We start from the raw sequence: 225,220 nt of genomic DNA, 5'->3' as shown, positions 1-225,220 counted from the left end.
CTCGGCCGTCATGCCGGCGGGGATGGAGCCGTCGGGATTGGGTATCGCCACCTCGACGCGGAAGGTGCGGGTCTGCGCCGAGGCATCGCGGCTGATGTAGCGCACGGTGCCGGTGACCTTCTGGTCGTTGACGAGGCGGACATCGGCCTCGTCGCCGATCTTGACGTAGCGCAGGTCGCGCTCGCTGATCTCGCCGCGGGCGATGACCGGATCGAGCTTCAGGACTGTCGCCACCTCGCCGCCCTGCATCACCGAGCTGCCGAGCTCCACCGGGATGCGGTCGATGACGCCGTCGAATGGCGCCTTGACCTCGTTGCGGTCGAGCTCCGCCTGCGCGGTGTCCAGCTGCGATTGCGCCAGCGTCAGGTTGGAGCGGGCGGTATCGAGCTGCAGCTTCGGCAGATTGCCGGTCTTGGCCAGCCGCTCGGCGGCATCGAGCTCGGCTTTGCGCTGCGCCAGCAATTGCTTGGCATTGTCGACGTTGGAGATCTTCTCCTCGGCCGCGAGCATCAGCACGAGGTCGCCGGTCTTGACGCGGTCGCCCTGCTTGACCGGCAACTTCTCGATGACGCCGGCGACGCGCGTCGCCAGCACGGCCCGCTTGTCGGCCTCGGTCAGGCCGGAGATGCGGATGGCGCGCGCATAGGTCTTGCGCGGCGGCGTCACCACCGCGACCGTGCGCAACGCAGCCTTGGGCTCGGCTTGCGCGGCGTCCTGCTTGGTGGCCTCCGGCTGAGCGGGCTTGCCGGCGTCGGCGTGCTTGTCCGTGGCGGCCGACTTGTCGGTGGTAACCGACTTGTCGGCGGCGCTACCGACGGACGAAAACTCACCCGTGCCCATCCAGGCCGCGAATCCGATGAGCACGACAATGGCAGCAAGCTTGTGAAACCTGATTTTCGGCATCGTCATTTTTCCGTTGCAGGACCTGGCGAGGTCGGCGCTTCCGACTTCGGGCGCGCGGCCGATATGGGTGTGCGCGGGGCCTAGTTCAATTTGCCGTGATCGGCGAAGCGCAGCTTCTACCTGAAAGTTGCGGCGCAATATAGTCGGAAAAGTTGCGGAAGCATTGCGAAGTGGAACGTGGTTCCTCGACAAATCCAAGCTTTTCTGCCAGACGGCTGCGCTTTTTTCCGGCGCGCCAATAGTTTTCCATGGCTTCCCTAACGTTACTGGCAGCAGCCGTCAGGATGATGCGGAAAGCTCCCCTCTGAAGCGCCGATCATCCGCGTTGACCGCGGTTCCGTCCCCGCCATTCCCGGGCTGAAGCTGTCAAGTGATGAGCTTCAGCAGCCGGAAAAGACGCTCGAATGTCTTGCCATAGGGCGGGCGCAGCAGGCCGCCGGCGCTGAGCTTCGACTGGATGAAGATCGGCTTTTCCTTGCTGAAGGTGCGAAAACCCCACTCGCCGTGATAGGCGCCCATGCCGCTGTCGCCGACGCCGCCGAAGGGCTGCCGCTCCTGCGCCAGATGCATCATGCAGTCATTGACCGTAACGCCGCCGGCCACGGTTTCGCGCATGACCCTGCGGCGATTGGCGCTGTCGCTGCCGAACCAGTAAAGCGCCAGTGGACGCTCGCCCCGGTTCACATGATCGATAGCCTCGTCCACGCTGCCATATTCGACGATCGGCAGCACCGGTCCGAAAATCTCCTCGCGCATCAGCCGCAGAGTCTCGCCGGCATTGCGCACCAGCACGGGCGCCATCTTGCGGTCGCTGATGCCGAGCTTCTCGTTCGCAGGATTGACCTCGATGATGTCGGCACCGGCGTCGCGCGCCTCGGCGATCATATCGCTCAGCCGCCGATGATGCCGCTCGCTGACGATCGCCGTATAGTCGGGATTGTCGCCGAGGCGCGGATAGAGCTTTGCGATTGCCGCCGCGAACTTGGCCGCGACCGCCGCGCCCTGGCCTTGCGGGACCATCAGATAGTCGGGGGCGATGCAAGTCTGGCCGGCATTGAGCAATTTGCCATAGGCTACGCTGGCGACCGCCGCGTCGAGATCGCAGGAGGGATCGAAGATCGCCGGCGACTTGCCGCCGAGCTCGAGCGTCACCGGCGTCAGATTGGCAGCGGCAGCCAGTGCCACCTGGCGGCCGACGGCGGTCGAGCCCGTGAACAGGAGGTGGTCGAACGGCAAGGACACGAACGCCTTGCCGACCTCCGCGTCGCCGACCATCACGCTGACCTCGTCGGCGGCGAAATATTTTTCGACCAGGCTGGCGAGCAGGTCCGAAAATTTCGGCGTCAGCTCCGAAGGCTTGATCAGCACGCGGTTGCCGGCGGCCAGAGCGGCGGTCGCCGGCGCGATGGCGAGCTGGAAAGGATAGTTCCAGGGCGAGACGATGCCGACGACGCCGAGCGGCTGCGGCAAGAGGCGGTTGCGGCCGGGCAGGAAGGGCAGGCTGGTGGCGACGCGGCGCTCGCGCATCCAGGCGCCGAGATGCGACAGCGCATGCCTGATGCCGGCGCGCACGACGAACAGTTCGGCAAGCCGCGTCTCCTGAGCCGAGCGGGCGGAAAAATCGCTGTCGATCGCCGCGCAGATCTCGGCCTCGTGCTTTTCAGTGAGCGCCAGCAGGCGCTTCAGCCGATCCTTGCGCACGTCCAGCGTCGGGAACGGCTCCTTCTCGAAGGCCCTGCACTGCGCTTCAAACCTGACCCCGAGAGCGTTTTGTCTGGTTTGCAGCATCGCGACCTCCCCTTTACGTTCAGGTAAGCTATATCGCCCCGACAACCGAATCCAGCATTGCCCCGGTTCCGCTGGGGAAGATGCTGACAGCCGGAGCGGACTTGCTGACAGGTATGGAAGACATCAGGCGCGGCGGCGCGCGGATTCTGGCTTAATGTGCGCTGCCAGGAACTCCTTGACTCGACGCCCGGGTGCCGGGCCGCGCATCGGCCTGAAGCCGTCGTCGAGCTCGCCCGACAGGTCGAGCGTCGCTTGGCTGCCGACGGCGTCGTAATTCTCTTCCAGCCAGTCGCTGGCGGCGCTGCGGCCGAGGTCGCGCAGATAGGCGATGAAAGCCCATTCGGCGTTGACCTTGGACGACGCGGAGAGGTCCTTGAAAGCCTCGTCGGCGTCGATGCGGTGCATGCGGATGTCGCGATATTCGCCATGCGGCAGGCGTCCGGCCGCGATCAACTCCTTGACGAAGGCGATCGAGCGGAATTCGCGCAGCAGCCCGGCATTGAAGGTGATCTCGTCGATGCGGTTCTGGATCTCATTGGCGCTCTTCGGCGTGCCTTCGCGCACCACCGGATTGATCTGCACCAGAAGCACGTCCTCGGTCGCCGCCGTCTTGAAGAACGGATAGAGCGCCGGATTGCCGCCATAGCCGCCATCCCAATAGGGCACGCCTTTGATCTCGACGGCTCGGAACAATTGCGGCAGGCAGGCCGAGGCCATCACCGTGTCGAGGTCGATCTCGCCGTCGGAGAAGACGCGCAGCTGTCCGGTTTCGACATTGGTCGCCGAGATGAACAGCTCAATCGACTTGCAGGCGCGCACATTGTCGAAGTCGATCTCCTTCGCCACCACATCGCGCAGCGGGTTGAGGCCGAGCGGATTGGCGACATAGGGCGAGAACACCCGCGACATCGTGTCGAAGAAGACATAGCCGGGCGTGTTCTCGATCGACCAATTGCCCCAGACCACGTCCCACGGCATGCGCTGCACCGGGCTGAAACGGCCCTTCGAGGCCACCGCCCGCCAGAAATCCTCGAGCTTCTTGCGCGCGCCTTCCACGCCGCCCCGGACAAAGCCGTCGGCCAGCGCCACCGCGTTCATGGCGCCGGCGCTGGTGCCGGACACCGCCGCGATCTCCAGCCGCCCGTCCTCTAGCAGCCGGTCGAGCACGCCCCAGGAAAAGGCGCCATGCGAACCGCCGCCCTGGAGCGCGATGTTGATCTTCTTCTTTTCCTCCGCCTTGCCGTTCTTCGCCATGGCGTTCCTTGTCTCGACGCGCCGGCCTACCGCAGCGTTGTTTGCACGGAGACGACGCAGTCAGCCTATGTTGCAGCGCAGCATATAGGGGCGAACCAAGGCAAGAACACGAACACACAAGCGTGATCATGGAATTTCCTCGCTCCACGAAATGGGCTACAGCATGCTGTGACTGGCGCGACTGATCAGGCCGAAGCTTGATTGCCGTGTGGTTCTCCCAATCCGTCGCTGCTCCGCAGCGCCACCTTTCCCCCCTCCGGAGGGAAAGGAAGGGAGCGTTGCTGGACGAGCATTGACGGCAAAAAGCTTGGCGCCTTTCCTCTACCCCTTCGATCGGGGGAGAGGTGGCTCGGCGAAGCCGAGACGGAGTGGGGGTCGACCAGCGCTGCATAAGACAAGGCATGCGCCAAGCTGCATGCACGCTATCGCCAAAGGCCAGCCGCTTGGAAAGGTGTGCATGCCGTAGCCGAGGTGGGGCGAGGAACCGAACCTCTCAAGCCACAAGATCGGGCACCGGCCCGACATAATGCGACTGTGGCCGGATGAGCCGCCCGGTCGCCTGCTGCTCGCGCGCGTGCGCAATCCAGCCGGCAACGCGGCCGGCGGCGAACACGTTGGAGAAGGCCTCCTTCGGGAAGCCGACCGCGTCCAGGAGGAGCGCTGTGTAGAATTCGACATTGGTCTGGATCGAGCGCTGCGGCTTGGCGATGCTGAGCACCTCGAGCGCCGCCTGCTCCACGGTTTCGGCGAAGGCCAACCTGCTACCCATCTCCTTGCTGCTCGTCTTGTTGCGCGAACCGAGCTGCCGCACGACCGTCTTCAGCGCATCGGCTCGCGGGTCGCGCACGCGGTAGATGCGATGGCCGAAACCCATGATGCGCTGGCCATGGGCGATCTCGTTGCGCAGCCATGCCGTGGCGTCGCCGCTGGCCTCGATGGCGTCCAGCATCTCGATCACCGGCCCCGGCGCGCCGCCATGCAGCGGGCCTTTCAGCGCGCCGAGCCCGGCCAGGATCGCCGAGGTCAGTCCGGCCTGGGTCGAGGCTACCACGCGGGTCGCGAAGGTCGAGGCGTTGAGCCCGTGGTCGCAGACCGTCACCAGATAGCTGTCGAGCGCCTTGGCAAGCGCCGGCGAGGCGGAGCCGGAGAGCATGCGCAACATGTCGCCGGCATGATCGGCCTTTTCGTCGGGAGCGACCGGCGGCTCGCCCCGACCAAGGCGCAGCAAGGCCGGCGTCAGCACCGCAGGCGCCGCGACCAGCCGCAGCGCATCGGCAAGCCCCTCACCGTCCGGCAGGATGGCCATGCCGGCCCGCATGCCGCTGTAGACGTCGAGCGGCGCCAGATGGGCAAGCATCGGCTGGACGCGATCGAACACTTCCACCCGAGCCTTGCCGATCGCCTCCTCCAGTTCGGCATCGCTCGGAAGGTCGTCGAAGAAGCCGTCGAACAGCAGATGCACCACCTGCGCGTAGCGCCGGCGGCCGGCGAGTTCCATCAGCGAATGGCCGCGGATGGTGAGGTGCCCACCCGCGCCATCGACGTCGGAAAGCACTGTGTCGGCCGCCACAACATCATCGAGCCCATTTGCCATGATCGTCTCCTTGACCTTTGGTGCATGACAATTAATGCTGCACAATCAATCCATCAATCTTGATCAAGACAATCAATGTAAGGTGTCGAATGACGGAATGGCTGACCCGGGATGAGGCGCTGGAGCGGCTCAATGTCCGTCCGCAGACGCTTTATGCCTATGTCAGCCGCGGCCGCATCGGCATGAAGCCGGACGAAGCAGACCCGCGCCGCAGCCGGTACCGCGCCGACGACATCGCCGCGCTCGCCACGCGCCGCGACCGCGGAAGGAGCCCGCAGGCAATCGCCGAAAGCGCCATCGCCTGGGGCGAGCCGGCGATTCCCACGTCAATCTCCACGGTGCTGCATGGTCGTCTCATCTATCGCGGCAGGGACGCGGTGGAGCTTTCGGCGACGGCGACGCTCGAGGAGACCGCCGAACTGCTATGGGCTTCCGCCCGTCCGGTATCGTTCGCCGCGTTGACCCCTTCGGCCGCCCGGCAAAGCGGCACGCCCACCGCCTTCGCCAGGCTTTCGGCGCTCGCCGCCGGAGGCTGGTCATCGCTCGGACGCAGGCCGGCGATGCTGCAGCAGGACGGCGCCGCCGCGACCAGCGCGCTGGCAACCGCGCTCGGTGCGTCGTCGGGCTCCGAACCCGTGCATATCAGGCTGGCGCAGGGCTGGTCGGTCGAAGCCGCCGGCGCCGATCTCATCCGCAAGGCGCTGGTGCTTTTGGCCGATCACGAGCTCAACGCCTCGACCTTCGCCGCCCGCGTCGCGGCCTCCACCGGCGCGCCGATCGCCGCCTGCCTGCTCGCAGGCCTTGCGACGCTGACCGGCCCGCGCCATGGCGGCGCCGGCGCGGCGGCGATCACGCTTGTCGAGGATGCCGGGCGGCTGGGTCCGGACGAGGCGATTGCACGCTGGCTCGCTCATGACCGGCCGCTGCCAAGCTTCGGCCACCCGCTCTACCCGGAAGGCGATCCGCGCGCGCAAGCGCTGCTGCCCGACCTGGAGATCGATGACGGGATCGTCCATCTTCGCGACGCCGTGCTCGCCGCGACCGGGCTGCATCCGAACATCGATTTTGCGCTGGCCGCGATGACGCGCAGCCTCAGCCTGCCGGCCGATGCGCCGTTCCGCCTGTTCGCGCTCGGCCGCAGCGTCGGTTGGACGGCCCATGCCGTCGAACAGGTGACCAGCAACAGGCCGATCAGGCCCCGCGCCCGTTACGACGGGTCGGTCGGGACTTAGTGGCGGCCGATGATGCCTAAGGTGAAGCGCTTGGCGCTTCGCCTTTAGGTGAAACGCGATAGGGTGTGTCGAGATTCAGGTCAGGCCGAGTCGAGAACGATGGCTTCCGAGAACCGGAGCGGAGCGTACTTGAAGTACGTGAGCACCGGAAGCGCAGGAAGCCGCCGTTCGCAGGCCGGCCTCACCTGAATATCGGCACACCCGTCAGGACATCGTGTCCAGCTTGCGCTGCATCGCCGCAATCTGCGCCTTCAATTCCTGCAGATCGTCGCCCTTCTCTTCCTTCTTCGCGGGCTCGGCGGCCGGCGCTGAATTGCCGCCGGCGGGCGGGAACGGCGTGAACATGCGCATGGCGTTCTGGAACATCTCGACATTGCGTCGCGTCTGTTCCTCGAGCGCCTTGATCGGCGTCTTCATCATGTCGATCGGCGTTTTCCCGAAGGTACCCTTGAGCTGCTCGCGAAACCGCTCCTGCTCCTTGGAGAAGGCGATCATCGATTGTTCGAGGAAGCTCGGCACGATCATCTGCATCTGATCGCCGTAGAAGGAGATGAGTTGGCGCAGGAACGGGATCGGCAGCATGTTCTGCCCGTCCTTGTTCTCCAGCTCGAAGATGATCTGCGTCAGCACCGGGTGCGTGATGTCGTCGCCGGTCTTTGCGTCCTGGACCGTGAACTCCTCACCCTTCTTGACCATCTCGGCCAAGTCCTCGAGCGTCACATAGGTGCTCGTGCCGGTATTGTAGAGCCGGCGATTGGCATACTTCTTGATGACGATCGGGTCGTCTTTTGCGGCCATCCGTATCCTCCCCAGGACACCGGCACCTCTAGGAGTAAGCGGCCGGTAACGATTGCGCCCTTTATCGAGGATACGCGCAAAAGCCTCACAATTCCAAGCGGTTTGTGCACTGCGGCATCAATTAATGCTGCAGGGCATGACAAAATTCGCCGCGCGGTCAACGTCATGTTGCCACAACCGGCGCGCGCCCTGCTTGCCGCGCATGGCGGCCATGCCCATTTCCGGTTTGACTCGGCTGCCTGAACCGGCAAGAAAGTCTTCAAGGATAGCCTAGAACACGACACCTCGAAGTCTGGAGAAGAAAATGTCCGCTTCCAATTCCATCGTCGTCGCCAGCGCCGCTCGCACCGCGGTCGGATCCTTCAACGGCAGTTTCGCCGCCACGCCGGCACATGAGCTCGGCGCCGTCGTCATCAGGGAATTGCTGGCGCGCGCGAATGTCGAGGCGGCGGAAGTCGACGAGGTCATCCTCGGCCAGGTGCTGACCGCCGCGCAGGGACAGAATCCGGCTCGCCAGGCCTCGATCAATGCCGGCCTGCCGAAGGAGACCACGGCCTGGGGCCTCAATCAGGTTTGCGGCTCGGGCCTGCGCGCCATCGCGCTCGGCATGCAGCAGATCGCCACCGGCGACGCCAAGGTGATCGTTGCCGGAGGCCAGGAATCGATGTCGATGTCGCCGCATGCCGAGCACCTGCGCGCCGGCGTCAAGATGGGCGATTACAAGATGATTGACACCATGATCAAGGACGGCCTGTGGGATGCCTTCAATGGCTACCATATGGGCAACACCGCCGAGAACGTCGCCCGTCAGTTCCAGATCACCCGCGAAGCCCAGGACGAGTTCGCGCTCGCCTCGCAGAACAAGGCGGAGGCTGCACAGAAGGCCGGCAAGTTCAAGGACGAGATCGTCGCCTTCACCATCAAGGGCAAGAAGGGCGACACAACAGTCGACCAGGACGAGTACATCCGGCACGGCGCGACGCTCGACGCCATGACCAAGCTGAAGCCCGCTTTCGACAAGGACGGTACGGTCACCGCCGCCAACGCGTCGGGCATCAATGACGGCGCCGCCGGCGCGCTGCTGATGACCGAAGCCGAGGCCGCGCGGCGCGGCATCACCCCGCTGGTGCGCATCGCCGCCTGGGCGACCGCCGGCGTCGATCCGGCAATCATGGGCACGGGGCCTATTCCCGCTTCGAAGCGGGCGCTGGAGAAGGCCGGCTGGTCGGTCAAGGACCTCGACCTCGTCGAGGCCAACGAGGCGTTCGCCGCGCAGGCCTGCGCCGTCAACAAGGGCATGGGCTGGGATCCCTCGATCGTCAACGTCAACGGCGGCGCCATCGCCATCGGCCATCCGATCGGCGCTTCGGGCGCCCGCGTCTTCAACACGCTGGTCTACGAGATGCGTCGCCGCGGCGCCAAGAAGGGCCTTGCCACGCTGTGCATCGGCGGCGGCATGGGCGTTGCAATGTGCGTGGAAGCGCTGAACTGAGCGAATAACGAATAGGGAGTAGCGAATAGGGAAAACGGCGTCGGCGCAGCAGGCTTCAATCCCCTACTCGCTATTCGCTACTCCCTACTCGCTCCTCCGATCAACAGGGAGGAGCACACATGACCAAAGTAGCAATCGTCACGGGCGGAACACGCGGCATCGGCGCGGCGATATCGGTCGCCTTGAAGACCGCCGGCTATTCGGTCGCGGCGAACTATGCCGGCAATGACGAGGCGGCCCAGAAATTCAAGGCCGAGACAGGTATCCCCGTCTACAAATGGTCCGTCGCCGACTACGAGGCCTGCGCCGCAGGCATCAAGCAGGTGGAGGCCGATCTCGGCCCGGTCTCCGTGCTGGTCAACAATGCCGGCATTACTCGCGACACCATGTTCCACAAGATGACGCCCGCACAGTGGAAGGAAGTGATCGACACCAACCTGTCCGGCGTCTTCAACATGACGCATCCTTTGTGGAGCGGCATGCGCGACCGCAAGTTCGGCCGCGTCATCACCATTTCCTCGATCAACGGCCAGAAGGGTCAGATGGGCCAGGTCAATTATTCGGCCTCGAAAGCCGGCGATATCGGCTTCACCAAGGCGCTGGCTCAAGAGGGGGCTCGCGCCGGCATTACCGTCAATGTCGTCTGCCCCGGCTACATCGCCACCGACATGGTCATGGCCGTGCCGGAAAAAGTACGGGAGTCGATCATCGCTCAGATCCCGGTCGGTCGCCTCGGCGAGCCGGAAGAGATCGCGCGCTGCGTCGTCTTCCTGGCTTCCGACGAAGCCGGCTTCATCACCGGCTCGACCATCACCGCCAATGGCGGTCAGTATTTCGCCTGACACCCCAGTAGGTCGCCCGACACCATTTACCGCCAAAGGCGGCTCCGGCACCGGAGCCGCCTTTTTTGTTCGCCGGCAGGCCGGCGCGACACCTTGCCTCAATTCGGCACGCAAAAGTTAACGGCCGCAGCCACGCTCTGTGCATAACCGCTGCGACAAGCTGTGAATCCTCGGTGGGCGAGCTGTGGATAACACCATATCTAGGGGTGAACAAACCGGGAAAACCGCCAGATCGCTGATTCGTCGCCGATTCGTTCCGGCTTTGGCCGGAAAGTTAACAGTGGACGATGCAAACGTCACCGAACTCGTTAAAGGCGATTAAGAAAAGTCAACAATTTCATAAACTTGAAGTCTGCGCTCAGCTCGGGTCTGACCATTGCCCGGCAAAGGTTAACGGCGCTTCGCATCCGGCAGAGGCCAAGCAGGAATTGGGCCAATTCGGCGATTCAGCATGTGGTGAGACTCACCGTCAAAAAATCCACATATAGCCGTGAACAAACCCTGAATCAGAACGAGTCACCGATTCGTCGCTGATTCGTTCCAGACTCGTTCCAGCTGTTAACAAGCGGCCGATTTTGGCTGCTCCCTCCGGCATAGCCAGTTCGCGAGGGAACATTCCGCTTTCGCTTCACGCCCGAAGTCCCTATGTGTCGCCTGTCACACGCGGCGGCAGCGCCGTGCTTCAGACTACGGGCGGCAGAAACCTTAATCCGAGCCGATGAACATCCAGCCGAAACACTCCCACCCGCTGATCCTTTCGGGCCGCGACGTGACGGCCGTGCTGGGCCCGACCAACACCGGCAAGACGCATCTCGCCATCGAGCGCATGGTCGCGCATGAAACCGGTGTCATCGGCCTACCGCTGAGGCTGCTCGCCCGCGAAGTCTATGCGCGCGTCTGCGAGAAGGTCGGCGCCCATAAGGTGGCGCTGATCACCGGCGAGGAGAAGATCGTGCCTGCCGGCGCGAAATATTCGGTCTGCACCGTCGAGGCGATGCCGCGCGAGACCGACGCCGCCTTCGTCGCCATCGACGAGGTGCAGCTCGCCGGCGATCTCGAGCGCGGCCATATCTTCACCGATCGCATCCTGCATCTGCGCGGCCGCCAGGAGACGCTGCTCCTGGGCGCGGCCACCATGCATGGCATCCTGCAGCGCCTGTTGAAGGGCGTGTCGGTGGTGACGCGGCCGCGGCTGTCGCACCTTGCCTATGCCGGCTCGAAGAAGCTCACCCGGTTGCCGCGGCGCACGGCGATCGTCGCCTTCTCGGCCGACGAGGTCTATGCGATCGCCGAGCTGATCCGCCGCCAGCAGGGGGGTGCTGCCGTCGTGCTCGGCGCTCTTTCCCCGCGTACCCGAAACGCTCAGGTGGAGATCTTCCAGTCCGGCGATGTCGACTATCTCGTCGCCACCGACGCCATCGGCATGGGCCTGAACCTCGACCTCGATCACGTCGCCTTCGCTCAGAACCGCAAGTTCGACGGCTATCAATACCGCAACCTGACCGCCGCCGAGCTTGGCCAGATCGCCGGCCGCGCCGGCCGGCACCTGCGCGACGGAACGTTCGGCGTCACCGGCCAGGTCGACCCATTCGACGAGGAACTGGTCGCCAAGATCGAGGGACACGATTTCGATCCGGTGAAGGTGCTGCAGTGGCGCACCGCCGATTTCGACTTTTCCAGCCTCGATGCGCTGAAGCGCTCGATCGAGGCCAATGCGCCTGTCGAAGGGCTGACCCGCGCGTTGCCGGCGGTGGATGCGCAGGCGCTGGAGCAGCTATCGCGCGACGGCGACATCCGCGGCTTGGCCACCGGCAAGGAGCGCGTGGCGCTTCTTTGGGAAGCCTGCGCGCTCCCCGACTATCGCAAGATCGCGCCGGCACAGCATGCCGATCTTATCGCCTCGATCTATATGGACCTTGCGCGTCACGGCCATGTCGATGAGAATTACATGGCCGAGCAGGTGCGGCGCGCCGACACGACGGAAGGCGATATCGACACGCTGTCGCACCGGATCGCGCAGATCCGCACTTGGACTTTCGTCTCCAACCGCCCCGGCTGGCTGGCCGATCAGCTACACTGGCAGGAAAAGGCGCGCGAAATCGAAGACAGATTGTCGGATGCGCTGCATGAGCGGTTGACGAAACGCTTCGTAGACCGCAGGACTTCCGTCCTCATGCGGCGCCTTAGAGAAAATACCATGCCTGAAGCCGAAATCAGCCCGTCCGGAACCGTCCTCGTCGAAGGCCATCACGTCGGCGAGTTGCAGGGGTTCCGCTTCACCGCCGACCAGAGCGCCGGCGGCGAGGACGCCAAGGCGGTGCGCACCGCCGCTCAGAAGGCGCTCGCGGCCGAGTTCGAGCAGCGCGCCGAGCGCTTTGCCGCCTGCGCCAATGGCGACCTGGCATTGGGCTCGGACGGTGTCCTGCGCTGGATCGGCGCGCCGATCGGCACGCTGGTCGCCGCCGATGAGGCGCTGAAGCCGCGCCTGGTTCTGCTTGCCGACGAGCAGCTGACCGGCCCCGCCCGCGACAAGGTCGCGGCGCGCGCCGAGCGTTTCGTCAATTTCCAGATCGAAACGCTTTTGAAGCCGCTGGTCGACCTGAAGAATGCCGACCAGCTCGCCGGCATCGCGCGCGGCATCGCCTTCCAGCTGGTCGAGCATTTCGGCCTGATCAATCGCCGCGACATCGCGGAGGAGATGAAGTCGCTCGACCAGGAAGGCCGCGCAGCGCTTCGCCGCCTCGGCGTCCGCTTCGGCGCCTACCATGTCTTCGTGCCGGCGCTGATCAAGCCGGCGCCGGCTGGCCTGGTGACGTTGCTGTGGGCGCTGAAGAACGACGGCAAGGACAAGCCCGGCTTCGGTGATGTGGTGCATGCGCTGGCTTCCGGCCGCACCTCGGTCGTCATCGACCCGACCTTCGACAAGACCTTCTACAAGCTCGCCGGCTACCGCAATCTCGGCCGCCGCGCCGTGCGCGTCGATATCCTCGAGCGGCTTGCCGACCTCATCCGCCCGGCGACCAACTGGAAGCCCGGCCTCGGCCAGCGTCCGGACGGCGCCTATGACGGTCACGCCTTCATGGTGACGCCGCCGATGATGTCGATCCTCGGCGCCACGGCCGATGACATGGAGGAGATCTTGAAAGGTCTCGGCTATCGCTCGGAGGCCAAGCCGGCCGCCGAGGTTAAGGCGAAGCTCGACGCGCTGGACGACGCCGCCCGCGAAGCGGCCGCGGCCAAGCTCGCCGCGGATAATGCCGTGCGCGCCGCGCGGGAGGCAGAGGCACAAGCCGCGGCAACTGATACGGTCGCGGAGGCAACGGTCGAGGGCTCGGAGCCGGCTGCCACCGAAGCTCCGGCTGAAGCCGTCGCGGAAGTGGCAGCGGACCCTGCCACGGTAGAGCCGGCAGAAGCTCCGGCCGAGGTTACGGAAGAGGCAGCAGCGGTGGAAGATGCCGCAGCGGTGGACATTGCGGCAGCGCCCGAGTCGGCCGAAAGCGCCGACGCTCTTACCTCCCCCCACCACCAGGTGGAGGATAGTGCCGGCGGCGAGGCGCCAGCCGAAGCCGAGGAACCAAAACCTGTACTCCTGTGGCGCCAGGCGCGTTTCGACCATCAGCGTCCGCGCCATCGCCACGACAACCGTCGCGACAATCGCCCGCGCGGCGCCCAGCCCGCACGCGAGGCAGGCGCCGCAAGCGGTCAGCCCGGCGACCGGCCCGCCCAGGAAGGCCGCCGCGAGCAGCGCGAAGGCGCCGGCAAGCCGCGCTTCGACCGCTCGAAGTTCAAGCCGAGGCCCGAGACGGGCGACCGGCGTGAGGGCGCTGAACGGCGCGAAGGCAAGCCGCAAGGCGAACGCCGCGACGGCCGGCCGGACTGGAAGGGCGGCAGGCAGGACGGCAAGGGCAACGCCCCGGGCGGCAAGCCAGCCTTCCAGGGCAAGCCGCGCGAGGAACGCCCGCAGCGCTTCGATCCGGATTCGCCCTTCGCCAAGCTCGCCGCCTTGCGCGACCAGCTGAAGAAATAGGTTCGAGCATGATCCCGAAAAGTGGGACCCGGTTTTCGGGCGAGATCATGCTCCATCAAAGAACCAGCATGATCCCGAACCGAAGGACCGCGTCAGCGAAAAGTGGGAACCGGTTTTCGGATAAGATCATGCTCTACCAAAGCTAGCCGCGATGGTTGGAGAAGGCCGTCAACGCATCGACAAATGGCTGTTCTTCTCGCGCGCGGTGAAGTCGCGGTCCTTGGCGGCAAAGGTCGTCGTCGCGGGACGCGTCCGCATCAATCGCGACAAAGCAGCGCAGGCGTCGGATCTGGTCAAGCCTGGCGACGTGCTCACCATCATGCTCGAGCGCCGTATCCTCGTCTGGAAGGTGCTGAACTGTGGCGCCAGGCGCGGCCCGGCCGACGAGGCGCGGCTGCTTTACGAGGACATGTCGCCGGCGCCGACACCCAAAGGCGAGGCGGTTCCGGACGCCGTTCCAGCCTTGCGCGAGGCCGGCAGCGGCCGCCCGACCAAACGCGAGCGGCGGCAGACCGACCGGCTGCTCGGCGACGACTGAGATATAGCCGGGCCGCGGCACGGCTGCAGCAATTCCAGGAAAACTGCGCAACGGTTGGGCTGGAGGACTTGGCCGAAGCTTTCCGGCTGGAATTCCATTCCGCGACACCGGCTGCGCCTGCAATCCCTGCCCTTGCATGCTGCGGGCAAAGGCGTTACCTCAGCCGAAAAGCCCAGCAAAATGGGACGTTCCGGAGCCTGCAATGACCTATGTCGTGACCGACAATTGCATCAAATGCAAATATATGGACTGCATCGAGGTCTGTCCGGTCGACTGTTTCTACGAGGGCGAGAACATGCTCGTCATCCATCCTGACGAGTGCATCGACTGCGGCGTCTGCGAGCCCGAATGCCCGGCCGACGCGATCAAGCCGGACACCGAGGGCGGCCTCGACAAATGGTTGCAGATCAATTCCGAATACGCCGAGAAGTGGCCCAATATCACCGCCAAGAAGGAGCCGCCGGCGGACGCCAAGACCTTCGACGGCGAGACCGGCAAGTTCGAGAAATATTTCTCGGCGGAGCCCGGCGAAGGCGATTGATATAGCGGCCGGGAATACCGGCATGACGCGGCGTAACCGGACCGATACAATTGCTGTCTTGACGGGCAGCGCTGCCGCTTGGCGTTAGCGAATGCAGCAAAACCTTGATTCTTCCGACTTTTTGTGTTACATCAACGAAACATGCCGGTGACACAACGTCGATTTATGGCGCTAACGCCCCAAATCACTGAAAGGTGAGCTTTTAGATCCGGACCAGAGCGATCTGGGGCAGGCGGTCGCATTCGTGCGATATGCCGGCCCTTGGCTTTTCCGGTGGGTTCATCCTGTTGCGCGGCTAACGGTCGGCTTTGCCGACCTCGTGGGTTCGAGCCGGCATGATGCCGGCTGCACAACTTAAGGAGTTCAGGGCGTAATGGCAACGATCACCCCGCAGAAGAAGTCCAACGCGGCTCGTCACGGGTTCAAGACCGGCGAATTCATCGTCTATCCGGCGCATGGCGTCGGCCAGATCGTGGCGATCGACGAGCAGGAAGTTGCGGGTCACAAGCTGGAACTGTTCGTCATCGATTTCCAGAAGGACAAGATGCGGCTGAAGGTGCCGGTCGCCAAGGCGACCTCGATCGGCATGCGCAAGCTGTCGGAAGAGGATTATGTCGACCGCGCGCTGAAGGTCGTGCAGGGCCGCGCCCGCATCAAGCGCACCATGTGGTCGCGCCGCGCCCAGGAATATGACGCCAAGATCAACTCGGGCGACCTGATCTCGATCTCGGAAGTTGTGCGCGACCTCTACCGCGCCGACAACCAGCCGGAGCAGTCCTATTCCGAGCGCCAGCTCTACGAAGCCGCGCTCGACCGCATGGCCCGCGAGATCGCCGCGGTGAACCGCATGTCGGAGACCGAGGCGGTGCGCCTCATCGAGGTCAACCTCAACAAGGGTCCGAAGCGCGGCGCCAAGGCCGACAACGAGGAAGCCGAGCAAGAAGAAGCTGCCTGAGCTTTTTCGCTTTTGAGTTTACGAAGAACCCGGCCTCGCGCCGCTGCCGGCTTCCTTCTGCGCTTCCTCTTGCCTGAGCGAGGCGATGAAGCGCTTGGTTCGCGCGCGCTCCGGATTGTCGAACACGACCGAAGCCGGGCCTTTCTCGACGATGACGCCGGCGTCCAGGAATACCACCTCCTGCGCGATCTTCGAGGCGAGCCTGAGATCATGCGTGGCCATCACCATGGTCGTGCCTTCGCGGGCAAGCTGTCCGAGCACGTCGACCACTTCCTGCGCCAGTTCCGGATCGAGCGCAGAGGTAGGCTCGTCGCAGAGCAGCACGCGCGGCGACGGCGCCAGCGCCCGGGCGATCGCCACGCGCTGCTGCTGGCCGCCGGACAGCGTCGCCGGCCAGTCATCGGCCTTGTGCGCCATGCCGACCTTTTCGAGCAGCGACATCGCCCGTTCGCGCGCCCTTGGCTCAGGCCATTTCAGCACCGTCACCAGCCCTTCCATGACATTCTCGATCGCTGTGCGATGCGGGAAGAGCTGGAAATTCTGGAACACCATGCCGGTCTGCAGGCGGATGCGCTGGATATCTTTGGCCGGCACCTTGCCGCCCGGTTGGAACGCAAGCGTCTCATCGCCGATGCGCAGGGAACCGGAGGTCGGGATTTCCAACAGGTTGATGCAGCGCAAGAGCGTGCTTTTGCCGCCGCCGGAAGGGCCGACCAGCGCAGTCACGCTGCCCTCGTCGATGGTGACGGTCACGCCCTTCAGCACAAGATTGTCGCCGAAGCGCTTTTCGATGTTGCTGAGGCCGATCATGCGTTGGCCTCCAGGAACCCGCCATAGCGGTTGAGCCGCACTTCCAGCCGCGCCTGCAGCGCCGACAGCACCGAGCTCAACGCGAGATAGAGCGCGGCCGCCTCGACATAGAGGATCAGCGGCTCATAGGTGGTGGCGACGATGCGCTGCGCGGCCTGGAACATCTCGGGCACCGTGATCGCCGCCGCCAGCGAGGTGTCCTTGACCAGCGAGATGAAGGTGTTGGAAAGCGGCGGCACGGCAACGCGGCCCGCCTGTGGCAGGATGGTGCGCCGCATCGCCTGGCTCCAGGTCATGCCGATCGAATAGGAAGCTTCCCACTGGCCCTTCGGCACCGAGCCGATGACGGCCCGGATGATCTCAGACGTATAGGCGCCGATGTTGAGCGTGAAGCCGATCAGCGCGGCGGGAAAGGCATCGAGCAGAATGCCGACCGACGGCAGGCCGTAGAAGATCAGGAACAACTGAACGAGCAGCGGCGTGCCGCGAAAGATCCAGACATAGAAGCGCACCAGCGCGACCAGCGGCTTCGGGCCGAACAGCCGGATCAGCGCCGTCACCAGTCCGGCGATGAGCCCAAGCGCGAAGGACAGGAGCGTCAGCGGCACGGTGAAGATCAGCGCCGCCCACAACAGCGTCGGCAACGATTCCAGCATCAATTGCAGCCAGTGCGGCACGAAGCGCTTCTCCCTTCCAGATACGGCGGCGCGTCCCCCGTATGGACCGACTATCATGCAAAAACCGACGGGCCGTCAAAGACGACCCCGATGAATGTCGTGCAAAAACAGCGGGCCGTCGAAGACGGCCCGCCGGTATCCGAGCAAGGGACGATTGCCTTACTTCGAAACGTCCTGGCCGAAATACTTGTCGGCGATCTTCTGGTAGGTGCCGTCGGCCTTAATGTCGGCCAGCGCCTTGTTGATGGCCGCGACCAGCTCCGGATCGCCCTTGCGCACGATGACGCCGGAATAATCGGCATTCTCTTCCTGCGCCGCGATCTTCACATTGGCGTCCGGCTTGTGCTTCTTGAAATCGAGGAAGGACAGGCTGTCATTGATCGTGGCGTCGGCGCGGCCGGTGAGCAGAAGCTGGATCGACTGGTCGAACCCGTCGGTGCCGACGAGCTCGGCGCCGTTCTTCTCGGCGAGCTTGCCGAAATTGGAGGTCAGCGACTGCGCCGACTTCTTGCCCTTGAGATCGGCGAAGGTCTTGATATCGGTGTTGTCGCCACGCACGATCAGCACCGCCTTCGAGGCGATGTAGGGATCGGAGAAATCATACTTGGCCTTGCGCGCATCGGTGATGCCGACCTCGTTGATGACGGCGTCGTAGCGGTTGGCATCGAGGCCGGCGATCAGGCCGTCCCATTTGCCTTCAAGGAACTGAACCTTGACGCCGAGCTTGTCGCCGATGGCTTTGGCGATCTCGACGTCGAAGCCGACCAGCGCGTTGGACTCATCGTGATAGGTGAAGGGCGCATAGGTGCCTTCGGTGCCTACCTTGAGCACCCCGGCCTGCTTGATCTGGTCGAGATTGGCGCCGGCATAGCCGGCGGTGATCGCCAGAACCTGCAGCGTTCCGGCGAGAAGAAGCGGTTTGAGCCATTTCATTTTTCTGTGATCCCGTTTTGACCGGTGTCCCGGCGCGACTGTGCGAGCCGGAAACTGGCAGATAGAAGGCTGCAAAATAAGGAACCAGATTTCAAAAATCGGCTCTGCCAGAAATCTGATTCTCTAAACCGCCGAGAATTCACCAGAAGGCTTTCCCGGCAGATAACAGAATGCTTCCGTCGGCACCATCTACCCCCTCGGGCGGCGGAACCATCCATGCGCCTGACACGTTGCATGGCTGTTGTAGGGCGCGGCGGCATCTTTTCAACCGCTATACGCGCAATCGTCGCAAAAGGAGCCGGCATGATCGAAGACGCGGCAGGACGGACATTGGTCCGGGCGGCAATGAAGGCTCCATACCTCGAGCGCGACGAGGAGCATGTCCTTGCGCTTCGTTGGAAGGAAGAGAACGACCAGCACGCGCTGCACAGGATCACCGTCGCCCATATGCGCCTTGTGATCTCCATGGCCTCGAAATTCCGCCATTACGGCCTGCCGCTCGGCGATCTCATCCAGGAGGGCCATGTCGGCCTGCTCGAGGCGGCCGCCCGTTTCGAACCCGCGCGCGAAGTACGCTTCTCGACCTATGCCACCTGGTGGATCCGCGCCTCGATGCAGGATTACATCTTGCGCAACTGGTCGATCGTGCGCGGCGGCACCAGTTCCGCGCAGAAGGCGCTGTTCTTCAATCTCAGGCGTCTGCGCGCGCGCCTCGCCAACGGCGCCGAGCCGCTCTCCAACGCCTCGCTCTACCGCGAGGTCTCGGCGGCGCTGGGCGTGCCGGAGGCGGACGTGGCGATGATGGATTCGCGCCTGTCTTCCCCCGACAGCTCGCTCAACGCGCCTTTGGCCGACGAGAACGGCGCCGCCGAGCGGATGGATTTCCTGGTCTCCGAAGACCCGCTTCCCGACGAAATCGTCGGCGAGAGGATCGACGTCCAGCGCCGCGCTATCTGGCTGCGGAGCGCGCTCGGCGCGCTCAACGCCCGGGAGCTTCGCATCATCGAGGAGCGCAGGCTGAGCGATGACGGCGCCACGCTGGAATCGCTTGGCGAACAGCTCGGCATCTCCAAGGAGCGCGTCCGCCAGATCGAGGCGCGCGCCATGGAAAAGCTGAAGCTGGCGCTGGTGAAGCAAAACCCTGAGTTCCTGGCGGAAGCCGCCTGAAGTCAGTCCGGGACCAAACTCAAAGATAAGAAATAACACGCCGTCATCGGGGCCATTTTTCCTCGATGATAACTAGGATTGTGAGCTCTTTAACAGACTGTTGCGCCGCAATCGGCTTTTTGACTCCTCCAGATCACACCACATGGGGGATTTGCCATGCTGCGATGCTGCGCGCTGATTGCACTCTTGATCCTCGTGGGTCTCACGACGTTTCAAGCGCATGCCGAGCGAAGGGTTGCCCTTGTGGTCGGCAATTCGCAATACCGCGAAATCCCGGCGCTCAAGAATCCGGACAAGGACGCGGAGAACGTGTCGAGGACATTCCGGCTGGCCGGCTTCGAGGTGTTCGCCGCCAAGGACCTGACCAAGCTTCAGTTCGAAGAGCGGTTCCGCAACTATCTGGCGGCGGCGGACGGCGCCGACCTGGCGGTCGTCTATTATTCGGGGCACGGCTTCCAGATCGGCGGAGAGAATTTCCTGATCCCGGTCGATGCGTCGCTGAAAGATGCGGCCGACATGGAGGTCCAGGCCATCAAGGTCAATGACATATTGCGGCAGCTACGCTCGAGATCGAAGGTCCAGATGATCATCCTCGACGCCTGTCGCAACGATCCTTTCCCGCGCAAGGACTATTGGCTGCGCGACCAGTTGATCGTCGCCGGCGGCAGCGGCCTTGCGCAGGTAACGGGTTCGCAGAACACGCTGATTGCCTTTGCCACCGAGCCCGGCGCGGTCGCCTATGACGGGTCCGGCGACCTCAGCCCGTTTTCGTCGTCCTTCTCCCGCCGTGCGCTGGCGCCGGATCAGGAGATACGCTCGGTGATGGCGGCCGTCCGCCGCGACGTGGTCAAGGCCACCAACGGCAAGCAGGTTCCGTGGGAGAACTCCTCGCTGATCGACGACGTCGTGCTGATGCGCGGGGCGGAGCAACCGGCGCCGCCGCAGGAAGCTGAGCAGGACCAGCAGACGGCGGAACGCGGAATCCAGGTGGCCGACGCCGCCGAAGCGATTGGACGTCGCGATATCCAGGTCCCGCTCGGCGTCGGTCCGGTTCCGCTGAAACTGGAGCTTCCGGCCAAGGATGCCTCTATCAGCCTCAAGCTTGCGAGCTACCCGGCGGCCGGCACGCTGTCCCTGCCCGACCGTGTCCTTTCGCCGCAATCGAGCCTGACGGCCGCCGAGGTCGACAAATTGCGCTACGAGCCGCAGATCGGCTCGGTCGCGCCCGTCGAAGTCGGCTTCGATATCCGCGCGGGCAGCGCCGCGAAGCGGTCGACGATGCAACTCTCGCCGAGCGTCGACCCTTGCGACCAAGCCGCCGGCGAGCCGCTCGACCTGCAGGGCGTTGTCTCGGGCCGCTTGCCGAACGAGATCGGCGGCGGAGCTGTCGAAGCTTGCGAGGCGGCGGTGAAGTCCTATCCCGACATTGCGCGCTTCCGCTACGAGTTGGGGCGAGCACTGCTGGCGTCGGGCCGGATCGACGAAGCGAGGAATGTGATCCAGGAGGCGGCCGATAAGGGGCACGTCCGTGCCGTGTACGAGCTCGGCTACATCGCCGCATCCGGAATGAGCGCGGCTCCGGATTTGACCAAGGCCAACAGCCTCTATGCGCAGGCGTCGGACAAGGGAGATCCCTACGGCATGACTGCCTTGGGGCGCGCTTTGTTCGACGGTGTCGGCGTCCAGCGCGACACCGGCAAGGGACTGGACCTGCTGCTCCAGGCAGCGGCGATGGGGCATGTCGATGCCACCAAGGACCTTGCGGTGATCTTCAAGGAAGGCCGCAACGGCGTACCCGCCGACCCGGCCCGCGCCTTGGCTTTCCTCCGAGCCGGCATCGACCGGCAGGAGGCTTATTCGATGGCCATTCTCGGTCTCTCACCCAAGCGAAGCGAAAAGACGGTCCCGGTGTGCAAGCCCAAGGTGGTGACCAAAGTGGTCACGAAGATAAAGGTGGTCCGTACCCCCGCGCCAAAAGCGCCGCCACCGGTCACCAAGATACCGGCCAAGCGCATACCGAACGGCACCGGATCAGCATCTTGGCGTGGCAATGGCGGCGATCACCCCGAGCCCCGCGGCGGCGGATCTGACAGCGGCAGCACCGACGGTGACAGCACCGGCAGCACCGACTCCGGCAGCACCGACACTGGCAGCACCGGCAGCACTGACTCCGGCAGCACCGACACTGGCAGTCCCGGCAGCACTGACTCCGGCAGCACCGACACTGGCAGCACCGGCAGCACTGATTCCGGCGGCACTGATACTGGCAGCACCGGCGGCTCTGACGGGATCAGATAGCAGCATCGATGGCGTGGACGCAGCCAGCCGAACGGCAGCGTCGAGAGAGCATGATCCCGATAAGTGGGAACCGGTTTCGGACGACATCATGCTCCAACAAGGATCGTGATGGCGATTCAACGAAACGCCGTCACCATCAAGCGGCCGCCGGAAAGCGGGGTGTCGGTCTTATTTGTCGGTGACGATCTTGACCTTGTCGCCGGACGACACAGTCGCGCCCGGCGACATGGCGTTGAGCACGCGGAACAGATCGAGCTTGCGATCGACGCCGACCATCTGCGCGGCGAGCGAGCCCATAGTCTGGCCGGCCTGGACGGTAATGACCCTGATATGCAGCGGCTTCAGCGCCGCCTTCTCGGCCGGGCTCAGCACGCGGAAGGAGCCGCTGACCGAGCGCGCCACAGGGTCCAGCGAAGTGCTGGCCGAGGGCGCGGCCGTCAGCAGCCTGTAGACCTGCCCACCGGCCCGGATCACCGCGATGTCGAACTGCCAGCCTTGCGCGCTGGCATGGGCCGTCGCCGCATCGTTGCCGTTGATCGTGTCCTGGCGCACGCTGGCGTCTTCCAGCCCCGCGACCCAGCCGCTGCGGATGTAATCGGTGAGCGACACGGACTTGTCGATCGCCACGCCGTCGAAGCGGATGGCGATGTCGCCCGGCCCGGTCGCGGTCACGGCGGCCGCCGAATTGTCGATGACAAAGCCGTCCGGCACGGTGAACGAGACGCCGAGATTGGGATGCATGAAGGTCTGGCCGCGCACATAGCCTTCTTCCGGCGTGTCGCCGTAAAGCAGGCCGTCTATGCCGGCCAGAAATGCGTCGCGGTCGCGCGTGCCGACGCCGGGCGGGCCGAAATTGCGCGCGAGGCGCTGCGCCAGCTCGATACGCTGCGGCGTGTTCGGGTGCGTCGCCAGGAAGTCGAGGCTGGCGTCTGTGGCGCCGCTCACCGAGCGGAAATCCGTATAGGCCGACATCGACTGCAGGAAGCGGCCGGCGGCATAGGGATCATAGCCCGCCTCGCCGATCGACTTGATGCCGATGGCGTCGGCCTGCAGTTCCTGGTTGCGCGAGAATTGCGCGAGCCTGAGCTTGCCGCGGATCAGCGCCGCCTTGGCGGTCGGGCTGTCGCCGAGCACATCGGAGACCACCTTGGTCGCCAGGCCCTCCTCCGCTTCGAGCTGCTGCCGCTGCAGGCCGTGATTCGCGGTGACGTGCCCCATCTCATGCGCGATGACGGCGGCAAGCTCGGAGGAATCGTTGGCCAGCGCCAGCAGGCCCCGCGTCACATAGAGATAGCCGCCCGGCAGCGCGAAGGCGTTGACGTTGGGCGAATTGAGGATGGTTATGCGATAGGTCTGGGTCGGGTTGGCCGACACCACCGTCAGATTGCCGACGACCTTGGCCACCATGCGTTCGAGCTTTGGGTCGGAATATTCGCCGCCATAGGTGGCGAGAATCCGCGGGTGCTGCGCCTTCGCCATCTCTGCGAGCTTGGCGTTGGCCACGACATTGTCGACGGTGATCGGCTTGTCGGAAGGTTGGAAGCCGCTCTCCTGCACGTCCGGCGGCGTGAACATCTGGCAGCTCGCCAGCAAGGCGACGCTCGCCAGCGCGAGAAATCGTGCCAGCGGCTTCATCCACACCTTCTCAGCGCCGCTCGACAGGTCGGCTTCCTTCCAAATCTTTCGGCAAATCACGGTCCAGCCGGACCAGCATGGCCGGACCTAGCCATACTCCCCCGGACAAGGCAAGCAAACGCCGGATCGCCCATTGCCGGTTTGGCCATAAATTATGTCCGCTTCCGGGCAACATGTTGTGATCCGGCAACGGTGCCGCCTCGATCGCCGATATAGCGCCGGAACGCATCCGGTCCAGACCGATCGAAGAAATCCTCGGCGGGCCCGGCTGCCGCGATCGTGCCTTCGTCGAGAAATGCCACGTCCTGCCCGACGCGGCGCGCATCTTCCGGCTGATGCGTCACGAACAACACCGTCATTTCGCGCTCGGCATGAATGCCAGCCACAAGATCCAGCATATCGTCGCGCAGCGCCGGGCCGAGCGACGCGAAAGGTTCGTCGAGCAGCAAAACGGGCCGGTCGCGCAGCAGCACGCGCGCCAGCGCCACGCGCTGCCGCTCGCCGCCGGACAGCTCGCGCGGCAGCCGCTTTTCCTTGCCGGCAAGACCAACCCGCGCCAGCGCCTCGGCGACCTCGGCGCGATCGGCGTCGCCGAGTTTCAGCGACGGCGAGCGGCCGAGCCCGACATTGGCTTCGACGGAAAGATGCGCAAACAAATTGTTTTCCTGGAACACCATCGACACCGGCCGCGCCGAAGGCGGCGTGTTTCCGAGATCGACGCCGCCGATCAGGACCTTACCCGCATCAGGCGCTTCGAAGCCGGCTATCAGATTGAGCAGCGTCGACTTGCCGGAGCCGCTCGGCCCCATGATGGCGGTGATCCTGCCGGCCGCGAATTCGGCGTCGAAGCGGAAGGAGGATTCGCCATAGCTGAACGAGACGCCATCCAGCGCGACGGCGAGGCCCTTTTGCGCGGCGGTGCCGTCGATGGTCGTCATGACTTTCCTTCCCGCCCCAGCCAGTCGGCCGCGACCACCAGCATCAGGCAGACGAGGCCGAGCAGCAAGGCAAGTCCCGCGGCGTCGGCTGTCCTGTAGCTGCTCATGCGCGCCAAAAGCAGATAGGGCAAGGTCTGCACGGAATCGCTGCCGAACAGCGCGATCACGCCGAGATCGCCGAGCGACAGCGCCATGGCGAAGGCGAAGCCGGTGGCCAAGGGCCGCCTCAGCGACGGCCAGTCTATCAGGCTGAGTCGGTTCCAGCCGGTTATGCCGAGCGCAAGGCAAAGCCGCTCGTGGCGCTCGCTCGCCGCGTCATAGGCCGGGCGAACGGCGCGAATGGCGAAGGGCATCGCCATCACTGCGTTGACGGCGACGACCATGACCGGCGCGATGGCAAAGACATCGGTGACGTGGCGCAGCGCCAGAAACCAGCCGGCGCCAAGCACGATCGGCGGCACGACGAGCACGAAGCCGGCGCCGGTGTCGGCGGCATGTTCGAGCAGGCCCATGGCCCCGCCTGCCCGGCGCCGTAGGGCCAGCGCGCGCCGTGCCGCGATCAGCGCCAGCGACAGCGTCACGCTGAGAAGCGCCGCAAGCAGGGCAAAGCCGGCGCTGGTGAAGGTGGCGCGGCGCACCGCCGCTTCACCGGCCAACCGTCCGAGATCCGTCCCCAGACCTGAAAGCACGGTCGCCAGCATCGGTCCGGCGACGAACAGCAGGGCAAGCATGATGAGGCCGGCATTCAGCGCGCTTTCGATCCGGCCCGCCGAAAGGTAGCGGCGCGGCGCCACCGGCAGATTGGCATCACCGACCGTGTTGGCGCCGAGCCGCGTGAGTGCTGCGACCACGACGAAGGTGAGCGCGATCTGGAGAAACGTCAGTGTTACGGCCCGCGTAGGATCGAAATCGAAGCGCAGCGCCTGGTAGATGGCCACTTCCAGTGTCGTCGCGGCCGGACTGCCGCCGAGCGTCAGCACGATGGTGAAGGAGGTGATGCAGAGCATGAAGACCAACCCGGCAATCCCCGGCAGGGCCGCGCGCAGCACCGGCCATTCGATCAGCCGGAAGGCCGGCCAGGCACCCATGCCGAGCTGGCTCGCCAGCCGCCACTGGTCGGCGGGAACGGTGCCCAGCGCCTCGAGGAACAGGCGCGTCGCCAAGGGCAGGTTGAAGAAGACATGAGCGACAAGGATGCCGGAGAGGCCGTAGATCCCCGGCCAATCCGCACCGCCAAGTCTGGCGAGGACGCCGGCTAAATATCCGACCCGACCGTAGAGCGCCAGAATGCCGAGCGCGGCGACGATCGCCGGTAAGGCCAGCGGCAGGGTGAACAATTGCAGGATCAGGCCGCGACCTGGAAAGGCCGGATGCCTCGACAAAGCGCGCGCCACGAGCAGCGCCGGCGCGACCGACAGCAGCGTCGAGAGAGCCGCCTGCCACAGCGTGAAGCGGGCGACGCGCAGGAGATAATTGTCGAAGGCGGCGGCAGCGCCGGAGAGATCGTGCGCGCCTTCGACGGCGAGGCCGGCGAAGGCACCGCCGATGAGGAGGGCGATGGCCGCCAGCGCGACGACGCCGGCGGTGACGCGGGAGTCAGGGTGCACGGCGGCTTGCACGTTGCACCTTGGTGGAATTCAGCAAACGCCGTGTTCCTTCGCGCCCCCCTCTGTCCTGCCGGACATCTCCCCCACAAGGGGGGAGATCAGCAGCGCCCGCCCCTCGCTCATCACTGCAACGTCGCCAGTTGGCGAAACCGCCGATGACGGCCAATTTCCCCCCCTGTGGGGGAGATGTCCGGCAGGACAGAGGGGGGCGCCGTAGAGCGATCATCTTGCGCGAATAGCGATCCTACTTGCTCATCACCGCCAGCCACTCATCCACCCACGCCTTGCGGTTGGCGGCGACCTCCTGCGGGCTGAACAGCAAGGTCTTGGTCGGCTTCACCAGTTTGTCGAAGGCCGGGTTGAGCGGCTTGTCGGTCTTGCCGGCCGGGAACATCCAGTTGGTTTCCGGAATGACATCCTGGAATTTCGGTCCGGTCATGAAGGCGATGAACTTTTGCGCCAGCGGGTTCTTCGCGCCCGTCGTGGTGATGCCGGCAACCTCGATCTGCAGGTATTCGCCTTCCTCGAACGAGGCGGCCTGGTAGCGCTCGGTGTTCTCGGCCACCATGTGGTAGGCCGGCGAGGTGGTGTAGGAAAGCACCATTGGCGCCTCGCCCTTGGTGAACAGGCCATAGGCCTCGCTCCAGCCCGGCGTCACCGTCAGCACTTTCGATTTCAGCTTGGCCCAGGCTTCCGGCGCCTTGTCGCCATAGACCGATTTCACCCACAAGAGCAGGCCGAGGCCCGGCGTCGAGGTGCGCGGATCCTGGATGACGATCTTGTCCGTGCCGGCGCCTTCGACCAGTTCCTTCAGGCTCTTCGGCGGGACTTTAAGCTTCTGCGTGTCATAGACGACGGCGAAATAGCCGTAGTCGAAAGGCACGAAAGTGTCGTCGCTCCAGCCTCCAGGCACGTCGATGGCGGAGACTTCGCCATGCGGCACGAACAGTCCGCTCGCCTTGGCGTCGGCGGTGAGATTGGTGTCGAGGCCGAGCACGATGTCGGCCTTGGTGCCGGCGCCTTCGAGCTTGACGCGGTTGAGGAGCGCCACGCCGTCGGCCACCGAGACGAATTCGAGATCGCAGCCGCATTCGGCCTCGAATTCCTTCTTCACCGCCGGGCCGGGACCCCAATCGGCGGTAAAGCTTTCATAGGTATAGACGGTGAGCTTGTCCTTCGCAGCGGCAGGCGCGACGCCCGCCAGAAGCGAAACTAAGCCGGTTGCGAGAATGAGATGGGACAGTATTGCGCGCATATCGGCGCCTCCTTCGTTCGAGTGACAAGGAATTGAGGCGCCGGATCGTCCGAAACGTCTAATCCCTCCGCCGGTACAAACCGGATCAGGTTCAGCGGGTTGGCTTGATCGCCTCTCAGCCGGATCACGTCCGGCACCCCGTTAGAGCGTTTCGACAGATAGGCCCCGCCGAAGCAGCGCGCAAGCGGAAGTTTGCCGGGCAGCTAATGTTCGCCGGTAGCCTCGCAGCCGAAGCGCACGGCATCCCGCTTCCGTTTCGCCCGACGGGCTGGTAAGGGCGACGGCCATGGGCACATTCACCATCCTGCTTGCCGGCGAGCTTATCCGCACGCCCCGGCTCGAACGCCAGATCGCTGGCTCGCGCGTCATCGCCGCCGATGCCGGCATCGGCCATGCCCGCATGCTTGGACTTGTCCCCGAACTTTGGGTCGGCGATTTCGACTCGGTGCCGGCGAACCTGCCGGATGATCTCGCCGCCGTGCCGCGAAAAGTCTTTCCGGCCGAGAAGGACATGACCGATGGCGAGCTCGCCATAGCGGAAGCGCTTCAGCGTGGCGCCACCAGCCTCGTGCTGGCCGGCGCCTTCGGCGGCAAGCGCGCCGACCATGCCTTCCTGCATCTGGCGCTGGCCGTGCGGCTGGCCGAGGCTGGCACGACCGTGCTGCTGACCAGCGGCGCGCAGGAAGGCGCTCCCATCCTGCGCGGCAAGGCCAGCTTCGACTATGACGACGGCACCTTGTTTTCGGTGCTCGGCTTTTCCGACCTGTCCGGCCTGACGGTCACCGGCGCCAAATGGCCTCTCGACCGCGTCGAGGTGGCGTTCGGTTCCTCGCTCACTATATCAAATGAGGTCAAAGGGCAGCTTGGCATCGCGCTGGAGCGCGGCCGGGCCCTGCTTCTGGCCCACCCCTATCCTCTTCCAGAAAGTTGACATGGCGCCGCCACTCCTCAACCTCGACGACATTAAACTGACTTTCGGCGGCACCCCGCTGCTCGACGGCGCGGCGCTCAGCGCATCCGCCGGCGAGAAGATCGCGCTGGTCGGGCGCAACGGCTCGGGCAAGTCGACGCTGCTCAAGATCGCCGCCGGGATGATCGAGCCGCAGGATGGCGAGGTGTTCCGCCAGCCTTCGGCCACGGTCCGCTATCTGCCGCAGATGCCGGACATGGACGGCTTCGCCGACGTGCGCGCCTATGTCGAGGCGAGCCTTGGCCCGGCCGACGATCCGCATCGCGCCACCTATCTGATGGACCATCTTGGCCTGACCGGCGAGGAGCGGCCGAACGACCTGTCCGGCGGCGAGGCGCGCCGCGCCGCCCTTGCCCGCGTCATGGCACCGGAACCCGACATTCTGCTCCTCGACGAGCCGACCAACCATCTCGACCTTTCGGTGATTGAATGGCTGGAAGAAGAGCTCGCCCGCACCTCCTCCGCGGTGATCCTGATCTCGCATGACCGCCGCTTTCTCGAGCGCGTCACGCGCGCCACCGTCTGGCTGGATCGCGGCCAGACGCGGCGGCTGGACAAGGGCTTTGCGCATTTCGAGGAATGGCGCGACCAGGTGCTGGAAGAGGAAGAGCGCGACCAGCACAAGCTCGGCCGCCAGATCGTGCGCGAGGAACATTGGCTGCGCTATGGCGTGACCGCCAGGCGCAAGCGCAACATGCGCCGCCTCGGCGAGTTGCAAACCATGCGCCAGCGCTTCCGCAGCCATCGCGGCGCAGAGGGCACCGCGACGATGGTGGCCAGCGACGCCGCCGAATCCGGCAAGCTGGTGATCGAGGCCAGGAACATCGACAAGAGCTTTGGCGATCTCACCGTGGTCAGGGGGTTCTCGACCCGCATCCAGCGCGGCGACCGCGTCGGCCTGGTCGGCCCGAACGGCGCCGGCAAGACGACATTGTTGAAGATGCTGACCGGCGAGCTGGCGCCGGACGCCGGCACCGTGCGGCTCGGCGTCAATCTCGAGATTGCGACGCTCGATCAGAAGCGCGAGGCCGTCGATCCGCAGGAGACGCTGGCGCATTACCTCACCGACGGACGCGGCGAGAACCTTGTCGTCAACGGCGAGCAGCGTCATGTCGTCTCCTACATGAAGGATTTCCTGTTCAAGCCGGAGCAGGCCCGCACGCCGGTGCGCGAGCTTTCCGGCGGCGAACGCGCGCGGCTGCTTTTGGCCCGCGTGCTGGCCCGGCCAGCGAACCTTCTGGTGCTCGACGAACCGACCAACGATCTCGACATGGAGACGCTGGAGCTGCTGCAGGAGCTTGTCGCGGGCTTTGCCGGAACCGTGATACTGGTCAGCCACGACCGCGACTTCCTTGACCGCACCGTCACCAGCGTGATCGCGCCGGACGGCGGCGGCCGCTGGATCGAATATGCCGGCGGCTATTCCGACATGCTGGCGCAGCGCGGCGGCTCCAGGCTGGAAGACCGCAAGGCAAGGTCCAAGACCGAGGCGAGCGAGGCTGGACCGAAAGCCGAACCGGCGGCGCCCAAAGGCGCCGCGAAAAAGCTCTCGTTCAAGCAGAAATTCGCACTGGATTCGCTGCCTAAGAAGATCGAAGCGGTGACGGCCTCGATCTCGCGACTGGAGAACAACATCGCCGACCCGTCCTTCTACGAGCGCGATCCCGCCTCGTTCCAGAAGACTATCGCCGCGCTCGACAAGGAGCGCACGACGCTGGCGGCACTCGAGGAAGAGTGGCTGGAACTGGAGATGCTGCGCGAAGAGATGGAAGGGTAGGCTTGCCTGCACGTTCTATGCGCTTATATTATGCGCATGGAATAGAGAGGCTGCCGTGCTCCAATCATCTGCGAAACCGCAACGCAAATCGGTAAACACCTCGATCGATTCGAGATTGATCGAGGAGGCCAAGGCATTGGGTATCAATATGTCCCGCGCCGCCGAGCAAGGAATCGCCAAGGCAATTTCTGCCGAGAAGATCCGTCGCTGGCAGGAGGAGAACAAGGAAGCGCTCGAAAGCTCTAACGAATACGTCAAGCGTAACGGTCTGCCTTTGGCCAAGTACCGGCTGTTTTGATGGCTCGCTACGATTTCTACCGAAGCACGGGAAGCGACGGTTATCTCCTCGATGTCCAGTCCGACATACTAGAACAGCTCGATACCAACGTCGTCGTTCCCCTTCTGCCCCCCAACATCGCACCGCTGCCGGCACGCAGGCTGAACCCGATCTTCAGGATCGATGGCAAGGAACACGTTATGGTCACTCAGTTCATTTCGGCTGTGACGGCTTCCGAATTGCGGGCGGCAGAAGGAAACCTTGGCAGGCATCATGACGAGATCGTCGCCGCTCTCGACATGCTGTTTCAGGGCTTCTGAGGCGGCTTAAAACCGCCGCTGCCATCACCCCGATGTCTTCGCCGCCCAGGCCTTCAGCGCCTCGTCAAAAACCTTCTCGCCGGGAATGCCCTTTTCCATGGTGAGCAGGGCGCGGCGTCCGGTCTTGTAGACTACTGGCACGTCGATCCAGGCCTGGCCTCTCAGCAGCGTCAGGTTGGCGTCCTCGTCGGCCTTGGTGTCGTTGAGCGCGACGAGGAAGAAGCCGTCGGCGATCTTGGCCGGGATGCCGATCAGCGGGCTGCCGGCATCCTGTTCGGAGCTCTTCATGGCGATGCGCAGGATGTTGTCGACGCCGCCGCCGTCGAACCCTTCCGGCGTCAGGAAGATCATCTCGATGATGTGGCTGGCGGGCAGTGTCTGGTCGGTGTTGCGCCGGATCGTCATGCGCAGCTGGATATTCTTGCCCGGGATCGTCGCCTCGGCGCGGATCGCCGGTTCCGGCGGCAGGTCGCCGCCGGGCGATTCCTGCACAAGCGACCACACGATGCTGCCAGGCTCAGCTGTGCCCTGCTGCGTGCTGGTGCGCTCCTCATAGAAGATCGCCTTCTGCCCGACCGGCACGGTTGCCTCGCCGGTCGCCGGCGCCGGCGCAGCCGGTGTCGTGCCCGCGGGCGGCGGCGTTGTCGCTGCCGCAGGCGGCGTAGCGCCGGCCGCGGGCGGCGTTGCCGCGTTAGCCGCCGGCGGCGTGGTTCCGGCTGCGGGCGTTGGATTGGCCGCGTCGGTCGCCGGCGCTCCGGCCGCAGGCGTCTCAGGCGTCGGCGTGGCCGGAGCGGGCGCAGCCGGAGCAGGCGGGGTCGTCGCCGGCGTAGCCGGCGGCCGCGAGGTCAGCGCCGCGACGGATTCGCCTTCGCCGATCGTGGGCTGTCCGCCGGCCGGGCCGGGATCCGTCTCCTTGCCCTCGGGCGTCAGGCGTTGCGTGAACTTGTTAGTGTCGGCCGCCTCGCCGGCGCCGGACGCAGCCGGCGCGGCCGCCGTCTCCGTCGCCGGCTTGGCCGGAGCCGGCTTGACCAGCGGCTCTGTCGAGGCCGTCTTGCTGCCACCGCCGCCAAGGCCGAAAAGCGACCCGAACGCATTCTTGTTCAGCCATATGCCGTAGCCGCCGCCGGCCAGCACCAGGAGCGCGACGACGGCGGCGATCAAGCCGCCATAGCTGCGCTTGCGCTTTTGCGGCTGTGGCCGCAGGCGCTGGAAGGTATCGGCCGCCGGCTGCTCGTCATTGGCAAAGACATCGCTGCCGTCATCGACATCGTCCATGCCCGCCAGGCCTACATCGTCTTCGCGCGGCGACGGCATCGGCGGCGGCGCCTTCTGCCAGGCTGGTTCCGCCTTTGGCGCGGTCTGCCAATTCGGCTCCGTCCTTGCCGTGTTCTGCCAGGCTGGCTCGTCCTTCGCAGGGGTTTGCCGCGCGGGTTCCGCCTTCGGCCCGCCTTGCCAACTTGGTTCGGTCCTGGCGGGCGCGGGCGACGGCCTGAACGGCTCGGACTTGAACGGATCCGGCTTGGCGGGCTCCGGCGCCGCCGGCTGGCGGGAATGGCTCGGCTGGTTCTTGTTGCGGTCGATGGAGGAGAAAATATGCTCCAGCTCCGCCAGCGGATCCTCGGCCGGAACGCGTTTGACATACTCGCGCTCGACACTGGAAATGGCGTCTTCCAGCGAGCGCTTCTGCTTGCTGACGACATCGGGCGCAAGCGGCGGGGAATACTCGGCCAGTTTCTTTGCCAGCACCGCGCGGGCGCCGTCGTATATCTGCTTGCGCATCTCGAACGAAGGGTCGACCTTCTTGTCGAGCTGCTTTTTCAGAACACTAACGAAATCTGCCATGCGTCAGGTGACCTGCATTCTTTTCCCGCCGACCGCAAATCAGCCATAGCGCCGGGAAGGGCTGTGAAACTAGTCTTGAAATGGGTCGGTCACAAGTATTGTGTCGTCCCGCTCGGGGCTGGTGGAGAGCAACGCCACGGGGGCACCGATCAGCTCCTCGATATGGCGGACATATTTGACGGCTTGCGCCGGCAAATCGTTCCAGCTTCTGGCGCCGGCCGTGGTTCCCTTCCAGCCTTCGAGCGTCTCGTAGACGGGCTCGACCCGCGCTTGCGCGCCCTGGCTGGCCGGCAGGTAATCGATCGTCTCGCCGTCGAGGCGATAGCCCGTGCAGACCTTGATCTCGTCGAGCCCGTCGAGCACGTCGAGCTTGGTAAGAGCGATGCCCTTGATGCCGTTGACGGCGACGGCCTGGCGCACCAGCACGGCGTCGAACCAGCCGCAGCGGCGCTTGCGGCCGGTGACGACGCCGAACTCGTGGCCGCGCGTGCCGAGGAACTCGCCGATCTCGTTCATCTGCTCGGTCGGGAACGGCCCTTCGCCGACGCGCGTCGTGTAGGCCTTGGTGATGCCGAGCACATAGCCGATGAAGCCGGGGCCTACGCCCGAACCGGCTGCGGCCTGCCCGGCCACGGTGTTGGACGAGGTGACGAAGGGATAGGTGCCGTGGTCGATGTCGAGCAACGTGCCCTGCGCGCCCTCGAACAGGATGCGTTCGCCGGCGCGGCGCCTGTCGTCGAGCACCTTCCAGACGCGGTCCATGTAAGGCAGGATCTCGGCGGCCACCGAGGTCAGTTCCTGCATGATCGCCTCATGCGTCGCTTCGGCATGACCGAGCCCGCGGCGCAGCGCATTGTGATGCGTCAGCAGCCTGTCGACCTTCAAGGGCAGCGTTTCCAGATCCGCCAAATCCATCACCCGCACCGCGCGCCGGCCCACCTTGTCCTCATAGGCGGGGCCGATGCCGCGTCGTGTCGTGCCAATCTTGGTTCCTGAATTCGAGGCTGCGTCTTCGCGCAATCCGTCCAGCTCCCGGTGCAGGGACAGGATAAGCGCGGTGTTTTCGGCTATTTTCAGGCGTTCCGGCGTGACCTCCACGCCCTGCTCCTTGAGCTTCTTGGCTTCGGCGACGAAGGCATGCGGATCGAACACCACGCCGTTGCCGATGATCGAAAGCTTGCCCTGTCTGACCACGCCGGAGGGCAGCAGCGACAGCTTGTAGACCTTGCCGTCGACGACCAGCGTGTGGCCGGCATTGTGGCCGCCCTGGAAGCGCACGACCACATCGGCCCGTTCCGACAGCCAGTCGACGATCTTGCCCTTGCCTTCGTCACCCCATTGCGAGCCGACGACCACCACATTGGCCATGTTCTTTTCCCTTGAAATGCCGCGCGGGCGGCCTGAAACGACAGGCCTCTATAGCGTCAAGCGGGGGCTGGCGCGACCCTTTCTTTGCCGCCGAAACCATCGTTGGAGCATGACCCGAACCGAAGGTCGGCGAACCCAAAAAGCGGGAACCGGCTTCCGCAAGTGACCATGCCCCTCAAGGACTTGGATCAAAATGACGCCAACGCCGAGACGTCAACCTGGTCCAGGCACAACAAATTCCGGCTTTCGCATCATTTACTTGCCGCCGCCGCCACTCTAGGCCGGGCCGAACCCTCGAGCACCCGCAGGGCCGGAACCTCCATGCACCGAGCCGCCTATCTGTTCCTTCTGTCGACCATGCTCTTGTGGGGCGGCAATTCGGTGGCGGGCAAGCTTGCCGTCGGCCATGTCTCGCCGATGACGCTGGTGTTCCTGCGCTGGGTGATGGCGGTGCTGATCCTGCTGCCCATCGGCTGGCGGACGCTGCGTGAGGATTGGCCCGAGGTGCGCAGGCACTGGAGGCTGCTTGCCGGGCTCGGCGCTTGCGGTTTCACCATCTTCAACGTCATCTTCTATACGGCGCTCAACTACACGACCGCCATCAATGTCTCGATCGAGCAGGCAGCCATCCCGATCGTCATCATTCTTGCCAATTTCGTGCTGTTCAGGCTGCGCGTGCAGCCTCTGCAGATCGTCGGCGTCGTGCTCACCATCGCCGGCGTCGCGCTGACGGCAAGTCATGGCGACCTCGGCCAGTTGCTGAAGCTCGAGCTCAATTTTGGCGACGCCATCATGCTTGTGGCGGTGCTTTGCTACAGCCTCTATTCGGTGGGACTGCGCCTCAGGCCGGCAATCCGCTGGCAAAGTTTCATGCTGGCGCTGTCGATTGCCGCGCTGCTGGTTTCCCTGCCCTTCTTCGTCTGGGAGGTCGCGTCTGGCCGCGTCATCGTGCCGGACGCCCGTGGCTGGGCGCTCACGCTCTACACGGCGCTTGGCGCTTCGGTCGTTTCGCAGGTCCTCTACATCAAGGGCAACGAATTGATCGGCGCCAACCGCGCCGGCCTGTTCATCAATCTGGTGCCTATCTTCGGCACGTTGCTTTCGGTGCTGATCGTCGGCGAGCAGTTTCAGGCGTATCAGGCCTTCGCGCTGGCGCTTGTCCTCGGCGGCATTGCGCTTGCCGAGTACAGCGGCAGCCGAGCAGCGCTGCAGACGGGGTGAATATCTCAACTTCCCGGCAAGCGGCCATCGGGTGACAGCCACCTCATGAATGCCCCGCCTGCTGGTGCAAGCGGGGCGTTTTCACGTCCGGACGTTACTCGCCGCCGACGTCGAAGCGCAGCCGCTTCGCCGAGTCGATCGACTTGTGCGCGCGTACCTGCTCCAGCACACTTTCCGGGAAGGGCGCATCGAGATAAAGCAGCGCGATCGCATCGCCGCCCGGTCGGTTGCGGCCGAGCTGGAAGTTGGCGATGTTGACGCCGTTCTCGCCGCACACGGTGCCAAGCAGGCCGATGATGCCGGGCGCGTCGGCATTGGTGGTGTAGAGCATGTGCTGGCCGACCTCGGCATCGAGATTGATGCCCTTGATCTGGATGAAGCGCGGCTTGTGGTCGGAGAAGCAGGTGCCGGCGATCGAGCGCGTCATATGCTCGGTCTTGACGGTGAGCTTGATATAGCCGTCGAACACGCCCGACTTGTCGCGCTTGACCTCGGCGACGATGATGCCGCGCTCCTTCACCATGATCGGCGCCGACACCATGTTGACGTCGGAGACCTGCGGCCGGATGAGTCCGGCAAGGGCAGCGCTCACCAGCGCGCGCGTGTTCATCGTCGCGGTCGAGCCGTCGAACAGGATCTCGACCTCCTTGATCGGATCCTCGGTGACCTGGCCGACAAAGGCGCCGAGCACTTCGGCAAGCTTGACGAAGGGTTTCAGCCGCGGCGCCTCCTCGGCTGTGATCGAAGGCATGTTGATGGCGTTGGAGACCGCGCCCTTGATCAGGTAGTCGCTCATCTGCTCTGCAACCTGCAGCGCGACATTCTCCTGCGCCTCGGTGGTAGAGGCGCCGAGATGCGGCGTTGCCACGACATTCTCCATGCCGAACAGCGGGTTGTTCTCGGCCGGCTCGACCTCGAACACGTCGATGCCGGCCCCGGCCACCTTGCCGCTCTTCAGCGCCGCGACCAGGTCCGCCTCGACGACCAATCCGCCGCGGGCGCAATTGATGATGCGCACGCCGTCCTTCATCTTGGCGATCGCCGCCGCGTCGATGATGTTGCGCGTCTTGTCGGTCAGCGGCGTGTGCAGCGTGATGAAGTCGGCGCGGGCGAAGAGCTCGTCGAGCTCGACTTTCTGGACGCCGAGCTCCTCGGCGCGGCTGTCGGACAGGAACGGATCGAAAGCGATCACATGCATCTTCAGCCCGACGCCGCGCGTGGCGACGATCGAGCCGATATTGCCGCAGCCGATCACGCCCAGCGTCTTGCTGGTGATCTCGACACCCATGAAGCGGTTCTTTTCCCACTTGCCGGAATGGGTCGAGGCATTAGCTTCCGGTATCTGCCGCGCCAGCGCGAAGATCATCGCCACCGCATGCTCGGCCGTGGTGATCGAATTGCCGAAGGGAGTGTTCATCACGATGATGCCCCTGCGGCTGGCGGCCGGGATGTCGACATTGTCGACGCCGATACCGGCGCGGCCGACGACCTTGAGCCTGGTTGCCGCATTGATCAGCTTCTCGGTGACCTTGGTCGCCGAGCGGATGGCGAGGCCGTCATACTGGCCGATCACCTCGGCGAGCTTTTCCTTGTCCTTGCCGAGATCGGGCAGATAGTCGACGTCGATGCCGCGATCCTTGAAGATCTGCACGGCGGTGGTGGAAAGTTTATCCGAAACGAGAACGCGGGGCGCCATTGCGGCCTCCTTGACGTGGGAATGGAAGTGTCGGGAAATGGCGGCCCGCGGGCCGCCATGAAACTCAGGCCGCTGCCTTGAGCGACGCTTTCTGCGTGGCGAAGGCCCAGTCGAGCCAGGGCAGCAGCGCTTCGAGATCGGCGGTCTCGACGGTCGCGCCGCACCAGATGCGCAGGCCGGGCGGGGCATCGCGGTAGGAGCCGATGTCGTAGGCGACGCCTTCCTTGTCGAGCGCGGACACGATCCCCTTAGCGAAAGCCGCCTGGCCGTCGGCGTCGAGCGCCGCCACGTCAGGATCGGTGAAGGAGAGGCAGACGGACGTGTTCGAGCGCGTTGCCGGGTCGACGGCGAGATGGCCGAGCCACGTCGACTTCTCAGCGAACCGGTCGAGCACCGCGGCATTCGCGTCCGCGCGGGCGATCAACGCTTCCAGGCCGCCGATCGACTTCGCCCAGCGGAGCGCATCGAGATAATCCTCCACGCACAGCATCGACGGCGTGTTGATGGTCTCGCCCTTGAAGATGCCCTCGATCAGCTTGCCGCCCGAGGTCAGGCGGAAGATCTTCGGCAGCGGCCAGGCCGGCTTGTAGGTCTCCAGCCGCTCGACGGCGCGGGGCGACAGGATCAGCATGCCATGCGCGCCCTCGCCGCCCAGCACCTTCTGCCAGGAGAAGGTGACGACATCGAGCTTCTCGAAATCGAGCCTTTGCGCGAAGGCGGCCGATGTCGCGTCGCAAATGGTCAGGCCCTTGCGGCTCGCGGGAATGAAATCGCCATTCGGCACGCGCACGCCCGAGGTCGTGCCGTTCCAGGTGAAGACGACGTCGCGGTCGAAATCGACCTGCGTCAGGTCGGGCAGTTCGCCGTAGCCGGCCTCGAACTTGCGCGTGTCGGCGAGCTTGAGCTGCTTGACGACATCCGTCACCCAGCCGGAGCCGAAGCTCTCCCAGGCGACCATGTCGACGCCGCGCTCGCCTAGCAGCGACCAGAGCGCCATCTCGACCGCGCCCGTGTCCGACGCCGGCACGATGCCGATGCGATAATCTGTGGGAACCTTGAGGATTTCGCGCGTTAGCTCGATAGCCTGCTCGAGCTTCGCCTTGCCGATCTTGGCGCGGTGCGAGCGCCCGAGCGCGGCGGCTTTCAGCGCCTCGACCGACCAGCCGGGGCGTTTTGCGCAGGGACCTGAAGAGAAATTGGGGTTTGCCGGACGGAGTCCGGGCTTGGTAAGCGTCGTCATCGTGGTCTATCCTTCCAGATAGTGGCCCCTCGTTGGGGAGGGGTGGCCCACGGACGGCGATATGCGCTCAGAGCTTCGGCGTCAAGAGCAAAGTTTTTGTCGCGGACGGGATATTCGCTCCAACTCGCGCTCGATCCGAAAGGAGAACGGCGGGCCCTTAGGACCCGCCGTCGAAACCTCTCAGCCTGCGTGGCTCACCAGAGATCGTAACGCAGCCCAAGCTTGATCTGATGATTGCTGATGCCCTTGTGGACAGGGAAGGAATTCAGGCTTGCGGCCGTGACATATTCGGCCTCGGGCGCGGAGAAATACTGATAGCCAAGGTCGATCAGAACATTCTTCGAGACCTGGTAGGCAAGGCCGGCGTTCAATGTGTAGGCCAAGGAATATTTTGTTTTGCTGCTGCGCCGAGAGAAGTCGTCGCTTGCATCCCCGTTGTCGGTGAAATAATCCGCCGAAAGACTGTATTTGCTTTGAACGATACCAATACCCGCGCCGATATAGGGCGTGATGCCGACATATGTGCCAAGATCGACATAGCCGTTCAATATGCCTGAGAAGGCATAGTTCTTGAGGTTTCCATCTCCCACGGTCGCCGTTGCCGGTGCCACCACGGTTGCTGTGTCGTCATAGCTGAAGCTGGCTTTGTTGCCGGGCAGGTAGCCGAGGTTGATGTCGGCGCGAAGGTAATCGTTGAAATGATATCCGAAGCCGATGCTCGCGAAATACGCGTCCTCGCTCTCGCTAAAACTTTCGCTGGCGATCGTCGACGGGAAGGTGAAATCCCCGTTCTTGAAGCTCTTGTTCGCCAGATACGAGACATCGCCGCGCAGGTACCAGCCCGAGCCGATCTCGACCGGCTGATAGTCCGGCGCCTGATCGACATAGATCGGCGGATCGTAATCGGCCGCAAGCGCCGGCGTCATCGGCAACAGGATGATTGCGGCAAGCGCTGACGCGATACGCGATCTTGATATCATGGTCCCCGGCTCCTGAAATTGGCGCCAGCCGCGAACGCGAGCGCCGTTTCAAGGAGCCATTGTTAACCATAGTGGTTAAGTGGCGGTTAAGGATAACGGCCGGTTACCGAATTGATTTCGATGGGATTTTACGGATGACGCGAAAGCGAAAGCCGCCCGGCTGGCGCCGGGCGGCTGACGAATTTCGGGATAATGAAGGCGATTACTTGGTGTAGATCGGTTCCGGTTCCGGCACGTAGGGCTCCGGCGGCGGGGCGCAATCGGACTGGCCGCCGAACTGGTAGCGGAGACCGCCGCGTACCTCATGCACGTTGATGCCACGGTCGTAGCCAGGGCCGACATTGCTGTCCGAAGCGTATTCGAACATCTTGCCGCCATTGATGTGGCTGTAGCGGTAGCCGACGTCCAGCTTGACGCGATCGGTCAGACAGTAGGAGGCGCCGGCCATAAGGGCATAGGCGAAGCGCCAGCCCTTGCCGCCGCGATGAAAGAAGTCTCCGTCGAGATCGCTGTTGTGAAGCGTGTCCCACTTGACCCAGGCGCCGCCGATGCCGGCGCCGACGTAAGGTGTAACCCCATGCCATGTGCCGATGTCGATATAGGCATTGGCCAACAGCAGCAGGGCCGAGTAGGAGGAAGTGTCGACAGAAGTACAAGGCACCCCGCCGGCGCAGAAGCCGTCGGTTGAGCCGCGGAAGTTCGATTTGCCCATCCAGTCGGCCGTGAGATCGGTGCGGAAATACTGGTTCACCTGGTAGCCGACGCCGGCGCCGGCAGATAACGCACCCTTGAGAGAACCGCTGGCGAAGCTGCCTTGGGTCTGAGGTGCGGCACCATAAGTGATGTAATCGCCGCCGCCGAAGCGCGACCAGTGATAGTCGATGTCGCCGCGGATGTACCAACCGCCTACATCGACGGGTTGCACTTCGGCGATGGGCGGCGGTGCCGGCTCGACGGGAAGCGGTTCCGCGAGATCGGCGGCGAGAGCCGGCCCGGCTATCCCCGCGAACAGCGCGGCAAGCAATGCCATTCTTGCTGTCTTGAACATTCTGTCACCCCTAAGAAGCCTCGGGACGACTCCCGCCCGAAGATGATTGACCTCGGGTTTGGATAATGAATTGCAAAGGTTAAAAGCCGTTTAACCGTACCGATTAACCACGAATCTATACAATTTTAGAGGGTAGGTCGTTGTCCGATCGGCCCGCCCGGCGACCAAAAGCCCGCCTGGCGGCGGGCTTGCGGATTTAGAGGAACTGCGGGACGGCGTTCAGGCGGCGCTGCGGGTGTCCTGCAGGATGCCGACGATATCGTTGACGACCGCTTCGACCAGCTGCGGATCATCGCCCTCGGCCATGACCCGGATGAGCGGCTCGGTGCCGGAGGGACGGATCACCAGGCGGCCGGCTTTGCCAAGCCGGTTGCGCGCATCCTCGATGGCCGCCTTGACCGGAGCTTCCTCCAGCGGCTTGCCGCCGGAGATGCGGACATTCTTCAGAAGCTGCGGCACCGGCTCAAACTTCTTCGACAATTCGCTGACCGGCCGGTTCTGCCGCTTGATGCAGGCCAGCACCTGCAGCGCCGAGACCAGGCCGTCGCCGGTGGTCGAGAAATCGGACAGCACGATATGGCCGGACTGCTCGCCGCCGACATTCAAGCCATGCGCGCGCATGTGCTCGACCACATAGCGGTCGCCGACCTTGGTGCGGTGCAGCTGCAGCTTCATGTCGCCAAGAAAGCGTTCCAGCCCGAGATTGGACATTACGGTGGAGACGACGCCGCCGCCGGCCAACCGCCCGCTCTGGTGCCAGGACTCGGCGATCAAGGCCATGATCTGGTCGCCGTCGACGATGGTGCCGTTCTCGTCGACGATCACCACCCGGTCGGCATCGCCGTCGAGCGCGATGCCGATATCGGCGCGCACCTCGTGCACCTTCTTCTGCAGGCCGGCCGGATGGGTCGAGCCGCACTCCTTGTTGATGTTGAAGCCGTTCGGCTCGACATTGATCGCCACCACCTCGGCGCCGAGCTCCCACAGCGCCTCGGGCGCCACCTTGTAGGACGCGCCGTTGGCGCAGTCGACGACGATCCTCAGCCCAGAAAGCGACATTGAGCGCGGCAGCGTGCGCTTGGCGAATTCGATATAGCGGTCATGCACGCCGTCGACGCGCTTGGCGCGGCCGAGCCCGTCGGAATCGGCGAGCGCCAGCTCGATATCCTTGTCGAGCATGCCTTCGATGCGTTCCTCGATCTCGTCGGAAAGCTTGTAGCCGTCGGGACCGAACAGCTTGATGCCGTTGTCGTAGTAAGGATTGTGCGAGGCCGAGATCATCACGCCGATGTCGGCGCGCAGCGAGCGCACCAGCATGGCGACGGCGGGCGTCGGTATTGGGCCGAGCAGGAACACGTCCATCCCGGCGGCGCACAGGCCCGCCACCATGGCGTTCTCGATCATGTAGCCGGAAAGCCGCGTGTCCTTGCCGAGCACGACACGGTGTCGATGATTGCCGCGCTGGAAGGAGAGCCCGGCGGCCATGCCGACGCGCATGGCGACCTCGGCCGTCATCGGAAATTTGTTGGCGCGTCCGCGGATACCGTCGGTGCCGAAATACTGACCTGCCATGTGTCTCAAGTCCCCGTCGGTTTTTCAGCCGCCCGTTTTGCCACAGATTGGGCCGCATCCGATCATCAAATTTCGTGATTGTATATTACCAATTCTTAGAAAAACATTGTAGCGGGCGATGCAAGCGATTCGACAGCCTGTCACCACCTTTGACGTGGCGGCGCTATACCTGCCGGTGCGAGGCTTGTCGGCGCCCTGTTCCCGGCAAAGCCTGGCTGGCGGCAAACCGGCAGGCAATTCATCACCTTATCGCGAATAACACACTTTGTGAGAGCGCCTGTGCCGGAAGCATCTGGCGCAACCGGACATTGAGAGCTATTGATTTGGCATAGGGACACTTATTGGCGGCAGCAAGGGAGAAAACGCCATGCTTATTCATAGACTTGCAGCTTTGACGGGTATCGCCGTCGCAACCTTGTTCCTGGCGGCGCCGGCCAACGCGCTGACCATGGCCGAGTGCAGCACCAAGTATAACGCGGCCAAGGATGCGGGAACGCTCGCCGGCCAGACCTGGAACCAGTTCCGCAAGGCCCAGTGCGGCAGCGACGCCACCGCGACCGACACCAAGGCCGCGACCGACACCAAGGCCGCGACCGATACGAAGGCCGCCGACACCAAGCCCGCCAAGAAGACGAAGGCGGCCGCCGCTGCCGACGACGCGGCCAAGGGCCTGAGCTCCAAGGAGTGCAGCACCAAATACCAGGCTGCAAAATCCGCCGGCACGCTCAACGGCATGAAGTGGAACGACTTCCGCAAGGCCGAGTGCGGCCCTGGCGCAACCGCTGCGGCTGCCACCGCCCCCGCCACCAAAACCGCCACGACGACCAAGACCTCGACCGCCGCTGCCGATGGCGGCAAGGGCCTGACCATGGCCGAATGCAGCACCAAGTACCAGGCTGCGAAGACCGCCAACAAGCTGAACGGCATGAAGTGGAACGACTTCCGCAAGGCCGAATGCGGCGCAGGTGCCGACGATGACGACACCGTGCCTGCGCCGACTGAGGCGACTTTCACGAAGGAACCGGCCAAGCCGACTGTGACCGCTCCGAAGGGCGTCACTTTCCCGGCCGCCATCTCGCCGAAATTCGCCAACGAGACCCCGGCCAAGGGCCGCATGCATACCTGCCTCGAGCAGTACTATGCCAACAAGGATGCCAACACGCTGAACGGCCTGAAGTGGATCCAGAAAGGCGGCGGCTTCTACAGCCTCTGCAACGCCAAGCTGAAGAGCTGATCGCCTAATTATTCGAAGGGAAAAGGCCCGCGCGTCGCAAGATGCGCGGGCCTTTTGTTGCAGGCGAAGACGCCCGCTGCCTTGCTCGCATCTGCATATGGCGGGACTGTCGGCATCGTCAATTTGCCCACACTGCCCATCGCCAGGTTTTGTCGGGAGCTCGCAAAGATTCCGGTTGAACATATAGAGAACAAACAGTATACAAAAGATGTCCAACTTATCATCAATCAGGAGGGTCTCAATGTTCAGTTTGAAATTGGCGACGTTGGCTGTGACGGCATTGGTCGCTTGGAACGCCTCACCTGCGAGCGCGCTGACAATGAAGGAATGCAGCGAGACCTATCGGGCGTTGAACGGCCTTCGCTGGATCCAGAAGGGCGGCGGTTACTACAGCCTCTGCAATGCGCGGCTGAAAGTTGAATCATAAAAATCAAATACGGCGGATAAAGCGGTTCACCGTTTTTCCCGCAGCCGTTGAGCCATCATCCTCGGGAGTATCTGGGATCTGCTGTTGGGCGATATCTACGCGCCAGGACGAGGGAAGCCTTGCCTTGTCTCCAATGCAAACAAAAACGCCGCGAAGCAAGCCGCGGCGTTTCTCGATCAGTCTTTCGCGCACCACCTCAGCTTGACGGCTGCGGCTCCATGCCGCCTTCGGGCTCGGGGCCTTTCTTGCGGCGGCCGCCGGTGCCGGCCTTCGGCACGGCCGAGCCGCGGCTGGGCGGGGTGTCGTCGCCGAGGTCGCGGGCGGGCTTGTTGCCCGCGATCAGCTGCTTGATCTCGTCGCCGGACAGCGTCTCGTATTCGAGCAGTCCTTCGGCGAGCGCGATCCATTCCTTCTTCTTCTTGGTCAGGATGGTCTTGGCGGTCGAATAGGCATCGTCGATCAGGCGCCGCACCTCCGCGTCGATGATCTGCGCCGTCTCTTCCGAGATGTTCTGGGTGCGCGCCACCGAATGGCCGAGGAAGACCTCTTCCTGGTTGTCGCCATAGGCGACGTGGCCGAGCTTGTCGGAGAAGCCCCAGCGCGTGACCATGGCGCGCGCCAGCTTGGTCGCCTGCTCGATATCGGAGGAGGCGCCCGACGTGATGTTCTCCTTGCCGAACTTGAACTCTTCGGCGACGCGGCCGCCCATCATGATCGCAAGCCGCGAGATCATGTACTTGTAGCTCATCGAATAGCGGTCGCCTTCCGGCAACTGCATGACCATGCCGAGCGCGCGGCCGCGCGGGATGATGGTTGCCTTGTGCAGCGGATCGGCCGACGGCACGTTGAGCGCCAGGATCGCGTGCCCGGCCTCGTGATAGGCGGTCAGCTCCTTCTCGGCCTGCGTCATAGCCGACGAGCGGCGCTCGGCGCCCATCATGATCTTGTCCTTGGCGTCCTCGAACTCGGCCATGGTGACGAGCCGCTTGTTGCGGCGCGCCGCCATCAGCGCGGATTCGTTGACGAGGTTCATCAGATCGGCGCCGGAAAAGCCCGGGGTGCCGCGCGCAACCACCTTGAGGTCGACATTGGGCGCCAGCGGCACGTTGCGCACATGCACCTTGAGGATCTTCTCGCGGCCGACGATGTCGGGGTTCGGCACCACGACCTGGCGGTCGAAACGGCCGGGCCTCAGCAGCGCCGGGTCGAGCACGTCGGGCCGGTTGGTGGCGGCGATGAGGATGATGCTCTCGTTGGACTCGAAACCGTCCATCTCGACCAGCAGCTGGTTCAGCGTCTGCTCGCGTTCGTCATTGCCGCCGCCGAGCCCGGCGCCGCGATGGCGGCCGACCGCGTCGATTTCGTCGATGAAGATGATGCAGGGCGCGTTCTTCTTGGCCTGGTCGAACATGTCGCGCACGCGGCTTGCGCCGACGCCGACGAACATCTCGACGAAGTCCGAGCCGGAAATGGTGAAGAACGGCACGTTGGCTTCACCGGCAACCGAGCGGGCGAGCAGCGTCTTGCCGGTGCCGGGCGGGCCGACCAGGAGCACGCCGCGCGGGATCTTGCCGCCGAGGCGCTGGAACTTCTGCGGATCGCGCAGGAACTCGACGATCTCTTCGAGATCCTCCTTGGCCTCGTCGACGCCGGCGACGTCCTGGAAGGTGACGCGGCCATGCGCCTCGGTCAAAAGCTTGGCCTTCGACTTGCCGAAGCCCATGGCGCGGCCGGAGCCCGATTGCATCTGGCGCATGAAGAATATCCACACGCCGAGGATCAGGATCATCGGCAACCACGAGATCAGATAGCCGAACAGCGAATTGGAGCCGTCGGTCTCGGGCTTTGCGGTGATGGTGACGTTTTTGTCCTGCAGCCTGGAGACCAGTGACGGGTCGCCGGGCGAATAGGTCTGGAAGCCGTTGGCGTTGTCCGTGTAGTTGCCGAAGATGCGGGCGCCGGCGATGGTCACGCTTTTGACCCGGCCCGACGCGACGTCCTGCAGGAACTGGGAATAGGCGATATCCGTGGTGGCGCCGCGCGTCTGCGGCGTCTGGAAAAGATTGAACAGGGCTATGAGCAGGACCGCTATGATCGCCCAGAGCGCGAGGTTGCGATAATTCGGATTCATCTATTGTCCCGTTGGCGTCCGCGCGCGGACCCGCGATAATGGATTAGCTTGGGCCTAACATAGGGAGAGCGCCCCCCCTTGCCAAGCAGAACAGCACGTATCGGTTAAGCTTTCGCCCACCCTCAACCACCATCATGGCGGCGGAATGGCGGTGCCGGCAACGGCGGCGCGCCGACCAGGGCCGCCGCGGCGGCGGCGGGCTCGATGTCGAATGACGGCAGGAAGCGCGCGAAAGGAGCCACCGCCGGAGCGATCGAGACCGATCGCGAGCCGGCATTGCCGCCCGCAAAATCAAGGCATTCGCCGGCGGACCACAGCGCAGGCTCCGCGGCAAGCGCGGCGCGCGAAAGGCTCGGCGGGATATCCTCGCTCAAGGGCGCTTTCCCGGCGGCGGCCGCCCCCAGCGGCGCGATCACCAAGTCGCCAGGCCCGTCTTTCAAAGTGATGCGCCGCCGATTGTCCCAGAGCCGGTTGTGCTGCGGTGGCGCGGCGGCAGGCAGATCGCGGTTCTCGCGGCGAAGGAAAATGCCGGTTCGTCGCGCATCGACAACCGTCCGCGACAATGTGGCGCGAAAGGAAGCGGACCGCAGGCGCGAATGCAGCGCAGCGCAGCGCGTCTCGTCGGCGAGAAACGAGACGCCGCCGATGGTGGCCAACAGGATACGCAGCGCATGGATGGCGGCTTGGCCATCCTCATGTCCGGCAAACTTGCGATCGAGGCGGATGAGGCCCGGAACCGGCCTGGCGGCAAAGGCGTCGATGAGCATGGCGGCGCGGCGGCCGATTTCCCGGCGCTCGAGAGCCGCCTGGGCCGCCCGTGCCAGCGCCTGCGCGATACGCTGTTCGCCGTCGCCCTGCGCGAGCTTCGCCCGCACGCGCGGCCGCTCGAAGCGGGCATCGGCATTGGTCGGATCCTCGATCCAGCCGATGTCGCGAGCCCGCAGCATCTCGCGCAGTGCCGCGCGCCTTGTGCCAAGCAGCGGCCGGACGATCCATGTCCGCCAGTCGAACAGCGTGGCGGGCGCCATGCCGGCGAGGCCCCGGCCCTCATCGTCGCGCGCCTGCCGCATCAGCACCGTCTCGGCCTGGTCGTCGGCGGTATGGCCGGTCAGGACCAGCTTGATGCCTTCGGCGCCGGCAGCTTCGGCAAGCAGCCGGTAGCGCGCCTCGCGCGCGGCGGCCGCCAGACCGGTCGCGGGCTTGTCGCCGCGCCAGGCAAGAATGCGATGCGCGATGCCGCGCTCGGCGCAGAAGCGTTGAACGAGCCGCGCCTCAGTGGCCGAGTCCGGCCTCAGGCCATGATCGATGGTCACCGCGAGCAGCCTGGCGGCCGATGCCGTCCGGTCGAGGTGATCTTTGAGGAGAAGGAGAAGGGCGGTCGAGTCGCTGCCGCCGGACACGGCAGCAATGGCGCCGGTCGAAAGATCCAGGTCGGAGAAAAGGCAGTCCAAAAGGTCAGGTTTGCTGTCGGGCGTCAGCACGACGCCAGGGCCCTTTCCTGCTTGATGCGTTCCTTGAGGGCGCCGGAAACATCGGGATAGCGCTTGCCGATTTCACTGAAGGTGGCGCAGGCGACGTCGTTCTGCTTCAGGCCGACCAGCGAAACGCCGAGCTTGAGCAGCATGTCGGGCGCCTTCTTCGCCTTCGGATAGTCCTTGCTGGCGGCGAGGAAGACTTCGGCCGCGTCGCGGTATTTCTGCTGCCCGAGCAGCGACTCGCCTAGCCAGTAATGCGCATCAGCCGCCTTGGCGTCCTTGGGGAAGCGGGAAATATGGTCGCGAAAACCCTGCTCGGCGGTCGGATAATCGCCCGACAGGATGAATTGGTAGGAATTGCGATAGAGCTCGTCGGGATTGTTGGTCGACGGCAGTGCCGCCACTTCGGTGCCGCCGGACTTGCTCTTCTTGGCCGGCGTTTCGGCGGAAGGAGCGTTTGCCGTGGCCGCGGGAGCTTCCGCCGGCGCGCTGGCCTGCGGGCCGGTCTCGGCATTGACCACGTTGCCGTTCTTGTCGACGGTGATGGTGCCGAAATTCTTCGGCGGCGCGCCGGTGATCAGCTTGCCGGGATCGCCGGTCTGCGATTCCACGATGACGTCGCCAACGCTTTTGCCGCCGTTTTGCGCGCCGGTGCCGGCCGGCGCCTGCGTCGCCGGGGCCTGGGCGACGCTATTGTCGGCTCCGGCGTCGCCGGTGCCGGATTGACCGGTGCCGGCATCGCCGAGATTGGTGTTGCCGTTATTGTCCTGGGGCGCGGCTTCCGATTTCTTCTGCCCGGCCGGCTTGGCGCCTCCTTGGCCCTCCAGCTGCTGGAAACGGAACTCATTGTCTTCCTGCTGCTTGCGGATCTGTTCCTGCATCTGCAGGATCTGGAAATTCATCTCCTCGATCTTGCCGTTCAGCTGGCGCAGTTGGTCTTCCAGACCAGTCACGCCGGCGCCGCCCTCCTGTTGCGCGACCTGCGCCTGTTCCGGCTTCTTCTTGTCGCCGAAGATGCCGAGCGTAGGCAGACGGAAGGTGAACCCGCTGTCGGGCGCCGGCCCGGCGCTGTCGGCCGGCGCAGCAAGGCTTGGGAGGCATGATACGAGCAGCAGCGCAAGCGTGCCGCTCAGGACCGTTCTGAAGTGCATTCTGTCTCTCGCGGTGGGTGTTGGCCTGATGCGCCTTTCCAAATCAAACAAGGGGAGGAAGCGCCCTCGCGCTCATAGCAGGACGCGAGACTTCGGCCAAATTTTGTTTCGGTTTCTTGCAAAGGAAAAAGGCGGCCCTGAGGCCGCCTTTCATTTTTTGGATGTTGTATTTTTGTCGCCTGGGACGCCGAGCGCCGTTACCGAAAATCGATCCCGATCTTCGGTATCATGCGTCAGGAGCCGGCGCCGGAAAGCGTGGTGACGGCGCGGCGGTTCTGCGACCAGCAGGAGATGTCGTCGCAGACCGCGACCGGACGCTCCTTGCCGTAAGAGATCGTCTTCAGGCGGCCGGCGGAGACGCCCTTGGAGACAAGGAAGTCGCGGGTGGCGGCGGCGCGGCGGGCGCCCAGCGCCAGATTGTACTCACGCGTGCCGCGCTCGTCAGCATGGCCTTCGATGACGATCGCATACTGGCGGTACTGGTTCAGCCACTGCGCCTGGCGGGCCAGCGTGGTCTGTGCGTCGGCGCGGATCGACGAGGAATCGGTGTCGAAGAAGATGCGGTCGCCGATGTTGACGGTGAAGTCCTGCGCCGAACCGGGCGTGGCGGCGCCGGCACCGTTGAGGCCGAGATCGGCCGCGCTGTTCGGGGTCTTCTTCGAGGCGCAACCGGTAATGGCGAGCGCCATCACGAGAGCGATCATCGCTGGGTTTCTGGTAAGTGCTGCGATACGGCCCATGCCGCCTCTCCTTCGCATATGAGTGATTTCGTTGATCACCCAGTAACCACGTTTGGGTTAACCGGCATTCAAGAAACACGGTTAATTTTTGGTTTCGAGCCGCCGTCCGCGACTGCTTGCCCCGCGCTTTACGAAGGGGCGACACTGCGCGCGGACCCTAGGCGGAAATGCGGCCAAAACGCGACCGGGTTGTGAAAAAGGGGAATTGAAGAATTGAGGAATTGAAGAATTGGCGAAAAGGGTCACTTCAATCTCTCCCTTAGATTCACCAGCATTCCATAGATGTGGGCATAGGCTTGCAGCCATTCGTCGCGTTGCCGCTGCGTGATGTAGCCAAGATCAAACGCGTAAGAAATCCACGTTTCCATTTCGCTGCACGATCCCAGAGCCATCGAGATGAACCGCGCGAATTCGGGCCTGGAATGGGTCTGTTTGGCGAAGCCCTCAGCCAGATTGGCGCAGATCGCCTTGCTGGATCGACGCATTTGGTCAGCCAGCGCGTATTGCTCGATTTTCGGGAAAACGAGTGTGGCTCTATGGACCTCGAGGGAAACTGCATAAGCACGCCTATAGACCTCCAGATCCTTCGCGCGCTTGATGTAGCTACCCTCTTTCTCCATTCTTCAATTCTTCAATTCCTCAGTTCCCCGCCCCCCTCACTCAAGCAACGGCGACCAAGCCGGGTCCGAAGCATAGTTCGCCGTCGGAATCTGCTGCTCGTTGCGGCCGGTGAGATCGACCGAGACCAGCTTGGGGCCACCGGCGGAGTCGCGGAAGAACATCAGCACGCGGCCGTTCGGCGCCCAGGTCGGACCCTCCTGCTGGAAGCCGGAGGACAGGATGCGCTCGCCCGAGCCGTCGGTCTTCATGACGCCGATCTGGAACTCGCCGCCGCTCTGCTTGGTGAAAGCTATGAGATCGCCGCGCGGCGACCAGACGGGCGTCGAATAGACGCCGTCGCCGAACGAGATGCGGTGCGGATTTGAGCCGTCCGCGCCCATGACATAGATCTGCGAACGGCCGCTGCCGCCGCCGCGGTCGGAGGTGAAGACGATCTGCGAGCCGTCCGGCGAATAGGAGGGAGAAGTGTCGATCGCGGTCGAATCGGTGAGCCGCGTCGTCGAGCGGCTCCTCAGATCCATGGCGAAAATGTTGGAGTTGCCGTCGTCGCGCAGCAGGCTCATGATCACCTTCTGGCCGTCGGGCGAGAAGCGCGGTGCGAACGTCATGCCGGGGAAGTTGCCCACCAGTTCGCGCTGTCCGGTCTCGATCTGCAGCAGATAGACCTTCGGCTGCCCGCTTTCATAGGACATGTAGGTGATTTCCTGCCGGTTCGGCGAAAAACGCGGCGTCAGAACGATCGCGCGGCCGTCCGACAGGTAGCGTATATTGGCGCCGTCCTGGTCCATGATGGCGAGCCGCTTCTTGCGGGCGTTCTTGGCGCCGGACTCGTCGACGAAGACCACGCGCGTGTCGAAATAGCCCTTTTCGCCGGTGATCCGCTCATAGATGGCGTCGGCGATGATATGGGCGACGCGCCTGGTGTTGGCGTCGTTGGCGAAGAACTGCTCGCCCGCCATCTGCTGGCCCGCAAAAGTATCCCACAACCGGTACTGGGCGCGGATGCGGCCGTCGGCTTCCTTGCCGACGCTGCCGGTGACCAGCGCCTGCGCGTTGATCACCTTCCAGTCGTCGAAGCGCGGCGTGGCGTCCGGACCGGAAATCTTTTCGATGAACGCGCTCTTGTCGATCGGCGCGAACAGGCCGGAGCGCTTCAGGTCGGCGGTGACGATCTCGGTGATCTGCGCGCCCAGCGCATCATTCGACTGAAAATCCGTGATGGCGATCGGTAGCGGTTCGACATTGCCCTTGTTGACGTTGATCTCGACGAGAGCCCATGCCGGCGCGGCGGCGCCAACGATAGAACCCAGTGCAATTGTCGCGACCATCAGGAGCGGCTTGAGGGTGAATTTCATATCTTCTCGCTTCTCTTCGCTGATTGTGCGGAGGGCAGGCCTCAGAGGCCAAGCATTTCCCTCGGATCGAAAGTGACCTTGATCTGCGCCCAGATGTCCTGTTTTCCGGGAGGAACCTGCAGGCCGGCCATGTTGCATTTCTGGATAGCGCGCACCGCGCTTTCGTCGACCTGGCGGTTTCCGCTCGATTTCTCGACGACAGGCCGGCCGTCCAGCTTGCCTGAGGCGTCGAGATTGAACGAGATCACGGCGATGAGATCGTCCGAGGCTTCCATGCCCGCCGGGAAGGTCCAGCAACCCGCAAGCTGATCGCGCAGGGCCCCTTCCTCCGACTTCGACAGCTTCTGGCCCTGGTCCTTTTCGCCGCCGAGCGAGGCCTGCTGCGTCGAGCGCTTCGCGCCGCCGCCGGACGGCTTCTGCTTGTCCAGCAGGGCGGAAATCTCATCGGCATTGAACTGCTTGTCGTCCGACTTCGGCTTGGAAGACGCTTCCTTCACCGGCTTGTCGGCGTCCTTGCGGTCCGGCGCCTTGGCGCTTTCGGCCTGGGCCGGCTGCGGCTTCGGCCGCGCTTCCGGCGCAGGCGCGGAGTCCGGAAGCTTGGCCTCGTCGGTGGGTTGCTGCTGGGCGATCGCCTCGGCGACGGCGTCGGGCTTCACCTCGTCCTTCGAAATAGCGGCGGTCGTGTCCTTCGGCGGCGTCGGTGTCGGCTGCTTGGCCGGCGTCGGCTTGGGCTCCGTCTGCTTGACCGGCTCGGGCTTGACCTCTTCCTTCGGCGTCGGCGTCGGCGCAACTTCCGTCGCCGGGGTCGGCTTCGGCTTTTCCTGCGGCTTCGGCACGTCCTCGACCGCCGGCTTCTCGGTCGGCGTCGGCGCGGGCGGCGGCGCCGCCGTCTTCTCGACCGGCTTCGGCTTGGCTTCGTCCGTCACCGGCTTGTCGGTATCGACGGTGTTCTCGCCGACCTTCTGTGCATTGGGCACGACGTCCGGCCGCTTGGTCGGCAGCGGCGCCGGTTTTTCATGCATCACCGACTTCTTGTCACCTTGCAGCGTCTGCGGCACGGCTTCCATAGGCACGATGTCGACCGCCACCGACTCCACGTCGGCCGCGGGCATTGCAGGTGGCGACGACAGCGTGAACAGCCCGAAGGCCAGCGCCACCGTATGCAAGATCACCGATGAGGTGAGGCCGGTCCGCATTTGGCGTCTACTGATCCTGTTCCTGCAGCGAGACCAGGCCGATATTCTTGTAGCCGGCCGCCGAAATGCGGGCCATCACCTTCATTGCCGTGCCGTAGTCGGTCGACTTGTCGCCGCGGATGAAGATGCGTTCGTCGTAACCGGTCTTCGAGATCGCCTGCAGCTTGGCTACCAGCTCCTCGATCGGGATCTCGGTCTCCTGCAGGAAAATCTTGCCCGTCGAGTCAATCGAGACGGTGATCGGCTGCGTGTCGACATTCATCGCCTTGGCCTGCGTGTCCGGCAGGTCGATCGGAACCCCGACGGTGAGCAGCGGCGCCGCGACCATGAAGATGATCAACAGCACCAGCATCACATCGACCATCGGCGTGACGTTGATCTCGGACATCAGGGCATGGTGACGGCCGCGCCGCCTATGGCCGCGTCCGCCTCGCCCCGAGCCACTTGCGCCTGCAGCAGACATCCCCATGATCGATCCTCAGCCCTTCTGCGCTACTTTTTCATCGATTTGGCGCGAGAGTATGGCGGAGAACTCGTCCGCGAAGCCTTCCATGCGCATGCCGATCTTGTTCGCGTCCGATGACAGCTTGTTGTAGGCGATGACCGCGGGAATGGCCGCGAGCAGGCCGATCGCGGTGGCGAGCAGCGCCTCGGCGATACCGGGTGCCACCACCGAAAGGCTGGTGTTCTTCGAGGCGGCGATCGCCTGGAACGACGTCATGATGCCGATGACGGTGCCGAACAGCCCGATGAAGGGTGCGGCCGAGCCGGTGGTGGCGAGGAAGCCGAGCCGACCCTCCAGCTTCTCCATCTCGCGCGTCAGCGCCAGGTCCATCGCCTTGTCGATGCGGGTCTGCAGCGCCAGCGCCGATTTCGCGCCCTTTTCGAAACTCTTCTTCCATTCGCGCATGGCAGCGACGAAGATCGCGCCCATCCCCGTGGTCTTGCGATCGGCCAGCGTGCGGTAGAGATCCTCCAGCGACTGGCCCGACCAGAACACCTGCTCGAAGCGGTTGAGCGCCAGCCGCATGCGGCTATAGGCGACGAGCTTGTCGATGATGATCGCCCAGGTCCAGATCGAGGCGCAGAGCAGGCCGATCATGACCAGCTTGACCACCCAGCCGGCCTGCATGAATAGGGCCCAGAGCGACAGATGCGCGCCCGGTTCGGCGAGTGCGATATTTTCCATGACTTACGTCCTTAAGATTTTCCGGGCATCGCTGGCGGCTGGCCCATGGGCATTCCTTTGGTCCGATCGCGCGAAGCTAGAAGCTTGCGGATAGCCCCGAATGCACCGTTTCGCGGCCTTTTCGAGGCAAATATTGGTGAAAGGAAGGCGCACGGATTGCGCCAATCTTCGCCAATTCCTTCATGAACCGTTATGGTTAAGGATGGGTTAGGGGATCAGGCGCGACGCATTGCCGCGCATGGCTGGGGCGGCCGGCAACCGGAGCCGTCCGGTTGAAGCCTTCAAGATGGGCCTCGGGTGGAAGCTTCAGGCTTTTGCCTTCGGCATGAAAGCCGCGATCCATTCCTTTGGGAAACGCTTTGGCCGGCCGCTTTCGCCGACGATCGCCGCTTCGACCTTGGCCTCGACCAGCACATCGCCGCCACGCTTCAATTGCTGGCCCATGAAGATGCGGGCGCCGGAAATATCGTCGGTGCGCGTGTCGATGGTGAGGATATCGTCCATACGCGCCGGCGAACGGAAGTCGATCTCCATGCGCCGCACCACCCAGACGATGCGCTCACCATGCTTGCCGTCCAGGAGTTCGGTGTGGTGGACGCCGGTCAGTCTCAGATAGTCGGAGCGGCCGCGTTCGAGGAATTCGAGATAGCGCGCATGATAGACGACGCCGGAGAAATCGGTGTCGGCATAGTAGACCCTCGCCATCAGCCGGTGGCCGAAATCCGTCAGCGCGCCGGAAAGCCCGGCGCCGAGCGCCGCCGATTCACCATGATCGTCCATCGCGCTTTCCTTTTCAGGCCCGAACAGGCACCTAAAGCCCTCGGACTCTAGGCATTTTTCTGTGCGTGTCGTTGTCCCAAACCGCTGCACACTTTTGGGCGACACGCACTGTTTTCGCGCGGGAACGGGATGGCACTGTTGGGCACGATGATCAAGGCCTTGATGGCGGCGCTGCTTGCGCTTGGCCCATTGGCGTTGCCCGCCGCAGCGGCGACTTTCTCGATGAAGCGCGGCCTCAATCTCGACCAGTGGATCACCTGGCCGGTCGAGGATAGATGGGGCGAGCGCCAGGCGATCCTGCCTTATCCGGAGTGGCGCAAATTCCTCAAGGAGGGCGACCTCAAGGCGCTCAAGGGTGCCGGTCTCGATTTCCTGCGCATGCCGGTCGATCCCTCGCCCTTTCTTTCGGACCGCACCACGGCCCTTCGCGACGACCTCTATGCCAGCGTGCTGGCCTCCGCGCGCATGATCAACCGTGCCGGCCTGAAGGTGATCGTCGACCTGCATCTGATTCCCGCCGGGGGCAACCGCAAGATCGGCATGAGCGAGGTGATGCATAACCCGGCCGTCTTCGATGCCTATGCCGAGCTGGTGCGCAAGATGGCGCGGACGCTGGCCAAGGAGGATCCGAAGCTTGTCGCGCTGGAACTGATGAACGAGCCGATGGCCGATTGTGAGGCGAACGGCACCAACCTTTGGCCCGATCGCCAGAAGCAGTTGTTCGCCGCCGCGCGCGCCTCCGCCACCAGGCTCACGCTGGTGCTGAGCGGCGGCTGCTATTCGAACGCAGAGTCGCTGGCCAGGATCGACCCCAAGACGATCGCCGATGACAACATCATCTGGACCTTCCATTCCTACGACCCGTTCCTTTTGACGCATCAGGGCGCAAGCTGGGCCGGCGACTTCATCCCCTATGTCACCGGCCTGCCCTATCCGTTGACGGCTGTCCCGAAGGCGCAACTCGACATGGCGCTGGACGCGATCCGCGACCGGATCAGGGCCGAGGCGCCCTGGGCGCGGCAAAGCGGCCTGCTTAGCTATCTCGACGAGCAGGTGGCGACGATGGACAGCTCCGAAAAGCTGCGCGGCGTGATGGATGCGCCGTTCGCGACGGTCGACGCCTGGGCGAAGGCCAACGGGATCAAGCCGCAGGACATCACGCTCGGTGAATTCGGCATGATCCGCAAGGAATACGGCAACAGCTTCGTCATGCCGACTGTATATCGCGCAGCCTATGTGCGCGACATGATCGTCCGCGCCGAGGCGCATGGCTTTTCATGGTCGGTGTGGAGCTATGGCGGCGCCTTCGGCGTGGTCGACGCCTTCGATGGCGAGAAGGCGGAACCTGACGTGATGGAGGTGATCAGGTCGCTGCGCTGAGACGGCGGGCCGGGGCGACGCGCCTCAGCCGAGATCGATCTGCAAGATCTCCGGCTGCACCCCGAAACGTATCGGAGCGATGCTGAAGCCCAGTCCTCCCGAGACGATCAGGTTGCGGTCGTTCTCGACGATATGGCCGTAGGCGTAGCGATTGCCATAGGCCGAAGGCACGACTGGCGAATAGCCGAACAGCCGCACCTGTCCGCCATGCGTGTGCCCGGACAAGGTGAGCGAAACCCTCCACGGCACCTTTGGAAAAATGTCCGGCTCATGCGCAAGCAGGATGATGGGCGCAGTGTCGCCGACCTTGGCCAGCGTGCCGGGAAGATCGTCGAGGCCGGTGAGCCGCCTGCGGCCCTTGGCCTTGTTCGGCAACAGCGCAATCTGGTCGGCCAGGCCTGCGATCCAAAAACCCTGTCCGTCCTTTTCCAGGCGCACGACGTCGTTTTCCAGCACCGGAATGCCGACGGCCTCCAGCGCCTTGCGTGAAATGGTCGGCCCTGCCCCGGCTGCCTGCGCGGTGCGGTCCTCCCACCAGTCGTGATTGCCGAGGATCGAGAACACGCCGAGCGGCGCCTTGAGCCCGGACAGCGCGGGCGCCCATTCCGACGCGTTTACCCAGCCGGTCACCAGCCGGGTCCCGGCGGGGTAGTCGCCAAGCATGACGATCACGTCCGGCTGCAACGCATTGGCTTCTTCGGCAAGTGCCGCGATCCGTTCCGGCGTCATCCACGGCCGGCAGGCATGGATGTCGGCCAGCGCCACGACGCGCAGCTTGAGCCCGGCGGGCCAGTGCGGCGGCGTCAATGTGTAGCGCTTCACATGGGTGAGCAGCATCGGCTCGATGCCGACCGCATAGGCGCTGAGCGACACCATGGCGAAGGCCGAGCCGCCGACAAGGCGCAGGAAAGCGCGTCTGGTGATCATAGGTCGCCCCAAGCCCTAGGATAGCGTCAGATACGCCTATCTTAAAGGATGCAATTGCGCCCTCAGTCGGGCCGAGCCGCGCAGATTCTGCGCAGATGGGCCATTGCGCCGCCGAAACGCGAACAAATCTGCGTTACTCTTCCTGGAACAGGCTGATCTGCTGCTGGGCGATATCCTTCGGAGGGTCGAGGCCGAGATGGCGCCAGGCGTTGGCGGTCAGCACGCGGCCGCGCGGCGTGCGCTGGATGAAGCCCTGCTGGATCAGGTAAGGTTCGATGATGTCCTCGATCGCGTCGCGCGGCTCGGAGAGCCCGGCCGCGATCGTCTCGATGCCGACCGGGCCGCCGCCGAAATTGCGCGCGATCATCGACAGATAGCGGCGATCGAGCGCGTCGAGGCCGAGCGCATCGACCTCCAGCCTGGTCAGCGCCTCGTCGGCGATCCTCCTGTCGACATGACCGTCGCCGGCGACAGAAGCAAAATCGCGCACCCGGCGCAGCAGCCTGCCGGCGATGCGGGGCGTGCCGCGCGCGCGGCGCGCGATCTCCACCGCCCCATCGTCGCCGAGCGGCATCGACAGGATACGTGCGCCGCGCCGCACGATCTGCTCCAGCTCCTCGACCGTATAGAAATTGAGCCGGACCGGAATGCCGAAACGGTCGCGCAACGGATTGGTCAGCAGGCCGAGCCTCGTCGTTGCCGCGACCAGCGTGAAACGGGCAAGGTCGATCTTGACCGAGCGCGCCGCCGGCCCCTCGCCGATGATGAGATCGAGCTGGAAATCCTCCATTGCCGGATAGAGGATTTCCTCGACCGCCGGGTTGAGGCGATGGATCTCGTCGATGAAAAGGACGTCGCGCTCCTCGAGATTGGTGAGCAGCGCGGCGAGATCGCCCGCCTTGGCGATGACCGGACCCGAGGTCGAGCGGAAATTGACCCCAAGCTCGCGCGCCATGATCTGCGCCAGCGTCGTCTTGCCGAGTCCCGGCGGCCCGACGAACAGCACATGGTCGAGCGCCTCGCCGCGGCTCTTGGCGGCATCGACGAAGACCTTGAGATTGGCGCGCACCGCCGCCTGGCCGACGAATTCGTCGAGCGACTGCGGCCGCAAGGTCTGGTCGGCATCCTCGCCACGCTTGTCGGGGGCAATGAGGCGGGGCGAAAGGGTCATGCCGCCTTCCTTGCATAGGACCGGTGGCGGGACAAGCGTCGCTTCACCGCGCCAGTTCCTTCAGGCCGAAGCGGATCAACTTCGAAGCGTCGGCACCCTCGCCGGCCGATTTCAGCGCCGCGGCGACCGCGTTCGCGGCAACGTCGCGCGAATAGCCGAGATTGACGAGCGCCGAGACCGCATCGGTGATCGGTGCGGCCGCGACACCTTCGCCAAGCTCCTGCTTGAGCCCGATCGTACCGCTGGCCGCGCCCGCATAAGCCGGCGCCTTGGTGCGCAATTCAGTGACGATGCGCTCGGCCACCTTCTTGCCGACGCCGGGCGCGCGCGAAACCATGGCGATGTCGCGCAGCGCGATCGCGTTGGCGAGGTCGGCCGGCGCCAGCGTCGACAGGATGGCCAGCGCCACCTTGGCACCGACGCCCTGCACATTGTTCATCAAGAGGCGGAACCACTCGCGCTCCAGCCCGGTCTGGAAGCCATAGAGCCGGATCATGTCCTCGCGCACATAGGTCTCGATGAACAGCACCACCGCCTCGCCGGGCGACGGCAAGGCGGCCAGCGTGCGCGCCGAACAGTGCGCGACATAGCCGACGCCATGCACGTCGATGATGCAGGAATCCTCATCGATCTCGTCCAGCGTGCCTTTCAACTTGCCGATCATGGATTGGCTTTCATGGATGCGTTTCCGGAGAGACGATTTCGAGGTCGGGGAAATAGCTGCGATAACGAGGAGCGTCGCGCGTCAACAGGCGGTGACCGGCAACGGCCGCATGAGCGCCAATGAGAAAATCCGGCAAGGTCCGCTCTCGAACACCGCCGGCCCGCCGATAACGGGAATGCGCTACCCCGGCCAAGAACGCGGCTTCCCAAGGCAAGAACTCGCGATCCATTTCAAGTCTTTCGGCTGCTTTCCTCAGCATTGCTTCGGAAGCGACCAGCGGCGCAAGCTCGGACCAGACAATGCTGTTGATGACCAACGCGCCATCGCGTCGGCAAGAGATAATTGCGGATGAAGACCATTCCGTCAGCGGCCCGGCCGGACCCCAGACATCAATGAGCACGTTCGTGTCAATCAACGTCGAGATTTTCACGTGGTCCCCTCAACCACTCCATATATTCGTCCGTCGTCATGCCGCCCAAATCCAGCGTCCCTTCCATCTTGTCGAGGACCTCCTTGAATTTGCGGGCAGCTTCCTCCTCCGAAACGTTTTGATTGACGGCGACAAGCCGGGCGCCCTCGTCCGTGGCCACGAACTGCACCTCGGAGCCGGGGCCTATGCCCAGATGATCCCTTATTTGTTTTGGGATTGTGACTTGCCCTTTGGTGGTCACTCGCATGGTAATACCTCTAAGGTATTACTTAATGCGATAACGAGAACAAGTCAAGAACAACACTACCCGGCCAGCGCGGCCATGCGGTAGGCTGTGCTCGGGCGGTGATGCGCATGGCAGATGGCGATGGCCAGAGCGTCGGCGGCGTCGTCGGTGTCGAAGACAGCCTTCGGCATCAGCACCTTCACCATCATGTGGATCTGCTTCTTCTCGCCGTGGCCGACGCCAATAACCGCCTTCTTGACCGCATTGGGGGCATATTCGGCCACCACCAGCCCGGCGCGCGCCGGCACCAGCATGGCGATGCCGCGCGCCTGGCCGAGCTTCAGCGTCGCCGTGGCATCCTTGTTGACGAAAGTCTGCTCGACCGCAGCCTCGTGCGGCATGGCCTGGTGCAGCACCTCGGCCAAGCCGTCATGCAGCTGGCAGAGTCTTGTCGCCAGCGACTCCTTCTCGTCGGACCGCACCGTGCCGGATGCGATGAAGCGCAGCGAATTGCCCACGCTGTCGATAATACCCCAACCGGTGCGCCTCAGGCCCGGATCGATGCCGATGATGCGAATCGCTTCCCCCATGCGCCAAGTCTAGCCGTGGCGGCAAGCGATGTCAGCAAAATGTGAACAAACCGGAAACAATTGCAATCTCGGCTATGCGCCGTTTCCGTACAACAACAGGGAGATGCCTAATTCGTCACGCGGCGGATGGTTTTCGACAGTCGCGTGAGAAATGCTGGCCTGGACGATGCGACCAGCTTCCACGCCAGGACTGCATTGCCCATGCGCCGCGGCAGGATTCCGATGCAAAGGAACCAGGCCGCCAGAGCAGCCCGCCGCCGCCAGGATGCGTTCATTTCCAGGCTGGCGGCGGCGCCCGCTCTTGCCAGTCCCAGCCGGGAGTCGGTGGCGACCGGATGCTGGGGCTCGTCGACGCAGAGCGAAGCCAGCCGCTCTTCCAGATGCACCGGATCGCGAAGGCCGGCATCCGGCGGCACCGTCAAGCCGATCTCGGCCGCCCGGCCGGACAAGGCTTCGAGACGCCGGAAATCATGCTGCACGCGCCAACGCGCCCGCTCGGCAAGCTTTTCGGCAAAGATCGAATGGTTGGAGCCGTGGATGCGGTAGGCGCCAAGGCAGGTGTCGATGGATTTCACCTCTCCGTGCAGCGGCGCCAGCGTTGCGAGATAGCCGTCGGCGCCTTGCCGGAAATCGCTTTCAGGCATCGGCATTATCGTTTCCAGCGCCTCGCGGTCGAACGCCAGCCCGCTTGTCACCGTCGTACGGTACCGCCCCTTGCGCAGCAATTCCGGCACCACGTCGCCTGAATCGAACGGCTGTTCCAGCGGTGGAAAGACATCCTTGATATGCTGGTCCTCATCAACGAGATGCAATCTGAATTGCGCTTGGGCGACATCCGCATCCCACTCGTCCAACACCTCTGAAACGGCGTTCGGATAGAGATAGTCGTCGGCGTCGAGGAAAAGGACGATCTCTCCGGTGCTCGCCTCGAACCCGGTATTGAACGCAGCCGCATGTCCGCCATTCCTGCGCCTGAGGCACGGACGGATTTTGTCACCGTAGGATTCGATCACGGCCACCGACGCATCCGTCGATGCGTCGTCGACAACCACGACCTCGACATTTCGGTGGTCCTGCTCCAACGCGCTGTCGATGGCGCGTCCTAGAAACTGTTCGTAATTGTAGTTGGGGATGATGATCGATACCGGGATGCTGTCCAATGGCGAATGCACGGGATCAAGCCTCGCAATCTGCTTTGGTCACAGTGACGGTGGTTTTCTTGCAGAACCGGCTCGGGTCGACCCGGCTGCGGCGAACGGCTCCAACTAGGGGCCTATCGCTTCGAGGCAAGTGTGATCTTTGTCGGGAAGGCCGGCACAGCCTGCAATACGGCGATGGCTGCCGCAGTTTCGACGAGCGGCCGAAGTGGCAAGCGTTGAACTTGCAGCCAAAGCCACGGCCAAATTACCGCCCGATCAAGGATATGCCGCTACCGCTATCGTTTTTTGCAAACGCGGTTTCAGCCGCGCGCGAACGCCGTATTCAAAAGGCTGATCTGGTCGGACACCGGGTTGGCCCGCCGGCTGGGCGCGTGCGTGTCGCTGATGACGCCGCCATAGATTTCCTCGTCCATGCGCCGCACCAGCGACTGCAGGCGCAGCGAGCGCGTCACGAGGTCCAGAAAATCCTTGGGCAGCTCGTTCCAGCCAAGCGCCTCGTCATGCGCGGACGCGGTGTCGAGACGCACCTTGGATTTCTCCGAAGCCACCTGGTCGCGCGTCATCTCGCCGGAATTCGCCGCCCGCTGCAGCAAGAGCCAGGAAGCGACCTGCATAAGCCTTGTGGTCAGCCGCATCGATTCGGCCGCATAGAGCGTCGCCGCCGTGCGCGACAATTTCTTGGCTTCGAGCCTGCCCTTGCCATCAAGATATTCGGCGGCCTGTTCGACCAGCCCCATGCCTTCCTGGTAAAGCGGCTTGAAGGATTGGGAGAAAACCCGGCGCTCCGCCAATTTGATGGTTTTCGCGCTGCCCTTCGAAGGCTCGTTCATCGATACGCCCCTGCACTGCCGCAAGCCGATTCGGCATCCTTGCCGACGCGGCCCGCACCCTAAATGACTGAGGCTTGAAAATGCGCTTCGATGCAAATGAAGGCAAGCGCATGTTTAACAAACGGTTAACGCCGGGCCGGTTCCAGCCATCCGCAAGCGGATGACATCAGCCAGCCGGCAGCGGATAAAAAAAAGAGCCGCGGATAAGGCGGCTCTCAGGAGTTTAACAGGGAGGCGTCAAACAAAGTGGCTCCAACCACTCGGTAAGAATCCAGTAAAACTGGATGGGTGTAGTAAACGCCTGTAAAGCTTAATGAACCCTTAACGCGGCGCCGATTTTTTAAGCGAACGCGCTGTCCTGTGCCGGAACAGGACAGCGGATTCGCCGCCCGGGATCGTCCGAGCACCGGATTTCGGGCGCCGATCGTGGCGGCCGTAACATGTTTGCTGCTGCCGCGGCATCGTTCCGAAACACGCGCCACGCAAAAGGCCGCTCCACAAAGGCGGCGCGCAAATCCGCGCCGCTTGAAATCAGGCAGGATATCCGGAGCAAACCATGGATTGGTATTCGATCGTCAAATTCCTTCACGTCGTCTCGGCTATTTTGTGGGTCGGCGGCGGCTTCGTGCTGTTCCTGCTCGGCGTGCTGGCCGAGCGCGCCGGCAACATCGAGGACAAGCTGCTGGCTATACGCGCCAGCGGACAGCTCGGCGGCCGGTTCTTCGCGCCGATGTCGATGCTGACGCTGGTCTTTGGCCTCATCATGTGCGGCTTCTGGGTCGGCTTTGCCGACCTGTGGATCGTCATCGGCCTCGTCGGCTATGCCACGACCTTCTCGATCGGCATGCTGATCTTCAAGCCGACCGGCGAGCGCATGGGCGCCATGATCGCCGAGCAGGGCGTGACGCCGGCCGCCCTCTCCATCGGCCAGCGCATGATGAACTGGGCGCGCCTCGATTATGCGGTGATGCTGGTGATCATCGCCGACATGGTGCTGAAGCCCACTTTGCACGACGTCGGCATTCTTGCCGGCATGGCGATGGTGGTCGCGCTGGGCGCCGCGCTCGCCTTCGGCGGCAGCCGCCAGATGGTGCCGAGCGCCGCGTGACATTAAGGCGCTCGCCCGAAGGCGCGTTGAGATTCAGGTCAGACCGAGTCGAAAATGGTGATTTCCGAGAACCGGAGCGGAGCGTACTTAAAGTACGTGAGCACCGGAAGCGCAGGAAATCGCCCATTTGCAGGCCGGCCTCACCTGAATATCGACGCGCCTCACATCAGGCCGATAATGCCATCCCATAGCAGCTTGACGGCGACCACCGCGACGGTGGCGTAGGTGAACGGATAGAAGATCTCCGGCCGCATGCGCCGCACCAGCCAAGCGCCGGCGATGGTCGACAGCGGCGCCAGCGGCATCAGCACTGCCGAAGCGGTGAGATTGGTGGTGTCGAACTGGCCGAGCGCGAAATAGGGGATGAGCTTCAGCGCATTGGTGGCGGCAAAGAAGATTGCCGCGGTGCCCGACAGCACTTTCGGATCGAGCCGAATCGGCAGCGCATAGACCTGGAAGGGCGGGCCGCCGACATGGGCGACGAAGCTGGTGAAGCCTGCGACAGTGCCCCAGAAGGCGGCGGCAATGCGGTTCGGTTCCGCCACATGGTCGGCGCCGTGACGGAACTGCAGGTAAATCCAGCGCAGCACGAACACCAGCGCGACGGCCCCGACGATCAGCCGCACCATCTCCTCAGTGACCAAAGCCGCGGTCAGCCAGCCGAGCGCGATGCCGATGACGGCGCCGGGCATCATGTCGACCAGCATCCTGCGGTCGTGGATGCCCCACCAGGCCCACACTGAAACCACGTCCATCAGGCACAGGATCGGCAGCAGGATGGCGGCCGCCTGAACCGGCGGGATGGTCAGAGCCATCAACGGCACGCCGACGAAACCGACAGCGCCGCCGAAGCCGCCTTTCGACAGGCCGACAAGGATTACCGCCGGAATGGCGGCAGCATAGAACCACGGGTCGCTGAGCAGGCCTGACATCGGCAAAGGAAGGTTGGAGAGGGCGGGAATTCAGCCATAGCGCAGAACGGCGCCGCCGGGATAGTCATTTAATGCCGGCGCCGCTATTGCCGGCCCGATATCGACGTGCGCGACGATGCTCGACCGGTCCTCATCCGCCGCATAGCCGACTGTTCAAGCCGCTCCCTTTGCTCTATGCCGCAATGCAACCATCTTCGCCCGGCATAGGCGAAACCGGGATCGAAGGCCAATGAACGAAGCAACTCCTCCCAACCGCTGCCGCATCGTGTTGATCGCGCCGCCGCTCGTGCCGGCGGAGCAAATCTGCGCGGCTTTCGACGGTGGCGACGTCGCCTCGTTGATCCTGCCCGACAACGGCATGGACGATGCCTCCTTCCAGGCCTTCGCCGAAAGGATCGTGCCGATCGCTCAAAGTGCCGGCGTCGCCGTCATAATCGCCGGCGACAGCCGCATCGCCGGGCGCGTCCAGGCCGACGGCATCCATGTCGAAGTTAAGCCCGCGGAACTCGCCGAGACGATCGAGCGCGTGGCCGGCAAGATGATGGTCGGCGCCGGCGGCGCCAAGACGCGCGACGAGGCGCTTGGGCTCGGCGAGGAGCGGCCCGACTATATGTTCTTCGGCCGTTTCGGCTATGACAACAAGCCGGAGCCGCACCACCGCAACCTCGCGCTGGGCGAATGGTGGGCGGAGATGATTTCGATCCCCTGCATCGTCATGGCCGGCTCCGAGCTTGCCTCCGTCGAGACGGTGGCCGCGACCGGCGCCGAGTTCGTGGCGCTGTCCAGCGCCGTCTTTGCCGACGGACGCGACCCGCGCGCCGCGATCGCCGCCGCGAACGCGTTGCTCGATGAAACCGCGCCGCGTTTCGAGGACTGACATGCGCCTGCGTGGCCTTTGCCTGACGGTTCTGGCCGGCTTGTTTGCGCAGGCCGCGACGGGGGCTGAGACCGTCCCGCTGCCGCAGCCGCGGCCGGAGACGAGCGCACCGGACAAGAGCGCATCCGACGCAACCAAGCCGGATACAAGCACGCCAGATGCTGGCACGCCGGATAAGGGCAAACTGGACACGGCCGCGCCGGACGCCGGCGAGCCGGATCCGAACAGGTTCGGCACCGGCGCGCATATCGACAAGCCGATCCAAAACACCTTGCCGCAACCGGCGACCATGACGCCGCCATCGGCCGACGCCGTCAATCCCGACCGCTTCGGCGCCAAGCAGCCGGACGCCGCCTACGGCGCCTTCCAGCGCGGGCTTTACAAGACCGCCTACAACCTCGCCATGGAGCGCGCCAAGAACGGCGATCCGGCGGCCGAGACGCTCGTGGCCGAAATCCTGTCGCGCGGGCTGGGTGTGCCGCTCAATCCAGCCGAGGCCGCGAAATGGTATGCGCTGGCCGCCGAACAGGGCGTGCCGGAGGCTCAGTTCCAATACGCGCTGGCGCTGCTGGACGGCCGTTACGTGAAGAAGGACGAAAAGGCCGCTTTCGCGCTGATGCAGGCCGCGGCCGAGGCCGGCAACCGGCTTGCCCAGTTCAACTTCGCCCAGTTGCTCGTCCAGCAAGATCCTGGCGACGACGGCCTTGTGAAGGCCGCCGCCTATTACGAACGCGCCGCCGCCACCGGACTTGCCGATGCGCAATATGCGCTGGCGCAGCTCTACGCCAATGGCGTCGGTGGCAAGCCGCATGACGACGCCCAGGCGCGTCTTCTCCTGGCACAGGCCGCAAGGCAGAACTACGATACCGCGCAGATCGACCTCGCCGCCTGGATGATCGAGGGGCGCGGCGGCGGGCGCGACCTGAAATCGGGCTTTGCCTGGATGAAACGGGCGGCGCAAGGCGGCAACGTCGCCGCCCAGAACCGTCTCGCCAAGCTCTATATGGGCGGCATCGGCACCGACCCGGACCTGATCCTTGCCGGCGCCTGGTACATCGTCGCCCGCCGCGCCGGGCTGATCGACCCGCAGATGGACGATTTCCTGCAGGGCCTTGACGACGAACAGACCAAACAGGCGCTGCAGAAGGCAAATCGCCTGCCTTGACGCATGGCGTCACGGACAGCATGTCCGGACCGCCTTGGGCTCCCTCCCTTGCTACTACGTGCAATTTGTGGTCTTGGAGGCGCCAAAGCGCGAGCCGCGCCAGAAAAATCTCATTCCGGATCAGTTCATCATGGCCAAGATCAGTGGCAACGAAATCCGTCCCGGCTATGTCATCGAGCATGATGGCGGGCTTTGGGTGGCGGTCAAGACCAACACCGTCAAGCCGGGCAAAGGCGGCGCCTACAATCAGGTCGAGCTGAAGAACCTGATCAACGGCACCAAGCTCAACGAGCGCTTCCGCTCGGCCGAGACCGTCGAGCAGATCCGGCTCGACCTGAAGGATTTTTCGTTCCTCTACGAGCAGGGCGACGCGCTGGTCTTCATGGATACCGAAAGCTACGAGCAGCTTGAGCTGGCGAAAGACTTCGTCGGCGAGCGCGCCGCCTTCCTGCAGGACGGCATGATGGTGACGGTGCAGCTTTACGAGGAGCGCCCAATCGGCATTTCGCTGCCCGACCAGGTGACGCTGGCCATCACGGAGGCCGACCCGGTGGTGCGGGGCCAGACGGCCGCCTCCTCCTACAAGCCGGCGGTGCTGGAGAACGGCATCCGCGTGCTGGTGCCGCCCTTCATCTCGGCCGGCGAGCGCATCATCGTCGACACCAACGAAATCACCTACGTGCGCCGCGCGGATTAACGGCAAGAAAGCAGGAAGAAAAAATGGCGCGTTCCGCTCTCCTCAACGTCATGGTCCAGGCTGCGATGAAGGCCGGCCGCTCGTTGTCGCGCGACTTCGGCGAGGTGCAGAACCTGCAGGTCTCGATGAAGGGACCGGGCGACTATGTCAGCCAGGCCGACCGCAAGGCCGAAGAGATCGTCTTCGCCGAGCTTTCCAAGGCGCGGCCGGGCTACGCCTTCCTGATGGAGGAGCGCGGCGCCGTCGAAGGCGAGGACGCTCAGCACCGCTGGCTCGTCGATCCGCTCGACGGCACCACCAACTTCCTGCACGGCATTCCGCTCTTCTCGGTGTCGATCGCGCTCGAGCGCCAGGGCCAGATCGTCGCCGGTGTCGTCTACAATCCGGCGATGGACGAGCTCTACACGGCCGAGCGCGGCGGCGGCGCCTTCATGAACGACCGGCGGTTGCGTGTTGCCGGCCGCTCCAAGCTGACCGACGCGGTGATCGGCTGCGGCGTGCCGCATCTCGGCCGCGGCCAGCACGGCAATTTCCTGATCGAGCTGCGCAACGTCATGGCCGAAGTCTCCGGCGTCCGCCGCCTGGGCTCGGCGGCGCTCGACCTTGCCTATGTTGCGGCCGGACGCATGGATGGTTTCTGGGAGACCGGCCTGTCGTCCTGGGACGTCGCCGCAGGCATCCTTCTGGTGCGCGAAGCCGGCGGCTTCGTCTCCGACATGGATGGCGGACAAGGCATGCTGGACAGCGGCGAGGTCGTCGCCGGCAACGAGCTCATCCAGCGCGCGTTGCTGAAAACCGTGAAGAAGCCATTGGCTGCTCGCTGACTAATGCATGTCGCCCAGAAGTGTGCAGCGGTTCTGGGACAACGACATGCATCAAAACAAAAACTTAAAGCGCGTCGCCTCAATCCGGTCCAGCGCGACGGGCTTTAAGGCGTTCTTTGCGTCGAAAGGACGCGCGGCTTTGGTCGCAAAACCGCAACCGAAGCTTGAAATACTGGTCCGCGACTGCCCAGATTAGGCGTTGCAGGATCATTCATGAACGACGCGCATCCAGATACAAAGCTTGAGATCCCCTTTGTCGGGCGCTGGCACTATTCGCGCGCCGAAATGATCGCCGACGGCATCGTTCACGCGGTGGGCATCGTGCTGGCGATCGCCGCCGGCTCGACTTTCCTGGCCTTGGCCGCCTTCCACTCCGGCCCGGGCGAATATGTCGCCGCGGTGTTCTACGTGGTGTCGCTGCTCACCGTGCTCTCGGTTTCGCTGGCCTATAATCTGTGGCCGGTCTCATGGCCGGCGAAATGGATCCTGCGCCGCTTCGACCATGCCGCGATCTATCTCCTGATCGCCGCCACCTACACGCCCTTCCTCGCCCAGCTCGACAACTCGCCGCTGGCGCTGCCCATGATCGTCATCGTGTGGAGCGCCGCAGCGGCCGGCATCGCCATCAAGATGTTCCTGCCCGGCCGCTACGACCGGCTGGCGATCGTCTTCTATCTCGCCATCGGCTGGAGCGGCGTCGTGCTGGCCGGACCGCTGGTCGCGACGCTGCCGACGACCTCGGTCGCGCTGCTCGTCGCCGGCGGCATCGTCTATTCCTGCGGCGTCGTCTTCTTCGCCTGGAAGGGCCTGCGCTTTCACAATGCCGTCTGGCATGGGTTCGTCGTCGCCGGCGCCGGCCTCCATCTGGCCGCCATGGTTGACTGCCTCGTCGTTAACCGGTTCTAGGCCTGTGGCGCGGGCCTATCGGCCATATTGCCAAGCGCCATTCAATTTGGTCACAATTCCGTTTAGAGTCGCGGCAATTCTGCGGCGGTGGCATCGGAAACGGGGCACGGATGGCTTTTCTCAGATCCTTCGGCAGGCGATCGGACGTCCTGGTCTATGATCCGCACAAGCTTTCGAGCCCGCAGGTCTTCCTGCTCACCATGGTGATCTTCCTGATCATCGTCGCTTTCATCGCCGCCATCCTCACCCGCCAGATCTCGACCGCCTTCTCCAGCAATCCGGGGCTCAACGGATTGATCGTCGGCGTGCTGGCGGTCGGCATCCTGCTTGCCTTCGCCCAGGTCGGGCGGCTGTTTCGCGAGGTGCGCTGGGTCAATTCCTTCCGCGCCGGCTCCGAAACCACCGAGCCGGTGCTTTTGGCGCCGATGAAGGCGATGATCGGTCGCTCGTCAACGATCGCGTTTTCGACCTCGTCGATGCGCACGATGCTGGATTCCATCGCCACCCGGCTCGACGAGAGCCGCGACACCTCGCGCTATCTGGTCGGCCTGCTTGTGTTCCTCGGCCTGCTCGGCACCTTCTGGGGCCTGCTCAACACCATCGCCTCGATCCGCGAGACGATCGAAGCGCTGGACCCGGGCACCGGCGATGCCGCCGCCGTGCTCGACGCGCTCAAGCAAGGCCTGTCGGCGCCGCTCGCCGGCATGGGCACCGCGTTCTCGTCCTCGCTGTTCGGCCTTTCCGGCTCGCTGGTGCTCGGCTTCCTCGACCTGCAGGCCGGCCGCGCCCAGACCCGCTTCTACACCGAGCTTGAGAACTGGCTGTCTTCGGTCACCGATCTGTCGTCGGACATAGTTGTGTCCGAGACGTCGAAAGCAGCCGAGTCCTCCGAGGACATCCGGCTCTTGTCGGAGCGGCTGCGCAGCCTGCAGGAGAATGGCGGCGGCTCCAATCCGCGCGTCGCCACCGCCATGGCCAATCTTGCCGACGGCATCTCGGGGCTGGTGAAGAACATGCGCTCCGAGCAGCAGATCATGCGCGACTGGGTCGAAGCCCAGTCCGACGAGCAGAAGGCCATGCGCAACACGCTGGAAAAGATCGCCGACGCGCTGAAGAAGCAAGGGGTCCACTGACGTGGCGCTGGCAAGACGGCGCGCCGACCGCCGCATCGACTATTGGCCGGGTTTCGTCGACGCTTTGTCGACGCTGCTGCTGGCGATCATGTTCCTGCTTACCGTCTTCGTGCTGGCGCAGTTCCTGCTCAGCCGCGAGATCTCCGGCAAGGACGCGGTGCTGAACCGCCTCAACTCGCAGATCAACGAGCTGACCCAGTTGCTCGCCCTGGAACGCACGAACAGCCAGGACAAGGAGGATTCGCTCGCCAACCTGCAGGCGTCGCTGTCGGCGGCGCAAGCCGAAAAGAGCCGCCTCGAACAACTGCTGGCGCAGGGCGCCGGCGCCGGCGACGCGGCCAACAAACGAGCGGACCAGCTTTCGGGCGAGCTCAGCAACCAGCGCCAGATCAGCCAGCAGGCGCTGAGCCAGGTCGAGATCCTCAACCAGCAGATCGCGGCGCTGCGCAAGCAGATCGGCGCGCTGGAAGACGCGCTCAACGTCTCCGAGCAGCGCGACCGCGACTCCAACACCAAGATCGCCGATCTCGGCCGCCGCCTGAACGTCGCGCTGGCGCAACGCGTGCAGGAGCTCAACCGCTACCGTTCCGACTTCTTCGGCCGGCTGCGCGAGATCCTCGCCGACCGCGAGAACATCCGTATCGTCGGCGACCGCTTCGTCTTCCAGTCGGAGGTGCTGTTCCCGACCGGCTCCGACGTGATCAACGACGCCGGCAAGGTCGAGATGAAGAAGCTCGCCGACGCCATCATCGAATTGCAGAAGGAAATCCCGCCCGAGATCAGCTGGGTGCTGCGCGTCGACGGCCATACCGACAACAAGCCGCTGTCCGGCACCGGCCGCTATCGCGACAATTGGGAGCTGTCGACCGCCCGCGCCACCTCGGTGGTGAAGTTCCTGATCGAGAACGGCGTGCCGGCCAACCGGCTGGTGGCCGCCGGCTTCGGCGAGTTCCAGCCGCTAGATCCCGCCGACACCGACGAGGCGCGCAGCAAGAACCGCCGCATTGAACTGAAGCTCACCGAACGGTGAGCTATTATCACGCCAAGTCACAGGAAGTTGTTCGTCGGCTGAATACTTAGATTGCCAAGTCGCCGCGACAAGCGCCGAAAACATTATCTTTTTTTAATTACACATCGCAAATCGACGCACCTAACTTGCCGCAGGGCCGGGGTCCGCCGGCGATGCCTCGCATCGCGACGCGACGGAACCGGACGGCCCGTAAGGTCGGAAGACGAAGCGGCGCGGCCGCTCTCTTCCTGGTAGGAGGATGCGCCGCCATGCGCGTTTCAACATCTCTCAAGACTGCAACCCTCGCTGCGGTTCTGATCGCGGCTCCGCTCGCCGGCGCCTATGCGGCCGGACATCACAGGGGCGGCGCCCTGGACACACCCGATCCGACCGTTATGACCGGACCACGCGTGACGAGCCTGATCGAGCAGATCCAGGGCGTGAACCAGGGCATCACCGACGCCCGCGAAATGAACAGCATCTCGGCCTCGGAAGCGCAGCACTTGCATATGCGCGCCGCGCATATCAGCCAGGCCGCGGAACATGTCGCGGCTTCGGATCACGGCAGGATACCGTCCGCGCAATATCATGAGCTGCTGCGCAGGCTCGACAATGTCGACCAGAGACTGATGAACGACACCGGCAGCAGCTTCATGATGGGCGACGGTTCCGACGGCGGGAATTACCCGAACGGCTAGAGCATTTGCTCCGATCGCAGAGCAAGGGACGACCTGGCGCCCGCGGGACCTGGCCCCGAGGGCGCCCTTTTTCGATCGCGCCCTGCTTCGATTACAGGCCGAGCCAAAGCGCGATGATGGCGAGCGCCGCCGGCGCTGTCTGGATGAACAGGATCTTGCGGCTGACGGTCGCCGCGCCGTAGAGGCCGGCGATGGCGACGCAGAGCAGGAAGAACATCTTGATCTGGAGCCCGCCGGCGCCGAGATAGAGACCCCAGATCAGGCCCGCGGCGAGAAAGCCGTTATAGAGTCCCTGATTTGCGGCAAGCACCTTCGAGGCGCTGGCGAATTCCGGCGTCAGCTTGAACGCCTTGCGGCCGCGCGGCGTGTCCCACAGCACCATCTCCAGATAGACGATATGCAGCGGATCAGCGCCACCAGCCCGACCAGGATATCGCCGACCATTGTCCCTTTCGTCCTTCGGACAAGCATTGACCACACGTCGACGCCGCCGCGCAAGATAGGCTGACCCTGCCTCGCCAACCAGGGTTGCCAAGCTTCGCGCCTTGGTATCTTTTCGCGCCAGCCCCTTTGCAGCCGGAACCAGCCATGTCCTTCCAGAAACTCGACCAACTCGGCCACAAGCTCGAAGCGCTGGAGCACGCCTTAGCCATTCTCGGCGCTGACGAAGCGACGCACATGGCGGTCGGCGGCGGCGAGAAGCGCGCCGAGGCGATGTCCTCGCTTGCCGGCATGCTGCACCGCCAGGCCACAGCGCCCGAGATCGGCGACTGGATTTCGGCGGCCGAAGCCGAGCCGCTCGGCGAAGAGCAGCAGGCGGCGGTGCGGGAACTGCGCCGCCAATACACCAATCTCACTTGTCTGCCGGTCGAATTCGTCGAGCGCCAGACGGTGGCGCGCATGCGTTCCGAGCAGCTCTGGCGCGACCTGCGCGCCAAGAACGACTGGGCGGGCTTCCTGCCGGCGCTGGAAGGCGTCGTGACCCTGGTGCGCGAGGAAGCGGCGCTGCGCGCCGACGCCCTCGGCCTCGCCCCCTATGACGCGCTGATGGAACAGTACGATCCCGGCAACCGCGCCGCCGACATCACGCCGGTGTTGGCCGAGCTGAAGGCCTTCCTGCGCGACTTCCTGCCGCATGCGCTGGCCGTGCAGGATGCCCGGCTGGCAAAGCATCCGCGAAAGCCGCTTTCCGGCAGCTATGCCGTCGAGCGCCAGCGCGAGCTTGGCCTTGCCATGATGGCTGCCGTCGGCTTCGACCTCACCCACGGCTCGCTCTCGGTATCGCATCATCCCTTCTGCGGCGGCGTGCCGACCGACGTGCGCATCACCACCCGCTACAAGACCTCCGACTTCCTGTCGGCGCTGATGGGCGTGCTGCACGAGACTGGCCACGCCCTCTACGAGCAGAACCTGCCGAAAGCCTGGTCGCATTGGCCGCTCGGCAAGGCGCGCGGCATGGCCGTGCATGAGAGCCAGAGCCTGTTTGTCGAAAAGCAGATCGGCCGCAACCCGGCCTTCTGGCGCTGGGCGCTGCCGGTGGTCGAGAAATATCTCGGCGAAGCCTGGTCGATCGACGACATCCTGCCGCATGTCCACCATGTCGAGCGCGGCCTGATCCGCGTCGACGCCGACGAAGTCACCTATCCGCTGCATGTCATCCTGCGCTACGAACTCGAACAGGAGCTCGTGTCCGGCCACCTGGAGGTCGCCGACCTGCCCCAGGCCTGGGATGCCAAGATGCGCGATTATCTCGGGCTCTCGACCATCGATAATCCGGCTGACGGCCCGATGCAGGACGTGCATTGGCCGGGTGCCGCCTTCGGCTATTTCCCCTCCTATACGCTGGGCGCCATGATGGCCGCGCAGCAATGGGCGGCTCTGACAAGGGAGCATCCGTCCGCCGACCAGGATCTCACCAAGGGCGATTTCACCGCCATCAACGAGTGGCGTCGCGCAAAGATCTGGTCGCAGGGCTCGCGCTGGTCGACGCCGGACCTGCTCGAACGCGCCACCGGCGAGAAGCTCAACGCTGCTTACTTCACCGAGCACTTGAGCAGGCGCTACGGCAACTGACCCGCGGGTCGAAACCAGCTGAGTGCGGCGTGCTTACTCCGCCGCGCCCTTGAAGGCGTTGGCTCCCGTCTCGAACTGCAGCTTGGCGAGCCGCGTGTAGATGCCGCCCTTGGCGACCAGGCTCTGATGCGTGCCTTCCTCGACGATGCGCCCGCCGTCCATGACCAGGATGCGGTCGGCCTTGAGCACTGTCGCCAGCCGGTGCGCGATGACGATGGTGGTGCGGCCGCGCATCAGCCGCTCGAGCGCCTTTTGCACTAGCGTCTCGCTCTCGGCATCGAGCGCCGAGGTCGCTTCGTCGAGCAGGAGGATCGGCGCATCGCGCAGGATGGCGCGGGCGATAGCGATGCGCTGGCGCTGCCCGCCGGACAGCGTCACGCCGCGCTCGCCGACCTGGCTGTCATAGCCCTTGTCGAGCCTGGCGATGAATTCATCGGCAAGGGCCGCCTTGGCCGCGGCCTCGATCTCGGCGTCGCTGGCGCCCTGCCTACCGAAGCCGATATTGTCGGCAGCACTTGCCGCGAAGATGGTGACGTCCTGCGGCACGATCGCGATGCGTTGGCGGATGGCGGCCGGATCGGCCTCGCGCACATTGACGCCGTCGATAACGACGCGGCCGCTCTCGGGGTCGTAGAAGCGCAGGATCAGCGAGAAGACGGTGCTTTTTCCCGCGCCCGAAGGCCCGACGATCGCCACCGTCTCGCCTGGCTTCACCTGGAAGCTCAGGCCATGCACGGCTGCGCGGTCCGGCCGCGCCGGATAGGAGAAGGAGACGTCGTCGAAGCTGATCGCGCCCTTGGCCGTGGCCGGCAACGGAATGGGATTGGCGGGCCGCTGGATCGTCGGCGTCTCGGCCAGGATCTCGGTCAGTCGCTCGGCGGCGCCAGCCGCCTGCGACAGCTCGCTCCACACCTCCGACAGCGCGCCGAGCGCGCCGGCGGCGAACACCGAATAGAGCAGGAACTGGCCGAGCGTGCCCGGCGACAGCGTGCCGGCAAGCACGTCGCGCGAGCCGAACCACAGCACCGCGACCACCGAGGAGAAGATCATGAAGATGGCGAAGAAGGTGAGGAATGAGCGCGCGAACACCGATGCGCGCGCCGCCTCGAAGGCGGCGTCGACAGCGTCCGCAAAGCGGCCGGTGACGAGCTTTTCGTTGGTGAAAGCCTGCAGCGTGCGCACCGCGCCGATCTGCTCACTGGCATAGGCGGTGGCTTCAGCGAGCGTGTCCTGCGCTTGCCGGGACTTGCGCCGCACCGAGCGGCCGAAGGCAACCAGCGGCAGCACGATCACCGGAATGGCTGCAATGACCAGGCCGGAAAGTTTCGGGCTCGTGACCACCATCATCGCCACCGCGCCGAGGCCGAGAATGACATTGCGCAACGCGACCGAGGCGGTTGCGCCGACTGCCGACTTCACCTGCGTGGTGTCGGCGGCAAGCCGCGACACGATCTCTCCCGAATGCGCGCGATCGAAGAAGGCGGGCGACAGTGTCGTGACATGGGAGAAAACGTCGCGGCGGATGTCGGCGACGACCCGCTCGCCGAGCGTAATGACGAAATAGTAGCGGCTGGCCGAGGCGGCCGCGAGCAAAGCCGCCATCAGAACCAGTGCCGCGAAATACTCCGCGATGAAGGTGGAACCGGAAGCCTGGAAGCCGTGGTCGATCATGCGCCGCACGGCCATCGGCAGAGCGAGCGTCGTCACCGCCGCCACGATCAGCGAGATGATGGCGCCTACTACCAGCTTCCGGTAGCGGGTAACGTAGGGAAAGAGGCTGCGGAGCGGCCGGACCGAGCGTCTGCGCTCGCTTGCGCTGCCACCGATTTCCGCCATGAGCGTTTCCTCTGGCCGCTTGGCGGGACCGCGCTTCAATATGCGCCCGCCGCGGCCTTGTGATTCAATTCCGGCTGATGTATAGGCTCGCCGACCGTTTTAGAAGCCGTGGCTTTTCATTAGCTGCGGCTTCGAGTTTTAAAAAGGGGCGCATCGACGCAGGCCTTCAGGCCCGTTGCCAGCGCCGGCAGCCAGGAAACACGACAATGAAGGCCGATATCCATCCCGACTACCACACCATCAAGGTCGTCATGACCGATGGCACCGAATACCAGACCCGTTCGACCTGGGGCAAGGAAGGCGATACGATGAACCTCGACATCGACCCGACCACGCACCCGGCCTGGACCGGCGGCCAGCAGACCCTGCTCGACCGCGGCGGCCGCCTGTCGAAATTCAAGAAGCGTTTTGAAGGTTTCGGCCTCTAAGCCGCATACATCGGCAGATTTCGAGAAACCCGCCTTCGAGGCGGGTTTTTTGTTGCCAGTTTCGTCCTTCTCCCCGTTCTACGGGGAAGGGGTGCCCGAAGGGCGAATGAGGGGCAGCGCCGGCGCTTGAAAGTTCAAGGTTCCTCGCCCCACGAAGTGGGGAGAGGTGGCTCGGCGAAGCCGAGACGGAGAGGGGAGCGCCCTACGAGGCCCCCGCTCCGTCCGCTTCGCGGACACCTCGCCCCCGCCCCCTGGCGGGGGCGAGGAACCCAAGCCTTGCGACGCTGCGGATATCGTTCCTACCCGCCCACCAATTCCCTCAGCGCCATTCGCTTGTAGGCCTCAACCAGCCTGTCGCCCTCCTCCCGATCGACCGAGATCGCCAGCCGCACCGCGGCCTCGCCCATCTGCCAGACGAGAAACGCGGCCGTCTCTAATTCGATCGGATCGGCATCGGGGCGAATCCGCTTCAGCACCGCGAGCAGGAAATCGGCATTGGCGCGACTGTCGGCGAGCTCCAGTTCGCGCAGCGCCTTGTCGGCTTGCGTGCCCGACCAGATGTCGCGCATCACCGGCTCGGCCAGGAACAGCCGGTAATAGATATCGACCAGCTCCGAAAACGACCTGCACAGGCCTTCAGCATCGCTGACATCCTTCAGCGCCGCGGAAATACAGGCCTGGCTTTCGGCCGTGTAGCGCTCGGCCAGCGCCCAGACCATCGCTCGCTTGTCCGGGAAGAACTGGTAGAGCGAGCCGATCGACACCCCCGCCCGTTCCGCCACCTCGCCCATGCGCATCGCATCGCTGCCTTGCTCGGCAATCAAGGCCGAGGCGGCGGCAAGCATGCGCTCGACCCGCTCGCGGCTGCGCTGCTGGCTCGGCGACCGGCGCGGCGCAGCAATGTCCGCCTGGTTTGGCCTCGCGGCGGTTTTCTCATCCATGGCTCTCTCCTTGGGCGATTTCTCGGAAACCGGCTTGACTCACAAAATACGAGGGTTTATCACGTTTTGCAAATGTGAGGATTACTCGCATTTAGGAATCGAGCAGAACCCGGCATCTGGAGCAACTGAGATGATGAAACTTCTTCCTACCCTTACCTTTGTCGCCGCGATCGGCTCCGGCGTCGTCGGCGGCGTCTTCTTTGCCTTCTCGAATTTCGTCATGGCAGCACTTGCCCGGCTGCCCGTCCCAAGCGGCATCGCGGCGATGAATTCGATCAACGTCACGGTGATCACGCCGACCTTCATGACGGCGCTGTTCGGCACCGGCCTCATCTGCCTCGTGCTGATTGCCGGCGTCTTCTTCGGCTGGAGCCAGTCCGGCTCGTACTGGTTGCTTGCCGGTGCCGTGATCTATTTCGTCGGCAATCCGATCGTGACCATGGTCTTCAACGTGCCGCTCAATGACGCCTTAGCCGCCGTCGATCCTGCCAGCGCCAACGGCGCCGCCGTGTGGGCAAACCACCTGAGCGAGTGGGTGATGTGGAATCACGTCCGCACCGTCACCGCGATAGTCGCGATGGCTTGCTTCATCATGGCATTGATCTGAAAAACGGCAGCCCGCGAATGCAACCCCCGAAGGCTGCGTCCAACTTTCGGGGAGTTCGTCAGGCGGGGTCTTTTTTGCGATCCTTGCGATCGGCGTGGCCGAGGTCGCGGTCGGGATCGATGACATCGCGAACCAGCTGCTTGAGCCTTGCCGCGTCCGGAAAACCGCCGTCGCGCTTGCGCTCCCAGATAAGCACGTCGTTGCAGGAAATGGTGAAGATGCCGCCGGTGCCCGGCACCAGCGTCACTTCGCCGAGATCCGTGCCGAAGGTCGAGAGCAGCTCCTGCGCCATCCAGCCGGCCCGCAACAACCACTGGCACTGCGTGCAATAGGTGATGCGGATGATGGGCAGCGGCTTCTCGCTCATATCGTATCGCGTGGCCGGTCAGGCCGCGCTGAGCTTGGCCATCGTCTCGTCGTCGACCTCGAAATTGGCGTAGACGCTCTGCACGTCGTCATCGTCCTCGAGGGTGGCGACCAGCTTCATCAGCGACTGCGCCCGTTCTTCGTCGACCGGGACGTTGTTCTGCGGCTGCCAGATCGGCTTCACCGATTCCGCCTCGCCGAGCGCGGCCTCGAGCGACTTCGAAACGTCGCCGAGATTCTCGAAGGCGCAATAGATGGTGTGGCCTTCCTCGTCCGATTCCACGTCGTCGGCGCCGGCCTCGATCGCTGCTTCCATCACCTTGTCGGCGCTGCCGGCCGAGGCCGGATAATAGATCTCGCCGACACGGTTCCACATGAACGACACCGAGCCGGTTTCGCCGAGCGCCCCGCCGGCCTTGGTGAAGGCGGCGCGCACATTGGAGGCCGAGCGGTTGCGGTTGTCGGTCAGCACTTCCACGATCAGCGCCACGCCGCCGGGGCCGTAGCCCTCATAGCGCACGGCCTCGTAATTTTCGGCGTCGCCTGCGGAAGCCTTGTTGATGGCGCGCTGGATGTTGTCCTTCGGCATCGACACCGCCTTGGCGTTCTGCACGGCAAGCCGCAGCCTCGGGTTCATCGCCGGGTCCGGCGTGCCGGTCTTGGCGGCGACGGTTATTTCGCGCGCCAGCTTGGAAAACATTTTCGACCGGACCGCGTCCTGGCGGCCCTTGCGGTGCATGATGTTCTTAAACTGCGAATGGCCAGCCATGGCACCCCTGTCGTGTTCGGCTAGAGCATTTCGGAGCGAGGTGTCGTCACCGCGTCTTCGGCAAAATGCTCGAATTCAATCTTTTAGAACGCTCCAAGCATGCCTGCGAAGGCGCGCGGCGCTCTTTGTCGGAATGGCCGGCTTATAGATAAATCGGCTCAATTCGTCCAGACGCGCCATCACGCCAAGGCCGAAGAGAGCCGTTCACCCCTCCAGATCGGACTTCAGCCGATCGAGAATGCTGATGGCGTGGCCGGCATACTGGCTGATCCAGCGGTCGTGGATCTGCTGGATCGGCAGCGCATTGAGATGATTCCAGCGTTCGCGCCCCTCACGCTTCGCCACCACCAGATCGGCCTCCTCCAGCACTTTCAGGTGCATCATCACCGTGCAGCGGTCCATGTCCGGGAACGCCTCGCACAGCGCGCCGGTGGTCTGCGGCTGATCCTTCAGGCGATCCAGCAATTCGCGCCGGCGCGCATGCGCCAAGGCCTTGAAAACATGGTCGTCGGAGGTTTGGCTTGACATGTTATATTTCTATAACATATCGTTTCAAGCAGCAAGGAAGGAGCTGTGGATATGTCCCTTGGTTTCAGGATTTCCGGACGCATCGGCAAACCGATCGGCGAGGTCTTCGATGCCGTCGTGAACCCGACAAAGCTCAGCGGCTATTTCACCACCATCGGCGGCGCTTCGGCGCCGCTTGTGTCGGGCACCACCGTCACCTGGTGGAAGTCTGTACCGGTCGAAGTCGACGAGGTGACGAAGGATGAGCGCATCGTGCTGCGCTGGGACGCGACAGACGCCGACGGCAAGCCCGCCTACAAGACCCGTATCGAAATGAATTTCGAGCCGCTGGAAGACGGCGGCACTTTCGTCACCATCGCCGAGTCCGGCTGGCATGAAGGCGAGGCCGGCCTGAAGAAATCCTACCTCAATTGCGAGGGCTGGTCGCAGATGCTGGCCTGCATGAAGGCCTATCTCGAATACGGCATCAATCTGCGCGACGGCTACTATCGCAGCGAGCTGCGCGGCGAGCCGGCCAACGAGACCAACATCTGAGCCCGACATTCAGGTCCGGATATCCGGCAGGAGGAGGTCGCCCGATGACAAAAGCAACGCCATTCCTGATGTTCGAGGGAAAGGCCGAGGAGGCCGTGACCCTCTATTGCGAGACCATTTCCGAGAGCCGTGTGCTCGACATCACGCGCTATGGCTCGGGCGAGGACGGGGTGGAAGGAACGCTCAAACTGGCGCGCGCTTTGATCGGCGGCGTCGAGGTCAGGATCTACAACAGCCCTGTCCGCCACGCCTTCACCTTCACGCCGTCCTTTTCCTTCTTTGTCGACTGCTCCTCGGAAGAAGAGCTGGAGCGGATCGTCGGCGTTCTCTCCGAGGGCGGCGGCTTCCTGATGCCGACCGGCAATTACGGCTTCAGCCAGCGTTTCGCCTGGCTCAACGACCGCTTCGGCGTCTCCTGGCAGATCAACTTGCCGTAACGGCATCCAACGCAATCAAGAGGATCGGCAATGGACACCGAGATCACCGGCGGCATCAACATCGCCATGAAGGTGCCCTCGCATCAATACGAGGCAACGATCGCCTTCTATCGCGACGTCATCGGCCTGAAGCCGTTCACCGCCAAGGCGCCGGCGGTCGGCTTCGAGCTCGGTCCCAATCGCCTCTGGATCGACGAGGCGCCGATGATGAGCCAGGCTGAAATCTGGCTGGAGCTTTTCACGCCGGACTTCAAGAGCGCGGCCTCCCATCTCGCAAAGGCGGGTGTCGTGCGCTGCGACGCAATAGAGCCTTTGGGTGAGGGCTTTCGTGGCGGCTGGATCACCAACCCCGCCAACATCATTCACCTCGTGCGGGAACCAGATGCTTGGTGAAACCCGTTAGGAAAGGACAGCCGTATGGAGTTCAGAGAACCTCCCATCGCCGAAACCGCCATGCTGATCCGTCGGCAGGTCGCTGAGGTATTCGAAGCGATCGTCGATCCGGCGCTCACCACGAAATTCTGGTTTACCCATTCCAGCGGTCGCCTGGATGAGGGCAAGCCGGTCGAATGGGAATGGCGCATGTATGGCGTCTCGACCAAGGTCGAGGTGAGCGAGATCGTCCCCAACGAGAAGATCGTCATGCAGTGGAGCGATCCGCCGACCACCGTCGTCTGGACATTCACCGAAATGCCGGATGAAGCGACCTTCCTCGAAATCCGCAATTTCGGCTTCGCCGGCCCCGGCGACGAGCAGGTGAAAAAGGCTGTCGAATCCACCGGCGGCTTCTCGCTGGTGCTTGCCGGCGCCAAGGCCTGGCTGGAACAGGGCCTGACGCTCGGCCTGATCGGCGACCGTCACCCGAAGAGTGTTTCGGCCTAGCGGCCCGCCGGCGTGGTGGCGAGCCTCAGTGCCCCTCGCCCGACCTCTGCCTCTTACGCCGCCGCGCCAGCATGTTGAGGCCTTCTACCAGCGCGGAAAAACCCATGGCGGCGTAGATGTAGCCCTTGGGCACGTGATAGCCCATGCCGTCGGCGATCAGCGTCATGCCGATCATCAAAAGGAAGCCAAGCGCCAGCATGACGATAGAGGGGTTCCTGGCGATGAAATTGGCAAGCGGCGTCGCCGCCAGCATCATCACGCTCACCGCCACGATGACCGCAATATACATGATGGCGATCTCGTCGGTCATGCCGACGGCAGTGATGATGGAATCGATCGAGAAGACGAGGTCGAGCAGGAGGATCTGGAAGATCGCGCCGGCAAGGCTCATCTGCAGCGTGCCGCCGACCATCGTGTCCTGATGGTCCTGCAGGTCGACCGTGTGATGGATTTCCTTGGTCGCCTTCCAGACCAGGAACAGGCCGCCGGCGATCAGGATCAGGTCGCGCCACGAAAAGCCGTGGCCGAAGGCGGTGAACACCGGCGTCGTCAATTGCACGATGATCGAGATCGTGGCGAGCAGGATCAGGCGCATGATCAGCGCCGCCGAAATGCCCAGCCGGCGGGCGCGGGCGCGCTGCGCCTCCGGCAGCTTGTTGGTCAGGATCGAGATGAAGATCAGATTGTCGATGCCGAGCACAATCTCGAGCACCACCAGGGTCAAAAGCGCGACCCATGCGGTCGGATCGGAAACAAAATGAAAGTGCGGCGCCAGAAATTCGACAAGCTGCATGAAGGTCGTCCCCTCTACGATCTAGAGCAGTTTTCGCGGGTTTCGTCGCCAGTTAGGTATTGATCTCGCTTATATCAATGTCACGACCAGAAGGACGGCGCCGTTTCTTCCAGCCGAGGCCCGCGACGAAACGGCGCGATTTTTTCGGCAAGCCCGGTGCGGTCGGAAATATCGACGCCGACCCCGCAGAGCGTCGCGGGCCCTGATGAGGCCTCGAAACGGCCTTTCGGCACCTTGGAAAGGAAACGGTTGAGCGGCTCTTCCTTATCCATGCCGAGCGAGGAATCATAATCGCCGCACATGCCGGCGTCTGAAATATAGGCGGTGCCGCCATTGAGGATCTGATGGTCGGCGGTCGGCTGATGTGTATGCGTGCCGACCACCAGGCTGGCGCGACCATCAACGAAATGCGCGAAGCACATCTTCTCCGAGGTCGCCTCGGCGTGGAAATCGATGATGGCCGCATCGGCCTGCTCGCCGAGCGGGCAGGCGGCAAGCTCACGCTCGCCGGCCTGGAAAGGGTCGTCGAGCTCGGGATGCATGAAGACGCGGCCCATGATGTTGGCGACCAGCACGCGCGCGCCATTGCGGGCGATGTAGACGCCCGAGCCGCGGCCCGGCGTGCCCCTGGGAAAATTGGAGGGACGCAGAAAACGCTCCTCACGCGGCGCGAAGATCAGCGCATCGCGCTGATCCCAGACATGGTTGCCGGTGGTGACAACATCCGCGCCGGCCGCGAGCGTCTCGCGAAAGATCTCTTCGGTGATGCCGAAGCCGCCGGCCGCGTTCTCGCCATTGACGATAACGAAGTCCAGCTTGAAGTCGGAAATCAGTCCCGGCAGCTGTTCCCAGACTGCCGTGCGCCCTGTTTTGCCAACCATGTCGCCGAGGAAGAGAAGTCTCATACGATCCCGAGCCGAAGTCTGCCAAGCTGCATGACTTCCGCGAAGACCATCAGCCTCGCCGACTATCTATAATTGGGGCGCGAAGCGGCGCAACCCGCTCTCGGTCAGTATTTCCGGAATGATCACGTCATGGTTCTCATCCGGCACCCGCTCGACTTGCTGGCAATCGAAGGCGATGCCAATCAGCCTCGGCGTAATGCCCTTGTCGGCCAACCTGGCAATGGCGCGGTCGTAATAGCCGGCGCCGTAGCCGATACGGTGGCCGCGGCCGTCGAAGGCGGCGAGCGGCACCAGCATGAGCGTCGGGTCGAGCACTTCCGCCTCTTCATGCGGCCCGACCGTGCCGAATCCCATCTCGACCATCGGCGCGCCGCGCACCAGCTCGCGAAAGACGATCGTGGTCTTGTCGAGGATCGCTGGCAGGCAGAGCCTTGCGCCCTTCTCGCGCAGCGCGAACATCAGCGGCCGCACATCGACCTCGGAGCGCATCGGCCAGAAGCCCGAAACGACCCGGCCAGGCTCGAAGTCGATTTCTTCCTTCGCGGTCTCGGCCATTTCGAGCGCGATCTCGACGCGCCAGAACTCGTCGAGCGCATCGCGGCGCGCCAGCGCCTCCTTGCGAAGCTGTTTTTTCAGGTCTTTGGAAGGTGACATGCGCCGACGCTAGAAAAGGTCAGATTTGGATGGAGATTTAGGAGCGACGCTTTCCAGCGCAATTCCAGCAAAGTGCGCCGCAGTTTTCCTGGAATGCGTCAAACAGAGAGAAGACGCTTGTCTCCCCAAAACAGGAGAGCGACGATCCACGCAACCGGTGGAGAGGTCGATCCCGGGTGCCTACAAAGTAGGTGGGCGCCGTGTGAGAAAACCCACGGGTCTTCCCAGGGACAGCTCCCTAAGGATCGATAAGGCCCCGGGGATAAGTTTCTCCTGCCGGGAAGCGCAGACCGCCGGGAGTGAATATAGGCCGATGGTTAGCCCTGCGCCAGAGAAACGGGTCACCATTTGCGCATAATTCGTCTTGCGGACCGTCCCGATGGGAAGCTGTCCGGCAACCGCCCTTGCGCGGCCCGTCAAGCCTCCTTACGGTCCGCCGCACGGACAGGAGAAGAGATGCGTTTCGAAGGCACTGCGGCCTATGTCGCCGACAAGGATCTGATGGTTGCGGTCAATGCCGCGATCGCGCTGGAGCGGCCCTTGCTGGTCAAGGGCGAGCCCGGCACCGGCAAGACCGAGCTTGCCCGCCAGGTGGCTTCGGCGCTCGGGCTGGAGTTCATCGAATGGAACGTCAAATCGACCACCAAGGCGCAACAGGGCCTCTACGAATATGACGCCGTCTCGCGGCTGCGCGACAGCCAGCTCGGCGATGAGCGCTTCAACGACATCGCCAATTATATCAAGCGCGGCAAGCTGTGGGATGCCTTCGCTGCGCAAAAGAAAGTCGTGCTTTTGATCGACGAGATCGACAAGGCCGACATCGAATTCCCCAACGACCTCCTGCAGGAGCTCGACCGGATGGAGTTCTTCGTCTACGAGACGGGCGAGACGATCCGCGCCGAGTTCCGGCCTATCGTCATCATCACCTCGAACAACGAGAAGGAACTGCCGGACGCCTTCCTGCGCCGCTGCTTCTTCCACTATATCCGCTTCCCCGACATCGACACGCTGCACCGGATCGTCGAGGTGCATTACCCCGGAATCAAGCAGAATTTGGTGCGGGCGGCACTGAACCAGTTCTACGAGATCCGCGATGTGCCGGGCCTGAAGAAGAAGCCGTCGACCTCCGAAGCGCTCGACTGGATCCGCCTTTTGGTCGCCGACGACATCGCGCCCGAGGATCTGCGCGCCGATCCCAAGAACATGCTGCCGAAGCTGCACGGCGCGCTGCTCAAGAACGAGCAGGACGTGCACCTGTTCGAGCGCCTGGCCTTCATGGCCAGACGGCAGCAATAGCGCTTTCCCCGTCCGTGGACCGTTGCCGGCAATCGGTCGCTGCCGCAGCTTCGGACCGGAAGCACTGGAGGAGAAAAGATGTCCGAGATCGCCATTCGCCCGTTCGCGCAGTCCGACCACGCCGACTGGCGGCGCTTGTGGACTGCCTACCTCACCTTCTACGAGACCAAGCTGCCGGACGAGGTCTACGACGTCACCTGGAAGCGTTTGTTCACGGCAGGCGAATTCGAGCCGAAAGGTTTCATCGCCACGTTCGACGGCAAAGCGGTTGGGCTGACCCACTACCTCTACCATCGCTCCTGCTGGTCACTGGTCAACAACTGCTACCTGCAGGATCTGTTCGCCGATCCGGAGGTGCGCGGCAAAGGCGTGGGCGCGGCGCTGATCAAAGCGGTGCGGGACGAGGCCGGCAAGATCGGCGTCAAGAATGTCTACTGGATGACGCATGAGACCAACGCCACGGCGCGCCGGCTCTACGACCATGTGGCAAGGCGGACCGGATTCATCGAGTACGATTTGCTATAAGGGACTGATGTTCATCCCCTTCTTCCTAGAACTGAAGGCCGCGCGGGTTCCTGTTTCGCTCAGGGAATATCTGTCGCTGCTGGAGGGACTGGAAGCGGGGCTGGTCGACTATGACGTCGAGGCTTTCTACTACCTCGCGCGCTCGGCCCTGGTGAAGGATGAGCGTCATATCGATCGTTTCGACCAGGTCTTCGCGCATGTCTTCAAGGGTGTCGAGGCACTCGGCAGCCCCGATGCCGTCGATGTCGCCAACATCCCCGAGGAATGGCTGCGTCGTTTGGCGGAAAAGCACCTGACCGAGGAGGAAAAGAAGCTGGTCGAAGCGCTGGGCGGTTTCGACAAGCTGATGGAGACCTTGAAGCAGCGCCTCGAGGAGCAAAAGGGGCGCCACCAGGGCGGTTCGAAATGGATCGGCACCGGCGGCACCTCGCCCTTCGGCGCCTATGGCTACAACCCCGAAGGGGTTCGCATCGGCCAGCATGAAAGCCGGCATCGCCGCGCGGTGAAGGTCTGGGACAAGCGCGAATTCCGGAACTTCGACGACACCGTCGAGCTCGGCACCCGCAACATCAAGGTGGCGCTGAAGCGGCTGCGCCGCTGGGTACGCGAGGGCGCCGAGGAAGAGTTCGACCTGCCCGGCACCATCCACGCCACCGCCGAGCACGGCTATCTCGACATCAAGACCCGGCCCGAGCGGCGCAATGCCGTGAAGCTTCTGATGTTCTTCGACGTCGGCGGCTCGATGGATGACCATATACGCGGCGTCGAGGAACTGTTTTCCGCCGCGCGCGCCGAGTTCCGCCAGCTCGAGTATTTCTACTTCCACAATTGCCTTTACGAGCGCGTCTGGAAGGACAATCGCCGGCGGCTGGCCGAGACGATCCCGACCTTCGACCTCATTCACAAATACGGGCCGGACTACAAGGTGATCGTTGTCGGCGACGCCTCGATGAGCCCTTACGAGATCACTCACCCCGGCGGCTCGGTCGAGCACTGGAATCCAGAGGCCGGGAGTGTGTGGCTGGCCCGCCTGCTGCAGCAATGGCCGAACGCGATATGGCTTAATCCCGAAGCTGAGAAGAACTGGCGCTACACGCACTCAATCCAGTTGATCGGCGATATCTTCGGCGGCCGCATGTTCCCGCTGACATTGGCCGGGCTTGAAGCTGCGACCAAGCAGTTGTCGCGCAAGCACTAGCTCGCTTTCACTGGCGGCATTTGTAACAGATGCCTATGTTTGTGCGAATATCCGTTGCAAGCAACAACGAGCCGCCAAGGCCGAGGAGATTTCATGGACACTCACGCCTATCCCGTCACCCGCACCGATGCCGAGTGGCGCGCCCGGCTGACGCCGGAGCAGTATGCCGTGATGCGCAACCACGGCACCGAGCGCCCCGGCAGTTGCGCCCTGCTCTACGAAAAGCGCGCCGGCACCTTCTATTGCGTCGGCTGCGACCAGCCGCTGTTCGAATCCAAGCTGAAGTTCGAGAGCGGCACCGGCTGGCCGAGCTTCAACGACCCGGTCCCGGGCTCGATCGAGACCACCGTCGACCGCAGCTACGGCATGGTCCGCACCGAATGCCATTGCGCGCGCTGCGGCAGCCATCTCGGCCATGTCTTCGAGGACGGCCCGCCGCCGACCGGCCTGCGCTACTGCATCAATGGCGTGGCGCTGCGCTTCGAGCCTGCGGTCTGATCTGGGCTTCCGGTCTTCGCAAAGGGCGGCCTCGGCCGCCCTTTTTCATGCTCCATCCGGCTCTACACAACGACCGTTGTGATCAGCCAGAGCGCGGAACCGAGCATCATCAGCTGCGCCTTGAAGCCCCCGGCCTTCTCCGCGGTCCGCCAGACAGCGACCGTCAGGAAAATGGTGTAGGGAACGGGGAGGAAATGCACCGCCAGCACCAGCCAGAGCGGCAGCTTCAACCCGAGCAGGACCAGCGCCAGCGCCGAAGAGGCGATGCTCAGAATGGTACCGACCAGCAGCATATCGCGCCAGAACAGCCGGTCGAGCGGAACCTGGCCTCTCCAGCGCGAACGGAAAAAATCCCTCATCGCCCGCGACCTATCGCTGCCCGAGAATTTCGGTCACGGCTTCTTCGAAGCGTGAGCATTCCCGCACCAGCCAGTCGCTCATGGCCGGCCAATTGTCCTCGGCGTAGCAGTTCACCCGCCACATCGAGTTGATGCCGAGACCTTCGCAGCTCTGCTCGGGCCTGAGCTTCAGTCTGGCCTCGATCGCCGGCTGGAACGGCTTCAGCCGCGACCAGGACTCCGTGGCGCCGAACTTCTCGTTGCGCCCGAAGAAGACGCCGACATGGTTCTGCGCCGGCGCGACATACATCGAAAGGACCAAAGCGAAATCCGGCAGCCCGCGCTGCCAGAACCACGGCCCGCGCCGAGCGAGCCTTTGCCTTTCTTGCGGGTGCCGTTCGGCAAACAGGGCCCAGAAGCCGCGGTGGCTGAACTCCGAGGCGCGACGGCCGCCGAAGTCGAATTCGTTCATGGCCGGTCTCCGGCCATGAGGCTTACGCCATGCCGAGAGCGGCCTTGTAGAGGTCGAGGATGGACTCCTCTTCCTGGCGCTCGGCCTGGTCCTTCTTGCGCAGCCGCACGATGGTGCGGATCGCCTTGGTGTCGAAGCCGGTGCCCTTGGCTTCGGCATAGACATCCTTGATGTCGTCGGAGATCGTCTTCTTCTCTTCCTCGAGCCGCTCGATACGCTCGATGATGGTGCGCAGCTGGCCGGCGGCTACAGTCTGGCTGGTCTCGGTGATTTCGTCGGCCATTTTTCTCTCCGCGTCTTCTGGAGCAGTGGCGATTCCCGCCACGGCAAATTGGAGCGGGTTCCCTGCCCGAGCGGGCGCGGCGGGTCAAGACACTTGTCGAGCGCCTGTGGACGGCTGCGCACATCCAAAGGTGTGCCGAGATTCAGGTCAGGCCGAGTCGAAAACGATGGATTCCGAGAACCGGAGCGGAGCGTACTTAAGGACGTGAGCACCGGAAGCGCAGGAAGCCGGCGTTTGCAGGCCGGCCTCACCTGAATATCGGCACACCTTATTTGAATGCGATCAACAGATCCTTCGCGTCGATCTGATCGCCGGCCTTCACCAGCACCTCGGCGATCTCGCCGTCGCGTTCGGCATGCAGCGCGGTTTCCATCTTCATCGCCTCGATCGAAAGCAGCACGTCGCCCGCCTTGACCGCCTGTCCGGGCGCGACGGCAAGCGCCGATACGACGCCGGGCATCGGCGCGCCGACATGCCCCTCATTGCCGGGTTCGGCCTTGCGGCGCGCCTTGGCGGCGGAAGCGCCATGCGCCCTGTCCGGCACCTTGACGCGGCGTGGCTGGCCGTTGAGCTCGAAGAACACGGTGACCATGCCCTTGTCGTCGACCTCGCCGAACGCCTGGCAGCGAACCACCAGCGTCTTGCCCTTCTCGATGTCGAGGAAGATCTCGTCTTCCGGCTTCATGCCGTAGAAATAGGTTGGCGTCGGCAGCACGCTGACAGGCCCGTAGGTCTCCTGCGCCGCGGCGAAATCGGTGAACACCTTCGGGTACATCAGCCAGGAGGCGAATTCGTATTCGGACAGCTTGCGGTCGAGCTTGCCCTCGATGTCCTTGCGGCTCGCCTTGAGATCGGCTGCTTTTAGCAGCGAGCCCGGTCGAACCGTAATCGGCTTCTCGCCCTTCAGCGCCTTCTTCTGCAGCGCAGCCGGCCAGCCGCCAGGCGACTGGCCGAGATCACCGCGCAGCATCGACACGACGGAGTCCGGGAAGGCGATGTCCTTGGCCGGGTTCTCGACATCGGCGACGGTGAGATCCTGGCTGATCATCATCAGCGCCATGTCGCCGACCACCTTGGACGAGGGCGTCACCTTGACGATGTCGCCGAACATCAGGTTGACGTCGTGATAGGCCTGCGCCACCTCATGCCAGCGCGTCTCGAGCCCGAGCGAGCGCGCCTGTTCCTTGAGGTTGGTGAACTGGCCGCCCGGCATCTCGTGCAGGTAGACCTCCGAGGCAGGTCCCTTGAGATCGCTCTCGAAGGCTGCGTACTGGTTGCGCACCGCTTCCCAGTAGAAGGAAATGCGGCGGATCCATTGCGGATCGAGACCGGGGTCGCGCTCGGTGCCCTTCAGAGCCTCGACGATCGAGCCGAGGCAGGGCTGCGAGGTGTTGCCGGAGAAGGAATCCATCGCTGCGTCGATAGCGTCGGCGCCGCTCTCCACCGCCGCCAGCACCGTCGCCGCCGACAGCCCTGACGTGTCGTGCGTGTGGAAATGGATCGGCAGGTCGGTCGCCTCGCGCAGCGCCTTGAACAGCACGCGCGCCGCGGCCGGCTTCAAAAGGCCGGCCATGTCCTTGACGGCGATGATATGCGCGCCGGCCGCCTCCAGCTCCTTGGCCAGCCCGACGTAGTATTTGAGGTCGTATTTGGCGCGGGCCGGATCAAGGATATCGCCGGTATAGCACATCGCCGCCTCGACCAGCTTGCCCTCGGCGCCGACCGCGTCCATGGCGACGCGCATGTTCTCGACCCAGTTAAGGCAGTCGAAGACGCGGAACAGATCGACACCGCCGGCTGCCGCTTGGTGGACGAAATGCTGGACGACATTGTCGGGATAATTGGTGTAGCCGACGCCGTTGGCGCCGCGCAAAAGCATCTGCAGCAGAAGGTTGGGCGCGGCCTCGCGCACTTTGCTCAGCCGCTCCCACGGATCCTCGGTGAGGAAGCGCATGGCGACGTCGAACGTCGCGCCGCCCCAGCATTCCAGCGAGAGCAATTGCGGCAGCGCCCGCGCATAGGTGCCGGCGATGCCGGCGATGTCATAGGTGCGCATTCGCGTGGCGAGCAGCGACTGGTGGCCGTCGCGCATCGTCGTGTCGGTGACCAGCACCTGGCGCTCTCCGCGCATCCAGGCCGCGAATTTCTCCGGGCCTAGCGCATCGAGCCTCTGCTTGCTGCCGTCCGGAATATGGCCGTTGAGATAGGGCACCACGGGTGCCGCCGCATTCGCCTTCGGCATCGGCCGCCCGCGCGTCTCGGGGTGGCCGTTGACGCTGACATCGGCCAGGTAGTTGAGCAGCTTGGTGGCGCGGTCCTGCCGCTTCACCTGCTCGAACAGCTCCGGCGTCGTGTCGATGAACCTGGTCGTGTAGGAATTGTCGGCGAAGCGCGGGTGGTTGATGATCGCTTCGAGGAAGGTGAGGTTGGTCGCGACGCCGCGGATGCGGAACTCGCGCAGCGCCCGGTTCATGCGCGAGATCGCCTCGCCGGGCGTCGGCGCCCAGGCCGTCACCTTTTCGAGCAGCGGATCGTAGAAGCGGGTGATGACCGCGCCCGAATAGGCGGTGCCGCCGTCGAGCCGGATGCCGAAGCCCGCCGCCTCGCGATAGGCGGTGATGCGGCCATAGTCCGGGATGAAATTGTGCTCCGGATCCTCGGTGGTGATGCGGCACTGCAGCGCGTGGCCGTTCAGCCTGATGTCCTTCTGCGCCGGCACGCCCGATTGCTTCGTGCCGATGGCGAAGCCGTCGAGGATGTGGATCTGCGCCTTGACGATGTCGATGCCGGTCACCTGCTCGGTGACGGTGTGCTCGACCTGGATGCGCGGATTGACCTCGATGAAATAGAACTTGCCGGTGTCGGCGTCCTGCAGAAACTCGACCGTGCCGGCGCCGATATAGCTGGTCTCGCGCGCGATCTTCAGCGCATAGCCGCAAAGCTCCTGGCGCAGCTCCTCGCTGAGATAGGGGGCCGGTGCGCGCTCCACGACCTTCTGGTTGCGGCGCTGGATCGAGCAGTCGCGCTCGAACAGATGCACGGCATTGCCATGCGTGTCGCCCAGCACCTGCACCTCGACATGGCGGGCGCGCTCGATCAGCTTTTCGAGATAGACCTCGTCCTTGCCGAAGGCGGCTTTGGCCTCGCGCTTGCCTTCCATCACCTCGCGCGCGAGGTCGGCCTCGGCGCGGATGGCGCGCATGCCGCGGCCGCCGCCGCCCCACGAGGCCTTGAGCATCACCGGATAGCCTATTTGCGCGGCGAGCTTCTTGACCTCGTCCATGTCGTCCGGCAGCGGATCGGTTGCCGGGACGACCGGGACGCCGACTTCAATCGCCAGGTTGCGCGCGGCGACCTTGTTGCCGAGCCGGCGCATCGTTTCCGGCTTCGGGCCGATGAAGGTGACGCCTGCCTCGGCGCAGGCCTCGGCGAATTCCGGACTTTCCGACAGCAGGCCGTAGCCGGGATGGATGGCGTCGGCGCCCGACAGCCTGGCGACCCGGATCACCTCCTCGATCGACAGGTAGCTCTCGATCGGCCCCATGTCCTTGGCCAGATGCGGTCCGCGGCCGACCTGATAGCTCTCGTCGGCTTTGAAGCGGTGCAGCGAATATTTGTCCTCCTCCGCCCAGATCGCCACGGTTTTGAGGCCGAGCTCGTTGGCCGCGCGGAACACGCGGATGGCGATTTCGGACCGGTTGGCGACGAGGATCTTCGTGATGGCCAAGGAGTAGGCTCCAGCAGCGGAAGGGAGATGAACCGGCGCAATGATTAACGTGAAAATGCTGCAGCGCAAACAAATTTGCGCGACAGCTAAAACGATTTAAGTCGCCTGTTTGCGCCAAATCGTCATTGCTGTTCTTCGAACACGGATCATGGGTGGTGGACGGGTATGGCCCGAGGCGCGGCGCGGAGCTTCCGGTTGGCCTCGCCCGCAAACGAAAATGCCCGGCGCGTGCGCCGGGCATCCCCGAAAAGTCGGCTTAAGTTTGCCGGCTTATTTCTCGAAGTAGCTGTACTTGCCGTCGTCGCCCTTCTTCCATTCATAGATGACATAGTCAGGACGGGTGATGTCGCCCTTGCTGTCGTAGCCGATGTCACCGATGGCGGTCTTCCAGGTGTTGGCCCTGATCGTCTCCGCAACCTTCTGCGCGTCGTCGGCCGAGCCGGTCTTGGCGATGGCCTGGGCGATGATCTGCACCGCGGCATAGGAGTAGAGCGTGTAAGCTTCCGGCTCGAAGCCGTTGGCGCGGAACTTCTCGACCACTTCCTTGGCGGCCGGATTCTTGCGCGGATCCGGAGCGAAGGTATTGAGCGTGCCGGCAACGGCGTCGCCCGCGATCGAGGCCAGTTCGTTGGAGACGATGCCGTCGCCCGAGAACAGCGGCGCCTTCAGGCCCTGATCGGCCGACTGACGGATGATCAGGCCGGCTTCGGTGTGCAGGCCGCCCCAGTAGATGAGCGTGACGCCGTTTTCCTTCATCTTGGCGATGAGGGCCGAGAAGTCCTTGTCGCCGACATTCACGCCTTCGTACAACACTTCCGTGATGCCGTTGGCGTTGAGGTTCTTCTTGGTCTCGTCGGCGAGGCCCTGACCATAAGGCGTCTTGTCGTGGATGATGGCGATCTTGGCATCCTTGAAGTTCTTGGCGATGTAGTCGCCGGCCACCTTGCCCTGCTGGTCGTCACGACCGCAGGTGCGGAAGGTGTTCCACATGCCGCGCTCGGTGAACTTCGGGTTGGTCGCAGCCGGCGTGATCTCGAGCATGCCGTTTTCCTGGTAGACTTCCGAGGCTGGGATCGACACACCGGAGTTGAAGTGGCCGTCGACGAACTTGACGCCGTCGGCGACGAACTTGTTGGCGACCGAGATGCCCTGCTTGGGATCGGAGACGTCGTCACCGATCTCGAGCTTGAGCTGCTGGCCGAGGATGCCGCCCGCCGCGTTGATGTCGGCGACCGCCTGTTCCGCGCCCTTCTGCAACTGCGCGCCGAATGCGGCGTTCGGGCCGGTGATCGGACCGGCGACGCCGATCAGGATGTCGGCCCACGCGCTGCCGCTGAACGCGACGAACGCGGTCAGCGCCACGGCGGACAAAAGTGATTTTTTCATTGAAACGCTCCCATTTACGGAGTGGGCGTGGATGATACTTTCATGCGATGCCCACCCTTATCGCAGAAAGCATAGAATGCCGATTTTCAGGCACTTGTCACGCCGATTCATCCCCGAAACGGCGTAATGGTGAACGTCAACCTTTCGGTTTCCAGCTTAACAAGGAAGCTCTTTCATAGAGCCAGTTATACTGCGTGACCATTTGGTTGGTGCGCGTGTATTGATAGCCGAGGAAGCCCAGTATCATCAGGACGATGGTGTCGACGATATAGTAATGCAGCGAGAACATCGTGCCGCCGAACAAGGCGTGATGGATGAACCTGACGCCGATACCGAGTCCGAGCAGGAAGAAAAACAGCCGCAGATACGTGCTCCAGGTCTGAGCCGCCGCTTTGCCTGTCATCCATGCCGCCCCGCCGCCAAGCAGGCCTGTGACGAATAGAAACTGCCAGATCGAGGCTTCTTCGTAGATAATGCCCTGCATGATTGATGTCCCCAGATCTTAGCATGATCCCGAAAAGTTGCAGACTTTTCGGAGAAGATCATGCTTCAAGAACAAAACTTTAGAGCGAGACGGCGATCCTGGGAAAGTCATCGCGCTCTAATGATGTCCGCCTTCGAGATAGGCGGCGCGCACTTCCGGATTGGCGAGCAATTCCTTGCCGGTGCCGCTCATCGTCACATTGCCGTTGACCATGACATAACCGCGCGTGGCGAGCTTGAGCGCGCCGAAGGCGTTCTGCTCGACCAGGAACACGGTCAGCCCCTGCGTCTTGTTGAGCTCGCGGATGGCGTCGAAGATCTGCTTGACGATCAGCGGAGCGAGGCCCAGCGAGGGCTCGTCCAGCAACAAAAGCTTCGGCCGCGCCATCAGCGCGCGCCCGATCGACAGCATTTGCTGCTCGCCGCCCGACAGCGTGCCGCCGCGCTGGGCGATGCGCTCTTTCAGCCGCGGGAACAGCGTGAACACCCTCTCGACGTCCTCGTCATAATGCTTGAGATTGTCGAGGCTGGCGCCCATCTGCAGATTTTCCATCACCGTCATGCGCGGAAAGATGCGTCTGCCTTCCGGGGATTGCGCGATGCGCAGGCGTGCGATCTCATGCGTCGGCATCTTGGTGATGTCGGTGCCGGCGAAGGTGATGGTGCCGGTGCGGGCGCGCGGCGCGCCGAAGATGGTCATCATCAGCGTCGACTTGCCGGCGCCGTTGGCACCGATCAGTGCCACGATCTCACCCTGGTTGACGCTGACATCGACGCCGTTCAGCGCCCGGATGTTGCCGTAGTAAGTCTCGACACCCTTGATGTCGAGCAGCGTTGTGCCGGCCATTATTTACGCCCTCCACGCGTCGCGGGCTTGGCCGCTGCTTCCTTCGCCAGCGTCTTCGCCTGGCCGATCCAGTCTTCGCGGGCAATGCGCCCGTCAAAGGCGAGATAGGCTTCCGCCGCCTCGATGTCGGCCTTCTTCCAGGCCGCTATCTGGTCGAAATGGAAGATGCCGTGCTCGTTGAGCTTGCGCTCGTTGACCGGGCCGATGCCTTTGATCCGGATCAGGCTATCGGCCTTGCCGCCGCGTGGCGCGTCGAGGCGATTGGAGATGCCGCCGGCTTTCGCCGGCGCCTTGCCGGGGGCCTTCTTTGCAGGGGCTTTCGCCGTCCGCTTGCCTTTCGCGGCGGCCGACTTTGTCGCTGGCGATGGAACCGGCTTGCTGGCTATCGATGCGGCGCGCGCGTCGACTTGCGCCGCCTTCGAGGCGCCCTTCGACACCGTGACCCGCTCGCCCTCATTCCCATGTTCGACCGAATCGGAAACCGGCCCCGCCATCATCGAAGCGGAACTTCCCGGCCCATGCGCGGAATCGGGGCCGGTATCGAGCTGCTCGATCACGTCCTCATCGCCGACCTCGGTCAGCACCGTCTCGACCTCCTCGTCGTCGACGCCGAGATAGGCCGCGATGACGCGCGGATCGGTGCGGACCGACGCCGGATTGCCGTCGGAGATCTTGCGGCCGTATTCGAGCACGACGACATGGTCGGAGATCTGCATCACCACCGACATGTCGTGCTCGATGAGCAGGATCGACGTGCCGGTGCTCTTGATGCCCATCAACAGCTCGTTGAGCGCCGCAGATTCCTTCGGATTGAGCCCGGCGGCCGGTTCGTCGAGGCACAGAAGCTCCGGCCCCGTGCACATGGCGCGCGCGATTTCTAAGCGCCGCTGCGCGCCATAGGGCAGGTCGCCGGCCGGATCGTCGGCGCGATCGACAAGATCGGCCTTCTCCAGCCAGTGCCTGGCGAGCTCGATCGACTCGGCCGAGGCCTGGCGATAGCTCGGAAAGCCGAACAGGCCGAGGAGAGTATAGCCCGAAGCCTTCATCAGCTTGTTGTGCTGCGCGACCAGGAGGTTCTCCAGCAGCGTCATGCCCGAGAACAGTCGGATGTTCTGGAAGGTGCGCGCCACCTTGGCGCGGGCTGGGATCTCGTGGTTGGGCAGGCGCTCGAGCAGATAGGTCGAGCCGTCCCCCCGGTTCAGCGTGATCATGCCTTCAGACGGCTTGTAGAAGCCGGTGATGCAGTTGAACACCGTGGTCTTGCCGGCGCCGTTCGGGCCGATCAGCGCGGTGATCTCGCCGCGCCTGGCCTGGAACGACAGGTCGCCGATGGCGACCAGGCCGCCGAACTTCATCGACAGATGCTCGACCTGCAGGATGAAATCGTTCGAGGAAGGGGTCGCGTTCATCAGCCGTGCCCCTCCTTGGTGAAGGAGCTTGAAACCGCTCTTCGCTCCTTCAGGAAGGCCGTCGGCTCGCGGCTGCCGACGAAGCCGCGCGGCTTCCACAGCATGACGATGACCATGGCCATGCCGAAAAGCAGCATGCGGTAGAGTTCAGGCGTGAAATCGGGACCGAAGACCCGCTTCAGGAAATCGAGCTCCCGCAACGCTTCGGTGCCGCCGATCATCACCAGCGCCGCTACGGCGATGCCGACCAGCGAACCCATGCCGCCGAGCACGACGATGGCGAGGACAATCGCCGATTCCAGGAAGACGAAGGATTCGGGGCTGACGAAACCTTGCCTTGCGGCGAAGAACGAGCCGGCGAAGCCGCCAAACATGGCGCCGGTGGCGAACGCCGTCAGCTTGGTGGTGGTGGTGTTGATGCCGAGCGAGCGACAGGCGATCTCGTCCTCGCGCAGCGCTTCCCACGCCCTGCCGACCGGCAACCGGCGCAGCCTGATCGTAACGAAGGCGGTCAAGAGACAGAGACCGAGGATCAGATAGTAAAGGAAGATCTTGTAATAGGCGCTCGATGTGGCGATGTTCAGCACCTTGGCGATGTAGTTCGGGTCCGAGACGTTGAACGACATCAGGCCGAAGAAGGAGACCTTTGGAATGCCGGAAATGCCGGCAGAACCGTTTGTCACCTCGCGCCAGTTGATCAGGACGAGGCGAATGATCTCGCCAAAGGCAAGGGTGACGATCGCCAGATAGTCGCCGCGCAGCCGCAGCACCGGGAAGCCGAGCATGACGCCCCAGAAGGCGGCCATGCAGCCGGCGGCCGGAAGCAGGATCCAGAAGGACAGGCCGAAATGCGTGCCGAGCAGCGCGTAGGCATACGCGCCGACGGCATAGAAGGCGACGTAGCCGAGATCGAGCAGGCCGGCGAGGCCGATGACGATGTTCAGCCCCCAGGCCAGCATCACATAGATCAGGATCTGGATGCCGAAATTGTCGACCCACTTCAGAGAGCCCTGAAACCCTCCCGCTATCGATCCTGTTACCAGCGCAAGCACCAGCACGACGATGATCGGATAGAGCGCCAGCGCGCTGATGCCCAATGCCGAGAAGTGGGCGTGGATAAAGGCCCGGAAGTAATACATTACCCAGGCGACGGCATAAATGATCGCCAGCGCCCGCACAAAGCGCGCGTAGCCGGCAAGGTCGGGTCCGAGCAGCCCGTCAAGCGAGCCGGCCAGCACGAACAGCAGGGCTGCGACAACGACCGCTGCTACGAAATAGGGCATCCTGAAGAAGCGTGCCGCCATGGTGTCGGGCAGCAGGCCTGTGTCGATGTCGACGATCTTCAGGCTGGCTACGAAGGGCTGGCCATAGGCGACATAGAGGAAGCGGCCCCCGGCGGTGGCGATGACCACCAGGGCGAGCAGGCCCCAGCGCTGCACCAGGATCAGTTCATTGGAGATGTTCTGATCGGTCCTGAGACCGATAAACAGCACGAACAGGCCGAGCGCGATGGCGCCTGCATAGAGCGCTTCGCGAAAAGCGCGCTGAACTGGAGTAGCGACGGCGTCGCGCTCCGAAGACACGGTAACGGCCATCAGGATCAGACCTTTTCGACTTCAGGCCGGCCGAGGATGCCGGAGGGCAGGAAGATGAGCACGATCGCCAGGATCGAGAAAGCGGCGACGTCCTTGTAGTCGATCGAGAAATAGGCCGACCACATGCTCTCGATGAAACCGATGAGCAATCCTCCGAGCACCGCGCCAGGCAGCGAGCCGATGCCGCCGAGCACGGCCGCCGTGAAGGCCTTCACGCCCGGCACGAAGCCGTCCGAGAACACCACGACGCCGTAATACATCAGGAACAGCGTGCCGGCGACGGCGGCAAGGGCTGCGCCCATGATGAAGGTGATGGAGATGGTGCGGTCGACGTCGATGCCGAGCAGCGCCGCCATCTTGCGATCTTGCTCGCAGGCGCGTTGCGCCCGCCCGAGCGCTGTCCGGTTGACGAGATACCAGAAAATCGCCAGCAGCACGATGGTGACGATCACGATGAGGATCTGCTTCAGCGAAACGCTCACACCATCAACAGTGTAGACTTGGCTGACCAGCGGCGGGATCGGCTTGTTGCGCGGCCCTTGCGTGACCTGGACGAAGTTGGACAGCGCGATCGACATGCCGATGGCGGTGATCAGCGGCGCCAGCCGGAACGAGCCGCGCAGCGGCCGGTAGGCCACCTTCTCGATCGTCCAGTTGTAGAGGCTGGTGAGAAGCATGGCGACGATCATCATGATCAGAAGCGCCACCACGACCGGCACCGAATAGAACAACGCGCCGAGGATCAGGAAGACGATGAGGGCGGTGAAGGCGCCGACCATGAAGATATCGCCATGGGCGAAATTGATCATGCCGATGATGCCGTAGACCATCGTGTAGCCGATTGCGATCAGGCCATAGATAGATCCCAGCGTCAGCCCATTGATAAGCTGCTGGACGAAATACTGCATATTTACGCGGCTCCCCTGGAATGTCGCCCGTTTCCGGGTCGCACTCCTTTTCGTATTTCCCCTAGTCGTAAAGTCTCGAGCCCGGATTGCAACGTGATTTTTCAATCGCCGGGCGTGTTTTGGAAGCACGCCGCCCGATTGTCCGTTTTTCGTACCCGGCCCCCTGGACTATCGCGGACCCTATCATTGGCACAACGCAATGTCTTTGACGATTCAGCCCTATAATGCCCACCCGCTCGAAGAAATCGCCGTCAAAATAAGTTGATGAGAAGATTTCTTGCGCGACCAGAGGCTGCCCATTTTGGGCGGCATGCCTTCCGTTGGGTGAGGCTGTGACGCTTATGTGACGACGAATCCATGCGCGAACGGATCGCGGTCGTCGATGAAGATGGTGTTCAGGCCCGTCATCCGTGCCCAGCCGCCGATCGAGGGGATGATCGCCGGCTTGCCGGCCACGCTGACCTCCTTTTCGACCCTGCCTTTGAACAGCGAGCCGATGATCGATTCATGCACGAAACTGTCGCCGGCCCTGAGCTTGCCCTTGGCATGGAGCTGCGCCATGCGGGCCGAGGTGCCGGTGCCGCAAGGGCTGCGGTCGATCGCCTTGTCGCCGTAGAAGACGGCGTTGCGCGCGTCGGCCTCGGCATGTTTCGGCTTGCCCGTCCACAGCAGATGCGACAGCCGGTTGATGCCGGGGTTCTCCGGATGCACGAAGGAGTATTTCTCATTGAGGCGCTGGCGCACAACCGGACTCCAGGCGATGAGGTCGCCCGCCGAGTAATCGGCCATGTCCCGATAATTCTTCTGTGGCTCGACGATGGCGTAGAAATTGCCGCCATAGGCGACGTCGACGCTGATCTCCCCGAGCACCGGGCATTCGACGGTCAAGCCTTCGGCATAGAGGAAGGACGGCACGTTGGTGATGCGCACCTCCTCGACATATTCGCCGACCTGTTTGTATTCGGCGATGACAAGGCCGGCCGGCGTGTCGAGCCTCAAGACGCCCGGCGTCTTTGGCTTCACCAGCCCGTGCTCGATCGCCATGGTGACGGTGCCGATCGTGCCATGGCCGCACATCGGCAGGCAGCCCGAGGTCTCGATGAACAGGATGGCGATGTCGCAGTCCTCGCGCGTCGGCGGGTAGAGGATCGCGCCCGACATCACGTCATGGCCGCGCGGCTCGAACATCAGCCCGGTGCGGATCCAGTCATATTCGGCGAGGAAATGCGCCCGCCGCTCCATCATGGTCGCGCCGTCGAGCAGCGGCCCGCCGCCGGCGACCAGGCGGACCGGGTTGCCGCAGGTGTGGCCGTCGATGCAGAAGAAGGATTTTTTCGCCATGATGGACTCTTTTTCAGAAACGCTGCGGACTGAAGGGCGTGAGATCGAGGGGCGGAGTCTGCCCGAGAACGAGATCGCGGATCAAGCGGCCGGTCGCCGCGGACTGGGTCAGGCCGAGATGGCCGTGACCAAAAGCGTAATAGACGTTCGGCGCGCGCGACGCGCCGATCACCGGCAGGGAATCCGGCAGCGAAGGGCGAAAACCCATCCACTCGCGGCCGCCCGACGGATCAAGCCCGGGCAGGAAGCGCTTCGCCTTCTCCAGCATCGCCTTCGAGCGAGCGAAATTCGGCGGCCGCTCGATGCCGCCGAGCTCGACGGCGCCGCCGACGCGCAAGCCGGTCTCGAGCGGCGTGATGACGAAGCCATGGCCGGAAAAGATCAGCTGCCGTTTCACGTCGAAGGCCGACACCGGCAGCGTCGTGTTGTAGCCGCGCTCGGTTTCAAGCGGGATGCTGTCGCCGAGATCCCTTGCCAGGAGATGAGACCAGGCGCCCGCTGCGATCAGAAGCGTCTTGGCCGCGCGCCTGCTGCCGTCTGCCAGAACGATCGTGGGGCCCTTTGCATCCTCTTCTATGCGCGCGACCCGCGCATGCTCGAAACGGGCGCCGCGTTTTTCCGCATAGGCCCAGACCGCCTTGCCGAGCAGCTTCGGGTCGGCGACCGTCTTCCAGCCCGGCACGAAGGTGGCCTTGACGAAGCGCGGCGAAAGACCCGGTTGAAGCGCCGCCATCTCTTCGCCCTCGACATGGCGAAAGCCGATGCCGAAACGCTCGCGCTCGGCCCAGCCGGGCAGCGAGGCGCGGAACTCCGCCTCGCTCTCATAGAATTCCAGCGACCCATCCTCGCGCAGCATCGGCCGCGTGCCGGAGCGGTCGAGCAGCCCCATCCATTCGGCTTCGGCGAGCTTCATCATGCCCGCCTGCGCGGCGAGGCTCGTCTCGTAGTGCTTCGCCGCGCCCGCCCGCCAGAAGCGGATCAGCCAGGGCAGAAGTTTCGGCAGATAAGCCGGTGGGATGGTCAAAGGTCCGAGCGGATCGGCGAGCCATTTCGGCAATTGCCGGATCATGCCTTTATGCGCCAGCGGCAGTACGTCGGAGAAGGCGAAGGCGGCGGCATTGCCGGAGCTCGTCTCCTCGCAGATGCCGGTGCGGTCGAAGACGGCGACGCTGCGCCCCGCTTCCGAGAGCAGGGCCGCAGCGCAGATGCCGATGATGCCGCCGCCAATGATGGCGATATCGTCCGCTTCTCCCCGTGCACCGGCAGAAGATGCCCCGGTGGCGGAGCGCCGCTCCTGTTTCGAGGATTTGGAATTTCGTTGCACGTCAGGGCTGTCCCTTATTTGGCCGCCGCCAAGCTGTCCGTCGGCCGAGGAGACGTCTGCAGCGGCGGCAGCTTCGGCCGCACCGCCAGCGCATCCCGGACGATCTTTTCGACCGCCTTGCGGCGTTCACCCGACAGCAGCTGGCGCGGCATGCGCACGCGATCATTGGTACCGATCGCCAGCACTTCGGCAAGCTTGATGTTTTGGACCAGATAGGTCGAGACATCGAGGTCGAGCAAGGGCCGGAACCAGCGATAGATCGCCAGCGCCTCGTCGCGGCGGCCCTGTTGCATCAACTGGTAGATCGCGACCGTCTCGCGCGGGAAGGCGGTGACGAGGCCGGCGACCCAGCCGATGGCGCCAACCGACAGCGCCTCGAAGGCAAGGTTGTCGACGCCGGTGAAGAGGTCGTAGCGGGTGCCGAACCGGTTGATGATCTCGGTCGATCGGCGGATGTCGTCGGAGGATTCCTTGATGGCGACGAAACGCTTGTCCGACGCCAGCTCCTCCATCAGGTCGACGGTGACGTCGACGCGATAGGCGAGCCGGTTGGAATAGATCATCACCGGCAGGTCGCCTGCTTCGGCGACGGCGCGAAGGGCGGCGACCGTCTCTTGCGGGTCGGTGTGATAGATCGGGCTCGGCACCACCATCAGGCCGTCGGCGCCTTCCTTGGCGGCGCGTTTGGCGATAGCAGCCGCCTCACGCGTGCCGGGCTCGTTGACGGTCAAAAGCACCGGCTTCTTGCCGGCAACTTTCTGCGCCGTCTTCAGCACCTCGACCTTCTCGTCAGGCGATAGCATGGGGCCTTCGCCGAGTGAACCGCATACGATGATGCCGTCGCAGCCGGCCTCCATCTGCAGCCCGTAGCAGCGCTCCATCTCGGCATGGTCGAGACGGTCGTCGGCGGTGAATTTGGTCGTGACGGCGGGGAAAACTCCGGCCCACATGGCTATCTCTCCTCTGATATATCAGTCGTATATCTATTAAGAATTAGCCTGTCAACGCTGAATCACTTATGATATATGAAAAATATATCAGGAGCCCGCCATTGATCTCCCCGCTGATATCCGTCGAGGCGAACGCGACCTTCGAGCCGGCGGCGACCAAGGCCTATCGCGCGCTTGAGCATATGATCGTCACGCTCGAGCTGGCGCCGTCGGGCTTCGTCACTGAAGGCGCGCTGATCGAGCGGCTGGGTCTCGGACGCACCCCCGTGCGCGAGGCTATCCAGCGGCTCGCCTGGGAAGGGCTTCTCGACATCAGACCCCGTGCCGGCATCGCGGTCGCGCCGCTTCACGCCGGCGACTGGCTGCGGGTGCTGGATGCGCGGCGCGGCATCGAGGTGGTGCTCGCCCGCTCGGCCGCCCGCTTCGTCACCCGCGAGGCCGCCGACCTATTCCATGAAGCGGCCCTGGCCATGCAGAAGGCGGTGATCTCGAGCAATGTGCTTGCCTTCATCCAGGCCGACAAGGCGCTCGACGAAGCGCTGGCCATCGCCGCCGACAACCCGTTCGCGGCGCGTGTGGCGGCCCCCTTGCAAACCCACAGCCGCCGCTTCTGGTATCGCTACAAGGCCGACACCGGTCTCGCCGAATCGGCCGAGCACCACGTGGCGTTGATCCGTTCCATCCTCGACGGCGACGAGGAAGCCGCCGCCAAGGACGCCAAGAAGCTGATAGCGCTGCTGCGCGGTCATGCCGAGGTGGCCGCCACGCGCTGAGCAGGACCAGCGCCTGCTCGAGGCGCTTCAGCCACCCGGCTGGCCGACCGCGGTGGCCAGCGTGTCTTCCCACCCCTCGCCGGCGGCCAGGATGCAGCTCTGGCCTTTGACGTCCGTCATCAGGATGGTCCAGGTTCCGCCTGCCGAGACGAACACCTCGAAGATGGCGACTTGTCCGGCCACGCCATAGCCCAGCCGCTTCTCCTCGAATGCCTCCGCCAGCCTCGCGACCAGATAGTCATGGCCGCCGCAGATGACTTGCGCCCGCGCCGGAACTGCCGACAGCGCCATCATGGCGCCAACGGCCGCAAGCTTGACCCATCGAAACGAAAATTCGCGTGCCATGGGGCACCTCCTTTGCCGTCGCATTCCGGCAAAGGGAGGCACATTCGGCCGCCTCAGTGTGCCGGAAGGCTCCAGGCCGGATTGGACGTCTTCATCGCGTCACTCCTTCTGGCTTCCGGTCTGTCGTCGGGAGATCATGACTCCCTGAGATTCGATATGGTGAAGCTCCGCTCCGTAAACAAGCGGCGCCGCGGAGAGCGCCTGCTTGGCGCCACTTGACGCCCGACCGTGGGAGCCGTTGTGGCGCGCACCCCGGCTCCCTGCCGGTTTCAGGCGCCCGGCATCGCCGCGGTGATCGTCGGGCTGTCCCAGCCCTCGCCGACGGAAAGCACGCAGCTCTGGCCTTTGGTATCGGAGGCGAGCACCGTCCAGCTTCCCTGGTCGGAGACGAAGATCTCGAGCACGACGTTCGGATTGATCAGGCCGCGCCCGGCCTCGGTTTCGTGGAACTTGTCGCCAAGCGCCTTGATGATGTCGGCGCGCGCCGCGCATTGCGCCGCCGCGCTCGCCGGCGCGGCTCCAACGGTCATCGCCGTCGCCGCCAATATTGCCGCCACAACAAATCGTGTCATCTGACACCTCCTCGCGCCAGACGAGAACCCCGGCTTGAACCGGCGCTGCTTGGTTGCCTGCACGCATGGCAGGAATAAAGCCTAAGGCAGATGGTGGTCTGTTGGTTCCATCACACGGCGATGGAATTATTAGAATATGCGGACGCACGCATGACGCGATGCGCCGGAATTCATGCGCCTGAAGTTGTGCTTCGCCTTCGTCCATAAAAAGAAAGCGCGGCTTGCGCCGCGCCTTCTCAATGTTGGTTTGGACAACCGTTCGGGCTAGTCTAGTTCATCGTCGGGATGACAAACTCGGCGCCGTCCTTGATACCCGACGGCCAACGCGAGGTGACCGTCTTGGTCTTGGTGTAGAAGCGGAACGCGTCCGGACCGTGCTGGTTGAGGTCGCCGAAGGACGACGCCTTCCAGCCGCCGAACGTGTAATAGGCGATCGGAACCGGGATCGGCACGTTGATGCCCACCATGCCGACCTGGACTCTGGACGCGAAATCACGCGCGGCGTCGCCGTCGCGGGTGAAGATGGCGACGCCGTTGCCCATCTCGTGGTCATTGGCGAGCTTGATGGCGTCCTCGTAGCGCGGCGCGCGCACCACCGAGAGCACCGGCCCGAAGATCTCTTCCTTGTAGATGCGCATGTCGGCCGTCACGTCGTCGAACAGGCAGCCGCCCATATAGTAGCCGTTCTCATAGCCCTGCATCTTGAAACCGCGGCCGTCGACGACGAGCTTGGCGCCTTCCTTGACCCCGATATCGACATAACCCTTGACGCGCTCCAGCGCCTGCGCCGTCACCAGCGGGCCGAAATCGGCGGAAGAGTCGGTCGAAGGGCCGACCTTGAGGCTCTCGACGCGCGGCACCAGCCTTTCCATCAGCCGGTTGGCGGTGTCGTTGCCGACCGGGACAGCCACCGAAATCGCCATGCAGCGCTCGCCGGCCGAGCCGTAGCCGGCGCCGATCAGCGCATCGACGGTCTGGTCCATGTCGGCATCGGGCATGATGATCATGTGGTTCTTGGCGCCGCCGAAGCACTGCACGCGCTTGCCCGATGCCGTGCCGCGCGAATAGATATAGTGCGCGATCGGCGTCGAGCCGACGAAGCCGATCGCCTTGATGTCCGGATCGTCGAGGATGGCATCGACAACTTCCTTGTCGCCATTGACGACGTTGAGGATACCGGCCGGCAGGCCGGCCTCGATGAACAGTTCGGCGATACGGATCGGCACGCCCGGATCGCGCTCCGACGGCTTCAGGATGAAGGCGTTGCCGCAGGCGATGGCCGGCGCGATCTTCCACAGCGGGATCATGGCCGGGAAGTTGAACGGCGTGATGCCGGCGACGACGCCGAGCGGCTGGCGCATCGAATAGACGTCGATGCCCGGGCCGGCGCCGTCGGTGAACTCGCCCTTCATCATGTGCGGAGCGCCGATGCAGACCTCGACCACTTCGAGGCCGCGCTGGATGTCCCCGCGCGCATCGGCAATAGTCTTGCCGTGCTCACGCGCCAGGATGTCGGCCAGCTCGTCATAGTCGCGGGCGACCAGCTCGAGGAATTTCATCAGCACGCGCACGCGGCGCTGCGGGTTGGTGGCCGCCCATTTCGGCTGCGCCGCCTTGGCGTTCTCGACCGCGGCGCGCAGCTCCGCCTGCGAGGCCAAAGCCACCGTGCCGCGCACGGACCCGTCCATCGGCTGCATCACATCCTGCTTGCGCCCGCTGGTGCCGGCGACACGCTTGCCGCCGATGAAATGACCGTATTCGATCATGCCTTCTCTCCCTTGTTTGGTGATGATGCATTGTCCGCCTTTGCGGCGGCGATGGCAACGCGAGCCAAAACGCAACCGTTGTGCGGAAAATAGACAACGATCCCGAGGTGTGCATTAATTGCCGCAAATGATGGATTGCCGAAAAGGCCGAAGCTTGCGTTCCTTCACACCCCCCTCTGGCCTGCCGGCCATCTCCCCCGCAAGGGGGGAGATCAGACGTCACGAAGGCTTTCGCCAATCACCAACGATTGAAAAGAAGCGCCATCAGAGAAGCTGCCAATCTCCCCCCTTGCGGGGGAGATGTCCGGCAGGACAGAGGGGGGTGGGCGGGAACGCGGCGCTGCCGGTTAAAACGGACCACTCCCATGAACTGGGATGATGTCCGCATCTTCCTTGCAGTCGCCCGCGCCGGCCAGATCCTCGGTGCGGCGAAACGCCTTGAGCTCAACCACGCCACCGTTTCGCGCCGCATCGCCGCGCTCGAAGAGGCGCTTCGCACAAAACTCTTCCGCCGCCTGACCACCGGCAGCGAGCTGACGCCGGCCGGCGAGCGCTTCCTCGACATAGCCGAGCGCATGGAAGGCGACATGATCGCCGCGCGCTCGACCATTGCCGGCGAGGGCGACGACGTTTCGGGCACGGTGCGCATCGGCGCGCCGGACGGATTTGGCGTCGCCTTCCTGGCAAAGCGGCTGGGCGAGCTGACTGCGCTGCACCGCGAGCTCACCATCCAGCTGGTGCCGGTGCCGCGGTCCTTCTCCCTGTCGCGCCGCGAGGCCGATATCGCGATCACCGTCGAGCGGCCGAGCGAAGGGCGGCTGGTGGCGGGCAAGCTGGTCGACTACACGCTCGGCCTGTTCGCCTCCCGCGCCTATGCCGAAGCCAACGGCCTGCCGAAAGCGCCGGCCGAGCTCGGCCGGCACACGCTGATCGGCTATGTGCCGGACCTCATCGTCAGCCCCTCGCTCGACTATGCTGCCGAGTTCAGCCCCGAATGGCGCACCAGCTTCGCCATCTCCTCGGCGCTTGGCCAGGCCGAAGCGGTGCGCTCCGGCGCCGGCATCGGCATCCTCCACACATTCGTCGCCCGTTCGATGCCGGAGCTGGTGCCGGTCGACATCGTCGCGCCCATCCGCCGCGCCTATTGGCTGGTCTATCATGAATCGGTCAGGCCGCTGCGCCGCGTGCAGCTGGTCGCCAACTTCATCACCAAGGCCGTGGAACGCGAGCGCGGCCTTTTTGTCTAGAACACGATCTAGGACCGCTTGCCCAGAACGTTCCCGGGACAGAAATCTGACCGGTGTTCGCGTTGACAGATGGTATGCCTTGGAGATTGGCCGAAACGGTCCGGCCTCGTCATCCACGGGCGGAGCAAGGAGCGAAGCGACGCGCGCAGACCCGAGGATCCATTCCGTGTCGCATGAGCGCTGCCGCGGTGCAGAATTCTGCTCAGCTGCACTCTTTGATCAGAATCACGGAATGGATTCCAGGGTCTCCGCGACGCCGCTCCGCGGCTGCTCCGCCCTGGAATGACGAGGTTGAGAGGCTTCAGCCAATTCCCAACGTCTGCGCTGATTTACCGAAATGGACGGTGAAAATCTTGCCGCTGACAAGCCCGCAACCCTTCAAATGCCTGCAGTGAGGAATTAATCCGCATCGAGCACGAAGGAACTTACGATCTTGTCGGCCTCGTCTGCAAGCGGCGCCCATTTGCGCTCTACCTCTTCGGAGTTGTCGCCCGCGACCCCGCAATCGACGAAGCCGTAATGCGAGCTGCGCAGCGTCAGCGCGATGCGGGAATGGCCGTAGAAGCTGACATTCTCGTCGGCATAGTGGAAATCCATCTCGGCCATGCGCACCGGATAGCCGTCCGGAAAATGCGCCAACCTGTCCTGGCGGAAGGCGGCCGACTCATAGGCGACGCCGACCATGGTCTGCCAGTTGCTCACCTTCCAGTCTTCCTCCATGAACGCCCTGACATCGGGCGGATTGTCGGGAGCGGTCGGATCATAGGCATTTTCCGACACGCGGCAGGTGAGCCCTCCTTCGCCGGATTTGATCTTGAGCCGAATGGTGTTGTCAAAGGCGGTTTCGCTCGCCCATTGCTCGGGATAGGTCAGCGAAAAGCCGTGCTCCTTGTCGTGAACGGTTTTGTCCGCTGCCAGCGCCGCCGGGGCGCAGGTCAGATAGGCGGCCGCCGCAAAAAGAAAAAGACGCATCCAAAGTCCCCTCGCTGCGGCCGATCCTATCACAGGCAGTTGGTCGCCGCCGCCTTGCCAGCGCCAAGCTCTACCAGCAGCTGTTCGGCGACAGCTGGGTCGGGGAAGCGTTCCGAGGCAAGCCCGCCGAAGCAGATGCAAAGCCCCTCAGATAGGTTTGAGATACCGCTCCGGGCTGAGGTCGCGCGCGTTGATCTCCGGCACCCGGTTGGACATGATGTCGGCGAGCACCTTGGCCGAGCCGCAGGCCATGGTCCAGCCGAGCGTGCCATGGCCGGTGTTGAGATAGAGGTTGGCAACCTCGCTTTGCCCAATCAAGGGCGGTCCATCCGGCGTCATCGGCCGCAAGCCGCACCAGAAGCTCGCCGCCTTGAGATCGCCGCCGCCGGGGAAGAGATCGCCGACCGAGTGTTCGAGCGTGCGGCGGCGCGATTCCTGCAGGCGAAGGTCATAGCCCGAAATCTCCGCCGTGCCGCCGACCCGGATGCGGTCGCCGAGCCTGGTGATCGCCACCTTGTAGGTCTCGTCCATGACGGTCGACACAGGCGCGGCCTCGACATTGTCGATCGGCACGGTGATCGAATAGCCCTTGACCGGATAGACCGGTATGGGCCGCCCCAGCGAGCGCATGAACTGCGCCGAATAGCTGCCCATCGCCATCACGAAGGCGTCCGCGGATTTCCATCCGCCCTCCGTGAGGACGTTGGTGAGGCGATTGCGGTTCCTGACGATGCGCCGGATGGTCGAGCCATATTCGAAGGTCACGCCGCGCGCCACGCAAAGTTCCGCGAGCTTGTCGGTGAACATCTTGCAGTCGCCGGTCTCGTCGCCCGGAAGCCTGAGGCCGCCGACGAATTTCTCGCGCACCGCCGCAAGGGCCGGCTCGGCGGCGATACAGCCGTCGCGGTCGAGGATCTCGTAAGGCACACCGTATTTCTTCAGCACCTCGACGTCGCCGCCGGTGCCGTCGAGTTGCTTTTGCTTGCGGAACAGCTGCAGCGTGCCTTTGGTCCGTTCGTCGTAGGTGATGCCGGTCGCCTCGCGCAGCGCCTTCAGCGTGTCGCGGCTGTATTCGGCAAGCGGCACCATGCGCGACTTGTTGAGCGCGTAGCGCTCGGCCGTGCAGTTGCGCAGCATCTTGAGGAGCCAGGTCCACATGTTCGGGTCGAAGGCGGGCCGCACGACCAGAGGGCCGTACTTCATCAACAGCCATTTGACGGCTTTGACCGGGATACCGGGCCCGGCCCAAGGCGAGGCATAGCCCGGCGATACTTCGCCGGCATTGGCGAAGCTGGTTTCGAGCGCCGGCCCCGGTTGGCGATCGTAGACGGTCACTTCATGACCGGCCTCGGCGAGGAAGTAGGCGGTGGTGACCCCTATCACGCCGCCGCCCAGCACGATGACTTTCATTCAAGGCTCCCTCAAAGGCCGATCATGCCGCCCGAGGCATGGCCATTCCCTGTCTGCCGGATTTTGCGGCACCCGCCAAGGGCTGCGTTATCCGCCGATGTAACGGCGGTGAAAGCGCGCGCCCAGACTAGTCAATATCTCATAGCCGATGGTACCGGCATGGCCGGCCGCGTCGTCGACGCTTTGCGACGGACCGATGAGCTCGACGAGGTCGCCTTCGCCGAGCCTACCTGCCGAAAGCGCCGAAATGTCGAGGATGATCGAGTCCATCGACACGCGCCCGACGAAGGGCAGTCGCACGCCCTCGAACCAGGCGGCCGAAGCGGCGCGACGGTGCCAGCCGTCGCCATAGCCCAGCGAAATGGTCGCGAGATCGAGCGGTCCATCCGCCTGGTGGGTATGGCCATAGCCGATGCCGGCGCCGGCGTCGACCTGCCGCGTCTGCGCCACCTTGGCTTGCAGCCGTATGACCGGCAGCATCGGATTGGGTGTGTGTGGTGTCGGGTTGACGCCGTAAAGCGCGGCTCCCGGGCGGGCAAGGTCGTAGTGATAGGCCGGCCCGAGAAAGATGCCGGACGAGTTGGCCAAGGAGGCGGGCGCCGCGGGCAGCATCCTGCGCAGCCTTTCGAATTCGTGCCGCTGCCTCTCGTTCGCCGCCTGTTGCGGCTCGTCGGCGCGGGCGAGATGGCTCATGACAAAACGAATGTCGACGCCATCGAAGGCGCCGATCTCCCCCGCGACCGCCTCGACTTCCGCCGGCGCCATGCCGAGCCTTGCCATGCCGCTGTCGACCTGGATGGCGGCGGCAAGGCTCTGGCCCATGCCTCGCGCGGTCTCGCGCCAGGCCTTAAGCTGCATGGCGCTGTTGATGACCGGCCAAAGCCCGGCCGCCGCGGCTTCCGGTTCAGAATCCGGAGGCAGCCCGTTCAGCACGAAGATGTCCGGCCCCGGGCCGATCGCCTTGCGCAGCGCGATACCTTCGCCGAGCAGCGCGACGAAGAAGATGTCGCAGCCCTCTTTCGCCAGCGCCGATGCCACTTGCGCGGCGCCAAGTCCGTAGCCGTCAGCCTTGAGCACCCCGGCGCAGCGGACGCCGTCCAGCCGCGCCTTCAGCCGGCGGTAGTTTTCCCGGATGGCCCCGAGGTCGATCGTCAGGATCGCGCCGGCGGCGGCCTCGCTCACGGTCGAGCCACTGCTTGCATTATGTGCCGGAAACCCGCGTCCGGTGTCGTCGCTCATGGCGACCCCCGCTCATTGCATCGGCAATCAATACGGCCACGGGGCGCCCGCGACAACCGGGACAGATGGAGGCCGCTCAAGGGACGAGATGCTGGAACGCCGCCACCACCTGCTCGTAGACCTTGCGCTTGAACGGCACGATCAGGTCGGGCAGCTCCCGCATCGGCCGCCAGGCCCATTCATCGAACTCGGCCTTATGGCCACCAGGAGGCGGATTGATCTCGATCTCGCCTTCGTCGCCCTCGAAGCGGTAGGCGAACCATTTCTGCGTCTGGCCGCGATAGCGGCCCTTGAAGGCGACGCCGACCAGATGCTCCGGCAGGTCGTAATTGATCCAGCGCGGCGCCTCGGCAAGCAGCGACACGCTGCGCATGCCGGTCTCCTCGTAGAGCTCGCGCCCGGCGGCCTCGATCGGCTCTTCGCCCTTGTCGATGCCGCCTTGCGGCATCTGCCAAAGCTGCGTCGTGCCGGCAAACTCGCTGTCCGGTTCGGCGATGCGGTGCCCAACCCAGACCAGACCTGCTTTGTTGAGGATCATCAGCCCGACGCACGGACGGTAAGGCAGCGTTTCGGGATCGATCTTTTTGGCCATGGGGGCAGCGTTCCGTGTGAGTAGTGAGTAGTGAGTAGTGAGTAGTGAGTGGTGAATGGTGAATGGTGAATGGTGACGGCATCAAAAACCGTGGCGCGGCACTGAAAATCTACTACTACTTACTACTTACTACTTACTATTCACCACTGACCATTCACCCAGCTAGCCTTTTTGCGGATCGATCGCCACAGCCGAGATCGGCACGATCTCGATGCCGCGCTTCTTCGCTTCGGCAATCCACGACGTCACCGTGTCGACGGTGATATCGAAGGCCGAACCGACGCCGACGGCGCTGCCCTTGGCCCGCGCCGTGGCTTCGAGGCTGTCCAGCTTCTTGAGGATTTCGCCGCGATCCTGGACGGCATCGATCGCCATGTCGCCGGCGACGAATGGCACGCCGTCCTTCAACGCCAGGTCAGGCGCCACACTGCGCGATGACGAGCCGTCATCGATGTAGGCAAGCCCCCGCTTACCGAGCTCGGCCATGAACGGTTCCATCGCCGCGGCGTCGGCCGAGAAGCGGGCGCCCATATAGTTCATGACCCCGGTATAGTTGGTCGTGCGCGACAGGGCCCAGTGCAGGCTCTTCAGGTTCTCGTCCGGGCTGGCCGCGACAGTCAGCGTGTTGCGGCCGGGATTGACGTTGGGATAATCGAACGGCTCGAGCGGCACCTGCATGACGATCTCATGCCCGCTTTGCCTTGCCGTCTGCATCCAGCGGCCGATACTGTTGCCTTGCGGCGCGAAGGCCAACGTCACTTCGGCCGGCAGCTTGGCGATCGCCGCCTGCGTGCCGGTCTGCGAGACGGCGAGCCCGCCAATGACGATCGCCACCCGTGCCCCGCGCGCGCCTGACCAAGGCCGCGCATAAACGTCGAACGGCCGCCGGCCGTCGGCGCTGCGGATCGGCAGCGGTCCGGTGTCGCCGGCCTCGATCAGCGCCCTGTCCGGGATATGGGCGACCTTGAGGTTCTGGCCGAGCGTCGACGGATCGCGAATCACGATAGCGGCCTTCGGCGGGCCGTCGCCTTCTTCGGTCTGGACGTGGATGATCTGCGGGCCGCCGCTCTTCATCGGCGTGCTGGCCTGTGGCGCCGCCGCCATCGGAGCCGGCGCGGGCGCCGCTGTCGCGGCAGGAGCAGCCTCGGCGGTGACCTTCGGCGTCGAAACGGCGACTTCTTCCGGCTTGCGGAACGGCCTTTCACGCAGCGCAATAGCGCCGGAAACACCGATCACGCCAAGCACGGCCAGCACAGCGATGAGCGAGCCGGAGCCGATGCCGCGCGAGGCCTTGCGCTGAGGTCGGATCGTCTGTCCGAGCGGGCGTTCGATGTCCTTGCCGATCTCAGCCAAGTCGTGTTTCCCCGGAAGCACGCCAGGGTCACGTTTTTCGTGACATCTCGCGTGAACTTCGCAATCGCGGGCGCGATACCCAGAAGCGTGGCGCCCCGACCGCGGTCCCCGAATCAAACTGCCGGAACCTCGCGGCCCCGGCAGCATTGCATTGCTTCTCGCAGCCGGCCAGAGCCGGACCGCATTACTGGTTCAGCACGGCCTTGTCCGGGTTCGGCGGGAACGACGGATCGGTCTTTTCGCCGCGCAGAAGCTGCTCGGCATAGATCAGCTGCAGGTCGTTCTTCGGATCCGGCGGCACATAGGCGGCCGAGCCCGAGCCGGTGGAGCTCTCGTCGGCGCCCTTGATGTGGCCCTTGAGGTCGGATTCGCCGCGGGTCAGGTCGCGGCCCTGCAGATCCGGGGGCAACGGCTGGTCGACCTTGATGTCGGGCGTGATGCCCTTGCCCTGGATCGACTTGCCCGACGGCGTGTAATAGAGCGCCGTAGTCAGCCTGAGCGCGCCGTTCTCGCCGAGCGGGATGATGGTCTGCACCGAGCCCTTGCCGAAGGACTGCGTGCCGACCACCGTAACCCGGCGCAGGTCCTGCAGCGCGCCGGCGACGATTTCCGAGGCGCTCGCCGAGCCGCCATTGACCAGCACGATCATCGGCTTGCCGTTGATGTCATCGACCTGCTTCGGCTTGGCGTCGAAGCGGGTGACGTCCTTCGGATCGCGGCCGCGCGTCGAGACGATCTCGCCGCGCTTGAGGAAGGCGTCCGACACGCTGACCGCCTGGTCGAGCAGGCCGCCCGGATTGAGGCGCAGGTCGAGCACATAGCCCTTCAGCTTGTCGTTCGGCACCTGCTTCTTGATGTTCTCGATGGCGTTCTCGAGATCGTCATAGGTCTTCTCGGTGAAGGAGGTGATCTTCATGTAGCCGATGTCGTTCTCGACCCGGTACTTCACCGCCTTGACCTTGATGATGTCGCGCACCACCGTCAGCTCGATCGGCTTGTCGGCGCCCTGGCGCAGGATGGTGAGCTTGATCGGCGTGTTGACCGGCCCGCGCATCTTCTCGACCGCGTCGTTGAGGGTGAGGCCGCGAACCTCCTCGCCGTCGATCTTGGCGATGTAATCGCCGGAAAGCACTCCCGCCTTGGCGGCCGGCGTGTCGTCGATCGGCGTGATCACCTTGACGAGGTCGTTTTCCATGGTGACCTCGATGCCGAGGCCGCCGAACTCGCCCTTTGTCTGCACGCGCATATCCTGCGCCTGCTCGGCATTCATGTAGGAGGAGTGCGGGTCGAGCGAGGACAGCATGCCGTTGATGGCGTTCTCGACCAGCGATTTATCGTCCGGCGGCGTCACATAATTGGCGCGCACGCGTTCGAAGATGTCGCCGAAGATCGCCAGCTGCTTGTAGGTTTCCGAACCCGCAGCATTCGCCGCCGAACCCGGTGCGCCGTAGACCAGGCTCATTGCCGATGCGCCCATCAGCGCGCCGGCAAACAGAAGCGACAGTTTCCGCATCATTTCACGTCCTTCCAGAAAATCGGTCCGCCCACCATGGGGCCGGATCGACGGGTTTTCCATCCTTGCGGAACTCAACATAGAGTTCCAGCGCCGCATTTCCATTTCGCGAGGCCGAGGTGCTTGCCACCCGGGCCTCTCCCATCGCGCCGATCGGCTCTCCTGCGAGCACCGACTGTCCGGTCGCGACGCTGATTCTGCTCATCCCCGCCAGAACGACATGATACCCGTCGCCTGCGTTGAGGATCAAGAGTTGACCATAGGAGCGAAACGGCCCCGCATAAAGCACGTTTCCATCCGCCGGCGCGGTGACGATGGCTCCCGATTGTGTCGCAACCATGTCGCCTTGCATCGCCGCGCCATTGCCGTCGTCGGCGCCGAAACGCAGCTTGATCTTGCCGATGACCGGCAGCGCGATCTGGCCTTGCAATGCCGAGAACGGCGCCGATCCAGTGAGACGGTTCGCTTCCGGCACCGGCAGCGCAGCGAGCTCGGTGGTCGAGGCCGTGGTGTCGTTGTCCGCCGATTTGCGCTCGCCCGCCTTGGCCTGGTCCTGCGCCTTGCGCGCCTTGTCGGCCTCCAGCGAGGCGATCAGGTCCTTGAGGCTGCTCGCCTTCGCCGCCAGCTGCTGCGAGTGCTGCTGCTCTGCCGCCATCGCGGCCTGGGTATCGGCCTGCAGTTTTTTCTTGGCTTCGAGCAGCATGGTGAGCCGCTTCTTCTCGGCGGTCTGGTCGGTGACGGCGGTGGTGAGCCTGGCCCGCTCGGCCTCGATCGATGCCGTTACACGCGTCTGCTCCTTGAGGTCGGCCATCAGCCGATCGGTCTGCTGGCGCAGTTCCGGCACCACGGCGCCGAGCAGGATGGCGCTGCGCACCGACGACAGCGCATCCTCGGGCTTGACCAGGATCGCCGGCGGCGGATTGAGCCCCATGCGCTGCAATGCGCCGAGCACTTCGGCCAGCACGTCGCGCCGCGCCATGAGCGAGGCACGCAGCTTATTTTGCTCGGCCTTCAGCCCTTCGAGCTTGGCGCCGATGTCCTCGATGTCCTGACCGAGCTTCTGCTCCGTCATCGCCGACTGGATGAGCGCCGCGGTGATCGAAGCATAGTCCTTGCGCACCGAAGCGATGTCGGCGGCGAGCTTGCCCAGCCGCTCCGACGAGAGCGTGATCTCCTTGGAAACCTGCTCGTATTCGGCCCGGCTCTGATCCGGGTCGGGCGCAAGGTCGAGCGAATTTTCGGCCGCCTGGACCGGACCGAGCGCGACCAGGGCGGCGACAAGGGTCAAGCCGCAGCGGCCGCGCCAGGCGCGCGTAATCGGGTACCAGCCTTCAGACATCAGGCCCCTAACCTATCCGCCGCTTCGTTAACGAACCATCAACCATGTTGAAAGCGCCGCTCAGAGCAATTCCAGGAAAAGTGCGTAACGGTTTTCCGTCCGGGATTGCGTAAAACAGAATACCCCGTTGCCGCGCGATTGAGGCAGAAATCCTGGCGTGGGCCGGCAATCCCCAGCTTCTTGGCCGTCGAGCCATTCACGATCGATGATACGGGTGACCCGCCAGGATCGTCGCGATCCGGTAAAGCTGCTCGCCCAGCATGACGCGCACCAGCTGGTGCGGCCAAGTCAGCGCGCCGAAGGATAGCGTAAGATCGGCTTGCTCGCGCAAGGATCTGTCATGGCCGTCGGCACCGCCGATCGCGACGACCAGCGCCTTGCGGCCGCCGTCCCGCAACTGTGCGATGCGGGCGGCCAGGTCTTCCGAGGAAAGCGACTTGCCGCGTTCGTCGAGCAGGATGAGAACAGCGCCCGACTGCAATTGCGCCTGCAGCCTCTGGGCTTCCTCGCGGCGGCGCTCGTCGGCGCTCTGTCCGCGGCTCTCGGGGATTTCGACAATGCCGGCAAACTCCAGCCCGACCGCGGGCCCGCTCTTGGCGAAGCGCTCGAAATAGCGGTCGGCGAGTTCTCTCTCGGGGCCGGTCTTCATCCGGCCCACGGCATGAACGGTGATCTTCATCCTCGCCCCGGCGAGCTTGTCCTAACGCGCACCGTGACGGTCACGGCACGCGGATCAAGGCTCAGTGCAAGGTCTCTTCCTCCAGGTCCGGCGCCTGCCACATCTTTTCGAGATTGTAGAATTCGCGGACTTCGGGGCGGAAGACATGGACGATGATGTCGCCCGAATCGATCAGGACCCAGTCGGCGCTGGCCAGCCCCTCGACGCGCGCATTGCCGAGGCCGGCATCCTTCAGCGCCTTGAGGAGATGATCGGCGACAGCCGAGACATGACGGTGCGATCGGCCCGAGGCGATGACCATATAGTCGCCGAGGCTCGATTTTCCCTGGATGTCGATTGAGACGATGTTTTCGGCCTTGGAGTCTTCCAGACTGGCAAGGACTGTGTCGATGGCGAGGGACGCGGCGTCGTTTCCGCTGATCCCTGCCGGCGAAGGCATGATGTCAGCCTTCTTCCGCAGTGCTGTTCTCAGTGTGTTTCCTTTCCCAACAAGAACAACCAAATCACCAGGCAAATCAGGTGACACCACTTAGATAGGCAGAGTTCCGTTGCAGTTTCAAGACGGGCGCCTTCGAAGCGTGATCTCCGCGCGATGTTGAGGAGGCGCTCCGCCAAGCCGCAAAAGGCGGGAACCGATGCCAGACGCACGGGTTATCGGCGCATTGACCAACGGGATACCCGCCATGCCCACCGACCCGCAAAGCGCCCTCATTACCATCCAGGCCGGGCTTGCGCAGCTGAGCACGCTGATTGTTTCCTATTCCTTCTCGGCCATCGGCGCCGTCATCCTTCTGGTCGTCGGCTATCTTGTCGCCGGGCTTGCCGAGCGCTCGATCTATGCCGGCCTCGGCCATATCCACGGCTTCGATGAGACGTTGCGGCATTTCTTCTCACAGGTCGTGCGCTACGCCATCCTGATCCTCGTCGTCATCATGGTGCTCGGCCAATTCGGCGTGCAGACCGCCTCCATCATTGCCGCCATCGGCGCTGCCGGCCTGGCCATCGGGCTGGCGCTGCAGGGCACGCTGCAGAACATCGCCGCCGGCATCATGCTTTTGGCGCTGAGACCCTTTCGCATCGGCGAAAATGTCGAGGTCGGCTCGATTGCCGGCAAGGTCGAGGAGATCGGCCTGTTTGCCACCAAGCTGCGCACCGTCGAAGGCGTCTACATACTGGCGCCCAATTCGACGCTGTGGAACCAGCCGGTGCGCAATTTCACCCGCAACGGCGTGCGGCGCACCGACGTCACCTTGAGCATCGGCTCGTGGAATGACATCGACCGCGCGCAAAAGACGCTGCTTGCCATCGCCGCCGCCGAAAAGCGCATCCGGCGCGAACCGGCGCCGATCGCCTTCGTGGCCAGTCTCGGCGACACCACCGTTTCACTCACCTTGCGCTACTGGACGTCGGCCGCCGACTATTTCTCGACCCAGATCGACATGACCAAGCGCGCCAAGCAGGCTTTCGATACCGAGGGCATCTCGATCCCGCTGCCGCCTCCGGAAATGCCGGCGCCGGAGGCGCGCAAGCAATAGTCTCACCGGTTCTTCAGTGCCGGTTCTTCACTTGGAAGTGACCGACTCATCCTGCGCGAAGGCAAGCTCCACCGGCAGGGGCGTCTGCGCCGACATCGGCGCGAAACTGCCGCTTATGGCCGCGGGTGTCGGCCGGCCGGCCATCACGCGCCACAGCACGAACAGGCAGAAGGCCGATGCGATGACGATGCCGACATAGATGAAGGTCGCGGTGCCGAAGACGGCGGAAAGCGCCGTCACGATGCCGGGCACGATGAAGCCGGCCAGCGACCAGGCGAACAGCATCGAGCTCGACAGCGCCAGAAGCTCGTCCTTGCCGGCGCGGTCGGCGGCATGCGCGCTGGAGAGCGCGTAGATCGATTCCGACGCTCCGTCCCAGATGAGATAGATCACCACCAGCGCCATCAGCGCGCCGCCGTCGAAGACGATCGCAAGCACGCTGGCGATCGCCGCGAGCGCCGCCGCGCCCGCCAGCACGTAGCGCCGGTCGGTGCGGTCGGATATCCAGCCGAGCGGAATCTGCAGGATCAGCGTGCCGACCGGCATCGCCGACAACAGCAGCGCGACGTCGGCCTGGCTGTAGCCCTTGGCGGTGGCATGGATCGGCGCGAAGCCGGAGACGATCATCGACAGGCCGCCGACGGCGAGCATGCCGGCGACACCGACCGGCGAGATGCGCCAGGCGCGGCGAAGCGCCACCGATGCGGCCTGCGGCGCCGGCGGCTGCGCCAGCCGCGTCATGCCGACCGGCAGGATGGAAAGCGCCGTGAAGGTGATGCCGATCAGCGCCGCCGCGGCCGTGTGGATGTCGATCGCGGCGAGCGTCGCATAACCCACGCCTAGCCCGCCTATATAGGCGACATAGAACACCGCCATCACCCGGCCGCGGATCGAATTCGGCAAGGCATCGTTCAGCCAGCTCTGCGCGACGATGAACAGCCCGCAGATGGCGAAGCCGTAAAGCGCCCGCGCGGCGATCCATAAAAGCGGTATCGGCCCGGCGCCGATCGCGGCATTGGAAAGCGCGATCAGCGCCGAAAGCACCATGAAGGCGCGGGCGTGACCCACTCGCTTGACGAGCGGCCCGGTCAGGATGCAGCCGGCCAGCCCGCCGGCCGAAAGCCCGGTGACGATCAGCCCGGCCCAGGTCGGGTCGAACCCGTCGGCGCCGAGGCGCACCGGGATATAAGCGAACATCAGTCCATTGCCGATCGCGATCAGCGCCATCGACACGATGACGCTGGCAATGGCGATCAACGGCGCCGATTGCGCGGCGCGGGCGGGTTCGGTTGTGGTGGGGTTCTGCTTCAGCATGCTTGTGCAGCTTGGTCTACGGACAGGAAAAAAGCCGCCGTAAAAGCGACATGGCCGGACTTCCCCTCCCCCCTTGTGGGGGAAGGTGGATTGCCGCGAAGCGGCAAGACGGATGAGGGGTGTTCCAGCGGAGTGAGATCGGCGTTCCCTGGAACACCCCTCATCCGTCTCGGCGCTGCGCGCCGATCCACCTTCTCCCACAAGGGGAGAAGGTAAAAGCCCTACCCCTTCGCCGCCTTGCGGAGCGCGGTGGAGGAGAGCGAGGAGCGCGGACCGTGGATGAAGGTCCAGGCAGGCGCCGGCATGCGGGCAAGCAGCGGCGCGTCGCCCTCGTCGATACGGGCATAGTCGAAGGTTTTGGCGACGACCGACGACAGGAAGGAGAGCGTCGCGCCCGGGCGATCGATGACCGCGATCGGGAAGGTCAGCACGATCTCGCGCCAGCGCTGCCAGCGGTGGAACTCGCGCAATGAGTCCGCGCCCATGATCCAGACGAAATCCACGCCCGGGTTGCGCGCCTTGACCAGGGCAAGCGTGTCGGCGGTGTAGCGCGCATGCTGCGCCGCCTCGAAGGCGGTTACCTTGATCTTCGGGTTCCTGGCGATCTTTTCGGACAGCTCGACACGCTCGGCGAGCGGCGCCAGTTCGCGCGCGCTTTTCAGCGGGTTGCCGGGCGTCACCATCCACCAAAGCTGGTCGAGCGCGAGCCTTCTCAACGCGATCTCGGCGACCAGCGCATGGCCGGCATGCGGCGGATTGAACGAGCCGCCGAACAAACCGACCGTCAGCCCCCTGGCGGCATGGGGCATGCGGAGGTAGCGAGCGGGAACGATGGGCTGAGGGGACGAAAGCATGGTGCTAGGCCCCCCTCTCTGGCCTGCCGGCCATCTCCCCCTCAAGGGGGGAGATCAGATGTCGCCGCGACTTTCGCCAATCACCGGCGTTGCAAGCCGAGCGCCGGCGCCGAAGCTGCCAATCTCCCCCCTTGAGGGGGAGATGGCCGGCAGGCCAGAGGGGGGGGCCTTGGCGCAAAGCCTCACACTCTAGCGGCAAGCGTCAAGGCCTCACCTGTCCAGACCCGCGCACGCGGTATTTGAACGAGGTGAGCTGCTCGACACCGACCGGTCCGCGTGCATGCATCTTGCCGGTGGCGATGCCGATCTCGGCGCCCATGCCGAACTCACCGCCATCGGCGAACTGCGTCGAGGCATTGTGCAGCAGGATCGCCGAGTCGATCTCGTTGAAAAAGCGCTCAACCGCAGCCGTATCCTCGGCGACGATCGCCTCGGTGTGGTGCGAGGAAAACGTCTCGATATGCTCGATCGCGCCGGCGATGCCGTCGACCAGCTTCACCGCGATGACGGCGTCGAGATATTCCGTCACCCAGTCGGCATCGGTCGCCGGGCTGGCGTCGGCGAAAGCCTTCATCACCTCGGCGTCGGCGTGGATCTCGCAGCCGGCAGCGCGCAGCGCTTCCAGGATCGGCACCAGATGCGTGGAGGCCGCCGCGCGGTCGACCAGCAAGGTCTCGGCCGCGCCGCACACGCCTGTGCGCCGCATCTTGGCGTTGACGGCGATATTGACCGCCATGTCGAGATCGGCCGAGCGGTCGACATAGAGATGGCAGATGCCTTCGAGATGCGCGAAGACCGGTATCCGCGCCTCGGTCTGCACGCGCCCGACCAGGCTTTTGCCGCCGCGCGGGATGATGACGTCGAGATTGCCGCCCAGACCTTTCAGCATCTCGCCGACGGCGGCGCGGTCGGTGGTCGGCACCAGCTGGATGGCGTCCCGCGGCAGGCCAGCGGCCTTCAGCCCCTCGATCATGCAGGCGTGGATCGCGGCCGAGGAATTGAGCGAGTCCGAGCCGCCGCGCAGGATCACCGGATTGCCCGCCTTGAGGCAGAGCGCGCCGGCGTCCGCCGTCACATTCGGGCGGCTTTCATAGATGACGCCGATGACGCCGAGCGGCGTACGCACGCGTTCGATGCGGAGCCCATTCGGCCGGTCCCAGGCCGCAATGGTTTCGCCGACCGGATCCTTGAGCGCGGCGATCTCGCGGATGCCGTCGGCCATCGCCTTGATGCGCGAGGGATTGAGCTTCAGTCGGTCCATAAACGAACCCGACAGGCCGGCCTCCTCGCCATTCGACGTATCGATGGTGTTGGCGTCGAGAATGGCCTGCTCGTTGCGCAGGATGGCTTCGGCCATGGCAACCAGCGCATCGTTCTTGGCCCTGCTGGAAGCGACGGCCAACGGTCGGGCGGCGGCGCGAGCGCGACGGCCGATATCGGCCATCAGTGCCACAGTGTCTTCGCCGGACTTTTCATGCAGCTTCAGCATGGTTCATCCCTCCGCCCCATCTAGTCGTCGGCCAATACTTGGTCGCCGGCAACGCTTACCACCAGGTCGTCGCGATGGATCATCGCCGATCGCGCCTCGTAGCCGAGCACGTTTTCGATCTCGGCCGTCTTCAGGCCTGCGATTCTTACGGCATCGGCGGCATCGTAGGCAACCAGGCCGCGCGCGATCTCGCGGCCCTCCGGAGACAGGATCGCCACCGTATCGCCGCGCGAGAAATTGCCGCTGACCAGCTTGACGCCGGCAGCCAGCAGCGACTTGCCCGACATGAGCGCACCGACGGCGCCGGCATCGACGGTGAGCCGGCCGGCCGGTTCGAGCTGCCCGGCGATCCAGGTCTTGTAACCCTTCACCGGATTGGGGCTCGGCCTGAAAAAGGTCGAGCGTTCGCCGCGTTCGATCGCCATCAGCGGCGACAGCCTGGTGCCAGAGGTGATGATCATGGCGGTGCCGGCGGCATTGGCGATCTTGCCGGCGTCGAGCTTGGTGCGCATGCCGCCGCGCGACAGTTCGGACGCGGCCGCGCCCGCCATCGCCTCGATATCCGGCGTGATGCGGTCGACCACCGGGATGAACTTCGCTTGCGGATCCTTGGCCGGCGGCGCCGTGTAGAGCCCGTCAATGTCGGAAAGCAGCACCAGCAGGTCGGCGCCCATCATCGTCGCCACCCGCGCCGCCAGCCGATCGTTGTCGCCATAGCGGATTTCGGACGTCGCCACCGTGTCGTTCTCGTTGATGACCGGCACCGCCTTCATCTTGAGCAGGGTCGAGATCGTCGCGCGCGCGTTGAGATAGCGGCGGCGTTCCTCCGTATCGCCGAGGGTCAAAAGGATCTGGCCCGACTTCAGCCCGTCCTTGCCGAGCGCGTCCGACCAGGCGCCGGCAAGCGCGATCTGACCGACGGCGGCCGCCGCCTGGCTCTCCTCGAGCTTCAGCGCGCGTCTGCCGAGGCCGAGAATGGTGCGCCCGAGCGCGATGGCGCCCGAGGAGACGACGAGCACCTCCGCGCCCGCATCGGCAAGCACCGCAATGTCGCCGGCAAGCGAGGTCAGCCAGTCGCGCTTCAAACCTGTCGCGCGGTCGACGAGCAGCGCCGAACCGATCTTCACTGTGATGCGCCGGTATGATTTCAGCGATCTCATCGGTCTTATCGCCAGCGTGTGTCGACAGGCGCCGGAACGGCATCGCGCGCTTCTGCGACCACCGCCATCAGCGCGCGCAGCACGGCCTCGACGCCTTCGCCGGTGACGGCCGAGACAAGCATCGGCGCGCGGCCGGCGGCACGCTTCAGCGAGGCCGCCTTTTTCTTGCGGGCGTCCGCGTCGAGAATGTCGACCTGGCTGAGCGCGACGATCTCAACCTTGTCGGTCAGCCCATGGCCATAGGCATCGAGCTCGGCGCGCACCGTCTTGTAGGCTTTGCCCGGATTTTCTTCCTGCGCGGAGACGAGGTGCAGCAGCACGCGCGTGCGCTCGACATGGCCGAGGAAGCGGTCGCCGATGCCCACCCCCTCATGCGCCCCCTCGATCAGGCCGGGGATGTCGGCGAGCACGAATTCGCGGCCGTCGATGCGGGCGACGCCGAGGCCTGGATAGAGCGTGGTGAACGGATAGTCGGCGATCTTCGGCTTGGCCGCGGTGACGGCCGCAAGGAAGGTCGACTTGCCGGCGTTGGGCAGGCCGACTAGGCCGGCGTCGGCGATCAGCTTGAGCCGGAGCCAGATGCTCAGCTCCTCGCCCGGCAGGCCGGGATTGGCGCGCCGCGGCGCCTGGTTGGTCGAGGTCTTGAAATGCTGGTTGCCGAAGCCGCCATTGCCGCCCTTGGCAAGCAGGAAGCGCTGGCCGACGACGGTCAGGTCGCAGATCAGCGTCTCATTGTCCTCGGCAAAGATCTGGGTGCCGGCCGGCACTTTCAGCGTGATGTCGGCGCCCTTGGCCCCGGTCATGTTGCGGCCCATGCCGTGCATGCCGGTCTTGGCCTTGAAATGCTGCTGGTAGCGATAGTCGATCAGCGTGTTCAGCCCGTCGACCGCTTCCGCCCACACATCGCCGCCGCGGCCGCCATCGCCGCCATCGGGCCCGCCGAACTCGATGAATTTTTCACGCCGGAACGACACCGAACCGGCACCGCCATCGCCGGAACGGATGTAAACCTTGGCTTGGTCGAGGAATTTCATCGTTTCAAGTTTCTGCTATTGCACTTGCGGGATTGCTCTAAACCAAGGCAGAGCCGAGGGCGAGGCCGAATTGCGACTAAAGCGCCGGATGCCCTTTCGGCGCGCACGCGGTAGCACTGGCGGGGATTAAAGGGGCGCGGGAATGAAGATTTTTTCCTACAACATCCAATACGGCATCGGCCTCGACCGCAAATACGATGTCGGGCGCATCGCCGACGCCGTGCGCGGTGCCGACGTGATCGCGCTGCAGGAAGTGACCCGCAACAACCCGCGCAACGGCGACCGCGACATGGTGGCCGAGATCAGCGAGGCGCTGCCCGATTATTTTGCCGCCTATGGCAGCAATTTCGAGGTCAATATCGGCTCTCGTCTGGAGAACGGCCGCGCCATCTCGACCTCCTTCCAGCTCGGCAACATGGTGCTGTCGAGGACACCCATTCATCTGTCGCGCAATCTCCTTTTGCCGCGCAGTCGCAGCCTCGAGGCCATGAACTTCCAGCGCGGCGCGCTCGAAGCGCTGATCGAGACGCCGCTCGGCTTCATCCGCTTCTATTCCACCCATCTCGACCACCGCAGCCCGGTCGAGCGCCAGAGCCAGATCCGCTTCCTGCGCCAGCGCCTCTTGAACTATGCGCTCGAAGGCGGCGGGCTGTCGGGCATTCCCGAGATCGGCCTGCCGGACCTGCCCTATCCGGAAGCCTTCATCGTCATGGGCGACTTCAACATGCTGCCGGGCTCGCCGGAATATGTCGAGCTCGCCGGCCGCCCGGACCATGAGTTCGGCATGCCGCTGACCGCCGATCTCGCCGTCGACGTCGCCCAGCGCCTTGCCGTCGCCGACCTCGTCACCTGGGTCGATCCCGACCGCCCAGACGACAAAAACCGCCACAAACGCATCGACTACATCTTCACCAGCGCCTCGCTGGCCAGATCGCTGAAGCGTCTATGGTCCGACCGGGACGCCGTCGGCTCCGATCACCTGCCGCTCTGGGCCGAGCTGGGCTGAATTCTGAACTCCCCCTCATCCGGCCGCTTCGCGGCCACCTCCTCCCCAAGGGGAGAAGAGATTGACGCCAGCCCTTACCTGCTCCTCTCCCCTCGGGGAGGGTCGGATTGTCCCGAATTGCCCGTCGCAATTCGGCTGGCAATCCGGGTGAGGGGGCGCCGCTCAACCTTCCGAAGCACCTATCAATAATGGATCCAGTTGCGCAGACTGTTCCACGTCTTGCGATCAAGGCGATACCGCTCGACCGGCACCTGCCCCGCGACGATCGAGTTCAGCATGCCCTGGCCGGCATACTGGAAGCCGCATTTGTGGATGACCCGGCGCGAGGCCGGATTGATCACTCTTGTCGAGGCATGCAGCACCTGGATCGAGGTCCGCTGGAAGGCGAGGTCGACCAGGACGTGCGCGGCCTCGGTGGCATAGCCGCGCTTCCAGTAAGGCTCGCCGATCCAGTAGCCCAGTTCCAGGCCGCGATCGGTGGTGTTGAGCCCGGCGCAGCCGACGAAGGTGCCGGTATCCTTGAGCGTCAGGGCATAGACGATGCCGGCGCGGCGCGACGCCGCCATGGCGAGGAAGGTCCGGCCCTCGGCTTCGCCATAAGGATGCGGCATGCGGGCCAGCATTTCGGCGACATGCCGGTTGTCGGCCAGCGTGACGAGTTGCTCCAGATCGCTCTCGCGCGGGGCGCGCATGGCCAGACGCTCGGTGGCCAGCACCGGGCAATCGATCGCGTAACTTTCGTCTTCGGAGTCTTCCGCTTCGGCAACCATTTTAGTCCTCCAGGGCAAGAAAAAATGAAAAAGGAGAGAGGGCAAACCCATCTCTCCTGATCCTTTTCCTGGCCTGGCCAGACACCGGTTCCCGAGATGGGCGCCGGTGTTATGGTGCGGAACCGGCTACTCCGCTGCTTTGGTAATCGGGTTCACCGATACGTAGGTTCGGCCGTTGGCTTTCTTGTTGAAGGTGACTGCGCCGGCTTCGAGCGCAAAAAGGGTGTGGTCCGTGCCCATGCCAACATTGGTGCCCGGATGCCATTGCGTGCCGCGCTGACGAATGATGATGTTGCCGGCGATGACGGCTTCGCCGCCGAACTTCTTCACGCCGAGACGCTTGGAGTGCGAATCGCGACCGTTGCGCGACGAACCGCCAGCTTTCTTGTGTGCCATTTGACTAACTCCGATGCGCCCTGAGGCGCTTGAATGGTCTTATGAACGCGTTCGCGTTCCGTTTCAAGTGCGCACCGGCGACGATTGTCGCCGGGCCATCTTATTTCAACCTGCCTTACTTCTTCGCCAGTTCCTTGGCCTGCTCGCGCCAGTCCTTGATCTGGTCGGCGCTGAACGGCATGTGCTCGTCGATCTTGGCGACGTCCTTGTCGGTGAGCTTGGCGAGCTGCGCGAAGGTGACGATGCCCTGCTCGGCGAGGTCCTTCGCCGCGACCGGGCCGATGCCCTTGATCACGGTCAGGTCGTCCGGCTCGCCCTTCGGCGCCTTGAACAGCGGCGCGGCCTTTGCCTCTTCGCCGGAAGCGGCCTCAGACTTGGGCTCCTTCTTGGCCTTGGCCTCCTTCGGAGCGGCTTCGGCCTTTGCCTCGGCGGCGACTTCCGCCTTGGCTTCGGGGGCCTTTGCCTCGGTCTTGGCGGCGGCCTTCTTCGACGGCTTGGCGCCGCCCAGCAGGATCTCGGCGATCCTGACGGTGGTCAAAAGCTGGCGGTGGCCGATCTTGCGGCGCGAATTCTGGCGGCGGCGCTTCTTGAAAGCGATGACGGTGCGGTTCTTGCCCTGCTCGACGACTTCCGCCGTGACCAGAGCGCCATCGACGAACGGCGCGCCGAAGGTGACATTCTCGCCCTCGCCATGCGCGAGCACATTGCCGATCTCGACGATATCGCCGACCTTGGCTTCGAGTTTCTCGATCTTCAGGAGATCGTTGGCGGCGACGCGATACTGCTTGCCGCCCGTTTTGATGACTGCGAACATTTTTTGCCTTTCGCTGTTCGGTCGGCCTCGATGAACCGCCTCGGGCGGTTCGGCCGTCTTTTTGTCAGTCTGCGGGTTCAAAAAACAAGCGGCGCGGAAGAGCCTCCACGCCGAATGCGGGCTGTCCCTAACCGAAGGTTGCGCCGGAGTCAAGGCAAGCGGCTTGTCGTTGGAGAGGCCGCGAGCGACGTTGCCGGCAAATATCGGTCCGTCCCGTCGCGATCGCTTTTCGCGCAAGCCGGAAATCGGTGGAATAGGGCCTTGTAACCGGAGCAGTCAGCCGTTATCTAGTGCGCCGCGCCGGCAACGGCCGACCATGACCTCGCGGAGAGGTGGCAGAGTGGTCGAATGCACCGCACTCGAAATGCGGCATACTCGCAAGGGTATCGGGGGTTCGAATCCCTCCCTCTCCGCCATCCTGCTTCGCGCTGCGCGCTTCGCAGGACAGGTCCAACGAATTCCTTTCCGCGCGAAGCAGGATGCCCTCCGAAGCTTTAGCGAAGGAGGGCGGCTCGGAGCTTCCCTGCATCCCCTCACCGCGCCATACCGGCCTGCAGATGAAATCCCGCGGCCCTCGGGTGACAAAAATCCGACCGTGATCGATAATAACATGATCTCACGGGTTGTTGCGTAGAGGGCCACATGCGCTCGGGGGCGAAATCTAACAATGCCCGGTCGCGGCTTCACAACGGGGGACAAGATGATCGCGCGAACAATTGCGGTTGTCCTTGCAATTGCGTTTTCCCTTTCACCGTCGCATGCGCAACCACGGCATCGTTTGCCGAGCGGCTACAAATGGGGCCGCTGCCTGCTGGTCGTTCATGGTGAGACCCGCATCTCTGGAAGATGCTCCTACCAAATCGAGAAGGGCGGCGATTTCAATATCCAGGGGCCCAAGCAGGTTTTTGCAGGCATCGACTATCCCGACACGCATAGCGGGGCCGGTGAAATGTCGAAGGATTACTGGGCGGTTGTCTACAAGGACGGCGATCTTTGGGCAGGCTATGCGAACGCTGACATTCGCGACACGCACGGCGAGGCAGGCGATTGGGGAGAGCTTCGCCGCGAAGGCGCCTGCTATGTCGGCAAGGACGTCAAGGTTTGCCTTTGGCGTTAGCCGGCTCCCTTGCAAGACCTATCCCAGCGCCACCAGGCGTTCGAGGAAGCGCCCCTTCCCTGCGTGGCGCTCCCGGAGCGACTGAAGCCGGAGACGGAAATCCTCGGTGCTGCCTTGTTTTTCGGCAAGCGCCAATAGATCGGAAAGGAGCGCCGCTGCTTTATCGTAGCCGGCGGGGTTGCGCCGTCCGATCTCGGTCTCGGCCTCTTCCCAGACATTTTCACCCCGCTGGCGAAGGACCTCGACCCGGATATCGCGGGCCTTCTCAGCCGCCTCCGCTTGCAGTCGCCGCTGCGCTTCCGCCAGCTCCGCCTCGGCGCGCTTGCGGGAAAGGCGGATTTCTTCGGCCCGCGCCTGCAGATCCGCTGCTGTGTGCAAAGGGCCAGGCGAGATTGTCGTTTCGGGTTCCAGACGTGCCCGAATCGTGGCCCGCAACTCGGCGACATATTCGGCTCGCCATTGAAAACCCGCATGAGCAGACTGGTTTTCTCGACGTCGCTCATCGCCGCGACCACCCGCCGGGCGATATCCGGTGCCGCGCCATCGGGACCCGTTGTCGCGCTTCGCTCAGCTGCCGCCTGGACGAGATCGCGATCGATGCCGAAGAAGGCTGCGAACGCTTCGAGCGCCTCGGTCAGCGGTCCGATTCCCGGCATCGGTTCAGGCTCATCGGGTTCAATCGCGCCCGCTTCGACAGCCATCAACCAAAGTAGGTAGAAAAGCCGAAGATCGCCGGCGAGCAAGTCGGCCCGCAACGGCGCCAAGGCCGAGAGCCAACCTGAGTCGTCGTCCAGGTACTCGAACTCCAACTCGCCGCGCGCGATGCTTATAATGATGTTCTCACCAGCGACCCTGAGCATGACGTCGTCGGTCGCTCCAAGGAAGGCGTCCACGCGATCCCGATCAACCAGCCGAGCCGGCAGCTTGATCATCAGGCGGCGGGAACCCCAATTGGCCCAATAAAGATGAAGATCGAACCAGCGCTCCATGAGCTCGTCCGGATCGCCCTTGAAATCCCCCCACTCGTAGAAATTGGTGAAGCTTGTGGCGGTGATCCGCGCCCGCGATGACAAATCGCGAAGCCCGTGGCGATCCGCGTTGCCAAGGGGACGGTCGACCGCCTGGAATTCATAATATTGGTATTCGCTCATCCTCGCTCTCAGGATTGACACAAGTGTGCGGCTGGGGGATCGGTAGCATACCGCCGGGCCGGGGCTCCATCGACGCGACTGGACGCGATGAAAAAAGAAGATCTGGAAAAGCTGCTTTCCGACGACAGCAGCGACTTCAAACTGTTTCCGATAGACCGCTATCTCCATGCCGTGGCGACTGAACGGCAGGTGCCGGATCTCGCAATCGCGGTCTGCACGATCAGGATAGAAGAATCAGCGCCTGCGCTGCGCATGGTCCTTGAACGCGCCGCCAACGGACAGCCTTTGTCGGACGATGAAGAGATGCTGCTCTTCAGGGGCGTGTATATCCTCGGCGGCGCCCGCGACACCCAGGCATGCCAAGCTTTGCTGCGTCTGCTGCGCCGCCCTGGGAAGGAAGCCGACCGGCTGCTTGGCGACGCCATAACCGAAACCTTGTCGCGCATCATCGTAGGCGTATTCGACGGCGACGCCGGCGCGCTGTTCGACATCATTGCCGAACGCTCCGGCGACGAATTCATCCGCGATGCGGCGTTTGGCGCGGTGACCTTTTTGACCTGGGAAGGTCGCATCGAGCGCGACCGGACAAGGGATTTCGTGGAACGGTTTTACAGGGAGAGGCTGGCCGACGACTGGGATTACGTGTGGGTCGGCTGGCTGCAAGCCATCGCGATGCTTGCCTTGCGAGACCTCGTTCCGCTTGCCTACAGCGCTTGGGATGAGGGCCTGATCCCCGAAGATGCGCTTGAACGCAGTGATTTCGAAAGCGACCTGCGGGAAGCCGAGCAGCAACCGGGCGACATCGGCCGGTTCGATCGCGCCAGTCTGAGTTACATCGAGGATGTCCTTGTGGCGCTGGATTGGACCCGCGGCCTTGACGATGACGACGACTTCGAGTTCGGCGACGACGAATTCGATCTTGAGGAGGACGAGGATGGGCAAGCCTCACGGCTGGACCTGGCCTTCACCAGCGTCACACCGGCCACCAACCCTTGGCGCGACGTCGGGCGCAACGATCCGTGCCCTTGTGGAAGCGGCAAGAAATTCAAGAAATGTTGCCTTGCCAGCTGATTGGCGATCCTTCGCGAAGATGGCCTCCGAAGCCTTGGCGAAGGAGGCCGCTCATTCATTTCAGGTTACGCATTCGCGCGGCGCCCTTCGCAGGACTGACATCCTGAGCCCGAAGCAGGATGCGGCATAGGAAGCCGGCGTTCGGGCAGGTGCACCCCTGACGGCCGCAAACGCCGGTGATCCGGCAGTCCGTCTTTGTGCCCTCTACGGGCGCGCTCATGCTGCCAGCCTCTGCATGGCTTCGGCCATCTGAGCCGAGACACGGCGGTCGTAGTCCTCGGCAAGCGCCCGCAGGGCCGCAGCCCCGTCGCCGGAAAATGACGGGCCGTGCATGAGCGCCAGAGTGCGTGGCGCGAGCTTGGCAAGCTCGCGGATGGTCGTGCCCATGCCGGGATTGAGTGCCGAATATTTGAACAGATCCTCGGCGGCGATCGCCGGGCCGACAACATCGCCGTCGGTCAGCGCGCGGTCGTTGCCGAGTTGGGTGAACAGATCGCCGCAGAGCAGGGTGCCGGTCGATTCCTCGTACATGACGCCGGCGTCCCAACCATGCGGCGTGTGCGGTGTATCGATGAAGCGCACGCGCTTGCCGCCGCCGATGTCGATCACCTCGCGATCCTTCAGCACCCGCGGCGCACGATCCGCGAAATCGTTGAGCGACACGTAGACGCCTGTCTGTCCGTGCGCGGCCGTTGCTTGCGGCGCAACGGTGAGCCATTCGTTCATGGCGCCGCATTCGTCGGATTCGAAATGGCCAAATCCAATCCAGCGAAGACGCTCCGGGGGGATAATGCGGGCAAGCGCGTCGCGGTTGAGCGCGAACATCTTCCGCAGACCGGTGTGGAACATGAGCGGCTCATCGCCCATGACCAGGAACTGGTTGAAGGTGAAGCCGACGGGCGGAGCGATGTCCGATACATAGGTCGATAGGCGGTAGATGCCCTCGGCGATTTCGTCGATTTTCGTTTCCATGGAATCTCCTCCAAAACAATGGTTGCGTTCCCTCTCCCGGTTGATCCCGGGCTGGACTTCGATCAAAATCGAAGTACATATGTGTGTAGCGAAATATTAGAACCCTGTCAACAATGGGTGCACACTCATGTGCATTTAAATACATGACCCGCAAATACACCCTTAAACGCCGTGCCGAGCAGCAGGCCGAAACCCGGCGGCGCATCGTCGAAGCTGCGATCGACCTGCACGGGAGCGTTGGCCCCGCAGCAACGACCTTCAGCTTGGTCGCCGAGCGTGCCGGCGTTCAGCGACACACGCTCTACGCCCACTTCCCCGACGAGCGCAGCCTGCTGCAGGCCTGCTCGAGCACGCACATCGAGACGCATCCGCTGCCGAGCCCGGAGCCGTGGCGAGTTGTGGCCGACCCAGGCGAACGGATGCGGATCGCGCTGCTGGCGCTCTACGAATGGTACGGGCGCAATGAAAGCGTGGTGGCCAGCGTGTTGCGCGACGCCGAACATCACCCGCCAACCCGGGAGGCTGTCGAGACGAGCATCGGCCCGTATTTCGCGACCTGCCAGGGGGTGCTCGGCGAAGGCCTTGGCGGCAGCCAGCGAGCGTTGCTACGGGTGGCGCTGAGCTTCTTCACCTGGCGCACGCTGGTGCGCGAAGCTGGCCTGCAGCCCGTTGAAGCCGTAAACACCATGGTTCGGGCCGTCCAAGGCGTGGGTTAAGCGGCAGACTCCGGCGGCAGTAGGCTGAGATGTGCGTGTTGTCAGCTTTCTGACGGGTGCGCCGCGATCGCACTCAAGAACGCCTCCCCGAACTCCTTGAGCTTCGCTGCACCCACGCCGTTCACCTCGGCGAAGTCGTCGAGGTCGCGCGGACGGCGCTCGGCCATGTCGATCAGCGTGCGGTCGGAAAACACCACATAGGCCGGCACCTGGCGTTCCTTGGCGAGCCGCAGCCGCAGCGTCTTGAGCGCGGCCAGCAAGGAAGTGTCCACGCCTTCGCCCGTGGCAGAGTCTTGCGCGGCACGCTTCCTGCCGCGCGCCAGACGGTCCCGGCCTTCGACACGATACTCGAACGCAACCTCGCCGCGGCCGAGCGCGCGGCCGCTTTCCGAGATGGCGAGGCCGCCATGGCCGTCGGGATCCGGCACCAGGAAGCCGCCGGCGACAAGTTGCCGGATGAGCGACAGCCAGACCGGCTTCCGGTGCATGATGCCGGTCCTGAAGCTGGCGAGCTGCTGATGGCCTCTGGCCAGTACCTTTTCGGTCTCGTGGCCGAGCAGGATATCGATGACATGGGCGGCGCCGAAGCGCTCGCCGCTTTGTGCGACGGCCGCGAGGATGATCCGCGCCTCCGCCCCGCCATCGGCGCGCGGCGCCTGGTCGAGGCAGTTGTCGCAATTGCCGCAGGCTTGCGCCTCCTCGCCGAAATAGCCGAGCAGCACCTGGCGCCGGCACTGCGCCGTCTCGCAATAGCCGATCAGCGTGTCGAGCCGGCGATGCGCCCGTCTTTTGTGCTCGGGCGAGGTATCCTCGTCGTCGATGAACATCCGGCGCGTGCGGATGTCGCCGGCGCCGTAGAGCATATGCGCTTCCGCCGCCCGGCCGTCGCGACCGGCGCGGCCGATCTCCTGGTAATAGGCCTCTAGGCTGCCGGGCAGATCGGTGTGGAAGACATAGGCGACGTCGGGCTTGTCGATGCCCATGCCGAAGGCGATGGTCGCCACCATGGCGACGCCCGACAGGCTCATGAAGGTGTTTTGGTTCGCCTCCCGCGCCTCCTTGCTCATGCCGGCATGGTAGGCGAGCGCGCGCACGCCATTCTTCTCCAGGAAAGCCGCCATTTCTTCCGTCTTGCGGCGCGACAGGCAATAGATGATGCCGCTCTTGCCCTGGTGACGCTCGATGAAGCGCAGCAGCTGGCGCTTGCTGTCCTGCTTGGGCTCTATCGCCAGCTTGATATTGGGCCGGTCGAAGCCCAGCACCAGGGTTTCGGCGCGCCCGGCAAACAGCCGCGCTTCGATGTCGGCGCGCGTGGCCTCGTCCGCCGTCGCCGTCAGCGCGATGATGGGCACCTGCGGAAACACGCCGCGCAATTGCGACAGGTCTTCATATTCGCGCCGGAAGGCTGGTCCCCATTGCGAGATGCAATGCGCCTCGTCGATGGCGATCAGGCCGACATCGAGCCGGGACAGGGCTTCGAGCATCCGCTCCGTCATCAGCCGCTCCGGCGCCATATAGAGCAGCCGCGTCTGCCCGGACGCCACGCGGCGCCAGGCAGCGACATTGGCGTCGCGGTCGAGCGAGGAATTGATGGTGTCGGCGGCCACACCGGCAAGGCGCAAGGCGGCGACCTGGTCCTGCATCAGCGCCACCAGCGGCGACACCACGATGGTAAGCCCGCCTTTGACCAGCGCCGGAACCTGATAGCAGAGCGATTTGCCGGCGCCTGTCGGCATCACCGCCAGCACATGCCGCCCGGACAGCAACGCCTCGATCACGGTCGCTTGCCCGGGGCGAAAATCGTCGAAGCCGAACACATCCTTCAGGACGCGCCGCTTGTGATCCTCGGCCCGGATGCTCACTGCCTGCGCCGGCATCACCGCGCCGTTCCCGCGTTCAAGGTGTAGGCCGGCATTTCGTAGCCGAATTCGTGGCAGAAGCTCTCCACGCGGGCGAGGAACGCCGCTGGCAGGCTATGCAGATAGGTCTGGAATTCTTCATTGCGCTCCCATTTTCTCAACGACGTCGGCCGTATCGGATTGTCCGCATCGCGGCTGTAAAGCGTGACCGGTGACAGACCGAACGACCGGGCGATCCTGCCCTGGACAATATCGGGTTCGGCGATCAATTCCTCATAGCGCAGATAGAAAACGGCTCTTTCGGGTTGAGCCTTTCTAAGGCGCGTCAACCCGTCATACTCCGCCTCCCAGCGCTCGGTCGTTACGTGAAAACGCCGTTCGTTCACCGTCTCTGGATGGGAGCTTGTGAGCACGTCGAAAGGATGCCGCACGCAATAGATCAATCCGACCGAGCCAGGCAGATGCTCGATGTCCTTATGGCTCTCATAGGTGCGTTTGACGACCAGATTGACTTCGGGCCGATCCAGTTCGAGCAGCGCCTGATACGGCGCTTCGTCCCTATGAACATAGATATCGTCGAAACACGCCATCAAACGACGGCTTAGCGTGGTTCCGCTGCGAGCACAGCCGGCAATGAAGATTCTTTTGCGAAACGTCATTGCAGAGGGCAGCCGGGGCGCAGCCTTGCGCAATCGCCAGAACAGTCGTCTTGCGCCACGGCGCAGAGTGGTCGCCGGCATCCGGGCTGCTTTGCCAGGAACGTCCCTCGACGTGATCTCGGCCAAGGCGATGCCGCTCTCTCCGGCAACGGCGTAGAGCAGCCAGGTGCGGCCTCTCTCCTCGAAAATCGCAGGATCGCGCAACGCGTTCTCCGCGCCTTCGGCCGGCCCGTCCCGGCTGGGGCAAACCGGCAGGCCCGCGCCTTCGAAGTCCGTCTGCGGCCGCAGCAGTTCGGTCTCGCCTTTGACCGTCCAGCCTCTCCAGTCCTCGGCGAGATCGATCGTGCCGTGAAGTATCCGTTCCGGCGCGTCGCCCCTGCGCGTGTAAAAGACCCGCAGCCAGCGACCGGATTTCTGCAGTGCAAGATGCCGCGGGGTGGGAAGATGCTTCATGCCGGACAGAACGACCGCACCCCGTTCGAAATCGGAGATGCCGGTCCTGGAGCGGAAGACGGTGATGGCTTCTGTCCCGAGAAGACCGTACCACCACTGATCGTGGCGAAAGAACCGGGCATAGGAAGGCCCGAGCGGCTCGGAAAGCGGATTGAAATGAAGGCCGTCACCGGATGTCGCGGCAAAGGTCGTCTGGCCTTCTCCGCCTTTTGCCGGTCCGTGAAAATACATAACGAAGCGGCGATTCCGCTGATCGACATGAACGTCGGGAGACGCGATGTGGCCTTTGATGAACGGACATTGAGCGAGGGACAGTACCCCGCCGGAATGGATGCGCCACGGGCCTTCGATCGAATCGGCGTAGGCGAGGCGGATATAGGAACCCCCGTGGTCGGCGAAATAGAGATAGTAGGCGCCCAGCCGCCCCGGCGCCCAGTCCGGCATACCGATCAGCGACGGCCCGTTGATGTTGATCCCATCGCCGCCGGGCAACATTTCCGGCGTCACGATAAGCCCAACCCGGCGCGCGGTGAGAATGGGTGGCGCGATCATGCGGCAGGCTGCTTCCGGTCGCCGATTCCATCCTGGCGACAAGCGCGCCTGTCGTGGAGCCTGCACGTTCCAGCCCGGCTTCGCCGGGTCTCACATGTCGCTTGCTCTTCCAAGCTAGCCCCCTTGATCTTGCCGCCGCCTGGGGCAGGCGCCTTGGCTCGATTGCCGATCCGGCATCGTTCGGCCTTGTCGTTTCGATACAACGACGTGCATTGAAACGAAAGGTCAAAGCAATGCCGCGGTCCATTCCCGGCGGCTTCGAACGACAGGGCTGTGGGATAGGGGTGCGCTTGCGACTAAATCATCGAAGCGTGGAAGGCCGTCACGACATTCCGCTCGAATCGCTGCGACCGCCGACTTCGCCGCCCGAGAGTTCCCCCGGCCCGTTCTGCGGTGCTATAACGCCGAGCCGCTCCGAATAAAGAGCGGCGCCCGACGCAAAAGGAGCCTTGGCATGATCGATCCCGCGACGCTCGTCACCTACATCGCGGTCGTGTTCGGCTTCGTCTTCATCCCGGGGCCGGCGACGCTGCTCACGGTCGCGCGGGCGACGAGCTCGGGCACGAAGGTCGGCATCGCCACCGGCGCCGGTGTCGCTGCGGGTGACGTCATCCACACCATCATGGCCATCGTCGGCATCTCGGCCGTCATCGCCGCTTCGGCGATGCTGTTCAGCATCGTCAAATATATCGGCGCGGCCTATCTCGTTTATCTCGGCATCCGCGCCATTTTCGAAAAGGCGCCGGCAGACCTGGCGGCCACGACGCTCCCCATTTCCGCGGGCCGGGCCTTCCGGCAGGCGATCCTGACCGAAGTGCTCAATCCGAAGACCGCGCTGTTCTTCCTGGCCTTCCTGCCGCAATTCGTGCACCCGCAAGGTGGTTTCGTGGTGCTGCAGCTGATGCAGCTTGGCATCATCTTTGTTCTGCTCGGGCTCTTCAGCACGGCCGTCTTCGCCGTCAGTGCGGGCGGCCTGGGTTCCTTGCTGCGCCGCAATCCGACGGTGCTGAAATGGCAGGGCAAGGTGGTCGGCGGCATATATTGCGCGCTCGGCATACGCCTGGCGCTGCAGCAGCGCTGAAACGCTTCACCCGGCGGCGCCGGTCCCAGGCAGGCATGTCATAGCTGAATTCGCGACAGAAGGCCCGCATGGCCGGCGTCGGCGGAGTGACGAGATCGCGCTTTCTTTATAAAAGAAACCAAGCATATTCTTGCAGAACTCAGCCGGGGGCTTGCTGATATTATTCTTCCGCAGTCGTCCTGCTTCTCCGACACCACAGCAATGGAATCCGTTTTCGCCATGGATTCGTCCGCGCCCGTGCTGATCTTCTATGCCCGCAACGACGCGCTTGGCGACGGCCTGCTGCGGATTCCGGCCCTGCGGGCGGCGAGGACGGCCTTTCCGCAAAGCCGTGTCGTCTACGGCGCCATGCGCGGCTCATCGCTCTCGCATGCGTTGCACAAGCATGTCGCGCATCTCGTCGACGATTTCAGGACGAAGACGCCGCTTTCAGCCATCCTCGCCGAATTCGCGCCGCGCGGCCGCAAAGCCATCGTCGTCGATCTGCGCACCGGCGTGCCGGGCCTCATCCTCACGGCTCTTCGACTTGCCGGCCGGGGCATCCGCTACGAAGCCAACTTTGCCGGCCATCTTCTGTCGCTGCGCTGGGGCACGCGGTTGACGCTGCGGCCGGAACACAATGCCTGGCGCTACCACCGGCTGGTCGAGCGCCTGGCGGGGCGGCATCTGCCTTTCGATCACAGGCTCGATGTGCCGGACGCCGCGCGGGCTCTGGCGCGCCAGCTGCGCGGCGGTTGCGGCCGTCCGCTCGTCCTGCTTGGCGGCAATGCCCAGGGCAGGAAGTGCATGAGCGAAGATCAGGTGGTGACCGTTGCCGGCAATCTCATCGATGCCGGCTACCGGGTGCTGTATCTGGCGACCCCCGGCAGCGGACCGGCGCCACCGGCGCTCCTCGCAAGGGAAGGCCGCCTCCAGGTGGCCGGTCCAGAACTGGCGCCGGACATTGCAAGCTTCGACGATGTCCTGCTTGCGCTGGGCGAGACGGCGGTCGCCTATATCGGCATGGAGGGCGGACTGGCGCATCTGATGGCCGCCGTCATGACGCCGGCGGTGATCGTCAACAACGGCGCCAATATGGAGCGCTGGCGCCCCCTTTCAAACGCGGTCGAAGTCGTCACGGCGCCAAGGCGAGGTCGTTCGGCCTATGTCGCCGACGCGCCGGTCGAGGCCATACTCGAAGCCGCGCATCGCCTGCTCGCGGCAGGCCGCCGCGATCACATCGCGGTCGCAGCGGTTCCGGAAAGGTGTGAAACCGCTCCGGTGCAGTTCGGCGCTCGGTAGAACCGCCGACCTGTCCTAGCCGAGGAAATCGGCCCGGCAAGGCGCAAAGCTGTCGACCAGCCGCCCGGCCTCCAGCGCCTTGACGCCATGCACGAGATTGGACGGCACGATGAAGCTGCTGCCTGTTTCGAGGATCTCCGATCGGCCGTCGACAGTGACCTCGAAGCGACCCTCGGCGACATAGCTTGCCTGGACGTGGGGATGCGAATGCAGCGCGCCGACGCCACCCTTGTCGAAGGCGAACTCGACCATCATCAATTCATCGGTATGCACCAGCACGCGCCGGCTGTTGCCGTCCGGCGTCGGCTCCCAGGCTTTTTCGCCCGCATGCGAAAAGATATCGGTCATCGCTCAGCTTCCGTTCGGCTTGTAAAGCAAATCCAGGCAAGGTCCGGCGCGGTTTTCCGGCGGGAGACGGTCACCGCGCCAGCCAGCCGCCATCGACCGGCACCACCGCGCCATGCATATAGTCCGACGCCCGCGCCAGCAGGAACACGGCTGCGTCGCCTATATCGTCGGGCCGGCCCCAGCGCGCCGCGGGGATGCGCCCGAGGATGGCGGCGCTGCGGTCCGGGTCGGCGCGCAGCGCCTCGGTGTTGTTGGTCTCGATATAGCCCGGCGCGATGCCGTTGACGTTGATGCCTTTCGCCGCCCATTCGCAGGCGAGCAGCCTTGTGAGGCCGAGCACGCCGTGCTTCGAGGCCGTATAGGAGGCAACGCGGATGCCGCCCTGGAAACTCAGCACCGACGCGATGTTGACGACCTTGCCGCGCCGTCCGGGTTCCGCCAGCACGCGCCTGGCAAAGCTCTGGCACAGGCGAAAGACCGTCTTCAAATTGATGTCCATCACCTCGTCCCAGTCGGCTTCGCTCAGCTCGACCGCATCGGCGCGACGGATGATGCCGGCATTGTTGACGAGGCCGTCGAGCCGGCCGCTCTCGTCCCAGACCCGGTCTAACATCGCGGCCGCCTCGGCCGGGTCGCCGAGATCGGCCTTCACCGCTTCGAAGCTGCCGCCCGCGGCCGCGACTTTCGCGGCGGTGTCATCCATCGCCGAACGGCCGACGCCGACGACCAGGCCGCCGGCGCGCGCGATCGACACGGCGATGCCTTGCCCGATGCCGGTGTTGGCGCCGGTGACCAGGATGCGCTTACCCGTGAGGCTGAAGGCGGAAAGATCGCTCACCGCAATTGATCCATCGCCACCTGGTCGACGTCGGTATAGTCGACATTGTCTCCGGCCATCGCCCAGATGAAGGCGTAGTTGGATGTGCCGGCACCCGAATGGATCGACCAGCCCGGCGACAGCACCGCCTCCTCGCTGCACATGACGATGTGGCGCGTCTCGTCTGGTTCGCCCATGAAGTGGAAGACGCGCTGCCCTTCCGGCAGATTGAAGTAGAGATAGGCTTCCATGCGCCTGTCATGCACATGGCAGGGCATGGTGTTCCACACCGAGCCTGGCGCGAGCTGTGTGATGCCGACGACGAGCTGGCAGGTCTTGACGCCGTCGGCGTGGATGAACTGGAAGATCGAGCGTTCGTTGCTGGTCGCCTGGCTGCCGAGATCGATCCGCCTGGCGTCGCCGATGCGGATTAACTGGCTGGGATAGGTCCAATGCGCCGGTGCGCTAAGCAGGTAGAATTTTGCCGGCTTGTCGGGCTCCGCCGAGGCGAACGACACCTGCTCAGCGCCCATGCCGAGATAGACCATGTCGCGCGCCGCCAATTCGTAAGCCATGCCGTCGGCCGTGACGGTGCCGGCGCCGCCGATGTTGACGGCGATCAGTTCGCGGCGGTCGAGGAAAGCCTTGGTTCCGGTCGGTTTGATCGCCTCGAGCGGCAGGGTCTTGTCGACAGGCATGGCGCCGCCGACGATCATGCGGTCGTAATGCGTGTAGGTCAGGCTTACGAGGCCCGGCTGGAAAAGCCCCTCGACGTGGAAATGGTGGCGCAACTCGTCTGTTCCCATGGCCGCGGCGGTGATGGGATCGATGGCGAAGCGCGAGGAAAATTCGGTGTGTGTATGGTCCATTTCTAGGCCTTGTCTGATGGTCACTCGGTCGATGCGGCTTTCAGCGAATTGGCATAATAGGCCTGTCTGGCCTGCAGCCGCTCGCGGTAGCGCTGCTGGCTGCGGGTCAGATGCGTGCGCATCGCCTCGCGCGCGGCCTCGGCATCGCCCGCCGAGATCGCATTGAGGATGACGAGATGCTCGCGCTGCAGGCCGCGCTGGTACTCGTCCGACTGGACGAGCTCTGTCGACCAGGGCGACGTCACGTCGCAAGGAATGGCGCGGCGTCCCAGCACATCGAGCATCTCGACATAGAACGGGTTGTTGGTGGCGCTGGCGATCGCGCGGTGGAAGGCGAGGTCGGCCGGGCCGGTCGGCTGGCTGGCGAGCAGCAGCCGCTCGAACTCGAAGAAGGCCTCCTGGATCGCGGCCTCCTGGGCGGCGTTGCGGCGGATGGCGGCCAGGCCCGCCGATTCGATCTCGATCGCGAGGCGGACCTCGAGCACGTTGAGCGCGACCGAATCCTTGGCTCCCATGTCGGCGGCCAAAACGCCGAAGGTGGTCGAGATGTGCTCACTGACGAAGACGCCGGCGCCTTGCCGCGCTTCGACCAGGCCGTCGGCGGCAAGCTTGGCCAGCGCCTCGCGGATGACCGTGCGGCTGACGCCGAAAGTCTCCGTCAGCTGACCTTCGGTTGGCAGCTTCTGTCCGGGCGGAACCTCGCCTGCCAAGAGCTGCTTGCGGATCGCCGCGACCACGGTCTCCGACAGTTTCGGTTTGCGTTCGACCCTGAGGTCGGCAACTGTTTGGGACACGTGGTGCCCTCCTAGTGAAACAGGCTCGGCAGCCACAATGAGATTTCCGGTATGTAGGTGACAAGCATCAGCACCACGAAGGCCGCTCCATAGAACGGCCAGATCGAGCGCATTGCCGTCCAGATGGGAATGCGGCCGATGGCGCAACTGACGAACAGCACCGCGCCGACCGGCGGTGTGCAAAGGCCGATGCCGAGATTGAGGATCAGGATGACGCCGAAATGCACGGGATCGACGCCATAGGCCATGACCACCGGCAGGAAGATCGGCGTGGTGATGATGATGAGCGGCGACATATCCATGAATGTGCCGAGGATGAGCAGGACGACATTGATCAGAAGCAGTATGACCAGCTTGTTGTCGGACACGGACTGCAAAAACGCGACAAGCGCTGCCGGAACCCGAAGATAGGCCAGCAGCCAGCCGAAGGCCGCGGCGCAGCCGATGATCATCAGCACCATCGCTGTCGTGCGCACCGCCGCTGTCGTCGCGGTGACGAAATCGTTCCAGCTCATCGACCGGTAGATGATCAACGTCACCAGGAAAGCATAGACGATGGCAATGCAGGAGCTTTCGGTGGCGGTGAAGATGCCGGAGCGGACGCCGCCAAAGATGATGCCGATCAGGATCAGCCCGGGAATGGCGGCGACAAGCAGTTGCAAGGCCCGGCCGAAACCGGCAAAAGGTTCCGTCGGATAGCCGCGCCGGCTTGCCACCAGATAGGCGGTGACCATCAGCGACAGGGCCAGCAGCAGCCCCGGCAGAACCCCGGCGGTGAACAGATCCGCTATCGAGATGCGGCCGCCGGCCGAGATCGAATAGATGATCATGTTGTGCGACGGCGGGATCAGCAGCGCAATGATGGCGCCGACGGAGGTGATGTTGACGGCATAGTCGATGCCGTAGCCGCGCGCCTTCATCTGCGGGATCATCAGCCCGCCGACCGCTGAGGCATCGGCCACCGCCGAACCGGAAATTCCGCCGAACATGGTCGACGCGGCAATGTTCACTTGACCCAGGCCGCCGCGCAGATGGCCGACCAGGGACCCGGCCAATGCCACCAGGCGGGCGGCGATGCCGCCGCGAACCATAAGGTCGCCGGCGAAGATGAAGAACGGGATGGCCATCAGCGAAAAGACGCTGACGCCGGAATTGAGCCGCTGGAACACCACGACCGGTGGCAGGCCGATCGTGAGGATCGTCGCGAAGCTGGCGATGCCGAGGCAGAACGCGATCGGCGTGCCGATAACCAGCAGGAAGACGAAAGTGCCGAAAAGCACGATCAGCGCCATGGTTCAGAGCTCCTCGCCGGTCGCGTAGATGTCGGCATCGACCGGCAGCCCGGCAAAGCGCCCCGCTAGCCGCTCGAGTGAAAACAGGCAGACCAGCGCGCCTCCCAGGATGACCGGCAGGAAGCTGACGCCGCCGGGCAAGGCGAGCGACGGCATCACCGTGTTCCAGGTCAACCTGGCGAGCTGCACGCCATAGACGACCATGCCGGCGCCGAAGGCCAGCACGACGAGATCGGAAATGCTGCGCAGCACCGCCTTGGCCGAGGCAGGCAAGACATAGAGCAGCACGTCGAAGCCGAGATGCGTGCGCTCGCGCACGCCGACGGCGGCGCCGAGAAAGATGAACCAGCCCATCAGCAGCACGGATGAGGATTCGGTCCAGCTCGGCGAGCGGTTCAGCATGTAGCGCGAGAAGACCTGCCAGAAGATGATGACGGTCATCAGCGTCAACCCGGTGCCGCTGACCCATAAGGCCAACCGCGCAAGCCCGGAAAGGGCGCGTTCCACCCGCAGCCAGAACCCCTTCGGACCCGCCCCGCTGGATGGCAGCACGGAAGCCTCCGTGCCACCGGGCCCGTTGCTCATCCCGGTCATTTCGTCGCCTGGATACGGGCGGCGAGGTCCTTGAGCTCGGGCGTCGACAGATATTTGTCGTAGACCGGCTTCATGGCGTCGATCAGCGGCTGCTTGTCGATCTCGCTGATCTTGACGCCGGCTTTCTCGACGATGTCGCGCGACTTCTTCTCCTGCGCGTCCCACAGCTCGCGCATCTTGACGACACTGTCCTTGGCCGCCTGGCGCACGATCGCCTGGTCTTCCGGCGCCAGCTTGTCCCAGCTTGCCTTCGACATCACCAGCACCTCCGGCACGATCTGGTGCTGATCCAGCGTGTAGTGCTTGGCGACCTCGTAATGCTTGGCGGATTCGAAGCTCGGCCAGTTGTTCTCGGCGCCGTCGATGACGCCGGTCTGCAGCGCCGAATAGACCTCGCCATAGGCCATCGGCGTGGCGTTGGCGCCGAGCGCATTGACCATGTCGACAAAGACGTCCGACTGGATGACGCGGAACTTCATGCCCTTCATATCTGCCATCGAGGCGATGTCCTTCTTGGTGTTGTAGAAGGAGCGCGCGCCGGAATCGTAGAAGGCGAGTCCGACAAGGTCATGCGCCTCGAACGCCTTCAGGATCTGGTCGCCGATCGGCCCGTCCATGACATGGCGCATATGCTCGACCGAGCGGAAGATGTAGGGCAACGACGGCACGGCGGTTTCCGGCACGATGCCGTTGAATGGCCCCATGGAGACGCGATCGAGGTCGACGACGCCGGCCTGGGTCTGCTCGATCGTATCCTTTTCCTCGCCGAGTTGCGCCGAATGATAGACCTCGATCGAATAGCGCCCGTTGCTGCGCTGCTTGACCAGCTCGCCCATATATTTGACCGCCTCGACTGTCGGATAGCCGTCCGGATGGGTGTCCGAAGAGCGGAGGACGGTTTCGGCCTGCGCGGCTCCGATCATCAAGGACCCGATGGCGAATGTCGCCGCCAGCAATCTCGAAATACGCAACATGTCTTTCCTCCCTTCAAAAATCACGAATATTCCGGCTCAGAGTCGGTACGCCTTCTTGGCAAGCGAGTAGGCAAGCTCCCGCGCCAGCTCATGCGCCTCCTCCTCCCGGAGGCGATGCTCGGCGACCAGCCGCGCCAGAAAGGCGCAGTCGACACGCCGCGCCACGTCGTGGCGCGCCGGGATCGACGGGAAGGCGCGCGTGTCGTCATTGAAGCCGACGGTGTTGTAGAAGCCCGCCGTCTCGGTGGTCATCTCGCGGAAGCGGCGCATGCCTTCCGGGCTGTCGTGGAACCACCAAGCCGGCCCGAGCTTGAGCGCCGGATAGACGCCGGCGAGCGGCGCCAGCTCGCGCGCATAGCTCGTCTCGTCGAGCGTGAACAGGATGATCGTGAGGTCGCGCTCCAGCCCGACGCAATCGAGCAGCGGCTTCAGCGCCGACACATAATCGGTCCGCGTCGGGATATCGAAGCCCTTGTCGCGGCCGAATTTCCGGAAAATGGAAGGCGAATGATTGCGCCATGATCCAGGATGGATCTGCATCGCCAGGCCGTCGTCACGGCTCATCTTGGCCATCTCGGTCAGCATCTGGGCTCGGAACAGTTTTCGCTCGCGCTCATCCTCGGAGCCGCGCCGGATGCGGTTGAACAGCTCCTGCGCCGCCGCGTCGGAGAGATTGGCGGTCTCGGCCGTCGGATGACCGTGATCGGACGAGGTCGCGCCGAACTCCTTGAAATAGGCGCGGCGCTTTCGATGCGCCTCGAGATAGCCGGACCAGCTGCCGGTGTTGCATCCGGTGATCTCGCCGAGCCTATCCAGATTGGCCGCGAAGCCCTCGAAATCGGGATCGACGACGGCGTCCGGCCGATACGCGGTGACGACGCGGCCCTTCCAGCCGCTGTCGCGGATCGTCCGGTGCCATTTGAGGTCGTCGAGCGCGCCTTCGGTCGTCGCGATCACCTCGATGTTGAAGCGTTCGAACAGCGCGCGCGGCCGATAGTCGTCGCGTTGCAGCAGCGCGGCGATCGTGTCGTAGATGCGGTCGGCGCTGGCTGCGGTAAGCGGCTCCCTGATGTCGAACAGATGCTCGAACACATGATCGAGCCACAGCCGTGTGGGCGTGCCGCGGAAGAGATAATAATGCTCGGCGAAGCGCCGCCAGATCGCCGGGCCGTCGGTTTCGACGGGTGCGCCGTCGAGCGTCGGGACGCCGAGTTCCTCCAGCCGCACGCCTTGGCTGAACAGCATGCGGAAAATGTAATGGTCCGGCACGATCAAGAGCTGCGCCGGGTCGGAAAACGGTTCGTTGAGCGCGTACCAGCGCGGGTCGGTGTGGCCGTGCGGACTGACGACCGGCAGGTCCTTCACACCCGCGTAAAGGGCGCGCGCCAATGATCGCGTTTCCGGCGCGAACAGCAGGTCCGGATCGGTCAATACGGCCACGCAGCTCCTCCCAGGCTTCGCTATTGGTAGATCGGCCAGAGATAATGTCAACATACAAATATTATGCGGTTGTATGATGACTTTCGAAAGGAACGTGGCCATTGTGCACGGCGACAGCGGGTGTTACGTCGCTGCCGTCGTTTTCCGATCGGAGACCAGCTTCCATGAACGGCCGTCTGTCCAACGCCACCCTTGCGGAGCTGCCGGCCGAAGTTCTGGTGCCTCGCTATGACCGCAAGTCTGTCGCGCCCGGCATCGTCCATCTTGGCGTCGGCGCCTTTCACCGTGCCCATCAGGCCGCCTATGTCGATGCCTGTCTGGCGCATGGCGAGAGCGATTGGGGCATCATCGGCGTCTCGCTGCGCAGCCCCGACACGCGCGATGCGCTCAAGCCGCAGGACGGGCTCTACACGCTGGCAATCCGCGACAGCGCCGGCGAACAGTTGCAGGTCATCGGCTCAATCCAATCCTTGCTCGTCGCTCCGGAGGGCCCGGGCGCTGTGCTCGCCGCGCTCACCGATCCGCGCATCCGCATCGTCACGCTCACCATCACCGAAAAGGCCTATCTCAGGGCAGCCGACGGCACGCTCGACAGCGCGCACCCCGAAATTGTCCACGACCTCGCCAACCCCGGATCGCCGAAGACGGCGCATGGATTTCTCGCCGAGTCGCTCGCGCGCCGCCGCGCCGCCGGCACGCCGCCCTTCACGGTGCTCTGCTGCGACAACCTGCCGGCCAACGGCGCCACATTGCACCGGCTGATGGTCGAGTTCGCCGAGTTGCGAGACAGCCGCGAAGGCGATGCCCACCTCGCGCGTCACATCGCCGACGAAGTGGCGTTTCCATCTTCCATGGTCGATCGCATCGTGCCGGCGACTACGGACGCCGATCGCGTCCGCATCGCTGGCGAGCTCAGCATCGATGACGCGTGGCCGGTGATGACCGAGCCGTTCTGCCAATGGGTGATCGAGGACCGCTTTCCCGCCGGGCGGCCGGCCTGGGAGAAATTCGGCGTCACCATGGTCGAGGATGTCGGCCCCTTCGAGGACATGAAGCTGAGGCTGCTCAACGGCGCGCATTCCGGCATTGCCTATCTTGGCCTGCTCAGCGGCCACGCCACCGTCGACCGCGCCTTTGCCGATCCGTCGATCCGGCAGTTCGTCGATTGGCTCTGGGCCGAGGCCATTCCAACCCTGCCGCAGGAGGCCGGGCTCGACACAAGCGCCTATACGGCCGAGCTCGCCGAACGTTTTTCCAACACCGCGCTCGCCCACCGCACTGCGCAGATCGCCAATGACGGCAGCCAGAAGCTGCCGCAACGCATCGTCGCCTCAGCCCTCGCCCGGCTGGAGGCCGGCTTGCTGCCAGAACATCTGTCGCTGGTTGTCGCCGCCTGGATCGCCGCCTGCGCCGCGCGCGGTAGGACTTTGCCCGAGGGCCACTTCACCGATCCACTTGATGCCGCCCTCGGCGACCTGTTCGGCCGCAATCTGCCGACGGCAGAAATGACGGCGGCGGTGTTCGATCTGGCCGGCTTTGCCAAGGGTCACTCGGAACGGCAGAAATTGATCGAATTTGTCGCCACCCACCTCGTCCATTTCAAGCAGGGCGGTCCGGAGCTGGCTCTTGCCGCGCTCGGCAACAAGAGTGGAACGGCTGGATAGCGTTTGTGCCCGGCATGGCTCGACGGTGCGCCGGGACGGCTTCACTGTTTGCCGGCCGACCCGTTCACCACCTGCAGCGCGGGCATGATCGACCCCATTCGCATTCGGGACTGTTTCGCAAACGGAAAGCACCAACAAAAAAGGCGGGGCAAGCCCCACCTTTCTCAATCGCTTGTCGGCAGCCGACTTCAGGCCGGCAGCAGCGCGCCTTCCAGCGTGGTGAGCTGGCTGAGGAACTGCTCCGCCTTGCTGCGGCTCTCGTCGTCCTTTGCGTCGGCCGCGTCTTCCTTGGCCTCCTGGATGCGACGCGCGAGGTCCGCACGGTCGATGTCGTTCACATGCACCGCCGATTCGGCGAGCAGCGTGCAGCCGGACGGCAGGATGTCGGCGAAACCGCCGAACACGACATAGCGGTCTTCCTTGCCGCTGGCCGCCTTCACCGTGACGACGCCGGGCTTGATGGTGGTCATGACCGGCGCGTGCTGCGCCATCACCGTCATCTCGCCTTCGGCGCCCGGAATGACGACCGAGTCGACCTGCTCGGAGACGAGCAGCCGCTCCGGCGAGACCAGTTCGAACTTGAAAGCTTCAGCCATGTAAACCTTAGCAGGTAGGGAATAGTGAGTAGTCAGTAGTGAAGGGACGCAACCGCCCGGATCACACCGCTATTCTCTACTCACTACTCACTACTCCCTATTCGCTTTCTTATGCCGCTTCAGCCGCCAGGCGCTGCGCCTTCTCGACCGCTTCGTCGATGCCGCCGACCATGTAGAAGGCGGCTTCCGGCAGGTGGTCGTAGTCGCCGGCGCAAAGGCCCTTGAAGCCCTTGATGGTGTCGGCGAGGTCGACCAGCTTGCCCGGCGATCCCGTGAACACTTCGGCGACGAAGAACGGCTGCGACAGGAAGCGCTCGATCTTGCGGGCGCGGGCAACCGTCTGCTTGTCCTCTTCCGAAAGCTCGTCCATGCCAAGGATGGCGATGATGTCCTGCAGCGACTTGTAGCGCTGAAGGATCGACTGCACCTGGCGGGCAACCTGATAGTGCTCCTCGCCGACGACCATCGGGTCGAGCATGCGCGAGGTGGAATCCAGCGGATCGACGGCCGGATAGATGCCCTTTTCCGAGATCGCGCGGTTGAGCACGGTCGTGGCGTCGAGGTGGGCGAAGGAGGTCGCCGGCGCCGGGTCGGTCAAGTCGTCGGCCGGCACGTAGATCGCCTGCACCGAGGTGATCGAGCCCTTGGTCGTGGTCGTGATGCGTTCCTGCAGCGCGCCCATGTCGGTGGCCAGAGTCGGCTGGTAGCCCACGGCGGAAGGAATGCGGCCGAGCAGCGCCGACACTTCCGAACCCGCCTGGGTGAAGCGGAAGATGTTGTCGACGAAGAACAGCACGTCCTGGCCCTGGTCGCGGAAATATTCGGCGACGGTGAGGCCGGTCAGGCCGACGCGGGCGCGCGCGCCCGGCGGTTCGTTCATCTGGCCGTAGACGAGCGCGGCCTTGGAGCCGGCACCGCCGCCCTTCTTGTTGACGCCCGATTCGATAAACTCATGATAGAGGTCGTTGCCTTCGCGGGTGCGCTCGCCGACGCCGGCGAACACCGAGAAACCGCCATGCGCCTTGGCAACGTTGTTGATCAGCTCCTGGATCAGCACGGTCTTGCCGACGCCGGCGCCGCCGAACAGGCCGATCTTGCCGCCGCGGGCATAAGGCGCGAGCAGGTCGAGAACCTTGATGCCGGTGACCAGGATCTGCGCTTCCGTCGACTGGTCGACATAGGCCGGAGCAGGCTGGTGGATGGCGCGCATTTCGACGCCGTCGACCGGGCCTTCCTCGTCGACCGGCTCGCCGATGACGTTGATGATGCGGCCGAGCATGCCGGGACCCACTGGAACCGAGATCGGCGCGCCGGTGTCATAGACCTCCTGGCCGCGGACCAGGCCTTCGGTCGAGTCCATGGCGATGCAGCGCACAGTGTTCTCGCCGAGATGCTGGGCCACCTCGAGCACCAGGCGGTTGCCGACATTGTCGGTTTCCAGCGCGTTCAGAATGGCCGGCAGGTGATCCTCGAACTGCACGTCGACGACGGCGCCGATGACCTGGCGGACCTTGCCGGCGGCGCCGACGCGCTTGGCCGCAACGCTGGCTGCGGAAGCCGCGGCCTTGGCCGGAGCGGCCGCCTTCTTCGCCGGAGCGGCGGCTGCCGGGGCCTTCGCCGCCTTGGGGGCCGGTGCCGCCTTGGCGGCGGTCTTCGGGGTAGCTGCTTTCGCCATCGTCTTTGCCCTTTTCGTCTATCCGTTGTTCACGCCGCTGGCCGGGTGTCCCGCGCGGGGCGTGATTAGAGCGCCTCGGCGCCCGAAATGATCTCGATCAGTTCCTTGGTGATCTGCGCCTGCCGCTGGCGGTTGTAGGTGATCGACAGCTTGTTGATCATGTCGCCGGCGTTGCGCGTCGCATTGTCCATCGCGCTCATCTTGGCGCCCATCTCGCCGGCCGCGTTCTCCAGCAGCGCGCGGAAGATCTGCACGGCGATGTTGCGCGGAATGAGGTCGGAGAGGATCTCGCCCGGCTCCGGCTCGTATTCGTAGACGGCATTGCCGCCATTGGTAGCCTCGGGAGCGGTCGACCCGGCGGCCGCCGGAATGATCTGCTGCGCCGTCGGAATTTGGCTGATCACCGACTTGAACTGCGAATAGAACAGCGTGCAGATGTCGAAGCCGCCATCGTTGAAGAGATGGATGACCTTGCGCGCGATCGCATCGGCGTTGGCGAAGCCGAGAGTCTTCACCTCGCGCAGGTCGACACGCTCGAGGATCATCGAAGCGTATTCGCGGCGCAGGATGTCATAGCCTTTCTTGCCGACGCAGATGATCTTCACCTGCTTGCCGTCGGCCAGCAGCCTGCGGATGTGGTCGCGGGCGAGGCGGGCGATCTGCGAGTTGAAGCCGCCGCACAGGCCGCGCTCAGCCGTGCACACGATGAGCAGATGCACATCGTCCCTGCCGGTGCCCGTCATCAGCGCCGGGGCATCGCCGCCGCCGCCGATCGCCTGGGTGATGTTGGCCAGGACCGCGCCCATGCGCTCGGAATAGGGTCTGGCTGCTTCCGCCGCTTCCTGCGCGCGACGCAGCTTCGCCGCGGCGACCATCTGCATCGCCTTGGTGATCTTCTGCGTCGCCTTGACCGAGGCGATACGGTTACGAAGGTCTTTTAACGAAGCCATGCTTCAAACCTGATCCCGTCCAGCTTCGTTCAAGCGAAGGTCTTGGCGAAGGCGTCGATCTCGGCCTTGAGCTTGGCGCGCAAATCGTCCGACAGCGCCTTCTCCTTGCGAATGCCGTCGAGCACGTCCTTGCCGGCCGAGCGCATATGGCTGAGCAGCCCATGCTCGAACTTGCCGACCTGGTTCAGCGGCAGCTTGTCGAGATAGCCGTTGACGCCGGCGAAGATCACCGCGACCTGTTCCTCGACCTTGAGAGGCGAGAATTGCGGCTGCTTGAGCAGCTCGGTCAGGCGCGAACCGCGATTGAGCAGACGCTGCGTTGCCGCGTCGAGGTCAGAGCCGAACTGCGCGAAGGCAGCCATTTCGCGATACTGCGCGAGTTCGCCCTTGATGGAGCCGGCGACCTGCTTCATCGCCTTGATCTGCGCCGAGGAGCCGACGCGCGACACCGACAGGCCGACGTTCACCGCCGGACGGATGCCCTGGAAGAACAGGTTGGTTTCGAGGAAGATCTGGCCGTCGGTGATCGAGATCACGTTGGTCGGGATGTAGGCCGACACGTCGTTGGCCTGCGTCTCGATGATCGGCAGCGCGGTCAGCGACCCGTTGCCGTTGTCGTCATTAAGCTTGGCGGCGCGCTCGAGCAGGCGCGAGTGCAGGTAGAAGACGTCGCCCGGATAGGCTTCGCGGCCCGGCGGGCGGCGCAGCAAGAGCGACATCTGGCGGTAGGCGACGGCCTGCTTCGACAGATCGTCATAGCTGATCAGCGCATGCATGCCGTTGTCGCGGAAATATTCGCCCATGGTGCAGGCGGTGAACGGCGCCAGGAACTGCATCGGCGCCGGATCGGACGCGGTGGCGGCGACGATGATCGAATATTCGAGCGCGCCGCGCTCTTCCAGCACCTTGACGAACTGCGCGACGGTCGAGCGCTTCTGGCCGACGGCGACGTAGACGCAGTAGAGCTTTTCCTTCTCGGGGCCGTTGTCGTGCACCGACTTCTGGTTCAGCATCGTGTCGAGGATGATGGCGGTCTTGCCGGTCTGGCGGTCGCCGATGACCAGCTCGCGCTGGCCGCGGCCGACCGGGATCAGCGCATCGATGGCCTTGAGGCCGGTCGACATCGGCTCATGCACCGACTTGCGAGGGATGATGCCGGGCGCCTTGACGTCGACACGCTTGCGTTCGGTCGCCTTGATCGGGCCCTTGCCATCGATCGGATTGCCCAGCGCGTCGACGACGCGGCCGAGCAGGCCCATGCCGACAGGCGCGTCGACGATGGCGCCGGTGCGCTTGACGGTGTCGCCTTCCTTGATGTCGCGGTCGGCACCGAAGATGACGACGCCGACATTGTCGGCTTCGAGGTTCAGCGCCATGCCGCGGATGCCGCCGGGGAATTCGACCATCTCGCCGGCCTGGACGTTGTCGAGGCCGTAGACGCGGGCGATGCCGTCACCGACGGACAGAACCTGGCCGACTTCGGAGACCTCGGCCTCCTTGCCGAAATTCTTGATCTGGTCTTTCAGAATTGCGGAAATTTCCGCGGCGCGGATGTCCATCAGCCGACCTCTTTCAGTGCAAGCTTGAGCGAATTGAGTTTGGTTTTGAGCGACGTATCGATCTGGCGCGAGCCCATCTTGACGATCAGGCCGCCGAGCAGTGACGGATCGACGGTCATGGCAATGGCCACATCCTTGCCGGCGATGCTCTTCAGCGTCGCCTTGAGCTCGGCCTGCTGCGCATCCGTCAGCGCATGCGCCGAGGTGACCTCGGCCGATGCCTCGCCGCGATGGTCGGCTGCGATCTGGCGAAATGCCTTGATCATGCCGGGTACCGCGAACAGGCGGCGGTTCTTGGCGACGACGCGCAGGAAATTGCCCACCAGGCCGGTGATCTGGGCCTTGTCGGCGATGGCGGCGATGGCCCTTGCCTGGTCCTCGCCGGAAAACACCGGGCTGTTGATCAGCCGCGCGAGATCGTCGCTGCTGTTGAGCATTGCTTCGAAGCTGGCGAGGTCGGCCTCGACCTTGGCGACTGAATTGTCCTGCAGCGCAAGCTCGAATAGCGAGCCTGCATAGCGTTCGGCGACAGCTGAGATTGGCGATGACGATTGGGCCACGGACCGTCTTTTCTCTTGTCTGACAGGCCGCAGATTGTTGGCGCGAGCGAAAACTCTGGCTAAATCTTTGACCTTACTGCATTTTTCCAAGCACGGAGGCGCGGCTTCCGCTATCCCCGGTCGAAAGTCGATTGCCGTCTAGCACAGGCTTTTTAAGACCGCAATGCATCGTCCGGCATGGTTTTCAGGCACTTTTGTCGCATCAGGCGGCTGGCGCCGATCCCAAGCGCCGGATTCACGGTACAAAGCCGAAGGCAAAGGCCAGCGGCAGCGCCGCCAGCGCCAATTCAACCACGATCGACACCCAGTTGAAAGGGGTGTTGGCGCCGTCCGACATCATCGACAGAAGCCGGCCGAAGGCGGTGAACAGCCAAGAGAAGCCCAGCGCCATGTAAAGCAGCGGCTGCGCCAGAAGAATGCAGCACAGGCTGACGCCGAGATAAAAGCCCGACATGCGGCCGCGTCCCTCGGCGATCGCCGCCGCTTTCTCGGGCCTCGGCTGCAGGCGCAGCGCGCGAAACGCAAGCCCCGGCGCCAGGAACAGGAATAGGCCGAGCGCCAAGGTCACGACGGCGCTCGACCAGGCCAGCCACTCACCCTGGCTGGCGGGCCACGGAAACGCGAAGTCCATAAAATCCCCCTCTTATTTCTTGTTCTGAAACAGCGGCATTCTAGCCAGGGAATGAAGGCGCGCCAGAGGACGGCGGGCACATTAGGTACAGCGCATCAGGCGAGCGCGAAATCGACCGCGGCCGCGGCATGGATGCGCGTCGTGTCGAAGACCGGAATGTCGAAATCGCCCTGGCCGATCAACATGGTGATCTCGGTGCATCCCATGAGGACGCCGTCCACCCGGTCAACGCGCCGCATCCGGCCGATCTCGTCGAGATAGGCGGACTTCGATTCGGGCCTGACGATGCCCTGGCAGAGCTCGTCATAGATCACCCGATGCACCATGTCGCGGCCGGCCTGGTCGGGCACGATCGGCTGCAGGCCGTATTTCTCCGCGAGCCGTCCCTTGTAGAAATCCTGCTCCATGGTGAAGCGCGTTGCCAGCAGCGCCGGCCGCTTCACGCCGCCATCGACGACAGCCTGCGCCGCGGCGTCGGCGATGTGGATGAGCGGGATAGATATCGCCGACTGCACCGCGTCGGCGAGCTTGTGCATGGTGTTGGTGCAGATCACCAGGCCCTCGGCGCCGCCCGCCTCCAGCTTGCGCGCGGCTTCCACCAGAAGAGCGCCGGCGCCTTCCCAGTCGCCGGCATGCTGGCGTTCGGCGATCTCGGCGAAATCGAACGACCACAACAGCAGCTTAGCCGAATGCAGCCCGCCCAGCCGCTCGCGCAGGATCTCGTTGAGCAGGCGGTAATAGATCGCCGTCGATTCCCAACTCATGCCGCCGAGAAGGCCAAGGGTTTTCATCTGGACTTGCTCCCTTCCTATATAATCTCTATATTGTGACTACACGAGACTACAAGAGAGGCAACCTTGAAAACCGTCCAGCTTCGGGAGGCTAAGGCAGGGCTGTCGGCGCTCGTCGAAGCCGCGGGAAACGGTGAGCCTACGACCATCACCAGGCATGGCAAAGCGATTGCCATGGTTGTTCCGATTGATGAGGGGCGAAAGCTTTATCCGCAGGGCAGCCAAAAAGCCTTTATCGACTTCCTGCTTCAGTACCCTGGCGGTATCGAATTTGAGCGAAACGAATCGCCGTCGCGGGACGTCGACCTTTGAGCGGTTACTTACTGGATACGTCGTTCTTATCGGCCTTTGCGCCTGACCGTCCTCCGCTTCCGCCACACGTACTGACCTGGGTCGACGAACAGCGGGAGCGCAGCTCCTGGCACATGTCGTCCATTGTCGTTTTAGAGTTGGAAAAAGGTATCGCGAAACTGAAACGATCGGGTGCAACTTCGAAGGCGGCGCGTATCGGCGACTGGTTCGAACGATTACTGACGGAATTCGACCAGCGCATTCTGCCAGTAGATGTCGCAATCGCCCGAGACGCTGGGAAACTGGAAGACGCCGCAATCGCCAAAGGCTTCAGTCCTGGCTTGGCCGACATAATGATCGCATCGACTGCCCGTTTGAACGGCATGTCCGTCTTAACGGCCAATGTCCGGCATTTCGCGATTCTCGATGTACCTCACCTGAACCCCTTCACCGAGAGCGAGTAATTCCGCAAACTCACAAAAAGCTCTGCGGGTCGATGTCGACCTGCACCCTGACCGAGCCGCGCAGCTTCGGTCCATTCGCCAACATGGCCCGAATAAAGCCTTGCATGTCCGCGCGCCGTTCGCCTTGCACCAGCAGCCGAAAGCGGTGCCGCCCGCCGATCAGCGACAATGGCGCCTCTGCCGGACCGAGCACGAAGAGATCGGTAGCCTGCGGCGCCGCGCGCCTTAACCCCCGTGCATGGCTTTCCGCCTCGCCGCGTGTCGCGGCGCTGACGATGATGCCGGCGAGCCGGCCGAAGGGCGGCAGCGCCGCCCGTTCGCGCTCGGCGATCTCGCGCTCGTAAAACGCTTCCGAATCGCCCGAGACGATCGCCCGCATCACCGGATGGTCCGGCTGGTAGGTCTGCAGGAGGCCGAGGCTCTTCTTGCCGGTGCGGCCGGCGCGGCCCGTCACCTGGCTGAGCAGTTGGAAAGTGCGCTCGGCGGCGCGCGGATCGCCATTGGCCAATCCCAGATCCGCATCGACCACGCCGACCAGCGTCATGCCGGGAAAATTATGACCCTTGGCGACCAGCTGCGTGCCGATCACGATATCGGCCTCGCCATTGGCGACCGCCTCGAGCTCGAGCCTGAGCCGGCGTACGCCGCCCAGAAGATCGGACGACAGCACGATGGTGCGGGCATCGGGGAAATGCCCGACCACTTCCTCGGCGATGCGCTCGACGCCTGGGCCGCATGCCACCAGATGGTCGAGCGTGCCGCATTCCGGACAGGCTTCCGGCCGCCGCTCGTTATGGCCGCAATGATGGCAGACGAGCTGGCCGCGAAAGCGATGCTCGACCAGCCAGGCTGAGCAGACCGGGCAGCCGAAGCGGTGGCCGCAGACGCGGCAGAGCGTCAGCGGCGCATAACCGCGCCTGTTGAGGAAGAGCAGCGACTGCTCTTTCCTCTCCAGCGTGCGCTGCATCTGCTCCAGCAAGACCGGCGACAGGAAGCCGCCGCGCGCCGGCGGGGAGCGCCGCATGTCGATCGACTTGAGGTCGGGAAGCGCTGCCTCGGCGAAACGCGACGACAGCACGGCCCGATCGTAGCGGCCCTGGCTGGCATTGACCCGGCTTTCCACCGAGGGCGTCGCCGAAGCGAGCACGACCGGGAAACCACCGATATGGCCGCGTACCACCGCCATGTCGCGCGCATTATAAAAGACGCGGTCTTCCTGCTTGTAGGCGGGATCGTGCTCCTCGTCGACGACGATCAGGCCGAGTTCCTTGAACGGCAGGAACAGCGCCGAACGCGCGCCGGCGACGACGCGCACGCCGCCCTCCGTGATCTGGCGCCAGACGCGTTCGCGCATCCGCGGCGGCAGGTCGGAATGCCACTCCGCCGGCTTGGCGCCGAACCGGTCCTGGAAACGTTCCAGGAAGGCATGCGTCAGCGCGATTTCCGGCAACAGGATGAGCACCTGCCTGCCATTGTCGAGCGCCGCTGCCACCGCTTCGAAATAGACTTCCGTCTTGCCGGAGCCGGTGACGCCGTCGAGCAGCGTGACGTTGAAGGCATCGGCGGCGACAGCGGCGCGCAGCTTGTCCGCCGCCGCTTTCTGGTCAGGCATCAATTCCGGCATGGCATGGCCGGGATCGGGCGCCGCCACCACCGGACGCGGCGGGATCATCACCGTCTCGAACACGCCCTGTGCCCGCAACCCGTCGATGACGGTCGAGGAGACGCCCGCGGCATGCGCCAGCCCCGAGCGCGTCCAGGCAAGCCCGCCTTCGGCCGTCTCGAGCACGCGCCGCCGCGCGTCGGTCATCCGGTCGGGTCCGGCCAGCGTGCGCTGCAGCCCTTCGATCCACGGCTCCGGGTCGAAAGCCTCGGGAGCTCTGAGCAGCATGCGCGCCACCATGCCGGGGGCAGAGAGCGTGTATTGCGCGATCCAGTCGACGAAGCGGCGCATCGCCCTGTCGATCGGCGGGCAGTCGAACACCTCCTCGATCGGCCGCAATTTCTTCGTATCGACGGTTTCGACGGCGCCGTCCCAGACGATGCCCGCGACCTGGCGCGGCCCGAGCGGCACGCGCACGATCGAGCCCGGCACCACGCGCATGCCGGGCGGCACGGCATAGGTATAGGGCCGTTCGGCGGGCATTGGCACCAGCACGGGCGCGGCTGCGACAAAGGGCGAATCTTCGATCATCGGGCGTGACCTTGCCCCGACTTTGCTCTAGATCAAAGGGGACCCTCGCATGTGCCTGGCGCGCGCCAGGCGATCCCCAAGGAGACAGCCATGAAGTTTTTTGTCGACACCGCTGACATCAAGGAAATTAAGGAGCTGCACGATCTGGGGCTGCTGGACGGCGTCACCACCAACCCGTCGCTGATCCTGAAATCGGGCGGCAAGATTTCCGAAGTCACCAAGCAGATCTGCGACATCGTCGAAGGGCCGGTCTCGGCCGAGGTGGTGGCCACCGAATACAAGGACATGATGGCCGAGGCCGAGGTGTTGGCCAAGATCGCGCCGAACGTGGCCATCAAGGTGCCGCTGACGCTGGACGGCTTGAAGGCCTGCAAGACCATCCGCACCGAAATGAACCGCATGGTCAACGTGACGCTCTGCTTCTCGGCCAACCAGGCGCTGCTCGCCGCGAAGGCCGGCGCCTCCTTCATCTCGCCCTTCGTCGGCCGCATCGACGACACCGGCTCGGACGGCATGGAGCTGATCTCGGAAATCCGCACCATCTACGACAATTACGATTTCAAGACCGAGATCCTGACCGCCTCGGTGCGCACGGTGAACCACGTCAAGCAGGCCGCGCTGATCGGCGCCGATATCGTGACCGCGCCGCCGGCGACGCTGAAGGCGCTGGTCAACCACCCGCTGACCGACAAAGGCCTCGCCGCCTTCCTCGCCGACTGGGCCAAGACCGGCCAGAAGATCGGCTGAGGCCGGAGCAGTTCCAGGAAAAGTGTGTAACGATTTTCCGTCTGGGAATTGCGCAAGGCAAAAAGCAACTGAGTAGCAAAGAAGGCCGGGCAACCGGCCTTTTTTCGTGGCAAAGTCCCTATGCCTTGCCAGGTCACCTGCCTCGGCGATTGGCCGGAACGCCCATCGCGATCGTCATCCACGGGCGGAGCAAGGAGCGAAGAGACGCGCGCAGACCCGAGGATCCATTCCGTGACATACGAGCGTCGCAACGGTGCAGAATTCTGCTCCGCCGCACCTTCAGGCCGAAGTAACGGAATGGATCCTAGGGTCTACGCGACGCCGCTTCGCGGCTGCTCCGCCCTGGGATGACGAAGTTCGGAAGGCTTCAGCCAATCTCCGGCGAGGAACTAGGCCTTTTTGCCGTGCCTGGCCAAATCCTGGGCGATGGAAAGCCGCAGCAGATCGGCAAGCTCACGCGCAGCGCGGTTCTCCGCATCGATCTGCGCACGATAGGCCGCGAATTCCTGGCGCGGCCGGTCGAAGGACGAGGGGATCGAGCGCTTGCCGACGGCAATCACCGTGTTGGTCGCGGTGTCCCTGAGCACGTAGTTGGCGGTCAGCGTGACCGTGCCCGCCGTCGGCTCGTCCTCCTGGGTCTGCACCTGCACGATGGCCGCCGATTCGACGAGCTCGGTGACGCCGAGATCGAGCGTGTAGGCCGGCGAGGCCGGCTCGCCCGAGCCCTGCCCGAAGGCGAAGATCAGATTGTTGCGCACCTGCTGCGCGTAGCGGGTGTTGACCGGCTTGATCGAGATCGAGGCGAGCTCGGCGGATGCGCTGAGCTGCGATCCGGGCGACAGCGGCTGGCTGGAATAGAGCGGCCGCACGGTGCAGGCCGAAACCAGCGCAAGCGCGGCGACCATGCCGCAGACCGCCAGGCGGCCGCGCAGGCGGACCGGTTGTGACTTCACCGGATCAGGCAACGACATTGACGATCCTCTGCGGGACGATGATCACCTTGCGCGGAGCCTTACCTTCCAGTGCTTTTTGCACGAAGTCGAGAGCCAGCACCGCTTTTTCGACGGCACCTTGATCCGCGTCGCGGGCAATTGTCAAATCCCCGCGCTTCTTGCCGTTGACCTGCACCGGCAGCACGATCTCATTGTCGACGACGAGCGCCGGGTCGTAGACCGGCCAGGGCCGCTCGGCGACCATTTCGGCGCCGCCCAGCCCCTGCCAGCATTCCTCCGCCAGATGCGGCATCACCGGCGCGATGATGTGCACCAGGATTTCCACCGCCTCGCGGCAGGCGCCCTTCAGCGCGTCGTCGGCCTTGCCTTCGGCAACGTCGTTGAGCGGCGCGGCCAGCACATTGGCGAGCTCGTAGATGCGGGCGATGGCGCGGTTGAAGCCGAGCTTCTCGATATCCTCGCCGACCGCCTTCAGGATCTTGTGCGCGGCCTTGGAAACCACGCCCGCCTCGCCATCCTTCGCCGCCGCGGGCTTGACGCCGGGCAGAGAGTCGGCCGCGATCTGCACCAGGCGCCAGATGCGCTGCACGAAACGGTGCGCGCCGGCCGCGCCCTCGTCGGTCCATTCGACGTCGCGCTCCGGCGGCGAGTCCGACAGCATGAACCAGCGCGCCGTGTCGGCGCCGTAGCCGTCGGTGATCTCTTCCGGGCTCACCGTGTTCTTCTTGGACTTCGACATCTTCTCCAGCGCGCCGATCGTCGCCTCCTCGCCGGTGGCGATCTCGACGGCACGGCGCTTGCCGCCGACGTCCTCGATCCTGACCTCGCCCGGCGACAGCCAGCGTCCGTTGTTGGACGGGCCGCCGACACGGTAGGTCTCGTGCACCACCATGCCCTGCGTGAACAGCCCCTTGAACGGCTCGGCCAGATTGAGGTGACCGGTCTCGCGCATGGCGCGGGTGAAGAAGCGCGAATAGAGCAGATGCAGGATCGCGTGCTCGATTCCGCCGATATACTGGTCGACGGCCAGCCATTCGTCGGCCGCCTTCGGCTCGGTCGGCTCGTTTGCCCACGGCGCGGTGAAGCGCGCGAAATACCAGGACGAATCGACGAAGGTGTCCATCGTGTCGGTCTCGCGCCGCGCATCGCGGCCGCATTGCGGGCATTTCACATGCCGCCAGGTCGGATGACGGTCGAGCGGGTTGCCCGGGCGGTCGAACTCGATGTTGTCGGGCAGCTTGACCGGCAGGTCGGCCTTCGGCACCGGCACGACGCCGCAGGCCTCGCAATGGATCATCGGGATCGGGCAGCCCCAGTAGCGCTGGCGCGAAATGCCCCAGTCGCGCAGGCGGAAATTCACCTTGCGCTCCGCCATCGGCCGGCCGCCGATGCTTTTCTGCTCCAGGAGCTTCGCCACTTCATCGAACGCCCTCTCGGGCTTCATGCCGTCTAGGAAGCGCGAATTGATCATCACGCCGTCGCCGTCATAGGCCTCCTCGATGATCTGGAAGCTCCCCTGGGTTTCGCCTTCCGGCATCACCACCGGAATCACGGGCAGGCCGTATTTGTTGGCGAAGTCGAGGTCGCGCTGGTCGCCCGACGGGCAGCCGAAAATGGCGCCGGTGCCGTATTCCATCAGCACGAAATTGGCGACATAGACCGGCAGCGTCCAATTCTCGTCGAACGGGTGGACGACGCGGATGCCGGTGTCGAAGCCCTTCTTTTCGGCCGTCTCGAGCGCCGCCACCGAGGTGCCCATGTGGCGGACCTCGTCGATGAACTTCGCCAGCTCGACATTGCTCTCGGCGGCTTTTCTCGCCAGCGGATGGTCGGCGGCGACCGCCATGAAGGAGGCGCCGAAGATGGTGTCCGGCCTTGTCGTGTAGACTTCCAGCTCATGCATATCGCCGACGGGCTTTGCCAGCGGCCAGCGGATCAGCAGCCCTTCCGAGCGGCCGATCCAGTTGTGCTGCATCAGCTTGACCTTTTCCGGCCACTCTTCGAGTCCGTTGAGCGAGTCCAGCAGGTCCTGCGCGAAGTCGGTGATCTTGAAGAACCACTGCGTCAGTTCGCGCTGCTCGACCAGCGCGCCCGAGCGCCAGCCGCGGCCGTCGATGACCTGCTCGTTGGCGAGCACCGTCATGTCCTCCGGGTCCCAGTTGACCTTGGAGGATTTGCGCGTCACCAAGCCCTTCTCGACGAAGTCGAGGAACAGCATCTGCTGGCGGTGGTAATAGTCGACGTCGCAGGTCGCGAACTCGCGTGCCCAGTCGAGCGACAGGCCCATCATCTTGAGCTGCTCACGCATGACCGCGATGTTTTCGTAGGTCCAGTCCTTGGGATGAACCTTGTTCTGCATGGCGGCGTTTTCGGCCGGCATGCCGAACGCGTCCCAGCCCATCGGGTGCAGCACGTTGAAACCCTTGGCGCGCTTATAGCGCGCCACCACGTCGCCCATCGTGTAGTTGCGGGTGTGGCCGATATGGATCTTGCCCGATGGATAGGGGAACATCTCGAGCACGTAGTATTTCGGCTTCGGATCGTCGTTGCGGGCCTCGAACAGCTTCTTTTCGGCCCAGGCCTTCTGCCATTTGGGCTCTGACGTGCGCGGATTGTATCGTTCGGTTGCCATCGGATGTTTTTCACTTAAAAGCAGGTGCACGGTGCTGGATTAAGGCGTGTCGATATTCAGGTCAGGCCGAGCCGAAAATGGCGGGTTCCGAGAACCGGAGCGAAGCGTACTTAAGTACGTGAGCACCGGAAGCGCAGGAAACCGGCATTTGCAGGCCGGCATCACCTGAATATCGACACGCCTGGGCCGGCAGCCGAGACAATGTCGTCGCGGTGTTCACCATGGATTGCCGGACCCGTCAACTGCGGCGAGCCGGCCGACCATGAAAACTATAGGCAGGATAGTGGCATGACGAACGCCGTAGAGCAGCTTCACGCGGTCAGGGCGAAGATCGCGAACGCCGAGCGCGAGGCGAAGCGAGCGCCCGGCGCCGTCACGCTTGTGGCGGTGTCGAAGACCTTCGCGGCCGAGGACATCCGCCCCGTCATCGAGGCAGGCCAGCGCGTCTTCGGCGAGAACCGCGTGCAGGAAGCGCAAGGCAAATGGCCGGCGCTGAAGGCGGCATTTGCCGATATCGAGCTGCACCTGATTGGCCCGCTGCAATCCAACAAGGCCAAGGAAGCGGTGGCGCTTTTCGATATCATCGAGACGGTCGACCGTGAGAAGATCGCCGCCGAGCTTTCAAAAGAAATGGCCCGGCAGGGCCGGGCGCCGAAACTCTATGTCCAGGTCAACACCGGCTCCGAGCCGCAAAAGGCCGGCATCGAGCCGCGCGAGGCGGTCGCCTTCGTCAAACGCTGCCGCGAGATGCATGGTCTCGCCATCGAAGGCCTGATGTGCATCCCGCCGGCCGATGAGAACCCCGGCCCGCATTTCGCGCTGCTGGAAAAGCTCGCCCGCGAGGCCGGTGTCGCGAAGCTCTCGATGGGCATGTCCGGCGACTACGAGACCGCCATCGCCTTCGGCGCGACCAGCGTCAGGGTCGGGTCGGCAATCTTCGGCAACCGGTGACGCCGTCACCCGCTATCTTTCCGTGGGGTTGATTGATGATCCGCTGCCGCCACGCTATATCTAGCCAAGCTAGCTAGGAGCTGCGGATGAACTGGCATCTTCAGGACGCGAAGAACAATTTTTCAAAAGTGGTCCAGCGCGCGCGAACCGAGGGGCCGCAGACAGTGACGCTTCGCGGCGAACGGGCTGCGGTCGTGCTGTCCGCCGAGGACTACGACCGCTTGGCCGGGAAGAAGAAATCGCTCGCCGAATATCTTCTGACCGGCCCCGGCTGGGACGATGAGTTTCATAAGGAAATCACCCGCCGCTCGGATACGATGATCCGGGACGTCGACCTCTGATGTATCTGCTCGATACGAACGTTGTTTCAGACGTGCAAAGGCGGCTGCCGAAACCAACCGCCTGGCTGGCTTCGGTTGATCCGACCTCGATCAGTCTCAGTGTGATCACCATTGGTGAGATCGAACGTGGGATCGTCAAGCAGCGCAAGACCGACCCCGACAGGGCAGCGCGGCTTGACGTCTGGCTGCGGGAACTGCGCCGAGACAATGCGGACCGCATCCTGGCGATCACGGAAGAGGTCGCCCTCGCGTGGGGCCGCATCACGGCCGGACGTACGCGAGGGAACGCCGACACCCTCATTGCGGCAACCGCCCTCGTGTACGACCTGATCCTGGTCACTCGAAACGTGGCCGACTTCGAAGGCATGGGCGTGACGGTCGTCAATCCCTGGGAAGTCTGACGTTTCAAGATCCGCTGATTGGCAACTTCACATCAAGTTGACCACCGCGCTTGCGCCAGAACTTGAAACGAAACGGACCGTTCCTATTTTGCTTGGTGCACATTCGCTCCTTTCTCGGGGAATCTCACCATGCGTTATAATCAGCTCGGCAACACCGGCCTGTTCGTATCCGAACTCTGCCTCGGCACCATGACATTCGGCGCCGCCGGCGAGAATGCCCAATGGGGCCTGATCGCCAGTCTCGACCAGAAGGGCGTCAACGAGATCGTCGGCCGCTCGATCGCCGCCGGCGTCAATTTCTTCGACACCGCGGATGTCTATTCCTTCGGCCAGTCCGAGCAGCTGCTGGGACAGTCGCTCAAGGATCTCGGCGTGAAACGTTCGGACGTTATCATCGCCACCAAGGTGCATGGCGCCATGGGCAACGGGCCGAACGAGCGCGGCTCCTCGCGCGGTCACATCATGGATTCGGTCGACGGCAGCCTTAAGCGGCTGCAGCTCGACCATATTGATCTATACCAGCTGCACGGCACCGACACGGTCACGCCGATCGACGAGACGTTGCGCGCGCTCGACGACCTCGTCGCCAGCGGCAAGGTCCGTTACGTCGGCGTCTCCAACTGGCAGGCCTGGCGCATCGCCAAGGCGCTGGGCATCGCGGAGCGCAAAGGTTATGCCCGCTTCGAGACTATCCAATCCTACTACTCGATCGCCGGCCGCGATCTCGAGCGTGAGATCGTGCCGCTGATCAACGAGGAAAAGCTCGGCCTGATGGTCTGGTCGCCGATGGCCGGCGGCCTGCTTTCCGGCAAATACGGCCCCGGAGCACCCGGCAATGGCGAGGGCCGGCGCGCTTCCTTCAATTTCCCGCCGGTCAATGAGGACCGCGCCTGGGCGGCGGTTGCGGTCATGCGCGAGGTCGCCAGAAAGCACGATGTCAGCGTCGCCACGGTGGCGTTGGGCTATGTGCTGGCCAAGCCTTTTGTGATGAGCGTCCTCATCGGCGCCAGCCGCATGGACCAGCTTGAGCAGAACCTCGCCGCAACCGGCTTGAAGCTCGACGCCGACGACCTCGCCAGGCTCGACGAGGTAAGCGCACTGCCTGCCGAGTATCCCGGCTGGATGCTGGAGCGGCAAGGCGCCGGCCGGCGTCCCGCGCCGTTCGTGCCGAAGGCGTAATTCCGCTCGGGCAGACAGGTCGGAGCCGCGTGCCATTGGCGCGCGGCTCTTTCCTCATTCAGAGACGAACGGTTTCCGCGAGAAAATCGAGGAACGCTCGGACGCGGGCCGGCAGATGCTTGCCCTGACCGACATAGACGGCATGCGTCGGCTCCTCGTCGCCGGGATTGAACTCTTCCAGCAACGGCACGAGCAGCCCAGCGGCGATATCGGGTTCAACATGCCAGCGCGCCAGCCGGGCTATGCCGGCCCCTGCCAGCGTCGTTCGCCGCATCGCTTCGCCGTCGGTCAGCGACATGTTTCCGACAATCGGCATGATGATCGATTTGCCTGTCGCATCGACAAACGGCCAGCCCTCTATGTGCCTGGCGAAGCCGAAGGCCAGCATGTTGTGGCGAGCGAGGTCGGACAATGCGCGTGGCCTGCCGCGCGCTGCAAGATACGCAGGCGACGCGACCAGGACCATCCGGCTCTGGCCGAGCTTGCGCGCAACCAGGCGTGACTCGCGCAGCGGCCCGGCGCGGATGGCGACATCGGCGCGCTCTTCCAGAAGGTCGATGACACTGTCGGTCAGCACGGCTTCGACGAAAATCTCGGGATAATTTTCCAGGAAGCGCGGCAAGAGCGGCATCAGCCGGTGCTGGCCGAACGGCACATAGGAGTTGACCCTCAGCCTGCCGCGCGGCGCCGCGCCCGCCGCCGCTTCGCGCTCGGCCGCGTCGAGATCGGCGAGGATGCGCAGGCCGCTGCCATGGAAGGCAGCCCCTTCCGGCGTCAGCTGCAGCTTGCGCGTCGAGCGGCTGATCAGCCGCGCGCCAAGCCGCGCCTCCAGCCGCGCGATCAGCTTGCTCACGGCCGACGGCGTCATGCGCAGCGCCCGCGCCGCGGCCGAGAAGCTGCCCGCCTCGACGACGCGGACGAACACTTCGACCTCGCCGGAGCGGTTGATGTCCGGTCTCGCCATTCGTGAATGGCGGATCACGATCTTGCGTGTCGGGGCGCGGGCCTGAGCGTCCTTCAGCACCAAATGGACCATCGCCAATGCCTCTTGCTCTTTATGCCCTCACCGCCGGCGCCTTCGGCATCGGCGTCACCGAATTCGTCATCATGGGCCTGCTGCTCGATGTCAGCGCCGATCTCGGCGTCTCGATCTCGGCCGCGGGCCTGCTCATCTCCGGCTATGCGCTGGGCGTCGTCGTCGGCGCGCCGCTGCTTGGCGCCTTGACCGGACGCCTGCCGCGCAAGACCCTGCTGCTTGCCCTGATGGTGGTCTTCACCGTCGGCAACCTCGCTTGCGCGCTGGCGCCCGACTACTGGACGCTGATGGCGGCCCGTGTGCTCACCGCCTTCGCCCATGCCTCCTTCTTCGGTGTCGGCTCCGTCGTGGCCACCAGCCTTGTCGCGCCCAACCGTAAGGCCTCGGCCATCGCGCTGATGTTCACCGGCCTTACCGTCGCCAACATCCTCGGCGTGCCCTTCGGCACCTGGCTTGGCCAAGCCTATGGCTGGCGTTCGAGCTTCCTGGCCGTCACGCTTATCGGCGTCATCGCCTTTGCCGTGATCGCGCTGCTGGTGCCGCGCGACGAGCCTACCGCCACGGAGGAAGAGGAGACCTCCGAAGGCACGCTCGCCGTGCTCGGCCGCCGGCCGGTGCTGCTCGGCTTGTTGACCACGGTGCTGAGTTGGGTCGGCGTCTTTGCGGCCTTCACCTATCTGGCGCCCATCCTCACCCGCGTCACCGGCTTTTCCGAGGCAGCCGTGTCGCCGATCCTGCTGGTTTTCGGCGGTGGCCTGGTGGCGGGCAATCTGCTTGGCGGGCGCCTTGCCGACCGCCATCTGGTGCCGACGGTTATCGGCACGCTGGTCGCACTTTCGGCGATGCTGTTCGTCATGGCCGCGGCGATCCACCAGCCGGTGGCAGCGATTGTCGCCGTCGGTCTGCTCGGTGCCGCCGCCTTCGCCACCGTCGCGCCGCTGCAGATGTGGGTGCTGGAGAAGGCCGAGGGCGCCGGCCAGGGCCTGGCCTCCTCCTTCAACATCGCCGCCTTCAATCTCGGCAACGCCATCGGCGCCTGGCTTGGCGGCTTCGTCATCGACCACGGCCCCGGCCTCGGCGCCGTCCCCCTTGTGGCCGGCTTAGTGCCGCTCGCCGCGCTCGGCGTCGTGTTCATGGCGCTGCGTCTCGAACGCGGCCGGGCGATCGGCAGGCCGGTCACCGCGCAGTGCTGAGCGCTGACTCCCTTCGACATCCAATCAGGAGAAAAAACATGGATTATCGACCTCTCGGCGCCTCCGGCCTGAAAGTGCCCGCCCTTTCCTTCGGCGCCGGAACTTTTGGTGGCTCCGGCCCGCTGTTCGGCCATTGGGGCAACAGCGACGCGAAGGAAGCGCGCCGCCTGGTCGACATCTGCCTGGAGGCGGGCGTCAACCTCTTCGACACGGCTGATCTCTATTCGAACGGCGCTTCGGAGGAGGTGCTGGGCGAGGCCATCAAGGGCCGCCGCGACGCGGTGCTGATCTCGACCAAGACGTCCCTGCCGATGGGCGATGGCCCGGCCGACTGGGGCTCGTCCCGCTCGCGCCTGATTCGCTCCGTCGACGCGGCGCTGAAGCGCCTCGGCACCGATTATATCGACTTGCTTCAGCTCCACGCCTTCGACGCCTCGACGCCGATCGAGGAGGTGCTGTCGACGCTGGATCACCTCGTGCGCTCCGGCAAGCTGCGCTATGTCGGCGTCTCCAATTTCTCCGGCTGGCAGGTGATGAAATCGCTCGGCCTGGCGGAAAAGCACGGCTATCCGCGCTATGTCGCGCATCAGGTTTATTATTCGCTGGTCGGGCGCGACTATGAATGGGAGCTGATGCCGCTCGGCCTCGACCAGGGCGTCGGCGCCTTGGTATGGAGCCCGCTCGGCTGGGGCCGGCTCACCGGCAAGATCCGCCGCGGAAAACCCTTGCCGGAGAAGAGCCGGCTGCACGGCACCGCCGATTTCGGCCCGCCGGTCGAGGACGAGCAGCTTTTCAAGGTGATCGATGCGCTGGAAGCGGTCGCCGCCGAGGCCGGCAAGACCGTGCCGCAGGTCGCCATCAACTGGCTCCTGCAGCGGCCGACCGTGTCATCGGTGATCATCGGCGCGCGCAACGAGGAGCAGCTGCGCCAGAATCTCGGCGCCGTCGGTTGGGCGTTGACGCCGACGCAGATCAGGGCGCTCGATGAAGCAAGCGCGGTGACGGCGCCTTATCCGTACTTCCCCTATCGCCGCCAGGAAGGCTTCGCCCGGCTGAACCCGCCGGCGGTGTGAAGCCAGCGCTGAAACTGCCAATCTCCCCCCTTGCGGGGGAGATCAGCTGTACCACCGCCTCAGTGCACCCGAAACTCCCCATCCACCTTCCGCCACTCGTTCGGCGCGATCAGCTTCTGATGCGTGTAGGTGACCGAATGCAGCGGGCCGTCGAGCTTGGTCTTCCAGAACTCGATGAAGCGGATCAGCACCGGGAATTCCGGAGCTAGGTCATAGTCCTGCCAGACATAGCTTTGCAGCAGGTGCGGGTGATCGGGGTAATGATAAAGGATCTTAGCCGTAGTCAGCCCGTATCCCCTGAGCATCAGATCCATTTCGGAATTGTCGCGCATTGCGTTTCCTTGGTTGATTCTCCTTCCTCCCAACGCTGAATTGTGCCCACGGTTGCTTAACTGTCTATGGATTTCTTCGAGACTCTGCAAAATTTTTGTCGTTAAAACAGGCGGTTAGCAGCCGCGAAGCGAGAGTGCTAATGGCTGGTCGAACTGCCCCTGCGTCATCCCGCCACGCGAATCCAACGTCTAATGTTGCCGTCACCGCGGAACTGTTAATAATGCCCGCGAATTCGCGGCCGCTTCGCTGCGATGCCGCCGGCGGCGCAAGCCGGTGGATGGTTTGGGAGGAAAGCAAAGAAATGTCCGATGTGCATGTCCACCGCGTCCAGCCGGCGTGGAAGAAGAACGCGTTGATCGACAACGACACCTATCTCAAATGGTATGCCGACAGCGTGAAAAATCCGGATAAGTTCTGGGGCAAGCACGGCAAGCGCATCGATTGGTTCAAGCCCTTCACCAAGGTCAAGAACACCTCCTTCGACGGCAAGGTCTCGATCAAGTGGTTCGAGGACGGCCAGACCAACGTTTCCTACAATTGCATCGACCGGCATTTGAAGAAGCGCGGCGACCAGACCGCCATCATCTGGGAAGGCGACAACCCCTATGACGACCGCAAGGTCACCTATAACGAGCTCTACGCGCATGTCTGCCGCTTCGCCAACGTGCTGAAGAAGCATGGCGTCAAGAAGGGCGACCGCGTCACCATCTACATGCCGATGATTCCGGAAGCGGCCTATGCCATGCTCGCCTGCACGCGTATCGGCGCGATCCATTCGGTCGTGTTCGGCGGCTTCTCGCCCGATGCGCTGGCCGGCCGTATCGACGACTGTAAATCGACCATCGTGATCACCGCTGACGAGGGCCTGCGCGGCGGCAAGCCGATCCCGCTCAAGGACAACACCGACAAGGCGATCGACATCGCCGCCAAGGCCGGCACCAAGGTCGAGAAGGTCGTGGTGGTGCGCCGCACCGGCGGCAAGACCGGCTGGGTACCGGGACGCGACGTCTGGTACCACGAGGAGGCGCAGACCGTTAAGACCGACTGCAAGCCGGAGAAGATGAAGGCGGAAGACCCGCTTTTCATCCTCTACACCTCCGGCTCGACCGGCAAGCCGAAGGGCGTGCTGCACACCACCGCCGGCTATCTCGTCTATGTCTCGATGACGCACCAATATGTCTTCGACTACCATGATGGAGACATCTACTGGTGCACGGCCGATGTCGGCTGGGTCACCGGCCACAGCTACATCGTCTACGGGCCTTTGGCCAATGGCGCCACGACGCTGATGTTCGAGGGCGTGCCGAACTATCCCTCGCAGTCGCGCTTTTGGGAGGTGATCGACAAGCACCAGGTCAACATCTTTTACACCGCGCCGACGGCGCTGCGCGCGCTGATGGGCGCCGGCGACAGCCATGTGAAGAAGACCTCGCGCAAGTCGCTGCGCGTGCTGGGTTCGGTCGGCGAGCCGATCAATCCGGAAGCCTGGGAGTGGTATTACAACGTCGTCGGCAACGCCAAGGTGCCGATCGTCGACACCTGGTGGCAGACCGAGACCGGCGGCATCATGATCACGCCGCTGCCCGGCGCCACCGACCTCAAGGCGGGTTCCGCCACGCGGCCCTTCTTCGGCGTCCAGCCGCAGCTGGTCGACGGCGAAGGCAAGGTGCTGGACGGCGCCACCGACGGCAATCTCTGCATCGCCGATTCATGGCCGGGCCAGATGCGCACCGTGTATGGCGACCACGACCGTTTCGTGCAGACCTATTTCTCGACCTACAAGGGCAAATACTTCACTGGCGACGGCTGCCGGCGCGACGCCGACGGCTATTACTGGATCACCGGCCGGGTCGACGACGTCATCAACGTTTCCGGCCACCGCATGGGCACGGCCGAGGTGGAATCGGCGCTGGTCAGCCATGAAAAGGTGTCGGAAGCCGCCGTCGTCGGCTACCCGCACGACATCAAGGGCCAGGGCATCTACTGCTATGTCACGCTGATGGCCGGCACCCAATCGAGCGAGGAATTGCGCAAGGAGCTGGTCGCGCATGTCCGCAAGGAGATCGGCGCCATCGCCACGCCCGACAAGATCCAGTTCGCGCCGGGCCTGCCGAAGACCCGTTCAGGCAAGATCATGCGGCGCATCCTGCGCAAGATCGCCGAAGACGATTTCGGCGCGCTCGGCGACACCTCGACGCTGGCCGATCCGGCCGTGGTCGACGATCTCGTCGCCAACCGGCAGAACAAGAAGGGCTGATGACCGGCAAGGCAATCCTCGGCACGGTCAGCCAGCTCTGGCGCTATCCGGCGAGCTCGCTCGCCGGCGAGCGGCGTGAGGCCATCTCCGTCGGGCTGAAGACCGTCGACGGCGACCGGCTGTTCGGACTGGTTGATGCTTCCGACGGCGAGATCGCCAGGCCCGACCGCGAGGCCAAGTGGCACAAGGTGCCGCTGATTCGCACCCGGCTGAGCGAGGCCCCGATGAACAAGGAATGGCGGCTCGAAGTGGCGGTGCCCGGCGGCGAATGGCTGCCGGCGCCGGATCCTGAAAGCGACCGCACGGTATCGGCCTTTCTCGGCTTCAAGGCCTCAATCCGGCCGTTCGGCGCGCAGAACGCGACGCCCGGCTACACCGGCCCGTTGACCGAGGCCCGCTATGCCAAGGCGCCGATCCATCTGCTCACCACCGCCTCGCTGGCCAGACTGAAGGCGCTGCATCCCGAAGGCGTGCCCGATCCGCGCCGCTTCCGGCCCAACATCGTCGTCGAGATGGACCCGGTCGAAGGCGCCTTTCCGGAGACGCAATGGATCGGCAGGAAGCTCGCGGTCGGCGATCTGCTGCTCACCGTCTCCGAACCCTGCCGCCGCTGCGGCTTCACCATCATCGCCCAGGACGGCTTCGACACCGACCCCGGCATCCTGCGCAATTTGGTACGCCACAACGCTCACAATCTCGGTGTCTACTGCACGGTCGACCGGCCCGCGCGGATCGAGCTCGGCGCGCCGATGCGCTTGATGGACTGAAGCGGGTCGGGTCTACCGGTACAAATCCGCCCGTGTCGGCGGCAGGCCGCTCGGGCCGCGGGCGCGCCTGGTGGCGACGGTCTGGAAAATCTGCGCCGAGGCGCGCTCGAAGGTGATCGAGCAACCCGTCAGATAGAGCAGCCACAGCCGCGCCTTGGGCTCGCCGACCTCGGCGACCGCCTCGTCGAAGCGTGCACTGAGGCGCTCCGCCCACAGGCGGCAGGTTTGCGCATAATGCTCGCGCAAGTTTTCCACGTCATAGACCAGGAAGCCGTGCGCCTCGAGATTGCCGAGCGTCATGCCGATCGTGTCGAGCTCGCCGCCGGGAAAGATGTATTTGATCAGGGCCTTGTATTCCGGCCCCTTGCGCAGGGTCTTCTTCAGGTCGCCCTTGCTGCGCCGGGTGATGGCGTGGTGCAGATAGATGCCGCCGGGTTTCAGCAGGCGATGGACAGTCGAGAAATAGGCAGCGTGGTTGGCGATCCCTAAATGCTCGAACATGCCGATCGACGAGATCTTGTCGAAGCTGCCGGAGAGCTCGGCATAGGACTTTATCTCGATGGTGATGCGGTCCTGAAGCCCCTCGGCGCGAATGCGCTCGCGGGCAAGCTCCGTCTGGGCTTGCGAAAGCGAGACGCCGTGACCGACGACGCCGTAATGCTTCGCCGCATGGATCAGCATCGCGCCCCAGCCGCAGCCGATGTCGAGCAACGTTTCGCCCGGCTTGAGCCTGAGCTTGCGGCAGATATGGTCGAGCTTGTCGATCTGCGCCTGGTCGATGCCGTTGGCGAAATCCCTGAAATAACCGCAGCTGTAGACCATGCGCTCGTCGAGGAAGAGCCGATAGAAGGCGTTCGAAATGTCGTAATGGTGCTGGATCGCCTCCTTGTTCGACCCGCTGACATAAGGGTTGCGGCCGGAAAGATCGCTGCGCGCCGTCATTTGTTTGCGCGAGAAAAGCACCGCCGGCAGGTCGCGCAAAATCGCCAGCTTCGGCAGCGATCTGAGCTTCGTCTTGAGCTTGCCTTGCGAAGGCAGCGCGTAGAAATCGAACAGCGTGCCGTCTTCGATGTCGATGGTCTTGGAAATCCACATCTCGACCAGCGTCGAGAAGCGCGGCCGGCGCAGCAATTGCCAGACGATATCCTGGTCGTTGATGGTGAGCACCGGACCGCCGGCGGGACCGATGCGCTCGCCGGTCCAGAGCTTGACCGCGAAACCCGGTTTCAGCGTCTCGACGACCGTTCGTGCGATCCGCGCGGCTTTGTCGGCGGCGTCCATTCTCACCTCCCGATGCGTCGAATGCGGGCCCTCCCGGGCGCCACTGTCATCCAACTGGCCTGCGTAGCGCAATCCCGATCTGTTGCCCAAAAACACCGCGGGCAGGGATTTCCCGCCTGCCATTCCGTTGCGGCACCTTGCCATTTGCCGCGACGCACCCCATCATCTGTGTGTGTTCAACGAACTGAAAGGAGGTGATCCGATGTCGAGTGATTTCGTTTTCCATAACGTGAGCTCAGCGGATTGCACTTTCGGGAAGCAGTCTTCCCGTTAAGGCGCGAGACGCGCGGCAGGTAGCCCGATGGGGTTGCCGCCGGAAGCCGCGTCATGGACGGAAACACGGAAGGCCGCCGGCTTCGTCAAGAAGCGGCGGCCTTTTCCTTTTTGGGGTCGGCGCTGCAGTTCAGCGGCTGATTGTAAGCTTTTCGATATTACGGCTGATTTCGCCGAAGGCCTGTTTCAATTCGGCGCCGTTGGCGGCCTCGTAGTAATGCTTGAGCGACGAGGTGTCGTCAGTCGCGCAGTTCTTCAACAGGGACTTGGCCTGATCGCGTTCGGTCGCGGACATAGCCGGGTCGTTGAGATCGAAGCCGATGGTGAATATCTCGATGCTGTCGCGTTTCATGTTATCGCAGATGGCTTCGGCATTGGCGCGCGACTTTTGACCTTGATCCTGCGACCGCGACGCGCCGCGTCCGCCGGCAAAGGCGGTGTTGAACTGGCCGTCCGTCATCAGAATGGCGATCTTGGCCACCCTGTTCCGATCGAAGTTGGCCGGGCCGGCACCCAGGCGGGCGCTCGAGATTGCCGTGCGCCAGGATGGCGAGAGCATGTAGTAGCCCCATTGCGCGGCAATGCCGCCTGCGGTCACGCCCCCAGCCTGAAATGATCGATCGCCGTCAGCAGCTTGTCCTCATCAGCAGTCAGCGGAACCAGGGCAGCCGTAGGGCATAGCGTCATGCGGTAGTCGCGGTTGACTTTGGCCAGATAGATCTTGCGCTGGTTGTCCCGGCGTTGCGTGTAGGGCCCGTCCGATGAATAATCGGCGTAGCCGTCCTTGTCCTTGCGCTCGGTTGCGCAATGATCGGAGACCGTAGTGGAAACCGCTACCGGGGCATCGATCGGCGGCGGCACTTTCGGCCCCGTCTCGGTCTCGACGAAGACGGTATCGGCCAGGCCGCCGGTGTTGACGGCTTCGGCGTAGGGTATGATCGATACCCGAATCCGGGGATCGTTGGGATCCCGGTTTTGATCCAGGAGATCCTTTACCGTCTGTGATGCGGCTGCCTGCAGGTCGCCGATCTTGTTGGTCTTGGTGCGCCAGTCGGGCCTCATCGAACCGGTGACGTCGAGCATCATCGCCACCTCGACGGTCTTGTCGGAATAAAGCGCCGAGGTCGAGGCGGTCACGCGGCGCATGGTGCTGGTGCTGAACAGCGGAAAATAGAGGCCGACATCGACATGCGCATCCGCCTGTACGGTGTTGGCCGTCCTGTTGACCGTAAGCCTGTCGAGCACGATCTGGTTGGCCTGCAAGATGCCGGCCGTGCTGTTGGCGTCGAGAAACGCCTGCACCGTTTTGTTGGCATCGGTTTCCGTGATGACGCCGAGGGTGAGATCGCGGGCCGTCGAGGTCACGGCGGCGTCGACGACGCCCTGCAGGCTCGATCTCGCATTGTAGAGTTGCGAGATGTTGACCGCGAATCCCACCCCCAGCGCGAGGACCGATGCGGCAGCTCCGAACAGTACCGCGAAATTGCCTTCGCGGTTGCGGGCAAAGCCGTCCACCCCACGGACACCTCTGAACTGCCGCATCCCTTCCGCCTCCACTGTCCGCGGCACCGTGCCGCTCGGCAGAGGCGTTGCAGGATTTCGGCCAGAAGCCGCCGTAAGGCGATTAACAAGAGGTTAATCCGTTGTTTTTGCTGACTTTCGGCAAATCTGAAGGTGAACCGGAAGTAAACGAAAATGCCTTGGAAACGCGACCTTCATGAAGCGCTTACCATAGTCTTGAAGACTGTCGCGGTCGTTCTCTCTTCGGCACAATCGAACTGTGCCGAAGCGGGTCAGCGGCTCCGGTGAAACATGGCGCAGCGCAGGGTCTGTTGAGATTCGGGTCAGCCGAGTCGAGAAGGGCGGCTTCCGAGAACCGGAGCGGAGCGTGCTTAAAGTACGTGAGCACCGGAAGCGCAGGAGGCCGTCCTTCGCAGGCCGGCCTCACCTGAATATCGACAGAACCTACCCCAGCATCTGCGCGCTGGCCGTCCGATCGACGCCGTGATGCGGGGGATTGAAGCGGTTGCCTTCCTGCTCGTAGGTCCAGACCTTGAACAGGCTGAGCCGGTGCGGGCCGAAACTGTGCAGCAGCGGCACGTCGGTGGCGTCGCGGCCGCGCGCGATGACGACGCGGCCGATGCGGGGCCGGTTGTGGCGCGGATCGAACGTGTACCATTTGCCGTCGAGGTAGACTTCCATCCAGGCCGAGAAATCCATCGGCGCCGGGTCGGCCGGCACGCCGATATCGCCGAGATAGCCGTTCACATAGCGCGCCGGAATGTTCATGCATCGGCAAAGCGCGATCGCCAGATGCGCGAAATCGCGGCACACCCCGACACGCTCCTCATGCGCCTGGGCCGCCGTGCGTGTGGCGCGCGCATAGCCGTAGCCGAAGGAAAGCCGGCTGTTTACATAATCGACGATCGCCTGGACGCGTGCCCAGCCGGGCGGCAGCTGGCCGAAAAGCTGCCAGGCGGTGTCGCTGAGATGGTCGGTCTCGCAATAGCGGCTGCCGAGCAGATAGACCAGCACATCGTCCGGCAGTTCCGCGACCGGCGTTTCGTACGCCAGCGTGTTCACCTCGTCGGTCTCGCCGCTGTCCTCGACCGCCGCGTCATAGAGGATGCGGAAGTTGCCTGCCGGCGCCGTGAAACGACGGCAGATATTGCCGTGGCGGTCGCGATAGGTCCGGGTCGGCACCGAGGGCGAGGTCAGAAGCCGCGTCTGCCGCTTGATGTCGGCATGGCGATCCGGATGGATGTCGAGAAGCGAGATGATCGGCGTCACGGCCGCGCATTCGATGGCGATTTCATAGCCGAGCCGGATCAGCATCGCATTCCCCCCTTGATGATTTTGGAAAGACTGCCCGTTCAACGCCGCGGGCTGGAGCTTGTTCCCGTGCCGGGATGAAATGGTGGGCCTCTCGCCTTCTCAGGCGGTGCCGGCCGGTCTAAACTGGGCTTTGCGTTTCGCCCCTCCCGAAAACGATTCTCCAGGACATTCGATGTTTGCAGGCTCAAAATTCGCCGCCTTCCTGTTCGACATGGACGGCACGGTGCTCAACTCGATCGCTGCGGCAGAACGGGTGTGGGCAAAATGGGCGGAGCGTCACGGCCTCGACGTGGCGAGCTTCCTGCCCACGATCCATGGCAAGCGCGCGATCGAGACGATCGCGGGACTGAAGCTGCCGGGCGTCGACGCCGTCGCCGAAGCCGATGCGCTGCTCAAGGCCGAGGCGGAGGACCTCGAAGGCATCGTCCCGATTCCTGGTGCCATCGCGTTTCTGCAATCGCTGCCGCCGGAGCGCTGGGCGATCGTCACCTCGGCGCCGCGCGAGCTGGCGCTGCTGCGCATCGAGGCGGCCGGTATTCCGGTTCCCGCCATGATGGTCACGGCGGAAGATGTCACTCATGGCAAGCCGGCGCCGGACTGCTTCCTGCTGGCGGCAAGCCGTCTCGGCGTCGAGGCGCGCGACTGCCTGGTCTTCGAGGATGCGCCGGCGGGCATCGCGGCAGGCGAGGCCTCCGGCGCGTCGGTGGTGGTGATCAGCGCCACGCATGTCCACCCGCTGGTCACGCCGCACCCGACAATCCGTTCCTATGACGAAATCGGCATTGTGGTCGACGATACCGGTTTTATCGCGTTGTCGCCGACACGGGCTGCGGCCTAGTAGCTCGTACAGGGACTTTGACGGATTGCAGGCTGTCAGCAGGCGAGATTTTCACCGTTCGTTTCGATTGGCCGAACGCCCATCGCGATCGTCATTCTATGGCGGAGCAAGGAGCGAAGCGACGCGCGCAGACCATAGAATCCATTCCGTGACGTCGAGGCGTTGCCACGGCGCGGAATTCTGCTTCGCTGCGTTCCTCGGCCAAGGTCACGGAATGGATCCTCGGGTCTGCGCTCCGCTTCGCGTCGCTCCGCCCGTGGATGACGACGTCACGGAGGCTTCGGCCAATCGCCAAGGTGTGGCTGATTCCGCGCCTACGCATGCAATCTGCGTGACCACTATCCGCCCGGTCAAGATTTCCGCGCTCGGGAACCGGTTCTCGTCAGAAGTCGCTGGCGAGGCCTTTCACCTCCCAGTCGCCGTAGCGGCCAGGCTCCTTGCCGCCGCGGCCGCCGATTTCCTTCGGGATCGCCGCTTCCGCTTCTCGGTAGAGCTTGCGCCTGGCCTCGGCTTCAGCCAGCGCCCGCTGTGCTTCCGGCGTCAGCGTCTTTTGCGGCCTTTCGCTGGCGTCCGCAGCTTCGGTTTTGCCTGGCTCTTCGATCATGCGATAAGTCCTTGCCGATTGAAACGGGAGCGACCGTTTCCCATCATATAGCCATGAAACCGAGAGGATCGACCCCTATTCGCCACCTCCTCCGCCATCAGACCAGACGGATGAAACGATGAACACGCTTCGCACCGCCATGCTTCTTGCCGCGATGACGGCGCTGTTCATGGGCGTCGGTTATCTGATCGGCGGCTCGGGCGGCATGGTCATCGCGCTTCTGATCGCCGCCGGCACCAATTTGTTCAGCTATTGGAACGCCGACAAGATGGTGCTGTCGATGAACCGCGCCGTCGAGGTCGACGCGAAGAACGCGCCCGAATATTACGCGATCGTGCAGGGGCTGGCCAAGCAGGCCGGCCTGCCGATGCCGAAGACATATCTGATCGACAACCCGCAGCCCAACGCCTTCGCCACCGGCCGCAATCCGGAAAATGCTGCCGTTGCGGCGTCCACCGGCCTGCTCGAGCGGCTCTCCCATGAAGAGGTCGCGGCGGTGATGGCGCATGAGCTTGCCCATGTGCAGCATCGCGATACGCTGACCATGACGATCGTGGCGACGCTCGCCGGCGCCATCTCGATGCTCGGCAATTTCGCCTTCTTCTTCGGCGGCAGCCGCGAGAACAACAATCCATTCGGCTTTGTCGGCGTGCTTGTCGCGATGATCGTTGCGCCACTCGCCGCGATGATCGTGCAGATGGCGGTGAGCCGCACCCGCGAATACGAAGCCGACCGGCGCGGCGCCGAGATCTGCGGCAACCCGTTGTGGCTGGCTTCGGCGCTCAACAAGATCGCGCGCGGCGCCGAACGGATCCCCAATGAGGATGCCGAGCGCAATCCGGCGATGGCGCATCTTTTCATCATCAATCCTCTGCATGGCGAGCGCATGGACAATCTGTTCTCGACCCACCCGAGCACCGAGAACCGCATAGCCGCGCTGCAGGAGATGGCGCGCGTGATGGGTGGCGCGTCGCCGGCCGCCCGGCGCCAGGCTTCTCCGCCACCCATTCAGCCCGAGGAGCCGTCGGCGGGGCCATGGGGCAAGCCGGCGGACCCGCCGCCAGCGGAGGCTGAGCCGGCGCCGCCAAAGCCCAATCCCTGGGGCCGCAACCCGACCGGACCGCGCAATGTCCGGTCGAAGGGTCCCTGGTCGTGACGCCGCCGAGGCGCGGACATTCGGGCAATCCGCAACGCAAGGCTGGTGACGAGAACGTCGCCGGCCTTGCCGCACGCAAGGCGGCGGCGCGGCTGCTTGCCGCCGTCATCGATGCCCGCACGCCGCTCGACGGGTTGACCGATAACGAGCACGGCCATCCGCAATACAAGGCGCTGGACGGCCGCGACCGGGCGCTGGTGCGCGCCATCCTGGTCACGGCGCTGCGCCACCGCATGACCATTGCCGGGCTTTTGTCCAAGCGCCTGGAAAAGCCGCTGCCGGCCAACGCCACGGCGCTCTCGCACATCCTCAATGTCGCCGCCACGCAGATCCTGTTTCTCGATGTTCCCGACAGCGCCGCCGTCGACCTTGCCGTCACCCACGCCAAATCCGATCCGCGAACGCTGCGTTTCTCCGGGCTCGTCAACGGCGTGCTGCGTTCGCTGGCGCGCGCCAAGGAGACTGAGCTTGCCCCGGCGCTTGCCGCCACCAGCGAGGCGCCGCAATGGTTCTCCGAGCGGCTGACCGCTGCTTACGGAGCCGACAAGGCGCGAGTCATCCTTGCCGCCCATCGCCACGAGGCGCCGGTCGACTTCACCGTCAAGGCCGACCCGGTGATCTGGGCCGAGCGTCTCAGCGGCATCGTGCTGCCGACCGGCACCGTGCGCGTCGAGAAGCTTGCCGCCAATGTCATCGACCTCCCCGGTTTCGCCGATGGCGCCTGGTGGGTGCAAGATGCGGCGGCAAGCCTGCCGGCACGCCTGTTCGGCGACATCAGAGGCCAGCGCGTCGCCGACCTGTGCGCCGCGCCCGGCGGCAAGACGGCGCAGCTTATTCTGGCCGGCGCCGAGGTGACCGCGATCGACACCTCGAAGAACCGGCTGGCGCGGCTCAGTCAGAATCTCGAGCGCCTTGGCCTGACCGCCGAGCTCGTACAGACCGACCTCCTAGATTACCGGCCGGCACAATTGTTCGACGCCGTGCTGCTCGATGCGCCCTGCTCCTCGACCGGCACGGTGCGCCGCCACCCCGACGTGCCATGGACGAAGACCATGGCCGACGTCGAAAAACTCGCCGATCTCCAGCGTCGGCTGCTTGCCCATGCCGTTACCCTCGTCAGGCCCGGCGGACGGATCGTGTTCTCCAACTGCTCGCTCGACCCGATCGAAGGCGAGGAGCTTTATCGCGATTTCCTCGCCGGGAGCCCCGGCGTCGTCGCCGATCCGATCCGGCCTGGCGAATTTGTGGGCATCGATCCGTTTCTGACCCCGGAGGGTATGTTGCGCACCACGCCGGCCGACCTCGCGCTGGAAACGCCCGGGATTTCAGGCCTGGACGGCTTCTTTGCCGCGCGGATGAGACGGGCCGATTGAGACGTTATCTCATAAAATTTGCTGACTTTTTTAGCGACGGCACGGGCAAGGCGGCGTGAAGCGGTTCACTTCGGCGAAATCCGCCTTCGCATAAGTTCTTGAATCGCATAAGCTTGTGCTTGGGTTATGGGGACATCAGGAGGGCTATTGGCACTTGTTGCCGGCAGCACGACGCGTCTTTGGACGCTTGTCGCGAGGGAGTTCTGGCGCAAAACGCGTCGGCGCCTCCGCGCCGGGCCGATCTATCGCTGGCGCTATTCCGGCCGCACGCCCGAACGCGTCCTGATCGCCCCGCCGGATCTGCGGCTCGCCGATCCGCAGATCGCGCTGGAGATCTATTACGGCCGCTACCCGCTGTCCGGCCATTTGGTCGAGACCGGCGGCAAGTCGCCTTTTCAGCTCGACGTGCCCAATCGCGGCTGGCAGAAATCGTTGCATGGCTTCCGCTGGCTGCGCCACATGCGCGCCACCGGCACCGAGCTCGCCGCCGCCAACGCGAGAGCCCTGGTGACCGACTGGATCGCCATGCATGGCAACCAGATCTCCGGCATCGCCTGGGAGCCGGGAACGACGGCCAAGCGGGTGATCGCCTGGCTGCAGCACTCCTCGGTGGTGCTGCAGGGCGCCGAATTCCCTTTCTATCGCGCGTTCCTGAAATCGCTCGCCGTGCAGATCCGCTATCTCCGCTCGATGGTGCGCGAGATGCCCGATGGCGAGGCCAGGTTGCGCGCCCGCATCGCGCTCGCCTTCGCCGCGCTGTCCCTGCCGGCGCCGGCCTCGGCGCTGCGTGCCGCGACACGCAACCTGGCCGAGGAGCTCGAGCATCAGATCCTGCCCGATGGCGGCCATATCTCGCGCAAGCCGATGGCGGTGCTCGAGCTGCTGGCCGATCTTCTGCCGTTGCGCCAGACCTATGCCAACCAGGCCGAGGCGCCGCCGTCGGCCTTGATCGGCGCCATCGACCGGATGTTGCCGGCGCTGCGTTTCTTTCGCCATCAGGACGGCAGCCTTGCCCGCTTCAACGGCATGGGCGCCACCATCCACGACCGCATCGCCACCATCATGCGCCATGACGACACGGTGGGCGCGCCGCTGCTGCACGCGCCGCATTCCGGCTACGAGCGCCTGTCGATGGGCGGCGTGACGGTGATCGCCGACACCGGCCTGCCGCCGCCGGTCGACGTCTCCAACGCAGCACATGCCGGCTGCCTCGCCTTCGAGCTCTCCTCCGGGCGCCAGCACTTCATCGTCAATGCCGGCATCGACACGTATGGCGCCCCGGAATTCCGGCCGCTGGCCCGCGCCACCGCCGCGCATTCGACCGCCACGCTCAACGACACCTCGTCGGCGCGCTTCAGCCACTCGCTGCGCGTCAGCGACCTTTTGGGATCGCCGCTGATCGGCGGCCCGCAGCATGTGCCCTGCAAGCGCCTCGACCAGAAGGGCATGCAAGGCTTCGTCGCCCGCCATGACGGCTATGTCCAGCAGTTCGGCTTCCTGCATGAGCGCGAGTTGAAGCTGACCAGCAACGGCAACGTGCTTGCCGGCCGCGATCGTTTCCTGCGCCCGGGCAATGCCGCGATCCGCAACAACGGCCGCGACTTCGTCACGGTGCGCTTCCACGTCCACCCGGACATCAGCCTGCTGCAGGACGACCACGACCGCCTGACCCTGGCTGCCGCGCAGGGCGACAGCTGGGTTTTCACCTGCGCCGAAATGGCGCCGGAGGTCGAAGAATCGATCTACTTCGCCGGATTGGGCGGCCCGCGCCGCAGCCGGCAGATCGTGCTCGCCTTCAAGGCCTCGGAAATTGCCGAGGTCCACTGGCAGCTGACCCGCACAGTTATTTCCGGCTATTCCGAAAACAACTGAGGCTGGCTGGCAAACGGCTGCGCGCCTGATCCCGGACTCACTTGATTTCCGGGGCTCATATGCTAGGGCCGGCCAACGTCCCTGCCAACAGCTCTGAAAGGCCGCCCGCCATGGCCGTGCCCACAAAAAACATTCCGGCGCCTGACCTCGTTCCGGTGCGCCGCGCGCTGCTTTCCGTCTTCGACAAGACGGGCTTGGTCGATTTCGCCAAGGCGCTCGCCGCCGCCGGCGTCGAGCTGGTTTCGACTGGCGGCACGGCAAAGGCCATCGCCGGGGCGGGCCTGGCGGTCCGCGACGTTTCCGACCTCACCGGCTTTCCCGAGATCATGGATGGGCGGGTGAAGACCTTGCATCCGTCGGTGCATGGCGCGCTGCTCGGCATCCGCGACGACGCCGAGCATGCCAAGGCCATGCACGACCACAGCATCGAGCCGATCGACCTCGTTGTCTGCAATCTCTATCCGTTCGAGGACGTCCGCCGCTCCGGCGCCGGCTATGCCTCGATCGTCGAGAACATCGATATCGGCGGGCCGGCGATGATCCGCGCCTCGGCCAAGAACCACGCCTACGTCGCCATCGTCACCGACCCGGCCGACTATGCTTCCGTCGTCAACGCGCTGGAGATGAATCTGGGCTCGCTGTCGCTCGATTTCCGCAAGATGCTGGCGGCCAAGGCCTTTGCCCGCACCGCAACCTATGACGCTGCGATCTCCGGATGGTTCGCCGAGGCGCTGGAGATCGAGCACCCGACATGGCGCGCGTTCGGCGGCCGGCTCGACCAGGTGATGCGCTATGGCGAGAACCCGCATCAGGGCGCAGGCTTCTACCTGTCGGGAGACAAGCGGCCGGGCGTGGCAACGGCAAAGCAGTTGCAAGGCAAGCAGCTCTCCTACAACAACATCAACGACACCGACGCCGCTTTCGAGCTGGTCGGCGAGTTCGATCCGGCGCGCTCGGCGGCGGTCGCTATCATCAAGCATGCCAACCCCTGCGGCGTTGCCGAAGGCTCATCGCTGAAGGCGGCCTACGCCAAGGCGTTGGCCTGCGATCCGGTCTCGGCCTTCGGCGGCATCGTCGCCATGAACCGCATCCTCGACGCCGAGGCGGCGGAAGAGATCGTCAAGACCTTCACCGAGGTCATCATCGCGCCCGACGCCACCGACGAGGCCGCCGCCATCGTCGCGGCGAAGAAGAATTTGCGCCTGCTGGTCACCGGCGGCCTGCCCGATCCCCGCGCCGCCGGCACGACGGTGAAATCCGTCGCCGGCGGACTGCTGGTGCAAGGCCGCGACAATGCGGTCGTCGACGATCTCGAGCTCAAGGTGGTGACGAAGCGCGCGCCGACGCCGGCTGAGATGGCCGACCTCAAATTCGCCTTCCGCATCGCCAAGCATGTCAAGTCCAACGCCATCGTCTATGCCAGGGACGGCGCGACCGTCGGCATCGGCGCCGGCCAGATGAGCCGCGTCGATTCCTCGCGCATCGCCGCCCGCAAGGCGCTGGACGCTGCCGAAGCGGCGGGCCTCGCCGAGCCGCTGACCAAAGGTTCGGTCGTCGCCTCGGACGCCTTCTTCCCCTTCGCCGACGGGCTATTGTCGGCGATCGAGGCCGGTGCCACCGCGGTGATTCAGCCCGGCGGCTCGATGCGCGACGAGGACGTGATCGCCGCCGCCGACGAGCACGGCATCGCCATGGTGTTCACCGGGGTGAGGCACTTCAGGCATTGATGCGCTTCTTCCTTCTCCCCTTGTGGGAGAAGATGTCGCCGAAGGCGACGGATGAGGGGTGCTCCAGGGGATGAGGCGTGGGCGATTGCAGCTTTCGACGGGCATGTTCGCCAAGCTGGAGCACCCCTCATCCGTCTCGGCGCTCCGCGCCGATCCACCTTCTCCCACAAGGGGAGAAGGAAAAGTCGCGCTACGCCTTCGGCTTGTCCGCCGGATAGGGTGTCCCCGCCAGGATCGCCATGCCGATGCCGAGGAACAGGATGATCGCCGCCATGCCGAGTCGCGGCGAATTGCTTATGGTGGTGATGCTCGCCACCATAAACGGCGCCAGGAAGCTCGTCGCCCGGCCGGCCAGCGCATAGATGCCGAAATAGCGGCCGGACTCGGCGGCGGTCACACTGCGCGCCATGTAGGATCGCGATGACGCTTGCACCGGCCCAAAGGCGAGCCCAATCAGCAGGCCATAGAGGATATAGGCTTTCTCCGCAGCTGTGCCGAACAGGCCGCCGGAATCGGCGGTCGGCAGCGGGACCAGGCCGAGCAGCGTGAAGCCAGGCCCTGTCGAGACGACGCCGAGGGTGGCGACCGACAGCATCACCAGCGCGATCATCACCACATGCTTCGAGCCCAGCGCTGTATCGAGCCGCGCCGCGATCCAGCAGCCGAAGATGGCGACGATGTTGAGAATGATGCCGAACAGGCCGATCTCGGTGATCGACCATTGAAACATCCCGGCCGCGAACGTACCGCCGAGCGCCAGCAGCGCATTGACGCCGTCCTGATAGATCATGCGGGCCAAGAGGAAGCGCAGGATGCCGCTGCGCTGGCGCACTTCCACCAGGGTGGACTTCAGCTCGGACAGGCCCTCGCGCACCGCCGGGCCGATCGGGATCCCCTTGGTAGCGTCCGGCGTGAATAAAAACATCGGCAGGATGAACAGGAAATACCAGCCGGCCGACATCGGCCCGGTGAAGCGCGCGTCCTCGCCGAGTTTCGGATCGAGTCCGAACAACGGATCAAGGCCGATGAGCGTCTTGCCGGTCTCGAGATTGCCGGCCAGGAACAGCACCACGAAGATCAGCGCGATCATGCCGCCGAGATAGCCGAGCCCCCAGGCCATGTTGGAGATCCGGCCGATCTCTTCCTTCGGCACCAGCCGCGGCATCATGGAATCGTTGAACACGGTCGAGAATTCGGCCGCCACCGAAGCCAGCGAGAACAAGAGCACGACCAGGAAAAGGTTGGAGCCCGGCGCCGCGAACCACAAAAGCGTGAGGCTGGCGATCTTGATGGCCGCGAAGAAGGCGATCCACGGCTTGCGCGGCCCGGTCTGGTCGGCGATCGAGCCGAGCACCGGCGACAGCACCGCGATGACCAGGCCCGCGGCGGCAATGCCGTAACCCCACGCGGCCTGCCCGGCAGTCGGATCGCTCGCCATGCGCGAGACAAAATAGGGTCCGAAGATGAATGTCGTGACGACGGTGAAGAAAGGCTGCGCCGCCCAGTCGAAGAACATCCACCCCCAGATGCCGCGCCCCGATGCCCGCTGCACTGTTTCTACCGCCACCATGCTGATTCCCCTGGCACCGCTCGCGTCGGGCGCCATGTCTGCATGTTTTCAAGCAGCGATGCAAATGAACAAGCCGCGCCGTTCGGGGTTCCTCGCCCCATGAAGTGGGGAGAGGTGGCTCGGCGAAGCCGAGACGGAGAGGGGAATGCGGCGACCTCCGGCAGGTTGATCATTCAAAGAAGATCTCCGCCCTGCGAAGGCCCCTCTCGGCCTCGCTGCGCTCGGCACCTCCCCTCACTTCGTGGGGCGAGGAACTTCACATCCCCGTCAGGTCGCTCATCAGGCCCGATGCCACCGACAGCCGCGACACGGTGATGTCGCCGCCTTCGGTCAGCGCCTGCAGCCGCTCGCGGATGCGCGCGACGCGGTCGCCGCCGGCTTCCAGCCAAGCCGCGACCGGATCCGCCGCCGTGCCGTGCGCGGTGAGCGCCGCCACCGCGATGCCGCGCCGCGCCACGCCGATCGTGTCGGCCGCGCGCGACAGCGCCAACTGGTCGTAATAGTCCGGCGGCATGATCGAGCGCGCGGCTTCCTCGACGCGCGGGATGCGGAAGGCATCGCTGACGGCGAAGAAGGCCTTGGCCGCACTGACGATGTCGGCATTGGCCGTGCGCGCGGTGAGCGCGACGTCGGGGATCAATTCGGCCACTTCGGCCAAAGCGAGCTGCCCGGCGAGCTTCTCCGGCGCGCCGCTCCTGGACAGGCCGTGCTGCCGCTCCTCGACGCGCTCGCGCGAGAAGGCCGGCAGCAGCGAGAGAAGCTTCGGCTCGAGCGCCTTGCGCGCCTCCTGCAATTCGGCGATGCGCTGGCCAAGCGGCGCGGAGCCGGCTTCGTGCTTCAGGTACCAGCCGCTGGTCACAAAGATAAGCCGGCTGATCGCTTGATAGAGATCGAGCTGGACCTGCCCGTCGATATGGTTGTCGAGCGCGTCGATCTCGCGATAGAGCGCAGGCAGCGCGAAGCCGTCGCGGACCATGGCGAAGATGCGCACCACATCGGCCGCCGTGCGGCCCGTGGCTTCCTGCAGCCGGTTGACGAAGGACGGTCCGCCGCGATTGACCAGGTCATTGGCGAGCACGCGCGCGATGATCTCGCGCCGCAGCCGGTGTTCGCGGATCTCGCCGGCGAATTTCCTCGCCATGCGTTCCGGGAAATAACCCATCAGGTCGCGATCGAAATGCTGATCGTCCGGCACGTCGCTGGCGACGATATCGGAGAACAGCACGATCTTGGCATAGGCGAGCAGCACGCCGAGCTCGGCCCGGGTCAGCGGCTCGCCGCGCGCCTCGCGTTCGGCAAGCGCAGCCGGCGAAGGCAGCGTCTCGACCGCCCGGTCGAGCAGGCCGCGCGCTTCCAGCGCCGACATGAAGCGCGCCTGGTGCGCGATGTCGGCAAGCCCGCGTTTGCGCGCCAGCGAAAGCGCCAGCGTCTGCTGATAGTTGTTGGCGAGCACCAGCGCGCCCACCTCGTCGGTCATCTCGGCAAGCAGCTTGTTGCGCGCCGGCCTCGCCAGCGAGCCTTTGCGCATCGCCGACGCCAGCGCGATCTTGATGTTGACCTCGACGTCGGAACAGTTGACGCCGCCCGAATTGTCGATGGCGTCCGAGTTGCAGCGGCCGCCGTTCATGCCGAACTCGATGCGCGCCCGTTGCGTGACGCCGAGATTGGCGCCCTCGCCGATGACTTTCGCCCGGACATCGAGCGCCGTGACGCGGACGGCGTCGTTGGCGCGGTCGCCAACATCGGCGTTGCTTTCGCCTGAAGCCCGCACATAGGTGCCGATGCCGCCGAACCACAAAAGGTCGACCGGCGCTTTGAGGATGGCGTTCATGATCTCGACCGGCGTAGCCGTGGTCTTGGCGAGGCCGATCGCGGCGGCCGCGGCCTGCGGCAGCGTGATCGATTTCTGGTTGCGCGAGACGATGACGCCGCCTTCCGACAGCTTCGACTTGTCGTAGTCCTGCCAGGACGAGCGCGGTAGCGCGAACATGCGCTGCCGCTCGACCATCGAGGCGGCCATGTCCGGATCGGGATCGATGAAGATGTCGCGATGGTCGAAGGCGGCGATCAGCTTGGTGGCCGGCGACAACAGCATGCCGTTGCCGAACACGTCGCCCGACATGTCGCCGACGCCGACCACAGTGAAGGGCGAGGTCTGGATGTCGCGGTTCATCTCGCGGAAATGCCGCTTCACCGCTTCCCAGGCGCCCTTGGCGGTGATGCCCATCTTCTTGTGGTCGTAGCCGGCCGAGCCGCCGCTGGCGAAGGCGTCGTCCAGCCAGAAATGGTGTTTTTCGGAAATGGCATTCGCGGTGTCTGAGAAGGTCGCCGTGCCCTTGTCGGCGGCGACGACGAAATAGGGATCGTCCTGGTCGCGCCGTACCACACCGGCCGGCGGGATGACGCCGTCGACGCCGATATTGTCGGTGATCGAAAGCAGGCTGGAGACGAAGTTCTTGTAGGCCGAGGTGCCTGCTTCGAAGATGGCATCGCGCCCGGCGCTCATCGGCAGTTTCTTCGGATAGAAGCCGCCCTTGGCGCCGACCGGCACGATGACGGCGTTCTTGACCTGCTGCGCCTTGACCAGCCCCAGCACCTCGGTGCGATAGTCCTGGGCGCGGTCCGACCAGCGCAGGCCGCCACGCGCCACCGGGCCGAAGCGCAGATGCACGCCTTCCACCTCGGATCCGTAGACGAAGATCTCGCGCCATGGCCGCGGCGCCGGCAGTCCCTCAACAGCCTGCGAATCGAGCTTGATCGCCAGCGACTGCCCTTTCTGTTTCGTATCGGTTACGAAATGATTGGTGCGCAGCGAGGCTTCAATGAGGTTGAGATAGCGGCGGATGATGGTGTCGTCGTCAATGTTGGGCACCTCCTCCAGCGCATCCTTGATCTTGGCCTTGAGGTGCTTGGCCGCAACCGCGCCTTCGCCTTCCGCCGCCGGACCGAGTCGGGCGACGAACAGCGCGTGCAGGCCGCGCGCGATCTCGGGATAGCGATTGAGTGCGGCGGCGATGAAATCCTGGCTCTGGGGAATGCCGGCCTGCTGCAGATAGCGGCCATAGGCGCGCAGGATGGCGATCTCGCCAGACCACAGGCCGGCGGTCTGGGCCAGGCCGTTATAGCTGTCATTGTCGACATCGCCGCGCCAGACGGACAGGAAGGCGTCTTCGAACAACGCCCCGCCATCGGAGATGTCTATACGCGCTCCATAGCTGTTCTCCAGCTCCATGTCGTGGATGAAGACTTTGCCGGAGCCGGTGTCGGCGACCTCGAAGGTGCGCTCGCTGATGACACGGAAGCCGATATTTTCGAGCACCGGCACGCGCCGCGACAGCGCGACAGGGCTGCCAAAATGGTAGATCTTCAAAGCCGCCTGGTGCGGCTTCTGGTCGGCATGGCGGTAATAGTCGATGGCGATCGGATTGTCGGCCCCGATCTTCGCGATGCGGCCGGCATCGGCCAGCGCCACGGCGGCCGAGAAGCTGTCGCGATAGCTTTCGGGGAAACGCGCCGCGATCGCCTTCAGCGCCGGATCGCTGCCGGCAGCTTCCGCGGCTTCGGCGAGCGCGTCTTCCCAGGTGCGCACGATGTCGCGGATCGCCGCCTCGATCGTAGACTGCTCGACCTTAGGCGTCTTGCCGCCGGAACGGCCGATGATGAAATGCACGCGCGCCAGCCCGCCTTCCGGGAAGGCCGGGTAATAGGCCGACAGCCGGCCCTCGAACACCGTCTTGAGATAGGTGCCGACCTTCTCGCGCACGACGCTGTCGTAGCGGTCGCGCGGTACGAAGACGATGATCGAGACGAAGCGGTCGAACTGGTCGACGCGTACCAGCGCCCGCACGCGCGGCCGCTCGATCAGCCCGAGTATGGCGCTGGCGTGCTTGCGCAGGATGGGAATGGGAACCTGGAACAGCTCGTCGCGCGGATAGCTTTCCAGGATGTTGATCAGCGCCTTGCCGGAATGATCGTGCGGATCGAAGCCGGATTTCGAGATCACGGTCTCGGCCTTGGAGCGCAGATAGGGGATCTTCATCACCGAGCGCGTGTAGGCGGTCGAGGTGAACAGGCCGACGATGCGCAGCTCGCCCGCGAGCGCCCCCTTCGACGTGTAGGTCTTGATGCCGATGTAATCGAGATAGATGCGGCGATGCACCGACGACTTGGCATTGGCCTTGGTGACGATCAGCGGCTCCGGCCCGTGCAGGAAGGCGCGGATTTCCGGCGTCGTCGTCACCGCCTCGGTGCCGCGCCTCAACACCAGCACATCCGGATCCGACAGGATGCCCAGGCCGGGTTTGTCGGCGCGCTCCAGCGAGCCGCTTTCCTCGCCGCCGGTATATTTGAACTCGCGCATGCCGAGGAAGGTGAAATTGTCGTCGCGCAGCCATTCGAGGAAGGCAATCGCCTCGGCGACGCTCTTCTTGTCGAGCGGCACCGCCGAATAGCGGAATTCGGAAATCGCCTGGTCGAGGCGGGCGAGCATCCGCTTCCAGTCGACGACGGCCGCCCGGACCTGCGAAAGCACCTTGTGCAGCCGCCCGGTGAGGCTCTTGGCCTGCTCGGCGGTCAGCCGCGGGATATGCACATGGACGACGCTCAGCCGGTCGTCATCCTCCTTGCCGCCGTCGCCAAGCACCTCGACCACACCGGTCTTGCCGTGGCGGACGGTGACGATCGGATGGGTGACCAAGGTCGGCTCACCGCTTGTCTCGGTGATTTCGCCGAGGATGGAATCGAACAGGAACGGCATGTTGTCGTTGACGACGGTGATGACCGTGACCGGCCGGCCGTCGCACGCAACGCCTGAATCGGCTTCGACGGCAACGACGCTTTCACCTTTCCTGTGGCTGGCGACCGCTTGGGCGGCGAGCTCGCCGGCGCGCTCGAGGTCGGCCGCGTCATAGGCCGCGATATCCTCGGCGGGCGCACGTGCCAGCAGATAGTCGGCAAGCCTTGCAGGTTTCTCCTCCGCTTTCGCGGCGGCTTTCTTCCTCGGCTTGGATTTCACGCTGGCCATGACGCTTAGTCCCTCCCGTTATATGCTTTTGCGACTATGGTAGCCAGATGAGCGCTGTTTGGCGACAAAGGTTTGACGACGCTTTAAAAAATTCGAACCGACGCCATCACAGCGCGAGGAGAACAACCATGACCGGCAAAGTAACCGCGCTCGACCTTGTCCAGGCGGAGCTCGGCGAGGCGACAAAAGCCTATTTCGCCAAATGCGAGGAGAAGCTCGGCCTCGTGCCCAACGTGCTTCTCGCCTACGCCTTCGACGAGAAGAAGCTGCGCGCCTTCACCGACATGTATAACGACCTGATGCTGGGCGAGTCCGGTCTGTCGAAGCTCGAGCGCGAGATGATCGCCGTGGTCGTCTCCTCGATCAACCACTGCTTCTATTGCCTGACCGCGCATGGCGCGGCGGTGCGCCAGCTGTCGGGCGAACCGGCCTTCGGCGAGATGATGGTGATGAATTTTCGCGCCGCCGATCTGTCGGACCGGCAGCGCGCCATGCTCGAATTCGCTGTGAAGCTGACCGAGGAGCCGGCTAAAATCGTCGAGGCCGATCGCGCCGCCTTGCGCCAGGCCGGCTTCACCGACCACGACATCTGGGACATCGCCTCGACCGCCGCCTTCTTCAACATGTCGAACCGGGTGGCAGCAGCAGTCGACATGCGGCCCAACCCCGAATACCACGCCATGGCAAGGTGAGCTCGTTACAGTAGACTCAACTTAACATCGATTGCCTGTTTTTCGTTTTGGTCCGATGATCAGGATTGCGGCAAGGCCGCATATCGGATTGCAGCATCACTGCATATCGCAAGCGGCGTGGCCGCATGCCGGTTCGACGCCGCCGACAAGGGAGGAGAACATGGCGAAATTTCTCTATGTCTATCACGGTTCCGGCAAGATGCCGACCGACGACGCCGAACGCAAAGCGGCTATGGATGCCTGGACGGGCTGGTACGACAAGCTCGGCTCGGCCGTGGTCGACGGCGGCAATCCGGTTGGCATGTCGAAGACGGTGCTGCCCGGCGGCAAGATCGAGAACAATGGCGGCAGCAATCCGACCGCCGGCTACACCATCGTCGAAGCCAAGGATATCGACGATGCCGTCGCCAAAGCCAAGGACTGCCCGATCCTGATGGACCCGGCTTTCACCGTCGAGATCGCGCCGATCATTGAAATGATGTGAGGCCGGCGCTCTATCGCGCGGCGATAGCGGCGGCGGCGCCCGCCATCGTCGTCGCGCTGACGCGGTTGGCGATCTTCATGGCGCGCTTGCTCTTCAGCAGCCGGCGCGCCTGGGAGGCGGCCAACACCCAGGCGAGATCGATGACGATCAACACGAGCGCCATGGTCAGCGTCAGCTCGACCCAGCCGACAACGCTGACCGAGGCAAGATCGATGATGGTCGGCAGCAGCGCCAGATAGAACATCATGATCTTGGGATTGCCGAGCGTCACCGCCATGCCGGCAAGGAAAAGTTTCAGGGGCGAGTCCTCGCGCGGCATCTCGCCCTCCTTCGCCTCGACCGGCGCCGTCCACATCTTGAACGCGAGATAAGCAAGGTAGGCGACGCCAACCCATTTCACGACGACGAAGGCGTAATGGAAGGTCTGCGCCACGACGGCAAGCCCGAACACCGCCAGCGAAAGCCAGATGGCCTCGCCGATCCACATCGCCAGCAGGAAGGGAAAGACGTCGCGGAACCCTTTCGAGATCACCCGCGCCACCAAGGCTGCGATCGACGGGCCGGGCGAGCCGGCGGCAACGAAGAGCGCGGCGGCGAAGATCAGCAACGAGGCGAGATGCATGGGGTCGCTCCCTATAAGAGATAAAGAACGATACCCGATCGTACTAGATTTGGCACGCCCAACAAGGCGCGAACGTTGATCAAGGCGACAACAACTGCCAGCGCCGGCGCCGCCCCTCATCTGGCTGCCGCCATCTTCTCCCCGTTGAACGGGGCGAAGGGGCTGTCGTCGCCGATTTCGCCTCACCAACATTGCAGAAAGAGCGCCGGAGTTCGCGCGAGATTCCCTTCTCCCCGTTCACGGGGAGAAGGTGCCGGCAGGCGGATGAGGGGCAGCGCCGACGCCTAAATTGAAACGAAAGCAGCCGCCTGCCGCTGAAACAAAAGAGGGAGCACCCGCTCCCTCTTGTACCTTCTCTGAAAATTTACGCCGCGCCCATCACCTTGGCGGCCTTCTCGAAACGCTTGCGCTCGTTCGGGTCGAGATGGAGCTTGCGCAGGCGGATGGTCTTCGGCGTCACCTCGACCAGCTCGTCGTCCTGGATCCAGGCAAGTGCCCGCTCCAGGGTCATGCGGATCGGCGGCGTCAGCTTCACCGCTTCGTCCTTGCCGGCGGCGCGGATGTTGGTGAGTTTCTTGCCCTTGAGCACGTTCACTTCGAGGTCGTTGTCGCGCGAATGGACGCCGATGATCATGCCTTGGTAGACCTTGACGCCCGGATCGATGATCATCGGGCCGCGGTCTTCCAGGTTCCACATCGCATAGGCGACCGATTCGCCCTGCTCGTTGGAGATCAGCACGCCATTGGTGCGGCCGGGCAGCTCGCCCTTATACGGCTCATAGGCAAAGAACAGCCGGTTCATCACGGCGGTGCCGCGCGTGTCGGTCAACAATTCGGACTGATAGCCGATCAGGCCGCGCGTCGGGGCATGGAAAACCAGGCGCTGGCGGTTACCGCCGGACGGACGCAGCTCGACCATCTCGGCCTTGCGCTCCGACATCTTCTGCACGACGACGCCGGCATGCTCCTCGTCGACGTCGATGACAACTTCCTCGACCGGCTCCAGCAGTTGGCCGTCCTCGCCCTTCTGCATGACGACGCGCGGACGCGACACGGCAAGCTCGAAACCTTCGCGGCGCATCGTCTCGATCAGCACGGCGAGCTGCAATTCGCCGCGGCCGGACACGAAGAAGGAATCCTTCTCCGCCGATTCCTCGATCTTCAGCGCGACATTGCCCTCGGCCTCGCGCAGCAGCCGGTCGCGGATGACGCGGCTGGTAACCTTGTCACCCTCGGTGCCGGCAAGCGGCGAGTCGTTGACGAGGAAGGACATGGTCACGGTCGGCGGGTCGATCGGCTGCGCATGCAGCGGCTCGCTCACCGCCGGATCGCAGAAGGTGTCGGCGACGGTGCCTTTCGACAGGCCGGCGATGGCCACGATGTCGCCCGCCTGCGCTTCCTCGATCGGCTGGCGCTCGAGGCCGCGGAAGGCGAGGATCTTGGAAACGCGGCCGGTCTCGATCTGCGTGCCGTCATGGTGCAGCACCTTGACCGCCTGGTTGGCCTTCAGCGTGCCGGACTCGATGCGGCCCGTGATGATGCGGCCGAGGAACGGGTTGGCCTCGAGGATAGTGCCGATCATGCGGAACGGGCCGGGATGCACCGTCGGCGCCGGCACGTGTTTGACGACGAGATCGAACAGCGGGGCGAGACCCTGGTCCTTCGGACCCTCGGGGTTTTCCGAAACCCAGCCGTCGCGGCCCGAACCGTAGAGGATCGGGAAGTCGAGCTGCTCGTCGGTGGCGTCGAGCGCGGCGAACAGGTCGAACACCTCGTTGACCACTTCGATATGGCGGGCATCCGGACGGTCGATCTTGTTGATGACCACGATTGGGCGCAAGCCGACCTTGAGCGCCTTGCCGACGACGAATTTGGTCTGCGGCATCGGCCCTTCGGCGGCGTCGACGAGCACGATCGCCGAATCCACCATCGACAGGATGCGCTCGACCTCGCCGCCAAAATCGGCGTGTCCAGGCGTGTCGACGATGTTGATGCGGGTGCCATGCCAGTCGACCGAGGTCGCCTTGGCCAGGATGGTGATACCGCGTTCCTTTTCGAGGTCGTTGGAATCCATGGCGCGCTCGGCGACGCGCTGGTTGTCGCGGAAGGCGCCGGACTGTTTCAGGAGTTGGTCGACGAGGGTGGTCTTGCCATGGTCGACATGCGCGATAATCGCGATATTGCGGAGGTTCATTGTCTGGTCTCGGGAGCGTTGCAGGCAGCAGGCCCAGAGGCGCCGCCTTTTTCGGTTGCGCGGCTCATACAAGGTTTTTCGCAATTGCGAAAGGGGAGGCCCGACCCCAAATACATGGTCACTGATTCTTAAACGTCTTGGTGTGAAATGATTCCGTTAACCAAGGCGGAACCTTTGAGGGGCCGGACAGTTCCATGTTCATGACCGATCAGATGTCCAGATTGCGTCCGGTTTTCGTGTGGGCGGCGCTTGGCGTGCTCGTCGCGGCCGGTGCCGCGCAGTCGGCGGCTGCGCTTCGGCAGGCCGACCCGATCGTACCGCCCGACGCCAGGACCGCGCAGCAGATGTTCGCCGACGCCCCCGACGGCGTCGACCCGATCGTCACCGGCCCGGTCAGCGCCGCCTTCAAGCAGCGCCAGAAGGATGCCAACTGCGACACCGCAGTCTGGCCCAACGTTCCCCGGGCTTGCTATCCGGATTGACGGTCGCGGCAGCAATACGACAAGCGTAGCGTTCCGGCACACCCCTCTCTGCCCTGCCGGGCATCTCCCCCGCAAGGGGGGAGATCGGATGTCGTGTCGGCTTTCGCCAACCTCCAGCGCTGAAAGACGAGCAGCAGGGTCGAAGCTGCCAATCTCCCCCCTTGCGGGGGAGATGTCCGGCAGGACAGAGGGGGGTGCCTCGCGCCGACCTTACGCCGACCGGACCGGATCCAACGTAACCTTGTAAAGCTCGTTGTCGTCGCGATCCATCAGGCGCACGGTGAGCTGTTCGGTCGCGCCGGAAATGTCGACCAGACCGAAGAACTGCAGCCCGGCCGACGGCGGCAGGTTCTGACCCTGTTCGGCGGTTGGCGCCTTGATGAACTTCAGCTCCGGCCCGAAGGTCATGTCGAGGTCGTTGGGGCCGAAGGTGCCGGCGTGGATCGGGCCGGAGACGAATTCCCAGAACGGATTGAAATCTTGGAACTGCGCCTTGTCGGGATTGTAGTAATGCGCCGCGGTGTAGTGGACGTCGGCGGTCAGCCACACCGTGTTGGTGATGCCGGCATTCTTGATGAAGCGCAGCACGTCGGCGAATTCCAGCTCGCGGCCTTTCGGCGCGCCATTGTCGCCGTTGGCGACCGCCTCGGCACCGGCCTTCTTCGCCGCGTCGTTCCAGACGACTAGGCCAAGCGGCATGTCGGCGGCGATGACCTTCCACGTTGCCTTGGAATTCGCCAGCTCGCGCTTCAGCCACTTGGATTGCTCCTCGCCGATCATGCGCGACTTCGGCGTCAGCGTCTCTTCCATGTCGGGGCCGTTCGGGCCGCGATAGGAACGCATGTCGAGGAAGAACACGTCGAGCAACGGCCCATGCGAGACCTTGCGGTAGACGCGGCCCGGCTCCGACGGCTCGTAACGGATAGTCGTCATTTCATGGAAGGCACGAGCTGCCCTGGCCGCCAGCACATGGATCGACTTTTCCTTGTAGCGGTCGTCGGCGGTCAGGTCCTTCGAATCCGACCAATTGTTGAGCACCTCGTGGTCGTCCCACTGGTAAAAGGTCGGGCAGATTGCCGACAGGCCAAGCACATGCTTGTCCATCATGTTGTATTTCCACTGGTCGCGGTACTCGTCCAGCGTCTCGGCCACCTTGCGCTTGCCGTCGATCATGACGACGTTCTTCCACTTGCCGCCGCCGGGCAGGTCGACCTCGTCCTTCATGGCGCCGTCGGCATAGATGGTGTCGCCGGAATGCAGGAAGAAGTCCGGCGTGTGCTTGGCGATGGTCGAGTAGGTCTTCATGCCGGTCTCGTCGATGCCCCAGCCCTGGCCGGCGGTGTCGCCCGACCAGGCGAAGCGCACGTCGCGCTTGGACGACGGCGCGGTGCGGAAACGGCCGACGATCGGCTCGGACACGGCATTGATGTCGGAAAGATCGGCAGCAGTCATGCGGTAGAAGATGTCCTGGTCCGAGGCGAGATCGGTGAGCAGCCGTTTCACCGTGTAGTCGCTGGCCGGCGAGGTATCGAGCGCAGCCAGCCGCGTTGCATTGGCGAAGCTTTCGGTCGTCGACACTTCATACATCACGCGCGCCGGTCGGTCGGTGCGGGTCCAGACCATGCCCGAGGTGGCATCGACGTCGCCGGACTGGACGCCATGCGTGAAGGCCGGACGCTGGCTGGCGCGGGAATAATAGGGCAGCGCCAGACCGGAGGCGCCGACAAGGCCGAAGGCGCTGGCCGAAGTGACGAAAGCGCGGCGGGTGAGCGAAAGCTTGTTCATGGCTGTCTCCGGGATGGCATTGAGCGGGACCGCCAAGCTCTCGCTTCAATGTTTCAGGCGCATATCGGAACCATGAAGTTTTGATAACAGTCGACATCTTCCTTCTCCCCTTGTGGGAGAAGGTGGATCGGCGCGCAAGCGCCGAGACGGATGAGGGGTGTTCCAGCGGAGTGAGGCGTCGGTGTTCCCTGGAGCACCCCTCATCCGGCCGCTTCGCGGCCACCTTCTCCCACAAGGTGAGAAGGGAAAGTCGCGCCTCAAGCCGCCTGCGGCTCCGGCCCGAAGGCCGGCCTGCTCGTGTTGATCAAGAGCGAAATACACGCCGCCGCGATACCGGTCATGCCAGCAATCAGGAAGGCCAGCTCGTAATTGCCCTGCAGCTCGCGCATCGTGCCGCCGAAGGCGGCGGCGGCCGCGGCGCCCACCTGGTGGCCAGCGACGATCCAGCCGAACACGATCGGTCCGCTGCGATCACCGAACGCCTCGTTGGCGAGCCGCAACGTCGGCGGCACGGTGGCGATCCAGTCGAGCCCGTAGAGCACGGCGAAGATAACCAGACTGGTCGCCGAGAAGCCGGAATAGGGCAGGTAGATCAGCGACAGACCGCGCACCGCGTAATAGACGCCGAGCAGCTTGCGTGGATCGAAACGGTCGGTGAGCCAGCCGGAGAGCGTGGTGCCGATCAGATCGAAAATGCCCATCATCGACAACAGCCCGGCTGCCTGCACCTCGCCGATGCCCATATCGCCGCAGAAGGCGATGAGATGCGTGCCGACGAGGCCGTTGGTGGTGAAGCCGCAGACGAAGAAGGTGGCGAACAGATACCAGAACACCCGCGTGCCCGCCGCGCGGCGCAGCGTGTTCAGCGTGTGCGCCAGGAAATTGCCCTGCGATGCCGGCGACACCGGCGGCACGTCGTCGGCATCGGCGCCGTAACGAACCTGGCCGATCGAAGCGGGGCGCTCCGGCACCAGCAGCAAGACGAAGGGTATCAGCGCGGCGGTGGCCAGCGCCACGGCAATCGCCACCGGCTTCCAGCCGCCGCTCTGCGCCAGCGAGGCGATGAGCGGCAGGAAAACCAGCATGCCGGTGGCGCTGGAGGCCGACATCAGCCCCATCATCAGGCCGCGATTGGTCTTGAACCAGCGGTTGACGATGGTCGCGCCCAGCACGCTCGCCACCGCGCCCGAACCGATGCCGGAAAACACGCCCCAGGTGATGAAAAGATGCCATGGCTCAGTCATGAACAGGCTGAGCGCGGTCGATCCCGACATCACCAGCAGCGAGCCGAGCAGCGTGCGGCGCAACCCGATTCGCTCCATCAGCGCGGCGGCGAACGGACCGGTCAGGCCGTAGAGCAGGATGCCGACGCTGGCGGCCCAGGACGTCACGTCGCGATGCCAGCCGAAGCTTTTCTCCAGCGGCACCATCATCACCGAGGGCGCCGAACGGAGCCCGGCCGCGATCAGCAGGCACAGGAAAATGACGGCAACAACGACGAATGCGTAGCGCTGGCCAAACGGACGGGACTGGATTATCATGTTACTGACCGGTACGTTGCAATGGAGTGAAGCCATACATACGTACCGGTCAGTAACATTGTCAAGCGAGTTGTGTGAATGCCATCCGACAATAAAATTGAAGCGTCGATCAGCGAGCCTCCTGCTCCCCGGGCGGCGGACAAGATCCTGGACGTGGCGCGCGACCTCTTTTACCGCGAGGGCATAAGGGCGATCGGCGTCGACGAGATCGTCAGGCGTGCCGGCGTCACCAAGCCGAGCCTCTACCGCAGCTTCCCGTCCAAGGATGAGCTCGCCGCCTCCTATCTGCGCAAATACGACCTCGAATTCTGGGAACGCTTCGACGAAGCGGTCGACGCGCATCCGGGCGATCCGCGCGCCCAGATCATCGCCTTCCTGACCCGCGTAGGCAAACGCACGCAAAAGCCGGACTATCGCGGCTGCGGCATGACCAACGCTGCGGTGGAATATCCCGAGCGCGGCCATCCCGCACGGGTGGTGAGCGAGAACAACAAAGTCGAATTGCGCCGCCGCCTGCGCGCCATGGCCGCCGCAATGGGCGCCGCCGATTCCGATACGCTGGGTGACGGCCTGCTGCTGCTCATCGAAGGCGCTTATATCAGCGGCCAGCTTTTCGGTTTGGGCGGACCGGCAGCGGCGGTCGCCCGCAACGCCGATCTCTTGATTGAAGCCAGCTTGAAGAAATAGCGATTGACGTTACGCTCGGGCAGCTCGAACGGAGTTGTCAGCGATGCGCGCTCTTCTGGTCCCGCTTGCCCTCGCCGGTTTCTGCCAGGCGGCCCAGGCCGGCGACATCTCCAGCACCTATACCGAGCTCGACTCGAAGAAGGACTGCGTGACCTATGCGCAGGCCGCGGAAGGCGACGGCGACTGGGCGAGCCTCGCTTGCTCCGGCTACCGCGGCTACCCGGTGCTGATCAGCTACGACGACGCGCGCGAATCCGTCTATTACGGCTTTCCGTCCGACGACATGACCGCGGTCTGGGAGAGCTTCACCGCCTTCAACGGCTCCGGACCGAAGGTGGAATGGCGCATCGAGACCAATGGCGACGTCGCAATCCCCTTCGCCGCCATCCACCGCCGCTCCGTCAGCAACCCTGAGGACGAAAAGAAATCGACCGAGGTGCTGGTCGTCGCCAAGGTCGCGCAACCGGAAGAGCACCAAGGCTGCACGATCGGCCTGATTTTAGCCACTGGCAACCCGCAGGCCAACGACCAGGCGCGCAAGCTCGCCGACGACAGGGCTAAGACCTTCGCCTGCGGCAAGGACAAGCGCGAGGTGATCGGCGACGTGCCGCCCTTCGGCCGCGTGGACAACTGACCGGGCCTCGCCAACAATTGGGCCAGGGCCGGATCGGGTTCCCATTCGGGTCGCTGCCTAGTAAACCCTTGCGCGGTTGCAGCCGGTCTTGGGAGGTCCGCTTGTCCAGCTCTGTCAGCGTTGCGAACGAGAACGGGGTGGCGGTGGTCACCATCGAAAACCCGCCGGTCAATGCGCTCAGCTTTCATGTCCGCAAGCCGCTTTACGAGGCGCTCACCGCTTTGCGCGACGATCCCGCCGCGAGCGCGATCGTCATCGCCTGCGCCGGCCGCACCTTTGTTGCCGGCGCCGACATCACCGAATTCGGCAAGCCGGTCGAGCAACCGGAACTGCGCGCCATCGTTGCCTTGCTGGAAACCGTCGCCAAGCCGACGGTAGCCGCCATCCATGGCACGGCGCTCGGCGGCGGGCTGGAATTGGCGTTGGGTTGCCATTTTCGCGTCGCGGACGCCGGCGCCAAGCTCGGCCTGCCGGAGGTAAAGCTCGGCCTGTTGCCGGGTGGCGGCGGGACCGTGCGTTTGCCACGCCTGGTCGGCGCCGCGAAAGCGCTCGGCATGATCGTCTCGGGCAGCCCGATCTCGGCCCGCGAGGCGAAGGCCGCCGGTCTTGCCGACGCGGTTGTCGACACCGATCTCTTGGCAGAGGCGGTCCGTTTCGCCCGCGAAATGGCTGATCAAGGCGGAGCGTTCGTGCCGGTGCGTGACCGCAACGACCGCCTTGCCGCAACCGACCTCGGCGCCTTCGACCGCCTTGCCGCCGATCTGGCCAAGAAAGCCCGCGGACTGGACGCGCCGCTTGCCTGCGCCGAAGCCGTGCGCAACGCGATCATCTTGCCGTTCGACGCAGCGCTTGCGGCCGAGCGGGAGCTTTTCCAAAAACTCGTTTCCGGCGACCAGTCGCGCGCGCAGCGGCATCTTTTTTTCGCCGAGCGCGAGGCGGCGAAGGTGCCGGGCAAGGATTTGCGGAAGCGCAGGATAGAGCGCGTCGGCATCATCGGCGCCGGCACGATGGGCGGCGGCATCGCCATGGCCTTCGCCAATGGCGGTCTGCCGGTGACTTTGCTCGAGACCAGCGAGGAAGCGCTGCGGCGCGGCCTGGCGACGATCGAGAAGAACTATGCCGTCTCCGTCAGCCGCGGCTCGTTGACGGAAGAGGCCAAGCAGCAGCGGCTCGGCCTATTCAAGGGCAGCACCGACTACGCCGATCTCGTCGATTGCGACTTGATCATCGAGGCCGTGTTCGAGGACATGGCGGTCAAGAAGGAGGTGTTCGGCAGGCTCGATGCGGTCGCCAGGCCCGGCGCCATCCTCGCCACCAACACCTCCTATCTCGACGTGAACGAAATCGCCGCCTCTACGTCGCGGCCGCAAGACGTGCTCGGCATGCATTTCTTTTCGCCGGCAAACGTCATGAAGCTCCTGGAGATCGTGCGCGCCGAGAAGACCGCGCCAGAAGTGCTGGCGACGGTCGCCGATCTCGCCCGGCGCATCGGAAAGATCGCGGTCGTCGTCGGCGTCTGCCACGGTTTCGTCGGCAACCGCATGCTGTCGGCGCGGGGCGCCGAAAACGAGGCGCTGTTGCTGGAAGGCGCGACGCCAAGCCAGGTCGATGGGGCCTTCACAGATTTCGGCTGGCCGATGGGGCCGTTCCAGATGGGCGACCTCACCGGCCTCGATATCGGCTGGCGCAACCGCAAGGCCCGCGGCCAGAAGGCTGTGATCGCCGATGCGCTGTGCGAAGAGGGACATTTCGGCCAGAAGACCGGGCGCGGCTGGTATCGTTACGAGACCGGCTCGCGTGAGACGATTGCCGATCCGGACGTCGAGGCGCTGATCCGGGCGAAGGCGGCGGAGCTTGGAATTGCGCGGCGCGAGATCGGCGCCGAGGAGATTCTCGAACGCACGCTTTATCCCTTGGTCAACGAGGGTGCGAAGATACTCGAGGAATGCATCGCCGCGCGCGCGTCCGATATCGATGTCGTCTGGGTCAATGGCTACGGCTTCCCGATCGGCAAGGGCGGGCCAATGTTCTGGGCCGGCCTTGCAGGCGCTGCGAAGATCGTCGAGCGGCTGGAGCATTGGCACCGGCAGACAGGCCGGCCGATATTCGAGCCGGCGCCGGCGTTGAGGCGGTTTGCCGAGACGGGGGCTTGGGAGGGATAGGATAAGGCATCCGGAACGGGCGCCGGAGTTCTTTCACACCCCCCTCTGTCCTGCCGGACATCTCCCCCGCAAGGGGGAGATTGGCAGTTCTGGCGCCTCGCCGCCCTTGCGACGTCCGAGAATGGCGAAGGCGGTCATGACAGTTGATCTCCCCCCTTGTGGGGGAGATGGCCGGCAGGCCAGGGAGGGGGGCGCTGTCCCGCCAGCGTTCCGGCTTCCACAGCGACAACACCCAAATTTGACCATGTGGACAAATCTCAGGCGCCGTTCCATAGTCCCGGGTGTCTGACATTTTGGAACGGCCGGCTCGACACGGCTGTCGAACAGAGGGGCACTTCAATGGAAAACGAACGTAGCAAAACGCAACGCGCCGGCCTGTCGCGGCGCAGCGTGCTGGAACTCGGCGCGCTCGGCCTCGCGGCTACCGTGCTGCCCGGCGCGGCCTTCGCCAAGGACAAGAAGCTGAAGGTGGCGGCGATCTTCGCCACGCCGATCGAGGAGCCGTGGGACAACCAGATCCATGTCGCCCTGCAGAAGGCCGAGAAAGAACTGGGCATCGAATACAAATGGTCGGAAAAGGTGCAGACCGCCGACTTCAGCCGCGTGATGCGCGAATATGCTCAAGGGGGGTACCAGCTCGTGCTGGGCGACGCCTTCGCCGCCGAGCGCGAGTCGCGCCGCACGGCTAAACAATTCCCGAAGACGGCGTGGCTGTTCGGCTCCGGCGCCGGCCCGGCCGAGCCCAATTTTGGCGTCTTCGACAACTGGATTCACGAGCCCGCCTATCTCTCCGGCATGATCGCCGGAAAGATGTCGAAATCGGGCACGGTGGGCGCCGTCGCGGCGATGGGCATCCCGGAAGTGAACCGGCTGGTCAACGCTTTCTTCGCCGGCGCCAAGGAGGTCAACCCGAACGTCAAGAAGAAGGTCGCCTTCATCGGCTCCTTCTTCGATCCGCCCAAGGCCAAGGAAGCAGCCGTGGCGCAGATCGATGCCGGCGTCGACGTCATCTATGCCGAGCGCTTCGGCGTCATCGAGGCCGCGGTCGAGAAGAAGATTTTTGCCATCTCCAACATGTCGGACCAGTCCAGCCTCGGGCCGGACACGGTCATCACCGGCCCGGTGTGGGACATGTACCCGACCGTCGAGCAGGCGATCAAGCTGGTCAAGGCCGGCGTCTTCACCGCGCAGGACTATGGCGATTTCTCGCGTATGGCCAAGGGCGGCTCGTATCTGGCGCCCTACCACAAATTCGACAAGACACTGCCCGCCGACGTCAAGGAGCTGGTCGAGAAGAAGAAGGCCGAGATCCTCGAAGGCAATTTCCGCGTCGACGTCGACGAGAACACGCCGGTTTCGGATTGACGCCAGGGGCGGCGCGAGGCCCCCCTCTCTGTCCTGCCGGACATCTCCCCCTCAAGGGGGGAGATTGGCAGTTCCGTCGACGGTGTTCGATGCTTTCAACGTTGAAAGTTGGCAAGGCCGCCGTGACATCTGATCTCCCCCCTTGAGGGGGAGATGGCCGGCAGGCCAGAGGGGGGTGCAGCGCTGCCCTCCGCGATTGGCCGGATCGCAAGTCAGGAGCACCCTTGTCCGCCCCACTCATCGAAATGCGCGGCATCACCAAGAGCTTCGGCGCCGTCAAGGCGAACGAGGCCGTCGACCTTAGCGTCGCGCCCGGCGAGATTCTCGGCCTGCTCGGTGAGAACGGCGCCGGCAAGACGACGCTGATGAACGTGCTGTTCGGCGCCTATGCGCCGGACGCCGGCGAGATCCTGGTCGAAGGCAGGCCGGTCGCCATCCACAATTCCGCCGACGCCCTGGCCGCCGGCATCGGCATGGTGCATCAGCATTTTCACCTCGCGCCGCGCCTCACGGTGCTGGAAAACCTTTTGATAGGCATTGCCGGCAAGTCCGGTCGTATCGACCGTGCTCGCGGGCTTGCCCGCCTGGACGAAATCAGCCGGCAATATGGGCTGAGCCTCGATCCGAACCTGCCGGTGTCGGCGCTGTCCGTCGGCGAGCAGCAGCGGCTGGAAATCATCAAGGCGCTGTTTCGCGGCGCCAGGCTTTTGATTCTCGATGAGCCGACGGCGGTGCTGGCGCCGAGCGAAGTGGACGGCCTGTTCGCCGCCCTGCGCTCGATGGCGGCGCAAGGGCTCGGCATCATCTTCATCTCGCACAAGCTCAACGAAGTCAGGGCGCTCACCCATCGCTGCGTCGTGCTGCGCCACGGCAAGGTCGCCGGCCGCGTCGACGATCCGGCAAGCACCACGTCGGCGGAAATGGCCAAGCTGATGTGCGGCCACGAAATCGTCCCGCCGGTCAAGCAGTCTTCGACGCCCGGCGCTTCCGTGCTGACGCTCGACCGCATATCCACTTCCGCTCATGCCGGCACGCCGCTGCGCGACGTCTCGCTTTTCGTCCGCGCAGGCGAGATCCTGGGCATCGCCGGCGTTTCCGGCAACGGCCAGCGTGCGCTGGCCGATGTCATTTCCGGCATGCTGCCGCCCAAGGCCGGAGCGATGACGATAGCCGGCAAAGCGGTTGCGCAATTTTCGCCGCGTGAATTGCAGACGCTCGGCCTCGGTCGCATCCCGGAAGACCGGATGACCACCGGCCTCGTCACAAACCTGCCTTTAGCCGATTCCATGGTGCTGCCGCGTATCGGCACCGAGGTCTTCAGCCGCAAGGGCCTGCTCAACCCGGCCGCCATCCGCGCCTTCGCCGAGCAACAGATCAAGGCCTATGACATACGCTGCCCCGGACCGATGGTGCGCGCCGGAGCGTTGTCCGGCGGCAATCTGCAGAAGGCGCTTCTTGCCCGCGAGCTCGCCTTCGACCCCAAGGTGCTGATCGTCTCGCAGCCGACGCGCGGCCTCGACATCGGCGCTGCCCGCTTCATCCACGAGAAATTCCTCGCCATGCGCGCCAAGGGCTGCGGCATCATCGTCATCGGCGAGGACCTCGAGGAATTGCTGATGCTCTCGGACCGCATAGCCGTGCTGTATGAGGGCCGCATCGCGGGCACGCTTCCCAGCGCGGATGCCACCGTCGCAAGGCTCGGCCTGATGATGACCGGCGCGGAGGGGCACGCCTGATGTTCCGCCTCGAAGCCCGCACGTCGACGCCCGCATGGTTCAACCTCGCGCTGCCGCTGGTCGCCATCGCCGCCACACTGATCCTGTGCAGCGGCCTGATCGCGATTGCAGGCGCCGGCGTCGTCGAGGCCTATGGCGTGATGCTGTCTGCATCCCTCGGCGACAGCTACGCCATCACCGAGACGCTGGTGCGCGCCGCCCCGATGGTCTTCACCGGCCTGGCGGTGGCGATCGCCTTCCGCGCCAAATTCTGGAACATCGGCGCCGAGGGCCAGCTGCTCGCCGGCGCGGTGGCAAGCTGCTTTGTCGGCGCCATCCCCATGCCGGGCTATCTCGCTATGCTGCTGATGGCCCTTGTAGGCGCCACCGCCGGCGCTCTCGTCGCGCTGGTGCCGGCGACATTGCGCGTCAAATTCAAGGTCGATGATGTGGTCAGCTCGCTGCTCCTCAACTCGGTCATCTATTACGCGCTGATGGCGCTGATCGAGGGGCCGTGGAAGGACACCTTCTCCGGCTATCCGATCTCGCCGCCGATCGAGGACTCGGCCAATTTCCCGGTGCTGGTCGAGGGCACAAGGCTGCATCTCGGCGTCGTCGTGGCGCTGATCGCCGCACCCCTTTGCTGGTTCCTGATCGCGCGCACCACGCTAGGTTTTAGGATCCGCGTCACCGGCGAGAACCCGGAAGCCGCCCGCTATGGCGGCATCAACGTGCAGCGGGTGCTGCTGTCCACCGCGCTGCTCTCCGGCGCGCTGGCCGGGCTGGCCGGCGTCGGCGAGGTCGGCGGCGTCCACTTCCAGGTGATGAGTGACATCTCGCCGGGCTATGGTTATTCGGGCATCGTCGTCGCCATGCTTGCCCGGCTCAACCCGCTCGGCGTGGTGCCGGCGGCGATCTTCCTGGCCGCGGTCATGACCGGCGCCGAGGCGATGTCGCGGGCGACCGGCGTGCCGGCTTTCTTAAGCGACGTCATCCAGGGCACGGCGCTGCTGGCCATGCTGGTGGCGCTGCTGTTCACCGCCTACCGCATCCGCCGCGTGGGAGCGCAAACATGAGCGCGGTGTTCGAGCAGATCTTCCAGGTCGGCTTTCTCGCCGCCATCATCCGCATCGCCACGCCGCTCGCCTTCGCCACGCTCGGCGAAATGTTCTCCGAGCGGGCAGGCGTGCTCAATCTCGGCATCGAGGGCATCATGCTGCTGTCGGCGATGGCCGGCTTCACCGCGGCGAGCCTTGGCGGCAGCCTGTGGCTTGGCGTGCTGGTGGCCGTGCTGGTCGGGGCGCTGATGGGCGCTCTGCATGCGCTGTTCACCGTGGCGCTGGGGCTGAGCCAACATGTCTGCGGCATCGGCGTGACTTTGTTCTGCTCGGGCCTCGCCTATTTCCTCTACCGGCTGATCTTCGGCCAGCAATCGGTGCCGCCGAGCATCGACGGCTTCAAGCCGGTGCCGATCCCGCTGCTTTCGGACATCCCGATCCTCGGCCCGGCTGTGTTCAGCCAGTTCACGCTGGTCTATCTGGCGATCATCGCCATCCCGCTCGCCGCCTTCGTGCTCTACCGCACGCCATGGGGGCTGTCGGTGCGCATGGTCGGCGAGAATCCGCGCGCGGCGGACTCGGCCGGCGTCAGCGTGATTGCCACGCGCTTCCAGGCGGTGATCCTCGGCGGCGCGCTGATGGGCGTTGCGGGCGCCTTCCTTACCATGGCGCAGTTCAACGCCTTCACCTTCGGCGTCGTATCCGGGCGTGGCTGGGTGGCGATCGCTTTGGTCGTGTTCGGCCGCTGGGATCCCTGGCGCTCGGCGGGCGCGGCGCTGCTTTTTGCCTTCGTCGATGCGCTGCAGCTCAGGATGCAGGCGAGCGGCCTCGGCCACATCCCCTACGAAGCCTTCCTGATGCTGCCCTTCATCTTCACCATCGTCGCTATGGCCTTCATGTCGCGCAACGCGGTGGCGCCTTCGGCGCTGCTGAAGCCGTTCCGACGGGAGGAGCGTTAGGCGGGTGGCGCCCTTTCATCTCCCTCTGGAGGGGGAAAGGTGGCGCTGCGAAGCAGCGGCGGAGTGGGGGAACCACCTCGCTACCGCCGCGAGCGAAAGGGCACTCGGCGCACGAATCTCCTTGCACCGCGCCATGGGTCGACCCCACTCCGTCGAGCGCCTGCCGTTCTGGAACGAAAAACCTGGAACCGGGTATGCCGCTACCGGGCGAGAATGAAAAACCACAGATTGCATCCTCCCCAAAAATTTGTTCCAGAAACTGCCCAAAAATAACAATCGACAAAGTCTACTAATTTTATAGATTAACGGTCGCGACGGAGGATCGACCATGTCCTACATTCAGAACGCCCAACGCAAAGGCCAGAGGCTTGCCGCCGACCCGAGCTGGAGGCCCGCCTATGGCGGCACGTTCGCCTACCTCGTCTTTGCGCTTGCCTTCGTGTTCACCGGTGCCGTCGTTTTCGGGATCGTCCCCTGACTGAGCCGGGGCCAGAGCAATTCCAGGAAAGTGCGATCTGTTTTCCGTCCGGAATTGCGTAAAAACAAAGGCCCCGCCGTCCAAAAATCTGAGTTGAGTAATCGGAGCTGAAGAAGGCCAGCGCGCTGTCGCGCGCCGACAAGATGGATTTGACTCGGGGGTTCGGAGCGGGGCGACCCAACGTGATGGAGGAGATGGCAATGCCGATCGAGTTCACGCATGTTCCAGGCAAGCCTGCCAATGGCAGCTTCTTTTACGATTTCGCCGAGACGGCGACCAAATTGTCGCTGATCGAGGATTCCGGTTTCCGCAAGCTGGTGGTGGACGATCCGGCCGGACTGCTTGCCAACATGGATATCGCCGCGCAGACGCTCGACCGCACCGGCTCGCTGGAGGTGGTGCTGACGCATTGGGCCGGCGTTATCGAGCCGACGGTAGCGGCCAGGCAGCTCGCAGCGCTCGACCGCAGAGGCGGCGGGCGTCTGTCGCTTCGCATGCTGAGCGAGCCGCTTGAAGACAGCGATGCCGAGGCGCGGCCGGTCGGCCACAGCGTCGTGTGGCAGCGCATCGACGAATATCTGGTGCTGCTGAAGCGCCTGTGGTCGAATGACAGGCCCTTCGACCATGAGGGCGCCTTCTACAGCGTGCGCGGCGGCTTCGTGCCGCGCAAGGGTCCGCACGGCGGCGATCTCGTCATCCGGCTCGGCGGTCAGTCGGGCACCGCGCTGAAGGTCGCCGGCAAGCATGCCGATGTCTTCGAGCTGGCCGCCGGTTCGCCCGACGAGGTGAGGCAATTGATGGAGCGCGCGCGCAGCGCCGCCGCCGAGCACGGCCGCGGCGGCAGGCTGCGCTTCGCGCTTCCGGTGCGCATCCGCCCGGACGGCTGGACGGGCGCCTCGGATCACAAGGCGGTCGAGATTGTCGGGCCGCCGGCGCGGCTCGCCTTGGCGCTGTTGCCCTATGCGGCGCTGGGCGTCGAGGAATTCATGATCGGCGGCATCGACCGCCTGGGCGAGATCGCTCGCATCGGGCGCGAGACGATCACGCGGGTCGCGAATTCGCTGGCGCGACGCGAGACGGAGGTCCCGCAGCCGGGCGCGTTTGCCTCGCACCCTTTTGCGCAACGCTGCGCGTCCTAGACTAAGATCGCTCCGCGTCGGAATAATCCAAGCCGTCCATCACGTAATCCGCGAACAGGAAGTCGCGGATGCCGGCGATCCGGCCGTTCTCCCAATCGATGAGGATGAAGTAGCGCGGCGGTCCGTCCGGACGCTCCGGGCTGGTGACCAGGATGGCGGGCCGGCCTTCGACGAGGCCGGTTGTGAAATGCCAATGCGTCTCGTCGGCATAGCGGCCGAAATAATTGCCGACATATTCCTTGCCGTCGGCGCGCAGGCGGTTGACCAGCTCCAGCTTGACGTCCTCGGCCAGCAGGCCGCGCAAGGCATCGAAGTCCCTGGCGTTGAAGGCGGCCACATAATCGCCGAGGCGCCGCATGTCGTGTTGGTCGAGCGCCGGGCGGGGCGGCGCGATGCGCGGCGCGGCCGCCAGCTTGCGCAGGCTCTCGCGGCCCCGCTGCAGCGCGCCTTTGATCGCGGTCTCGGAAGTTTCGAGGATTTCGCCGGTCTCCTCCAGACTGTGTCCAAGCACATCCTTCAGCACGACCGTGCATCGTTGCGCCGGCGGCAGTTGCATCAGTTCGGCCAGGCTCGCCTCGGCGGCAATGCGAGCATCCAGCGCCGAGTTCTGGTCGGCGATCGTGTCGAGCTCGACTTCGCTTTCGCGCCCCCGCAGGCGGGCGCGCTTGCGCAGGAAATCGAGGGCGGCGTTATGCGCGATGCGAAACAACCAAGGCTCGGTCTTGTCGGGCATGTCGCCATTCCTGATCGCCACGAAGCCTTTTGCCAAAGCCTCCTGGATGATGTCTTCGCCATCGATGACCGATCCGACCATGCGCGACGCGTAGCGGTGCAGCTTGGCTCTCAGCAAGGCGGCATCGCGCTCGAAGGCGCGAAGCCTGGTTTCGGCCGCCGCAACGGACTGATCGTGCGAACCGGTCACGCGTGCTCTACCTCTTTGTTTGACGCAATTCCGGACAGAAGGTCGGCGAAGGCGCCGAACCCAACCGTTTCACACTTTTCCTGGAATTGCTTCAGTTCTCCACCCCGCCCGTATGGGAATACGTCGTGTGGCCCATCATGGTCTCGCCGGAGGCGAGCTCGACGATGCTCTTCATGTATTCGCCGAAGCGGGGATCGCCGCGGAAGGCCGCAATGTCGTCCGCCGAACGCCATTGCGAGATGTTGGCCACCTTGCTGCCGTCGACGCCGATCACCACGGATGACGACAGCGAGCCAGGCTGCCTGCTGAAGAAACTCCTCGTGCCCTCGGCAAGCGTGTTGGCGAGTTCCTGCTGCTTGCCCGGCTTGGCGGTGAAGACGTTGATCAGGGTCACTGTGGTCGACATGGCTTGGCTCCGTTTGTCCTGATGGCGGAGGCCGTCCTGGCTCTCGCACCCGTTACGACCCTCAAGACGAAGCCTGAACCGAAAACGGAACGGTACACGCAAAAGTTTTTCGGCAATCAATCAAGTTCGCGATCCGGACGCTGCCATGGACCTATATCGAGCGGCCGCCGCGCCCGTGAGTTCAGAAAAATTTATCCCTCGCCGTTCCAAAAGCCATCCGCGTTTCGTCTTGGTGAGTGTCGGGCTGCGACCCCGGCATCAACCAAGGGAGAAGCAAATGTCGATCCTGTCATCCATCGCTCGCATCGCGGCCGAATACACCGCGACCCGTGCCCGATATCGGGCAGCGCGGACGCTTTATCTGCTGCCACTCGACATCCGCAAGGATATCGGCTGGCCGGAACCCGGCGATCCGCGCAATTCCGAAATCCTCAGCTCGCCACGACCGCGAGCCGTGCTAGCGCGCTGATGACGGCCGCCGAGTCCGCCAGCGCACCGAAGACGCCGTCCTCGACCGTCACCATATGCAGTGCGGCTTCATGCGCATATTGGTCGCCGCTGGCGCAGGCGTCCGAAATCGTCAGGCACTGGAAGTTGCGGTCGCAGGCCTCGCGCAACGTCGTGTGCACGCAGACATCCGTCGTGCAGCCGGTGAACAGCAGATGCGTGATGCCGCGCGCCCGCAGAATGAGCTCGAGATCCGTGTAGGTGAAGGCGCTGTTGCAGGTCTTGTCGATGATGATGTCTCCAGGCGCCACCTCGATGTCGGAAACGATCTGGAAACCCGGGCCGGAGCGCAGCAGGACATCGGTGCCGTCGAGCCCCGCCCGCTTGCGGCGCCATCTTTCATAAGGCGTCATATCGGCCATGTCGGCGCGGTAGCCTTGCCTGGTGTGGATGATGGTGAGGCCGGCGGCGCGGGCCGCGGCAATCAGCCGGCTCGCCGCCGGCAGGATGGCTCGCAGCGGCGACGGATCGTAGCCCTTCCTGGCGAAGTAGCCGGTCGGCGAGAGGAAATCCTCCTGCAGGTCTATCGCCAGCAGCGCCGTGTGCTGCGGCTCCAGCCTGCCGTCATAGGGAAAGTCGAAGGGTATCGCCTTGATCATCGGCCGCCTGCTCTTCTTGCTCCATGCGCATCGTGCCCGGCAACCGCCTTGCGGTCCAGGCCCGCAGCGTGCTCAGGCGGGCATAGGCACATTATGAATTGTGGAGCAGCATAGTCGTCTTTATAGTTGACTCGCAAACTCATGTTTCATAGTCACCCGGCATGGCTCGCCCTGCACCTGTCTGTATGGCGGCGCCGCATTGCAATGATGAAGCGAGGACGAGCCTTGTCCCGAAACAGCCTCTTGGCGGCGCTGGCCGCGTCGCTCATTCTTTCGGCGGGTGTCGCCGCGGCGCAGGGACGATCGCCTGCGCCGGTCGAGCAGGCGCCGGCCGCTCCAACCCTGCAGACGCCTGCGGCACAGGCGCCCGCCGCCACGTCGGTGGGGCCAGGCATTCGGCCGGCTGCGAACGGCGCCACGAGCGAAGAGCCTTCCATCTCGCTGACGCTGCCGCATGACCTGTCGCCCTGGGGTATGTTCATGAATGCCGACATCGTCGTGAAGGCGGTGATGGTCGGGCTGGCCTTCGCTTCCCTCGTCACCTGGACGATCTGGCTCGCCAAGTCGCTGGAGGTCCTGGGCGGCAAGCTGAGGGCCCGCCGCGCCGCCGATGCGATCGGCAACGCCGCGACATTGATGCAGGCCGGCCGGGAGCTTGGCCGCAGCGGCGGCCCGGGCGCGCTGCTGGTGCGGGCGGCGGAAGAGGAACGGGCGCTGTCGGCCGGCGCGCTCGACCATGCCTCCGGCGACGGCCTGAAGGAACGCGTCGCCTCCAGGCTTGCGCGCATCGAGGCGGCGGCGGGGCGGCGCATGTCGCGCGGCACCGGCCTGCTCGCCACCATCGGCTCGACGGCGCCCTTCGTCGGCCTGTTCGGCACCGTCTGGGGCATTATGAACGCTTTTATCGGCATCTCGCAGGCGCAGACCACCAACCTCGCCGTCGTCGCGCCCGGCATCGCCGAGGCGTTGCTTGCCACCGCCATGGGCCTCGTCGCGGCCATTCCGGCGGTCGTCATCTACAACGTCTTCGCGCGCTCGATAGCCGGCTACAGGCAGATCCTCGCCGACGCTTCCGCGGGCGTCGAGCGGCTGGTCAGCCGCGACCTCGATTTCCGCACCGTGCCGCCGGCAACGGCGATCGCGGCGGAGTAACGGCGATGGCGACACGCATTCGCGAGACGTCCGGCGACGATCTCGAGGAAAGCCACGACATCAACGTCACGCCGTTCATCGATGTCATCCTGGTGCTCCTGATCATCTTCATGGTCGCCGCACCGCTCGCCACGGTCGACGTCAATGTCGACCTGCCCGGATCGACGGCTGCGCCGGCGCCGCGGCCCGAGACACCGCTGTTCCTTACGCTGAAAAGCGATCTGACGCTGGCGATCGGCAATGACAGCGTGCTCCGCCCGGCCTTCGCCGGGGCGCTCGACAACCGCACCAAGGGCGACAAGCAGACGCGCATCTTCCTGCGTGCCGACAGGACGGTCGGCTATGGCGACCTGATGGAGGTGATGAACCTGCTGCGTAGCGCCGGCTACCTCAAGGTCGCGCTGGTGGGGCTCGAAACTACGTCGGGCAGTGCTGGCGGACCGGCCGAGTCTGGAGCTCCGGTAACTGGTGTAAACTCGGCGCCGGCTCCGGGTGACGGTTCAGCGCCATGACGGTCGCCGCGCTTTCCCGCATTTCGCAGCCGCGCTTCGGCGCGCGTGAGGCCGGCCTATGGACGAGCGCCGCCGCAATCATTCTGGCTGCGCATGTGGCGGTTGCCTATGCGGTGCAGAATCTGAGCTTCGCCGAGAGGCAGGATGGCGGTCCGCCGCCGGCGCTGGCGGTCGAGATGGCGCCGCTGGCCATCGCCCCCGCCGTGCCGGAAGAGGCGGCGATGCCGGACACGGTGACACCGGAGCCGCCCGATGCGACGGAGGAGACGGAAAAGCCCATCGACGTGAAATCGGTGATCGACCCGGCGCCGGTGGCCGAGCAGACCAAGCCCGTCGCTGAACAGCCCCTCGATATCGACGACACGCAGGAGGCCAAACAGGCCGCTCCCGCCGAACAGGCCGTTGCTGCCCTGAGCGAGCGGCCGCCGCTGGACGAGGTCGTGCCCGACCTTGTCGAGGCGATCGCGCCGGACGTCGTCATTCCGCTGCCGGTACCGAAACCTGCGGAAGCGGAGATGAAGGCGCAGAGACCGGTCGAAGCCAGGAAGAAGGCCGAGAAAAAACCGGTCGAGAAGCCGAAAGAACGGGTGAAAAAGGAAAAGGCGCCACCGCCAAGGGCGACGACCACCGCCAGCATCGACGCCAAGGCGGCGGCGAAGGCGGCAGCACCGCAGTCCTCGAATGCGGCGCCGCGCTCCAGCGTCGGCCCGTCGCGCTGGAATTCCAGCCTGGCGGCGTGGATCAGGCGGCACACCCGCTATCCGAGCGCGGCGCGCTCCAGGCGGGTCGAGGGCACGCCGAGCGTGACCTTCACGGTCGACAGCTCCGGCAGGGTGGTCTCGGCCCGGCTGGCGCGATCCTCGGGCGATGGCGATCTCGACCGCGCGGCGCTCGGCGCATTGCGGGGCGCCTCGGTACCGGCGCCGCCGGCGGAGCTCGGCGCCCGCGTCACCCGCACCGCGCCCTTCGTCTTCAGCCTGCGCGACTAGATGGCCATTCAACTTTCAGGCTTGACTGGCGGACGGTACGGAATAGGGTAGCCCGCGAAAATACCGGCTTTGGTCGCCGGGCGGCAAGAATGCCTCGTATGCCTCGCCCGTCCGGCGCTGGCTGCGAGGCTTTTTCATTTCTGGGGCCTTGCTTGAAGCGACGTATCGAGATCGGCATCCTCTATTCGCGGTCAGGCAGCTATCAGCTCGTCTCCGACGCCTGCCGGCTGGGCGCAATGCGGGCGATCGCCGACATCAACGCCGACCGCGCCCAAAGCATCGAGCTCGTTCCCGTCGAACGCGATCCGCAAAGCAACGCCGACCGCTACGCGACGCTCTGCGAGGACATCTTCCGCACCAGCAGAGCCCGCCATGTCGTCGGCTGCATCACCTCCTGGAGCCGCAAGGAGACAATTCCCGTGCTGGAGAAGGCAGGCGGAATGCTCTGGTATGCCTGCCCGTATGAAGGCTTCGAGGCCAACGAGCATGTCGTCTACATGCATGCCTGCCCGAATCAGCATCTGGTGCCGTTGATGGCTCATGTCGCGCCGCGTTTCGGCGCCAACGGCTTCCTGCTCGGCTCGAACTACATATGGGGCTGGGAGATGAACCGCGTCGCGCGCGACCTGATCGCCGACGCCGGCGGCAAGGTGCTGGGCGAACGCTATCTGCGCATCGGCGAGACCGACGTTTCGCGCCTGATCGACGAAATCCGCGTCACGCGGCCGAATTTTATCCTCAACAACCTGATCGGCACCTCGTCCTATGCTTTTCTCGCCGCCTATCGCGAGCTGGGACGCGAGGATGCGGCCTTCAAGCCTGACGCCTGCCCGGTAATCTCCTGCAATCTCACGGAGGCCGAACTGTCGGCGATCGGCGAAACGGGCAAGGGCCATTTGTCGGCCGGGCCCTATTTCGCGCCGCGTCCGGCCGCCTTCGCCTCGTCCTTCGAGGCCTCCGCCTATGCCTCGGTGCAGGTGATGGCGGACGTGCTTTCCGGCAACCCGGACGCCGGCCCGGCGGAATTCTCCAAAGCCTTCGCCGAGCGCCGCTTCGCGACCCGCCTGGGGCCGATCGCTATCGATTCTCACACCCAGCATGCGACGCTGCCGGTGATCATCGGGCGTATCGCCGACGGCTTCTTCGAGGTGGTGAGCCGCGAGGAAGAGGTGGCGCCCGATCCCTATCTTTCGCGCTACGATCCGGCCAAGACCTTCGGCCGTCCGCGGCTCAGGGTGGTGTCGTGAGCCGCGCGGCGCGCATCCCCAATCTCGGCGGCGCCAAGGCCTTCGTGCTGCATCGTCCGCACATGACGGTGCAGGCGATCACCAGGCAATTGTCGGCGATCGGCCTCGAAGCGGTCGAATGCTGGCCGCATCTGCCGGCGGAGGCGCTGGCGGCGGATTTCGTCTTCTTCGACGCCGACCTCGGCTTCGACGAGCAGTTTCCCTGGAAGCCCGGCGAGGCGCCGATGCCGCTGGTGGCGCTGATCGGCTCGGAAGCGCCGGGCCGCATCGAATGGGCGCTGTCGCACAAGGCCGATGCGCAATTGTTGAAACCGGTGGGCACCTCCGGCGTCTATAGCGCGCTGCTCATCGCCAGGCAGAGTTTCGAAGCGCGCAAGCGACTCGCCGATGAGATCGAGTCGCTGCGCCAGCGGGTCGGCGAACGCCAGACCATCGTGCGCGCGGTCGCGGCTCTGTCGAAAGGCGGCGACGACGAGCGGGCCTACGCGCAGCTCAGATCGCTGGCGATGAGCTGGCAGATCAGCGTCGAGGAAGCGGCTCGGCGCATCGTGGCGATGACGCAAGCGGAGGGCGGCGATGACCAATCCCATCGCGCCTGACCTTCCGGCGGCAGGCCGGATGCCGGCAAAGCCGCGCGCCGGCGTCTGGCGCCGGCTGGTCAAGCGACCGCTGGCGCTGCTCGGGCTATTCATCGTCGCCATCGTGCTCGCCGGCGCCATCCTCGCGCCATGGCTGACCGGCTACGACCCCAACGAGCAGATGTTCGACGGCCTGACACTCGAAGGCTCGCCTTTGCCGCCGGACGCCAAGTTCTGGCTGGGCACCGACCTGCTCGGGCGCGACCTGTTGACTCGCATCCTGTTCGGGGCCCGCACCTCGTTGATCATCGGCATCGTCGCCAATGGCGTCGCGCTTTTGATCGGCACGCTGGTCGGTGTCACGGCGGGTTATTTCCGCGGCTGGATCGGCAGCGCGCTGATGCGCTTCACCGATCTGATGATGGCCTTTCCCGCGCTGCTTTTAGCCATCTGCCTGGCCGCGGTGTTCGAGCCGAGCCTGTGGATCGTCGCCATGGTGATCGCGCTGGTCAACTGGGTGCAGACCGCGCGCGTCATCTACACCGAAACCTCGTCACTGTCCGAGCGCGAATTCATCGACGCCGAGCGCACGATAGGCGCGAGCGCGCCGCGCATACTGTTGCGCCACATCCTGCCGCATCTCCTGCCGACGATCATCGTCTGGGGCACGCTGGGCATCTCAACGACAGTGCTGCTCGAAGCCACGCTCAGCTATCTCGGCATCGGCGTGCAGCCGCCGACCGCGTCGTGGGGCAACATTATCTTCGAGAACCAGACGTATTTCCAGGCGGCGCCCTGGCTGGTGTTCTTCCCGGGCGCCGCGATCCTGGCGCTGGCGCTCGCCTTCAACCTGATCGGCGACGCGCTGCGCGACATCCTCGACCCGACGCAGAGAGGGCGGGAATAATGGGAGGCCGGTCATGATCGCCTATCTCGGCCGCCGGCTCATCCAGTCGCTGCTCATCCTGCTCGGCGTCTCGCTGATCACCTTCGCGCTGCTCTATCTTTTGCCCGCCGATCCGGTGCGCCAGATCGCCGGCCGCAGCGCCACGCCGGAAACGGTGGAGAACATCCGCCGTCAGCTCGGCCTCGACCAGCCCTTCATCGTCCAGTACTGGCACTATCTCACAAGGCTGCTCGGCGGCGATCTCGGCCGCTCCTACATCCAGCGCTCGGAGGTCACTGAGCTCATCGTTTCGCGGCTGCCGGCGAGCCTGCTTCTGATGGTCGGCGCCATCCTGTGCGAGCTGGCGATTGGCCTCACCATGGGGCTGATCGCTGCCGTCAAGCGTGGAAGTGTAACCGACCAGACTTTGATGGTCGCCTCCTTCGTCGGCGTCTCGGCGCCGCAATTCGTCGTTGGCCTGCTCTTGCTCTACGTCTTCGCCGTCAGGCTCGGTTGGTTTCCGATCGGCGGTTACGGCAGCTGGCGCCACCTTGTGCTGCCGTCGCTGACCATGGGCATACTCGGCGCTGGGTGGTACGCGCGCATGATGCGCTCGTCGATGATCGACGTGCTGCGCCAGGACTATATGCGCACTGCCCGCGCCAAGGGGCTGGCGCGCGGCGCCATCCTGTTTCGCCATGCGCTGCCCAACGCCATCCTTCCGGTCGTCGCCATGATCGGCATCGACATCGGCATCTTCATGGGCGGCATCGTGGTGGTCGAAAGCGTGTTCGGCTGGCCGGGCATCGGCCAGCTCGCCTGGCAGGCCATCCAGCGCGTCGACATTCCGATCATCATGGGGGTCACCCTGGTCTCGGCCTTCGCCATCGTGCTCGGCAATTTGCTGGCCGACATCATCGCGCCCTTCATCGACCCCCGCATCAAACTGAGATGACAACGACAACAACCAAAGAAAGGGAACACTGACATGAGACGATTTCTGGCATCCACAGTAGCCGCGTCGACGCTTGCGCTGATGCTCGGCATGGCCAGCGCGCGCGCCGATGACGCCGTCGACCCGAACGTCAAGCAGGGCGGCGCCATCACCATCACCTACAAGGATGATGTCGCGACCCTCGACCCGGCGATCGGCTACGACTGGCAGAACTGGTCGATGATCAAGAGCCTGTTCGACGGGCTGATGGACTATGAGCCGGGCACCACCAAGCTCAAGCCCGACCTCGCCGAAAGCTACGAGATCTCGCCGGACGGCAAGACCTTCACCTTCAAACTGCGCCACGGCGTCAAGTTCCACAACGGCCGCGAGATGACCGCCGACGACGTCAAATACTCGCTCGACCGCGTCACCAACCCGAAGACCCAGAGCCCGGGCGCCGGCTTCTTCGGCTCCATCAAGGGCCATGACGATGTCGCCGCCGGCAAGGCCGACAGCCTCTCCGGCGTCACCGTGGTCGATCCCTACACGATCAAGTTCGAGCTGACCCGGCCGGACGCCACCTTCCTGCATGTCATGGCGATCAACTTCTCGCATGTCGTGCCGAAGGAGGAAGTCGAGAAATACGGCGCCGACTTCGGCAAGCATCCGGTCGGCACCGGCGCCTTCAAGCTCGCCGAATGGACGCTCGGCCAGCGCATCGTTTTCGAGCGCAATCCCGACTACTGGCACAAGGGCCTGCCGCATCTCGACAAGATCACCTTCGAGATCGGCCAGGAGCCGATCGTGGCCCTGCTGCGCTTGCAGAAGGGCGAGATCGACGTGCCCGGCGACGGCATTCCGCCGGCCAAGTTCCAGGAGGTGATGAACGATCCTGAACAGAAGGCGCGCGTCGTGGTGGGCGGGCAGCTGCACACCGGCTACATCACCATGAACACCACCATGGCGCCCTTCGACAATGTGAAGGTGCGCCAAGCCGTGAACATGGCGATCAACAAGGACCGCATCGTCCAGATGATCAACAACCGCGCGGTGCCGGCTAACCAGCCGCTGCCGCCCTCGATGCCCGGCTACGACAAGGCGTTCAAGGGGTATCCGTATGATGTCGCCAAGGCCAAGGCGCTGCTGGCCGAGGCCGGCCACCCGGATGGCTTCGAGACCCAGCTCTTCGCCATGAACACCGATCCCAATCCGCGCATCGCCCAGGCGATCCAGCAGGATTTGGCGGCCATCGGCATTAAGGCCAGCATCCAGTCGCTCGCCCAGGCCAACGTCATTGCCGCCGGCGGCGACAAGGCCGGCGCGCCGATGATCTGGTCGGGCGGCATGGCCTGGATCGCCGACTTCCCGGATCCGTCCAACTTCTACGGGCCGATCCTAGGCTGCGCCGGCGCGGTGCCCGGCGGCTGGAACTGGTCGTGGTACTGCAACAAGGACCTCGACGCCAAGGCGGCCGAGGCCGACTCCGTCGTCGATCCGGCCAAGTCCGGGGAACGCGAAAAGATGTGGAGCGCGATCTATGACAAGATCATGGAGGACGCGCCCTGGGCTCCGGTCTTCAATGAGCAACGCTTCACGCTGAAATCAGCCCGCATGGGCGGCGCCGACAATCTCTATGTCGACCCGGTCCATATCCCGATCAACTACGACAATGTGTATGTGAAAGATGTGCAGTAACTGCGACTACACCATCCACGGGCGCCATCACCATTTCGGCTGGGACAATTCCTTCGTCCCAGCCGAACGGGTGGCGCCCGGCTCGACGATCGAGTTCCAGTGCCTGGACTCGTCCGGCGGGCAACTCAAGGCAGACAGCACCGTCGACGACATCGCCAAGCTCGACTTCGAGCACATCAACCCGGTGACCGGGCCGATCTTCGTCGATGGCGCCGAGCCCGGCGATGCGCTGAAGGTGACGATCGAGATGTTCAAACCGTCCGGCTTCGGCTGGACGGCGAACATTCCGGGTTTTGGCCTGCTCGCCGATGAGTTCAAGGAACCGGCGCTCAACGTCTGGAAATACGACGCCGCCTCGCTCGAGCCTGCGCTCTTCGGCAGACAAGGCCGTGTGCCGCTGAAGCCGTTCGCCGGCACGATCGGCAACGCGCCGGGCGAGAACGGCCACCATTCGGTGGTGCCGCCGCGGCGCGTCGGCGGCAATCTCGACATCCGCGATCTTGCCGCCGGCACCACGCTCTATCTGCCGGTGGAAGTGCCGGGCGCGCTGTTCTCGGTCGGCGACACGCATGCCGCGCAGGGCGACGGCGAGGTATGCGGCACGGCGATCGAAAGCCCGATGGACGTCGTGCTGAAACTCGACCTGGTGAAGGACGCGCGGCTGAAGACGCCGCGTTTCACCACGCCCGGCCCCGTGACGCGCCACCTCGATGCCAAGGGCTATGAGGTGACGACCGGCATCGGGCCCGACCTGATGACCGGGGCCAAAGAGGCCGTCAGCCAGATGGTCGACCTGCTTGCCGGCCGCTATAAACTCGACCCGGTCGAGGCCTATATGCTCGTCTCGGTCTGCGGCGATCTCAGGATCAGCGAGATCGTCGACATGCCGAACTGGGTGGTGTCGTTCTATTTCCCGCGCTACGTGTTCGAATGAGCGCAGGCGTGGTCGACGAACACGCTGACGCCGCCGCAAAAGTGGCCGCGGGGCCGGTGCTCGAAATCACCGGTCTCTCCGTCGGTGTGCGCGGCGAGGATGGCGAGCGCGAGGTGGTGTCCGGCCTGTCGCTGTCGCTCAAACGCGGCGAGACGCTGTGCATCGCCGGCGAATCCGGTTCCGGCAAGTCGATGACGGCGCTGGCGATCATGCAGCTCCTGCCGCAGCCGGCCGGCCGCATCGCTTCGGGAAAGATCCGGCTGTTTGATAAGGATGGCGGTGCCGTAGAGTTGACGGCGCTCGACGAGCGCCGCATGCGCGACATTCGCGGCGACCGCATCGCCATGATCTTCCAGGAGCCGATGACCTCGCTCAATCCGGTGCTGTCGATCGGCCGCCAGCTCACCGAATCGATCGAGGTCCATACCGGTCTCTCGCACGCCGAGGCGCAACGGCGCGCCGTCGAGGCGCTGAAGGCGGTTCGCATTTCCGAAGCCGAAAGCCGGCTGAAACAGTTTCCGCATGAATTGTCGGGCGGCATGCGCCAGCGGGTGATGATCGCCATGGCGCTGGCGCTCGAGCCCGACGTGCTGATCGCCGACGAGCCGACGACGGCGCTGGACGTCACCGTGCAGGGCGAGGTTCTGGAGCTGCTGCGCGACCTGCAGCGCCAGCACGGCACCAGCGTCATCCTGATCACCCACGACATGGGCGTCGTCGCCGAGATGGCCGATCGCGTTATCGTCATGCGCAATGGCCGCATGGTCGAGGAAGGGGCCACCGCCGATATTTTCGCCAGGCCGCAGGCCGCCTACACGCAAGAGCTCCTCGCGGCGGTTCCGCGCATCGGCTCGGGCGTCGGACGGCGCAATCCGGGCGAGGCCACCAGCACGGCCGGACAGGACAAGGTGGCGGCGGTGAGCGACCTCCATGTCCGTTTCGACCTGCGCGGCGGCTTCTTCGGCCGCGTCAACCGGCGCGTGCACGCCGTCGAGGGTGTCAGCTTCTCGATCGCGCCCGGCGAGACGCTGGCGCTGGTCGGCGAATCCGGCTGCGGCAAGTCCACCACCGCCAAGGCGCTTGCCGGCCTCGTGCCCTATGCCGGCGGGGTGACGATCGGTGGCCGGGAGCTCTCCAGACTTGGCGGCGACGAACGCAAGGCGGTGCGGCGCGACGTGCAGATGGTTTTCCAGGATCCCTACGCCTCGCTCGACCCGCGCATGCGCGTCGGCGATCTGGTGGCCGAGCCGCTGCTCATCCATGGCATTGGCTCAAGGCAGGAGCGCCGCGAACGCGTGGCCGCCCTGTTCGAGCGGGTCGGCCTGTCGGCAGGGCAGATGGAGCTCTATCCGCATGAATTCTCGGGCGGCCAGCGCCAGCGCATCTGTATCGCCCGGGCGCTGGCGCTCCGGCCGAAGCTGATCATCGCCGACGAGAGCGTGTCGGCGCTCGATGTCTCGGTGCAGGCGCGCGTGCTCGATCTTTTGAAGGAGCTGCAACGCGAATTCGGCGTCGCTTATCTCTTCATCTCGCATGACATGGCGGTGGTCGAGAACATCTCCGACCGCGTCGCCGTCATGTATCTCGGCCAGATCGTCGAGATCGGCAGCCGCGATCAGGTCTTTTCCAATCCGCGCCATCCCTATACGCGGCGGCTCATCGAGGCGGTGCCGGTTCCCGATCCGTCACGGCGCCGGACACGCTTTGCACGTCTGGACCGCGAAATTCCAAGCGCGACGCGCCGGATCGGCGAGAGCGTGCCGAAACTGCTGCTCAAGGATTTCGGCGGCGGACATCTCGCCGCGGTCGCGGATTGACAGGCACCCGGAGCGGCGATCTGTCCGTTTCGGAAACTCCGCGAATGGTGATAAAGCCTGACGCAGTTACTCATCTATTTCGGGATTCCAATGTCGGCCCTCACACGCCGCAAACTCCTGCAGGGCGCCGCGGCGGCGGGCACGGCCGGTATCGGCCTCTCCGCCGCCGGCAAGTTTGCCGGCTGGGCGGCCCCGAAACCGGAACCGCTGATCCTGAAGACCGCGAGCATCGAGGCGCGGCTGATGGAGGGTGCGCCGACGAAGAAGGTGCTGACCTATGGTGAAGCAGGTCCGCCGCCGGTCGTCAGGATGAGGAAGGGCGAGCCGTTTGCCGCGCGCCTGATCAACGGCATCGATGATCCGACGACCATCCACTGGCATGGCATCCGCGTTCCCAACAAGATGGACGGCGTGCCGTTCCTGGTGCAGCCCTATGTCTATCAGGGCGACCGTTTCGACTATGAATTCACGCCGCCCGACGCCGGCACCTTCTGGTATCACCCGCATTGCAACACGCTGGTCCAGATGGGCCACGGCCTGACCGGGGTGATCGTGGTCGAGAATCCGAAGGACCCGGTCTTCGACGTCGAGATGGTCGTCAACCTGCGCGACTGGCGGCTTGGCGACGACGGCCAGTTCATCGAGCCGTTCCGGCCGCGAGACGCGGCCAAGGCCGGCACCTTCGGCACGGTGCGCACCGCCAATTGGCAGGGCCAGCCGCAATTCGATGCGCCGACCGGCGGGCTGGTGCGGCTGCGCGCGGCCATCACCGACGTCACCCGCATCTATGCCTTCCGCGTCGACGGCGCCGAGGCGACGGTCATCGCGCTCGACGGCAATCCGGTGCCGCAGCGTTTTACGCCGGATGCCTTGCAGCTGGGGCCTGGCCAGCGGCTGGAGCTTGCCATCCGCATGCCCGACGAGGAGGGCGCGATCGTCAGCCTGCGCGATGTCAGGGGCACCAAGCCGAAAATCCTGGCGACGCTGCGCTCGGTCGGCAAATCGCTCAAGCACGATCTGCGCGATCTCGGCCCGCTTGACGCCAATCCCGTGTCGGAGGTGGACCTGACAAGCGCCAAGCGGATTCCCCTGGCGCTGAGCGCGACGGCCGAGAACGTTGCGGCCGACGGCATTTGCGGCTCGCTCGGCTACAGTTTCTGGGCGATCAACAAAGTGCCGTGGCCGGGCGACACGCCGGACCCGACCGCGCCGCTCGCCGAACTGAAGCGCGGCCAGAGCTACATCATCGACATGGAGAACCTCACCCCGCACGCGCACCCGATCCATTTGCACGGCATGAGCTTCAAGGTGCTGTCGTCATCGACCAGGGCAGTGCAGCCGCTAATCTCCGACACCTATCTCATTCAGCCCGACGAGAAGGTGCAGCTCGGCTTCGTCGCCGACAATCCCGGCGATTGGCTGCTGCATTGCCACATCATCGAGCACCAGAAGACCGGCATGACGAGCTACTTCCGGGTGGTGTAAGCGCATCGGCGTGGAGATGCGTCGGCATTCCGCGGTTGACGCGTTTGGCCGATTGCCTAGGTAGGCAGGAGGGCGCTGGGGCGGCACCAACTCCGACCGACGGCATGACATCCTTGCATATTCGAAAACTTGCCTTTGTTGCGGCAGGCATCTCCACCCTGTCGTCCTGCGTCATCCCCGACGATACGTCGAGCATCGCCAAGGTCGACGCCACCACGGCCGCTGCCCGCAAGGAGATGGTCGGTCTCAGCGAGGCCGATGTTCGCATGTGCGCCGGCTTTCCGACCGCGACGGCCGACACGGGGCCTTCCGGTCAGATCTGGACCTACCAGCGCACCGTGCAACGCGGCAATCTCAGTATCGCGGTGCCGACGATGGCCGTGGGCGCGATCCCCGCGGTCGGAGGGTCGGTCAACGTCGCTCCCGGCGGCTACTGCAACACGCAGATCCGCATGATCGGCGGTCGTGTCGCCGAGGTTGCCTATGCCGGCGACAACAATCTGCCGAACAGCGTCGATGCGCTCTGCGTCAGCACGGTAGACGCCTGTGTGGCCTATGCGCGCCAACGCAATCACAAAGCAACACCAGTCTCCAGGTGAGTGGGACGAGGCCGGTCCGGGACTCCGCTTGTGTCAGCGTCCTCCGGGGTGAATGGCGCCGGGCTCCTTTTCGGCGGCGTCCGGCGAAACATGCCGGCCCATGTCCCTGCGGGTTTCGGGCGGCGGGACATCCATCAGGTTTCTGACCTTGGCATTGTTGTGCGCGTGGATGATGGCGCGGCTGAAATGGAGCAGGGTTCCGAGCACTGACATTGGCACTTCCTCCATTGAAATGGCTGATATGTCGGCGGCGGATGCCGGAAAATGCGCCTGGTCTGTTTCACGGGAATGGCTCGGAAACCGGCTGATCGTTTCCAAACCCTCTGGTCTGGAAACACTTGCCTGCAAATGGCTTCGATCGCGATGGCATTCGGCGAAAGAGCCGACGGGCCCGCGGAGCCGTGCGAAATTCGTCCGGCGCGAAGCCCGTGCTTCGGCAGGATTCAGTCGGGCGCCAGAAGCATGTATGTTTAACGATACTGATTCTTCCGATCATTTTGGCGGGTCGATGTGAGAAAAATCGTCGCTGCACTCACCGTAGCTGTAGTTCTTTCCGTCGGGCTGCTCTTCCTTGTGCCCGCTCTTGTTTCAATCGACTGGGTGCGTGCCGAATTGAGCCGGCAACTGTCATCCGCAACCGGAATGACAATTCGGCTGGACGGACCTGTCAGACTATCGCTGCTGCCCAAGCTGGCGGTGGTCGCGGACGATATCTCGCTCTCGACCGGTACGGGCGACATCGCGATATCCGCTCCGCGGTTCTCGACTTCGATAACGCTGTCGTCCCTATGGTCGAAAAAGCTTGAGATACAGTCCGTCGCGCTGGCGGATCCGACAATCGCGCTCAAGGCTTCGGCAAACGCGACGTCAGCTCCGGAACCGAATGATGTTCAGGCCGATCCGTTTGCGGCGATTGTCGAGACGCTCGAGCGGCTGGCGATCAATCAACTGACGATAACGAACGGCACCCTTGCCTCAGGCGCGTCGGCCGGCAATTCCGCTAAGGTGACGGCAATCGACGCCGATCTGAGGGCTCCGGACCTCGACCGAGAGGTCTCGTTTTCGTTGGCCGGCACCAGCAGCGGCCGTCGCGTTGAAATGAGCGGGAGCCTTTCCGCCTTGAGGCCGATCCTGAAGCGGCTGCCGGCCCAGATCGCCATCGAGGCGCGTCTTGATCCGGCGCCGGTTGCCAAATTCTCTTCATTGCATGCGAGTGGAGAGATCCAGCTCAACGGGAACGGCAGCTATCAGATCAAGGGCGGAAAGTTCGATGTCGGCGACCAGAGCTTCCAGATGGACGCGCTCTTTCAGCCCGGGGCGCGGCATCGCTTCTTCGCCGACCTGGCGGCAAAGCGCGTCGATATCGACGCCTTGAGCGATATTGGAAAGGGTGGTTCCAGCGCGGGCAAGGTTTCGGCCGGCTCCGGCGAGCCCGACCTCGCGATGCTCTCTGCGTTCGATGCCGATATCAGCGTTGCCATCGATGAATTGGTCGGCGGCAAGATACGGGCTTCCGATGTCCAGCTCGCCGCCGCGCTGCGCGATGGACATATCGAGGCAAAGCTGGAGCACTTCGGCCTTGATGCGGGAAACCTCACAGCGACAGCCTCGACGAATGTCGGTGAAACGCCGCCGACCGTACGCGGCAATATTGCGAGTTCAGGGCTGGATATCGGCTCTATAGCGAAGCTGGCCGGACAATCCGTGCCGTTGTCCGGCAAGCTGACCGCCGATATGGGGTTCGCTTTTCGCGGACTCACCACAGAGCGCATACGCAGCAGCGTCAATCTGCAGGGAACGGTCGGAATTCGAGAAGGCAAGCTTCCGCTCGCAGCACTTGCCGAGGCCCGGACGGCCGACGACATCACCGGACTCAATCTTGATGCGAAGGCTCACGATGTCGGCAAGCCGGTCGATTTGACGGGCAAGCTCGTCTGGCGGGGACAGGCCGTGACGTTCAAGTCCCAGCTCGCACCTGCATCCTTTCTGGCCAGCGGCTCCGTTGCCGATGCGTCCGGGCCGATCAGCCTTTCGGTTTCCTCCAAATACCTCGAAGGCAGCATAAGCGGCGCTGCCGGGGGTGGCGGCACGTTCAAGGGTCAGGTTTCGGTCACATCGGCCTCGGTCGACAAGCTCATGCAATGGCTGGGGCAGAGTGCTTCCCACGGTCTGCGAGACTTTGCCTTCAAAGGTGACGTGGACGCCGGGCGAGGACAGCTTTCCTTTCAGAAAACCTCTGTTGCCTTGAACGGGGTCAAGGCGTCGGGCCAAGGCTCGATGAAACTTGGGGCGCCCCTCAACATCCGGACGTCGCTCAATTTCGCGAAGCTTGACTTCGCGGCGTTCGCCGGCGGCGGCGAGCCTGCCACGGGCGGAAAGCAGAAGCCGAACGGCGCCACCGACGCGCCGATCGATCTCTCCTTCCTCAAGGGAATTGACGCCAAGGTGGACATCCAGGCCGACAAGCTCGGCTATGGAAAGGTCTTCGCCGGGCCGGTGGCCACCACTCTGGTGGTTGCTGATGGCAAGGCGCACCTGAACGTGCCGCAAAGTCCCTTCTACGGCGGCACGATTGCCGCGGAAATGACAGCCGACGGCTCCAACGACGCCGCTTCCCTGACGCTGAACACTGCGATCGCCGGTGCGGCCGCCGCTCCCTTGCTCCATGATGCTGCGAATTTCGACCGCATCGAAGGAACGCTCAATGCGACGGTCGCGGTTTCAGGCTCGGGAAAGACCACGAAATCGCTTGCCCGCTCCCTTGGCGGCAAGGCGGCGGCAAAATTCGGCGACGGCGCCTTCCGCGGCATCGACGTAGCAGAGGTCTACAACAACCTGGTCGGGCTGCTTTCCAGCGGCTTCAAGCAGGATCAGACCAAGAAGACGACGTTCACCGAACTCGGCGCCTCTTTTGCCATCGAGAACGGCGTCGCGCAGACGACGGACATCAGCCTGCTGGGTCCGCTGGTACGAATGGACGGCTCGGGCAAGATAGACTTCGCCGACCAGACGCTCGACATCAGTCTCAACCCCCGCGTCGTCGCCTCGCTTGCCGGGCAGGGAGGCGACGTTGCCGTGAAGGGCATCGGGGTGCCGATCGTGGTCCAAGGCCCGCTGTTCGCGCCGCGTGCCTATCCGGACTTGAGCGCATTGGCCAAAGACCCGCAGGGCGCGCTGGACATGTTGAGCCGCCTTGGGCTGCCAACCGGGAAACTCAATCTCGACAAGCTGATCCCGGGCCAAACGGGCTCGAACGGCGACGGCTCCGGCAAGGGAGCGGCGGATCTGATCGGCGATCTTCTGCGCAACGCCGCGCCCCGGCCCAAAGCCCTGCCCGCGGCTGCGGAACCCGCCGTGGCGCCAGACACCGGCAATACGGATAGTGCGGCGCCGCCGCCAGGTTCGAACGCCGGTGGCGAGGCCGAAGCAGAGACAACCGCGCCGGCGGCCGAACCCGCTTCCGCCGGCCCGCAGGCCGCCCCTGCTTCGCCCGAAGCGCCAAAGAAAGGGGAAATCGACACGCTTCTCGATCAGTTGGCCAATTAGCAGTGCAGGGTGGCCTCCGCTCGCGGGATGATGTGAAAGAAAGCGGCCGCTATGGTTGCGTCAGCCTGACGCCGGCGCAATACATGATCTAACGCTCATATGTGCGGCCGCAAATCAAAGTGATCTCGGCCGCCGCAAATCGTCCCCAATCAGGACGTTCTTCCGGCCTTAATCTGCACAGATTGGAGAGGCCGATGAAATTGTCTGTTCTTGCCCTTGCCGGCACCATGCTGGCGGTGATGCCAGCGGTCCATGCGGCGCCGATGATTGGCATGCCGGCCAGGAATGGCCTGGTCCAGCAGGCGCACGTCACATGCGCCTACCTGACCGAGGACGGCTACTGCGTGCGGCCGCACAAGAAGCACAAATACTGGAAGCGCCACCACTACGACCGGCCTGCCTATCGCACCTATGAGCGTCAGCTACCGGACGAGGATTATTGGCGCTATCAGCGTCCGCGGCCGATCATCCGGGTCGTTCCCGACTATCCGCAGGACGAAGACAATTGGGATGACTGGGACAATTGAGGCGAGCCGCCCTTCATTGGCAAGCGGGATGCCTGCAGGCCCGCTATTCATCAGAGCGGACACCCCCGCCATTGGTCTGGCAGGTCGGCGGAGAGGTCGATGAAACTCGCCGTCTGGCCTGCCCGGCGCGACCTTGTCGTTGACATTGCGCGCCCGGGCACGCCTGAACCGGCCCATCCGGGAATAACGGATGGAGTTGGGGCTCCTACCTCTTCAGCGCGATGCTCATGCCGCTGAGGTCGGCGTTGACCTGCAGGCCCACCTGCCGGCCGGTGAGCTCGAGCTGGGCGCCCTTGTCATTGGTCATGACGATCACCTGGGCGCCTCTGCCGAGCGCGCCGCCACCGCCGGCCGCGCCGTAGACGCCCGTCACATCGCTGGCGCGTCGGATGTGGCGCACCCTGCCCTGAAAATAGGTTTTGGATGCGCCGAAGGCCAGGCCGCCCGAGATGCCGCCGATCGAGATCGGATAGCGTTTGCCATGGAAGGTCAGCGTGCCTTCCCCGCCGGAACCGCCGATGAAGAAGGCCGCCTTGTAGACGGAGAAGCGGATCGTGCCGCTGTCGGCATGCGCGGCGCTGGCAATGCTGACGCCGGCGGCAGCGATGGCCGCAACCGCGACTGAACGGAACCTGGACGAAATCTGCATGATGGTGACCTCCTCGCACATCGCCGCTTACCCAGCCGGCCGGGGATATCAGCTTCAAAAGTATAGCTGAACCGTCTTGCCCCGCCATTGGTTCCAAGCGGCGGCCCGAAATCCGGCTGTCACAAAATGCTGAGGGAGGAGGCCGAAGCCGATGAGAAGCACATGCGTGTGCTGGCTGGTGGAGCTGAGGGGGATCGAACCCCTGACCTCATCATTGCGAACGATGCGCTCTCCCAGCTGAGCTACAGCCCCGTTCCAGCGGATGGGCTTGTATCGGTCG

General features: G+C 64.4%; 207 protein-coding genes, 2 tRNA genes, 1 other RNA gene, 3 pseudogenes and 1 riboswitch (1 of these 214 cut by a window edge). Of the genes and pseudogenes, 91 read left to right on the top strand and 122 right to left on the bottom strand.

Going from position 1 to position 225,220, the window contains the following annotated elements:
- From LB523_RS08720 to LB523_RS08705, 4 genes are all read right to left on the bottom strand, one after another.
- Positions 1 to 903: the 5' portion of an efflux RND transporter periplasmic adaptor subunit gene (locus tag LB523_RS08720; RefSeq protein WP_224602237.1), read on the bottom strand. It extends 300 nt beyond the left edge of the window; 903 of the gene's 1,203 nt are visible here — the first part of the coding sequence; the start codon lies at positions 901 to 903; the stop codon falls past the left edge of the window.
- A gap of 366 nt (positions 904 to 1,269) precedes the next feature.
- Positions 1,270 to 2,691: a coniferyl aldehyde dehydrogenase gene (locus LB523_RS08715; protein ID WP_224602235.1), complete on the bottom strand. Its 1,422-nt coding sequence runs from the start codon at positions 2,689 to 2,691 to the stop codon at positions 1,270 to 1,272.
- A gap of 123 nt (positions 2,692 to 2,814) precedes the next feature.
- Positions 2,815 to 3,945, bottom strand: coding sequence for a patatin-like phospholipase family protein (locus LB523_RS08710; protein ID WP_224602233.1), 1,131 nt, complete (start codon positions 3,943 to 3,945; stop codon positions 2,815 to 2,817).
- A gap of 493 nt (positions 3,946 to 4,438) precedes the next feature.
- Positions 4,439 to 5,539, bottom strand: coding sequence for a citrate synthase/methylcitrate synthase (locus tag LB523_RS08705; RefSeq protein WP_224602232.1), 1,101 nt, complete (start codon positions 5,537 to 5,539; stop codon positions 4,439 to 4,441).
- A gap of 89 nt (positions 5,540 to 5,628) precedes the next feature.
- On the opposite strand from LB523_RS08705, the gene LB523_RS08700 reads away from it, so the two are divergent.
- Positions 5,629 to 6,771 carry a citrate synthase family protein gene (locus tag LB523_RS08700; RefSeq protein ID WP_224602230.1) on the top strand — a complete coding sequence of 381 codons (1,143 nt, stop codon included), beginning with the start codon at positions 5,629 to 5,631 and terminating at the stop codon, positions 6,769 to 6,771.
- Between the two features lie 204 nt (positions 6,772 to 6,975).
- Here the strand turns inward: LB523_RS08700 and phaR are convergent, their stop codons facing one another.
- A complete protein-coding gene (gene phaR, locus LB523_RS08695) occupies positions 6,976 to 7,569 on the bottom strand; it encodes a polyhydroxyalkanoate synthesis repressor PhaR (RefSeq protein ID WP_095767308.1) in 594 nt (197 codons plus the stop codon).
- A gap of 304 nt (positions 7,570 to 7,873) precedes the next feature.
- On the opposite strand from phaR, the gene LB523_RS08690 reads away from it, so the two are divergent.
- The 6 genes from LB523_RS08690 to LB523_RS08665 all read left to right on the top strand — a co-directional run bounded on the left by LB523_RS08690 (position 7,874) and on the right by LB523_RS08665 (position 15,964).
- Positions 7,874 to 9,061: an acetyl-CoA C-acetyltransferase gene (locus LB523_RS08690; RefSeq protein ID WP_224602229.1), complete on the top strand. Its 1,188-nt coding sequence runs from the start codon at positions 7,874 to 7,876 to the stop codon at positions 9,059 to 9,061.
- Between the two features lie 119 nt (positions 9,062 to 9,180).
- Positions 9,181 to 9,903 carry a beta-ketoacyl-ACP reductase gene (locus tag LB523_RS08685; RefSeq protein WP_095767306.1) on the top strand — a complete coding sequence of 241 codons (723 nt, stop codon included), beginning with the start codon at positions 9,181 to 9,183 and terminating at the stop codon, positions 9,901 to 9,903.
- Between the two features lie 718 nt (positions 9,904 to 10,621).
- Entirely contained in the window at positions 10,622 to 13,930 is a 3,309-nt protein-coding gene (locus tag LB523_RS08680) for a helicase-related protein (RefSeq protein WP_224602228.1), read from the top strand.
- Positions 13,931 to 14,081: 151 nt separating this feature from the next.
- The gene (locus LB523_RS08675; RefSeq protein ID WP_224602227.1) at positions 14,082 to 14,468 is read left to right on the top strand and encodes an RNA-binding S4 domain-containing protein; all 387 of its coding nucleotides are present in this window, start codon (positions 14,082 to 14,084) and stop codon (positions 14,466 to 14,468) included.
- Between the two features lie 202 nt (positions 14,469 to 14,670).
- Complete coding sequence (gene fdxA / locus LB523_RS08670; RefSeq protein ID WP_095767304.1) at positions 14,671 to 15,009, top strand: ferredoxin FdxA; 339 nt, start codon at positions 14,671 to 14,673, stop codon at positions 15,007 to 15,009.
- A gap of 373 nt (positions 15,010 to 15,382) precedes the next feature.
- The gene (locus tag LB523_RS08665; protein ID WP_040991750.1) at positions 15,383 to 15,964 is read left to right on the top strand and encodes a CarD family transcriptional regulator; all 582 of its coding nucleotides are present in this window, start codon (positions 15,383 to 15,385) and stop codon (positions 15,962 to 15,964) included.
- 18 nt (positions 15,965 to 15,982) lie between these two features.
- On the opposite strand, the gene LB523_RS08660 is transcribed toward LB523_RS08665, so the two are convergent.
- The 3 genes from LB523_RS08660 to LB523_RS08650 form a co-directional block, all read right to left on the bottom strand.
- Positions 15,983 to 16,774: an amino acid ABC transporter ATP-binding protein gene (locus tag LB523_RS08660; protein ID WP_224602226.1), complete on the bottom strand. Its 792-nt coding sequence runs from the start codon at positions 16,772 to 16,774 to the stop codon at positions 15,983 to 15,985.
- The gene (locus LB523_RS08655; protein WP_027166691.1) at positions 16,771 to 17,451 is read right to left on the bottom strand and encodes an ABC transporter permease subunit; all 681 of its coding nucleotides are present in this window, start codon (positions 17,449 to 17,451) and stop codon (positions 16,771 to 16,773) included. Before LB523_RS08655 ends, LB523_RS08660 begins: the two co-directional genes overlap by 4 nt.
- Before the next feature lie 159 nt (positions 17,452 to 17,610).
- Positions 17,611 to 18,384 (bottom strand): amino acid ABC transporter substrate-binding protein, encoded by a 774-nt coding sequence (locus LB523_RS08650; protein ID WP_095767302.1) that lies wholly within the window; start codon positions 18,382 to 18,384, stop codon positions 17,611 to 17,613.
- Positions 18,385 to 18,687: 303 nt separating this feature from the next.
- On the opposite strand from LB523_RS08650, the gene LB523_RS08645 reads away from it, so the two are divergent.
- Positions 18,688 to 19,551: an RNA polymerase factor sigma-32 gene (locus LB523_RS08645; RefSeq protein WP_095767541.1), complete on the top strand. Its 864-nt coding sequence runs from the start codon at positions 18,688 to 18,690 to the stop codon at positions 19,549 to 19,551.
- Positions 19,552 to 19,707: 156 nt separating this feature from the next.
- Positions 19,708 to 21,849 carry a caspase family protein gene (locus LB523_RS08640; protein WP_224602225.1) on the top strand — a complete coding sequence of 714 codons (2,142 nt, stop codon included), beginning with the start codon at positions 19,708 to 19,710 and terminating at the stop codon, positions 21,847 to 21,849.
- A 168-nt stretch (positions 21,850 to 22,017) separates the two neighbouring features.
- Here LB523_RS08640 and LB523_RS08635 read toward each other — a convergent pair whose 3' ends face one another.
- The 4 genes from LB523_RS08635 to thiB all read right to left on the bottom strand — a co-directional run bounded on the left by LB523_RS08635 (position 22,018) and on the right by thiB (position 27,284).
- Positions 22,018 to 23,484 (bottom strand): M48 family metalloprotease, encoded by a 1,467-nt coding sequence (locus LB523_RS08635; protein ID WP_224602224.1) that lies wholly within the window; start codon positions 23,482 to 23,484, stop codon positions 22,018 to 22,020.
- A gap of 152 nt (positions 23,485 to 23,636) precedes the next feature.
- On the bottom strand, positions 23,637 to 24,422 hold the full coding sequence (gene thiQ / locus LB523_RS08630; RefSeq protein ID WP_224602223.1) for a thiamine ABC transporter ATP-binding protein: 786 nt from the start codon (positions 24,420 to 24,422) through the stop codon (positions 23,637 to 23,639).
- On the bottom strand, positions 24,419 to 26,029 hold the full coding sequence (gene thiP, locus LB523_RS08625) for a thiamine/thiamine pyrophosphate ABC transporter permease (protein ID WP_224602222.1): 1,611 nt from the start codon (positions 26,027 to 26,029) through the stop codon (positions 24,419 to 24,421). The genes thiQ and thiP overlap by 4 nt, the downstream gene beginning before the upstream one ends.
- Positions 26,030 to 26,273: 244 nt before the next feature.
- On the bottom strand, positions 26,274 to 27,284 hold the full coding sequence (thiB, locus tag LB523_RS08620) for a thiamine ABC transporter substrate binding subunit (RefSeq protein WP_224602220.1): 1,011 nt from the start codon (positions 27,282 to 27,284) through the stop codon (positions 26,274 to 26,276).
- Positions 27,285 to 27,329: 45 nt separating this feature from the next.
- Positions 27,330 to 27,435, bottom strand: a riboswitch (TPP riboswitch).
- Between the two features lie 135 nt (positions 27,436 to 27,570).
- Between thiB and LB523_RS08615 the strand changes: the two genes are divergently transcribed.
- Genes LB523_RS08615 through LB523_RS08600 form a run of 4 tightly spaced genes read left to right on the top strand, consistent with a single transcriptional unit; the run spans position 27,571 to position 30,628 of the window.
- Complete coding sequence (locus LB523_RS08615; RefSeq protein ID WP_224602219.1) at positions 27,571 to 28,215, top strand: thiamine diphosphokinase; 645 nt, start codon at positions 27,571 to 27,573, stop codon at positions 28,213 to 28,215.
- 1 nt (position 28,216) lies between these two features.
- Positions 28,217 to 30,031: an ABC-F family ATP-binding cassette domain-containing protein gene (locus LB523_RS08610; protein WP_224602218.1), complete on the top strand. Its 1,815-nt coding sequence runs from the start codon at positions 28,217 to 28,219 to the stop codon at positions 30,029 to 30,031.
- A gap of 55 nt (positions 30,032 to 30,086) precedes the next feature.
- On the top strand, positions 30,087 to 30,329 hold the full coding sequence (locus tag LB523_RS08605; protein WP_224602217.1) for a type II toxin-antitoxin system CcdA family antitoxin: 243 nt from the start codon (positions 30,087 to 30,089) through the stop codon (positions 30,327 to 30,329).
- Positions 30,329 to 30,628 carry a CcdB family protein gene (locus tag LB523_RS08600; protein WP_095767294.1) on the top strand — a complete coding sequence of 100 codons (300 nt, stop codon included), beginning with the start codon at positions 30,329 to 30,331 and terminating at the stop codon, positions 30,626 to 30,628. Before LB523_RS08605 ends, LB523_RS08600 begins: the two co-directional genes overlap by 1 nt.
- Positions 30,629 to 30,652: 24 nt before the next feature.
- On the opposite strand, the gene LB523_RS08595 is transcribed toward LB523_RS08600, so the two are convergent.
- Together LB523_RS08595 and LB523_RS08590 are read right to left on the bottom strand one after the other, a co-directional pair.
- Positions 30,653 to 32,470 carry a hypothetical protein gene (locus LB523_RS08595; RefSeq protein ID WP_224602216.1) on the bottom strand — a complete coding sequence of 606 codons (1,818 nt, stop codon included), beginning with the start codon at positions 32,468 to 32,470 and terminating at the stop codon, positions 30,653 to 30,655.
- Positions 32,471 to 32,539: 69 nt separating this feature from the next.
- Positions 32,540 to 33,838, bottom strand: a complete 1,299-nt coding sequence (locus LB523_RS08590) for an adenylosuccinate synthase (RefSeq protein WP_224602215.1) — start codon at positions 33,836 to 33,838, stop codon at positions 32,540 to 32,542.
- Positions 33,839 to 34,159: 321 nt separating this feature from the next.
- Between LB523_RS08590 and LB523_RS08585 the strand changes: the two genes are divergently transcribed.
- Entirely contained in the window at positions 34,160 to 35,059 is a 900-nt protein-coding gene (locus LB523_RS08585; RefSeq protein ID WP_224549297.1) for a DMT family transporter, read from the top strand.
- A 94-nt stretch (positions 35,060 to 35,153) separates the two neighbouring features.
- On the opposite strand, the gene serA is transcribed toward LB523_RS08585, so the two are convergent.
- From serA to glmM, 5 genes are all read right to left on the bottom strand, one after another.
- Positions 35,154 to 36,755, bottom strand: coding sequence for a phosphoglycerate dehydrogenase (gene serA, locus LB523_RS08580; RefSeq protein ID WP_224549294.1), 1,602 nt, complete (start codon positions 36,753 to 36,755; stop codon positions 35,154 to 35,156).
- A gap of 64 nt (positions 36,756 to 36,819) precedes the next feature.
- Positions 36,820 to 37,995, bottom strand: a complete 1,176-nt coding sequence (locus tag LB523_RS08575) for a phosphoserine transaminase (RefSeq protein ID WP_224549292.1) — start codon at positions 37,993 to 37,995, stop codon at positions 36,820 to 36,822.
- A gap of 194 nt (positions 37,996 to 38,189) precedes the next feature.
- Positions 38,190 to 38,975 carry an outer membrane protein gene (locus LB523_RS08570; RefSeq protein WP_095767289.1) on the bottom strand — a complete coding sequence of 262 codons (786 nt, stop codon included), beginning with the start codon at positions 38,973 to 38,975 and terminating at the stop codon, positions 38,190 to 38,192.
- 202 nt (positions 38,976 to 39,177) lie between these two features.
- On the bottom strand, positions 39,178 to 40,023 hold the full coding sequence (locus LB523_RS08565) for an outer membrane protein (protein ID WP_224549290.1): 846 nt from the start codon (positions 40,021 to 40,023) through the stop codon (positions 39,178 to 39,180).
- A gap of 219 nt (positions 40,024 to 40,242) precedes the next feature.
- Positions 40,243 to 41,595 carry a phosphoglucosamine mutase gene (glmM, locus tag LB523_RS08560; protein WP_140841636.1) on the bottom strand — a complete coding sequence of 451 codons (1,353 nt, stop codon included), beginning with the start codon at positions 41,593 to 41,595 and terminating at the stop codon, positions 40,243 to 40,245.
- 367 nt (positions 41,596 to 41,962) lie between these two features.
- Between glmM and LB523_RS08555 the strand changes: the two genes are divergently transcribed.
- On the top strand, positions 41,963 to 42,829 hold the full coding sequence (locus LB523_RS08555; protein ID WP_224602214.1) for a hypothetical protein: 867 nt from the start codon (positions 41,963 to 41,965) through the stop codon (positions 42,827 to 42,829).
- A gap of 241 nt (positions 42,830 to 43,070) precedes the next feature.
- Positions 43,071 to 43,256 (top strand): hypothetical protein, encoded by a 186-nt coding sequence (locus tag LB523_RS08550; protein ID WP_224602417.1) that lies wholly within the window; start codon positions 43,071 to 43,073, stop codon positions 43,254 to 43,256.
- Between the two features lie 196 nt (positions 43,257 to 43,452).
- On the opposite strand, the gene ftsH is transcribed toward LB523_RS08550, so the two are convergent.
- The 10 genes from ftsH to ybgC form a co-directional block, all read right to left on the bottom strand.
- Positions 43,453 to 45,387, bottom strand: coding sequence for an ATP-dependent zinc metalloprotease FtsH (gene ftsH, locus LB523_RS08545; RefSeq protein WP_095767284.1), 1,935 nt, complete (start codon positions 45,385 to 45,387; stop codon positions 43,453 to 43,455).
- A gap of 122 nt (positions 45,388 to 45,509) precedes the next feature.
- Positions 45,510 to 46,868 (bottom strand): tRNA lysidine(34) synthetase TilS, encoded by a 1,359-nt coding sequence (gene tilS / locus LB523_RS08540; RefSeq protein WP_224602213.1) that lies wholly within the window; start codon positions 46,866 to 46,868, stop codon positions 45,510 to 45,512.
- Positions 46,862 to 48,013, bottom strand: a complete 1,152-nt coding sequence (gene ybgF, locus LB523_RS08535; RefSeq protein ID WP_224602212.1) for a tol-pal system protein YbgF — start codon at positions 48,011 to 48,013, stop codon at positions 46,862 to 46,864. The genes tilS and ybgF overlap by 7 nt, the downstream gene beginning before the upstream one ends.
- Before the next feature lie 233 nt (positions 48,014 to 48,246).
- A complete protein-coding gene (gene pal / locus LB523_RS08530) occupies positions 48,247 to 48,753 on the bottom strand; it encodes a peptidoglycan-associated lipoprotein Pal (RefSeq protein ID WP_095767281.1) in 507 nt (168 codons plus the stop codon).
- A gap of 242 nt (positions 48,754 to 48,995) precedes the next feature.
- Complete coding sequence (locus tag LB523_RS08525) at positions 48,996 to 49,373, bottom strand: four helix bundle protein (protein WP_140841666.1); 378 nt, start codon at positions 49,371 to 49,373, stop codon at positions 48,996 to 48,998.
- Positions 49,374 to 49,409: 36 nt separating this feature from the next.
- The gene (tolB, locus tag LB523_RS08520; protein ID WP_224528395.1) at positions 49,410 to 50,702 is read right to left on the bottom strand and encodes a Tol-Pal system beta propeller repeat protein TolB; all 1,293 of its coding nucleotides are present in this window, start codon (positions 50,700 to 50,702) and stop codon (positions 49,410 to 49,412) included.
- 68 nt (positions 50,703 to 50,770) lie between these two features.
- Positions 50,771 to 51,925, bottom strand: coding sequence for an energy transducer TonB (locus tag LB523_RS08515; protein ID WP_224602211.1), 1,155 nt, complete (start codon positions 51,923 to 51,925; stop codon positions 50,771 to 50,773).
- 7 nt (positions 51,926 to 51,932) lie between these two features.
- On the bottom strand, positions 51,933 to 52,394 hold the full coding sequence (gene tolR / locus LB523_RS08510) for a protein TolR (protein ID WP_411909045.1): 462 nt from the start codon (positions 52,392 to 52,394) through the stop codon (positions 51,933 to 51,935).
- Positions 52,395 to 52,403: 9 nt separating this feature from the next.
- A complete protein-coding gene (gene tolQ, locus LB523_RS08505) occupies positions 52,404 to 53,114 on the bottom strand; it encodes a protein TolQ (protein WP_095767277.1) in 711 nt (236 codons plus the stop codon).
- A gap of 306 nt (positions 53,115 to 53,420) precedes the next feature.
- On the bottom strand, positions 53,421 to 53,894 hold the full coding sequence (gene ybgC / locus LB523_RS08500; protein ID WP_095767276.1) for a tol-pal system-associated acyl-CoA thioesterase: 474 nt from the start codon (positions 53,892 to 53,894) through the stop codon (positions 53,421 to 53,423).
- A 129-nt stretch (positions 53,895 to 54,023) separates the two neighbouring features.
- Here ybgC and LB523_RS08495 point away from each other — a divergent pair, with 129 nt between their 5' ends.
- Positions 54,024 to 55,274, top strand: a complete 1,251-nt coding sequence (locus tag LB523_RS08495) for a glycoside hydrolase family 5 protein (protein ID WP_224602210.1) — start codon at positions 54,024 to 54,026, stop codon at positions 55,272 to 55,274.
- 24 nt (positions 55,275 to 55,298) lie between these two features.
- Here the strand turns inward: LB523_RS08495 and LB523_RS08490 are convergent, their stop codons facing one another.
- From LB523_RS08490 to LB523_RS08455, 8 genes are all read right to left on the bottom strand, one after another.
- On the bottom strand, positions 55,299 to 56,201 hold the full coding sequence (locus LB523_RS08490) for a metallophosphoesterase (RefSeq protein ID WP_224602209.1): 903 nt from the start codon (positions 56,199 to 56,201) through the stop codon (positions 55,299 to 55,301).
- 133 nt (positions 56,202 to 56,334) lie between these two features.
- Positions 56,335 to 57,372 carry a Holliday junction branch migration DNA helicase RuvB gene (gene ruvB / locus LB523_RS08485; RefSeq protein WP_224528031.1) on the bottom strand — a complete coding sequence of 346 codons (1,038 nt, stop codon included), beginning with the start codon at positions 57,370 to 57,372 and terminating at the stop codon, positions 56,335 to 56,337.
- A gap of 43 nt (positions 57,373 to 57,415) precedes the next feature.
- Positions 57,416 to 58,036, bottom strand: a complete 621-nt coding sequence (gene ruvA / locus LB523_RS08480) for a Holliday junction branch migration protein RuvA (RefSeq protein ID WP_224602208.1) — start codon at positions 58,034 to 58,036, stop codon at positions 57,416 to 57,418.
- 10 nt (positions 58,037 to 58,046) lie between these two features.
- Positions 58,047 to 58,466 (bottom strand): type II toxin-antitoxin system VapC family toxin, encoded by a 420-nt coding sequence (locus LB523_RS08475; protein ID WP_224602207.1) that lies wholly within the window; start codon positions 58,464 to 58,466, stop codon positions 58,047 to 58,049.
- The gene (locus LB523_RS08470; protein WP_224602206.1) at positions 58,444 to 58,713 is read right to left on the bottom strand and encodes an AbrB/MazE/SpoVT family DNA-binding domain-containing protein; all 270 of its coding nucleotides are present in this window, start codon (positions 58,711 to 58,713) and stop codon (positions 58,444 to 58,446) included. Before LB523_RS08470 ends, LB523_RS08475 begins: the two co-directional genes overlap by 23 nt.
- 56 nt (positions 58,714 to 58,769) lie before the next feature.
- A complete protein-coding gene (gene ruvC, locus LB523_RS08465; protein ID WP_140841683.1) occupies positions 58,770 to 59,282 on the bottom strand; it encodes a crossover junction endodeoxyribonuclease RuvC in 513 nt (170 codons plus the stop codon).
- 107 nt (positions 59,283 to 59,389) lie between these two features.
- Positions 59,390 to 60,454 (bottom strand): glycosyltransferase family 2 protein, encoded by a 1,065-nt coding sequence (locus LB523_RS08460; protein WP_224602205.1) that lies wholly within the window; start codon positions 60,452 to 60,454, stop codon positions 59,390 to 59,392.
- Positions 60,455 to 60,741: 287 nt separating this feature from the next.
- The gene (locus LB523_RS08455; protein ID WP_224602204.1) at positions 60,742 to 61,272 is read right to left on the bottom strand and encodes a DUF1465 family protein; all 531 of its coding nucleotides are present in this window, start codon (positions 61,270 to 61,272) and stop codon (positions 60,742 to 60,744) included.
- Between the two features lie 556 nt (positions 61,273 to 61,828).
- Here LB523_RS08455 and LB523_RS08450 point away from each other — a divergent pair.
- Complete coding sequence (locus tag LB523_RS08450) at positions 61,829 to 62,380, top strand: DUF2269 family protein (protein WP_140841692.1); 552 nt, start codon at positions 61,829 to 61,831, stop codon at positions 62,378 to 62,380.
- A 161-nt stretch (positions 62,381 to 62,541) separates the two neighbouring features.
- Here the strand turns inward: LB523_RS08450 and LB523_RS08445 are convergent, their stop codons facing one another.
- Positions 62,542 to 63,312 (bottom strand): sulfite exporter TauE/SafE family protein, encoded by a 771-nt coding sequence (locus tag LB523_RS08445; protein ID WP_224602202.1) that lies wholly within the window; start codon positions 63,310 to 63,312, stop codon positions 62,542 to 62,544.
- 229 nt (positions 63,313 to 63,541) lie between these two features.
- On the opposite strand from LB523_RS08445, the gene LB523_RS08440 reads away from it, so the two are divergent.
- The 8 genes from LB523_RS08440 (at position 63,542) to LB523_RS08405 (ending at position 70,621) form a co-directional block, all read left to right on the top strand.
- The gene (locus LB523_RS08440; RefSeq protein ID WP_095767264.1) at positions 63,542 to 64,189 is read left to right on the top strand and encodes a thiamine phosphate synthase; all 648 of its coding nucleotides are present in this window, start codon (positions 63,542 to 63,544) and stop codon (positions 64,187 to 64,189) included.
- 1 nt (position 64,190) lies between these two features.
- On the top strand, positions 64,191 to 65,354 hold the full coding sequence (locus LB523_RS08435) for a tetratricopeptide repeat protein (RefSeq protein ID WP_224602200.1): 1,164 nt from the start codon (positions 64,191 to 64,193) through the stop codon (positions 65,352 to 65,354).
- Positions 65,355 to 65,484: 130 nt separating this feature from the next.
- Positions 65,485 to 66,051 (top strand): elongation factor P, encoded by a 567-nt coding sequence (gene efp / locus LB523_RS08430; RefSeq protein WP_095767538.1) that lies wholly within the window; start codon positions 65,485 to 65,487, stop codon positions 66,049 to 66,051.
- 23 nt (positions 66,052 to 66,074) lie between these two features.
- The gene (locus tag LB523_RS08425; RefSeq protein WP_224602199.1) at positions 66,075 to 66,875 is read left to right on the top strand and encodes an inositol monophosphatase family protein; all 801 of its coding nucleotides are present in this window, start codon (positions 66,075 to 66,077) and stop codon (positions 66,873 to 66,875) included.
- Positions 66,876 to 67,088: 213 nt separating this feature from the next.
- Positions 67,089 to 67,781, top strand: coding sequence for a PAQR family membrane homeostasis protein TrhA (gene trhA, locus LB523_RS08420; protein WP_224602198.1), 693 nt, complete (start codon positions 67,089 to 67,091; stop codon positions 67,779 to 67,781).
- A 110-nt stretch (positions 67,782 to 67,891) separates the two neighbouring features.
- The gene (locus LB523_RS08415) at positions 67,892 to 68,914 is read left to right on the top strand and encodes a MotA/TolQ/ExbB proton channel family protein (RefSeq protein ID WP_095767261.1); all 1,023 of its coding nucleotides are present in this window, start codon (positions 67,892 to 67,894) and stop codon (positions 68,912 to 68,914) included.
- Between the two features lies 1 nt (position 68,915).
- Complete coding sequence (locus LB523_RS08410; RefSeq protein ID WP_140841706.1) at positions 68,916 to 69,944, top strand: peptidoglycan -binding protein; 1,029 nt, start codon at positions 68,916 to 68,918, stop codon at positions 69,942 to 69,944.
- Between the two features lie 248 nt (positions 69,945 to 70,192).
- Entirely contained in the window at positions 70,193 to 70,621 is a 429-nt protein-coding gene (locus LB523_RS08405) for a hypothetical protein (protein ID WP_224602197.1), read from the top strand.
- Between the two features lie 91 nt (positions 70,622 to 70,712).
- Here LB523_RS08405 and LB523_RS08400 read toward each other — a convergent pair.
- Positions 70,713 to 71,065 (bottom strand): annotated as a pseudogene (locus LB523_RS08400) (DUF1304 domain-containing protein).
- Between the two features lie 144 nt (positions 71,066 to 71,209).
- Here LB523_RS08400 and LB523_RS08395 point away from each other — a divergent pair.
- Positions 71,210 to 72,694, top strand: a complete 1,485-nt coding sequence (locus LB523_RS08395) for a carboxypeptidase M32 (protein ID WP_224602196.1) — start codon at positions 71,210 to 71,212, stop codon at positions 72,692 to 72,694.
- 33 nt (positions 72,695 to 72,727) lie between these two features.
- Here LB523_RS08395 and LB523_RS08390 read toward each other — a convergent pair whose 3' ends face one another.
- On the bottom strand, positions 72,728 to 74,530 hold the full coding sequence (locus tag LB523_RS08390; protein WP_224602195.1) for an ABC transporter transmembrane domain-containing protein: 1,803 nt from the start codon (positions 74,528 to 74,530) through the stop codon (positions 72,728 to 72,730).
- Positions 74,531 to 74,736: 206 nt separating this feature from the next.
- Here LB523_RS08390 and rpmE point away from each other — a divergent pair, with 206 nt between their 5' ends.
- A complete protein-coding gene (gene rpmE / locus LB523_RS08385; RefSeq protein ID WP_027166741.1) occupies positions 74,737 to 74,958 on the top strand; it encodes a 50S ribosomal protein L31 in 222 nt (73 codons plus the stop codon).
- A gap of 299 nt (positions 74,959 to 75,257) precedes the next feature.
- On the opposite strand, the gene LB523_RS08380 is transcribed toward rpmE, so the two are convergent.
- Positions 75,258 to 75,899 carry a TetR/AcrR family transcriptional regulator gene (locus LB523_RS08380; protein ID WP_224602194.1) on the bottom strand — a complete coding sequence of 214 codons (642 nt, stop codon included), beginning with the start codon at positions 75,897 to 75,899 and terminating at the stop codon, positions 75,258 to 75,260.
- 130 nt (positions 75,900 to 76,029) lie between these two features.
- Here LB523_RS08380 and LB523_RS08375 point away from each other — a divergent pair, with 130 nt between their 5' ends.
- A complete protein-coding gene (locus LB523_RS08375; protein ID WP_140841718.1) occupies positions 76,030 to 76,506 on the top strand; it encodes a DUF1772 domain-containing protein in 477 nt (158 codons plus the stop codon).
- Positions 76,507 to 76,564: 58 nt separating this feature from the next.
- On the opposite strand, the gene LB523_RS08370 is transcribed toward LB523_RS08375, so the two are convergent.
- The 3 genes from LB523_RS08370 to LB523_RS08360 form a co-directional block, all read right to left on the bottom strand.
- Entirely contained in the window at positions 76,565 to 76,873 is a 309-nt protein-coding gene (locus LB523_RS08370; protein ID WP_224546719.1) for a SelT/SelW/SelH family protein, read from the bottom strand.
- Positions 76,874 to 76,891: 18 nt separating this feature from the next.
- A complete protein-coding gene (locus LB523_RS08365; RefSeq protein ID WP_140752658.1) occupies positions 76,892 to 77,641 on the bottom strand; it encodes a YebC/PmpR family DNA-binding transcriptional regulator in 750 nt (249 codons plus the stop codon).
- 204 nt (positions 77,642 to 77,845) lie between these two features.
- Positions 77,846 to 78,169 (bottom strand): ArsR/SmtB family transcription factor, encoded by a 324-nt coding sequence (locus LB523_RS08360; protein ID WP_224602193.1) that lies wholly within the window; start codon positions 78,167 to 78,169, stop codon positions 77,846 to 77,848.
- A gap of 51 nt (positions 78,170 to 78,220) precedes the next feature.
- On the opposite strand from LB523_RS08360, the gene LB523_RS08355 reads away from it, so the two are divergent.
- From LB523_RS08355 to LB523_RS08340, 4 genes are read left to right on the top strand one after another with little or no spacing between them, the layout of a single operon-like run.
- Positions 78,221 to 78,703, top strand: a complete 483-nt coding sequence (locus LB523_RS08355) for an SRPBCC domain-containing protein (RefSeq protein ID WP_224528094.1) — start codon at positions 78,221 to 78,223, stop codon at positions 78,701 to 78,703.
- 44 nt (positions 78,704 to 78,747) lie between these two features.
- Entirely contained in the window at positions 78,748 to 79,140 is a 393-nt protein-coding gene (locus LB523_RS08350) for a VOC family protein (RefSeq protein WP_224602192.1), read from the top strand.
- Between the two features lie 30 nt (positions 79,141 to 79,170).
- Positions 79,171 to 79,533 carry a hypothetical protein gene (locus LB523_RS08345; RefSeq protein WP_224602191.1) on the top strand — a complete coding sequence of 121 codons (363 nt, stop codon included), beginning with the start codon at positions 79,171 to 79,173 and terminating at the stop codon, positions 79,531 to 79,533.
- A 24-nt stretch (positions 79,534 to 79,557) separates the two neighbouring features.
- Positions 79,558 to 80,022, top strand: coding sequence for an SRPBCC family protein (locus LB523_RS08340; protein ID WP_224602189.1), 465 nt, complete (start codon positions 79,558 to 79,560; stop codon positions 80,020 to 80,022).
- Positions 80,023 to 80,047: 25 nt separating this feature from the next.
- On the opposite strand, the gene LB523_RS08335 is transcribed toward LB523_RS08340, so the two are convergent.
- The 4 genes from LB523_RS08335 to ssrS all read right to left on the bottom strand — a co-directional run bounded on the left by LB523_RS08335 (position 80,048) and on the right by ssrS (position 82,669).
- The gene (locus LB523_RS08335; protein ID WP_224602187.1) at positions 80,048 to 80,815 is read right to left on the bottom strand and encodes a TerC family protein; all 768 of its coding nucleotides are present in this window, start codon (positions 80,813 to 80,815) and stop codon (positions 80,048 to 80,050) included.
- A gap of 80 nt (positions 80,816 to 80,895) precedes the next feature.
- The gene (locus LB523_RS08330) at positions 80,896 to 81,720 is read right to left on the bottom strand and encodes a YmdB family metallophosphoesterase (protein ID WP_095767248.1); all 825 of its coding nucleotides are present in this window, start codon (positions 81,718 to 81,720) and stop codon (positions 80,896 to 80,898) included.
- Positions 81,721 to 81,786: 66 nt separating this feature from the next.
- Positions 81,787 to 82,374 carry a 5-formyltetrahydrofolate cyclo-ligase gene (locus tag LB523_RS08325; protein WP_224602185.1) on the bottom strand — a complete coding sequence of 196 codons (588 nt, stop codon included), beginning with the start codon at positions 82,372 to 82,374 and terminating at the stop codon, positions 81,787 to 81,789.
- A gap of 139 nt (positions 82,375 to 82,513) precedes the next feature.
- A non-coding RNA gene (gene ssrS / locus LB523_RS08320) (6S RNA) lies at positions 82,514 to 82,669 on the bottom strand.
- 161 nt (positions 82,670 to 82,830) lie between these two features.
- On the opposite strand from ssrS, the gene LB523_RS08315 reads away from it, so the two are divergent.
- From LB523_RS08315 to msrB, 4 genes are all read left to right on the top strand, one after another.
- Complete coding sequence (locus LB523_RS08315) at positions 82,831 to 83,670, top strand: AAA family ATPase (RefSeq protein WP_224602183.1); 840 nt, start codon at positions 82,831 to 82,833, stop codon at positions 83,668 to 83,670.
- Positions 83,671 to 83,748: 78 nt separating this feature from the next.
- Positions 83,749 to 84,195 carry a GNAT family N-acetyltransferase gene (locus LB523_RS08310; RefSeq protein ID WP_224602180.1) on the top strand — a complete coding sequence of 149 codons (447 nt, stop codon included), beginning with the start codon at positions 83,749 to 83,751 and terminating at the stop codon, positions 84,193 to 84,195.
- 7 nt (positions 84,196 to 84,202) lie between these two features.
- Complete coding sequence (locus tag LB523_RS08305; protein ID WP_224602179.1) at positions 84,203 to 85,393, top strand: vWA domain-containing protein; 1,191 nt, start codon at positions 84,203 to 84,205, stop codon at positions 85,391 to 85,393.
- 93 nt (positions 85,394 to 85,486) lie between these two features.
- Positions 85,487 to 85,891 carry a peptide-methionine (R)-S-oxide reductase MsrB gene (msrB, locus tag LB523_RS08300; protein ID WP_224528136.1) on the top strand — a complete coding sequence of 135 codons (405 nt, stop codon included), beginning with the start codon at positions 85,487 to 85,489 and terminating at the stop codon, positions 85,889 to 85,891.
- A 62-nt stretch (positions 85,892 to 85,953) separates the two neighbouring features.
- On the opposite strand, the gene LB523_RS08295 is transcribed toward msrB, so the two are convergent.
- The 13 genes from LB523_RS08295 to LB523_RS08235 all read right to left on the bottom strand — a co-directional run bounded on the left by LB523_RS08295 (position 85,954) and on the right by LB523_RS08235 (position 100,954).
- Entirely contained in the window at positions 85,954 to 86,250 is a 297-nt protein-coding gene (locus LB523_RS08295; RefSeq protein ID WP_095767241.1) for a hypothetical protein, read from the bottom strand.
- A gap of 10 nt (positions 86,251 to 86,260) precedes the next feature.
- Positions 86,261 to 86,701 (bottom strand): hypothetical protein, encoded by a 441-nt coding sequence (locus LB523_RS08290; protein WP_224602177.1) that lies wholly within the window; start codon positions 86,699 to 86,701, stop codon positions 86,261 to 86,263.
- Between the two features lie 22 nt (positions 86,702 to 86,723).
- Positions 86,724 to 86,984, bottom strand: coding sequence for a DUF2312 domain-containing protein (locus LB523_RS08285; RefSeq protein ID WP_095767239.1), 261 nt, complete (start codon positions 86,982 to 86,984; stop codon positions 86,724 to 86,726).
- 268 nt (positions 86,985 to 87,252) lie between these two features.
- The gene (pyc, locus tag LB523_RS08280; RefSeq protein WP_224602175.1) at positions 87,253 to 90,711 is read right to left on the bottom strand and encodes a pyruvate carboxylase; all 3,459 of its coding nucleotides are present in this window, start codon (positions 90,709 to 90,711) and stop codon (positions 87,253 to 87,255) included.
- Positions 90,712 to 90,981: 270 nt separating this feature from the next.
- Positions 90,982 to 92,097 (bottom strand): branched-chain amino acid ABC transporter substrate-binding protein, encoded by a 1,116-nt coding sequence (locus tag LB523_RS08275; RefSeq protein WP_095767237.1) that lies wholly within the window; start codon positions 92,095 to 92,097, stop codon positions 90,982 to 90,984.
- A gap of 136 nt (positions 92,098 to 92,233) precedes the next feature.
- Entirely contained in the window at positions 92,234 to 92,581 is a 348-nt protein-coding gene (locus LB523_RS08270) for a DUF6867 family protein (protein WP_095767236.1), read from the bottom strand.
- Positions 92,582 to 92,698: 117 nt separating this feature from the next.
- On the bottom strand, positions 92,699 to 93,427 hold the full coding sequence (locus LB523_RS08265) for an ABC transporter ATP-binding protein (RefSeq protein ID WP_095767235.1): 729 nt from the start codon (positions 93,425 to 93,427) through the stop codon (positions 92,699 to 92,701).
- Positions 93,427 to 94,836 (bottom strand): ATP-binding cassette domain-containing protein, encoded by a 1,410-nt coding sequence (locus tag LB523_RS08260; RefSeq protein ID WP_224602172.1) that lies wholly within the window; start codon positions 94,834 to 94,836, stop codon positions 93,427 to 93,429. Before LB523_RS08260 ends, LB523_RS08265 begins: the two co-directional genes overlap by 1 nt.
- Positions 94,836 to 96,431 carry a high-affinity branched-chain amino acid ABC transporter permease LivM gene (gene livM, locus LB523_RS08255; RefSeq protein WP_224602170.1) on the bottom strand — a complete coding sequence of 532 codons (1,596 nt, stop codon included), beginning with the start codon at positions 96,429 to 96,431 and terminating at the stop codon, positions 94,836 to 94,838. Before livM ends, LB523_RS08260 begins: the two co-directional genes overlap by 1 nt.
- A gap of 5 nt (positions 96,432 to 96,436) precedes the next feature.
- Positions 96,437 to 97,339 (bottom strand): branched-chain amino acid ABC transporter permease, encoded by a 903-nt coding sequence (locus LB523_RS08250; protein ID WP_224528143.1) that lies wholly within the window; start codon positions 97,337 to 97,339, stop codon positions 96,437 to 96,439.
- A 339-nt stretch (positions 97,340 to 97,678) separates the two neighbouring features.
- Entirely contained in the window at positions 97,679 to 98,680 is a 1,002-nt protein-coding gene (locus LB523_RS08245) for a 4-hydroxyproline epimerase (protein ID WP_224602167.1), read from the bottom strand.
- 13 nt (positions 98,681 to 98,693) lie between these two features.
- The gene (locus LB523_RS08240; RefSeq protein WP_224602165.1) at positions 98,694 to 100,004 is read right to left on the bottom strand and encodes an NAD(P)/FAD-dependent oxidoreductase; all 1,311 of its coding nucleotides are present in this window, start codon (positions 100,002 to 100,004) and stop codon (positions 98,694 to 98,696) included.
- Positions 100,005 to 100,018: 14 nt separating this feature from the next.
- On the bottom strand, positions 100,019 to 100,954 hold the full coding sequence (locus tag LB523_RS08235) for a dihydrodipicolinate synthase family protein (protein ID WP_224602163.1): 936 nt from the start codon (positions 100,952 to 100,954) through the stop codon (positions 100,019 to 100,021).
- A gap of 68 nt (positions 100,955 to 101,022) precedes the next feature.
- On the opposite strand from LB523_RS08235, the gene LB523_RS08230 reads away from it, so the two are divergent.
- Positions 101,023 to 101,727, top strand: coding sequence for a GntR family transcriptional regulator (locus tag LB523_RS08230; protein ID WP_224602161.1), 705 nt, complete (start codon positions 101,023 to 101,025; stop codon positions 101,725 to 101,727).
- A gap of 27 nt (positions 101,728 to 101,754) precedes the next feature.
- Here the strand turns inward: LB523_RS08230 and LB523_RS08225 are convergent, their stop codons facing one another.
- The 3 genes from LB523_RS08225 to LB523_RS08215 all read right to left on the bottom strand — a co-directional run bounded on the left by LB523_RS08225 (position 101,755) and on the right by LB523_RS08215 (position 104,410).
- Entirely contained in the window at positions 101,755 to 102,072 is a 318-nt protein-coding gene (locus tag LB523_RS08225; protein WP_095767227.1) for a hypothetical protein, read from the bottom strand.
- Between the two features lie 269 nt (positions 102,073 to 102,341).
- Complete coding sequence (locus LB523_RS08220; protein ID WP_140841768.1) at positions 102,342 to 102,644, bottom strand: hypothetical protein; 303 nt, start codon at positions 102,642 to 102,644, stop codon at positions 102,342 to 102,344.
- A 269-nt stretch (positions 102,645 to 102,913) separates the two neighbouring features.
- Positions 102,914 to 104,410 (bottom strand): CoA-acylating methylmalonate-semialdehyde dehydrogenase, encoded by a 1,497-nt coding sequence (locus tag LB523_RS08215; RefSeq protein WP_224602159.1) that lies wholly within the window; start codon positions 104,408 to 104,410, stop codon positions 102,914 to 102,916.
- A 365-nt stretch (positions 104,411 to 104,775) separates the two neighbouring features.
- Here LB523_RS08215 and LB523_RS08210 point away from each other — a divergent pair, with 365 nt between their 5' ends.
- On the top strand, positions 104,776 to 105,657 hold the full coding sequence (locus tag LB523_RS08210) for a LysR family transcriptional regulator (protein WP_224602158.1): 882 nt from the start codon (positions 104,776 to 104,778) through the stop codon (positions 105,655 to 105,657).
- 399 nt (positions 105,658 to 106,056) lie between these two features.
- Here the strand turns inward: LB523_RS08210 and LB523_RS08205 are convergent, their stop codons facing one another.
- The 9 genes from LB523_RS08205 to rsfS all read right to left on the bottom strand — a co-directional run bounded on the left by LB523_RS08205 (position 106,057) and on the right by rsfS (position 115,193).
- Positions 106,057 to 106,629, bottom strand: a complete 573-nt coding sequence (locus LB523_RS08205; RefSeq protein ID WP_224602156.1) for a hypothetical protein — start codon at positions 106,627 to 106,629, stop codon at positions 106,057 to 106,059.
- A 147-nt stretch (positions 106,630 to 106,776) separates the two neighbouring features.
- On the bottom strand, positions 106,777 to 108,039 hold the full coding sequence (locus LB523_RS08200) for a D-amino acid dehydrogenase (protein WP_095767221.1): 1,263 nt from the start codon (positions 108,037 to 108,039) through the stop codon (positions 106,777 to 106,779).
- An 87-nt stretch (positions 108,040 to 108,126) separates the two neighbouring features.
- A complete protein-coding gene (gene alr / locus LB523_RS08195; RefSeq protein WP_224602153.1) occupies positions 108,127 to 109,278 on the bottom strand; it encodes an alanine racemase in 1,152 nt (383 codons plus the stop codon).
- A gap of 76 nt (positions 109,279 to 109,354) precedes the next feature.
- On the bottom strand, positions 109,355 to 109,870 hold the full coding sequence (locus tag LB523_RS08190) for an RNA pyrophosphohydrolase (protein ID WP_224602151.1): 516 nt from the start codon (positions 109,868 to 109,870) through the stop codon (positions 109,355 to 109,357).
- Positions 109,871 to 110,032: 162 nt separating this feature from the next.
- On the bottom strand, positions 110,033 to 111,223 hold the full coding sequence (locus LB523_RS08185; RefSeq protein WP_224602149.1) for a divergent polysaccharide deacetylase family protein: 1,191 nt from the start codon (positions 111,221 to 111,223) through the stop codon (positions 110,033 to 110,035).
- Between the two features lie 184 nt (positions 111,224 to 111,407).
- On the bottom strand, positions 111,408 to 112,739 hold the full coding sequence (locus LB523_RS08180; RefSeq protein WP_176477009.1) for a S41 family peptidase: 1,332 nt from the start codon (positions 112,737 to 112,739) through the stop codon (positions 111,408 to 111,410).
- Position 112,740: 1 nt separating this feature from the next.
- Entirely contained in the window at positions 112,741 to 114,075 is a 1,335-nt protein-coding gene (locus LB523_RS08175; protein WP_224602147.1) for a murein hydrolase activator EnvC family protein, read from the bottom strand.
- Between the two features lie 196 nt (positions 114,076 to 114,271).
- The gene (rlmH, locus tag LB523_RS08170) at positions 114,272 to 114,754 is read right to left on the bottom strand and encodes a 23S rRNA (pseudouridine(1915)-N(3))-methyltransferase RlmH (protein ID WP_224602145.1); all 483 of its coding nucleotides are present in this window, start codon (positions 114,752 to 114,754) and stop codon (positions 114,272 to 114,274) included.
- 61 nt (positions 114,755 to 114,815) lie between these two features.
- The gene (gene rsfS, locus LB523_RS08165; protein WP_095767215.1) at positions 114,816 to 115,193 is read right to left on the bottom strand and encodes a ribosome silencing factor; all 378 of its coding nucleotides are present in this window, start codon (positions 115,191 to 115,193) and stop codon (positions 114,816 to 114,818) included.
- A 244-nt stretch (positions 115,194 to 115,437) separates the two neighbouring features.
- On the opposite strand from rsfS, the gene LB523_RS08160 reads away from it, so the two are divergent.
- Positions 115,438 to 116,289, top strand: coding sequence for a mechanosensitive ion channel family protein (locus tag LB523_RS08160; RefSeq protein WP_224602412.1), 852 nt, complete (start codon positions 115,438 to 115,440; stop codon positions 116,287 to 116,289).
- Positions 116,290 to 116,316: 27 nt separating this feature from the next.
- On the opposite strand, the gene LB523_RS08155 is transcribed toward LB523_RS08160, so the two are convergent.
- From LB523_RS08155 to obgE, 5 genes are all read right to left on the bottom strand, one after another.
- Positions 116,317 to 117,603 (bottom strand): MFS transporter, encoded by a 1,287-nt coding sequence (locus LB523_RS08155; RefSeq protein WP_224602142.1) that lies wholly within the window; start codon positions 117,601 to 117,603, stop codon positions 116,317 to 116,319.
- 221 nt (positions 117,604 to 117,824) lie between these two features.
- The gene (locus tag LB523_RS08150) at positions 117,825 to 118,412 is read right to left on the bottom strand and encodes a nicotinate-nucleotide adenylyltransferase (protein ID WP_224602140.1); all 588 of its coding nucleotides are present in this window, start codon (positions 118,410 to 118,412) and stop codon (positions 117,825 to 117,827) included.
- Positions 118,413 to 118,659: 247 nt separating this feature from the next.
- Positions 118,660 to 119,946 carry a glutamate-5-semialdehyde dehydrogenase gene (locus LB523_RS08145; protein WP_224602138.1) on the bottom strand — a complete coding sequence of 429 codons (1,287 nt, stop codon included), beginning with the start codon at positions 119,944 to 119,946 and terminating at the stop codon, positions 118,660 to 118,662.
- A 20-nt stretch (positions 119,947 to 119,966) separates the two neighbouring features.
- Positions 119,967 to 121,106: a glutamate 5-kinase gene (gene proB, locus LB523_RS08140; protein WP_224602136.1), complete on the bottom strand. Its 1,140-nt coding sequence runs from the start codon at positions 121,104 to 121,106 to the stop codon at positions 119,967 to 119,969.
- 5 nt (positions 121,107 to 121,111) lie between these two features.
- Entirely contained in the window at positions 121,112 to 122,140 is a 1,029-nt protein-coding gene (gene obgE, locus LB523_RS08135) for a GTPase ObgE (protein WP_224602134.1), read from the bottom strand.
- 142 nt (positions 122,141 to 122,282) lie between these two features.
- Here obgE and LB523_RS08130 point away from each other — a divergent pair, with 142 nt between their 5' ends.
- Positions 122,283 to 123,146, top strand: coding sequence for an endonuclease/exonuclease/phosphatase family protein (locus LB523_RS08130; protein WP_224602133.1), 864 nt, complete (start codon positions 122,283 to 122,285; stop codon positions 123,144 to 123,146).
- Between the two features lie 182 nt (positions 123,147 to 123,328).
- Here the strand turns inward: LB523_RS08130 and LB523_RS08125 are convergent, their stop codons facing one another.
- The 3 genes from LB523_RS08125 to LB523_RS08115 all read right to left on the bottom strand — a co-directional run bounded on the left by LB523_RS08125 (position 123,329) and on the right by LB523_RS08115 (position 125,126).
- Entirely contained in the window at positions 123,329 to 123,916 is a 588-nt protein-coding gene (locus LB523_RS08125; protein WP_224602131.1) for a GNAT family N-acetyltransferase, read from the bottom strand.
- 126 nt (positions 123,917 to 124,042) lie between these two features.
- The gene (gene rpmA, locus LB523_RS08120; protein WP_095767205.1) at positions 124,043 to 124,312 is read right to left on the bottom strand and encodes a 50S ribosomal protein L27; all 270 of its coding nucleotides are present in this window, start codon (positions 124,310 to 124,312) and stop codon (positions 124,043 to 124,045) included.
- A gap of 115 nt (positions 124,313 to 124,427) precedes the next feature.
- Positions 124,428 to 125,126 (bottom strand): 50S ribosomal protein L21, encoded by a 699-nt coding sequence (locus LB523_RS08115; RefSeq protein WP_224602128.1) that lies wholly within the window; start codon positions 125,124 to 125,126, stop codon positions 124,428 to 124,430.
- 326 nt (positions 125,127 to 125,452) lie between these two features.
- Between LB523_RS08115 and LB523_RS08110 the strand changes: the two genes are divergently transcribed.
- Positions 125,453 to 125,542 (top strand) — tRNA-Ser (locus LB523_RS08110).
- Positions 125,543 to 125,826: 284 nt separating this feature from the next.
- Positions 125,827 to 126,243, top strand: a complete 417-nt coding sequence (locus LB523_RS08105) for a hypothetical protein (protein WP_224602126.1) — start codon at positions 125,827 to 125,829, stop codon at positions 126,241 to 126,243.
- An 18-nt stretch (positions 126,244 to 126,261) separates the two neighbouring features.
- Here the strand turns inward: LB523_RS08105 and LB523_RS08100 are convergent.
- Positions 126,262 to 127,394, bottom strand: a pseudogene (locus LB523_RS08100) (hypothetical protein).
- An 87-nt stretch (positions 127,395 to 127,481) separates the two neighbouring features.
- Between LB523_RS08100 and LB523_RS08095 the strand changes: the two are divergent.
- Positions 127,482 to 128,465, top strand: coding sequence for a DUF1186 domain-containing protein (locus LB523_RS08095; protein WP_224602122.1), 984 nt, complete (start codon positions 127,482 to 127,484; stop codon positions 128,463 to 128,465).
- Between the two features lie 216 nt (positions 128,466 to 128,681).
- Here the strand turns inward: LB523_RS08095 and LB523_RS08090 are convergent, their stop codons facing one another.
- Complete coding sequence (locus LB523_RS08090) at positions 128,682 to 129,437, bottom strand: MBL fold metallo-hydrolase (protein ID WP_224602120.1); 756 nt, start codon at positions 129,435 to 129,437, stop codon at positions 128,682 to 128,684.
- Between the two features lie 143 nt (positions 129,438 to 129,580).
- Here LB523_RS08090 and LB523_RS08085 point away from each other — a divergent pair, with 143 nt between their 5' ends.
- Complete coding sequence (locus LB523_RS08085; protein WP_224602118.1) at positions 129,581 to 130,153, top strand: TetR/AcrR family transcriptional regulator; 573 nt, start codon at positions 129,581 to 129,583, stop codon at positions 130,151 to 130,153.
- Between the two features lie 41 nt (positions 130,154 to 130,194).
- On the opposite strand, the gene recQ is transcribed toward LB523_RS08085, so the two are convergent.
- Positions 130,195 to 132,030: a DNA helicase RecQ gene (recQ, locus tag LB523_RS08080; RefSeq protein ID WP_224602116.1), complete on the bottom strand. Its 1,836-nt coding sequence runs from the start codon at positions 132,028 to 132,030 to the stop codon at positions 130,195 to 130,197.
- Positions 132,030 to 133,676: a hypothetical protein gene (locus LB523_RS08075; protein ID WP_224602114.1), complete on the bottom strand. Its 1,647-nt coding sequence runs from the start codon at positions 133,674 to 133,676 to the stop codon at positions 132,030 to 132,032. Before LB523_RS08075 ends, recQ begins: the two co-directional genes overlap by 1 nt.
- A gap of 454 nt (positions 133,677 to 134,130) precedes the next feature.
- Here LB523_RS08075 and LB523_RS08070 point away from each other — a divergent pair, with 454 nt between their 5' ends.
- The gene (locus tag LB523_RS08070; RefSeq protein ID WP_224602112.1) at positions 134,131 to 134,757 is read left to right on the top strand and encodes a LysE family translocator; all 627 of its coding nucleotides are present in this window, start codon (positions 134,131 to 134,133) and stop codon (positions 134,755 to 134,757) included.
- 201 nt (positions 134,758 to 134,958) lie between these two features.
- Positions 134,959 to 136,038, top strand: coding sequence for a glycosyltransferase family 9 protein (locus LB523_RS08065; RefSeq protein WP_224602110.1), 1,080 nt, complete (start codon positions 134,959 to 134,961; stop codon positions 136,036 to 136,038).
- Positions 136,039 to 136,053: 15 nt separating this feature from the next.
- On the opposite strand, the gene LB523_RS08060 is transcribed toward LB523_RS08065, so the two are convergent.
- The 8 genes from LB523_RS08060 to uxaC all read right to left on the bottom strand — a co-directional run bounded on the left by LB523_RS08060 (position 136,054) and on the right by uxaC (position 143,166).
- Positions 136,054 to 136,386: a cupin domain-containing protein gene (locus LB523_RS08060; RefSeq protein ID WP_224602108.1), complete on the bottom strand. Its 333-nt coding sequence runs from the start codon at positions 136,384 to 136,386 to the stop codon at positions 136,054 to 136,056.
- 70 nt (positions 136,387 to 136,456) lie between these two features.
- Positions 136,457 to 137,224 carry a 2-dehydro-3-deoxy-D-gluconate 5-dehydrogenase KduD gene (gene kduD, locus LB523_RS08055; protein ID WP_224602106.1) on the bottom strand — a complete coding sequence of 256 codons (768 nt, stop codon included), beginning with the start codon at positions 137,222 to 137,224 and terminating at the stop codon, positions 136,457 to 136,459.
- Entirely contained in the window at positions 137,221 to 138,072 is an 852-nt protein-coding gene (kduI, locus tag LB523_RS08050) for a 5-dehydro-4-deoxy-D-glucuronate isomerase (protein WP_224602103.1), read from the bottom strand. The genes kduD and kduI overlap by 4 nt, the downstream gene beginning before the upstream one ends.
- A 20-nt stretch (positions 138,073 to 138,092) precedes the next feature.
- Entirely contained in the window at positions 138,093 to 138,866 is a 774-nt protein-coding gene (locus tag LB523_RS08045; protein ID WP_095769722.1) for a FadR/GntR family transcriptional regulator, read from the bottom strand.
- A gap of 11 nt (positions 138,867 to 138,877) precedes the next feature.
- Positions 138,878 to 140,158, bottom strand: a complete 1,281-nt coding sequence (locus tag LB523_RS08040; protein WP_095769723.1) for a TRAP transporter large permease — start codon at positions 140,156 to 140,158, stop codon at positions 138,878 to 138,880.
- Positions 140,159 to 140,161: 3 nt separating this feature from the next.
- Positions 140,162 to 140,743: a TRAP transporter small permease gene (locus LB523_RS08035; protein WP_411966445.1), complete on the bottom strand. Its 582-nt coding sequence runs from the start codon at positions 140,741 to 140,743 to the stop codon at positions 140,162 to 140,164.
- Between the two features lie 5 nt (positions 140,744 to 140,748).
- Positions 140,749 to 141,726: a TRAP transporter substrate-binding protein gene (locus LB523_RS08030; protein WP_224602100.1), complete on the bottom strand. Its 978-nt coding sequence runs from the start codon at positions 141,724 to 141,726 to the stop codon at positions 140,749 to 140,751.
- Between the two features lie 36 nt (positions 141,727 to 141,762).
- Entirely contained in the window at positions 141,763 to 143,166 is a 1,404-nt protein-coding gene (gene uxaC, locus LB523_RS08025; RefSeq protein ID WP_224602097.1) for a glucuronate isomerase, read from the bottom strand.
- 164 nt (positions 143,167 to 143,330) lie between these two features.
- On the opposite strand from uxaC, the gene LB523_RS08020 reads away from it, so the two are divergent.
- Entirely contained in the window at positions 143,331 to 144,830 is a 1,500-nt protein-coding gene (locus LB523_RS08020) for a mannitol dehydrogenase family protein (protein ID WP_224602095.1), read from the top strand.
- Between the two features lie 188 nt (positions 144,831 to 145,018).
- Here the strand turns inward: LB523_RS08020 and LB523_RS08015 are convergent, their stop codons facing one another.
- From LB523_RS08015 to LB523_RS07985, 7 genes are all read right to left on the bottom strand, one after another.
- Positions 145,019 to 145,426 carry a F0F1 ATP synthase subunit epsilon gene (locus tag LB523_RS08015; RefSeq protein WP_224602092.1) on the bottom strand — a complete coding sequence of 136 codons (408 nt, stop codon included), beginning with the start codon at positions 145,424 to 145,426 and terminating at the stop codon, positions 145,019 to 145,021.
- A gap of 109 nt (positions 145,427 to 145,535) precedes the next feature.
- Positions 145,536 to 147,101, bottom strand: coding sequence for a F0F1 ATP synthase subunit beta (gene atpD, locus LB523_RS08010; protein WP_224602090.1), 1,566 nt, complete (start codon positions 147,099 to 147,101; stop codon positions 145,536 to 145,538).
- A 65-nt stretch (positions 147,102 to 147,166) separates the two neighbouring features.
- Positions 147,167 to 148,051: a F0F1 ATP synthase subunit gamma gene (locus LB523_RS08005; RefSeq protein ID WP_224602088.1), complete on the bottom strand. Its 885-nt coding sequence runs from the start codon at positions 148,049 to 148,051 to the stop codon at positions 147,167 to 147,169.
- 29 nt (positions 148,052 to 148,080) lie between these two features.
- Entirely contained in the window at positions 148,081 to 149,610 is a 1,530-nt protein-coding gene (gene atpA, locus LB523_RS08000) for a F0F1 ATP synthase subunit alpha (RefSeq protein WP_140684186.1), read from the bottom strand.
- Entirely contained in the window at positions 149,610 to 150,170 is a 561-nt protein-coding gene (locus LB523_RS07995) for a F0F1 ATP synthase subunit delta (RefSeq protein ID WP_224602086.1), read from the bottom strand. The genes atpA and LB523_RS07995 overlap by 1 nt, the downstream gene beginning before the upstream one ends.
- Before the next feature lie 235 nt (positions 150,171 to 150,405).
- The gene (locus LB523_RS07990) at positions 150,406 to 150,801 is read right to left on the bottom strand and encodes a DUF4345 family protein (protein WP_140546140.1); all 396 of its coding nucleotides are present in this window, start codon (positions 150,799 to 150,801) and stop codon (positions 150,406 to 150,408) included.
- A gap of 95 nt (positions 150,802 to 150,896) precedes the next feature.
- The gene (locus tag LB523_RS07985) at positions 150,897 to 151,592 is read right to left on the bottom strand and encodes an aspartate/glutamate racemase family protein (RefSeq protein WP_224602083.1); all 696 of its coding nucleotides are present in this window, start codon (positions 151,590 to 151,592) and stop codon (positions 150,897 to 150,899) included.
- A 66-nt stretch (positions 151,593 to 151,658) separates the two neighbouring features.
- Between LB523_RS07985 and LB523_RS07980 the strand changes: the two genes are divergently transcribed.
- Together LB523_RS07980 and LB523_RS07975 are read left to right on the top strand one after the other, a co-directional pair.
- A complete protein-coding gene (locus LB523_RS07980) occupies positions 151,659 to 151,904 on the top strand; it encodes a type II toxin-antitoxin system Phd/YefM family antitoxin (protein WP_224547359.1) in 246 nt (81 codons plus the stop codon).
- A complete protein-coding gene (locus LB523_RS07975) occupies positions 151,901 to 152,347 on the top strand; it encodes a type II toxin-antitoxin system VapC family toxin (RefSeq protein ID WP_224602081.1) in 447 nt (148 codons plus the stop codon). The genes LB523_RS07980 and LB523_RS07975 overlap by 4 nt, the downstream gene beginning before the upstream one ends.
- Positions 152,348 to 152,357: 10 nt before the next feature.
- Here the strand turns inward: LB523_RS07975 and LB523_RS07970 are convergent, their stop codons facing one another.
- The gene (locus LB523_RS07970; RefSeq protein WP_224602079.1) at positions 152,358 to 154,541 is read right to left on the bottom strand and encodes a primosomal protein N'; all 2,184 of its coding nucleotides are present in this window, start codon (positions 154,539 to 154,541) and stop codon (positions 152,358 to 152,360) included.
- Between the two features lie 90 nt (positions 154,542 to 154,631).
- Here LB523_RS07970 and fsa point away from each other — a divergent pair, with 90 nt between their 5' ends.
- Entirely contained in the window at positions 154,632 to 155,288 is a 657-nt protein-coding gene (fsa, locus tag LB523_RS07965) for a fructose-6-phosphate aldolase (RefSeq protein WP_095769735.1), read from the top strand.
- A 389-nt stretch (positions 155,289 to 155,677) separates the two neighbouring features.
- Here the strand turns inward: fsa and lptE are convergent, their stop codons facing one another.
- Positions 155,678 to 156,259 (bottom strand): LPS assembly lipoprotein LptE, encoded by a 582-nt coding sequence (gene lptE / locus LB523_RS07960; protein ID WP_224602077.1) that lies wholly within the window; start codon positions 156,257 to 156,259, stop codon positions 155,678 to 155,680.
- Positions 156,246 to 158,873, bottom strand: coding sequence for a leucine--tRNA ligase (gene leuS, locus LB523_RS07955; RefSeq protein ID WP_224602075.1), 2,628 nt, complete (start codon positions 158,871 to 158,873; stop codon positions 156,246 to 156,248). Before leuS ends, lptE begins: the two co-directional genes overlap by 14 nt.
- Before the next feature lie 288 nt (positions 158,874 to 159,161).
- On the opposite strand from leuS, the gene LB523_RS07950 reads away from it, so the two are divergent.
- The 4 genes from LB523_RS07950 (at position 159,162) to LB523_RS07935 (ending at position 161,745) form a co-directional block, all read left to right on the top strand.
- Entirely contained in the window at positions 159,162 to 159,824 is a 663-nt protein-coding gene (locus LB523_RS07950; protein WP_224602073.1) for a YggS family pyridoxal phosphate-dependent enzyme, read from the top strand.
- Between the two features lie 86 nt (positions 159,825 to 159,910).
- The gene (locus tag LB523_RS07945) at positions 159,911 to 160,165 is read left to right on the top strand and encodes a type II toxin-antitoxin system Phd/YefM family antitoxin (RefSeq protein WP_095769739.1); all 255 of its coding nucleotides are present in this window, start codon (positions 159,911 to 159,913) and stop codon (positions 160,163 to 160,165) included.
- Positions 160,165 to 160,566: a type II toxin-antitoxin system VapC family toxin gene (locus tag LB523_RS07940; protein WP_224602071.1), complete on the top strand. Its 402-nt coding sequence runs from the start codon at positions 160,165 to 160,167 to the stop codon at positions 160,564 to 160,566. Before LB523_RS07945 ends, LB523_RS07940 begins: the two co-directional genes overlap by 1 nt.
- A 129-nt stretch (positions 160,567 to 160,695) precedes the next feature.
- On the top strand, positions 160,696 to 161,745 hold the full coding sequence (locus tag LB523_RS07935) for an aldo/keto reductase (protein WP_224547336.1): 1,050 nt from the start codon (positions 160,696 to 160,698) through the stop codon (positions 161,743 to 161,745).
- Between the two features lie 58 nt (positions 161,746 to 161,803).
- Here the strand turns inward: LB523_RS07935 and LB523_RS07930 are convergent, their stop codons facing one another.
- Positions 161,804 to 162,709, bottom strand: a complete 906-nt coding sequence (locus tag LB523_RS07930; protein ID WP_224602410.1) for a LysR family transcriptional regulator — start codon at positions 162,707 to 162,709, stop codon at positions 161,804 to 161,806.
- Positions 162,710 to 162,786: 77 nt separating this feature from the next.
- Here LB523_RS07930 and LB523_RS07925 point away from each other — a divergent pair, with 77 nt between their 5' ends.
- Both LB523_RS07925 and LB523_RS07920 read left to right on the top strand, forming a co-directional pair.
- Positions 162,787 to 163,974 carry an MFS transporter gene (locus LB523_RS07925; RefSeq protein WP_224602069.1) on the top strand — a complete coding sequence of 396 codons (1,188 nt, stop codon included), beginning with the start codon at positions 162,787 to 162,789 and terminating at the stop codon, positions 163,972 to 163,974.
- Between the two features lie 38 nt (positions 163,975 to 164,012).
- Positions 164,013 to 165,047, top strand: coding sequence for an aldo/keto reductase (locus LB523_RS07920; protein WP_224602067.1), 1,035 nt, complete (start codon positions 164,013 to 164,015; stop codon positions 165,045 to 165,047).
- A 59-nt stretch (positions 165,048 to 165,106) separates the two neighbouring features.
- Here LB523_RS07920 and LB523_RS07915 read toward each other — a convergent pair whose 3' ends face one another.
- Complete coding sequence (locus tag LB523_RS07915) at positions 165,107 to 165,379, bottom strand: usg protein (RefSeq protein WP_095769745.1); 273 nt, start codon at positions 165,377 to 165,379, stop codon at positions 165,107 to 165,109.
- Positions 165,380 to 165,681: 302 nt separating this feature from the next.
- Between LB523_RS07915 and acs the strand changes: the two genes are divergently transcribed.
- On the top strand, positions 165,682 to 167,637 hold the full coding sequence (acs, locus tag LB523_RS07910) for an acetate--CoA ligase (protein WP_224602065.1): 1,956 nt from the start codon (positions 165,682 to 165,684) through the stop codon (positions 167,635 to 167,637).
- The gene (locus LB523_RS07905) at positions 167,637 to 168,404 is read left to right on the top strand and encodes an MOSC domain-containing protein (RefSeq protein ID WP_224602063.1); all 768 of its coding nucleotides are present in this window, start codon (positions 167,637 to 167,639) and stop codon (positions 168,402 to 168,404) included. Before acs ends, LB523_RS07905 begins: the two co-directional genes overlap by 1 nt.
- 12 nt (positions 168,405 to 168,416) lie before the next feature.
- Here the strand turns inward: LB523_RS07905 and LB523_RS07900 are convergent, their stop codons facing one another.
- The 4 genes from LB523_RS07900 to LB523_RS07890 all read right to left on the bottom strand — a co-directional run bounded on the left by LB523_RS07900 (position 168,417) and on the right by LB523_RS07890 (position 172,793).
- Positions 168,417 to 169,685, bottom strand: a complete 1,269-nt coding sequence (locus tag LB523_RS07900) for an SAM-dependent methyltransferase (RefSeq protein WP_224547325.1) — start codon at positions 169,683 to 169,685, stop codon at positions 168,417 to 168,419.
- 403 nt (positions 169,686 to 170,088) lie between these two features.
- On the bottom strand, positions 170,089 to 170,439 hold the full coding sequence (locus tag LB523_RS29375) for a hypothetical protein (RefSeq protein ID WP_318011951.1): 351 nt from the start codon (positions 170,437 to 170,439) through the stop codon (positions 170,089 to 170,091).
- Positions 170,440 to 170,552: 113 nt separating this feature from the next.
- Positions 170,553 to 171,500: a TadE/TadG family type IV pilus assembly protein gene (locus tag LB523_RS07895; RefSeq protein ID WP_318011950.1), complete on the bottom strand. Its 948-nt coding sequence runs from the start codon at positions 171,498 to 171,500 to the stop codon at positions 170,553 to 170,555.
- 423 nt (positions 171,501 to 171,923) lie between these two features.
- Positions 171,924 to 172,793 carry a transglutaminase-like domain-containing protein gene (locus LB523_RS07890; protein ID WP_224602062.1) on the bottom strand — a complete coding sequence of 290 codons (870 nt, stop codon included), beginning with the start codon at positions 172,791 to 172,793 and terminating at the stop codon, positions 171,924 to 171,926.
- A gap of 172 nt (positions 172,794 to 172,965) precedes the next feature.
- Here LB523_RS07890 and LB523_RS07885 point away from each other — a divergent pair, with 172 nt between their 5' ends.
- Entirely contained in the window at positions 172,966 to 173,631 is a 666-nt protein-coding gene (locus LB523_RS07885; protein WP_224602059.1) for an HAD-IA family hydrolase, read from the top strand.
- Between the two features lie 382 nt (positions 173,632 to 174,013).
- On the opposite strand, the gene LB523_RS07880 is transcribed toward LB523_RS07885, so the two are convergent.
- Complete coding sequence (locus tag LB523_RS07880; protein ID WP_224602057.1) at positions 174,014 to 174,235, bottom strand: DUF1674 domain-containing protein; 222 nt, start codon at positions 174,233 to 174,235, stop codon at positions 174,014 to 174,016.
- Positions 174,236 to 174,353: 118 nt separating this feature from the next.
- Between LB523_RS07880 and htpX the strand changes: the two genes are divergently transcribed.
- The 4 genes from htpX to purH all read left to right on the top strand — a co-directional run bounded on the left by htpX (position 174,354) and on the right by purH (position 180,363).
- Entirely contained in the window at positions 174,354 to 175,391 is a 1,038-nt protein-coding gene (gene htpX / locus LB523_RS07875; RefSeq protein ID WP_224602055.1) for a zinc metalloprotease HtpX, read from the top strand.
- Positions 175,382 to 176,764, top strand: coding sequence for an RsmB/NOP family class I SAM-dependent RNA methyltransferase (locus LB523_RS07870; protein ID WP_224602408.1), 1,383 nt, complete (start codon positions 175,382 to 175,384; stop codon positions 176,762 to 176,764). Before htpX ends, LB523_RS07870 begins: the two co-directional genes overlap by 10 nt.
- A 147-nt stretch (positions 176,765 to 176,911) precedes the next feature.
- Complete coding sequence (locus tag LB523_RS07865; RefSeq protein WP_224602053.1) at positions 176,912 to 178,636, top strand: heparinase II/III family protein; 1,725 nt, start codon at positions 176,912 to 176,914, stop codon at positions 178,634 to 178,636.
- A 110-nt stretch (positions 178,637 to 178,746) separates the two neighbouring features.
- A complete protein-coding gene (gene purH, locus LB523_RS07860) occupies positions 178,747 to 180,363 on the top strand; it encodes a bifunctional phosphoribosylaminoimidazolecarboxamide formyltransferase/IMP cyclohydrolase (protein ID WP_224602051.1) in 1,617 nt (538 codons plus the stop codon).
- Between the two features lie 190 nt (positions 180,364 to 180,553).
- On the opposite strand, the gene LB523_RS07855 is transcribed toward purH, so the two are convergent.
- Both LB523_RS07855 and LB523_RS07850 read right to left on the bottom strand, forming a co-directional pair.
- A complete protein-coding gene (locus tag LB523_RS07855) occupies positions 180,554 to 181,933 on the bottom strand; it encodes an MFS transporter (RefSeq protein WP_224602049.1) in 1,380 nt (459 codons plus the stop codon).
- Between the two features lie 256 nt (positions 181,934 to 182,189).
- Positions 182,190 to 186,956: an NAD-glutamate dehydrogenase gene (locus LB523_RS07850; RefSeq protein ID WP_224602047.1), complete on the bottom strand. Its 4,767-nt coding sequence runs from the start codon at positions 186,954 to 186,956 to the stop codon at positions 182,190 to 182,192.
- 128 nt (positions 186,957 to 187,084) lie between these two features.
- Here LB523_RS07850 and LB523_RS07845 point away from each other — a divergent pair, with 128 nt between their 5' ends.
- Both LB523_RS07845 and LB523_RS07840 read left to right on the top strand, forming a co-directional pair.
- Complete coding sequence (locus tag LB523_RS07845) at positions 187,085 to 187,648, top strand: peroxidase-related enzyme (RefSeq protein WP_224602046.1); 564 nt, start codon at positions 187,085 to 187,087, stop codon at positions 187,646 to 187,648.
- 160 nt (positions 187,649 to 187,808) lie between these two features.
- Entirely contained in the window at positions 187,809 to 188,132 is a 324-nt protein-coding gene (locus LB523_RS07840; RefSeq protein WP_095769764.1) for a YciI family protein, read from the top strand.
- Positions 188,133 to 188,142: 10 nt separating this feature from the next.
- On the opposite strand, the gene LB523_RS07835 is transcribed toward LB523_RS07840, so the two are convergent.
- Both LB523_RS07835 and typA read right to left on the bottom strand, forming a co-directional pair.
- The gene (locus tag LB523_RS07835; protein WP_224602044.1) at positions 188,143 to 188,754 is read right to left on the bottom strand and encodes a LysE family translocator; all 612 of its coding nucleotides are present in this window, start codon (positions 188,752 to 188,754) and stop codon (positions 188,143 to 188,145) included.
- A 364-nt stretch (positions 188,755 to 189,118) separates the two neighbouring features.
- On the bottom strand, positions 189,119 to 190,948 hold the full coding sequence (typA, locus tag LB523_RS07830) for a translational GTPase TypA (protein ID WP_224602042.1): 1,830 nt from the start codon (positions 190,946 to 190,948) through the stop codon (positions 189,119 to 189,121).
- A gap of 194 nt (positions 190,949 to 191,142) precedes the next feature.
- Here typA and LB523_RS07825 point away from each other — a divergent pair, with 194 nt between their 5' ends.
- Complete coding sequence (locus tag LB523_RS07825; RefSeq protein WP_224602040.1) at positions 191,143 to 191,430, top strand: hypothetical protein; 288 nt, start codon at positions 191,143 to 191,145, stop codon at positions 191,428 to 191,430.
- Between the two features lie 210 nt (positions 191,431 to 191,640).
- Here LB523_RS07825 and LB523_RS07820 read toward each other — a convergent pair whose 3' ends face one another.
- Positions 191,641 to 193,215 (bottom strand): alkaline phosphatase D family protein, encoded by a 1,575-nt coding sequence (locus LB523_RS07820; RefSeq protein WP_224602038.1) that lies wholly within the window; start codon positions 193,213 to 193,215, stop codon positions 191,641 to 191,643.
- Positions 193,216 to 193,472: 257 nt separating this feature from the next.
- Positions 193,473 to 194,756, bottom strand: coding sequence for an MFS transporter (locus LB523_RS07815; RefSeq protein WP_224602035.1), 1,284 nt, complete (start codon positions 194,754 to 194,756; stop codon positions 193,473 to 193,475).
- A gap of 78 nt (positions 194,757 to 194,834) precedes the next feature.
- On the opposite strand from LB523_RS07815, the gene LB523_RS07810 reads away from it, so the two are divergent.
- The 9 genes and pseudogenes from LB523_RS07810 (at position 194,835) to LB523_RS07770 (ending at position 204,953) form a co-directional block, all read left to right on the top strand.
- Positions 194,835 to 195,443 (top strand): TetR/AcrR family transcriptional regulator, encoded by a 609-nt coding sequence (locus tag LB523_RS07810; RefSeq protein ID WP_140544237.1) that lies wholly within the window; start codon positions 194,835 to 194,837, stop codon positions 195,441 to 195,443.
- Positions 195,444 to 195,486: 43 nt separating this feature from the next.
- On the top strand, positions 195,487 to 196,077 hold the full coding sequence (locus LB523_RS07805) for a hypothetical protein (protein WP_224602033.1): 591 nt from the start codon (positions 195,487 to 195,489) through the stop codon (positions 196,075 to 196,077).
- Positions 196,078 to 196,178: 101 nt separating this feature from the next.
- Complete coding sequence (locus tag LB523_RS07800) at positions 196,179 to 198,239, top strand: 3-hydroxyacyl-CoA dehydrogenase NAD-binding domain-containing protein (RefSeq protein WP_224602031.1); 2,061 nt, start codon at positions 196,179 to 196,181, stop codon at positions 198,237 to 198,239.
- A 339-nt stretch (positions 198,240 to 198,578) separates the two neighbouring features.
- Positions 198,579 to 199,604, top strand: a complete 1,026-nt coding sequence (locus LB523_RS07795; protein WP_140841889.1) for a BMP family protein — start codon at positions 198,579 to 198,581, stop codon at positions 199,602 to 199,604.
- Between the two features lie 245 nt (positions 199,605 to 199,849).
- A pseudogene (locus tag LB523_RS07790) lies at positions 199,850 to 201,100 on the top strand (ABC transporter ATP-binding protein); the annotation flags it as partial.
- Positions 201,101 to 201,339: 239 nt separating this feature from the next.
- On the top strand, positions 201,340 to 202,395 hold the full coding sequence (locus LB523_RS07785; protein WP_224602027.1) for an ABC transporter permease: 1,056 nt from the start codon (positions 201,340 to 201,342) through the stop codon (positions 202,393 to 202,395).
- Positions 202,392 to 203,336: an ABC transporter permease gene (locus LB523_RS07780; RefSeq protein ID WP_224602025.1), complete on the top strand. Its 945-nt coding sequence runs from the start codon at positions 202,392 to 202,394 to the stop codon at positions 203,334 to 203,336. Before LB523_RS07785 ends, LB523_RS07780 begins: the two co-directional genes overlap by 4 nt.
- 328 nt (positions 203,337 to 203,664) lie before the next feature.
- Positions 203,665 to 203,814 carry a hypothetical protein gene (locus LB523_RS07775; protein ID WP_224602023.1) on the top strand — a complete coding sequence of 50 codons (150 nt, stop codon included), beginning with the start codon at positions 203,665 to 203,667 and terminating at the stop codon, positions 203,812 to 203,814.
- Positions 203,815 to 204,014: 200 nt separating this feature from the next.
- Positions 204,015 to 204,953 (top strand): LLM class flavin-dependent oxidoreductase, encoded by a 939-nt coding sequence (locus LB523_RS07770; protein WP_224602021.1) that lies wholly within the window; start codon positions 204,015 to 204,017, stop codon positions 204,951 to 204,953.
- 1 nt (position 204,954) lies between these two features.
- Here the strand turns inward: LB523_RS07770 and LB523_RS07765 are convergent, their stop codons facing one another.
- Both LB523_RS07765 and LB523_RS07760 read right to left on the bottom strand, forming a co-directional pair.
- Positions 204,955 to 205,875: a sigma-70 family RNA polymerase sigma factor gene (locus LB523_RS07765; protein ID WP_224602019.1), complete on the bottom strand. Its 921-nt coding sequence runs from the start codon at positions 205,873 to 205,875 to the stop codon at positions 204,955 to 204,957.
- Between the two features lie 91 nt (positions 205,876 to 205,966).
- On the bottom strand, positions 205,967 to 206,281 hold the full coding sequence (locus LB523_RS07760) for a putative quinol monooxygenase (RefSeq protein ID WP_095770057.1): 315 nt from the start codon (positions 206,279 to 206,281) through the stop codon (positions 205,967 to 205,969).
- A 277-nt stretch (positions 206,282 to 206,558) separates the two neighbouring features.
- On the opposite strand from LB523_RS07760, the gene LB523_RS07755 reads away from it, so the two are divergent.
- Positions 206,559 to 206,750 carry a hypothetical protein gene (locus LB523_RS07755; RefSeq protein WP_224602017.1) on the top strand — a complete coding sequence of 64 codons (192 nt, stop codon included), beginning with the start codon at positions 206,559 to 206,561 and terminating at the stop codon, positions 206,748 to 206,750.
- Here the strand turns inward: LB523_RS07755 and LB523_RS07750 are convergent.
- On the bottom strand, positions 206,713 to 207,387 hold the full coding sequence (locus LB523_RS07750; RefSeq protein WP_224602015.1) for a cysteine hydrolase family protein: 675 nt from the start codon (positions 207,385 to 207,387) through the stop codon (positions 206,713 to 206,715). The genes LB523_RS07755 and LB523_RS07750 overlap by 38 nt on opposite strands.
- A 225-nt stretch (positions 207,388 to 207,612) precedes the next feature.
- Between LB523_RS07750 and exbB the strand changes: the two genes are divergently transcribed.
- From exbB to LB523_RS07690, 12 genes are all read left to right on the top strand, one after another.
- Positions 207,613 to 208,539: a tonB-system energizer ExbB gene (gene exbB, locus LB523_RS07745; RefSeq protein ID WP_224602013.1), complete on the top strand. Its 927-nt coding sequence runs from the start codon at positions 207,613 to 207,615 to the stop codon at positions 208,537 to 208,539.
- Positions 208,540 to 208,544: 5 nt separating this feature from the next.
- A complete protein-coding gene (gene exbD, locus LB523_RS07740) occupies positions 208,545 to 209,051 on the top strand; it encodes a TonB system transport protein ExbD (protein WP_224602011.1) in 507 nt (168 codons plus the stop codon).
- Complete coding sequence (locus LB523_RS07735) at positions 209,048 to 210,040, top strand: TonB family protein (protein WP_224602008.1); 993 nt, start codon at positions 209,048 to 209,050, stop codon at positions 210,038 to 210,040. The genes exbD and LB523_RS07735 overlap by 4 nt, the downstream gene beginning before the upstream one ends.
- Positions 210,041 to 210,192: 152 nt before the next feature.
- Complete coding sequence (locus LB523_RS07730) at positions 210,193 to 211,287, top strand: transporter substrate-binding protein (protein ID WP_224602006.1); 1,095 nt, start codon at positions 210,193 to 210,195, stop codon at positions 211,285 to 211,287.
- Positions 211,284 to 211,886, top strand: a complete 603-nt coding sequence (locus LB523_RS07725; protein WP_224602004.1) for an ANTAR domain-containing response regulator — start codon at positions 211,284 to 211,286, stop codon at positions 211,884 to 211,886. The genes LB523_RS07730 and LB523_RS07725 overlap by 4 nt, the downstream gene beginning before the upstream one ends.
- 19 nt (positions 211,887 to 211,905) lie before the next feature.
- Complete coding sequence (locus LB523_RS07720; RefSeq protein WP_224602406.1) at positions 211,906 to 212,772, top strand: ABC transporter permease; 867 nt, start codon at positions 211,906 to 211,908, stop codon at positions 212,770 to 212,772.
- Between the two features lie 13 nt (positions 212,773 to 212,785).
- Positions 212,786 to 213,706: an ABC transporter permease gene (locus LB523_RS07715; RefSeq protein ID WP_224531972.1), complete on the top strand. Its 921-nt coding sequence runs from the start codon at positions 212,786 to 212,788 to the stop codon at positions 213,704 to 213,706.
- A gap of 33 nt (positions 213,707 to 213,739) precedes the next feature.
- The gene (locus LB523_RS07710; RefSeq protein WP_411966444.1) at positions 213,740 to 215,383 is read left to right on the top strand and encodes an ABC transporter substrate-binding protein; all 1,644 of its coding nucleotides are present in this window, start codon (positions 213,740 to 213,742) and stop codon (positions 215,381 to 215,383) included.
- The gene (locus LB523_RS07705) at positions 215,373 to 216,317 is read left to right on the top strand and encodes an acetamidase/formamidase family protein (protein ID WP_224602002.1); all 945 of its coding nucleotides are present in this window, start codon (positions 215,373 to 215,375) and stop codon (positions 216,315 to 216,317) included. The genes LB523_RS07710 and LB523_RS07705 overlap by 11 nt, the downstream gene beginning before the upstream one ends.
- Positions 216,314 to 218,134: an ABC transporter ATP-binding protein gene (locus LB523_RS07700; RefSeq protein WP_411966443.1), complete on the top strand. Its 1,821-nt coding sequence runs from the start codon at positions 216,314 to 216,316 to the stop codon at positions 218,132 to 218,134. The genes LB523_RS07705 and LB523_RS07700 overlap by 4 nt, the downstream gene beginning before the upstream one ends.
- Before the next feature lie 90 nt (positions 218,135 to 218,224).
- The gene (locus tag LB523_RS07695) at positions 218,225 to 219,619 is read left to right on the top strand and encodes a multicopper oxidase family protein (RefSeq protein WP_224601998.1); all 1,395 of its coding nucleotides are present in this window, start codon (positions 218,225 to 218,227) and stop codon (positions 219,617 to 219,619) included.
- A 104-nt stretch (positions 219,620 to 219,723) separates the two neighbouring features.
- Entirely contained in the window at positions 219,724 to 220,218 is a 495-nt protein-coding gene (locus tag LB523_RS07690; protein WP_224601996.1) for a hypothetical protein, read from the top strand.
- Between the two features lie 33 nt (positions 220,219 to 220,251).
- Here the strand turns inward: LB523_RS07690 and LB523_RS07685 are convergent, their stop codons facing one another.
- Complete coding sequence (locus LB523_RS07685; protein ID WP_224601994.1) at positions 220,252 to 220,431, bottom strand: hypothetical protein; 180 nt, start codon at positions 220,429 to 220,431, stop codon at positions 220,252 to 220,254.
- Between the two features lie 297 nt (positions 220,432 to 220,728).
- On the opposite strand from LB523_RS07685, the gene LB523_RS29370 reads away from it, so the two are divergent.
- On the top strand, positions 220,729 to 223,764 hold the full coding sequence (locus tag LB523_RS29370; protein ID WP_224601991.1) for an AsmA family protein: 3,036 nt from the start codon (positions 220,729 to 220,731) through the stop codon (positions 223,762 to 223,764).
- Positions 223,765 to 223,958: 194 nt separating this feature from the next.
- Positions 223,959 to 224,291 (top strand): hypothetical protein, encoded by a 333-nt coding sequence (locus LB523_RS07675; protein ID WP_224601989.1) that lies wholly within the window; start codon positions 223,959 to 223,961, stop codon positions 224,289 to 224,291.
- Positions 224,292 to 224,496: 205 nt separating this feature from the next.
- Here LB523_RS07675 and LB523_RS07670 read toward each other — a convergent pair whose 3' ends face one another.
- Entirely contained in the window at positions 224,497 to 224,940 is a 444-nt protein-coding gene (locus tag LB523_RS07670; protein ID WP_224601987.1) for a hypothetical protein, read from the bottom strand.
- Between the two features lie 176 nt (positions 224,941 to 225,116).
- Positions 225,117 to 225,192: transfer RNA gene (locus tag LB523_RS07665), tRNA-Ala, on the bottom strand.
- Between the last annotated feature and the right edge of the window lie 28 nt (positions 225,193 to 225,220).

The sequence above is a fragment of the Mesorhizobium sp. ESP-6-4 genome, assembly GCF_020164735.1.
Classification (GTDB): domain Bacteria; phylum Pseudomonadota; class Alphaproteobacteria; order Rhizobiales; family Rhizobiaceae; genus Mesorhizobium.
This window is presented reverse-complemented; position numbering and strand designations above follow the sequence as displayed.

What these genes read in the sequence shown, in the direction of transcription:
- LB523_RS08005 (WP_224602088.1), bottom strand. Translation starts at nt 148,051, where the DNA reads ATGGCTTCGTTAAAAGACCTTCGTAACCGTATCGCCTCGGTCAAGGCG.
- LB523_RS07990 (WP_140546140.1), bottom strand. Translation starts at nt 150,801, where the DNA reads ATGGACTTCGCGTTTCCGTGGCCCGCCAGCCAGGGTGAGTGGCTGGCC.
- LB523_RS08040 (WP_095769723.1), bottom strand. Translation starts at nt 140,158, where the DNA reads ATGGCGCTGATCGTGCTTTTCGGCACTTTCGTCTTCCTGCTGGTTATC.
- LB523_RS08445 (WP_224602202.1), bottom strand. Translation starts at nt 63,312, where the DNA reads ATGTCAGGCCTGCTCAGCGACCCGTGGTTCTATGCTGCCGCCATTCCG.
- LB523_RS07720 (WP_224602406.1), top strand. Translation starts at nt 211,906, where the DNA reads ATGCCGGCAAAGCCGCGCGCCGGCGTCTGGCGCCGGCTGGTCAAGCGA.
- thiQ (WP_224602223.1), bottom strand. Translation starts at nt 24,422, where the DNA reads ATGACGACCATCGACGGCACCGCCGCGCAAAAGGGCCTCGCCGTCGCG.
- LB523_RS08265 (WP_095767235.1), bottom strand. Translation starts at nt 93,427, where the DNA reads ATGGCCGGCACAACGCTGCTCGACATCAAGGGTGTCGAGACTTACTAC.
- leuS (WP_224602075.1), bottom strand. Translation starts at nt 158,873, where the DNA reads ATGGCAACCGAACGATACAATCCGCGCACGTCAGAGCCCAAATGGCAG.
- LB523_RS08675 (WP_224602227.1), top strand. Translation starts at nt 14,082, where the DNA reads ATGGTTGGAGAAGGCCGTCAACGCATCGACAAATGGCTGTTCTTCTCG.
- LB523_RS08585 (WP_224549297.1), top strand. Translation starts at nt 34,160, where the DNA reads ATGCACCGAGCCGCCTATCTGTTCCTTCTGTCGACCATGCTCTTGTGG.
- LB523_RS07760 (WP_095770057.1), bottom strand. Translation starts at nt 206,281, where the DNA reads ATGTCGACCACAGTGACCCTGATCAACGTCTTCACCGCCAAGCCGGGC.
- LB523_RS08690 (WP_224602229.1), top strand. Translation starts at nt 7,874, where the DNA reads ATGTCCGCTTCCAATTCCATCGTCGTCGCCAGCGCCGCTCGCACCGCG.
- purH (WP_224602051.1), top strand. Translation starts at nt 178,747, where the DNA reads ATGGCCGTGCCCACAAAAAACATTCCGGCGCCTGACCTCGTTCCGGTG.
- LB523_RS08645 (WP_095767541.1), top strand. Translation starts at nt 18,688, where the DNA reads ATGATCGAAGACGCGGCAGGACGGACATTGGTCCGGGCGGCAATGAAG.
- LB523_RS07710 (WP_411966444.1), top strand. Translation starts at nt 213,740, where the DNA reads ATGAGACGATTTCTGGCATCCACAGTAGCCGCGTCGACGCTTGCGCTG.
- LB523_RS08245 (WP_224602167.1), bottom strand. Translation starts at nt 98,680, where the DNA reads ATGGCGAAAAAATCCTTCTTCTGCATCGACGGCCACACCTGCGGCAAC.
- LB523_RS08070 (WP_224602112.1), top strand. Translation starts at nt 134,131, where the DNA reads ATGATCGATCCCGCGACGCTCGTCACCTACATCGCGGTCGTGTTCGGC.
- LB523_RS08395 (WP_224602196.1), top strand. Translation starts at nt 71,210, where the DNA reads ATGTCCTTCCAGAAACTCGACCAACTCGGCCACAAGCTCGAAGCGCTG.
- LB523_RS08370 (WP_224546719.1), bottom strand. Translation starts at nt 76,873, where the DNA reads ATGAGCGAGAAGCCGCTGCCCATCATCCGCATCACCTATTGCACGCAG.
- LB523_RS08335 (WP_224602187.1), bottom strand. Translation starts at nt 80,815, where the DNA reads ATGCAGCTTGTCGAATTTCTGGCGCCGCACTTTCATTTTGTTTCCGAT.
- kduI (WP_224602103.1), bottom strand. Translation starts at nt 138,072, where the DNA reads ATGGACCATACACACACCGAATTTTCCTCGCGCTTCGCCATCGATCCC.
- LB523_RS08490 (WP_224602209.1), bottom strand. Translation starts at nt 56,201, where the DNA reads ATGATCACCAGACGCGCTTTCCTGCGCCTTGTCGGCGGCTCGGCCTTC.
- LB523_RS08085 (WP_224602118.1), top strand. Translation starts at nt 129,581, where the DNA reads ATGACCCGCAAATACACCCTTAAACGCCGTGCCGAGCAGCAGGCCGAA.
- serA (WP_224549294.1), bottom strand. Translation starts at nt 36,755, where the DNA reads ATGGCGCCCCGCGTTCTCGTTTCGGATAAACTTTCCACCACCGCCGTG.
- LB523_RS07970 (WP_224602079.1), bottom strand. Translation starts at nt 154,541, where the DNA reads ATGATCGAAGATTCGCCCTTTGTCGCAGCCGCGCCCGTGCTGGTGCCA.
- tolR (WP_411909045.1), bottom strand. Translation starts at nt 52,394, where the DNA reads ATGGGGATGTCTGCTGCAGGCGCAAGTGGCTCGGGGCGAGGCGGACGC.
- exbD (WP_224602011.1), top strand. Translation starts at nt 208,545, where the DNA reads ATGGCGACACGCATTCGCGAGACGTCCGGCGACGATCTCGAGGAAAGC.
- LB523_RS07930 (WP_224602410.1), bottom strand. Translation starts at nt 162,709, where the DNA reads ATGGCGAGACCGGACATCAACCGCTCCGGCGAGGTCGAAGTGTTCGTC.
- LB523_RS08130 (WP_224602133.1), top strand. Translation starts at nt 122,283, where the DNA reads ATGAAGATTTTTTCCTACAACATCCAATACGGCATCGGCCTCGACCGC.
- LB523_RS07840 (WP_095769764.1), top strand. Translation starts at nt 187,809, where the DNA reads ATGGCGAAATTTCTCTATGTCTATCACGGTTCCGGCAAGATGCCGACC.
- phaR (WP_095767308.1), bottom strand. Translation starts at nt 7,569, where the DNA reads ATGGCCGCAAAAGACGACCCGATCGTCATCAAGAAGTATGCCAATCGC.
- LB523_RS08640 (WP_224602225.1), top strand. Translation starts at nt 19,708, where the DNA reads ATGCTGCGATGCTGCGCGCTGATTGCACTCTTGATCCTCGTGGGTCTC.
- LB523_RS08305 (WP_224602179.1), top strand. Translation starts at nt 84,203, where the DNA reads ATGTTCATCCCCTTCTTCCTAGAACTGAAGGCCGCGCGGGTTCCTGTT.
- LB523_RS07950 (WP_224602073.1), top strand. Translation starts at nt 159,162, where the DNA reads ATGACGAACGCCGTAGAGCAGCTTCACGCGGTCAGGGCGAAGATCGCG.
- LB523_RS08290 (WP_224602177.1), bottom strand. Translation starts at nt 86,701, where the DNA reads ATGAACGAATTCGACTTCGGCGGCCGTCGCGCCTCGGAGTTCAGCCAC.
- LB523_RS07920 (WP_224602067.1), top strand. Translation starts at nt 164,013, where the DNA reads ATGGATTATCGACCTCTCGGCGCCTCCGGCCTGAAAGTGCCCGCCCTT.
- LB523_RS08550 (WP_224602417.1), top strand. Translation starts at nt 43,071, where the DNA reads ATGTTCAGTTTGAAATTGGCGACGTTGGCTGTGACGGCATTGGTCGCT.
- rsfS (WP_095767215.1), bottom strand. Translation starts at nt 115,193, where the DNA reads ATGCCTTCGCCGGCAGGGATCAGCGGAAACGACGCCGCGTCCCTCGCC.
- LB523_RS08020 (WP_224602095.1), top strand. Translation starts at nt 143,331, where the DNA reads ATGAACGGCCGTCTGTCCAACGCCACCCTTGCGGAGCTGCCGGCCGAA.
- LB523_RS08030 (WP_224602100.1), bottom strand. Translation starts at nt 141,726, where the DNA reads ATGTTGCGTATTTCGAGATTGCTGGCGGCGACATTCGCCATCGGGTCC.
- tolB (WP_224528395.1), bottom strand. Translation starts at nt 50,702, where the DNA reads ATGGTCGCGACAATTGCACTGGGTTCTATCGTTGGCGCCGCCGCGCCG.
- LB523_RS08360 (WP_224602193.1), bottom strand. Translation starts at nt 78,169, where the DNA reads ATGTCAAGCCAAACCTCCGACGACCATGTTTTCAAGGCCTTGGCGCAT.
- LB523_RS07770 (WP_224602021.1), top strand. Translation starts at nt 204,015, where the DNA reads ATGCCGATCGAGTTCACGCATGTTCCAGGCAAGCCTGCCAATGGCAGC.
- LB523_RS08145 (WP_224602138.1), bottom strand. Translation starts at nt 119,946, where the DNA reads ATGCTGAAGCTGCATGAAAAGTCCGGCGAAGACACTGTGGCACTGATG.
- LB523_RS08525 (WP_140841666.1), bottom strand. Translation starts at nt 49,373, where the DNA reads ATGGAGAAAGAGGGTAGCTACATCAAGCGCGCGAAGGATCTGGAGGTC.
- LB523_RS08155 (WP_224602142.1), bottom strand. Translation starts at nt 117,603, where the DNA reads ATGCTGAAGCAGAACCCCACCACAACCGAACCCGCCCGCGCCGCGCAA.
- ruvC (WP_140841683.1), bottom strand. Translation starts at nt 59,282, where the DNA reads ATGGGGGAAGCGATTCGCATCATCGGCATCGATCCGGGCCTGAGGCGC.
- LB523_RS08495 (WP_224602210.1), top strand. Translation starts at nt 54,024, where the DNA reads ATGGCACTGTTGGGCACGATGATCAAGGCCTTGATGGCGGCGCTGCTT.
- LB523_RS07890 (WP_224602062.1), bottom strand. Translation starts at nt 172,793, where the DNA reads ATGCTGATCCGGCTCGGCTATGAAATCGCCATCGAATGCGCGGCCGTG.
- LB523_RS07685 (WP_224601994.1), bottom strand. Translation starts at nt 220,431, where the DNA reads ATGTCAGTGCTCGGAACCCTGCTCCATTTCAGCCGCGCCATCATCCAC.
- LB523_RS07785 (WP_224602027.1), top strand. Translation starts at nt 201,340, where the DNA reads ATGTTCCGCCTCGAAGCCCGCACGTCGACGCCCGCATGGTTCAACCTC.
- msrB (WP_224528136.1), top strand. Translation starts at nt 85,487, where the DNA reads ATGGACACTCACGCCTATCCCGTCACCCGCACCGATGCCGAGTGGCGC.
- LB523_RS08665 (WP_040991750.1), top strand. Translation starts at nt 15,383, where the DNA reads ATGGCAACGATCACCCCGCAGAAGAAGTCCAACGCGGCTCGTCACGGG.
- ftsH (WP_095767284.1), bottom strand. Translation starts at nt 45,387, where the DNA reads ATGAATCCGAATTATCGCAACCTCGCGCTCTGGGCGATCATAGCGGTC.
- LB523_RS08425 (WP_224602199.1), top strand. Translation starts at nt 66,075, where the DNA reads ATGGCGCGTTCCGCTCTCCTCAACGTCATGGTCCAGGCTGCGATGAAG.
- LB523_RS08115 (WP_224602128.1), bottom strand. Translation starts at nt 125,126, where the DNA reads ATGTTCGCAGTCATCAAAACGGGCGGCAAGCAGTATCGCGTCGCCGCC.
- LB523_RS08090 (WP_224602120.1), bottom strand. Translation starts at nt 129,437, where the DNA reads ATGGAAACGAAAATCGACGAAATCGCCGAGGGCATCTACCGCCTATCG.
- LB523_RS08250 (WP_224528143.1), bottom strand. Translation starts at nt 97,339, where the DNA reads ATGCAGTATTTCGTCCAGCAGCTTATCAATGGGCTGACGCTGGGATCT.
- LB523_RS08105 (WP_224602126.1), top strand. Translation starts at nt 125,827, where the DNA reads ATGATCGCGCGAACAATTGCGGTTGTCCTTGCAATTGCGTTTTCCCTT.
- LB523_RS07900 (WP_224547325.1), bottom strand. Translation starts at nt 169,685, where the DNA reads ATGGACGCCGCCGACAAAGCCGCGCGGATCGCACGAACGGTCGTCGAG.
- LB523_RS08325 (WP_224602185.1), bottom strand. Translation starts at nt 82,374, where the DNA reads ATGTCACCTTCCAAAGACCTGAAAAAACAGCTTCGCAAGGAGGCGCTG.
- ybgC (WP_095767276.1), bottom strand. Translation starts at nt 53,894, where the DNA reads ATGGACGATCATGGTGAATCGGCGGCGCTCGGCGCCGGGCTTTCCGGC.
- LB523_RS08275 (WP_095767237.1), bottom strand. Translation starts at nt 92,097, where the DNA reads ATGAAAAAATCACTTTTGTCCGCCGTGGCGCTGACCGCGTTCGTCGCG.
- LB523_RS07805 (WP_224602033.1), top strand. Translation starts at nt 195,487, where the DNA reads ATGCGCGCTCTTCTGGTCCCGCTTGCCCTCGCCGGTTTCTGCCAGGCG.
- LB523_RS08190 (WP_224602151.1), bottom strand. Translation starts at nt 109,870, where the DNA reads ATGGCCAAAAAGATCGATCCCGAAACGCTGCCTTACCGTCCGTGCGTC.
- LB523_RS07700 (WP_411966443.1), top strand. Translation starts at nt 216,314, where the DNA reads ATGAGCGCAGGCGTGGTCGACGAACACGCTGACGCCGCCGCAAAAGTG.
- atpD (WP_224602090.1), bottom strand. Translation starts at nt 147,101, where the DNA reads ATGGCGAAAGCAGCTACCCCGAAGACCGCCGCCAAGGCGGCACCGGCC.
- livM (WP_224602170.1), bottom strand. Translation starts at nt 96,431, where the DNA reads ATGGCCGTTACCGTGTCTTCGGAGCGCGACGCCGTCGCTACTCCAGTT.
- LB523_RS08175 (WP_224602147.1), bottom strand. Translation starts at nt 114,075, where the DNA reads ATGTCTGAAGGCTGGTACCCGATTACGCGCGCCTGGCGCGGCCGCTGC.
- LB523_RS07820 (WP_224602038.1), bottom strand. Translation starts at nt 193,215, where the DNA reads ATGAACAAGCTTTCGCTCACCCGCCGCGCTTTCGTCACTTCGGCCAGC.
- LB523_RS07755 (WP_224602017.1), top strand. Translation starts at nt 206,559, where the DNA reads ATGTCGATCCTGTCATCCATCGCTCGCATCGCGGCCGAATACACCGCG.
- LB523_RS07670 (WP_224601987.1), bottom strand. Translation starts at nt 224,940, where the DNA reads ATGCAGATTTCGTCCAGGTTCCGTTCAGTCGCGGTTGCGGCCATCGCT.
- LB523_RS07810 (WP_140544237.1), top strand. Translation starts at nt 194,835, where the DNA reads ATGCCATCCGACAATAAAATTGAAGCGTCGATCAGCGAGCCTCCTGCT.
- LB523_RS08565 (WP_224549290.1), bottom strand. Translation starts at nt 40,023, where the DNA reads ATGTTCAAGACAGCAAGAATGGCATTGCTTGCCGCGCTGTTCGCGGGG.
- LB523_RS08405 (WP_224602197.1), top strand. Translation starts at nt 70,193, where the DNA reads ATGCGCGTTTCAACATCTCTCAAGACTGCAACCCTCGCTGCGGTTCTG.
- LB523_RS08295 (WP_095767241.1), bottom strand. Translation starts at nt 86,250, where the DNA reads ATGAGGGATTTTTTCCGTTCGCGCTGGAGAGGCCAGGTTCCGCTCGAC.
- LB523_RS07695 (WP_224601998.1), top strand. Translation starts at nt 218,225, where the DNA reads ATGTCGGCCCTCACACGCCGCAAACTCCTGCAGGGCGCCGCGGCGGCG.
- recQ (WP_224602116.1), bottom strand. Translation starts at nt 132,030, where the DNA reads ATGCCGGCGCAGGCAGTGAGCATCCGGGCCGAGGATCACAAGCGGCGC.
- LB523_RS07825 (WP_224602040.1), top strand. Translation starts at nt 191,143, where the DNA reads ATGTTCATGACCGATCAGATGTCCAGATTGCGTCCGGTTTTCGTGTGG.
- LB523_RS08060 (WP_224602108.1), bottom strand. Translation starts at nt 136,386, where the DNA reads ATGACCGATATCTTTTCGCATGCGGGCGAAAAAGCCTGGGAGCCGACG.
- LB523_RS08615 (WP_224602219.1), top strand. Translation starts at nt 27,571, where the DNA reads ATGGGCACATTCACCATCCTGCTTGCCGGCGAGCTTATCCGCACGCCC.
- LB523_RS07885 (WP_224602059.1), top strand. Translation starts at nt 172,966, where the DNA reads ATGTTTGCAGGCTCAAAATTCGCCGCCTTCCTGTTCGACATGGACGGC.
- LB523_RS08435 (WP_224602200.1), top strand. Translation starts at nt 64,191, where the DNA reads ATGCGCCTGCGTGGCCTTTGCCTGACGGTTCTGGCCGGCTTGTTTGCG.
- LB523_RS08660 (WP_224602226.1), bottom strand. Translation starts at nt 16,774, where the DNA reads ATGATCGGCCTCAGCAACATCGAAAAGCGCTTCGGCGACAATCTTGTG.
- LB523_RS08440 (WP_095767264.1), top strand. Translation starts at nt 63,542, where the DNA reads ATGAACGAAGCAACTCCTCCCAACCGCTGCCGCATCGTGTTGATCGCG.
- thiB (WP_224602220.1), bottom strand. Translation starts at nt 27,284, where the DNA reads ATGCGCGCAATACTGTCCCATCTCATTCTCGCAACCGGCTTAGTTTCG.
- LB523_RS08200 (WP_095767221.1), bottom strand. Translation starts at nt 108,039, where the DNA reads ATGAAAGTCATCGTGCTGGGCGGCGGCGTGATAGGGGTCACCACCGCC.
- LB523_RS08150 (WP_224602140.1), bottom strand. Translation starts at nt 118,412, where the DNA reads ATGCCCCATGCCGCCAGGGGGCTGACGGTCGGTTTGTTCGGCGGCTCG.
- LB523_RS08015 (WP_224602092.1), bottom strand. Translation starts at nt 145,426, where the DNA reads ATGGCTGAAGCTTTCAAGTTCGAACTGGTCTCGCCGGAGCGGCTGCTC.
- LB523_RS08555 (WP_224602214.1), top strand. Translation starts at nt 41,963, where the DNA reads ATGCTTATTCATAGACTTGCAGCTTTGACGGGTATCGCCGTCGCAACC.
- LB523_RS08180 (WP_176477009.1), bottom strand. Translation starts at nt 112,739, where the DNA reads ATGATGCGGAAACTGTCGCTTCTGTTTGCCGGCGCGCTGATGGGCGCA.
- LB523_RS08705 (WP_224602232.1), bottom strand. Translation starts at nt 5,539, where the DNA reads ATGGCAAATGGGCTCGATGATGTTGTGGCGGCCGACACAGTGCTTTCC.
- LB523_RS08715 (WP_224602235.1), bottom strand. Translation starts at nt 2,691, where the DNA reads ATGCTGCAAACCAGACAAAACGCTCTCGGGGTCAGGTTTGAAGCGCAG.
- trhA (WP_224602198.1), top strand. Translation starts at nt 67,089, where the DNA reads ATGAACGACGCGCATCCAGATACAAAGCTTGAGATCCCCTTTGTCGGG.
- LB523_RS08610 (WP_224602218.1), top strand. Translation starts at nt 28,217, where the DNA reads ATGGCGCCGCCACTCCTCAACCTCGACGACATTAAACTGACTTTCGGC.
- LB523_RS08710 (WP_224602233.1), bottom strand. Translation starts at nt 3,945, where the DNA reads ATGGCGAAGAACGGCAAGGCGGAGGAAAAGAAGAAGATCAACATCGCG.
- LB523_RS08330 (WP_095767248.1), bottom strand. Translation starts at nt 81,720, where the DNA reads ATGAGACTTCTCTTCCTCGGCGACATGGTTGGCAAAACAGGGCGCACG.
- LB523_RS08515 (WP_224602211.1), bottom strand. Translation starts at nt 51,925, where the DNA reads ATGCGGACCGGCCTCACCTCATCGGTGATCTTGCATACGGTGGCGCTG.
- LB523_RS07915 (WP_095769745.1), bottom strand. Translation starts at nt 165,379, where the DNA reads ATGCGCGACAATTCCGAAATGGATCTGATGCTCAGGGGATACGGGCTG.
- LB523_RS07935 (WP_224547336.1), top strand. Translation starts at nt 160,696, where the DNA reads ATGCGTTATAATCAGCTCGGCAACACCGGCCTGTTCGTATCCGAACTC.
- LB523_RS07925 (WP_224602069.1), top strand. Translation starts at nt 162,787, where the DNA reads ATGCCTCTTGCTCTTTATGCCCTCACCGCCGGCGCCTTCGGCATCGGC.
- LB523_RS07940 (WP_224602071.1), top strand. Translation starts at nt 160,165, where the DNA reads ATGTATCTGCTCGATACGAACGTTGTTTCAGACGTGCAAAGGCGGCTG.
- glmM (WP_140841636.1), bottom strand. Translation starts at nt 41,595, where the DNA reads ATGGCAGGTCAGTATTTCGGCACCGACGGTATCCGCGGACGCGCCAAC.
- pal (WP_095767281.1), bottom strand. Translation starts at nt 48,753, where the DNA reads ATGGGCCGTATCGCAGCACTTACCAGAAACCCAGCGATGATCGCTCTC.
- LB523_RS08225 (WP_095767227.1), bottom strand. Translation starts at nt 102,072, where the DNA reads ATGGCACGCGAATTTTCGTTTCGATGGGTCAAGCTTGCGGCCGTTGGC.
- LB523_RS08095 (WP_224602122.1), top strand. Translation starts at nt 127,482, where the DNA reads ATGAAAAAAGAAGATCTGGAAAAGCTGCTTTCCGACGACAGCAGCGAC.
- LB523_RS07855 (WP_224602049.1), bottom strand. Translation starts at nt 181,933, where the DNA reads ATGGTGGCGGTAGAAACAGTGCAGCGGGCATCGGGGCGCGGCATCTGG.
- LB523_RS08310 (WP_224602180.1), top strand. Translation starts at nt 83,749, where the DNA reads ATGTCCGAGATCGCCATTCGCCCGTTCGCGCAGTCCGACCACGCCGAC.
- LB523_RS08285 (WP_095767239.1), bottom strand. Translation starts at nt 86,984, where the DNA reads ATGGCCGACGAAATCACCGAGACCAGCCAGACTGTAGCCGCCGGCCAG.
- LB523_RS07795 (WP_140841889.1), top strand. Translation starts at nt 198,579, where the DNA reads ATGGAAAACGAACGTAGCAAAACGCAACGCGCCGGCCTGTCGCGGCGC.
- LB523_RS08270 (WP_095767236.1), bottom strand. Translation starts at nt 92,581, where the DNA reads ATGCAGGGCATTATCTACGAAGAAGCCTCGATCTGGCAGTTTCTATTC.
- efp (WP_095767538.1), top strand. Translation starts at nt 65,485, where the DNA reads ATGGCCAAGATCAGTGGCAACGAAATCCGTCCCGGCTATGTCATCGAG.
- rpmE (WP_027166741.1), top strand. Translation starts at nt 74,737, where the DNA reads ATGAAGGCCGATATCCATCCCGACTACCACACCATCAAGGTCGTCATG.
- LB523_RS07815 (WP_224602035.1), bottom strand. Translation starts at nt 194,756, where the DNA reads ATGATAATCCAGTCCCGTCCGTTTGGCCAGCGCTACGCATTCGTCGTT.
- typA (WP_224602042.1), bottom strand. Translation starts at nt 190,948, where the DNA reads ATGAACCTCCGCAATATCGCGATTATCGCGCATGTCGACCATGGCAAG.
- LB523_RS07845 (WP_224602046.1), top strand. Translation starts at nt 187,085, where the DNA reads ATGACCGGCAAAGTAACCGCGCTCGACCTTGTCCAGGCGGAGCTCGGC.
- LB523_RS08340 (WP_224602189.1), top strand. Translation starts at nt 79,558, where the DNA reads ATGGAGTTCAGAGAACCTCCCATCGCCGAAACCGCCATGCTGATCCGT.
- LB523_RS08635 (WP_224602224.1), bottom strand. Translation starts at nt 23,484, where the DNA reads ATGAAGCCGCTGGCACGATTTCTCGCGCTGGCGAGCGTCGCCTTGCTG.
- LB523_RS07715 (WP_224531972.1), top strand. Translation starts at nt 212,786, where the DNA reads ATGATCGCCTATCTCGGCCGCCGGCTCATCCAGTCGCTGCTCATCCTG.
- LB523_RS08600 (WP_095767294.1), top strand. Translation starts at nt 30,329, where the DNA reads ATGGCTCGCTACGATTTCTACCGAAGCACGGGAAGCGACGGTTATCTC.
- LB523_RS07675 (WP_224601989.1), top strand. Translation starts at nt 223,959, where the DNA reads ATGAAATTGTCTGTTCTTGCCCTTGCCGGCACCATGCTGGCGGTGATG.
- LB523_RS08125 (WP_224602131.1), bottom strand. Translation starts at nt 123,916, where the DNA reads ATGGTTGCCGAAGCGGAAGACTCCGAAGACGAAAGTTACGCGATCGAT.
- LB523_RS08035 (WP_411966445.1), bottom strand. Translation starts at nt 140,743, where the DNA reads ATGAGCAACGGGCCCGGTGGCACGGAGGCTTCCGTGCTGCCATCCAGC.
- proB (WP_224602136.1), bottom strand. Translation starts at nt 121,106, where the DNA reads ATGAGATCGCTGAAATCATACCGGCGCATCACAGTGAAGATCGGTTCG.
- rlmH (WP_224602145.1), bottom strand. Translation starts at nt 114,754, where the DNA reads ATGAAGATCACCGTTCATGCCGTGGGCCGGATGAAGACCGGCCCCGAG.
- LB523_RS07835 (WP_224602044.1), bottom strand. Translation starts at nt 188,754, where the DNA reads ATGCATCTCGCCTCGTTGCTGATCTTCGCCGCCGCGCTCTTCGTTGCC.
- rpmA (WP_095767205.1), bottom strand. Translation starts at nt 124,312, where the DNA reads ATGGCACACAAGAAAGCTGGCGGTTCGTCGCGCAACGGTCGCGATTCG.
- LB523_RS08380 (WP_224602194.1), bottom strand. Translation starts at nt 75,899, where the DNA reads ATGGATGAGAAAACCGCCGCGAGGCCAAACCAGGCGGACATTGCTGCG.
- LB523_RS08455 (WP_224602204.1), bottom strand. Translation starts at nt 61,272, where the DNA reads ATGAACGAGCCTTCGAAGGGCAGCGCGAAAACCATCAAATTGGCGGAG.
- tolQ (WP_095767277.1), bottom strand. Translation starts at nt 53,114, where the DNA reads ATGGAAAATATCGCACTCGCCGAACCGGGCGCGCATCTGTCGCTCTGG.
- LB523_RS07905 (WP_224602063.1), top strand. Translation starts at nt 167,637, where the DNA reads ATGACCGGCAAGGCAATCCTCGGCACGGTCAGCCAGCTCTGGCGCTAT.
- LB523_RS08210 (WP_224602158.1), top strand. Translation starts at nt 104,776, where the DNA reads ATGAACTGGGATGATGTCCGCATCTTCCTTGCAGTCGCCCGCGCCGGC.
- LB523_RS08345 (WP_224602191.1), top strand. Translation starts at nt 79,171, where the DNA reads ATGGACACCGAGATCACCGGCGGCATCAACATCGCCATGAAGGTGCCC.
- LB523_RS07985 (WP_224602083.1), bottom strand. Translation starts at nt 151,592, where the DNA reads ATGAAAACCCTTGGCCTTCTCGGCGGCATGAGTTGGGAATCGACGGCG.
- LB523_RS08075 (WP_224602114.1), bottom strand. Translation starts at nt 133,676, where the DNA reads ATGATCGCGCCACCCATTCTCACCGCGCGCCGGGTTGGGCTTATCGTG.
- LB523_RS07780 (WP_224602025.1), top strand. Translation starts at nt 202,392, where the DNA reads ATGAGCGCGGTGTTCGAGCAGATCTTCCAGGTCGGCTTTCTCGCCGCC.
- LB523_RS08235 (WP_224602163.1), bottom strand. Translation starts at nt 100,954, where the DNA reads ATGTGGGCCGGAGTTTTCCCCGCCGTCACGACCAAATTCACCGCCGAC.
- LB523_RS08470 (WP_224602206.1), bottom strand. Translation starts at nt 58,713, where the DNA reads ATGCGAGTGACCACCAAAGGGCAAGTCACAATCCCAAAACAAATAAGG.
- LB523_RS08315 (WP_224602183.1), top strand. Translation starts at nt 82,831, where the DNA reads ATGCGTTTCGAAGGCACTGCGGCCTATGTCGCCGACAAGGATCTGATG.
- LB523_RS08350 (WP_224602192.1), top strand. Translation starts at nt 78,748, where the DNA reads ATGACAAAAGCAACGCCATTCCTGATGTTCGAGGGAAAGGCCGAGGAG.
- LB523_RS08680 (WP_224602228.1), top strand. Translation starts at nt 10,622, where the DNA reads ATGAACATCCAGCCGAAACACTCCCACCCGCTGATCCTTTCGGGCCGC.
- LB523_RS08685 (WP_095767306.1), top strand. Translation starts at nt 9,181, where the DNA reads ATGACCAAAGTAGCAATCGTCACGGGCGGAACACGCGGCATCGGCGCG.
- obgE (WP_224602134.1), bottom strand. Translation starts at nt 122,140, where the DNA reads ATGAAATTCCTCGACCAAGCCAAGGTTTACATCCGTTCCGGCGATGGC.
- LB523_RS08365 (WP_140752658.1), bottom strand. Translation starts at nt 77,641, where the DNA reads ATGGCTGGCCATTCGCAGTTTAAGAACATCATGCACCGCAAGGGCCGC.
- htpX (WP_224602055.1), top strand. Translation starts at nt 174,354, where the DNA reads ATGAACACGCTTCGCACCGCCATGCTTCTTGCCGCGATGACGGCGCTG.
- LB523_RS08160 (WP_224602412.1), top strand. Translation starts at nt 115,438, where the DNA reads ATGCCCACCGACCCGCAAAGCGCCCTCATTACCATCCAGGCCGGGCTT.
- LB523_RS07895 (WP_318011950.1), bottom strand. Translation starts at nt 171,500, where the DNA reads ATGCGGCAGTTCAGAGGTGTCCGTGGGGTGGACGGCTTTGCCCGCAAC.
- LB523_RS07850 (WP_224602047.1), bottom strand. Translation starts at nt 186,956, where the DNA reads ATGGCCAGCGTGAAATCCAAGCCGAGGAAGAAAGCCGCCGCGAAAGCG.
- ybgF (WP_224602212.1), bottom strand. Translation starts at nt 48,013, where the DNA reads ATGCACTTCAGAACGGTCCTGAGCGGCACGCTTGCGCTGCTGCTCGTA.
- LB523_RS08205 (WP_224602156.1), bottom strand. Translation starts at nt 106,629, where the DNA reads ATGCGTCTTTTTCTTTTTGCGGCGGCCGCCTATCTGACCTGCGCCCCG.
- LB523_RS08260 (WP_224602172.1), bottom strand. Translation starts at nt 94,836, where the DNA reads ATGAACGCGACCCCTTCCTCGAACGATTTCATCCTGCAGGTCGAGCAT.
- fsa (WP_095769735.1), top strand. Translation starts at nt 154,632, where the DNA reads ATGAAGTTTTTTGTCGACACCGCTGACATCAAGGAAATTAAGGAGCTG.
- LB523_RS08595 (WP_224602216.1), bottom strand. Translation starts at nt 32,470, where the DNA reads ATGGCAGATTTCGTTAGTGTTCTGAAAAAGCAGCTCGACAAGAAGGTC.
- LB523_RS08570 (WP_095767289.1), bottom strand. Translation starts at nt 38,975, where the DNA reads ATGATATCAAGATCGCGTATCGCGTCAGCGCTTGCCGCAATCATCCTG.
- LB523_RS08390 (WP_224602195.1), bottom strand. Translation starts at nt 74,530, where the DNA reads ATGGCGGAAATCGGTGGCAGCGCAAGCGAGCGCAGACGCTCGGTCCGG.
- LB523_RS08700 (WP_224602230.1), top strand. Translation starts at nt 5,629, where the DNA reads ATGACGGAATGGCTGACCCGGGATGAGGCGCTGGAGCGGCTCAATGTC.
- LB523_RS08450 (WP_140841692.1), top strand. Translation starts at nt 61,829, where the DNA reads ATGGATTGGTATTCGATCGTCAAATTCCTTCACGTCGTCTCGGCTATT.
- fdxA (WP_095767304.1), top strand. Translation starts at nt 14,671, where the DNA reads ATGACCTATGTCGTGACCGACAATTGCATCAAATGCAAATATATGGAC.
- LB523_RS07945 (WP_095769739.1), top strand. Translation starts at nt 159,911, where the DNA reads ATGAACTGGCATCTTCAGGACGCGAAGAACAATTTTTCAAAAGTGGTC.
- LB523_RS08215 (WP_224602159.1), bottom strand. Translation starts at nt 104,410, where the DNA reads ATGATCGAATACGGTCATTTCATCGGCGGCAAGCGTGTCGCCGGCACC.
- LB523_RS08375 (WP_140841718.1), top strand. Translation starts at nt 76,030, where the DNA reads ATGATGAAACTTCTTCCTACCCTTACCTTTGTCGCCGCGATCGGCTCC.
- LB523_RS08650 (WP_095767302.1), bottom strand. Translation starts at nt 18,384, where the DNA reads ATGAAATGGCTCAAACCGCTTCTTCTCGCCGGAACGCTGCAGGTTCTG.
- LB523_RS08230 (WP_224602161.1), top strand. Translation starts at nt 101,023, where the DNA reads ATGATATATGAAAAATATATCAGGAGCCCGCCATTGATCTCCCCGCTG.
- LB523_RS08065 (WP_224602110.1), top strand. Translation starts at nt 134,959, where the DNA reads ATGGAATCCGTTTTCGCCATGGATTCGTCCGCGCCCGTGCTGATCTTC.
- LB523_RS08575 (WP_224549292.1), bottom strand. Translation starts at nt 37,995, where the DNA reads ATGACGACGCTTACCAAGCCCGGACTCCGTCCGGCAAACCCCAATTTC.
- LB523_RS07690 (WP_224601996.1), top strand. Translation starts at nt 219,724, where the DNA reads ATGACATCCTTGCATATTCGAAAACTTGCCTTTGTTGCGGCAGGCATC.
- LB523_RS07880 (WP_224602057.1), bottom strand. Translation starts at nt 174,235, where the DNA reads ATGATCGAAGAGCCAGGCAAAACCGAAGCTGCGGACGCCAGCGAAAGG.
- lptE (WP_224602077.1), bottom strand. Translation starts at nt 156,259, where the DNA reads ATGTCGTTGCCTGATCCGGTGAAGTCACAACCGGTCCGCCTGCGCGGC.
- LB523_RS07750 (WP_224602015.1), bottom strand. Translation starts at nt 207,387, where the DNA reads ATGATCAAGGCGATACCCTTCGACTTTCCCTATGACGGCAGGCTGGAG.
- ruvA (WP_224602208.1), bottom strand. Translation starts at nt 58,036, where the DNA reads ATGATCGGCAAGTTGAAAGGCACGCTGGACGAGATCGATGAGGATTCC.
- LB523_RS08415 (WP_095767261.1), top strand. Translation starts at nt 67,892, where the DNA reads ATGGCTTTTCTCAGATCCTTCGGCAGGCGATCGGACGTCCTGGTCTAT.
- alr (WP_224602153.1), bottom strand. Translation starts at nt 109,278, where the DNA reads ATGAGCGACGACACCGGACGCGGGTTTCCGGCACATAATGCAAGCAGT.
- LB523_RS07705 (WP_224602002.1), top strand. Translation starts at nt 215,373, where the DNA reads ATGTGCAGTAACTGCGACTACACCATCCACGGGCGCCATCACCATTTC.
- acs (WP_224602065.1), top strand. Translation starts at nt 165,682, where the DNA reads ATGTCCGATGTGCATGTCCACCGCGTCCAGCCGGCGTGGAAGAAGAAC.
- ruvB (WP_224528031.1), bottom strand. Translation starts at nt 57,372, where the DNA reads ATGACCCTTTCGCCCCGCCTCATTGCCCCCGACAAGCGTGGCGAGGAT.
- LB523_RS07735 (WP_224602008.1), top strand. Translation starts at nt 209,048, where the DNA reads ATGACGGTCGCCGCGCTTTCCCGCATTTCGCAGCCGCGCTTCGGCGCG.
- LB523_RS08590 (WP_224602215.1), bottom strand. Translation starts at nt 33,838, where the DNA reads ATGGCCAATGTGGTGGTCGTCGGCTCGCAATGGGGTGACGAAGGCAAG.
- atpA (WP_140684186.1), bottom strand. Translation starts at nt 149,610, where the DNA reads ATGGACATCCGCGCCGCGGAAATTTCCGCAATTCTGAAAGACCAGATC.
- LB523_RS08355 (WP_224528094.1), top strand. Translation starts at nt 78,221, where the DNA reads ATGTCCCTTGGTTTCAGGATTTCCGGACGCATCGGCAAACCGATCGGC.
- LB523_RS08220 (WP_140841768.1), bottom strand. Translation starts at nt 102,644, where the DNA reads ATGACACGATTTGTTGTGGCGGCAATATTGGCGGCGACGGCGATGACC.
- LB523_RS07775 (WP_224602023.1), top strand. Translation starts at nt 203,665, where the DNA reads ATGTCCTACATTCAGAACGCCCAACGCAAAGGCCAGAGGCTTGCCGCC.